General features: G+C 72.8%; 184 protein-coding genes, 1 tRNA gene and 4 pseudogenes (2 of these 189 cut by a window edge). 102 read left to right on the top strand and 87 right to left on the bottom strand.

Going from position 1 to position 230,686, the window contains the following annotated elements; genetic code table 11:
• A protein-coding gene (locus C6376_RS43085; RefSeq protein ID WP_254076307.1) for a hypothetical protein crosses the window boundary here: on the top strand, nt 1-308 show its 3' portion. Its footprint begins 325 nt before the window's first position; the window shows 308 of its 633 coding nt (coding positions 326-633); the start codon falls outside the window, past its left edge; it ends in the stop codon at nt 306-308.
• 153 nt (nt 309-461) lie between these two features.
• Here C6376_RS43085 and C6376_RS43080 read toward each other — a convergent pair whose 3' ends face one another.
• From C6376_RS43080 to C6376_RS43065, 4 genes are all read right to left on the bottom strand, one after another.
• Nucleotides 462-1,004, bottom strand: a complete 543-nt coding sequence (locus tag C6376_RS43080; RefSeq protein ID WP_107448607.1) for a GNAT family N-acetyltransferase — start codon at nt 1,002-1,004, stop codon at nt 462-464.
• A gap of 4 nt (nt 1,005-1,008) precedes the next feature.
• Nucleotides 1,009-1,524: a DinB family protein gene (locus C6376_RS43075; protein WP_107448606.1), complete on the bottom strand. Its 516-nt coding sequence runs from the start codon at nt 1,522-1,524 to the stop codon at nt 1,009-1,011.
• Nucleotides 1,525-1,558: 34 nt separating this feature from the next.
• Nucleotides 1,559-2,419 carry an endonuclease/exonuclease/phosphatase family protein gene (locus C6376_RS43070; protein WP_107449514.1) on the bottom strand — a complete coding sequence of 287 codons (861 nt, stop codon included), beginning with the start codon at nt 2,417-2,419 and terminating at the stop codon, nt 1,559-1,561.
• Between the two features lie 159 nt (nt 2,420-2,578).
• Complete coding sequence (locus tag C6376_RS43065; RefSeq protein ID WP_107448605.1) at nt 2,579-3,514, bottom strand: LysR family transcriptional regulator; 936 nt, start codon at nt 3,512-3,514, stop codon at nt 2,579-2,581.
• Between the two features lie 132 nt (nt 3,515-3,646).
• Between C6376_RS43065 and C6376_RS43060 the strand changes: the two genes are divergently transcribed.
• Entirely contained in the window at nt 3,647-4,945 is a 1,299-nt protein-coding gene (locus tag C6376_RS43060; protein ID WP_107449513.1) for an MFS transporter, read from the top strand.
• A 366-nt stretch (nt 4,946-5,311) separates the two neighbouring features.
• Here C6376_RS43060 and C6376_RS43055 read toward each other — a convergent pair whose 3' ends face one another.
• Together C6376_RS43055 and C6376_RS43050 are read right to left on the bottom strand one after the other, a co-directional pair.
• Nucleotides 5,312-6,076, bottom strand: coding sequence for a beta-glucanase (locus C6376_RS43055; RefSeq protein ID WP_107448604.1), 765 nt, complete (start codon nt 6,074-6,076; stop codon nt 5,312-5,314).
• A 196-nt stretch (nt 6,077-6,272) separates the two neighbouring features.
• Nucleotides 6,273-7,556 carry an acyltransferase gene (locus C6376_RS43050; protein ID WP_254076306.1) on the bottom strand — a complete coding sequence of 428 codons (1,284 nt, stop codon included), beginning with the start codon at nt 7,554-7,556 and terminating at the stop codon, nt 6,273-6,275.
• Nucleotides 7,557-7,893: 337 nt separating this feature from the next.
• Here C6376_RS43050 and C6376_RS43045 point away from each other — a divergent pair, with 337 nt between their 5' ends.
• The 3 genes from C6376_RS43045 (at nt 7,894) to C6376_RS43035 (ending at nt 11,428) form a co-directional block, all read left to right on the top strand.
• Nucleotides 7,894-9,048, top strand: coding sequence for a helix-turn-helix domain-containing protein (locus C6376_RS43045; protein WP_107448602.1), 1,155 nt, complete (start codon nt 7,894-7,896; stop codon nt 9,046-9,048).
• A complete protein-coding gene (locus C6376_RS43040; RefSeq protein WP_107448601.1) occupies nt 9,045-9,677 on the top strand; it encodes a transcriptional regulator in 633 nt (210 codons plus the stop codon). The genes C6376_RS43045 and C6376_RS43040 overlap by 4 nt, the downstream gene beginning before the upstream one ends.
• Before the next feature lie 80 nt (nt 9,678-9,757).
• Nucleotides 9,758-11,428, top strand: a complete 1,671-nt coding sequence (locus C6376_RS43035) for a pyruvate, phosphate dikinase (RefSeq protein ID WP_107448600.1) — start codon at nt 9,758-9,760, stop codon at nt 11,426-11,428.
• Nucleotides 11,429-11,600: 172 nt separating this feature from the next.
• Here C6376_RS43035 and C6376_RS43030 read toward each other — a convergent pair whose 3' ends face one another.
• Nucleotides 11,601-12,173, bottom strand: a complete 573-nt coding sequence (locus tag C6376_RS43030) for a transcriptional regulator (protein ID WP_107448599.1) — start codon at nt 12,171-12,173, stop codon at nt 11,601-11,603.
• A gap of 76 nt (nt 12,174-12,249) precedes the next feature.
• On the opposite strand from C6376_RS43030, the gene C6376_RS43025 reads away from it, so the two are divergent.
• Nucleotides 12,250-12,984: a hypothetical protein gene (locus C6376_RS43025; RefSeq protein WP_107448598.1), complete on the top strand. Its 735-nt coding sequence runs from the start codon at nt 12,250-12,252 to the stop codon at nt 12,982-12,984.
• A 41-nt stretch (nt 12,985-13,025) separates the two neighbouring features.
• Here the strand turns inward: C6376_RS43025 and C6376_RS43020 are convergent, their stop codons facing one another.
• Nucleotides 13,026-13,373 (bottom strand): PRC-barrel domain containing protein, encoded by a 348-nt coding sequence (locus C6376_RS43020; protein WP_254076305.1) that lies wholly within the window; start codon nt 13,371-13,373, stop codon nt 13,026-13,028.
• A 269-nt stretch (nt 13,374-13,642) separates the two neighbouring features.
• Between C6376_RS43020 and C6376_RS43015 the strand changes: the two genes are divergently transcribed.
• Nucleotides 13,643-15,337, top strand: coding sequence for a dolichyl-phosphate-mannose--protein mannosyltransferase (locus C6376_RS43015; protein WP_173985843.1), 1,695 nt, complete (start codon nt 13,643-13,645; stop codon nt 15,335-15,337).
• A 36-nt stretch (nt 15,338-15,373) separates the two neighbouring features.
• Here the strand turns inward: C6376_RS43015 and C6376_RS43010 are convergent, their stop codons facing one another.
• Together C6376_RS43010 and C6376_RS43005 are read right to left on the bottom strand one after the other, a co-directional pair.
• On the bottom strand, nt 15,374-16,840 hold the full coding sequence (locus tag C6376_RS43010; protein ID WP_254076461.1) for an MFS transporter: 1,467 nt from the start codon (nt 16,838-16,840) through the stop codon (nt 15,374-15,376).
• A gap of 276 nt (nt 16,841-17,116) precedes the next feature.
• Nucleotides 17,117-18,026, bottom strand: a pseudogene (locus tag C6376_RS43005) (MFS transporter); the annotation flags it as partial.
• Between C6376_RS43005 and C6376_RS43000 the strand changes: the two are divergent.
• A complete protein-coding gene (locus C6376_RS43000; protein ID WP_254076304.1) occupies nt 18,001-18,627 on the top strand; it encodes a TetR/AcrR family transcriptional regulator in 627 nt (208 codons plus the stop codon). The pseudogene C6376_RS43005 and the gene C6376_RS43000 overlap by 26 nt on opposite strands.
• Nucleotides 18,628-18,762: 135 nt before the next feature.
• Here C6376_RS43000 and C6376_RS42995 read toward each other — a convergent pair whose 3' ends face one another.
• On the bottom strand, nt 18,763-19,413 hold the full coding sequence (locus C6376_RS42995) for a TetR/AcrR family transcriptional regulator (RefSeq protein WP_107448596.1): 651 nt from the start codon (nt 19,411-19,413) through the stop codon (nt 18,763-18,765).
• A 413-nt stretch (nt 19,414-19,826) separates the two neighbouring features.
• On the opposite strand from C6376_RS42995, the gene C6376_RS42990 reads away from it, so the two are divergent.
• Complete coding sequence (locus tag C6376_RS42990) at nt 19,827-20,948, top strand: DUF3533 domain-containing protein (RefSeq protein WP_254076303.1); 1,122 nt, start codon at nt 19,827-19,829, stop codon at nt 20,946-20,948.
• 232 nt (nt 20,949-21,180) lie between these two features.
• Here C6376_RS42990 and C6376_RS42980 read toward each other — a convergent pair whose 3' ends face one another.
• On the bottom strand, nt 21,181-25,113 hold the full coding sequence (locus tag C6376_RS42980; RefSeq protein ID WP_107448594.1) for a helix-turn-helix domain-containing protein: 3,933 nt from the start codon (nt 25,111-25,113) through the stop codon (nt 21,181-21,183).
• Nucleotides 25,114-25,575: 462 nt separating this feature from the next.
• Between C6376_RS42980 and C6376_RS42975 the strand changes: the two genes are divergently transcribed.
• Nucleotides 25,576-26,793, top strand: coding sequence for an IS110 family transposase (locus C6376_RS42975; protein ID WP_107442753.1), 1,218 nt, complete (start codon nt 25,576-25,578; stop codon nt 26,791-26,793).
• A 118-nt stretch (nt 26,794-26,911) separates the two neighbouring features.
• Here C6376_RS42975 and C6376_RS42970 read toward each other — a convergent pair whose 3' ends face one another.
• The 5 genes from C6376_RS42970 to C6376_RS42950 form a co-directional block, all read right to left on the bottom strand.
• Nucleotides 26,912-28,429 (bottom strand): NlpC/P60 family protein, encoded by a 1,518-nt coding sequence (locus tag C6376_RS42970; RefSeq protein WP_107448593.1) that lies wholly within the window; start codon nt 28,427-28,429, stop codon nt 26,912-26,914.
• A 275-nt stretch (nt 28,430-28,704) separates the two neighbouring features.
• The gene (locus tag C6376_RS42965) at nt 28,705-29,217 is read right to left on the bottom strand and encodes a hypothetical protein (protein ID WP_107448592.1); all 513 of its coding nucleotides are present in this window, start codon (nt 29,215-29,217) and stop codon (nt 28,705-28,707) included.
• Between the two features lie 99 nt (nt 29,218-29,316).
• The gene (locus tag C6376_RS42960; RefSeq protein ID WP_107448591.1) at nt 29,317-29,718 is read right to left on the bottom strand and encodes a hypothetical protein; all 402 of its coding nucleotides are present in this window, start codon (nt 29,716-29,718) and stop codon (nt 29,317-29,319) included.
• Between the two features lie 403 nt (nt 29,719-30,121).
• On the bottom strand, nt 30,122-30,499 hold the full coding sequence (locus tag C6376_RS42955) for a VOC family protein (protein ID WP_107448590.1): 378 nt from the start codon (nt 30,497-30,499) through the stop codon (nt 30,122-30,124).
• 222 nt (nt 30,500-30,721) lie between these two features.
• Complete coding sequence (locus C6376_RS42950) at nt 30,722-31,204, bottom strand: MarR family winged helix-turn-helix transcriptional regulator (protein ID WP_107448589.1); 483 nt, start codon at nt 31,202-31,204, stop codon at nt 30,722-30,724.
• Between the two features lie 177 nt (nt 31,205-31,381).
• Between C6376_RS42950 and C6376_RS42945 the strand changes: the two genes are divergently transcribed.
• On the top strand, nt 31,382-32,749 hold the full coding sequence (locus C6376_RS42945; RefSeq protein WP_107448588.1) for an aminotransferase class I/II-fold pyridoxal phosphate-dependent enzyme: 1,368 nt from the start codon (nt 31,382-31,384) through the stop codon (nt 32,747-32,749).
• Nucleotides 32,750-32,927: 178 nt separating this feature from the next.
• Here C6376_RS42945 and C6376_RS42940 read toward each other — a convergent pair whose 3' ends face one another.
• Nucleotides 32,928-33,383 carry an ATP-binding protein gene (locus tag C6376_RS42940; protein ID WP_107448587.1) on the bottom strand — a complete coding sequence of 152 codons (456 nt, stop codon included), beginning with the start codon at nt 33,381-33,383 and terminating at the stop codon, nt 32,928-32,930.
• A gap of 199 nt (nt 33,384-33,582) precedes the next feature.
• On the opposite strand from C6376_RS42940, the gene C6376_RS46060 reads away from it, so the two are divergent.
• Entirely contained in the window at nt 33,583-33,948 is a 366-nt protein-coding gene (locus tag C6376_RS46060) for an STAS domain-containing protein (RefSeq protein ID WP_254076302.1), read from the top strand.
• A gap of 72 nt (nt 33,949-34,020) precedes the next feature.
• Here the strand turns inward: C6376_RS46060 and C6376_RS42930 are convergent, their stop codons facing one another.
• Nucleotides 34,021-34,950: a UTP--glucose-1-phosphate uridylyltransferase gene (locus C6376_RS42930; RefSeq protein ID WP_107448586.1), complete on the bottom strand. Its 930-nt coding sequence runs from the start codon at nt 34,948-34,950 to the stop codon at nt 34,021-34,023.
• A 266-nt stretch (nt 34,951-35,216) separates the two neighbouring features.
• On the opposite strand from C6376_RS42930, the pseudogene C6376_RS42925 reads away from it, so the two are divergent.
• Nucleotides 35,217-36,318: pseudogene (locus C6376_RS42925) on the top strand (AI-2E family transporter).
• 335 nt (nt 36,319-36,653) lie between these two features.
• A complete protein-coding gene (locus C6376_RS42920; RefSeq protein WP_107448585.1) occupies nt 36,654-36,932 on the top strand; it encodes a GlsB/YeaQ/YmgE family stress response membrane protein in 279 nt (92 codons plus the stop codon).
• Nucleotides 36,933-37,168: 236 nt separating this feature from the next.
• On the opposite strand, the gene C6376_RS42915 is transcribed toward C6376_RS42920, so the two are convergent.
• Both C6376_RS42915 and C6376_RS42910 read right to left on the bottom strand, forming a co-directional pair.
• A tRNA-Met gene (locus C6376_RS42915) sits at nt 37,169-37,242 on the bottom strand.
• A gap of 59 nt (nt 37,243-37,301) precedes the next feature.
• Complete coding sequence (locus C6376_RS42910; RefSeq protein ID WP_009192932.1) at nt 37,302-37,505, bottom strand: cold-shock protein; 204 nt, start codon at nt 37,503-37,505, stop codon at nt 37,302-37,304.
• A 261-nt stretch (nt 37,506-37,766) separates the two neighbouring features.
• Here C6376_RS42910 and C6376_RS42905 point away from each other — a divergent pair, with 261 nt between their 5' ends.
• On the top strand, nt 37,767-38,528 hold the full coding sequence (locus tag C6376_RS42905; protein ID WP_107448584.1) for a ZIP family metal transporter: 762 nt from the start codon (nt 37,767-37,769) through the stop codon (nt 38,526-38,528).
• A 207-nt stretch (nt 38,529-38,735) separates the two neighbouring features.
• Here C6376_RS42905 and C6376_RS42900 read toward each other — a convergent pair whose 3' ends face one another.
• From C6376_RS42900 to C6376_RS42890, 3 genes are all read right to left on the bottom strand, one after another.
• Nucleotides 38,736-39,263 (bottom strand): hypothetical protein, encoded by a 528-nt coding sequence (locus tag C6376_RS42900; RefSeq protein WP_107448583.1) that lies wholly within the window; start codon nt 39,261-39,263, stop codon nt 38,736-38,738.
• Between the two features lie 223 nt (nt 39,264-39,486).
• Entirely contained in the window at nt 39,487-39,978 is a 492-nt protein-coding gene (locus C6376_RS42895) for a hemerythrin domain-containing protein (RefSeq protein WP_107448582.1), read from the bottom strand.
• A gap of 136 nt (nt 39,979-40,114) precedes the next feature.
• On the bottom strand, nt 40,115-40,606 hold the full coding sequence (locus C6376_RS42890; RefSeq protein ID WP_107448581.1) for a GNAT family N-acetyltransferase: 492 nt from the start codon (nt 40,604-40,606) through the stop codon (nt 40,115-40,117).
• Nucleotides 40,607-40,932: 326 nt separating this feature from the next.
• On the opposite strand from C6376_RS42890, the gene C6376_RS42885 reads away from it, so the two are divergent.
• A complete protein-coding gene (locus C6376_RS42885; RefSeq protein ID WP_107448580.1) occupies nt 40,933-42,057 on the top strand; it encodes a DUF2235 domain-containing protein in 1,125 nt (374 codons plus the stop codon).
• Between the two features lie 173 nt (nt 42,058-42,230).
• A complete protein-coding gene (locus C6376_RS42880) occupies nt 42,231-43,085 on the top strand; it encodes an oxygenase MpaB family protein (RefSeq protein ID WP_107448579.1) in 855 nt (284 codons plus the stop codon).
• A 57-nt stretch (nt 43,086-43,142) separates the two neighbouring features.
• Here the strand turns inward: C6376_RS42880 and C6376_RS44320 are convergent, their stop codons facing one another.
• Nucleotides 43,143-43,316, bottom strand: coding sequence for a hypothetical protein (locus tag C6376_RS44320; protein WP_159083465.1), 174 nt, complete (start codon nt 43,314-43,316; stop codon nt 43,143-43,145).
• Nucleotides 43,317-43,343: 27 nt separating this feature from the next.
• Nucleotides 43,344-43,685, bottom strand: a complete 342-nt coding sequence (locus tag C6376_RS42875; RefSeq protein ID WP_107448578.1) for a MerR family transcriptional regulator — start codon at nt 43,683-43,685, stop codon at nt 43,344-43,346.
• A 930-nt stretch (nt 43,686-44,615) separates the two neighbouring features.
• On the opposite strand from C6376_RS42875, the gene C6376_RS42870 reads away from it, so the two are divergent.
• Nucleotides 44,616-45,125, top strand: coding sequence for a DinB family protein (locus C6376_RS42870; protein WP_107448577.1), 510 nt, complete (start codon nt 44,616-44,618; stop codon nt 45,123-45,125).
• 120 nt (nt 45,126-45,245) lie between these two features.
• A complete protein-coding gene (locus C6376_RS42865; RefSeq protein ID WP_107448576.1) occupies nt 45,246-46,586 on the top strand; it encodes a jacalin-like lectin in 1,341 nt (446 codons plus the stop codon).
• Between the two features lie 198 nt (nt 46,587-46,784).
• Here the strand turns inward: C6376_RS42865 and C6376_RS42855 are convergent, their stop codons facing one another.
• The 5 genes from C6376_RS42855 to C6376_RS42835 form a co-directional block, all read right to left on the bottom strand.
• The gene (locus C6376_RS42855; protein ID WP_107448575.1) at nt 46,785-48,338 is read right to left on the bottom strand and encodes an FAD-dependent oxidoreductase; all 1,554 of its coding nucleotides are present in this window, start codon (nt 48,336-48,338) and stop codon (nt 46,785-46,787) included.
• Nucleotides 48,335-49,066, bottom strand: coding sequence for a methyltransferase domain-containing protein (locus C6376_RS42850; protein WP_107448574.1), 732 nt, complete (start codon nt 49,064-49,066; stop codon nt 48,335-48,337). Before C6376_RS42850 ends, C6376_RS42855 begins: the two co-directional genes overlap by 4 nt.
• Nucleotides 49,067-49,109: 43 nt before the next feature.
• Nucleotides 49,110-50,303: a lycopene cyclase family protein gene (locus tag C6376_RS42845; protein ID WP_107448573.1), complete on the bottom strand. Its 1,194-nt coding sequence runs from the start codon at nt 50,301-50,303 to the stop codon at nt 49,110-49,112.
• A 208-nt stretch (nt 50,304-50,511) separates the two neighbouring features.
• On the bottom strand, nt 50,512-50,940 hold the full coding sequence (locus C6376_RS42840) for a hypothetical protein (protein WP_107448572.1): 429 nt from the start codon (nt 50,938-50,940) through the stop codon (nt 50,512-50,514).
• 173 nt (nt 50,941-51,113) lie between these two features.
• Nucleotides 51,114-51,740, bottom strand: a complete 627-nt coding sequence (locus C6376_RS42835) for a sigma-70 family RNA polymerase sigma factor (protein WP_107448571.1) — start codon at nt 51,738-51,740, stop codon at nt 51,114-51,116.
• A gap of 365 nt (nt 51,741-52,105) precedes the next feature.
• On the opposite strand from C6376_RS42835, the gene C6376_RS42830 reads away from it, so the two are divergent.
• The 4 genes from C6376_RS42830 to C6376_RS42815 are packed head-to-tail and all read left to right on the top strand — an operon-like array spanning nt 52,106 to nt 57,133.
• Nucleotides 52,106-53,446 carry a polyprenyl synthetase family protein gene (locus C6376_RS42830; protein WP_254076301.1) on the top strand — a complete coding sequence of 447 codons (1,341 nt, stop codon included), beginning with the start codon at nt 52,106-52,108 and terminating at the stop codon, nt 53,444-53,446.
• Complete coding sequence (locus tag C6376_RS42825; RefSeq protein WP_107448569.1) at nt 53,443-55,041, top strand: phytoene desaturase; 1,599 nt, start codon at nt 53,443-53,445, stop codon at nt 55,039-55,041. Before C6376_RS42830 ends, C6376_RS42825 begins: the two co-directional genes overlap by 4 nt.
• Entirely contained in the window at nt 55,038-56,078 is a 1,041-nt protein-coding gene (locus C6376_RS42820; protein ID WP_107448568.1) for a phytoene/squalene synthase family protein, read from the top strand. The genes C6376_RS42825 and C6376_RS42820 overlap by 4 nt, the downstream gene beginning before the upstream one ends.
• On the top strand, nt 56,075-57,133 hold the full coding sequence (locus C6376_RS42815; protein ID WP_107448567.1) for a DUF5914 domain-containing protein: 1,059 nt from the start codon (nt 56,075-56,077) through the stop codon (nt 57,131-57,133). Before C6376_RS42820 ends, C6376_RS42815 begins: the two co-directional genes overlap by 4 nt.
• A gap of 37 nt (nt 57,134-57,170) precedes the next feature.
• Here C6376_RS42815 and C6376_RS42810 read toward each other — a convergent pair whose 3' ends face one another.
• The 3 genes from C6376_RS42810 to C6376_RS42800 all read right to left on the bottom strand — a co-directional run bounded on the left by C6376_RS42810 (nt 57,171) and on the right by C6376_RS42800 (nt 60,322).
• Nucleotides 57,171-58,250, bottom strand: a complete 1,080-nt coding sequence (locus C6376_RS42810) for a B12-binding domain-containing protein (protein WP_173985549.1) — start codon at nt 58,248-58,250, stop codon at nt 57,171-57,173.
• Nucleotides 58,247-59,911, bottom strand: coding sequence for a PP2C family protein-serine/threonine phosphatase (locus C6376_RS42805; RefSeq protein ID WP_254076300.1), 1,665 nt, complete (start codon nt 59,909-59,911; stop codon nt 58,247-58,249). Before C6376_RS42805 ends, C6376_RS42810 begins: the two co-directional genes overlap by 4 nt.
• A 186-nt stretch (nt 59,912-60,097) precedes the next feature.
• Complete coding sequence (locus tag C6376_RS42800; RefSeq protein WP_107448564.1) at nt 60,098-60,322, bottom strand: hypothetical protein; 225 nt, start codon at nt 60,320-60,322, stop codon at nt 60,098-60,100.
• A 247-nt stretch (nt 60,323-60,569) separates the two neighbouring features.
• Between C6376_RS42800 and C6376_RS42795 the strand changes: the two genes are divergently transcribed.
• The 5 genes from C6376_RS42795 to C6376_RS42775 all read left to right on the top strand — a co-directional run bounded on the left by C6376_RS42795 (nt 60,570) and on the right by C6376_RS42775 (nt 66,819).
• A complete protein-coding gene (locus tag C6376_RS42795; protein WP_216825678.1) occupies nt 60,570-61,721 on the top strand; it encodes an ABC transporter substrate-binding protein in 1,152 nt (383 codons plus the stop codon).
• A 134-nt stretch (nt 61,722-61,855) separates the two neighbouring features.
• Nucleotides 61,856-63,112, top strand: a complete 1,257-nt coding sequence (locus tag C6376_RS42790; protein ID WP_107448562.1) for a sensor histidine kinase — start codon at nt 61,856-61,858, stop codon at nt 63,110-63,112.
• Nucleotides 63,109-63,759 carry a response regulator transcription factor gene (locus C6376_RS42785; protein ID WP_107448561.1) on the top strand — a complete coding sequence of 217 codons (651 nt, stop codon included), beginning with the start codon at nt 63,109-63,111 and terminating at the stop codon, nt 63,757-63,759. Before C6376_RS42790 ends, C6376_RS42785 begins: the two co-directional genes overlap by 4 nt.
• Nucleotides 63,760-63,838: 79 nt before the next feature.
• Nucleotides 63,839-64,333 (top strand): MarR family winged helix-turn-helix transcriptional regulator, encoded by a 495-nt coding sequence (locus tag C6376_RS42780; RefSeq protein ID WP_107448560.1) that lies wholly within the window; start codon nt 63,839-63,841, stop codon nt 64,331-64,333.
• A gap of 695 nt (nt 64,334-65,028) precedes the next feature.
• A complete protein-coding gene (locus C6376_RS42775) occupies nt 65,029-66,819 on the top strand; it encodes an RICIN domain-containing protein (protein WP_107448559.1) in 1,791 nt (596 codons plus the stop codon).
• Between the two features lie 9 nt (nt 66,820-66,828).
• Here the strand turns inward: C6376_RS42775 and C6376_RS42770 are convergent, their stop codons facing one another.
• Complete coding sequence (locus C6376_RS42770) at nt 66,829-67,590, bottom strand: TetR/AcrR family transcriptional regulator (RefSeq protein WP_107448558.1); 762 nt, start codon at nt 67,588-67,590, stop codon at nt 66,829-66,831.
• A gap of 151 nt (nt 67,591-67,741) precedes the next feature.
• Here C6376_RS42770 and C6376_RS42765 point away from each other — a divergent pair, with 151 nt between their 5' ends.
• Entirely contained in the window at nt 67,742-69,283 is a 1,542-nt protein-coding gene (locus C6376_RS42765) for an APC family permease (RefSeq protein ID WP_254076299.1), read from the top strand.
• Nucleotides 69,284-69,381: 98 nt separating this feature from the next.
• Complete coding sequence (locus C6376_RS42760; RefSeq protein WP_107448557.1) at nt 69,382-71,049, top strand: amidohydrolase; 1,668 nt, start codon at nt 69,382-69,384, stop codon at nt 71,047-71,049.
• Between the two features lie 221 nt (nt 71,050-71,270).
• Here the strand turns inward: C6376_RS42760 and C6376_RS42755 are convergent, their stop codons facing one another.
• Nucleotides 71,271-72,299, bottom strand: coding sequence for a trans-acting enoyl reductase family protein (locus tag C6376_RS42755; RefSeq protein WP_107448556.1), 1,029 nt, complete (start codon nt 72,297-72,299; stop codon nt 71,271-71,273).
• 130 nt (nt 72,300-72,429) lie between these two features.
• Between C6376_RS42755 and C6376_RS42750 the strand changes: the two genes are divergently transcribed.
• The 5 genes from C6376_RS42750 (at nt 72,430) to C6376_RS42730 (ending at nt 81,197) form a co-directional block, all read left to right on the top strand.
• Nucleotides 72,430-73,407, top strand: coding sequence for a helix-turn-helix domain-containing protein (locus tag C6376_RS42750; protein WP_107448555.1), 978 nt, complete (start codon nt 72,430-72,432; stop codon nt 73,405-73,407).
• 230 nt (nt 73,408-73,637) lie between these two features.
• Nucleotides 73,638-76,802 (top strand): family 78 glycoside hydrolase catalytic domain, encoded by a 3,165-nt coding sequence (locus C6376_RS42745; RefSeq protein ID WP_107448554.1) that lies wholly within the window; start codon nt 73,638-73,640, stop codon nt 76,800-76,802.
• 242 nt (nt 76,803-77,044) lie between these two features.
• On the top strand, nt 77,045-77,689 hold the full coding sequence (locus C6376_RS42740; RefSeq protein ID WP_107449506.1) for a class I SAM-dependent methyltransferase: 645 nt from the start codon (nt 77,045-77,047) through the stop codon (nt 77,687-77,689).
• A gap of 400 nt (nt 77,690-78,089) precedes the next feature.
• Nucleotides 78,090-79,325: an IS110 family transposase gene (locus tag C6376_RS42735; RefSeq protein ID WP_107448553.1), complete on the top strand. Its 1,236-nt coding sequence runs from the start codon at nt 78,090-78,092 to the stop codon at nt 79,323-79,325.
• Nucleotides 79,326-79,436: 111 nt separating this feature from the next.
• Complete coding sequence (locus C6376_RS42730) at nt 79,437-81,197, top strand: SpoIIE family protein phosphatase (RefSeq protein WP_254076298.1); 1,761 nt, start codon at nt 79,437-79,439, stop codon at nt 81,195-81,197.
• 138 nt (nt 81,198-81,335) lie between these two features.
• Here the strand turns inward: C6376_RS42730 and C6376_RS42725 are convergent, their stop codons facing one another.
• Complete coding sequence (locus C6376_RS42725; RefSeq protein ID WP_107448552.1) at nt 81,336-83,567, bottom strand: alpha-L-fucosidase; 2,232 nt, start codon at nt 83,565-83,567, stop codon at nt 81,336-81,338.
• 462 nt (nt 83,568-84,029) lie between these two features.
• Between C6376_RS42725 and C6376_RS42720 the strand changes: the two genes are divergently transcribed.
• From C6376_RS42720 to C6376_RS42665, 12 genes are all read left to right on the top strand, one after another.
• The gene (locus C6376_RS42720; RefSeq protein WP_107448551.1) at nt 84,030-85,091 is read left to right on the top strand and encodes a sugar ABC transporter substrate-binding protein; all 1,062 of its coding nucleotides are present in this window, start codon (nt 84,030-84,032) and stop codon (nt 85,089-85,091) included.
• A gap of 45 nt (nt 85,092-85,136) precedes the next feature.
• Nucleotides 85,137-86,699 carry a sugar ABC transporter ATP-binding protein gene (locus C6376_RS42715; RefSeq protein ID WP_107448550.1) on the top strand — a complete coding sequence of 521 codons (1,563 nt, stop codon included), beginning with the start codon at nt 85,137-85,139 and terminating at the stop codon, nt 86,697-86,699.
• The gene (locus C6376_RS42710; RefSeq protein WP_107448549.1) at nt 86,692-87,732 is read left to right on the top strand and encodes an ABC transporter permease; all 1,041 of its coding nucleotides are present in this window, start codon (nt 86,692-86,694) and stop codon (nt 87,730-87,732) included. Before C6376_RS42715 ends, C6376_RS42710 begins: the two co-directional genes overlap by 8 nt.
• Nucleotides 87,733-87,841: 109 nt before the next feature.
• A complete protein-coding gene (locus C6376_RS42705; RefSeq protein ID WP_173985842.1) occupies nt 87,842-89,179 on the top strand; it encodes an L-fuconate dehydratase in 1,338 nt (445 codons plus the stop codon).
• Nucleotides 89,172-89,516: a hypothetical protein gene (locus C6376_RS44905; RefSeq protein WP_216825677.1), complete on the top strand. Its 345-nt coding sequence runs from the start codon at nt 89,172-89,174 to the stop codon at nt 89,514-89,516. Before C6376_RS42705 ends, C6376_RS44905 begins: the two co-directional genes overlap by 8 nt.
• A complete protein-coding gene (locus C6376_RS42695; protein ID WP_107448548.1) occupies nt 89,507-89,944 on the top strand; it encodes an RbsD/FucU domain-containing protein in 438 nt (145 codons plus the stop codon). Before C6376_RS44905 ends, C6376_RS42695 begins: the two co-directional genes overlap by 10 nt.
• On the top strand, nt 89,941-91,032 hold the full coding sequence (locus C6376_RS42690) for a zinc-binding dehydrogenase (RefSeq protein ID WP_107448547.1): 1,092 nt from the start codon (nt 89,941-89,943) through the stop codon (nt 91,030-91,032). Before C6376_RS42695 ends, C6376_RS42690 begins: the two co-directional genes overlap by 4 nt.
• Complete coding sequence (locus C6376_RS42685) at nt 91,029-91,790, top strand: SDR family oxidoreductase (protein ID WP_107448546.1); 762 nt, start codon at nt 91,029-91,031, stop codon at nt 91,788-91,790. The genes C6376_RS42690 and C6376_RS42685 overlap by 4 nt, the downstream gene beginning before the upstream one ends.
• The gene (locus tag C6376_RS42680; RefSeq protein WP_107448545.1) at nt 91,787-92,419 is read left to right on the top strand and encodes a bifunctional 4-hydroxy-2-oxoglutarate aldolase/2-dehydro-3-deoxy-phosphogluconate aldolase; all 633 of its coding nucleotides are present in this window, start codon (nt 91,787-91,789) and stop codon (nt 92,417-92,419) included. Before C6376_RS42685 ends, C6376_RS42680 begins: the two co-directional genes overlap by 4 nt.
• Nucleotides 92,416-93,483, top strand: coding sequence for a sugar kinase (locus C6376_RS42675; RefSeq protein ID WP_107448544.1), 1,068 nt, complete (start codon nt 92,416-92,418; stop codon nt 93,481-93,483). Before C6376_RS42680 ends, C6376_RS42675 begins: the two co-directional genes overlap by 4 nt.
• Nucleotides 93,484-93,530: 47 nt before the next feature.
• Nucleotides 93,531-94,559: an aldo/keto reductase gene (locus tag C6376_RS42670; RefSeq protein ID WP_107448543.1), complete on the top strand. Its 1,029-nt coding sequence runs from the start codon at nt 93,531-93,533 to the stop codon at nt 94,557-94,559.
• Nucleotides 94,550-95,341, top strand: coding sequence for a FadR/GntR family transcriptional regulator (locus C6376_RS42665; protein ID WP_107448542.1), 792 nt, complete (start codon nt 94,550-94,552; stop codon nt 95,339-95,341). Before C6376_RS42670 ends, C6376_RS42665 begins: the two co-directional genes overlap by 10 nt.
• 91 nt (nt 95,342-95,432) lie before the next feature.
• Here the strand turns inward: C6376_RS42665 and ssuE are convergent, their stop codons facing one another.
• On the bottom strand, nt 95,433-95,990 hold the full coding sequence (ssuE, locus tag C6376_RS42660; RefSeq protein ID WP_107448541.1) for an NADPH-dependent FMN reductase: 558 nt from the start codon (nt 95,988-95,990) through the stop codon (nt 95,433-95,435).
• 727 nt (nt 95,991-96,717) lie between these two features.
• Here ssuE and C6376_RS42655 point away from each other — a divergent pair.
• The 5 genes and pseudogenes from C6376_RS42655 to C6376_RS42640 all read left to right on the top strand — a co-directional run.
• A pseudogene (locus tag C6376_RS42655) lies at nt 96,718-97,116 on the top strand (acyl-CoA dehydrogenase family protein); the annotation flags it as partial.
• A gap of 156 nt (nt 97,117-97,272) precedes the next feature.
• Nucleotides 97,273-97,410 carry a hypothetical protein gene (locus C6376_RS44315; protein WP_159083464.1) on the top strand — a complete coding sequence of 46 codons (138 nt, stop codon included), beginning with the start codon at nt 97,273-97,275 and terminating at the stop codon, nt 97,408-97,410.
• Between the two features lie 200 nt (nt 97,411-97,610).
• Nucleotides 97,611-98,720 (top strand): aliphatic sulfonate ABC transporter substrate-binding protein, encoded by a 1,110-nt coding sequence (locus C6376_RS42650; protein WP_107448540.1) that lies wholly within the window; start codon nt 97,611-97,613, stop codon nt 98,718-98,720.
• Nucleotides 98,721-98,763: 43 nt separating this feature from the next.
• On the top strand, nt 98,764-99,561 hold the full coding sequence (locus C6376_RS42645) for an ABC transporter ATP-binding protein (RefSeq protein ID WP_107448539.1): 798 nt from the start codon (nt 98,764-98,766) through the stop codon (nt 99,559-99,561).
• Entirely contained in the window at nt 99,548-100,474 is a 927-nt protein-coding gene (locus C6376_RS42640; protein WP_107448538.1) for an ABC transporter permease, read from the top strand. Before C6376_RS42645 ends, C6376_RS42640 begins: the two co-directional genes overlap by 14 nt.
• 99 nt (nt 100,475-100,573) lie before the next feature.
• Here the strand turns inward: C6376_RS42640 and C6376_RS42635 are convergent, their stop codons facing one another.
• From C6376_RS42635 to C6376_RS42615, 5 genes are all read right to left on the bottom strand, one after another.
• Complete coding sequence (locus C6376_RS42635; protein ID WP_107448537.1) at nt 100,574-101,812, bottom strand: hypothetical protein; 1,239 nt, start codon at nt 101,810-101,812, stop codon at nt 100,574-100,576.
• The gene (locus tag C6376_RS42630) at nt 101,809-102,705 is read right to left on the bottom strand and encodes a hypothetical protein (RefSeq protein ID WP_159083463.1); all 897 of its coding nucleotides are present in this window, start codon (nt 102,703-102,705) and stop codon (nt 101,809-101,811) included. The genes C6376_RS42635 and C6376_RS42630 overlap by 4 nt, the downstream gene beginning before the upstream one ends.
• A 62-nt stretch (nt 102,706-102,767) precedes the next feature.
• Entirely contained in the window at nt 102,768-104,213 is a 1,446-nt protein-coding gene (locus C6376_RS42625; RefSeq protein WP_107448535.1) for a VWA domain-containing protein, read from the bottom strand.
• Nucleotides 104,214-104,302: 89 nt separating this feature from the next.
• Nucleotides 104,303-106,453, bottom strand: a complete 2,151-nt coding sequence (locus C6376_RS42620; protein WP_159083462.1) for a tetratricopeptide repeat protein — start codon at nt 106,451-106,453, stop codon at nt 104,303-104,305.
• A 4-nt stretch (nt 106,454-106,457) separates the two neighbouring features.
• The gene (locus tag C6376_RS42615) at nt 106,458-108,158 is read right to left on the bottom strand and encodes a serine protease (RefSeq protein ID WP_107448533.1); all 1,701 of its coding nucleotides are present in this window, start codon (nt 108,156-108,158) and stop codon (nt 106,458-106,460) included.
• Between the two features lie 298 nt (nt 108,159-108,456).
• On the opposite strand from C6376_RS42615, the gene C6376_RS42605 reads away from it, so the two are divergent.
• Nucleotides 108,457-108,627 carry a hydrophobic protein gene (locus C6376_RS42605; protein ID WP_107448531.1) on the top strand — a complete coding sequence of 57 codons (171 nt, stop codon included), beginning with the start codon at nt 108,457-108,459 and terminating at the stop codon, nt 108,625-108,627.
• Between the two features lie 237 nt (nt 108,628-108,864).
• On the opposite strand, the gene C6376_RS42600 is transcribed toward C6376_RS42605, so the two are convergent.
• From C6376_RS42600 to C6376_RS42580, 5 genes are all read right to left on the bottom strand, one after another.
• Nucleotides 108,865-109,158, bottom strand: coding sequence for a hypothetical protein (locus tag C6376_RS42600; RefSeq protein WP_107448530.1), 294 nt, complete (start codon nt 109,156-109,158; stop codon nt 108,865-108,867).
• Nucleotides 109,159-109,422: 264 nt separating this feature from the next.
• Nucleotides 109,423-110,403, bottom strand: coding sequence for an ABC transporter substrate-binding protein (locus C6376_RS42595; RefSeq protein WP_107448529.1), 981 nt, complete (start codon nt 110,401-110,403; stop codon nt 109,423-109,425).
• A gap of 13 nt (nt 110,404-110,416) precedes the next feature.
• Entirely contained in the window at nt 110,417-112,417 is a 2,001-nt protein-coding gene (locus tag C6376_RS42590) for a proline/glycine betaine ABC transporter permease (protein ID WP_107448528.1), read from the bottom strand.
• On the bottom strand, nt 112,414-113,505 hold the full coding sequence (locus C6376_RS42585) for a glycine betaine/L-proline ABC transporter ATP-binding protein (protein ID WP_107448527.1): 1,092 nt from the start codon (nt 113,503-113,505) through the stop codon (nt 112,414-112,416). Before C6376_RS42585 ends, C6376_RS42590 begins: the two co-directional genes overlap by 4 nt.
• A gap of 20 nt (nt 113,506-113,525) precedes the next feature.
• Nucleotides 113,526-114,995: an aldehyde dehydrogenase family protein gene (locus tag C6376_RS42580; RefSeq protein ID WP_107448526.1), complete on the bottom strand. Its 1,470-nt coding sequence runs from the start codon at nt 114,993-114,995 to the stop codon at nt 113,526-113,528.
• Between the two features lie 216 nt (nt 114,996-115,211).
• On the opposite strand from C6376_RS42580, the gene purU reads away from it, so the two are divergent.
• Both purU and C6376_RS42570 read left to right on the top strand, forming a co-directional pair.
• Nucleotides 115,212-116,084, top strand: coding sequence for a formyltetrahydrofolate deformylase (purU, locus tag C6376_RS42575; protein ID WP_107448525.1), 873 nt, complete (start codon nt 115,212-115,214; stop codon nt 116,082-116,084).
• Between the two features lie 439 nt (nt 116,085-116,523).
• Complete coding sequence (locus C6376_RS42570) at nt 116,524-117,270, top strand: IclR family transcriptional regulator (protein ID WP_107448524.1); 747 nt, start codon at nt 116,524-116,526, stop codon at nt 117,268-117,270.
• Nucleotides 117,271-117,512: 242 nt separating this feature from the next.
• Here the strand turns inward: C6376_RS42570 and C6376_RS42565 are convergent, their stop codons facing one another.
• From C6376_RS42565 to C6376_RS42550, 4 genes are all read right to left on the bottom strand, one after another.
• Nucleotides 117,513-118,145 carry an MBL fold metallo-hydrolase gene (locus tag C6376_RS42565; RefSeq protein WP_107448523.1) on the bottom strand — a complete coding sequence of 211 codons (633 nt, stop codon included), beginning with the start codon at nt 118,143-118,145 and terminating at the stop codon, nt 117,513-117,515.
• Nucleotides 118,145-119,230, bottom strand: a complete 1,086-nt coding sequence (locus C6376_RS42560) for an S-(hydroxymethyl)mycothiol dehydrogenase (RefSeq protein ID WP_107448522.1) — start codon at nt 119,228-119,230, stop codon at nt 118,145-118,147. The genes C6376_RS42565 and C6376_RS42560 overlap by 1 nt, the downstream gene beginning before the upstream one ends.
• Before the next feature lie 270 nt (nt 119,231-119,500).
• On the bottom strand, nt 119,501-119,965 hold the full coding sequence (locus tag C6376_RS42555) for a DUF3618 domain-containing protein (RefSeq protein WP_107448521.1): 465 nt from the start codon (nt 119,963-119,965) through the stop codon (nt 119,501-119,503).
• Nucleotides 119,962-120,414: a phage holin family protein gene (locus C6376_RS42550; RefSeq protein ID WP_107449503.1), complete on the bottom strand. Its 453-nt coding sequence runs from the start codon at nt 120,412-120,414 to the stop codon at nt 119,962-119,964. The genes C6376_RS42555 and C6376_RS42550 overlap by 4 nt, the downstream gene beginning before the upstream one ends.
• Nucleotides 120,415-120,610: 196 nt before the next feature.
• Here C6376_RS42550 and C6376_RS42545 point away from each other — a divergent pair, with 196 nt between their 5' ends.
• A complete protein-coding gene (locus C6376_RS42545; RefSeq protein WP_107448520.1) occupies nt 120,611-121,099 on the top strand; it encodes an excalibur calcium-binding protein in 489 nt (162 codons plus the stop codon).
• A gap of 40 nt (nt 121,100-121,139) precedes the next feature.
• Here C6376_RS42545 and ppk2 read toward each other — a convergent pair whose 3' ends face one another.
• Nucleotides 121,140-122,102, bottom strand: coding sequence for a polyphosphate kinase 2 (gene ppk2, locus C6376_RS42540; RefSeq protein WP_107448519.1), 963 nt, complete (start codon nt 122,100-122,102; stop codon nt 121,140-121,142).
• A 165-nt stretch (nt 122,103-122,267) separates the two neighbouring features.
• On the opposite strand from ppk2, the gene C6376_RS42535 reads away from it, so the two are divergent.
• From C6376_RS42535 to C6376_RS42515, 5 genes are all read left to right on the top strand, one after another.
• Complete coding sequence (locus C6376_RS42535; protein ID WP_107448518.1) at nt 122,268-122,798, top strand: MSMEG_6728 family protein; 531 nt, start codon at nt 122,268-122,270, stop codon at nt 122,796-122,798.
• Nucleotides 122,799-122,854: 56 nt separating this feature from the next.
• Nucleotides 122,855-123,916 carry a YihY/virulence factor BrkB family protein gene (locus tag C6376_RS42530; protein WP_107448517.1) on the top strand — a complete coding sequence of 354 codons (1,062 nt, stop codon included), beginning with the start codon at nt 122,855-122,857 and terminating at the stop codon, nt 123,914-123,916.
• A 272-nt stretch (nt 123,917-124,188) separates the two neighbouring features.
• Nucleotides 124,189-125,304 carry a sugar ABC transporter substrate-binding protein gene (locus C6376_RS42525; protein WP_107448516.1) on the top strand — a complete coding sequence of 372 codons (1,116 nt, stop codon included), beginning with the start codon at nt 124,189-124,191 and terminating at the stop codon, nt 125,302-125,304.
• Between the two features lie 32 nt (nt 125,305-125,336).
• A complete protein-coding gene (locus tag C6376_RS42520; protein ID WP_173985841.1) occupies nt 125,337-126,116 on the top strand; it encodes an ATP-binding cassette domain-containing protein in 780 nt (259 codons plus the stop codon).
• 107 nt (nt 126,117-126,223) lie between these two features.
• The gene (locus tag C6376_RS42515) at nt 126,224-127,381 is read left to right on the top strand and encodes a sugar ABC transporter permease (RefSeq protein ID WP_107448515.1); all 1,158 of its coding nucleotides are present in this window, start codon (nt 126,224-126,226) and stop codon (nt 127,379-127,381) included.
• 225 nt (nt 127,382-127,606) lie between these two features.
• On the opposite strand, the gene C6376_RS42510 is transcribed toward C6376_RS42515, so the two are convergent.
• The 3 genes from C6376_RS42510 to C6376_RS42500 form a co-directional block, all read right to left on the bottom strand.
• On the bottom strand, nt 127,607-129,130 hold the full coding sequence (locus C6376_RS42510; RefSeq protein WP_107448514.1) for a carboxylesterase/lipase family protein: 1,524 nt from the start codon (nt 129,128-129,130) through the stop codon (nt 127,607-127,609).
• Nucleotides 129,131-129,191: 61 nt separating this feature from the next.
• Nucleotides 129,192-129,602, bottom strand: coding sequence for a RidA family protein (locus C6376_RS42505; RefSeq protein ID WP_107449501.1), 411 nt, complete (start codon nt 129,600-129,602; stop codon nt 129,192-129,194).
• 102 nt (nt 129,603-129,704) lie between these two features.
• Nucleotides 129,705-132,548, bottom strand: coding sequence for a LuxR C-terminal-related transcriptional regulator (locus C6376_RS42500; RefSeq protein WP_107448513.1), 2,844 nt, complete (start codon nt 132,546-132,548; stop codon nt 129,705-129,707).
• 233 nt (nt 132,549-132,781) lie between these two features.
• Between C6376_RS42500 and C6376_RS42495 the strand changes: the two genes are divergently transcribed.
• Nucleotides 132,782-133,288: a pyridoxamine 5'-phosphate oxidase family protein gene (locus C6376_RS42495; protein WP_107448512.1), complete on the top strand. Its 507-nt coding sequence runs from the start codon at nt 132,782-132,784 to the stop codon at nt 133,286-133,288.
• 85 nt (nt 133,289-133,373) lie between these two features.
• Nucleotides 133,374-133,850, top strand: a complete 477-nt coding sequence (locus C6376_RS42490) for an iron chaperone (RefSeq protein ID WP_107448511.1) — start codon at nt 133,374-133,376, stop codon at nt 133,848-133,850.
• 46 nt (nt 133,851-133,896) lie between these two features.
• Here C6376_RS42490 and C6376_RS42485 read toward each other — a convergent pair whose 3' ends face one another.
• Nucleotides 133,897-134,763 carry an AraC family transcriptional regulator gene (locus C6376_RS42485; protein ID WP_107448510.1) on the bottom strand — a complete coding sequence of 289 codons (867 nt, stop codon included), beginning with the start codon at nt 134,761-134,763 and terminating at the stop codon, nt 133,897-133,899.
• Nucleotides 134,764-134,954: 191 nt separating this feature from the next.
• Between C6376_RS42485 and sigJ the strand changes: the two genes are divergently transcribed.
• The 3 genes from sigJ to C6376_RS42470 all read left to right on the top strand — a co-directional run bounded on the left by sigJ (nt 134,955) and on the right by C6376_RS42470 (nt 138,576).
• Complete coding sequence (gene sigJ, locus C6376_RS42480) at nt 134,955-135,911, top strand: RNA polymerase sigma factor SigJ (RefSeq protein ID WP_107448509.1); 957 nt, start codon at nt 134,955-134,957, stop codon at nt 135,909-135,911.
• A 40-nt stretch (nt 135,912-135,951) separates the two neighbouring features.
• The gene (locus tag C6376_RS42475; protein WP_173985840.1) at nt 135,952-138,066 is read left to right on the top strand and encodes an MMPL family transporter; all 2,115 of its coding nucleotides are present in this window, start codon (nt 135,952-135,954) and stop codon (nt 138,064-138,066) included.
• A gap of 174 nt (nt 138,067-138,240) precedes the next feature.
• Nucleotides 138,241-138,576 (top strand): hypothetical protein, encoded by a 336-nt coding sequence (locus C6376_RS42470; protein WP_107449500.1) that lies wholly within the window; start codon nt 138,241-138,243, stop codon nt 138,574-138,576.
• Between the two features lie 57 nt (nt 138,577-138,633).
• Here the strand turns inward: C6376_RS42470 and C6376_RS42465 are convergent, their stop codons facing one another.
• From C6376_RS42465 to C6376_RS42450, 6 genes are all read right to left on the bottom strand, one after another.
• A complete protein-coding gene (locus C6376_RS42465) occupies nt 138,634-139,473 on the bottom strand; it encodes a class I SAM-dependent methyltransferase (RefSeq protein WP_107448507.1) in 840 nt (279 codons plus the stop codon).
• A gap of 262 nt (nt 139,474-139,735) precedes the next feature.
• Nucleotides 139,736-139,879, bottom strand: coding sequence for a hypothetical protein (locus C6376_RS44645; RefSeq protein ID WP_173985839.1), 144 nt, complete (start codon nt 139,877-139,879; stop codon nt 139,736-139,738).
• A gap of 91 nt (nt 139,880-139,970) precedes the next feature.
• A complete protein-coding gene (locus C6376_RS46055) occupies nt 139,971-140,438 on the bottom strand; it encodes a cell envelope biogenesis protein OmpA (RefSeq protein WP_254076297.1) in 468 nt (155 codons plus the stop codon).
• A 150-nt stretch (nt 140,439-140,588) separates the two neighbouring features.
• A complete protein-coding gene (locus C6376_RS44640; protein ID WP_173985838.1) occupies nt 140,589-140,765 on the bottom strand; it encodes a hypothetical protein in 177 nt (58 codons plus the stop codon).
• A 172-nt stretch (nt 140,766-140,937) separates the two neighbouring features.
• Nucleotides 140,938-141,612 carry an alpha/beta hydrolase gene (locus tag C6376_RS42455; RefSeq protein WP_107449499.1) on the bottom strand — a complete coding sequence of 225 codons (675 nt, stop codon included), beginning with the start codon at nt 141,610-141,612 and terminating at the stop codon, nt 140,938-140,940.
• Between the two features lie 157 nt (nt 141,613-141,769).
• The gene (locus C6376_RS42450; RefSeq protein ID WP_107448506.1) at nt 141,770-142,168 is read right to left on the bottom strand and encodes an ANTAR domain-containing protein; all 399 of its coding nucleotides are present in this window, start codon (nt 142,166-142,168) and stop codon (nt 141,770-141,772) included.
• A 269-nt stretch (nt 142,169-142,437) separates the two neighbouring features.
• Here C6376_RS42450 and C6376_RS42445 point away from each other — a divergent pair, with 269 nt between their 5' ends.
• Nucleotides 142,438-143,397 carry a helix-turn-helix transcriptional regulator gene (locus C6376_RS42445; protein ID WP_107448505.1) on the top strand — a complete coding sequence of 320 codons (960 nt, stop codon included), beginning with the start codon at nt 142,438-142,440 and terminating at the stop codon, nt 143,395-143,397.
• A gap of 118 nt (nt 143,398-143,515) precedes the next feature.
• Here the strand turns inward: C6376_RS42445 and gap are convergent, their stop codons facing one another.
• Entirely contained in the window at nt 143,516-144,514 is a 999-nt protein-coding gene (gap, locus tag C6376_RS42440) for a type I glyceraldehyde-3-phosphate dehydrogenase (protein WP_107448504.1), read from the bottom strand.
• Between the two features lie 136 nt (nt 144,515-144,650).
• The gene (locus tag C6376_RS42435) at nt 144,651-145,607 is read right to left on the bottom strand and encodes a GlxA family transcriptional regulator (protein ID WP_107448503.1); all 957 of its coding nucleotides are present in this window, start codon (nt 145,605-145,607) and stop codon (nt 144,651-144,653) included.
• 158 nt (nt 145,608-145,765) lie between these two features.
• Between C6376_RS42435 and C6376_RS42430 the strand changes: the two genes are divergently transcribed.
• Entirely contained in the window at nt 145,766-146,614 is an 849-nt protein-coding gene (locus tag C6376_RS42430) for a pectate lyase (protein WP_254076296.1), read from the top strand.
• A 60-nt stretch (nt 146,615-146,674) separates the two neighbouring features.
• On the opposite strand, the gene C6376_RS42425 is transcribed toward C6376_RS42430, so the two are convergent.
• Nucleotides 146,675-148,330, bottom strand: coding sequence for a sigma-70 family RNA polymerase sigma factor (locus C6376_RS42425; protein WP_107448501.1), 1,656 nt, complete (start codon nt 148,328-148,330; stop codon nt 146,675-146,677).
• Between the two features lie 313 nt (nt 148,331-148,643).
• Between C6376_RS42425 and C6376_RS42420 the strand changes: the two genes are divergently transcribed.
• The 3 genes from C6376_RS42420 to C6376_RS42410 all read left to right on the top strand — a co-directional run bounded on the left by C6376_RS42420 (nt 148,644) and on the right by C6376_RS42410 (nt 153,357).
• The gene (locus C6376_RS42420; protein ID WP_107449498.1) at nt 148,644-150,359 is read left to right on the top strand and encodes an ABC transporter ATP-binding protein; all 1,716 of its coding nucleotides are present in this window, start codon (nt 148,644-148,646) and stop codon (nt 150,357-150,359) included.
• Nucleotides 150,356-152,161 (top strand): ABC transporter ATP-binding protein, encoded by a 1,806-nt coding sequence (locus C6376_RS42415; protein ID WP_107448500.1) that lies wholly within the window; start codon nt 150,356-150,358, stop codon nt 152,159-152,161. Before C6376_RS42420 ends, C6376_RS42415 begins: the two co-directional genes overlap by 4 nt.
• Nucleotides 152,162-152,289: 128 nt before the next feature.
• Nucleotides 152,290-153,357 carry an iron-siderophore ABC transporter substrate-binding protein gene (locus C6376_RS42410; RefSeq protein WP_107448499.1) on the top strand — a complete coding sequence of 356 codons (1,068 nt, stop codon included), beginning with the start codon at nt 152,290-152,292 and terminating at the stop codon, nt 153,355-153,357.
• A gap of 68 nt (nt 153,358-153,425) precedes the next feature.
• On the opposite strand, the gene C6376_RS42405 is transcribed toward C6376_RS42410, so the two are convergent.
• Nucleotides 153,426-153,635, bottom strand: a complete 210-nt coding sequence (locus C6376_RS42405; RefSeq protein WP_107448498.1) for an MbtH family protein — start codon at nt 153,633-153,635, stop codon at nt 153,426-153,428.
• A gap of 1 nt (nt 153,636) precedes the next feature.
• A complete protein-coding gene (locus C6376_RS42400) occupies nt 153,637-172,590 on the bottom strand; it encodes a non-ribosomal peptide synthetase (protein ID WP_107448497.1) in 18,954 nt (6,317 codons plus the stop codon).
• Nucleotides 172,591-172,775: 185 nt separating this feature from the next.
• Here C6376_RS42400 and C6376_RS42395 point away from each other — a divergent pair, with 185 nt between their 5' ends.
• The 3 genes from C6376_RS42395 (at nt 172,776) to C6376_RS42385 (ending at nt 176,024) form a co-directional block, all read left to right on the top strand.
• Nucleotides 172,776-173,816 carry an iron ABC transporter permease gene (locus tag C6376_RS42395; protein WP_107448496.1) on the top strand — a complete coding sequence of 347 codons (1,041 nt, stop codon included), beginning with the start codon at nt 172,776-172,778 and terminating at the stop codon, nt 173,814-173,816.
• Between the two features lie 176 nt (nt 173,817-173,992).
• Complete coding sequence (locus C6376_RS42390; RefSeq protein ID WP_107448495.1) at nt 173,993-175,141, top strand: iron chelate uptake ABC transporter family permease subunit; 1,149 nt, start codon at nt 173,993-173,995, stop codon at nt 175,139-175,141.
• 4 nt (nt 175,142-175,145) lie between these two features.
• A complete protein-coding gene (locus C6376_RS42385) occupies nt 175,146-176,024 on the top strand; it encodes an ABC transporter ATP-binding protein (RefSeq protein ID WP_107448494.1) in 879 nt (292 codons plus the stop codon).
• Between the two features lie 169 nt (nt 176,025-176,193).
• On the opposite strand, the gene C6376_RS42380 is transcribed toward C6376_RS42385, so the two are convergent.
• A complete protein-coding gene (locus C6376_RS42380) occupies nt 176,194-177,141 on the bottom strand; it encodes a methionyl-tRNA formyltransferase (RefSeq protein ID WP_107448493.1) in 948 nt (315 codons plus the stop codon).
• 119 nt (nt 177,142-177,260) lie between these two features.
• On the opposite strand from C6376_RS42380, the gene C6376_RS42375 reads away from it, so the two are divergent.
• The 8 genes from C6376_RS42375 (at nt 177,261) to C6376_RS42340 (ending at nt 188,637) form a co-directional block, all read left to right on the top strand.
• Nucleotides 177,261-178,619: a lysine N(6)-hydroxylase/L-ornithine N(5)-oxygenase family protein gene (locus C6376_RS42375; RefSeq protein WP_107448492.1), complete on the top strand. Its 1,359-nt coding sequence runs from the start codon at nt 177,261-177,263 to the stop codon at nt 178,617-178,619.
• 172 nt (nt 178,620-178,791) lie between these two features.
• On the top strand, nt 178,792-179,982 hold the full coding sequence (locus C6376_RS42370) for an MFS transporter (RefSeq protein WP_107448491.1): 1,191 nt from the start codon (nt 178,792-178,794) through the stop codon (nt 179,980-179,982).
• Nucleotides 179,983-180,675: 693 nt separating this feature from the next.
• A complete protein-coding gene (locus C6376_RS42365) occupies nt 180,676-182,154 on the top strand; it encodes a glutamate-cysteine ligase family protein (RefSeq protein WP_107448490.1) in 1,479 nt (492 codons plus the stop codon).
• A 205-nt stretch (nt 182,155-182,359) separates the two neighbouring features.
• On the top strand, nt 182,360-182,857 hold the full coding sequence (locus tag C6376_RS42360; RefSeq protein ID WP_107448489.1) for a peptidylprolyl isomerase: 498 nt from the start codon (nt 182,360-182,362) through the stop codon (nt 182,855-182,857).
• Between the two features lie 265 nt (nt 182,858-183,122).
• Entirely contained in the window at nt 183,123-184,547 is a 1,425-nt protein-coding gene (locus tag C6376_RS42355) for an MFS transporter (RefSeq protein ID WP_107448488.1), read from the top strand.
• Entirely contained in the window at nt 184,544-186,841 is a 2,298-nt protein-coding gene (locus C6376_RS42350; RefSeq protein ID WP_107448487.1) for an FUSC family protein, read from the top strand. The genes C6376_RS42355 and C6376_RS42350 overlap by 4 nt, the downstream gene beginning before the upstream one ends.
• Before the next feature lie 262 nt (nt 186,842-187,103).
• Nucleotides 187,104-187,676 carry a hypothetical protein gene (locus C6376_RS42345; RefSeq protein ID WP_173985837.1) on the top strand — a complete coding sequence of 191 codons (573 nt, stop codon included), beginning with the start codon at nt 187,104-187,106 and terminating at the stop codon, nt 187,674-187,676.
• A 187-nt stretch (nt 187,677-187,863) separates the two neighbouring features.
• Nucleotides 187,864-188,637 (top strand): polysaccharide deacetylase family protein, encoded by a 774-nt coding sequence (locus C6376_RS42340; protein ID WP_107448486.1) that lies wholly within the window; start codon nt 187,864-187,866, stop codon nt 188,635-188,637.
• 103 nt (nt 188,638-188,740) lie between these two features.
• Here the strand turns inward: C6376_RS42340 and C6376_RS42335 are convergent, their stop codons facing one another.
• The 5 genes from C6376_RS42335 to C6376_RS42315 all read right to left on the bottom strand — a co-directional run bounded on the left by C6376_RS42335 (nt 188,741) and on the right by C6376_RS42315 (nt 194,490).
• Nucleotides 188,741-189,778, bottom strand: a complete 1,038-nt coding sequence (locus tag C6376_RS42335) for a YihY/virulence factor BrkB family protein (protein WP_107449496.1) — start codon at nt 189,776-189,778, stop codon at nt 188,741-188,743.
• Between the two features lie 622 nt (nt 189,779-190,400).
• Complete coding sequence (locus C6376_RS42330) at nt 190,401-190,880, bottom strand: hypothetical protein (RefSeq protein ID WP_107448485.1); 480 nt, start codon at nt 190,878-190,880, stop codon at nt 190,401-190,403.
• A gap of 95 nt (nt 190,881-190,975) precedes the next feature.
• A complete protein-coding gene (locus C6376_RS42325) occupies nt 190,976-192,457 on the bottom strand; it encodes an MFS transporter (protein WP_107449495.1) in 1,482 nt (493 codons plus the stop codon).
• Nucleotides 192,458-192,821: 364 nt separating this feature from the next.
• Nucleotides 192,822-193,805, bottom strand: a complete 984-nt coding sequence (locus C6376_RS42320; protein ID WP_319596387.1) for a helix-turn-helix domain-containing protein — start codon at nt 193,803-193,805, stop codon at nt 192,822-192,824.
• Nucleotides 193,806-193,842: 37 nt separating this feature from the next.
• On the bottom strand, nt 193,843-194,490 hold the full coding sequence (locus C6376_RS42315; RefSeq protein WP_107448483.1) for a hypothetical protein: 648 nt from the start codon (nt 194,488-194,490) through the stop codon (nt 193,843-193,845).
• A gap of 342 nt (nt 194,491-194,832) precedes the next feature.
• Between C6376_RS42315 and C6376_RS42310 the strand changes: the two genes are divergently transcribed.
• Both C6376_RS42310 and C6376_RS42305 read left to right on the top strand, forming a co-directional pair.
• Nucleotides 194,833-196,158: an alpha/beta fold hydrolase gene (locus C6376_RS42310; protein ID WP_107448482.1), complete on the top strand. Its 1,326-nt coding sequence runs from the start codon at nt 194,833-194,835 to the stop codon at nt 196,156-196,158.
• Nucleotides 196,159-196,383: 225 nt separating this feature from the next.
• A complete protein-coding gene (locus C6376_RS42305; RefSeq protein ID WP_107448481.1) occupies nt 196,384-196,836 on the top strand; it encodes a DUF5707 domain-containing protein in 453 nt (150 codons plus the stop codon).
• Nucleotides 196,837-196,987: 151 nt separating this feature from the next.
• Here C6376_RS42305 and C6376_RS42300 read toward each other — a convergent pair whose 3' ends face one another.
• The 4 genes from C6376_RS42300 to C6376_RS42285 all read right to left on the bottom strand — a co-directional run bounded on the left by C6376_RS42300 (nt 196,988) and on the right by C6376_RS42285 (nt 201,364).
• Nucleotides 196,988-197,749 carry a chitosanase gene (locus C6376_RS42300; RefSeq protein WP_107449494.1) on the bottom strand — a complete coding sequence of 254 codons (762 nt, stop codon included), beginning with the start codon at nt 197,747-197,749 and terminating at the stop codon, nt 196,988-196,990.
• Between the two features lie 239 nt (nt 197,750-197,988).
• Nucleotides 197,989-198,324 carry a hypothetical protein gene (locus C6376_RS42295; RefSeq protein WP_107448480.1) on the bottom strand — a complete coding sequence of 112 codons (336 nt, stop codon included), beginning with the start codon at nt 198,322-198,324 and terminating at the stop codon, nt 197,989-197,991.
• Nucleotides 198,325-198,481: 157 nt separating this feature from the next.
• Nucleotides 198,482-198,754: a hypothetical protein gene (locus C6376_RS42290; protein ID WP_107448479.1), complete on the bottom strand. Its 273-nt coding sequence runs from the start codon at nt 198,752-198,754 to the stop codon at nt 198,482-198,484.
• Nucleotides 198,755-199,093: 339 nt separating this feature from the next.
• Nucleotides 199,094-201,364: a M4 family metallopeptidase gene (locus C6376_RS42285; protein ID WP_107448478.1), complete on the bottom strand. Its 2,271-nt coding sequence runs from the start codon at nt 201,362-201,364 to the stop codon at nt 199,094-199,096.
• A gap of 446 nt (nt 201,365-201,810) precedes the next feature.
• Here C6376_RS42285 and C6376_RS42280 point away from each other — a divergent pair, with 446 nt between their 5' ends.
• Entirely contained in the window at nt 201,811-203,802 is a 1,992-nt protein-coding gene (locus tag C6376_RS42280; protein ID WP_107448477.1) for an NAD-binding lipoprotein, read from the top strand.
• 253 nt (nt 203,803-204,055) lie between these two features.
• Nucleotides 204,056-204,523: a hypothetical protein gene (locus C6376_RS42275; protein ID WP_107448476.1), complete on the top strand. Its 468-nt coding sequence runs from the start codon at nt 204,056-204,058 to the stop codon at nt 204,521-204,523.
• A gap of 49 nt (nt 204,524-204,572) precedes the next feature.
• Here the strand turns inward: C6376_RS42275 and C6376_RS42270 are convergent, their stop codons facing one another.
• Nucleotides 204,573-205,025, bottom strand: a complete 453-nt coding sequence (locus C6376_RS42270; RefSeq protein WP_107448475.1) for a flavodoxin family protein — start codon at nt 205,023-205,025, stop codon at nt 204,573-204,575.
• A 195-nt stretch (nt 205,026-205,220) separates the two neighbouring features.
• Here C6376_RS42270 and C6376_RS42265 point away from each other — a divergent pair, with 195 nt between their 5' ends.
• Together C6376_RS42265 and C6376_RS42260 are read left to right on the top strand one after the other, a co-directional pair.
• Entirely contained in the window at nt 205,221-205,799 is a 579-nt protein-coding gene (locus tag C6376_RS42265) for a hypothetical protein (RefSeq protein ID WP_173985836.1), read from the top strand.
• A 156-nt stretch (nt 205,800-205,955) separates the two neighbouring features.
• Nucleotides 205,956-207,038, top strand: a complete 1,083-nt coding sequence (locus tag C6376_RS42260) for a LacI family DNA-binding transcriptional regulator (protein WP_254076460.1) — start codon at nt 205,956-205,958, stop codon at nt 207,036-207,038.
• Nucleotides 207,039-207,104: 66 nt separating this feature from the next.
• On the opposite strand, the gene C6376_RS42255 is transcribed toward C6376_RS42260, so the two are convergent.
• Nucleotides 207,105-208,001, bottom strand: coding sequence for an alpha/beta hydrolase (locus C6376_RS42255; RefSeq protein WP_107448472.1), 897 nt, complete (start codon nt 207,999-208,001; stop codon nt 207,105-207,107).
• Nucleotides 208,002-208,374: 373 nt separating this feature from the next.
• Between C6376_RS42255 and C6376_RS42250 the strand changes: the two genes are divergently transcribed.
• From C6376_RS42250 to C6376_RS42210, 9 genes are all read left to right on the top strand, one after another.
• The gene (locus tag C6376_RS42250) at nt 208,375-208,749 is read left to right on the top strand and encodes a hypothetical protein (RefSeq protein ID WP_107448471.1); all 375 of its coding nucleotides are present in this window, start codon (nt 208,375-208,377) and stop codon (nt 208,747-208,749) included.
• Between the two features lie 226 nt (nt 208,750-208,975).
• On the top strand, nt 208,976-209,371 hold the full coding sequence (locus C6376_RS42245; RefSeq protein WP_107448470.1) for a helix-turn-helix transcriptional regulator: 396 nt from the start codon (nt 208,976-208,978) through the stop codon (nt 209,369-209,371).
• 288 nt (nt 209,372-209,659) lie between these two features.
• The gene (locus C6376_RS42240; RefSeq protein WP_107448469.1) at nt 209,660-210,127 is read left to right on the top strand and encodes a hypothetical protein; all 468 of its coding nucleotides are present in this window, start codon (nt 209,660-209,662) and stop codon (nt 210,125-210,127) included.
• Between the two features lie 590 nt (nt 210,128-210,717).
• Nucleotides 210,718-212,148: an ATP-binding protein gene (locus C6376_RS42235; RefSeq protein ID WP_254076295.1), complete on the top strand. Its 1,431-nt coding sequence runs from the start codon at nt 210,718-210,720 to the stop codon at nt 212,146-212,148.
• The gene (locus tag C6376_RS42230) at nt 212,145-212,567 is read left to right on the top strand and encodes a roadblock/LC7 domain-containing protein (RefSeq protein WP_107448468.1); all 423 of its coding nucleotides are present in this window, start codon (nt 212,145-212,147) and stop codon (nt 212,565-212,567) included. Before C6376_RS42235 ends, C6376_RS42230 begins: the two co-directional genes overlap by 4 nt.
• Nucleotides 212,564-212,929: a DUF742 domain-containing protein gene (locus C6376_RS42225; RefSeq protein WP_107448467.1), complete on the top strand. Its 366-nt coding sequence runs from the start codon at nt 212,564-212,566 to the stop codon at nt 212,927-212,929. The genes C6376_RS42230 and C6376_RS42225 overlap by 4 nt, the downstream gene beginning before the upstream one ends.
• Nucleotides 212,898-213,524, top strand: coding sequence for an ATP/GTP-binding protein (locus C6376_RS42220; protein WP_107448466.1), 627 nt, complete (start codon nt 212,898-212,900; stop codon nt 213,522-213,524). Before C6376_RS42225 ends, C6376_RS42220 begins: the two co-directional genes overlap by 32 nt.
• Entirely contained in the window at nt 213,521-214,789 is a 1,269-nt protein-coding gene (locus C6376_RS42215; protein WP_107448465.1) for a cytochrome P450, read from the top strand. Before C6376_RS42220 ends, C6376_RS42215 begins: the two co-directional genes overlap by 4 nt.
• Nucleotides 214,786-216,018 (top strand): cytochrome P450, encoded by a 1,233-nt coding sequence (locus C6376_RS42210; RefSeq protein ID WP_107448464.1) that lies wholly within the window; start codon nt 214,786-214,788, stop codon nt 216,016-216,018. Before C6376_RS42215 ends, C6376_RS42210 begins: the two co-directional genes overlap by 4 nt.
• A 119-nt stretch (nt 216,019-216,137) precedes the next feature.
• Here C6376_RS42210 and C6376_RS42205 read toward each other — a convergent pair whose 3' ends face one another.
• Nucleotides 216,138-217,673: a helix-turn-helix domain-containing protein gene (locus tag C6376_RS42205; RefSeq protein WP_107449493.1), complete on the bottom strand. Its 1,536-nt coding sequence runs from the start codon at nt 217,671-217,673 to the stop codon at nt 216,138-216,140.
• Nucleotides 217,674-217,924: 251 nt separating this feature from the next.
• Between C6376_RS42205 and C6376_RS42200 the strand changes: the two genes are divergently transcribed.
• The 3 genes and pseudogenes from C6376_RS42200 (at nt 217,925) to C6376_RS42190 (ending at nt 220,234) form a co-directional block, all read left to right on the top strand.
• Nucleotides 217,925-218,545 (top strand): L-threonylcarbamoyladenylate synthase, encoded by a 621-nt coding sequence (locus tag C6376_RS42200; protein ID WP_173985835.1) that lies wholly within the window; start codon nt 217,925-217,927, stop codon nt 218,543-218,545.
• A 119-nt stretch (nt 218,546-218,664) separates the two neighbouring features.
• Nucleotides 218,665-218,850: pseudogene (locus C6376_RS42195) on the top strand (dienelactone hydrolase family protein); the annotation flags it as partial.
• Between the two features lie 199 nt (nt 218,851-219,049).
• Nucleotides 219,050-220,234, top strand: a complete 1,185-nt coding sequence (locus C6376_RS42190; protein WP_254076294.1) for a glycoside hydrolase family 64 protein — start codon at nt 219,050-219,052, stop codon at nt 220,232-220,234.
• A gap of 64 nt (nt 220,235-220,298) precedes the next feature.
• Here C6376_RS42190 and C6376_RS42185 read toward each other — a convergent pair whose 3' ends face one another.
• Complete coding sequence (locus C6376_RS42185; RefSeq protein WP_107448462.1) at nt 220,299-222,698, bottom strand: M4 family metallopeptidase; 2,400 nt, start codon at nt 222,696-222,698, stop codon at nt 220,299-220,301.
• Between the two features lie 437 nt (nt 222,699-223,135).
• On the opposite strand from C6376_RS42185, the gene C6376_RS42180 reads away from it, so the two are divergent.
• Entirely contained in the window at nt 223,136-224,641 is a 1,506-nt protein-coding gene (locus tag C6376_RS42180; protein WP_107448461.1) for a metallophosphoesterase, read from the top strand.
• A 229-nt stretch (nt 224,642-224,870) separates the two neighbouring features.
• On the opposite strand, the gene C6376_RS42175 is transcribed toward C6376_RS42180, so the two are convergent.
• From C6376_RS42175 to C6376_RS42155, 5 genes are all read right to left on the bottom strand, one after another.
• Nucleotides 224,871-225,857 (bottom strand): TauD/TfdA family dioxygenase, encoded by a 987-nt coding sequence (locus tag C6376_RS42175; protein WP_107448460.1) that lies wholly within the window; start codon nt 225,855-225,857, stop codon nt 224,871-224,873.
• Between the two features lie 224 nt (nt 225,858-226,081).
• Nucleotides 226,082-228,424: a SpoIIE family protein phosphatase gene (locus C6376_RS42170; RefSeq protein WP_107448459.1), complete on the bottom strand. Its 2,343-nt coding sequence runs from the start codon at nt 228,422-228,424 to the stop codon at nt 226,082-226,084.
• Nucleotides 228,425-228,601: 177 nt separating this feature from the next.
• Nucleotides 228,602-229,069: a peroxiredoxin gene (locus C6376_RS42165; protein WP_107448458.1), complete on the bottom strand. Its 468-nt coding sequence runs from the start codon at nt 229,067-229,069 to the stop codon at nt 228,602-228,604.
• The gene (locus tag C6376_RS42160) at nt 229,066-229,446 is read right to left on the bottom strand and encodes a MauE/DoxX family redox-associated membrane protein (RefSeq protein ID WP_107448457.1); all 381 of its coding nucleotides are present in this window, start codon (nt 229,444-229,446) and stop codon (nt 229,066-229,068) included. The genes C6376_RS42165 and C6376_RS42160 overlap by 4 nt, the downstream gene beginning before the upstream one ends.
• Nucleotides 229,447-229,661: 215 nt before the next feature.
• Nucleotides 229,662-230,180: a MarR family winged helix-turn-helix transcriptional regulator gene (locus tag C6376_RS42155; RefSeq protein ID WP_107448456.1), complete on the bottom strand. Its 519-nt coding sequence runs from the start codon at nt 230,178-230,180 to the stop codon at nt 229,662-229,664.
• A 205-nt stretch (nt 230,181-230,385) separates the two neighbouring features.
• Here C6376_RS42155 and C6376_RS42150 point away from each other — a divergent pair, with 205 nt between their 5' ends.
• Nucleotides 230,386-230,686 carry the 5' portion of an ATP-dependent DNA ligase gene (locus C6376_RS42150; protein WP_107449491.1) on the top strand. It continues 656 nt past the right edge of the window, so the window shows 301 of its 957 coding nt (coding positions 1-301); the start codon lies at nt 230,386-230,388; its stop codon lies beyond the right edge, outside the window.

The raw sequence follows: 230,686 nt of genomic DNA, 5'->3' as shown, positions 1-230,686 counted from the left end.
TCTACCGCTACACACCGGAAGGGGGTTCCCTGAGCCTGATCGTCAGACACGGCAACTGGGGATGCGGCACGCCGGACTCCGACGGAGCGCCCTTCGAAACAGTGGGCAAGGAGACCTACATCCCGATGGACCAGGCCGCGGACATCACCGTGACCAACCCCATCGTCGAGAGCACCGAGAATCAGCCCATCGGTGTCCAGGAGTTCCTCGACTGGCTCGAGGCGCACCCGGACTCCGGGCTGGTGTTCACCTACCACCTCGGGGACGACGGGGCCATCGACCGCCTCGACGAGGTCTTCACCCCGTAGCGAAGACCAGCCACCGCCCAACCGGCACCCCGGCAGACGCCTCGCACCCCACATGGAACGTGCACGGCTCCTCTCCCTCATCCCGCTCGCACTCGGGGCGGCTTTTCTCGGCATCTTCCTGCCGCGAAAGGCCGCGCGGGACTTCGGAGCGGGTCAGAGCCGCTCGTCGTGCCAGTTCGTCGGCGTGACCGTGCCGGTTGCCCAGTCCCGGCGCAGGATCGCGTACCCGACCGAGTCGTAGCGGCGTCCTCCGGCTCCGGGCCAGGCGTCGCGATGGTGGGCTTCCTTGACGTATCCGCCCTTCTCGAACGTCCTCCGCATGGCCACGTTGTCCTGCCGAGTGGTCCCCTCCATCCGTTCGGCATCGGGGAACTCGGTGAACACGTACCGGGTGAGCCAGGCGAGAGCCCGTGGGCCCATGCCCCGGCCCCGGTGATCCGAGGCGATCCTGAGGTCGAACAGCGGAGTGCCGTCGCCGAGGTCCATGAGCCTGATCAGGCCGACGGCTTCTCCGTGCACGGTGATCCAGAAGGTGCGGGTCTCGTCACTGTCGAACACACCGGCGGCAGCCCACGCGTGCACTTCGTCCCGTCCGACGGTGGCCGAGACGTGGAACGGCCAGGTGTCTCGAGTCAGGAAGCACACCAGCGAGTCGACCTCGGCGGCGACGAACCGTCGGTACTCGAGCCCGTCCACCGGCTCAGTAGTATCCCTTGCTGCCGTCGAGCAGTTCGCGCACGATGTCCAGATGGCCGGCGTGCCGGCCGGTCTCCTCGATCATGTGCATCAGCGTCCAGCGCAGGGTCGCGGCGCCGGCCCGGAACTCCTTCTGGCGTCCGGCGTCGTCCAGGTGGTGGCTCGCGATGATCTCGTCCGAGACTGCACACTGCTCGCTGTACTCGCGCAGCAACTGCTCCAGCGGTACGCCCTCCACGCGCATGTCCGCGTCGTCGACCGACTCGTCGAACTGCGGGCCGGTGGCCGGACGTCCCATGTGCACGACCTCGAACCAGCAGTGCTCGACCCACCGCATGTGGGAGACCAGTCCCGCGACCGTCATCAGCGGCGACGTCGGGATCACGGCCCGGTGCGCGTTCTCGGCCGAAAGGCCCTCGCACTTCCAGTGGATGAGCGCCCGCTGCATGTTCAACCAGGCGATCAGTTGCGTCCGCTCATCGGCGTCGTAGGCGGGACGTGTACGGGAAGGGAGCACCATGGCGTCGACAGTAACGACATCCGCCGCGCACCGCTCACCGTTTTCTCACGGCTCCGGGAGCCGCCGCGACACCCCGACCGAGGTCCAGATCGGTCTCGAGCAGATGGTGGTCCGAGTACGCGGAGGGTTGCACGTGGTGCTCGAGCGCGGTGACCCCACGCAGGAAGACGTAGTCGAACTTGCTGTGCCAGTCGGTGGTCGTCAGGCAGCCGTCCGCGGGCGAGGGGCGGCACTCGGAATCCGTGTCCGTGGCCAGTGCCCACATCGGCGCGAGTTCGGGAGCGTCCGGAACGGCGTTGAAGTCGCCGAGGACGATCGCGCGGCCGTGCCGGGCCACCTCCGCGGCGAGTACGCCGACCTGATCCGCGCGGACCGATTCCTGACGTCGTTCGGCGAGGTGCGTGTTGAAGACCCGGACGGGTCGGCCGCCCACCGACGTGGTGACCGCCATGTACCCACGGTCCTCGGAGCCACCGTCGGGGTACTCCACGATGACCCGGTCGGTCATCGGCGCCGCCGAGAGCAAGGCCTGGCCGTAACCGTCCGGGTTCCACGGCACTCCCCCGCAGCGGCCCCAGTCCTGGAGAACCGACCCGTACACGACTTGGTAGACGAGCCCGTAACGCCTCGCCAGCATGTTCCGGATCCTCGCGACGTCACCCGCGCACGCTTCCTGCAGCCCGATCACCTGGGGCGCATACCTGGCGATCTCCGCAGCCCGGTCGGCGTTGCTCTCCTCGCAGGGGTTGCACAGGTTCCAGGTCATGACCCGGTGGGGCACGACCTCCCGGACGGCGTCGGCGGGCAGTGAGCCGCCGGCGAGGGCGTCACTCGGTGCGCTGGGGCCGACGAGCACCGCGCAGGCCACGGTCATGGCGCCCGCGAGCCATCGCATGCCCGGTCCGAACACCCTCGCCTCCTCGAACTCGATGATCCTTCAACTGACATCCGCACGCCCGAGGTTACGGGACACAACTGTGAGCCACCTCCGCCCTCGGTCTTTCGCCGGTCCCCCGGTCGGCGCCCCGCGACATGCGCACTGCCCCGGCGGCCTTCAGCGCGGCACGACCCAGTCGGGCGTCCAGGTCCCGGCGGCGTCGTGACCGGTCACCGTGGCGGCGAGGTAGGCGCGCAGGGTGGCCAGCGCCGGGTGCGGGTTGTCACGGTGCCACAGGAGTGAGTGCGGGTAGACGGGGGTCGGGTCGGTCACCGGGATGCGCCGCAGGCCGTGCCCGGCCGGCCAGACGAGGCGGGTCCGTCCGCCCATGAAGGTGGCCAGGGCCGGGGTGTCGGCGATGGTGTCGAGGAGCGCGTCGGAGCCGAAGTTGGGGCCGGTCGCCTCGATCGTGAGGCCGAACGCGGCGACGAGGTCCTCGTAGTAGGCGGCCCACTCGGTGCCGGGGACGATGCCGGGCATCCAGATGCGGTGCCCGGTGAGCCGGGCGACGGTGACCGATCTGGCGCCCGCCAGGGCGTGCGCCGGGCCGGTGAGGAGCTCGAGCGGCTCGTCGAGCACCCGGACGGACTCGATGCCGTCGGGAAGGGGCCGGCCGGGCACGGCGACCGCGCGGAAGGACGCGTCGAGGGCACCGGACCGAAGGGCGGCGACCGCCGTCTCGACGTCGAAGAGCATCATCACGTCGAGCTCGATGTCGGGGTGTGCGCGGTGGAAACCGCGCATCAGGCCCGACTGCGCGCTGCGGGAGGTGAGCACGTCGACGCGCAGCGGACGGCGGCCGGTGCACACGGAGGCGGCCGCCCGCTCGGCGACGCGCAGCAGCTCGCGCGCATGGGGCAGGAACGCCTGTCCGTCGATGGTGAGCCCGGCGCCCCGCGGGGTGCGGGTGAACAGTCGCACCCCGAGACCGCGCTCCAGGGCGGCGATGCGCTTGGAGACGGCCTGCTGGGTGATCGCGAGCTCGGCGGCGGCCTCCTGGAACCGTCCCGCGTCGGCGGCGGCGACAAAGGTGCGCACGGTGTCGAGGTCCATGGGCGACACTCTACGGACACAACTGTCGGTTGTTGCAGATAGCCCGACGGTTGTTTGCTTCGCAGGTAGGACGATCGCTTTGATGCTTTCGATCGCGCATCGGTTGTGCAGGGCGAGAGCCAGGGGACGTACATGCGGAACAAGCACCGGGTCGGGCGGCTACCCGGACGTCGACTCGGGCGGTTGCCGGGTCACCGGCTGGGGCGACAGTTCGGGTGGATCTGGGGCGCGTACGGGACCAGCGCCCTCGGCACCTGGCTCGCCTTCGGCGCGTTCCCGCTGATCGCCCTCCGGGTGCTGCACGCCGGGCCGGCCGAGGTCGGCGCGCTCTCCGGCGTGGGGGCTGCGGTGGGCGCGGTCGCGGCGGTGCCGCTCGGCCCGTGGGTGGAATACCGCCGGAAGCGCCCGGTGCTGATCGGCATGGACCTGGTGCGGTGCGCGGCGCTGCTGACGATCCCGGCCGCGTTCGCGCTCGGCGTGCTCACCTTCCTCCAGCTCCTGCTGGTCTCCGTCGTCGTCGCGGCGGCCGACATCACCTTCCGCGCCGCGTCGGGCGCGTACCTGAAGACGCTGCTGCCGGCCGAGGACCTGCTCGTCGCCAATGCCCGGTTCGAGTCCACGGCCTGGACGACCACGATCGTCGGACCGCCGCTGGGCGGTATGGCGATCGGCCTGCTCGGTCCGGTGGCGACGGTGGCGGCGGACGCGGTCAGTTACCTGCTCTCGGCCCTCGGCATCCGCGCCGCGGGCGGACACGAATCGCGGCCGGAGCGCCGGGCGGACACGCGTATGCGGGCCGGAGACCTGCTCGGCGGCTGGCGGTTCATCCTCGCCGACAGCACACTGCGACCGTTGTTCCTCAACACCGCCCTCTTCAACGGGCTGGTGATGGCCACCCAGCCGCTGCTGGCCGTCCTGATGCTCGGCCGGCTCGGATTCTCCCCGTGGCAGTACGGCCTCGCGTTCGCCGCGCCCTCGATCGGCGGGCTCCTCGGTTCGCGGCTGGCCCGACCGCTCGTGACCCGGTTCGGCGGGCACCGGGTCCTCATCGTGTCCGGCGCGGTGCGCGCCCTGTGGCCGGTCGGTCTGGCCTTCCCGGGGCCGGGTGCCGGTGGTCTGCTACTGGTCGTCGGCGTCGAATTCGGGCTCATCTTCTGCTGCGGGGTCTTCAACCCCGTGTACACCACCTGGCGGCTCGAGCGCACCGCGACCGACCGGGTCACCCGTACGCTGTCCGCCTGGGCGGTGACGACGAAAGCCTCCGCTGCTCTCCTCACGGCCGTCTGGGGTGTGCTCGGCGGCCTTCTCGGCCCGCGGACCGCCATCGGCCTGGCCGGCGTGCTGCTGCTGGCGACCCCGTTGCTGCTCCCGCGTCGAGCAGGAGCGCTCCCGTCCACGCCGGGGCCGGAGCCGGCACCCGCCAGGGGTTGACCGGCACTGCCGGCCGGCCGAGTCGCGGAACCCGCGAAAGCTGCGACCCGGACGCTCCCCCGCCGCGCACCGGCGTCCGTGGGCCGGTGCGCGGCCAAGCGCCTCCCGTGCACAATGAGTTCGGCCGACTGAACACCAGGGACCGAGAACTGGTGACGCTGCGCACCGCCTTGCGCGCCGGGACCGGATACCCGTGGTCCCACCGCGACGAGACGGCGCAGGCCGCCGGTCTCACGGAGGCGGAAGTGCTGCGCACCGCCGGCGATCGGGCGACGGCGGACTGGAGCCCGGGGCGTGACGAGGCGGCGAAGCTCCCCGCGCCGCCGCGGGCGGCCCACCCGGCCCGCCCGCGGCGCGCAGACCCCGTCACGGCGGTCCGTCGCCCCCGGCCATGGCCTCGGGCTCGTCGGACTGCTCTTCCACCAGCGCGGCGGGGCGCCGCACCACGAGGTTCCGCACCTCGTACGACATCTCCTTCACCTGCGGAGCCGGCGCCGGATGGTAGCGGCCCGCGCACACCGACAGGTTGACGATGAGGTAGGCGTGCCAGGTACGTCCCACGCCGCGGCGGTCGGCGAACACCCGGCTGCCGTTCACCCACCAGACCACGGACCGGGAGCCGAACTCGACGCGCAGGTCGATCCACGCGCCGGGGCTGACAGCAGAGTCGCGGTAGTAGAGGTTGCCGCCACGAACGTTGTTGGTCAGCTCCAGGAGATCGGGGTTGTCGGGGTGGTACTCGAAGACGTCGATCTCCTGATCGCCGTCCCGCCAGGTCCAGATGGCCGGCCAGGCCCCGACCTCACGCGGCAGCCTGACCCGCGCCTCGAGCACGTCCCCAGCCCGGACGGTGAAGTCCTCCTCGCTGCCCTCCGTGGTGAGCAGGCCGGTTTTCCAGAAGCCGTCCGCGCGGCGGGTGGCGCGGAAGGTGCCCGAGCGGCTGTAGGAGGGATCAGCGGTGAGGTGATCGAGTTTGTTGTCGCCGGGGTTGACCGGTCCACCGTTCGGATACGCCCACGAACGCCCCGCCACCCATTGGCGGGTGGAGGTGAAGTCCGCCGTGAAGACGATCTCGGGTCCGGACCGGATCCCCTCTGCCGACGGCGTTCCGTCGCATGCAGGATTGTCCATGCGCGGATGCTGCTCCGCATATGACGTCGGCATGCAGATGGCGAGGAATTCCACGGCAATGACAACACCCGCGAGTGAACCGCTCGGTTGAACCTCGGATTCCCGTCCCACGGGGCGATCCCGCCTTTGACGTAGGGGACTCGCCCGTCGCCTTTCGGCATGGCCGGCGCCCGACCGCAGTCGTCCGGGTGAGAAATCACCCGCCCGGCAGTTCCTGGGAAGATTCCTTCGAAGGCTTCATTCCCATGGCCCGCACGGTGACCATGGGCCGAGCGGCACGAGCGCCGCTTGCCTCAGTCCCGTCCGATCGACGGTTCTCGCCGGCTTGCCCCTCGGCCGGTCGCCGAAGGCTTCCCCCTCTTCCGCCGGCCCAGTGGGAACGGCCCGTTTCGACCAGGGATCTCCAGGATCTGTTCCGTTTGAAGGGGAGCTCGAAAAGCCGGGAGAAGAGCCATGCCGCAAGCAGGGAGACCGGCAGGGCAAGGACGATCGTGAACCAGAAGGTGGGCAGGCCCGGCGACACGAAATGCGGGGCCACGCGCCGGATCACGGCCAGGACGATCGGCAGATGGATCAGGTAGAGGCTGTAGGAGAACTCACCGAGAATCCGAAGGGGGCGCGCGGTCAGCAGTCGCACGAGGACGGCGGGTCCGCCGGTGGCCACGGCAGCGATCAGCATGGTCATGGCGGGAGCGACGGCGAGATCCACCCAGAAGTAGTGCGTCAGCGTCCACACGGAACCCTTGATGACGCCGAGGGCGAGGACGGGCAGGGCGGCCAGGACGGCGAACCATCCCCATGGCAGACGCCGGACCCGGTCCGACGCGGCGACGACTCCGGCGCCCACCATGCCGACGACGAACACGGGCGCGAGATGCGGAGTGAGCCAGTTCTCGCCCTCCACCGGGGTTCCGCCCGGCGCCATCAGGCCGCGCACCACCACCGGGAGGGTCACCAGCGCGACCAGAAGAGCCGCGCCCGTCCGCCGCCGCACGAACAGGAGGAGAGGGAAGACTGCGTAGAGTTCCGCCTCCACCGCGATCGACCAGAAGGCGCCGTTCGGGGTCGGCGCCGTGAAAACGTCCTGACCGAGCAGACCGTAGACCAGAACGGACCCGCCGGTAGGCGGTCCGGAATGCGATGCCGGTACCACGAACCACGCGATGACCAGGCTCATGCACAACGCCGCCCAATACGGCGGCAGGATCCGCCAGGCGCGCCGACGCATGTACTCGGCGACCCCCTCCGACCGCCAACCGTGACGCGCCGGGGAAATCGCCAGGGAGAATCCGGACAGCACCAGAAAGAAGACGACCGCGAGGCGCCCGTACATCAGCCCGTCGAGCCATCGAGGGGCGGAGCTGTCGGGATATCCGGGGAAGGTGTACAGCCAGCAGTGGAACAGCACCACATAGAGGGCGGCCAGACCCCGGAGACCGTCAAGGCCCTGCACTTGCCGACGGACGGGTGACCCGCTCACCTTGTTCTCCTGCGCCGGTGGGGCGGCTGGAGCGAGAGCGCCACGGAGCGCACGGCTCGAATCCACTGAAATCCTTCAACTCTTTCCTCGGACACCGCATTGTCGCGCGCCGACCTGGCCCGCGGTCGCCGCGCGCTGCGGCGGCGTGACCAGCGGACGTCCACCGACCCGCTCTTCCCGTGCACGGGAGGGGACACAGCGCCCCCCGCAGAGGACTGGTACGCGGGGGCCCGTTGCGCCGTTCAACGGGACAGTCCGCATCCGTTCGGATGTGTACATCATCGGGATGTTCAGAGTATTCTTCCTTCCTCCGAGCGGCGACTGAAGGGGGTGGCGTATGGTCCGGCTGTCCCGGGCCCAGCAGCAGGAGCGCACGCGTGCGACCGTGCTGGCCGCGGCGAGGGCGGAGTTCACCGAGCGCGGCTACGCGGCTGCGAAGGTCGACGAGATCGCCGACCGGGCCGAGTTGACCCGTGGCGCGGTGTACTCCAACTTCCCGAGCAAACGCGCGCTCTATCTGGCGGTGCTGGGCGATATGGCTGACAGGGCCGAGGTGGCCGAGCCCGGCGTCACCGTGGAGGTTCCGTCTGCGGTCCCGTCCACCGCCCCGTCCCTGGCCGAGGCGCTCGGCGCGTTCGCCCGTGCCCGCCTCGAACGACTCCCCCTCGTCGGCGACGCACCCCTCGGGCACTTGCAGCTGCGCTCCCTGGCCGGTGTGCTCGACGACGAACCGATCCGTACCGCGTTCGGGCAGGTGACCCGGCTGGAGGCGCTGCTGCTGGCGCTCGCGCTGGAGTCGCGGACGCCGGCCGGGACCCGCCCGGTCCGGCAGGTACGGCGGGCGGACTTGGTGCTGAGACTGCTGGACGGGCCGGGCGCGTCGGTCGGTCCGTCGCTCGTGTCCGGCGATCCCTTCGACATCGCCGATGCCTGCGCGCATCTCGGCGACCTCGCACTCGCCGACCGCTGGGATCCCCCGCACCTGCCCCACATCTCCCCGGCCCAGGCCTGCCGCGAGCCGTGGACCCCGCCGGACGAGCTGCGGGATCTGATCAGCGGCCGCCCGGTCGGGTTCGACGAGGACGGCGTCATCGTGGTCCTCGGCAGCCACCGGCTGGAGGCCGTCGAGGAGTGCTTCCGTGCCGCACGAGCCGGTGACCTGGTCACGGTGGCCGTGGCGACGGCCGACCCGGCCGAGACCGGACGCCTCGTACGGCTGCGGATCGACGACTTCGCCGGGTGCCTGCGGCGGGTGTTCGCCCCGGACGCACGGCCGCGTCTGCGTCTCGTCCTCGACGACGGCGGCCGGCTGGCGTCCGCCCTCGGCGTACCGGACGCCGACGACGCCGCCGAACACGCGGTGCGCGTAAGCCAGCGGACGCTCGTCGCCCGGGCCCACGGCAGGGGCGCCGGACATGCCGCCGCCACCGCCTCCGCAGGCCGCCCGAGCCCGTACCTCTCCCACACCGCACCCGATGGGGCCGCACCATGACGCAGCGCGTTTCGTCCCAGCCGTCCGGCACCGGCCTGCTGGTGCTCCACTCCCTGCGCTGCGCCGGCTTCTCCGGCCGGGCGGCGGTCGCCGCGGTGACCGGGCTCGCCGAGTCCGACGTGGAGTCGGAGTTGATCGACCTCGCCGTCGCGGGACTCGTCACCCGTACCCCGGGCGACTTCGGCGGATGGGGCCTCACGGAGGCCGGCCGGACCGCTGACGCGGAAAGGATCGCCGACGAGCTGGCGAGGACCGGCGCCAGGGCCACGGTGACCGCGGCGTTCGAGCGGTTCCTCGTCCTCAATCCCGAACTGCTCGACCTCTGCACGGCATGGCAGACGCGCACCGCCGACGGCGTCATGACGATGAACGACCACACCGACGCCGCCTACGACGCACGGGTCCTGGACCGTTTCACGGACTTCCACCGGCGTGCCGATCCCGTCTGCGCGCAACTGTCCGCGGGGTTGCCCCGGTTCCAGCGGTACCCCGTCCGGCTGACCGCGGCGCTCGCCCGCGCGAAGGGCGGGGAACGGGAGCACCTGACGGACAGCACGACCTCCTATCACAGCGTGTGGTTCCAGCTCCACGAGGACCTGCTGGCCACGCTCGGCATCCCACGCCACTGACCGTGAGGATGTTCGTGAGCGTCTCCCGGCGGGGTCTGACCCAGCCCCAGCCCCAGCCACGACTACACGAAGACGACGACATGACGATGTGGATCCACCCGCTGTCGGCAGAGGTCGGGGAATCGGCGGAGGTTCTGGGCGGCAAGGCACACGGCCTGGTCGTGCTCGGGCGTCTCGGCCTGCCCGTCCCGCCGGGGTTCGTCATCAGCACACGGGCGTGCCGCGCCTTCTTCCGGGACGGGCGGCTACCGAGCGGCCTCGCCTGCGAACTGGCGGCCGCGGTCGCCGGCCTCGAGGCCGCGACGCACCGCGGACTGGGCGCGGCCGAAAGGCCGTTGACGGTGTCGGTCCGCTCCGGCGCGAGCGTGTCGATGCCCGGGATGATGAGCACCGTCCTCAACCTCGGACTGACCGCCGAGGCCACCACGGCGCTCGCCGACGAGACGGGCGACCTGCGCTTCGCGCTCGACTCACGCCTGCGGTTCCTGGCCGGCTTCGCCTCCGAGGTCCTCGGTGTCGGCCGGGAGCGCCTGGCCGCCGCCGCCCGGGCGATCGCCGAGCAGGACACCGGTGCCGGCACCGGAAGTGGCCCCGGCACCGGCCGACTCGCCGAGGCGATCCGGGACGTCGAGCGGATCGTCCGGGAGCACAGCGGTGCCCCCGTGCCCGACGAGCCGACCCGGCAGTTGGAACTCGCGATCGCCGCCGTGTTCTCCTCGTGGCACACCCCGCGCGCGCAGACCTACCGTGCGCTGCACGGCATCCCGGGCGACCTCGGCACGGCCGTGACCGTGCAGGCGATGGTGTACGGCAACCGGGGCCGGCGCAGCGGGACCGGTGTCGCGTTCAGCCGAGATCCCAACACCGGCGAGCCGGCGCCGTTCGGTGAGGTCCTCTTCGGGGGCCAGGGCGACGACGTCGTAGCGGGCCGGTCGCTGAGCCGGCCGCTGCCCGAACTGGCCGACCGGGAGCCCACCGTGTGGGCCCGGCTGCTGAACGCCCTGGACCGGCTCGAGGAGCACTACCGCGACGCGTGCCACGTGGAGTTCACCTTCGAGGAGGGCGAGCTGTGGATCCTCCAGGTGCGCCCGGGGCGGTTCGTGGGGCGTGCCGCGGTCCGCGTCGCGGTCGACCTCGCCGATGCCGGCACGATCGGGCGCGACGAGGCGATCCTGCGGGTCTCCCCGCAGCATCTCCAGCACGTACGAACGTCGCGGATCGCGGTCGACGACGCGCGGGACGTCCTCACACGGGGACTCGGAGCGTGTCCCGGCGTCGCGGCCGGCAGGGTGGCCACGACGGCCGACAACGCGGCGCGGCTGGCGGCCCAGGGGCCGGTCGTCCTGGTGCGCCCGGAGACCTCACCGCTCGACATGCACGGCCTGGCCGCCGCCGCGGGAGTCGTCACCGCTCTCGGCGGCCCGACGAGTCACGCGGCCGTCGTAGCGCGGGCGATGGGGAAGCCGGCCGTGGTGGGAGCCGCGGACCTCACCGTCGAGGACGGCATCGGCGTGCGGGCAGGGGGCCGCGCCCTGCCCGAGGGGACCCTCATCGCCATCGACGGCACCGGCGGAGAGGTCGTCGTCGGCGACCCTCGCGTCGTCTCGGCCGCGACCGACCCGCAACTGCGCCGTTTGCTCACCTGGGCCGACGAGATCGCGGACCCCCACGGGGCGGACGCCGACGAAGCACGACGCCTCGCCTCGGCGCGAACCGTCCTGCTCCGGCGTCAGGGGGCTTCCGGATCCTGACCGGGCGACGTGCCCGGACCCCCGGGACGTCGAGGGAGCGCCCCGCTGGCGGTGATCGGTGGCAGGTGGTCGGCCGGGCGGCGCCGCCGAAGAACCGCAGACGCGGCACTCGCTCGGGTGTGATGTGGCCGCGTCCGTGCGTCAGCCGCTCACCGGGCCGGCCGCCGACCGGTCAGTCCGCGGGCAGGCCGAACCAGCGGAGGAGTACGGGCCGGGCGTCGTCCGGTGCGTCCTCCGGTCCGCGGGCATACCGTGCGAGCAGGGCCAGATAGTCGTCGTGGAATGCGTCCAGCTCACCCTTCGTGAGGTGGGTCAGGCTGCGTGAACCCCGCATCCATCCTTGGGACTCCGCCTGCCGGGCGGTGAACTGCCGGGCGAGCTCGAGGTCCTCCTCCATCCTCATCCGCTCCAGCTCGGCCGACAGGACGCGCTCGGCCTCCGTCAGCTCGCCCTGCGGCGGTCGGCGGATGTCGAGGCCGCGCACGCCACGCCACCAGCGCTCACGCCCGGTGGAGCGCTCGGGGATGTCTTCGACGAGACCACTGCGCTCCAGCATGCGCAGGTGGTAGCTGAGCGTCCCGGTGTTCTCGCCGAGGGCGGCGGCCAGCGTGGTCGAGGTGGCCGGCCCCGCCGTGCCGAGGTGGCGGAGTATCCGCAGGCGCAGGGGGTGCGAGAGGGCCTTGAGCACCTCGGGGCTGTCGACCGTGCGCCGACCGGCGGCTTGCGCTCTGCGCTCTTGCGTCATGACGACAGTCTATCCCTCCGGCAGAGACTTCTCTGCAGACCTTCCTCTGCAGAGAAATATCTGCAATGCTGGATCCATGACGCCGAACCGAGTGACCTTGAAACGCGTAGTCCGTCTCTTCGCACGTGCTGTCGCAGGGGCACTGCTCGCCGGTCCCGCCCTGGGCGCCGCACCCGCGCAGGGAGCCGAACAGGGCGCGGTCCCCTCCGGGTTCGACTTCTCCGCCTGCCCCACCGCCGATGAGCTGCCCACGGGTGCGGACCCGGGCACCTGGCGCTGCGAGGTCATGCACGCCACGGGACATCTGCGCCTGGGCGCCGTCGACGAGCCGGTCGCCGAGCCCATGGAGATCACCTTCGCGGAAGGTCGTGTGCACGGTGAATTCCGTCAGGTCTTCGGGGAGATGACCGCGGCGCCCCTCCGGGTCGCGGGCACCCCGTTGTCCCTGACCCCGCAGTACGGCGGCTACTCGGACTTCCTGTCCGACGACACCCGGCGCGGCGAGTTCGACATCAGATTCGCCGTGGGCCTTGCCCACGGGCTGCCGGCCCTGCCGGCGCCGGGCTGCTCGGTGGGCAGCGACGAGGACGCGGTCCATCTGATACTCAAGGACACCGAGCCGACCCGGGTGGTGTCCAAGGATCCCCTGGTCGTCTCCTTCGGTGCCCGGGACGCGGAGTTCGCCGCCCCGCGCACCAGCGGTTGCGGCCCCCTGGGCCGCGTACTCGACCGAGTCCTGGGACTGCCGTCCACAGCGGGGGCGAACTCCTTCGACATGGCGGTCACGGTGGCCATACGGCCCTACCTCTAGGCCGGCGGGGCCCGCACCCGCCGAGAGTGCGGGCCTCGCCGTCAGTGCCCGGATCCGTGGCGGCCGCCCAGTTGGTCGCGGTGCCGCGGATCGCCCAGGTGCGTGCCTTCGTCGAAGACGGGCGCCGCCTTGGCCTGTGCCTTCGTCCTCGTCACCTGCACGATACGGGCGTCGTGGTCGACGCCCATGACGGCGTCCGACGGGATCACCACGTCCTTGCCGAGAACCCACAGGCCGGTGTGCACCACGAGGAACCGCGGACCCAGGTCCCTCGAGTACTTGCTGACCTTGCCGAGGTGACCGTCCGTGGCGTCCACCTGATATCCGGTCAGGTCGTCGTCCGCGGTGTGACCCGCCGTCGGCACGCGGTGCGCGTCGCGTTCGCTCACGATGTCCTCCCTGTCGTCCTGGCCCTTCGGGTGCCCGCTGAGGCGCCTCGCAGACGTGCGGGACCATGCCGACGGGCGACGCGGGCGTTGCTCTGCGACGGCGCCTTCCGCTCCCCGGCGCCCGTCGACGTCGCGTACCGGCGCGGCAGTTCGAGATCCACGCGTTCGCCGTCGGCGCGGCCCTGCTAGCCTCCAGCGCACCTCGACCCCCGTCGGCCGGCCAGCGGCCGATGGCCACCGGCCCACTCCCGAAGGACCATCTCACCGCCATGCCCGACGGCACGCGCCCGACGACCGCAGCCCGCGACTGGACCGACCGTCTGGGCCGGTTCGGGTATGCGGCGCCTCCCCGGAGCGACGTCCGTGAGCGTCTGGTTCCGCCTTTCCCGGAGCCGGGCACGCGCGTCTGGGAGCGCCTGGGTCTCAGCCCCGCACGGGCGTACCGGGTCGCGCGGGCGATGGGCTGGGTGGGTCCCGTGCTCGTCGCCCTCCTCGCCGGAGCGATCCGATTCCGGCGGCTCGGCCGGCCGCACGAACTCGTCTTCGACGAGACCTACTACGCCAAGGACGCCTGGGCGCTGCTGCGGCTGGGTTACGAGGGCACCTGGCCGGACCGCAAGATCGCCGACCCGGACATCCTGGCCGATCCCCGGACGATCCCCCTCACCGACGCCGGGGCGTTCGTCGCGCATCCGCCGACGGGCAAGTGGGTGATCGCCCTCGGGGAAGGGGCCTTCGGACTCGATCCGTTCGGATGGCGCTTCATGACGGCGGTGCTGGGCACGCTGTCGGTGCTGATGCTGTGCCGCACGGGGCGGCGTCTGTTCCGTTCGACGGTGCTGGGATGCCTGGCCGGCCTCCTGATGGCGATGGACGGCCTGCACTACGTGATGAGCCGCGTCGCTCTGCTCGACCTCATCGTCATGTTCTTCGTGCTGGCGGCGTTCGCCTGCCTGCTCATCGACCGGGACCGGGCACGGGCGCGACTCGCGGCAGCCCTGCCGGTGGGTTCCGACGGCCGGGCCGGACCGGACGAGGACGCCGCGGCCCGGACCGGGACGGGTCTGCGTCCGTGGCGCCTGGCAGCCGGCTTTTTTCTGGGGCTGGCGGCGTCGACGAAGTGGAACGGCCTGTACTTCCTGGTCTTCTTCGTCGTCCTGACCGTGTTGTGGGACGTCGGCGCCCGTCGCACGGCGGGGGCCCGTCGCCCGTACCGCGCGGTGCTGCGCAAGGACTTCGGCTGGTCGCTGCTGTCCCTCGCTCCCGTCGCCGTGGTGACCTATCTGGTGACCTGGACCGGCTGGTTCCTGTCCGACGACGGTTACGGGCGGCACTGGGCGGACGGGCGCGGCGGCCCATGGTCGTGGATACCCGCTCCCCTGCGCAGCCTGTGGCACTACGAACACGCCGTCTACCGGTTCAACGTGGGGCTGGACACCTTCCACAAGTACGAGTCGAATCCCTGGAGTTGGCTGGTTCTCGGCCGTCCGGTGCTGTTCTCCTACCAGTCACCGAAGGCCGGCCGGGACGGCTGCCACACGGCGTCCGACTGCTCACAGGCGATCCTCGCTCTGGGCACCCCGCTCCTGTGGTGGTCGGCGTGCTGCGCGCTGGTGTACCTGCTCTTCAGGTGGGCCCTGCGCCGCGACTGGCGGGCGGGTGCCGTCCTGTGCGCGGTGGGGGCCGGTTACCTTCCGTGGTTCCTTTACCAGGACCGTACGGTCTTCGCCTTCTACGCCGTCGTGTTCGTGCCGTACCTGTGCCTGGCCGTGGCGATGATGCTGGGCGCGCTGTCAGGTCCGCCGGGTGCGGACGAAAGGCGGCGCACGCGGGGTGCGGTCGCCGCGGGCGTGCTGGTGCTGCTCATCGCCTGGAACTTCATCTATTTCTTCCCGGTCTACACGGGGCAGACGATTCCGTACGCCGACTGGCACGCCCGCATGTGGCTCGACACCTGGGTCTGAGCCGTCCCGCCGAACCCGGGCCCGCGTCAGCAGGGATCAGCGTCGGCCGGCCGTCTCCCGGCCGACGCGGTACAACTCCTGCGAGGTGGCGATCAGTTCGCGGCGTTCCTTCTTGGATCCCACCATGGGCTGGGAGCCGTTCAGGGACACCTGGGCGCTCTCGGGCAGGAAACGGACCGTGACCAGCCCGATGACGCCGGCCGCCATGAGGTAGAAGGCGGGCATCATGTCGTTTCCGGTGAGGCTCACGAGCGCCTCGGTGACCAGCGGGGTGGTGCCGCCGAACGCCGCGACCGCGAAGTTGAAGCCGATGCCCATTGCGGCGTAGCGGACGGCCGTCGGGAACAGCGCCGGCAGCGTCGCGGCGCTCGGCGCGGCGAAACACGCCAGCAGGGTGGACAGGATCAGCACCCCGAAGACGGGCGGCCACGTTCCTTCCATCTTGATCAACAGGAAGGAGGGGACGGCGAGGAGGATCATGCCCGCCGCCGCGTAGCCGTAGAGGGGGCGTCGGCCGACGTGGTCGCTGAGCCTGCCGAGGAAGGTGATCAGCAGCACGATCCAGACCATGCCGGTCAGTACGAGGACGTCCGCGGACGTGCTGGAGCGGCCGAGGGTCTCCGTCTGATAGGTGGGCAGGAAGCCCGTGACCATGTAGTTGGTGACGTTGTAGAGCAGCACCAGGCCCGTGCAGATGAGCAGGCCGCGCCAGTGGTCCCTGACGATGGTCTTGAACTCGGTGCCCGCCGACTCCTTGGCGAGGCTCTGCTCGTGTTCGTCGAGTTGCTGCTGGAAGGCGGGTGACTCCTCCAGCTTGAGGCGCATGTAGAGACCGATCACCCCGAGCGGGCCCGCGATCAGGAACGGGATCCGCCAGCCCCACGACAGCATCTGCGCGTCGCTGAGGGCGAGATTCAGTGCGGTGACCAGGGCGGAACCGAGCGCGTAACCGACGAAGGTGCCGAAGTCGAGCCAGCTGGAGAGGAAGCCTCGGCGGCGGTCGGGTGAGTACTCGGCGACGAAGGTGGTGGCGCCCCCGTACTCACCGCCGGTGGAGAACCCCTGCAGCATCCGGGCGAGCAGCAGCAGGATCGGCGCGGCGATGCCGATCGTGGCGTAGCTGGGGATGAGGCCGATGGCGAACGTGCCGACCGCCATCATGATCATGGTGGTCGCGAGTACCTTCTGCCGGCCGAGCCGGTCCCCGAGCGGGCCGAAGACCAGGCCGCCCAGCGGGCGTACGACGAACGCCGCCGCGAAGGTGGCGAAGGACGAGATCACCTGCGCGGCGGGCGACGCCCCCGGGAAGAAGACCTTGCCGATGGTGGCCGCGAGATAGCTGTAGACGCCGAAGTCGAACCACTCCATGCAGTTGCCGAGCGCCGAGGCGCCCACCGCCCGTCGCAGCAGTGGCGGTTCGACGACCTGCACGTCCTCGTCGCGGAAGGGACGCCTGTTCCGCTTCAGCCTGCGTGTGAGGTCCTGGCGGACCTGTGCGGGCAGACCTGCCGTCCCGTGTTGCCCGGACCGAGTTGGTTCGGGCTGCCCGTCGGTCTGTACGTCAGCCACTGCCGTTCCTTACCCGTCGTGCGTGAGCGGCCCGTGCGCAGCCTGAGGCACTGGGCGACTTCTGTGCGTACAGACCCTGCTGCCCCCTTTCACACGGCGCATGCGGTGACCGCGGCCACACCCCGACATCCGAGTGGCGCCCGCGGCTCAGGTGGCGGTCGGCCAGGTCCGCAGCAGTGCGGCGATCCTTCTGGGCGACGCCGTGGGCGAAGCGGTGTCGTTGACACCGCCGCCGACGCCCAGCTCGGACTCGGGGAAGGAGCCCATGATCGTGTCGGTCGCCGGGGAGATGCTCAGTCCGAGCGCGAGGCCAGCATCATCAGCGGCGCCAGGAAGGCCCCGTACGTCGACCCCTTGTCGATCTGGGTGAGCAGGAACATGCCCGCCGTGCCGACGGTCATGCCGGTCACGACCATCACCTTCACCCCCGGCTTCGGGGTGAGTGCCCCGGTCACCGCGGACCCGAGGAACACCGCACCGCCCAGCGGCAGCAGCCTAGGCCCGTGTCCAGGGCGTCGTAGCCGAGGACGAACTGCAGGAACTGCGTCGAGTAGTAGAGCACGGCGAACATACCGAAGAAGAAGAACATCACCGCGAGCATCGAGCCGCTGAAGGGACGCAGCGTGAACTTTCGGACGTTCAGCATCGGGTGCGGGTGCCGCAGCTCCCAGGCGACGAAGGCGACCAGACCGGCACCGGCGACCACGGCGGCGGTGACGGGGCCGGCGCCCCAGCCGAAGTGCGGGCCCTCGATGGCGGCGTAGATCAGGGAGCCGACGGAGACGATCGACAGCAGACCACCGACGTAGTCGATCCGGCCCATGCCCTCCGCCTTGGACGGCGGTACCAGGGCGAGCGCGGCGAGCACGGCGACGACGGCGATCGGCACGTTGATCAGGAAGGTCGAGCCCCAGGCGTGGTCCTCGAGCAGCCAGCCGGAGACCAGCGGGCCGACGGCTACCGCCACCCCGGAGGTCGCGGCCCAGGCGGTGATGGCCTTGACCCGCTCGCTCCGGGGGAAGGTCGCGACCAGCAGGGACAGCGTGGCCGGCATCACGACCGCGGCACCGAAACCCATGATCGCGCGGGCCGCGATGACCAGCGAGGTCTCGTCGACCACCCGCGCCCGGATCCTCGACGCGGCTCGGCGGGAACTGACCCGCGACCCCGACAGCCGCCTGGAGGACATCGCCGGTGCCGCCGGTGTGGCCCGGCGCACCGTGTACGTCCACTTCGCCGGCCGGGCCGCGCTCGTCGAGGGCCTGGCCGCCGAGGCCGCGGAGGCGATCCGGCGCGCCGTCGCGGGTGCCCCGGCCCCGACCTCCGACGGCGTCGCGGACCTGGCGCGGTTCGTCCTCATGGTGTGGCCCGTCGGCGACCGCTACCGCACCCTCATCCGGCTGACCCGCGGCCAGGACCTCGCACGCGCACGCGTCGACGAACTGCTGACCCCCGCCCGCGACATGGCGACGAGGGTCTTCGCCCACGGCCGCCGACAGGGTGTCTTCCAGACCACCGTCCCGCCCGACCCGCTCACCCGAGCCATCGAGGCCCAACTGCTGGCCCTGCTCGACTGCGTCGACCGCGGCCTGTGGTCCGACGACGGCACCGGCGCCGCCACCGCCGCCCTCATCGCCGCCGGAGTCGCCCCGGACACCGCCGCCGCGACGGTCGATCACGTACGGAGGTCCGGGTCCGGGTCGCCCCCGAGTCCCGTCTGAAACCCGTGCCCGCACCTCACTCGCACTCACACAAATGGCCGCCCCCAACTCCCTGTCCCGCGAAGCCGCAAGTCGGTCACCTTCCGCCGCGATGACGCCCGGGACACCTCGTCGAACGGGTCGGCCGGAGAGGAATCAGGTGCCGTGGGCCGGAAGAGCCGTAGCCATCGCCGACGCAGCCTCCTCGACCACCGCGCTCGCCCGATCCTCCGGCACGCCGGCCGCGATGAGGGTGGCCGTGGCGATCCGGTGCCCGTCGTCCTCCAGCGCGCCGGTGTTGACGGACTCCACCAGAGCCACGATCAACGCCATCAGGCCTGCGCTCTGCACGGCCGGCGGCAGATGGGAGTGGAAGACGCCGTCCCGCTGTCCGCGCTCCAGGATCCCGGTGGCGGCCTCCCGGGCCGGCGCGAGCACCTCGGCGACGCGCTCGGAGCCGAGGTCCCGCCGGGTGAGCGCCAGCAGCATGCGGTAGCGGTCGCCCACGGGCCACATCCGGAGTACGAACCGCGCCAACGCCTGCTCGGCCGACTCCCCCGACTCCGGCCCGGCCCCCACCGTGTTCCGCAACGTCTCGGCGGCTTCCTCGGCGAGCGCCTCCAGCAGCGCCGCCCGCCCCGGGAAGTGCCCGAAGAGGGTGCGCCGGACGACCCCGGCGGCCCGCGCCACCTCCTCCAGCGTGACATCGGGGTTCCGCCCCAGCTCCTCACGGGCCGTGGCCAGGATGCGCGCGCGGTTGGACCGCGAATTACGGCGCAGCGGCTCGCGGGCCACGTGCTTGCTCACGGAGAACCTCGCAGCATCAAAGGACGGACGAACGGCCCCCCATTTTGTCACGCCGAGCCGAAGCCCCCGCGCCCCACCGGCCGCCGCCTCACACGGGACCCGCCCCACCTCGTGGCCCGAAGCTCGGCCGACGCGGAACCGAGCGCCCCCGGTGCGGCCCTCGCGCTTGTTCCTCGACGAGAGCCCCGGCGCGCCGGGCGCCGCAGCCGACCTCGTCCGTCGCGGCCGTCCCACCGGCCACCCCCGTCGGATCAGACCGCGGACCCCCGGATCCGGAACGCGAAGGAGTTGTGGACGCGGGTGTGGGCGGCCGGGCCATGCGGCGCGGTCGGCCGGTTCGTGCGCGGCGTGAACGCTCTGCCGGTCCGGTCAAGCGGAGCGAGAGATTCACCCGGCTGTGGGATCATGCGCCCGTGAACGCACCCTCCACCCCAGCTCCGGGCGGATCACCCGCCGAACGCGAGCCCAAGTCATTCGGTTTCGCTGCCGAGTTCAAGGACGCCGTCACCCTTCGGGCCTTCGGGCTCGTGCTCGGCGGCCTGCTCGTCCAGCTCGCCTTCGTCGTGTCCTACGTCGGCGCCTTCCACTCCCCCACGCCGCATCGGATACCCGTGGCGGTCGCCGCTCCGCAGCAGGCGTCCGCGAAGATCGTCGCCCAGCTCAACGCGCTCGACGGCGACCCGGTCGAGGCCACTGCGGCGCCGAGCACCGCTGCCGCCCGGCAGTGGGTCCTCACCAGGAAGGCCGATGCCGCCTTCCTCTTCGACCCGGCCGGCGCCGAGGACACCCTCCTGGTCGCCTCGGCGGGCGGGCCGTCGGTGTCGCAGACCGCCACACAGATCGCACAGAAGATCGAGGCCGGGCAGAAGCGACAGATCACCGTCACCGACATACGGCCCCCCAACACCGGGGACGGGCGCGGGATGACGTCCTTCTACCTCGTGCTCGGCTGGGTGATCGGCGGCTATCTGACCGCGACGATCATGGGCATGGCCGCGGGTGCGCGTCCCGCCAACCGACAGCGCACCCTGATCCGTCTCGGCGTGCTCGTGCTGTACGCGGTCGCGTCGGGGATCGCCGGAGCGGTCGTCGTCGGGCCCGTCTTCGACGCACTCGGGGGCCACTTCTGGGCTCTGAGCGGGATCGGCACGCTGGTGGTCCTCGCCTCGGCGGCGACCGCGCTCGCACTGCAGACCCTGCTCGGTCTCGCGGGCACCGGCCTGGTCATCCTGCTCTTCGTGGTGCTGGGCAACCCCAGTTCCGGCGGTGTCTACCCGGCGCCACTGCTCCCCGCGTTCTGGAGCGCGATCGGACAGGCTCTGCCTCCGGGGGCCGGCACCACCCTGGTCCGCAACACGGTGTACTTCTCGGGACACGCCGTCACCACGGCGGTCTGGGTGCTCGGCGCCTACGCGGTGGGCGGCGCGGTACTCGCCTGGGCGGCTTCCTGGCGGAACGAGAAGCGGCGTCTCGACGCCTCGTCCGCCGAGTCCGAGGCCGAGACCCCACCTCAGGCCGCCGCGCCCGCCGTCTGACGCGCCGTCCGGCCGCGCCGGAGGCCGGGTATCGCCGTCGGCGGCATGGCCGTCAGGGCCCGGAGACCCGTGGTCGACGCACGGCCGTCGGGCCCGCCCCCGGAGCCCCGGCGCTTCGGGGCTTCGGGGCATCGGGGCATCGGGGCATCGGGGCATCGGGGCATCGGGGCATCGGGGCATCGGGGCATCGGGGCATCGGGGCATCGGCAAGGGCGTGCCCCGACCCGGCGGGTCAATCCGCGCAGGTTCCCGAGTACGCGTATCCGGGCAGCAGCCGCTGCCATCGGCCGCGGTCGACCGGTCCCACCACACGGCACAGGGCCGCGACGCGTTCGGTGATGCCGAGATCCCACAGCCGGACGGTGCCGTCGTTGCCGGCGCTGGCGACCCTCCTGCCGTCCGGGGCGTAGGCCACGCTCCACACCGCTCGGGTGTGCCCGGTCAGTGTCGCGACAAGCCGTCTGCGCACGGTGTCCCACAGCCGTACCGTGCGGTCGTTGCCACTGCTGGCGAGCGAGCGTCCGTCGGGGCTGAACGCCAGCCCCCGCACCGAGCCGGCGTGCTGGCCGAGCAGTCCCGTCACTCGCGCCCCGGCCACGTCCCACATCCGGATGACGCCGTCGTTGCCCGAACTGGCGAGGGAGCGACCGCCGGGGGCGAACGCCACGGCGCGCACCGAGCCGCCCTTCGCGGTGAGGACGGCGGTGGGGCTGCCACGCGAGACGTTCCAGAGCCGCAGGGTGAGATCGTCGCTGCCGCTCACGACCGTTGCGCTGTCGGCGCTGAAGGCCAGGCAGTTCACGAAGTCGGTGTGCCCGGTGAGCACCGTGGCCCGCGTCCCCGCCGGACCGCCCGCGGACGACATCCTCCACAGCCGTACGGTGTTGTCGGCGGAGGCGGAGGCGAGCCATCGGCCGTCCGGACTGAACGTCACGTCGAACACGGCACGGGTGTGCCCGCTGAGCACGACCGGGGCGCCCCCGCCGGCCGCGAGGGGCCACAGCCGCACGGTGTGGTCGGCGCCGGCCGAGGCGAGCCACCGGCCGTCCGGGCTGAACGCCACGGCGTAGGCCGCGCCGCTGTGGCCGGTCAGGGTGCGGACGAGGGTGCGGCGCCCCACGTCCCAGAGCTGCAGGGCGCCGTCGGTCGCCGCGGAGGCGAGCATCCGGCCGTCCGGGCTGAAGGCGGCCTTCCACAGTTCGCTGACCGGGTAGGCGCTGAGTGTGTGGCCGGTGAGGTCCCACAGGGCCACGGTCCCGTCGAAGCCGGCGGTGGCCAGCAGATCGCCCCTCTCCGCGACGGCGACGGCCATCACGTAGTCCGTGTGCCCCGAGAAGGAGTCGACCGTGCGGCGGGTGTGGACGTCCCAGCGGACGATCGTGCCGTCACCCCCCGCGGAGACCACCGTGTGACCGCCGGGTCCGAAGGCGAGCCCGTTCACGTCGTCGTCGTGACCGGCGAGAAGGGCGGTCTGCCGGTGGGTCGCGGGATCCCACAGCCGTACGGTGCGGTCCGCGCCGCCGGTGGCGAGCACCCGGCTGTCGGGGCTGAACGCCACGGCGAGGACATCGCCGCTGTGGCCGCTCAGGACGCCGGCGTTCCGGCGGGTGTGCGGATTCCACAGGCGTACGGTGCGATCGGCGCCCGCGCTGGCCAGGCGGGAGCCGTCGGGGGCGTACGCCAGCGCGAGGACGTCGCCGGAGTGCCCTGGAAGCCACCCGGTCTGACGGTGGGTCCGGGTGTCCCACAGGCGCACGGTGCCGTCCTGGCCGGCGGAGGCCACCGTACGGCCGTCGGGCGAGAAGCTCACGGCGCGGACAGGTCCCCGGTGCCCGGTCAGGACGGCGATCTGACGTCGGTCGGACACGGACCAGAGCCGGATCGTGGCGTCCGAACTGGCCGACGCCAGGGTGCGCCCGTCCGGCGAGAAGGACACGGACCGCACGGGCCCGTGATGACCCGCGAGCTCTCCCACGGACCGTTTGGCGGCGGCGTCCCACAGCCGCACGGTGCCGTCGGAGCTCGCCGAGGCCAACAGTCGTCGGCCGGGGCCGAAGACCACGCAGTTCACCGCCCCGTGGTGGCCGGTGAGCCGGCCCGCGAAGGCGTTGGCCTGCGTGCTGAGCAGAGCGCCGCGCGCCTCCGTGGTCCGCGAGGTGCGGTAGGCGGACTCCGCCAGCAGCATCGAGGCCTCCGGCCGCCCGAACGCGAGTTGGGCGGAGCTCGCCGCCATGGCCTGCGACAGGGCCGTCCGGCGCTGTTCGTCGGCGGAGGTGCGCTGCTCGAAGACCGTCGCGCCGGCCAGGAGGGCCAGGGCGAGCAGGACGGTCAGCACGACGACGCCGGCCCGCTGTTGACGCACCCGGCGCCGCGACAGGCGGCGGCGCAGGTCCTCCTCCCGGTCGGAGGCGCGCAGGAAGTCGGCCTCCACGGGCGTCGGCACGCTGTCCCGGCCGCTGGGACCGGCCGCCCACTCCCGGGCGGCCGTCAGCCGGGCCCCGCGGTAGAGCAGACTCGGGTCGCGGTTCTCGCGGTCCCATTCACGGGCGGCGGCGCCCAGTTGCTGGTGCAGGAGCAGATCGGCGCGCGTCGCCCCGACCCAGGTGCGCAGTCTGGGCCACGCCCGCAGCAGGGCCTCGTGCACGATCTCGACGCGGTCGGCGTCCACCGTCAGCAGACGAGCTGCCACCAGAGCGTCGAGCGTGGCGCGCGCGGCGGCCGGGTCCCGCAGCCCGTCGAGCAGTTCGGACGTGGTACGGGGCCGCCGGGAGGCCTCGTTGTCCTCACCGACGCGCACCAGCCGCAGCAGCAGCCGACGCGCGGCGTCCTGCCGGACCGGCGACAGCGCGGCGAAGAGGTCCTCGGCCGCGGCGGCGACGGACCCGTGGATACCGCCCGTCGCCAGGTATCCCGCCACGGTCATGGTGGAGTCGGTGCGCCGGTGCCAGGTCTCCCGCAGGGCGTGTCCGAGCAGCGGAAGGACCCCGGGCCGGCCGATCGGGACGCCCGGGTCGGGGCCGTTGCCCGCCGCGCCCGCCGTGTCGGCGGCTCCGAGGTCGCGCAGCAGCAGTTCGACCAGTCCCGGCTCCAGGGTGGTGCCCGTCGCCGCCGCCGGACGCACGATGCACTCCCGCAGTTCGTCGGTGGTCATCGCGCCCAGCGCGAACAGCCCGTCGCTGACGACCGGGACCAGCTGCGGGTACTCCAGACAGCGACCGGTGACGTCGGCGCGCACACCGAGCACCACGGTGAACGCCGTCGCGCCCGCCTCGGGTTCGTCGCCACCGCCGGCGAGTGCGGCGAGCGCCGCGACGTAGGCTCCGCGTTCCGTCTCGTCGTCGCAGAGGGTGAAGACCTCCTCGAACTGGTCGACGATGACGACGCAGCCGCGGGGCCGCCGCGCGGCGAGGGCCCAGGAGCGCAGGGCCGCCACGAGCCGGTCGGCCCGCTCGCCGGGCGGGCCGTCGTCGTGGAGGTGGTCGAGCAGTCCGGCGGGCAGTGCGGCGCGCAGCACGTGCAGGAGAGCGGACAGCGGACGTGCCGTGGGGGTGCACATCACGACCGGAGCGCCGGCGTCGGTGTCGGCGGGCGGCCCACGGTCGATGTCGACGTCGGTGCCGATGTCGACACCGGCGGAGAGCGACCCGTCGCGGCCGACGCCGGGCCCGCCGTCCGCGAGGGCGGGGACGAGGCCCGCACCCAGCAACGAGGACTTTCCCGACCCGGAAAGGGCGACGACGGCCACCGGTCCCTTGCCGAACCGCTGGGCGAGGCGCTGGACGAGCGCGGCCACCGCCCGCTCCCGGCCGAAGAACCGTCCCGCGTCACGGGGACCGAAGGCCGACAGGCCCGGGTACGGACAGCTCTCGCCGTCGCCCGGCCCCGACTGCTCCTCTCGCAGGGCCGGCGGCAGCAGAGCGAGCAGAACGCCGTCGGCTGCCAGAGCGTCGTCGCACAACCGCGCGACATCGCCGTTGACCGGCTTCCTGCCGTTCTCGATCTTGCTCAGATAGCCCTTGCTGTAGTGCGTGATCCGCGCGAGGTCGGCCAGCGACAGGCCGCGTTCCAGGCGCAGTTCGCGGAGCGCGACGCCGAACGACGAGTGCTGCGGCCGCCGTCGAGCGGCGGCCGACGGGTTCGCCGGCTCGCCGTCCTTGTGGTCCATGAGTGGTGTGCCCCCGAGGCCAACGGCGCGCGGAGCGCCGTTTCTGACGCCGACTGGTCAGGTCGGCGACCGTATGTCTGGGGGATGGTAAGCCGGGACGAGAACGGGGCATCCGAGGCATGACCGGAAGTGACGAGTGTCACAAACACCAACCGGCGTCCGGCACGTGAGGGCGCCGGCCGCCCCGGTACGCCGGCCCCCCCGTTATGTTCTTCGCGGTCCTGCAAGAGGGCCGCTGGCCTCCGGGCCCGGCATGACTGTGTCCCCCTGTCGAACGGATGACCTGGGGGGTGGTGTCACCGGGCTCGGGAGGTGCCGTCGGAGACGCTGATGAGAGGTCCGGCCACCGCCCGGTCCGGCGCAATGCCGGACAGCTCGCGGGCGGCAGGTCTGCATAACGTGGATGCGCGCGCACGACACCACTGCCGAGGCCGGCACGCTCAACACCCTGGAAAGGGCGCGATGTTCGACACCGAAGACGTGGGCGTGTTCCTCGGCCTGGACGTCGGAAAGAGTGCTCACCACGGCCACGGGCTCACCCCGGCCGGGAAGAAGGTCCTCGACAAGCAGCTGCCCAACAGCGAGCCGAAACTGCGGGCCGTCTTCGACAAACTCAAGGCCAAGTTCGGCACCGTCCTGGTGATCGTGGACCAGCCCGCCTCCATCGGCGCCCTCCCGCTCACGGTCGCCCGGGACACCGGCTGCAAGGTCGCCTACCTGCCCGGACTCGCGATGCGGCGGATCGCCGACCTGTATCCGGGCGAGGCCAAGACCGACGCGAAGGACGCAGCCGTGATCGCGGACGCCGCCCGCACCATGCCGCACACCCTGCGCTCGCTGGAGCTCACCGACGAGATCACCGCCGAACTCACGGTTCTCGTCGGCTTCGACCAGGACCTCGCGGCCGAGGCCACCCGCACCTCCAACCGCATACGCGGCCTGCTCACCCAGTTCCACCCGTCGCTGGAGCGCGTCCTGGGCCCCCGCCTCGACCACCAGGCCGTCACCTGGCTGCTGGAGCGCTACGGCTCCCCGGCCGCACTGCGCAAAGCCGGCCGCCGCAGGCTCGTCGAGCTCATCCGGCCCAAGGCCCCACGCATGGCCCAGCGGCTGATCGACGATGTCTTCGAAGCGTTGGACGAGCAGACCGTCGTGGTCCCGGGCACCGGCACCCTCGACATCGTCGTGCCCTCCCTGGCCCGCTCGCTCGCCGCTGTCCACGAACAGCGCCGGGCCCTGGAAGCCCAGATCAACGCCCTGCTGGAGGCCCACCCTCTTTCCCCGGTCCTGACGTCGATGCCCGGCGTCGGCGTCAGGACCGCCGCCGTCCTGCTGGTCACCGTCGGCGACGGCACCAGCTTCCCCACCGCCGCCCACCTCGCCTCCTACGCCGGCCTCGCCCCGACAACGAAGTCGTCCGGCACCTCGATCCACGGCGAACACGCACCCCGAGGCGGCAACCGCCAGCTCAAACGCGCCATGTTCCTGTCCGCCTTCGCCTGCATGAACGCCGACCCCGCCTCCCGCACCTACTACGACAAGCAACGCAACCGCGGCAAGACCCACACCCAGGCCCTCCTCCGCCTCGCCCGCCAACGCATCAGCGTCCTGTTCGCCATGCTCCGCGACGGCACCTTCTACGAATCCCGCACACCCGCGGACGTCGAGCTCGCCGCATGACCCCAGCAAGACCGAATCACCCCAAAACCGACAGGGGCGCCTTGACGAAGGACATAGAGGCACCCCCCGCGGGCCTGCGTACCGGGGCGGTGGATCTGTGGTCAGCCGACGGGACTGGTCAACTCATGCCCGGAATCACGCAGTTCCGGACACCGTTCAGCCACGCGTCGCCCTTCATGTAGATGTTGCTGACCCAGCCCTGGTACTCGGGCAGGTACGACCAGGTGTCGTTGGTGTATCCCTCGGCCGTCACACTCTCGGCGTGCTTCTGGCAGGAGACCGCCACGCCGGTCGGACCGGAGAGCCGGGTCACGACGCCCGCGCCGGTGGAAGGCGTGCTGCGGATGGTCACCCCGGTGCCCCAGGTGCTGTAGGCGTGCGCTCCGACGGGGGTCGCGGTTCCCCTGCCGTCGCAGGCCGGGACACCGGCGAGCCAGGCGTCGCCCTTCATGTAGATGTTGGTGATCCAGGCGCCGTACTGCGGCAGGTAGGACCACGCGTCGTTGGTGTAGCCCTCCGACGTCACGCTCTGGGCATGCATCTGGCAGCTGACGGCGACCGAGGTGGGGCCGGCCAGCCGGGCGACCGTCGTCCCGTTGACTGTGGACGGCTGGGAGCGGAGCGCCACGTCGGTGCCCCACGTGCCGTACGCGCCGCCCTGGGTGGCGTTGCCTCCGCCGCCGGGGCCGATCTGCGTGTCGTAGTCGGCCCCTGAGCAGGTGGGCACCTCCGGCAGCCAGGCAGGACCCCTGAGGAAGATGTTGCTGATCCAGCCGCCCCGGTTGGACAGGTACGTCCAGGCGTCGTTGGTGTAGCCCTCCGCGGTGACGCGCTCTCCGCGCTGCTGGCACTTGGCGTAGACGATGTCAGGTCCGGACAGCCGGGTCACCTGGCCGGCCGAACGGTTGGGGTGCTCGCGCACGGCGACGTCCGTGCCCCACGTCACCTGGAGCGTGCCGTCGTAGCCCGTGGGTTCCGTGAACGGGCCGCCCTGCGGCATCCGCGTCACACCGACCAGGCGGTTGTCGCTGATACGCGAGTTGATGTCGATCACACGGATCGGCAGCTGCGACTGGTAGGCCTCGACGACATAGCCGTCCCCGAGGTAGATCATCATGTGGGTGATGTCCTTCACCTGACCGCCGACCGCTGTGTACACCAGGTCGCCGGGCTGCATGTCGGACACCGCCGGCTTGCCTCCGCCGGCGCCGTGGACCTGCTGGTACTTCCGCCCCCCGTTGACGTACATGGCGTAGGCCGTCCCGTCGCCGAGGATGTCGTACCCGGCGGCCCTGGACCAGGCCCAGCGCGCGAAGCCCGAACAGTCGAACCCGCGGGTCTGGGGGTCGAGCGCGGTCTCCTCGAAGTGGCTCGGGCTGCTCAGGTCCCAGGTGCCGTAACTCTGGCCGGGAGCCGGTCCATGGCCTCCGCCCCACGTGTACACCGTTCTCGCGCGCCATTCCGCGCAGGCCGCGTCGATCGCGCGGTGCGCCTCCGGCGAGGCGATGCCCTGCACGGCGCACCAGTTCTGCTCCCCCGTACCGGCCGCCTGTGCGGCGGTGGTCGGAAGCAGGGCCAGGAGGAGGGCGGTCACCATCACGGCGACCAGCCCCGCTCCCCGGCGCAGTGTTCTCATCCGGTACTCCTCTCGCGGCCGTGCCACGTGGTCGTGGCGCCGACAGTGCGGACCGCGTTTCGATCACGCCCCCGTGCGGCTCAGGAGCAGAACAGGCCTCACCGTGGCCTCGGTGGGCGGCCGGGACCAGGGGTTTCCCGTTGCCTCTTGGCGTGGCGACCGGGAAACCCCTGATCCGACCTGCTCCGGCCCCCTCCGGCCGTCGTTCTCGGGCCGTCGCCCTCGGGCCGTCCTCCTCCGGCAGTTCTTTCTCCGGCCGTCCTTCTCCGGTCCGGTCAGCCGCGCCAGATCTTGACGTACGTCACCGCGTCGTTGAGCGTGTCGCCGACGTAGGACACCGAGCGCCCGAAGGTGCCGTTGCCCCTCGGGCCGCTGAGGAAGGCCTTGGTGCATCCGCCGTCGACGAGGAGCGACGACAGGTGCGATGACCACCAACTGTTCGGGTTGAAGCTGTAGCCCGCCGCGTCGCAGGGCCCGGCGTTGCCGTAGACCTTGGTGTACTCGCCGCCCCAGTCGGCGTGCTCGGACCAGGTCATCAGCTCCGTCTGCGCCGCCGCCCGCGGTACGGCCGCCGCGGCCCGGGCGGAGGCGTCGGGACCGTTGAAGCACTGGTGCAGGCTGACATGGGAGGTGCTCTCGCCGGGCTTCACCTCGTCGAGGACGAGCACGCAGTGGGCCGGCCCGGCGCTCTTGGCCGCGACGGGGGCCGAAGCGGCGACGGCGGGACTCCCCAGCGCCCCGACGAGGGCGGCCGTCGCGAGCGCGAGCACGGTGCGTGACTTGTTCATGGGCTTCTCCAAAGAGATTTCGTCGTCACGGTCGTCGGACGGACGCCGTGCGGATCCGCACGCGGGTGCGGGCGGGCGTTCGGGCGAACCGGTGCCGGCCTACCACCACGGGTCGGTGCAGTGGATGCCGGACCGGGTCGAACCGCACGCGCGGAACTTCCAGTTGGCGTCCGTACTGGTGCGCTGGGCCGCGCTCGTCTTGTTCTCGCCGCCCCGTGAGGTGAACGGCCCGCACTGGATCCAGGTGCGGCCGCCGTCCCGGGTCCAGTCCAGCCAGACCTGGTTGCCCGGCTGCACGTCGCCGGCGATGAGCGCCCAACCGCGCTGGACACCGCGGATGTTGCCGTACTGCACGCTGATGTTGATGCCCTCGCTCCACAGCGTCACCTGGCGGGCGGCGGTGTCGTAGGCGTTGTCGGAGATGTCGATGAACCCGTTCCTGCCGCCCTCGCAGTCCGAAGCGGCCGCCTGCGCCGAGCCCGCGGGCCCGAGGAGCGTCATGCCGCCTGCGAGCAGCGCCGCGGCCGCAGCCGTGGACAGGGCCCTGCCCCGGACGGACCGCCGCGCGGCGGACGTAACACGATTCCAACTGATCACTGGCCCAGATCCCTACGTGAGTCCCGTCCCGGGGCCGACGCACCGTGCGGCGGCGCTCCCTGGAGATCGGCGATGCTCAGGTTGCCGTCGTGGACCCGGGGCGACCAGGCGTTTCCCGGGGTTGTCCCGTTGCCCGTGCCGTGGGAAACGCCTGGCCGCCCCGCGTCACCGCACCTCTCCTTCCGACGGGCGGCCGACGCGGGAGCGAAGACTCGAGGTGCTGCCGGGGGTCAGTTCACTTCGGCGGGTCGTCGATGGCCCGAGGGGAGAGATCGGCCCCGCCACCTCGAAACGATCGTCTTCCCGTTCAGTCCCGGACGAGGCAGAAGGGGTGCCCTGCGGGGTCCGCGAAGACGCGCCAGCTCCGCCGGTCGCCGCCTTCGTCGAGAAGGGTGCCGCCCAGACCGAGGACGCTCTCCTTGGCCCGGTCCAGATCTTCCACCCCCAGATCGAGATGGAACTGCTGAGGGCGGGCAGGATCCGGCCACCGAGGCGGCTGATAGTCCTCCACCCGCTGGAAGGCCAGCACGAACCCGCCGTCGGTGTGCAGCGTCGCCCAGTCCTCACCGAGCGACCACCGTGGATCGGGCCGGTTCACGACGCCGCCGAGGAGCGCCTGATAGAACCGGGACAGCTCGAGGACGTCGACGCAGTCCAGCACCGCACACTGCAACTTGGCGAACATGAGGGGCAGCGTAGAACAGCCCCGCGCCCGGGCCTTTCGCCGGCCTGCCCGCGGTCCGGGACCTCCGCGTCGGGGCCCCGCACCCGACGCCCCCGTCGCGCCGAGGGCCGGGCGGCGGACGGCCGAGAGGGGCGGCGCGGCCGCACGGGAGAGACCCCGCCGGGCCGCGGGTCACCTGGAAGTCCGACCGCTGACGCACCCTGGCGACCGGCCCCGCACCCCTCAGTCGTCGCGCAGCGCCTTGTGGATCTCGCCGAGCGAGCCGGTCAGTCTCGGGTAGTCGCCCGGGGGCACCGGCGTGACGAAGTACCGCTCGACGACCTGCGCGTGCACCTCGGCCGCCCGCAGGAAGACGGAGCGACCGTGGTCGGTGACCTCGACCAGCACACTCCGGCGGTCCTCGGGTGACGGCACACGGCGGGCCACGGCGGCCTCTTCCATGCGGTCGATCAGGCGCGTCACACCGCTGCTGGTCAGCGTGAGGTCGTCGGCGAGCACGCGTTGGGTGACCTCTTCTCCCGGCCGGCGACAGAGCCTGATGAGGACCTCGAACATCGTGTGGCTGATCCCGCACTCCCGCCGCAGGTCGCCGTCGATCCGCTGCTCCAGCCGGGTGGCGGTCTTGATCAGCAGCCCGAAGTCGTGCACGAGCGAGCTGTTGGCGGCACGGGCGGCCTCGTCGCCCTGCCGGTCGGCCGCATCCACGTGTCGACGTCCTCCCCTGATCGAAGGCCCCTCCTGACGAGGGTCCGCTGCTTCCCCGACTTTACTGCCTGCTCACCTACCGATGTCTCAATTGCTGAGCAATCAATTGCTGAGCAGTCAACAAAGGCCTACGATGCGACCCACCACCGCGCAGCAATCGGAGAAGGGGACACGTCCATGGACCTGCAGCACTGGCTCGGCCGGGCCACCCACGCCATACAGGAGTGGGAGGACACCTACAGCCCGTACGAGCCGCACCCTTCCCTGCACGTCGACGACGAGCGCTTCGCCTCGGCCTTCCAGGAGTTCACCGGCCGGCTGACCAAGGACAACTATCCCTTCTTCCACCCGCACTACGCGGGCCAGATGCTCAAGCCCCCGCACCCCGCCGCGGTGGTCGGCCACCTCACCGCCATGCTGATCAACCCCAACAACCACGCCCTGGACGGCGGGCCGGCCACCGCGGCGATGGAGCGCGAGGCCGTCGCGCAGCTCGCCGCCATGTTCGGCTACGACACCCACCTGGGCCACCTCACCACCAGCGGCACGATCGCCAACCTCGAGGCCCTCTTCGTCGCCCGGGAACTCCACCCCGGTCGCGGAGTCGCCTACAGTGCCGAAGCCCACTACACCCACGGCCGTATGTGCCACGTCCTCGGAATGAAGGGCCACCCGGTCCCCACCGACGCGGGGGGCCGCATGGACCTCGACGCCCTGGAGGACGTCCTTCGCAGCGGAGACGTCGGCACCGTCGTCCTCACCGCGGGGACCACCGGACTGGGCGCCGTCGACCCGATCCACCGGGCGCTCGCCCTGCGGGACCGCTACGGCGTACGCCTCCATGTCGACGCCGCCTACGGGGGTTTCTTCACCCTCCTCGCCGGCGCCGACGGCCCCGAGGGGCTCCCGCCCGAACCCTGGCAGGCGATCTCCCGGTGCGACTCGATCGTCGTCGACCCGCACAAGCACGGACTCCAGCCCTACGGCTGCGGGGCCGTCCTCTTCCGCGACCCCGAAGTGGGGCGCTTCTACCTGCACGACTCGCCCTACACCTACTTCACCTCCACCGAACTCCACCTCGGCGAGATCAGCCTGGAGTGCTCGCGCGCGGGCGCCTCGGCCGCCGCGCTGTGGCTCACCTTCCGCCTCATCCCGCCCACCCCCGCCGGTCTCGGCCGCGTGCTGGCAGCCGGCCGCCGGGCCGCACTGCGGTGGGCCGACCTCATCTCGCAGTCCGACGTGCTGAAGCTGTACCAGCGGCCGGAGTTGGACATCGTCGGGTACTTCCCGACCGTGGCACCCGCCACCCTGTCCGCCGTCGACGCCGCGTCCGCGCGGGTGCTGACGGACGGGATGGACGACGCCGATCCGGTGTTCCTGAGCACCCTCAAAGCCGGTCGTGAGGCGTTCACGGTCCGCCACCCCGAGATCATCGCGGACGTCGACGGCGCACGCGTTCTCCGCAGCGTCCTGATGAAGCCGGAATCAGAACGACACGTCGAACGTCTCCACGACCGGGTGGAACAGCTCGCGCGGCGGCGCTGACCGAAGCCGACGAGCACGCGGGTCCGGGCACCGCAGCTCGCCGGGAGGGCTCCTCCCGCGCCGGTACGCCCGACGGCCCGCACTCGCGCGCGGGCGATGCGTCGGCGATGGCGGAACCGCACTCGGCGCGCGAGGCGGTCGTCACGAGGGGCCTCCCGCGGGGCGGCGAGCCGCGGCGTCACCGCGCGGCCGGGTCCGCGAGGACGATGCGGGCGATGACGCGTTTGCCGTCCGGCTGCCGCTCGACGACGAGGTCATGGGCGACGGCCTGGACGATCTCCAGGCCGTGGCGGCCTATCCGGCCGGGGTCGGCGGCCTCCACCGCGGGCACGGTGCGATCGCTGTCCTGGACCACGACCTCCACCATGGCTCCGGTGACGCGCAGCCGCATCAACGCCGGTCCCGGCGCGTACTTGCGGACATTGGTGACCAGCTCGCTGACCACCAGCCGGGTCAGGTCCATCGCGCGCGCGGAGACGTCCACACCGCGCTCGTCACGGGCCCTCGCGAGGAAGTCGGCGGCGTCCCGACGGGCCTGCGCGATGCACCCGTCGCCTCCTGCCAGAGCGTACCCAGCCTCGATCAGCCCAGTGCCGGGCCCCGTGCCGCCCTCGTCGTCGGATCGCGATTCCACCAGGCATCGTCCTTCTGCTCCCCACTCACGGGTGTGCGTGTACCCGCCACGTTGTCACGCATGTCACGGGCCGTGTTGTCACGCATGTCACGGGCCGTGTTCTTCGGCACAGCCGGTCGGGAGCATTCGGCCGGGGACGTGCGGCAGAATTGCTCTCACAGACGCTGCCCCCGGCAGCCTGGGCGCGATTGAGGAAACGGTGACTGACAACCAGGAAACGGGCCGATCCGACCGGCTGTCCGTCGAACACGCCAGCGTCGGCGACATCCGTGTCGTGATCCTGCGCGGCGAGATCGATCACGACGTCAAGGACGTGCTGAGCGAGGCACTGCTGTCCCGCAACGATGATCAGAGGCACCGGATCGTGGCGGACCTCAGCGGCGTGACCTTCCTGGACTCCAGCGGCATCAACGTGTTCGTCCAGGTTCACCAGCGCGTGAGCGCCGGCGAGGGGTGGCTGCGCCTGGCCGCCGCCCAGGAATCGGTGGCACGGGTCGTCCAGCTCGTCGGACTCGACGCGGTGCTCTCCTGCCACAGCACCGTCGAGCAGGCGCTCACCGCCTGATCGCCGCTGCGACCTGCCGGCCGCCCCGGGCCGCCCGCTGCGAGCGGGCGGCCCGGGGCGCGAAGCCGCGGATCAGGAGCCGGTCTGCGGCCGGTGGCCGGCGCCGCGGTCGGCATCGAGTCCGGCGACCAGGCCCCGCAGGACCGGCCCGTACTCGGGATGAGCGAGCGCGAACGCCATCTGCGCGACGAGGTAGTCGGCCGGGTTGCCGGTGTCGTACCAACGCCCCTGGATGACCTGCCCGTACACCGCGCGGGTGGCGGCGTAGGCGTTGATCGCGTCGGTCAGGTAGACCTCGCCGGTCCGGTGCTCGTACCAGCGCCGGGTCTGCTCGCGCAGTTCGTCGATGATGCCGGGGGTGACGACGTAGCCGCCGATGGCCGCGTACGACGACGGGGCGTCGGCGGGCCGGGGCTTCTCGACCAGGCCGGTGATGCGCAGGGTGCCCCCTCCGAGGTCCTCCTTGACGATGGGCACGCCGTAGCGCTGGGAATCGCCCGGGTCCATCGGCAGCAGGGCCAGGACCGGACACCCCGTCAGTTCGTAGGCGCGGATCAGCTGTTGCGCGCGGGGCACGTCCGCCACGAAGACGTCGTCGGGCCACAGCACCAGGACGGGCTCGTCGCCGAAGGCGCGGGCGGCATTGAGCACGGGGGTGCCGTTGCCGTACGGGCCGTGCTGGTCGAGGTAGGTGATGTGGCCCCGCCGGGCCAGCTCGGCGACCTCCTCCACGGCGTCCGCGTAGGCCGTCTTGCCGTCCGCGCGAAGCTGGGCGACAAGGGCGGGGTTGGGCCGGAAATGGTCCTGGATGAGGCTCTTGCCGCCGGAGACGACGATGGTGATGTCGGTGATCCCGGAGTCCACCAGCTCGCGCACGGTGTGCTCGATGACCGGCTTGTCGCCGACCGGGAGCATCTCCTTGGGGGTCGCCTTGGTCAGGGGCAGCAGACGGGAGCCCAGTCCGGCGGCAGGGATCACTGCCCTGCGGATCGTCGGGGACATGCGGTCTCTCTCGGTCGAGCGGCACACCGTACCGGCCGGCACGGCACAGGCCGACGCTACCAACGCCCGCCACCGCCGCCCCCCGAACGCCGGTCCGGCCGGCCGTTCACGACACGATCAGCACCTGCGGGATCCGTGTGGTCGGTCACCGCGCGACACCCGATCGGGTCGGGCACCCGCCCCTTCCGCCCCGGCCGGTACGGCCTTCAGGGGGAACTCCGGGCCGCCACCGCGATCCGGCGGTGGACACGTGGTATCGGCATGAGATGTCCACACCCTCCGATGAGCCCGCTGCGCCGCTCGGGCGGCGCGGCGGCGCAGGGCCGCGCGTTCCGGGTCTGTTGCGGACCGCGGCCGCCTACGCGTGGAGGATCATCGCCGTCGGCGTCGTCGTCCGCGTCGCCTTCTCCGTGCTCGGACAGTTCCACCGGATCGCCGTCGCCGTCTTCCTCGGCCTCGTCGTCACCGCCGTGCTCCGCCCGGTGGCCGGTCTCCTGGCCCGGCTCATGCCCCGGCCGCTCGCGGTGGCCACGGGCGTTCATCGGCGCGGTCGTCCTCGTCCTCGGCGTGCTGGCCCTGGTGGGCGAGACCGCGGCCGATCAGCGAAGCGGGCTGGAGAAGGAGTTCGCCGCGGGCGTCGACCGGATCGAGCGGCAGCTGGAGGACCCTCCTTTCCGGCTTCCCCCGGACGCGTTCGACGATCTCCAGTCCCGGATCGGCGACCTCCTGTCGAGTCACCGTTCCACCCTCATCAGTACGGCGCTCAGCGGGGCCGGCCGACTGGTCGAGGTACTGACCGTGCTCGCCCTGGCCCTGTTCTGCGGAATCTTCTTCACCTACTCCGGCGACCGGCAGTGGCAGTGGGTGTGCGACCAACTGCCCGACGGAGCACGGCGCCAGTTCACGCTCATGGGCCAGGCCGCCTGGCGGACGTTCACCGGCTACACGCACGGCATCCTGCTGGTCGCCGTGATCAACGCGGTCCTCGTGGGCATCGCGTTGTCCGCCCTCGGCGTACCGCTGGCCGTCCCGTTGGCGCTCCTGGAGTTCCTGGCGGCGTTCATCCCGCTGATCGGCTCACCGATCGCCCTGGCCGTCGCTGCCGTCATCGCCCTCGCGTCGAAAGGGCCTCTCATCGCGTTGCTGGTCGTGGCCCTGATCGTGGTCATCGGTCAGATCGAGGGCCACCTCCTGCATCCCCTCGTGATGAGTTGGGCCGTCCGGCTGCATCCGGTGGTGGTGGCACTGGCCGTCGTCGGCGGAGCGGTCGCGGCGGGGGTCATCGGCGCCGTGGTCGCCGTACCGCTGGTGGCCGTGGTGTGGTCCGTGCACCAGGCGTTGCGGCATCGTGCCGAGATCCCGCGGTGAGGCCGGGGCACGGAGCCCGGTCGGCGAGGTGTCGGGGCGACGGGAAGTCGAACGGATGCATGGCCGGGCCTCTTTACGCGCGGTGAAGCGGTGCGGGGCGGCGGCCCGTCCGAGGGCCGCCGTTTCACCGATCCCGCACGGACGGCCGCTCGTGCGGACGAGGCTCGCCGCGCCGCAGCCGATCGGCCGACGGATGCCGAGAGGGCGAGAGGGCGAGAGGGCGAGAGGGCGAGTGAAGTTGTCCCCAAGGAATCTGCACAGAGACGTTTGTTCGGGCACGGACGGTGCACACGAGAAGCTAACACTGTCCTTATACGAGGAAGCGGAGACACATCATGGGCATCATCGCGTGGATTGTCATCGGCCTGCTCGCCGGCGCCATCGCCAAGGCCTTGATGCCGGGCAAGGACCCCGGCGGCATCATCGTCACCATGCTCATCGGCGTCGCCGGCGGTCTGCTGGGCGGCTGGCTCGGAAAGGTGCTCTTCGGCGTCGACTCCATCGACGGGTTCTTCGACCTCTCCACCTGGATCGCCGCGATCGTCGGCTCCTTCATCCTGCTCGCCCTCTACCGCCTCGTGACCGGCAACCGGCACTCGCACCGCCACGCATGACCTGCCGATGACGTACGCGCCCGTGCGTATGAACGGCTCCCCCCTGCTCGCGGGGTGGGAGCCGTCGGCATACCCGGCCCCGCTCCCCCGGCCCGCCGTTCCGGCTGCGCCACCGTCGTGCACCTCGAGCCGGCGAGGGCGCGTCGTGAACGTCCGGACAGAACCCTTCCCGGATTCCGCGGACCCACGACACACAGGCGAAGGGGCCCGGCGGTGTGCCGGACCCCTTCTTCTCGTAGCGGGGACAGGATTTGAACCTGCGACCTCTGGGTTATGAGCCCAGCGAGCTACCGAGCTGCTCCACCCCGCGTCGGTGATGCCACTCTACACGGTGGCGTCGGCGGGGTGGCGCGGAGCCGTGCGGCGGTGTCAGCCGCGGACGATGTTCTCGGCCTGAGGTCCCTTCTGGCCCTGGGTCACGTCGAAGGTGACCGGCTCTCCCTCCACCAGTTCCCGGTAGCCGTTGCCGGAGATGTTGGAGTAGTGGGCGAAGACATCCGGTCCGCCGCCGTCCTGGGCGATGAATCCGAAGCCCTTTTCAGAGTTGAACCACTTCACGGTGCCGCTGGCCATGCTGCTTGTCCTTCAGTTCTCGCCGGGGTTCCCGGCTGGTCCGTGTACGGGGGCCTGTCCGTGAGCGGGAGGCACCCGGCTCCGTTCTACCCCGCCGACGCCGGGGTTATCCGACTATTGCGCCGGTTGCGGCGCGTCGTGTGCCCGAGCAGGTGACGGGGGTGGCTGCCGCGGGCCCGTCCGGGGTCGCGCGCCAGGGACGGCCGCGCCCGCGGGCGGGCCTGCTGTTGGTCCACTTCGGCCCGGGGTAGAAGCGATGGCATGACGGATGCAGTACAGGCGGGACTGTGGGGACTCGTGGCCGGCTCGGCACTGCTGCTGGGTGCGGCGCTCGGCTACGGACTCCGGGTACCGCGGAAAGTGATCGCGACCGTGATGGCCTTCGGCGCCGGAGTGCTGATCTCGGCGGTCTCCTTCGAACTGGTCGGGGAGGCCTACGACGAGGCGGGGCTCGCCCCCACCGCCCTGGGCACACTCGCCGGAGCCGTGGCCTACACCGGGGGCAACGTCTGGCTGGCCCGCCGGGGCGCCCGGCACCGCAAACGCTCGGGCGGTGAGCGGACCCAGGCACAGCCGTCGGAGGCGGAGCAGGGCGGTTCCGGGGCCGCACTCGCGTTGGGTGCGCTGCTCGACGGGGTACCGGAGTCCGCGGTCATCGGTGTCGGCCTCCTCGACGGCGGCGCGGTGAGCCTGGTGACCGTGGCAGCGGTGTTCATCAGCAACGTCCCGGAGGGGCTGTCGAGTTCGGCGGGTATGAAGAAGGCCGGACGGACCGCCTCGTACGTCTTCGGAGTCTGGGGAGCCATCGCCGCCGCGAGCACCGTGTCGGCCGTCCTCGGCTACACGGTCGTCGGAGCCTTCTCCCCCGCGGTGATCGCAGCGGTGACGGCCGTGGCGGCGGGCGCCATTCTCGCCATGGTCGCGGACACGATGATTCCCGAGGCCTTCGACGACGCCCACCTGGCCATCGGGCTGATCACCGTGAGCGGCTTCCTGGTGTCCTTCGCCCTGTCCCACGCCTGACCCCGCGAGCGAGGCGTCCGGTCCGCGTCTCCCCCCGGCCGGCTGCGGCTCTCGACCGTCGGCCGTCGGCCCCGAACCCGCTCTTCCCCCGGGGGAGACGGCCGGGGTCATGGACGAGGCCGCGGCCCCGGAGCGCCGCATGACGTCGGGCGCCCCCGCCGCGGCCGACGGTCGTCGAAGCCGGTCGCCACCGGGAGTCAGAGAACCTCAGGTGAAGTACAGCGACGCCTTGTCCATGACGTGGCGGCTGAACATCCCGCCGTACACGACCCTGCCCCGGTACATGGTGACCCTGCTGACCCCGGAGCCCGAGGTCTCCACCGTGAGGGGGCGGCCGATCAGGGATGTCCCGAGGATCCGGGCGTCCGCCGCGGCCCAGGTCCGGGCGGCCGGCTGGACGGCGCCGCTGACCAGGGCGGGCAGGACCATCGCCGCGTTGCGGGCGCCGGCCAGACCGCTGCGGACACTCTTCGCGTAGTCCATGGCCCACCCGGTGAACTGGGCCATCGTCGCTTCGTCCACCGCGGGTAGCGCCGCGGCGAAGACGAACAGTTCCACCTTCGTGCCGAACCATCGCGCTCTGCGGTCCGACCGGCTGCCGATCACCACGGGGCAGTCACGCCAGGTGGACGCCGTCACCGTGCATCCGTCGGACGCCAGCCGTCCGCGGAGCGCCTCCAGATAGGCGTCGGCCGGACCGGCCGGTGGCACCCCATCGGTTCGCTGCTGAGTCATACGCAAGCCCTCCCCCGTCGGTGTCGCAGACCGCCCGGCCGGCCCCGACCGGTCGGACGTCAGCCCATGATCGCGCCTGAAGGGGGCCGCGTAAATACGTGGAGCCTCGCCGTCGCGCCCGCGCCCGCGCGGGGACCCGGGATCCGGCGCCTCCCCCGGACCCGCGTCCCCGCCGTCATGCCGTCATGCCGTCAGGCCGTCAGGCCGTCAGGCCGTCAGGCCGTCAGGAGTGGGCGATACGGCGTACGTTCTCCACATCGCCGCAGCCCGCCTCGAGCTGCCGCTGCCGCTCCTCCAGGAACGCCTCGCCGAGCTCCTCGCGGCGTTCCATGGCGGCGTTCTCGCGCGCCCCGTTGAGGATCGTGCGCTCCTCCTCGTCGGCGTGGTGGGTGACGGCCTGCACGAGCTCTTCGAGCTTCTCGTCCCACTCCTCGGAGCCGACTTCGGCGACTTCCAGGAGTTCGAGGAGCGCCTTGTTGCCCTCCTCGTGCTCCTCCTCGCCGTGCTCCACCTCTTCGTCGTCGATCTTCTTGTAGCGCTTGAGCGCGGGGTACACCTCCGCCTCTTCGGCCAGCGCGTGGGCGATCAGCAGGTCGGCGAACTCCCGCAGCGCGGCCGCCCGGTCGGCTTCGACGCTGCGCATCAGACGAAAGAGGTCTTCCATTCTTCTGTGGTCCCGGAGAATGAGTTCGACGACGTCTCGTGTCTCGGCCATGGAACGGGTTTCACTTTCGTACGGGGGAACCTTGCCGGATCCGACTACCCCCGACGGCCGTCTTCAACAGTCGCGACTCAGACGGCCGCGTCGGCCTTCGAAGCCGCGGGCCCCGCGCTCGTGTGCGGGCCCGCGGTTACGGGCGGGCAACCAGATCGCGCTCGTGCCAGATCCCCGGCTTGCCGTCGAGGTCGGCCGGGCCCACTGCGACGAACCCTGCCTTCGCCAGCACCTTCCGCGATGCCGCGTTGTCTTCGGTGGTGGCCGCGCGCAGGGTGCGCAGCCCGTGACGGGCGATCGCCAGCCGGCACAACTCCCGCACGGTGGCGGTCGCCACGCCCCGGCCCGCGGCCTTCTGGGCGACCCGGTAGCCGAGTTGCGCGGAGCCGTCCTCGAAGTCGTACAGGTTGAACCGGCCGACGACCGAGCCGTCGTCCGCGACGAGCAGGTAGAAGGCGCAGCCGCCCGCCTCCTGCTCGGCCAGCAGGGCCCTGTGCCGGTCGGCGTACTCGTCGAAGAACGCGTCGCCGCGGTCGGGGATCGAGGCGGCGAAGTAGGCGCGGTTCGCCAGCTCGAAGGCCAGGACCGCCGGGGCGTGGTCGGCGTGCAGCCGTGTCAACTCGGGCACCGACCGACCTTACCCGAGCGGTGGGCCCGGAGCGCCGGGCTTCGCGCGGCACCGAGCCGTCGCCGCCACGCCCCCAGCTCACCCGGCGTCCTCGGACACCCTCTTCGACCAGGCACTTCGTCAGCCGCGGTGAGTGGCAGTCCCGGTACGACGGTGCCACCATGAAAGGAGCGGGGCACGAGGCCCCCATCTCTGCTGCGGCGTCGGGGAGTACGCACCCGGGAAGCAAGGGCCACGGCATCGAGACGCCTCGCGCCCCGGGCGGGCGGCGCGGCCATGCTCGCGCATGATGTGCGGCCCGGACGCTCGCCTCCAGGAGGGATCACATGGCCAAGCGTCTGATCGTCTGCTGTGACGGCACATGGAACTTCGCCGACCAGCCCAGCAAGACGAACGTCACCAAGGTCGCCCTGTCCGTCCGTCCGCGGGACGGGGACATGACGCAACGCGTCTACTACCACAGCGGTGTCGGTACGAACCGACGGGAGCGGTTGCGCGGCGGCGCGTTCGGCGTGGGGCTCTCCCGCAACATCGTCGACGCCTACCGCTTCCTGGTCGACAACTACGAGCCGGAGGACCAGCTGTACTTCTTCGGGTTCAGCCGGGGTGCGTTCACCGCCCGCAGTCTGGCCGGTCTGGTGCGCAACTCCGGCATCCTGCGCCGGGAGTACGGAGATCGGGTCGGCGAGGCCTGGACCCTCTACCGCAACCGGACGGAGAAGCCGACGGGCACGGCGTCCACGCTGTTCAGGCGCTCCTACGCGCACGAGACCGGCATCCGTTTCATCGGTGTGTGGGACACCGTCGGGGCCCTGGGCATCCCGATGCCCGCATCGCGTCGGCTCGCGGCGGGCGCGAACCTGTTCAACCGCCGCTGGGCGTTCCACGACACCACGTTGAGCAGCTGGGTGCGGAGCGCGTTCCATGCGCTCGCCGTCGACGAACAGCGCTCGCCGTTCCCTCCCACACTGTGGCACCAGCAGACCGTCACGGACGGCGAGGAGGCACTGCGTCGGCGCGGCGGCAACCCCCAGGAACTCAAGCAGGTGTGGTTCACGGGAGTGCACTGCGACATCGGCGGCGGTTATCCGGAGTCGGCGCTGTCCGACATCCCCCTGCTCTGGATGGTCGGCGAGGCGACGCGCTGCGGCCTGAAGTTCGAGGACACGGCGTTCAGGAGGCCGGAGCCGGGCGCGACACCGTCCGACGACGCCACGGACATCAGGGTGGAGCCCGACGCGATGGGCACCCTGCACGACTCACGGACGGGCCTGTACCGGTGGGTCCCGCCGGTCCCGCGCCCCATCGGCGAGGCCGTCGACGGACGCGAGTTCGTCTCGGACACCGTGCTGCGCCGCCATGACGCCGACCCGGTCTACCGGCCGAGGAAGCTCACCGACTACCTCGAGGGCCGGGACCCGCAGGTCGAGAAGATCCTGGGCGCGGACTAGTCATCGGCCTTACGGATCACCCCCCTCACGTCGAGGCTCGACGGTGCGCGGAGTGTGCCCGGTCGTCGCACGTAGGCCGCCGTGAGCGCCCGCCGGTCGGGTGCCCTCTCCTGCCGTTTCCGCGTTCGGGCGCGTGTCGCGGACACTGGACGGCAGGAGAGGGGAGGCCGACCGTGCTGACCACCGTCCGTGAACACCTCGGGCAGGCCCTGTTCCGCCGGGTCGCCGGCCCCGACGGGCCGACGACGCGCGCCCGCATCCACGACACCCCCGGACCGCGCTGGTTCGCGCCGGAGCACCCGATCCGCACCGTCCACGGCGACGCATCGATGTTCATCGGCGGACTGAGCGCGCTGCTGCTGCAGTCCCTGCATCCCCTCGCCATGGCGGCGGTGGCCGGGCACTCCGGTTACCGCGGCGACCCGTGGGGCCGGCTCCAGCGCACCAGCACCTTCCTCGCCGTGACGACGTACGGCACCGCCGTGGACGCCCAGCGGGCGGTCGACCACGTCCGCGGCATCCACGAGCGGATCCGCGGGACGACAGCCGGCGGCGTGCCGTACCACGCGGCCGACCCGCATCTGCTCGGCTGGGTGCACGCCGCCGAGACGGACAGTTTCCTGCGCGCCCACGAACGCTACGGCGCCGCTCCGCTGGACCCGGCCGGCTACGACGCGTACGTCGCCGACACCGCGCGCATCGCCGAGGCGCTCGGGGTGAGCGACCCGCCTCGCGACCGCCGCGCGCTGTCCGAGCGCCTGGCCTTCTACCGGCGGGAGCTCACCGCGACGCCCGAGGCCCTGGCCGCCGCCCGCTTCCTGCTGTTCCGGCCTCCCCTGCCGCTCGCGGTCCGGCCGCTCTACGGCGGACTGGCAGCGAATGCCGTCGCGCTGCTGCCGGACTGGGCCCGCGGCATGCTGTCGCTGCCCCGCGTCCCGGTCGTCGAGCAGTTCGCCGTGCGTCCGGCCGGGCAGGTCCTGACCCGCACCATCCGCTGGGCCATGACGCCACCGCCCCGGCCGGCCTGAGTGCGCCACGGACGCCTGTCGCCGCAGTCCTCCGCGGGTCCGGTGGCTCGCGGCGGATCACACGACGATGCAGCTCAGGGCCGTGAGCTCGCCGTCCGGCCTGGCCGTGTACACCTGCGGTCCCGCGGCCGAGCGCCGCTCCGACGAGAGGGCCGGGCCGTCGGCGTGATCGTCACGCTGTTCGTCGCGGGAGTGGCCGCGACCGTGGTGGGCGTCGCCCTGCTGTGACACCGGTTGCGGTCGCGGGCGGCGCCCTGGTCAGGCGGTGGACTTCTGCGCCGCGCCGCGCTGGTTGCGCAGTTCCTCGTTCATGCGCTGCGCTTCCTCGAGTTGGTCCTCGAGGATGACGATGCGGCAGGCGGCCTCGACGGGGGTGCCCTGGTCGACGAGTTCGCGGGCACGCGCCGCGATACGCAGTTGGTAGCGGGAGTAGCGGCGGTGACCGCCTTCGGAGCGCAGGGGGGTGATCAGGCGGTGTTCGCCTAGGGCGCGCAGGAACGCGGGGGTGGCGCCGAGCATCTCGGCCGCCCTGCCCATGGTGTAGGCGGGGTAGTCGTCGTCGTCCAGAGGGGCTGGGGGGCGGGTACTGCGTGGGGGCATAGACCTCTTCTTCCGGGGGACGCGTCGGGGGGCCCGGGTGCCTTACCGGCACCCGGGCCCCGAGCTGTCAACACCATCTGCCGACCGACTGCGCCGGCGCCTTGTTCCGCAGGGTCCGCCCGGAGGGGCGGGGCTGCGGGGATCGCTGCTGCGTGACCGGGGACCACCTTCCAATCCGGGGCCTGCGGTACCCGGGCGGACTTCCTCCGCGCCCGGGCGATCCTGATGGCGTCTGCTCCTTACTTTCGACTACACGGTGGTACTGCTACTGCTGGATACCGCGGGTACTGCTCGCGACCCGGCGGGCCGCGTCTTCCTGGACCGCATGTACGGCAGTTCGTGTCTGCCGCACTCTCTCGACTTCTTGAGTACGTCAGAAACAGTAACCCAGCGGCCGACCCATGTCTACTGTCGCCAGCATAGATTTTCTTGGTCACCCTTACCCGCTCTTCTGGGCGGGTCACATCCGGAAGAGTTCCGCCCAGCCACCCGCCCCCGTGGACCCGGCGCGCGACCGCACCGCAGTTCCAGGACGCGGCGACGACACCGGGGCACGGCACCGGGGCACCGCCGTCGAGCGTCGATTCCGTGTCACACGCCTGTCCGTGTCACATGCTTGACAGCAGGGAGGTGCCGCACCCTCACCGGGTGACGCAGAACGACGAGGAACCCGTCGGGTCGGCCGCCCGGAACCGCGCGACCCGGGCGTCGCGCCGTGCGGAACCGGCGACACCGGACGAAAGGCGACGCGTGCGGCCGACGCGGCGATCGCCGGCGTCGAGCGGCAGACCACCGACGCGCCGGGCGCGTCGACACCGGCAACTGCCGACACTGCCCGACCAGGCGTCCCGGGCCGTCCACCGCACTAACCTGACGCCCGACGCCCCATGAATCCGGGCACCCCTACCTGCGGAACGAGGAACACGGCACGTGAAGCGCGACGATCGCACAGGACCGCCCAGCTTCGGCACCGAACGGGACATGCTGCGCGCCTTCCTCGACTATCACCGCGCAACTCTCGCCATGAAGTGCGAAGGGCTCACCGACGAGGAGCTGCGGCGGCGGTCGATGCCTCCGTCGACACTCTCGCTGCTCGGCCTGGTGCGGCACATGGCGGAGGTCGAACGCGCCTGGTTCCGGCGGGTGTTCGAGGACAATGACGCTCCCATGGTCTGGTCGGACGAGATCGACTTCCAGGCCGCCTACGACGCGAGCGCGTCGACCCGGGCAGAGGCGTTCGGCGCCTGGCAGGCGGAGGTGGAGAACTCGCGCCGGGTCGAGCGGGCGGCCGAGTCCCTGGACCAGGCCGGTTACCAGCCGAGGTGGGAGGAGGAGGTGTCGCTGCGGATGGTGATGGTGCACGTGCTCCTGGAGTACGGCCGTCACAACGGGCACGCGGACTTCCTGCGCGAAGGCGTCGACGGAACCGTGGGCGCCTGAGCAACGGGAGGCGTCACCCGAGAAACAGCGTCCGGCCTCTCGACAGCTCCGGGGTAACCAGCGGTAACTTCTGGCGTGTTGCCACCACAATCGCTTTCCCTCCCCAGGAGGCACTCCCCCATGCGCAGACTTCTCGCCTGCCTGACGGCCGCAGCCGCCGCCGTCGGCGCGCTCACCGCGGCCGCGCCCTCGGCGGCGGCGGCCGACTCGGGCTCCTTCAGCGTCCTGTCCTACAACGTCGCGGGCCTGCCGGCGATCATCTCCAGCGCCTCCACGCCCCGCGACACCAGCACCACGGCCATCGGACAGCGCATCGCGCCCTACGACGTCGTCCACGCCCAGGAGGACTTCAACTACCACGCCTACCTCTACGCAGCCGACACCGCGCACGCCCACCGCACCCCGACCAGCGGCGGCGCCGCCATCGGCAGCGGCCTCAACACCCTCTCCAAACTCCCCTACGACACCGACGACTTCGAGCGGGTGCGCTGGAACACCTGCACCTACGGATCGGGCGACTGTCTGACCCCCAAGGGCTTCACGTTCATGCGCGAACGCCTCGCCGAGGGCGTCTACGTCGACTTCTACAACCTGCACACCAACGCCGGCACCAACGCCGACGACCTCGCCGCACGAGCCGCCAACCTCGCCCAGCTGACGGCCTTCATCAAGACCCACTCCGCCGGCAACGCCGTCGTCGTCATGGGCGACACCAACACCCGCTACACCCGATCCGGCGACACCATCGCCGAGTTCGCCGCCGAAAACGAACTCACCGACGCCTGGGTCCAGTTGATCCGCGGCGGCACCCCGCCCGCCAAGGGCAGCGACGCCCTGGTCTGCGACCAGAGCGGCCCCACCGTGCCCAACACCTGCGAGGTCGTCGACAAGGTCCTCTACCGCGGCAGCGGACTGCTCACGCTCAACGCCACGTCCTACAACAACGAGCACGCCAAGTTCCTCACCGGCGACGGACTCATGCTGTCCGACCACGACCCCGTCGCCGTCGGCTTCTCCTGGTCGCGCAACCCGGACTTCCAGCTCAGCGACCAGTTCGGCGGACCGCACGGCGACTACTACAACGACATCACCCGTGTCCCGGCCGGGGCCCGCGCCACGAGCGTCGCCCTGCGGACCGGCGCCCGCGTCGACCAGGTGAGCATCACCCTCGCGGGCGGCACCACCCTCACCCACGGCGGCAACGGCGGCACCGCCGCCTCCCTCACGCTGGGCGGCGACGAGTACCTCACCACCGCCTACCTGTGCCAGGCCCAGAAGGACGGCCACACCCGGATCTTCTACACCAGGTTCACCACCAACCTCGGCCGCACGCTGGCCGGCGGGACCACGACCTCCACGTGCGTCACCCGCACCGCGCCCTCCGGCTGGCAGATAGCCGGGTTCCACGGCCGGTCCGGCGACGCGGTCGACAAGATCGGCTTCGTCTACACCCGGCGTTGAGCCGACCGCCGACGACCTGCGGGCATCCCCGGCCGGTCCCTCGAAGCCCCGGCCCGCGGTCCCCTGCCGGCCTCTCCCGCGCACGACGCCCCGTACCGCGCCGCCGTGCTCCGGGCCGGTCCGGTCGTGCCTGCGCCGAAGCAGCGGGAGACCGGCCGGCGCCCCTCCTTCGCCCCGGGTTCCGTCACGACCCCGGTCTCAGCCCAGTCGGGCGAGTCCGCGCAGCAGTGCGCCGCGACCCCGGTCCGGCACCGTCCACAGGGTCTGGCCCTGGACGCCCCAGCGTTCCAGCAGCGCGTTGGCGGCGAGGAAGCCGCTCGTGGCGGCACGTTCCATGAGCGCCACGGGCAGTTCCGTGCGCACGAGGTCGCCGGCCACCACCAGGCCCGGGTCGCACGTGCGCACGGTGGGCCGGTCGGCGTAGCCGCCCACCGGGAAGAGGGGGCAGTCGGCCCGCCACTCGTGCCGCTCGTCCACCACTCGCGCCGCCCGCGTCTCCGGATACACCCGGTGCAGTTGCTCCACCAGCCGCTTCTGCTCCAGGTCGTGGGCCGGGCGGTCGGGAAGCGCGTAGGCGTGCAGTTCGACGACCGAGCCTGTGGTGCGCGAGGCCCAGCGGGCGGCCTCGCCCTCCCAGCGTTCGAGCACGCTGACGTTGTCGAGGGTCCCGTAGCCGCTGGTCCCGAGGAATCCCGGGCGGTCGGCGGCGACCGGGCGGTCCAGCCACAGGCGTGAGACGAGGAAGGGCGGCGCGGTGCGCAGCCTGCTCGTCCGTCCGCGCCAGGCGGCGTCCGCCAGCCGCGGGGAGTGCGCGACGAGCGCTCTCAGGCCCGCCGCGTCCAGGGCCAGCACGGTGGCGTCGTAGCGCCGCCGCGCGGCGTCGGCGGCGACGAGGAAGCCGCCGTCCGCGGTCGGTTCGACGGCCTCGACGGGGGTGCCGGTGCGCAGCTCGACGCCGTGGCCGCGCAGATAGTCGGCGAGAGGTTCCCAGAGAGCCGCCGGGAAGGGCTCGTCCGGCACGTCGAAGAGCAGCCCCTCGGACGAGCCGAGGAAGTAGATGTGGAACATCAGCACCATCTCCGCCGCCGAGAGGTGACGGGGGTCGGCGAAGAAGCTCCGGGAGAAGACCTCGAACGCGAGGTGGTGGGCGGCCTCGGGAAAGCGGATCGACCGGAGGAAGTCGTGCGCGCTGACGTCGTCGAGCCGCGCGTAGACGTCGGGGACGCGCACGTCCAGGAGGGGCAGCGCGGCGACCGGGTTCATGCGGACGAGGTCGCGCAGTCCGAAGGTCGGGCTCAGGGCCACGAATCCGAGAGCGCTCCAGGGCGGGGTGCGCGGGACGTGCCGGAAGCCGTCGTGCAGGCCGTTGCCGTGCCGCAGGGGGTAGTCGGGCAGCCCGCGCAGGCGCTCCAGCCCCGGATCGGTGCGCCGCAGAAGCCCGCGCAGATTGTAGTACTGGCGGAAGAAGGCGTGGAATCCTCGGCTCATGGTGACGTCGCTGCCGTCGGCGAGGACGGTGGGCCGGCCGGCGAGGCGTCCTCCCAGGACGTCCTCGCGTTCGTAGAGCGTGACCCGCACGCCCCGTTCGGCCAGGGCCGTCGCGGCGGCCAGTCCGGCGATGCCGCCGCCCACGACCGCGGTCGTCGGACGCGGGTCGCCGGTGAGGCGGGGCACGCCCGGCGCGGGGAGCAGCGTGCGGGCACGCCGGTCCCGGCCGCGCCGGGGAGCGGCCGGCCGCGGGGAGCGGGTCATCGGGCGTTCTCCGCGGCGGCGTGCGGGCGGCGGGCGACGACGGTGTGGGTGACGCCGGTCTGCCAGCCCGGCAGGGGCAGCACCCGCACGTCGCGCAGGCCGGCCGCGCGGACCCGGGCGGCGAAGCGGTCCGCGGTGTCGAACTCGACGACGCTGCGCCACAGATGGCGGTAGAGGCCGCCGTCGCCGAGCACGGTGGCGACGGGCAGGACGAGGCCTCGGCACACGCCCGTCCACACCGCGCGGTGGGCGGTGCGGCCGCTCAGGGTGTACTCGTGGACCGCCAGTCGGCCCCCTGGCGCGAGCACGTCGCGCACCGCCGAGAGCACGGCGTCGGGATCGCTGACGTTGCGGAAGAGATAGGCGGCGAAGACCGCGTCGAAGGGGCCGTGCACCCCTGCCTCGGCCAGCCGCTCGACGGGGGCCCGCACGAAGGTCACCCCGCTCCGCCACGGTTTGCCGGCGGCGCGCTCCAGCATGCCGGCCGAGGCGTCCACGGCGGTGATGTCGGCACCGGGCAGGACGGCGGCCAGGGCGGCCGTCGAGGCGCCCGTGCCGCAGCCGAGGTCCAGTACCCGCAGGCCTGCGCCGCCGCGGGGCAGACCGAGACGGCGTGCCGAGCGACGCAGATGGCCGTGGTAGCCGGGGTTGGCGGCGACCAGGGCGTCGTAGCTGCGGGAAGCGTGGTCGAACGCGGCGGCCAGGTCCTCGTCGCGCAGCAGGGTCATACGGTCTCCTCGGTGGGTGCGCGGAACTGCTTCGGGCCGGGGGTCACGGTCCGGGTCGGGGCGTGCGGGGAAGCCAGGGCAGCTCGGCGGCGCTGCGGAGCATCGGCAGGACGGGTGTGCGGATGCCGACGCAGAGGTCCTCGTGAAGACGGGTCTCGCCGTCGAGGAAGCGCAGCAGCCGTCCCATCGGCACCTGGGCGAAGAGCCGGGCGAAGAACGCGGCGCCGTCGACGCGGCCGCTGTCGAGCGCCCGCAGCATCACCGCGTCCATGGCGCGCGAGCGGGCGGAGTGGGCGGGCGGGGGCAGCGGGTGGCGGTCCGCGCGCAGGGCCTCGGCGACGGCCCGCGTCTGACGCTGGACGGCGGAGAACGTGTACCCCGTGGACGGCCGGGTGGCGCCGCCCGCCGTGCCGATGCGGAACACCGACGGTGCCGCCCGGCGGGCGAAGCGGGCGTCGGTCATCGGGATGACGCCGGTCTCGGTCGCGGTGACCTCGAAGCCGCCGAGGCGCAGCACGTCGTCGGTGTAGCGGCGCAGCGCCTCGTCGTAGGCGTGCCGTGGGAGGACGGCGGAGGAGAACCGGGTGTACTCCACGAGGGCCCGGTGTCGGTCCATGGGCAGGAGGTAGCCGAAGGCGAGTCCCTGCGGGGGCTGCGGCACCCGGAAGTCCATGAGCATCGCCGTGCCGGGGTCGAACGCCGGGCGGTCGGTGCGGACGAACCAGCCGCGGAAGTGCTGCAGCAGGGTGGTGCGGGCCGCCGGGAGGCGGGCGAGCGGCCGGGAGTCGAACACCCAGCGGGCGTGCACGGTGACGGGGCGGCCGTCGTGCGTGCGCGCGAGGATCTCGGCGCCGTCGGCGTCGCCGCGCACCGTCTCGACGGCCGCCTCCAGCCGTCGGACGTCGTCGCTGTGGTCCAGGGCGTGGTCGACATGGCGTGCGAAGTCGTCGGAGCGGAGCATCTTGTAGCGGAGCGGGGCGATGTCGTCCTCGGTGGACCGGCCGGCGGGGTCGTGTACGCGCAGCCGCCGCCATTCGGCGGTCACGGCGTCGTCGTAGGGTCCGTCCCCCGCTTCCCAGTAGCACCAGGTGCGGCGGGGCGGACGGAGGGGGCCGGGCGGGGCGTCCAGCAGCAGGGCGGTCACCCGGCGGCCTCGCGGGGCGGGGTGCGAGAGGCGGTGGGCGAGGGAGAGTCCGGCTGCTCCCGCGCCCAGGATGGCCACCTCTGCGTGCGGCACGAGCCGCTCCCTCCGTCCGGCACTCCCACCGGCGGCCCGTCCGCGGCCGGTGAACTGTCAGAAGCATTCACCCGGGGAGGCCTCGGCGGATGCAGGCTCCGCCGGGTTGTCGGCCGTGTGGGCCCCATCTGCCTGATCCGCCGGGGGACGGGGCACGGGGTCAGGGGGCTCGGGGGCTCTCGAGGCAGGGCGCGCCGGAGGGATGGGCTCAGGGGCTCGGCTCGCGTCGCCGGCCCGGCCCGAGCCGGGTGAGGCGCCAGACCACGGCCTTCGCCGCGTCGAACGAGCACCGCCACGCCTGGCGGCAGGCTCGCCGGAGGGAGCGGGCGGGCGACGGGAGGGGGAGCGGAGGCGGGGGCGGGGGCCGGAGCGGCGGGCCGGTCCGGCGGCGGTCGGCGTCCAGGTGGGCCCGCACGGTCGCCCACACCCGGGCGGGGGGCTCGTGCAGCGTCTCGCCCGGTCGGTGGAGGCGGCCGGCCGCGGCGGCGCGTGCGTAGGCGGTGAGCCGTCCACGGCAGGGGGGACACAGGCTCAGGTGCCGCTCGGCGTCGGCGGCCCAGGCCGCCCGATCGCCGTCCAGGACGTGAGCGGCCAGTTCCGCGGAGGGGATGTGGGGCAGTGCCCGCCACTCGGCCACGCCGGTGCCTCCTTCCTGCGCCGCACTCCGGTCGTCACCCCTACCGGGGGACGGGGCACGGCGGATGCATCGCGCACCGCGCACACCTCTGCGGCGGGTGACCGGCCGGGCGACGGAACGATCCGGAGGCCGTACAGAGGTCGCTCGTCCGGTCGCATCGTTTGTGCGTCGGATCATTCGGCGCGGTCGTGTACGCCGCCGTCCTGGAGGAACCGGCTGAGCCGGTGCAGACCGCGCCGAGCGTGGCTCTTGACCGTGCCCAGCGGCCAGCCGGTGAGCGCGGCGATCTGCGGCTGCGTCAGGTCGTCGTAGAAGGCGAGGGTCAGCACACGCCGTTGCGCGGCCGGCAGTCTGGCGAGCTCGCTGCCGACCAGGACCCGGTCGAGCACGGTTTCGGGCTGCGTGGCGTGGTCCACCGACCCGACCGACAGGCGCGCCCCGGCCGCGGCCACCAGCTCGGCGCGTCGCGTGCGCGCCGACAGCGCGTCGGCGATCTTGCGGCGAGTGATCCCGACGAGCCACGCCCCCAGCGCGCCCCGCTCCGGAGCGAACCCCGCACGTCCCCGCCAGGCAGCCAGGAACACCGTCTGGGTGACGTCCTCCGCCTCCCGGGCGTCCGCGAGGGAGCGCAGCGCGAGGGTGTGCACCAGCGCGCCCCACCGGTGGTACACGGCGGCCAGACAGGCTTCGTCACCGGCGACGAAGCCCGCTGCGAGTTCCTCGTCGGCCAGGGAACCCTCCGTCGGAGCCCGCAGCGGGGCACTGCCGGCGCTCTGCTCGGTGACTGGGCGTGCGGTCATGACGCTGCTCCTCGTGCGGGCGGTGACCATGCCGTCGCGGGGCCGTCCCGGGCGGAAGACCGGGTCCCGTGCGGGGGCTCCCTGCCGTGCGGCGGTCGCGGACGGCTGTCGCGGCTCACTCACCATGCGAAGCGTGCACACGGTGCGACAACTCGCATCGTCTGTGCATCGGTTTGCGGGCCGCTTCGGGTGTGCGGCGCCGCCCGATCGCTCGCCCGATCGCTCTTTCGGACGAGAACCGGCCGCACGTTCTGCCCCGATGGCGCATCCGTGGCGGCCTCGTCCGCGGAAGGCATTACGTCAGACCCGAAGCGACCGTGGCGAGAGGAACCGGGATGCGTCCCACCGAGGCGAAGGATCTTCCCGTGCCCGAGAAGGCACCCGATCCTCGGACCGAGCGCCCGCCGAGCAACCGTCCCCGCCCGGCGGACGGCCGCCGCTCCCCCGGCGGCCGCGCATCGGACCCGCCGGACCCGGACGACGGGCCGGACGCGAACAACCCCGCCGCCGTCGACGGCGATGTGCCCGCGGCCGTGGGACGCGTCCTCGACGTGCTGCTGGCCGAACGGGTGGAGCACGCCGCCGCCCTCGACCCGGTGTTCGGCCGTGACCTCGCCGAACGCGTCGCGCGGTGCACCGTCGAGGGAGGCAAACGGATGCGCTCCCAGTTCGTGTGGTGGGCGCTGCGCGCCTGTGGCGGCGGAGCGGCGGAGGCGGAGGCCGCGCTGCGCGTCGGGGCCGCCCTCGAACTGATCCAGACCTGCGCCGTCGTCCACGACGACGTCATGGACGGCTCCCGGCTGCGCCGCGGACGGCTCGCCCTGCACGCGGACGTCACCGCCCAGTACGCCGGCTCCGTGCCCGCCGACCGCGCCCGGCGCTTCGGCGAAGCCGCGGCGATCCTCGCCGGGGACCTGGCCCTGGCCTGGGCCGACGACACCGTCGCGGCCGTCGAGGCGCCCCCGGACACGGCACGCGCCCTGCGCGATCTGTGGAGCGCCATGCGCACGGAGATGGTGGCCGGGCAGTACCTGGACATCCAGGGCCAGGTGACCTCCTCGGTGTCGCTGGCCCGGGCCGTCCGCGCCGCCTGCCTCAAGAGCGCGCTGTACTCGGTCGAACGTCCGCTGGCCCTCGGAGCCGCCCTGGCGGGGGCCGACGGCGCGCAGAGCACGGCCCTGTGCTCGGCGGGCCGGTGCGTCGGCATCGCGTTCCAGCTGCGCGACGACCTCTCCGACGTCTTCGGCGACCCCCGGCGCACCGGCAAAACCGCCGGCGGCGACATCCGGGCGGGCAAACCCACCTACCTGGTGGCGGTGGCGCAGGCCCGTGCGGAGACGACGGGCGACCGCCGGGGGAGCGCCGTGCTGCGGCGCTGCCTCGGCCGCGCCGACCTGTCCGAGAGCGGTCTCGCCGAGGTCCGCGACGTGCTGGAGGCGACCGGCGCCCGTGACCTCGTCGAGGCGAAGATCGACCGGCTGGTCGCCCAGGGGATGCGCCACCTGGACTCCGCGGTCCTGGAGCCGCAGGCCCGAAGGCGCCTTCGACGGCTGCTGCACGCCTCGGCCGGCACGACCCCCACCTCCACCCCCAGCCGCACCTCCGCCTCCACACCCACACCCACACCCGGAGCGTGCGGAGCGGAGGACGGCGGCCCGCCGCTCTCCCTCCTCCTCTCCGTCGGCGCCGACGGAGTCCCGCGATGACCAGAACCGTTCCCGGACCCACGGACCACGTCGTGGTGATCGGCGCCGGGCTCTCCGGCCTGGCGGCGACGCTGCACCTGCTCGGCGCGGGCCGCCGGGTCACCCTGCTCGAACGCGACACGCTGCCCGGAGGCCGCGCCGGACGCCTGGAGCGCGCCGGCTACCGCATCGACACCGGGCCCACCGTGCTGACCATGCCCGACCTCGCCGACGAGGCGTTCGCGGCGGTCGGCGAGAACCTTCGCGACCGCGTCGACCTCATCCCCCTACACCCCGCCTACCGGGCGCTGTTCGCCGACGGCAGCGGCCTCGACGTGCACACCGACCCGCGGGCGATGGAGGCGGAGGTCGAGCGCTTCGCGGGGGGCGCGGAAGCCGCGGGCTACCGACGGCTGCGCGCGTGGCTGGAGCGATTGTACCGGGCTCAGATGCGGCGCTTCATCGACGCCAACTTCGACTCCCCCTTCCAACTGCTGACCCCGGACCTGGCCCGGCTCGCCGCCCTCGGCGGATTCGGACGGCTGGACGCGAGGATCGGCCGTCATCTGCACGACGAACGGCTGCGCCGCGTCTTCTCCTTCCAGGCGCTGTACGCCGGAGTCACCCCGGCTCGGGCCCTGGCCGCGTACGCCGTGATCGCCTACATGGACACCGTCGCCGGGGTGTACTTCCCCCGCGGGGGCATGCACGCCCTTCCGCAGGCCATGGCGGACGCCGCCGCGAAAGCGGGCGCCGATCTGCGGTTCGGCCAGGACGTCACCCGGCTGGAACGCTCCGTCGACCGGGTCACCGCCGTCGTCACCGGCCAGGACCGCATCGCCTGCGACGCCGTGGTCCTGACACCGGACCTGCCGGTCTCCTACGCGCTCCTCGGTCGCACACCGCGCCGCCCGCTGGGGATCCGGCACGCGCCGTCGGCCGTCGTCCTGCACGCCGGAACCGACCGCACCTGGCCCGGACTCGCCCACCACACCCTGTCGTTCGGGGCGCGGTGGCACCGCACCTTCGACGAACTCACCCGCGAGGGGCGCCTGATGAGCGACCCGTCGCTGCTCATCACCCGGCCCACCGCCACCGATCCGGCGCTCGCCCCGCCCGGCCGCCACCTCCACTACATCCTGGCCCCCTGCCCCAACACCGACATCGGGCCGGGCGCCGCCGCCTGGAGCGACCTCGCACCGCGCTACCGCGACAGCGTGCTGCGGGAACTCGACCGACGCGGACTCGACGGCATCGCCGACGCCGTGGAGGAGGAGGTCCTCGTCACCCCGGCCGACTGGACGGCCCAGGGACACGCGGCCGGCACCCCCTTCTCCGCCGCCCACACCTTCGCGCAGACCGGCCCGTTCCGGCCGCGCAACCTCGTCCGCGGCACCGACAACGCCGTGCTCGCGGGCTGCGGCACCACACCCGGGGTCGGCGTCCCCACCGTGCTGCTGTCGGGCAAGCTCGCCGCGGCGCGGATCACCGGCCGGCACGCGCCCCCCGGACCGCGGCACGGGCGCCCCCCGACGGCGGTGGCCGTCGCACCGGCCATGTCTCCCGGATCGCCCGTTCCGCCCGTGTCACCCCTGCAGAGAGGAACGCGCCCGTGACCGCCCGGGAACTCGACGCGGCGCGCATCACCGAACCGGCGCTGCGCGCGGCCTACGCACAATGCCGTCGGCTCAACGCCCGGCACGGCAGGACCTACTTCCTCGCCACCCGGCTGCTGCCCGTGGAGCGCCGTCCCGCCGTCCACGCCCTCTACGGCTTCGCCCGCTGGGCCGACGACATCGTCGACTCCCTGGAGGCGGACGTCCCCGTCCATCGCCGCGCGGCCGACCTCGCCGGCCTCCAGGAGCGCCTGCGCCGCGGGCTCCGGGACGGCCGCAGCACCGAGCCGGTGGTCCTCGCGCTCGCCGACACGGCCCGGCGCTACGCGATCGACCACCAGCACTTCGACGACTTCATGGCGTCCATGCGCAGCGACCTGGAGGTCACCGACTACCCGACCTACGCCGACCTGCGCGCCTACATGCACGGTTCGGCCGCGGTGATCGGGCTGCAGATGCTGCCGATCCTGGGCACCGTGGTCCCCCGCGAGGAAGCGGTCCCGCACGCCGCGGCCCTGGGGGTCGCCTTCCAGCTGAGCAACTTCCTGCGCGACGCGGGCGAGGACCTCGACCGCGGACGCGTCTACCTGCCCGCCGACCTGCTGTCCGCGCACGGCGTGGACCGCGAGCTGCTGCACTGGAGCCGGAGCACCGGCCGCCGCGACCCACGGATCCGCGCGGCCCTCGAAGCCTTCGCGCACCTGACCCGCGGCGTCTACCGCGAGGCCGCGCCGGGAATCGCGATGCTCGACCCGGTGTCCCGTCCCTGTATCCGCACCGCCTTCGTGCTGTACGGCGGCATCCTGGACGCGGTCGCCGCCGACGGGTACACCGTGCTGCACCGCCGTGCCGTGGTCCCGCGGCGACGGCGCGCCGCGGTGGCCGCGGACGGACTGGTGCGCCTGCTGGCCGCCCGCGCCGCGGCCCGCGCGGGCCGCCGGCCGGTGCTGCTCTCCCCCACGCCCGCGCCCGCCGGACGGATGCCCACGGCGTCCGGGACCGCTGCGGCGGCGCCCCTGCACGAGGAGGCCGTGTGAGCCCTGACCGTTCCCCGCGCCGCGGACGCCTTCCGCTGTCGCTGCGCAGGCACCCGGTCGCCTGGGAGCGACAGCGCCCGACCTGGCGCGAGGCCCGTCCGGCGGTGATCGCCCGGGCGCTCAAGCACGCGCAGGCCCGCCCGTCGGGCAACTGGTACGTCGTGGGCGCGAGCCGGGACGTCCGCGACGACCGGCCCCTGGCCCGCACGGTCGCCGGGCAGGAGATCGTCGTCTGGCGCGACGCCTCGGGCCGGCTCGTCGCCGGGCCGGGAATCTGCCCTCATCTGGGGGCGCCGCTGCGCGACAGCCCCGTGCGGTGCGGCACCCTGGTCTGCCACTGGCACGGACTCGCCCTGCGCGGCGGTCCGTTCGCGGGCTGGGACCCCGTGCCCGCACACGACGACGGCGTGCTGGTGTGGGTGCGTCTGGACGACGTGGGCGGCGAGCCTCCTCTCGAGGCACCGGTGGTGCCGGTCAGGCCCGCCCTGGCGCGCGCGGTGTCGGCCGTCTACGTCGGCATCGGCACGTGCGAGCCGGAGGACGTGGTGGCCAACCGGCTGGACCCGTGGCACGGCGCCTGGTTCCACCCCTACTCCTTCGTCGACCTGACCGTCGTCGAGGTCCCCGGAGCGAAGGCACGCGGTACGGGGGAGGCACCCGGGACCGCGACGGCGCACGACGCGGAGGGGGAGGACGGTTTCACCGTCGACGTCTCCTTCAAGCTCGCCGGCCGGCTGGTGGTGCCCGTCCGTGCGGTGTTCACCGCGCCCGAGCCGCGCACCGTCGTCATGCGCATCACCGGGGGCGAGGGCCGCGGGTCGGTGGTGGAGACCCACGCGACGCCGCTCGGGCACGACGACCGGGGCAGGCCGCGTACGGCGGTGGTGGAGGCGGTCGTGGCGGCGTCGGACCGGCCCGGTTTCGGTGTGGCGCGCACGTTGTCGCCGCTGCTGCGTCCGCTGGTGCGTGCCGCCGCCGGACGTCTGTGGCGTGACGACCTGGCCTACGCGCGACGGCGCTGGCACCTGCGCTCGACGGGGCGTTTCCCCGGCTGAGCGGGTCCCCATCCTGCACCCGTCGCATCCGTCGTTCTCATCGCCGTTGCCGGTGGGCGGGCGGCTCGGGCAGGGCGTCGACCGCCGTGCGGAGGAAGGTGAGGGCGCGCGGGAGGTCGTGCAGCCGCTCGGCCAGGATGCCCAGCCCGAGGCGCAGGCTGTGGGCGGGCACACGGCGGGCGGTGAGGATGCCGGCGCTCCACGTGATGAACGTCGTGAACAGGTCGGCGTCGTCGACGTAGAGGGCGGTGGCCAGGAAGTCGACGATGTGGGCGAGGTCTTCGGCGGTGCGTTCACGCTGGGCGGCCGTGTAGGAGCGCATGGCGGGCCACCGCTCGTCCAGGTCGCCCACGCACTGCCGGACCAGGGTGGTCCGGCTGCCCTTGACGAGGGTGTACTCCTGGTCGGCGAGGTGAGGAAGGCCGTCGGCCCGGTGCCTTCGGTCCGTCCGCGGCGCGGTGACGCCCCGGGCGAGGCGGTCCGCGGCGGCGCGGGCGTCGGGGGCCCAGACGTCGGCCTGGATGAGGCGGGCGTAGCGCCCGTCCGGGCCGAACGCGGCACCGCCGACCATGACGGGGACACCGACGGACTGCACGGCGGTCACCGCCTTGTGCGCGGCGGGCAGGTGGGTGGGGATCGAGGCGGACAGCAGCACGGCGTCGGGGTTCGTCCGGTGCACGTGTGCGACGAGATGCGCGGTGGAGGTGCGGGCGCCGAGGAAGTCCACCCGCCAGCCGCGTCTGACCAGCACTTCGGCGAGCAGCCGGGCGGGCAGGAAGTGCCACTCACCGTCGACGCAGGCCACCGTGATCCGCCCCCGCTCGTGCGGACCGGACGGCATGGGTCGGCGGTGGGCGAGGGCGGCCACGACCCGGTCGGTGATCGCGCTGGCGGCGTGCTCCTCGGCCACGCTGATCCGGTCGGCGGCCCACTCCTCTCCCACGCGATGCTGCACACCGGCGACGACGTCCAGCAACAGCGTCTCCTCGTCCGCTCCCGCGTCGGCCGCCTCGGTCACCATCCGCACGGCGGCCGGCTCGTCCCTGGCGACCACGGCGGTCCACAGCCGGGCCGACAGCGCCTTCGGGTCCGTGCCGGATCCGGCGCCCGCCGTCACCGCCGCGCTCGGTGCGCAGGTCGGTCCCGGTGCCCGTCGACGACGGGGTCCGCGCCGTGGCCGGCGGCGGAGTTGGTGATCGCGAGGGTGGCCAGGTCGTCGTGGCGGCCCTCCCCGAGCCACTGCGCGGCCAGCATCTGCACGCGCTCCACCACCGCCCCGGCGGGCATCCGCGCACACTCCCGCAGCGCTGTCTGCAGCCGGGCCTCGCCGTAGAGCTGGTCGCCCAGCGGCCCGCCGCGGGCCTCGGTGACACCGTCCGTGTACAGCAGGCACGTCTCCCCCGGCGCCAGGACGACGTTGGCACTGCGCGCGGTGACCTCGGGCAGCGCGCCCACCAGCGTTCCGCCGGTGGCGGCCTCCTCGACCCGGCCGTCGGCGCGGATGATCAGCGGCGGCAGATGCCCCGCGCTGGTCAGCCGCAGTTCCACCTGATCCGCCCGGCGGCGCACGGAGGCCAGCACCAGGGTCACGAACCGCGTGTGGTGGGAGTCGAGGAGGGCGTTGTTGAGAAGGGTGAGGACCTGCCGGTGGTCACCGGACAGCGGCAGGAGCGCATGCAGGACACTGCGGATCTTCCCGGTCAGCACGGCGGCTTCCAGCCCCTTGCCGGCCACGTCGCCCAGGACGACGAACGTCTCCTTCGACGGGTCCGCGCCGGGATGGACGTCGTAGAAGTCACCGCCGACGAGCTCGTGGTCCAGCGACGCCCGGAAGGCGCCCGCGTACTCCACGCCGTGGACCCGTTCCAGGCGCGGGGGAAGCAGCTCCCGGAGCAGTGTGGCCGTGATGGAGGCCTGCTCCGCGTACAGACGCGCCGCGGACAGCGCCGCCCCGGCCCGCGCGGCGAAAAGCCCGGCGAAGACCTCCTCGCCGTCGGTGAACGCACGGTGAGTGCTGGAGCGCAGCAGCATCAGCACTCCGGCCGGGACCCCGTGCCCGGGCAGCGGCGTGATGATCACCGATCCGATCGGGCCGTCGGAACCGGGCGGGAGCGCCCAGTCCGGCAGACCGTCCGGGTCGATCCATCGGGTGGGGACGGGCGGGAATCCCTGCAACGCCTCCGCGAGTCCGGGCACCGCCGCCGGTTCTATCTGCGCCACCGTCCGGGTGAGTGCGCCGCCCGCCTGCGCGTACGTCAGGGAATGGCGGCGTCCTCGGGCCGGGGCGACGATGACCGCCGCGTCGGCCAGATGGTCGGCGGCCATCCTCGCCGTCACCTCGGTGCAGCGGTCCACGTTCAGTGACGACAGCAGCGCGCCGGAGATGTCGGCGAGCAGTGCCGTGCGCTCGCGTTCGCTGCGCAGCGCCCGCCGCGCGGAGCGGAGATCGGTGTCCTCCACCAGCCACCACACCACGTTCCCGCCCTCACCGGGCGAGGGATGCGCCGCGAACGTGCGGTCGGCGACCGCGCCGGAGACCGTGTCCGGCGGCGTTCGGGTCGTGCGCAGGCTGTCGTGCGCCTGCGCGAGCCAGTGCGGCAGGCCGCCCTCCGTGAGGTCCTTCCCGGCCTGGCGGGAGAACAGGCTGCGGGCAGCGCGGTTCGCTTCGACGAGGTTCCCGCCGCCGTCGACGACGAGCACGGGGCCGGGGGCGGCGCTCCACGCCCTGCCCACGCCGACGCCGTGCGGAATGTCGGATATGTTCGGAGAAGCAGTCACGAGCGGGGGGACGCGGCGCGCACCCCACCGCCTCTCTGCCGTTCAGAAAAAGTTGCCATCCGGCAACCATCTCTCATCCTCCGGGCCCGTGCAACGTCCGGAGTGATTCCTCACGACTTCACCACCTCGGCGTGTTCCGTCCGCCGCACCGGTACGTCCGCGGGCGAGGCCGTCCCCTGCCCGTCGTCAGGCGGCCGACCACTGATGCGGTCTGGCTCCCCGCCACTCGACCCATCGCGCGTCGTCGACCACGCGGTCCGGGTCGGCGACGCCGGCCGCTTCGAGGAACACGGTCAGATCGTGGTCCGAGTAGGCGGTGCCGAGAATCTCGTCCCGCCCGCCGGTGTGCACGGTCACCCGCCGGCCGCCCGACGGGGACGGCCGGTGGACGACGATCGGAGCACCGGCCACACCTCCAGCGTGCCTCCCGGACGACGCCCGAGCCAGTCCGCGGCGGCCGGAGTCCGACGCGTCGGTGCGAGGGCACGGCCGGGCACTCCGCGGGCGGTCCGTTCAACCGTTCGGTTGACATCCGGTTCCGCCTTTCGTCGCCCGGTCGATGCGCACGGAGGACGCGAGACGGCATCGGGCCCGCCCACACTGTGAGGGCCCAGGCGCCGGGCTCCCAACGCCACCCCCTCAGAGAGGTCCGTGCAGCGTGCCCAGTTTTCTCAGCAGACGACATGTCCTCGCCACCGGCGCCGGCGCCGCGCTCGGTCTCGGCGCGGCCGGTGCGAACGCGTCCCCGGCGGCCGCCGCCCCCGCCGCCTCCCGTCGCCCGGCCGGCGCCGGGGCCGAGGAGAGAAGGACGCTGGACGAGCTCTACCGGGACGCCGTCGCGGAAGGCGGCAGGCTCGTGGTCTACGCCGGCGGCGACACCCCCACCCAGCAGGACTTCACAAAGGCCGCCTTCCGCGACCGCTTCCCGGACATCGACCTGACGCTCGTCGTCGACTACAGCAAGTACCACGACGTCCGTCTCGACAACCAGTTCGCGACCGGCACCGTCGTGCCGGACGTCATGCAGCTCCAGACCCTCCAGGACTTCACGCGCTGGAAGGACCAGGGTCGTCTGCTGCACTACCGGCCCGCCGGGTTCTCCCGGGTGTACGACGGCTTCAAGGACCCCGAGGGCGCCTGGGTGGCCGTCGGCGCGCTCGCCTTCAGCTTCATGTACGGTCCGGCGGCGGTCGGCTCCCACCCGCCCCGCACTCCGCTCGACCTCGTCGACCCCCGCTGGAAGGGGCGGATCGCCTCCTCGTACCCGCACGACGACGACGCGGTGCTGTACCTGTACTCCCTGTACGTGCGGAAGTACGGCTGGGAGTGGGCGGCGAAGCTGGCCGCCCAGGACGTGCGCTTCGCCCGGGGCAGCCACTCGCCCGGGCAGGCCGTGGCCGCCGGCGAGAAGGCGATCGGCGTCGGCGGCGCGGGAACGCTGACCGCTCCGCCGTCCTCACCGGTCCGCTTCGTCGTCGCCGACGGCCACCCGTTCATGTCCTGGGGGCAGCGCCTGGCGATCCTCAGGCAGGCCGCCCATCCCACGGCCGCCAAGCTGTTCCTCAACTGGCAGCTGTCGCCGGAGATGCAGAACGGCTCCTTCAACGGCTGGTCCGTGCGCACCGACGTGACCCCGCCGAGCGGTCTGAAGCCGATCTGGGAGTACCCGAACGGCAACCTGGACGGGTTCCCCCGCTTCATGGCGGACCGGGCCCAGGTCGAGCGCTGGAAGCAGACCTTCGCCCTGTACTTCGGCGAGGTCCAGGGTGAGCCGACGCCCGGCCGGCTGGGACTGCACCCGGGGGCGTAGCCCGCGCGGCGGGGGCCGCCGGTGCGCCGCGGAGACGACCGGCGGCCGGCGGTCCTGACCGGACACGGCCGGCACGGACGGTGGATAGACTCGGGCGCCCTGTCCGAGTGGATCATCCGTCCAGGGAGTTCGCCGTGACCGACCACGCCTCCGTCCGCACCCCGTCGTCGGCCCGCCGCGCCCTCTCGGCGCTCGACCGCGTACCGCATTTCGCCTTCTTCTGCGTCGTCGGCGCCGCTTCGGTCCGGCTCGTCCGTGCACCGAACGCGCTGTGCACGGAGATCGTGGCCGTCAGCGCACTGCTCGCCGTGGGCTACGCGACGGGCTTATTGCTGTGGAGCAGACTCGACGGACGGGCCCGCCGCCTGTGGGTGAGCGCCCTGTTGCTGCTGTGGACCGCGCTCATGGTGCTCAACCCACCGCCTCTGACCGCCGCCTACGCCTGGTGCGGTGTGCCGCTCGCCTGCCTGGTCCTGCGTGCCCTCGGACGGCGCGGCGCGACGATCGCGCTGGCCGGCATCACCGTGGTGCTGCTCGGCCGGCTGACCACCCAGGCGGGGGGATTCGACGCCGAGATGGTCCTGATCCCCGTCGCGGCCGTCTGGGGCACCGTCACGCTGTACCGCACGCTGCAGCAGGACGTGACGGAACGTCAGCGGCTGCTGGCGGAGCTGCGCGGAACGCGGCGCGTGCTGGCGGACGAACAGCGCAGGGCGGGGGCGCTGGCGGAGCGTGAGCGGATCGCCAGGGATCTGCACGACACCCTCGCGCAGGAGCTCGCCGGCCATCTGATGCTGCTGCACGCCGCGGAACGGGATCTGGTGGAGCGCCCGGACGCCGCGCGCGACCGGGTCCGCGCGGCCGCCGACGGGCTGGACGCGGGCCTCGCGGAGACCCGGCGGATCATTCACGACCTCACCCCGTCCGCCGTGGACGAATCCGGCCTCGAGGACTCCTTGAGGCTGCTGTGCGGCCGCGCCCAGCGGGAGGGGACGGCCGGGTGCGTGACGTTCCGTTCGGTGGGAGGCCGTCCGGCGGAGGTGAGTGTGGAAGCCGCGGCCACGCTGTTCCGGGTCGCCCAGAGCTCGCTGGCCAACGTCAGGGAACACGCGCACGCCGGGAACGTGCTGGTGACGCTTCGTCAGCGGCAGGGCGCTCTCGAACTGGAGCTGCTGGACGACGGCGTCGGTTTCGTCCCGGACGCCGTGGGCGCGCCCGCTTCGCGGGGCCGGGGCCTCGGGCTGCCGGCGGCGCGGGCACGGCTGCGTGAGCTGGACGGTGACCTGCACGTCGACAGCGAGCCCGGCCGGGGCACGCGGATACGGGCCGTGGTCGCGGCCCGCCGCGCGTCGGCCCGTGCGCTGCCCGCGGCCACGGCGGTGAACCGGTGACAACGAGCGTGGTGCGGCTGCTGATCGCCGACGACCATGTGGTGGTCCGCGCGGGCCTGCGGGCGCTGTTGGAGGGCGAGCCCGGCATCGAGGTGGCCGGGGAGGCCGGCAGCGGCGAGGAGGCCGTGCGCATGGCTCGTGAACTCGCGCCCGACGTCGTCCTGATGGATCTGCGGTTCGCGGGCGCCGGCCGGGGCATGGACGGCGTCGAAGCGGTCCGGCGGTTGACGGCCGAGGCGCCGGGCCTGCCGGTGGTCATGCTGACCAGTTACGCGGGGCGGGCGGACGTCGTGCGCGCGCTGGAGGCCGGCGCACGCGGGTACGTGCTGAAGGCCGGCCCGCCCGAGGAGCTGTTCCGTGCCGTGCGCGGCGTGGCCGCCGGCGGCATGGGGCTGACGCCGGAGATCGTCGAGGGTCTCGTCGGCCAGGCGATCGGCGTCCGGACGGATCTGACGCAACGCGAGCTGGACGTGGTCCGGTTGATGGCCGAGGGGCACGGCAACCGTTCCATCGCAGCGGCCCTCTTCCTGAGCGAAGCGACGATCAAGACGCATCTGGTGCGCGCCTACCGCAAACTCGGGGTCGACAACCGGGCGGCCGCCGTCTCGGAAGCGGCCCGCAGGGGGCTGATCGACCTCTCGCCCTGAGTCCCCTGCCGACGGGTCGCTCCCGGATCGCGACATGATCGGTACGGTGGGGCGGGGCGACGAGAGGGGCTGCGGGACTGTGAGCGAGCATCCGGAGATCACGACGGCGAAGGAAGCCGCGGACCACGAGTTGATCCTGGCGTTCGGACGCTTGCAGGGCGCGGCCAACCGGCTCGAGTACATTCTCGGACGGGCCCTCGAGGTGGAGTGCGGGATCAGTCATCTGATGTTCGAGGTGCTGCTCATCCTGGGGCGGGCCGGCACGCCGGGTCTGTCGATGAGGGCCGTCGCCCAGGAACAGGTGCTGACCACGGGTGGCGCCACCCGGCTGGTGGACCGTATGGAGGCGGCGGGTCTGGTGGCGCGGGTTGAATCCCCCGCGGACCGGCGGGGAAAGCTCGTCAGTCTCACCGCGCTGGGCGAGGAGACGGCCGTCCGGGCCGCCCGTGTGCACGCCGAGAACATCCGGCGCCATTTCGTGGAGCCGCTTCCCGCGGACCACCGCGCGCAGTTCGCGGAGGACCTGCGCGTCCTCAGCCATGCGGCTCGGGACACGCTGCCGCGGCTGCCCTGACCTCCGTCCTACCCACGGCCAGGCGGGTCCCCGGCAGGCGCCGTGCCGGGGACCCGCCTGGCCTCGCGGCACCCGGTCCAGGGATGCTCCGCGGGGCCGGTCACCGGGGTCCCGGAGCCGGCCCGCTCCTGCCCGAGGCACGTCGACCGTCTTTCCCGCCGCACCGTCCGTAGCGACGAATCCGGTCCAGAGGCTTGACGTCACCGGTATGACTGCGCTGACATGGCTGCGCAGTCATACGACGCGTCGACATCGACGACGCCGGCTGCACCGAATTCGGACGGCGATCGCCTGGAGGCTTTCATGACGCGAGCGGCAGACCGGGGGCTGCGTCACGGCACACCGTGCTGTGACGGCACGGCCCGGCACGCCCGCGTCCCCCTTCAGCGACGCCCCCGGCGGCGGTTACGCGCCGACCCGGCACACGACTGATCCGGGGCGCACGAGCCCGGACCACAGCCCGCTTCGGCAGATCCCGTCACCCCGGGCGAGCCGCCGTACCGGATGCTCCACCCTTCACTCCTCCCCCGGCCGGGCACACCCTGCCCGCACCACCGGGGGTTTCACACCCGACCCGAACCCGGGCCCCTGGCCGTCCGCGTCCTTGTCACGGAACGGCCCCTCTACTTCCCACCCGCATCAGGGAATCCGGCCGTCTTCACGGCCGTCCCCAAGGAGGAACCGTGCAGAGAAGAATGCTGGGCAGAGCGCTCGGAACGTTCGCCGCGGCCTCGGCGCTGCTGGCCGTACCGGCCGGAGCGCAGGCGTACAACCCGACGGGCGGAACCCTGTATCAGCTCGGCAGCGAGCCGTGTCTGAAGGGACGCGGCAACTGCGCGGTCTATCCGAAGTCGGCGCAGTTGCCGAGCGGACGTCTGGTGGCCGCGTTCGAGAAGTCCACGGTCGTGACGGCCTCGGGCAGCGCCGACGGACAGACCCTCCCCGTCTACAAGAGCGACGACAAGGGCACCTCCTGGCAGCCGCTGGCCGAGGTCAAGGCGCCCGCGTACATCTCCACCGACCCGCAGTACGCGAAGTACACGAGCAACTGGACCAACCCCTACCTCTACGTCCTCCCCCAGGACGTCGGGGACCTGAAGCAGGGCACACTGCTCCTCGCGACGGTGGTGTCGGGCGACGACTACTACTACAAGGAGCACAAGGCCGCAGATCCGAACTGGACGCCGACCAACGACGGCGACCGCAAGGACCTGGCGATCGCGCTGTACTCGAGCACCGACGACGGCGCGTCGTGGAAGATCCTCAACGTCATCGCGACCGGTGGCTGGCAGGGCGGAAGCGCGGGCGCGGTCGGCCAGAACATCGCGAACGCCAACACGAACAGGCAGGTGGACCCCCTCTGGGAGCCGTACCTGATGGTCTACAAGGGCAAGCTCGTCGCCTACTACTCCGACGAGAACGACTACACCGGCTTCAACGCGACCACCGGCGTCCCGACCCTCGACCCGGCCAACGGCACCGCCACGGACTCCCTCGGCCAGATCCTCGTCCACAAGACCTGGGACGGCACCAGCGCCGCATGGAGCTCCCCCGTCGTCGACATCGCCGGCCTGACCCAGACCATGGGCGGAGGCAAGACCGAGATCGGCGGCGGCCGGCCGGGCATGGCGAACGTCGTCCGCACCACCGACGGCAAGTGGATGATCACCTACGAGTACTGGGGCGGCGGAGCCAACACCCGCTACCGGATCGCCGACGACCCGCTGAAGTTCTTCACCGGATCGGCCACCGGCACCGGAGTCGACACTCTGCCGGTCGACGCCGGCTCCCATCCCCTGACGATGGGCGGCAGCCCGGTCCTCATCAGGCTCCCCGGCGGCCGCCTGGTCTACAACGCCGCCGGCAGCGGCAACGTCTGGGTCAACGAGAGCGGACGCAGCGACGGCACGTGGAAGGAGTACCAGACGACCTCACCGGGCGCCTACAGCCGCAACCTGCAGTACGTGGACGGCACCGGTCGCGTGTCGATCCTCAACAACCAGGGCACCTCGACGCTCAAGTTCGCCGAAGTCGACCTCGGTCACACCGACGGCGCCTACTACCAGCTGGTGAACCGTAAGACCGACCAGGTGATCGGAACCGGGAACAAGACCAACGACGCCAACCTCGGCAACGGAGACGTCCCCGACGTCCGTCTGGAGGCCCCCGGTTCCGCGGCGAACCCGGACACCCAGTTCTGGCACCTGACGACCGAGCCGGGCGGCGGCGTCACCCTGCTGAACAAGGCGGGCGGGCGGGCCGCGGCCATCTGGACGGGCAACGCGACGGTCGGGCAGAAGATCGGCCAGTGGGTCGACAACAGCAGTACCGGCAGCTGGAACCTGGTCAAGACCAGCGACGGCCTCTACCGGCTGCAGTCGGTCAAGAACACGAGCCTGTACCTGACCGGTGGCACCGCCGGGGCGCAACTGACCCTGCAGAACTCGGTCACCGACGGCTCGCAGGACTGGGAGCTCGTCCAGTAGGCCCCCGCCTCACCCCTTGACCCCGCCGCCCCGACCGGGTGGGGCCTGACTCCGGTCCGCGACCGCCGGAGTCCGGTCCCGCCCGGCCGGGGCGCGGGCCGTCAGCGCTTCCAGCAGGAGGTCCACCGCCTCCTCGAAGGAGCTGTCGCGCAGGGCGGGCAGCTCCTGCCGCACCGCGGTCAGCGCGGGGTGCGTCGCGGGGTCCAGCTTCTGGTAGGCCCCGGCCCACGCCCGGCGATCGGCCTCGCGCTGCTCCGGCGCAAGCGCCTGGAAGGCCGCGTCCATGGCCGCGTGGCTGAGCACGGTGTCGATGAACGCCAGATACAGACGCGTCGCGTCGGCGAGCCCGAAGCCCGCGGAGAGCAACAGGCCGATCCCCGTCTCCACGGCACGGATCTCGTTCTCCCGCCGCGTCACCCGGTACGAGGCGAATGCCGCCGCGCGCGGGTGGGCGAGGTAGCCGGCCCGCACCCGCAGGGCCATCTCGCGCAGTGCCGCGGCCCAGTCGCCGCCGGGGACGAAGCCGGCCATGGCGTCGCCGATGATGCGGTCGGCGATGGCGAGCACCAGGTCGTCGGTGTCGCTGAAGTAGCGGTACAGGGCGCTCGGGTCGCAGCCGAGGGCGGTGCCGAGACGACGGACGCTGAGCGCCTCCGGGCCGTGCTCGCCGATCAGCCGCAGGGCCGTTTCGACGATCAGCTCCTCCGACAGCACGACGCCGGAGCGGGTGGGCCGACGGCGTCTGCGCTCCTGCGGGACACGGGTGGTCATGACGGGGGCTCCTGTCGGTCGGGACCGCGTAGCAGCAGTGAAGGAGCCCGCGGCTCTTATGTCAACAGGATTGACGCAAGAACGACGGGCGGTGTTCCATCACAACCCGCGCGGCTCGTCCCCCGTCCTCCCTCCCCGCGAGGAGACCACCATGCCCTCCCTGTCGCCCCAGCCGTCCACACCACCCGCTCCTCCTGCACCGGCACCGCCCGGCGGACCGGGAACCGGACTGCGCCGTTCCCTCGGCGTCGTCGACGGGGTCGCCATCGCCGCCTCCAGCACCGCCGCCACCACCAGCATCGCCATCGGCATGGGCACGATCGCCACCATCGTCGGACTTCAGGCCCCTGCGCTCCTGCTGCTCGCCTTCCTTCCCGTGCTCGGCATCGCCACCGCGTACGCCCGCCTCAACAGGTCCGAGCCCAACTGCGGCAACGGTTACACCTGGGTCGGCAAGACCCTCGGCCCCTGGCCCGGCTTCCTGACCGGATGGGTCACCGTCGTCGGCTCGGTCGTCTTCTGCGCCTACACGAGCGCGGTCATGGGTTCCGTCGTGCTGATCTTCGCCAACAAGGCCGGACTGCACAGCCTGGCGGGCTTCGCCCTCGACCCGTCGTCCACCGGGGTCAGCACGGCCGTCGGGCTGGTACTGCTGCTCGGCCTCACCGCGATCGCGGTCACCGGCACCCGGGCCACCACCCGCTTCCAGTTCGCGCTGCTGGTCTTCGAGTACGCCGTGCTGCTCGGTTTCTGCGGCTGGGCCCTGGTCACCGGCGACCAGTCCTTCTCCCTCTCCTGGTTCAACCCCTTCGAGATCACGAACGGCACCGCCTTCGCCCAGGGCATGGTTCTCGCGGTGTTCTTCTTCTGGGGCTGGGACGCCGCCTTCAGCGTCACCGAGGAGACCAGGAAGCCGGACGACGCGGCCCGCGGCGGTCTGATCGCCCTGTTCGCCATGCTCGGCCTGTTCCTCTTCGCGTCGGTCGCCTTCCAACGGGAGATGAGCCTCGCCGAACTCATCAGGAACGGACCGCAGGCCCTGCCCTATCTCGGGCAGAAGCTGGCCGCCGAACCCTGGGCGACGCTGCCCGTCGTGGCGCTGATGTTCTCGGCCGCGGCCTCCGTGCAGTCCACGCTGATCCCCACCGCGCGCGGTCTGCTCGCCATGGGCCGGGACCGCACCATGGGCCCGCTGTGGACCCGGGTGCACCCGCGCTACGGCACTCCGGCCGCCGGCACGGTCGTGGTGCTGGCCATCGGCTCCGCGATCGCCCTGCTGGCCGTCGCCATCCCGCGGTTGAGCGACATGCTGCTGGCCGCCGTCAACGCCATCGGTCTGCTCGTGGCCCTGTACTACGGCCTCACCGCACTCGCGTGCGCCGTGCGCTTTCGCGCGTCCGGCCGCGAAGGGCTGCGGACGGCGCTGCTCGCCGTGGGCGTGCCCGCGACGTCCGGTCTGATGCTGCTGGGCCTCGGCGGCTATCTCGGGTACTCGTACCTGACGATGAGCGACCACTTCGAACTGAGCCCCGCCAACGGCTGGTTCATGTTCTCCCTGCCCGCCGCCATCGTCCTCGCGGGCCTCGGCATGGCCGCGGTCGCCAAGTACGTCCGTCGGTCGCCGTACTTCGCCACCGGACACGGAACCGACGCCGAGAGCATCGTCCTCCCCATGGACCGCACACCCGCCTGAGTCACCGCACCGTCGGGCGTCACCGCACCGTCGGGCGGCCGGACACACGCCGGGGCCGCCCGGCTCCCTCCCCCCGCCTCTCCACGGAGACCACACCCATGCCACAGTCCCAGGTCACGGGCCCCGCCGACCTCGTCCTCACCGGCGGGCCCGTCCACACCGTCGACCCCGCCCGCAGCCGCGCCACCGCCGTGGCCGTGCACGCCGGGCGGATCACGGCCGTCGGCCACGACGAGGTGCACGCACTCGTCGGACCGGACACCGAGGTCGTCGACCTCGCCGGAAAACTGCTGCTGCCCGGTTTCCAGGACGCCCATGTGCACCCGCAGGGGGCGGGCCTGGAACTCGGGCTGTGCCACCTGGGCGACACCGTCGACCCCGCCGAGTACCTGCGGCGTATCCGGGCGTACGCGGACGGCCATCCGGACGCCGAGTGGGTCACCGGCGGCGGCTGGTCCCTGGAGGCCTTCCCCGGCGGTGCGCCCACCGCCGCCGTCCTCGACGCGGTCGTCGCCGACCGTCCGGTCTTCCTGCCCAACCGTGACCACCACGGCGCCTGGGTCAACACCCGCGCGCTGGAGCGGGCCGGCATCGACGCCCGTACCCCGGATCCCGCCGACGGGCGCATCGAGCGCGACGCCGACGGCAACCCGACCGGCATGCTCCAGGAGGGCGCCGTCCACCTCGTGGGCCGGCTGGTGCCGACGCCCACGCCCGAGGAGCAACTGGCCGCCCTGCTACGGGCCCAGGCCGTGCTGCACTCCCACGGCGTCACCGCCTGGCAGGACGCCATCGTGGGCGCCTACGCCAACATGACCGACCCCGCCCCCTCCTACCGCGCGGCGCTGGACCGTGGGCTGCTCACCGCCCGCGTCGTCGGCGCACTGTGGTGGGACCGCCAACGCGGCGCCGAACAGATCCCGGAACTCGTGGCCCGGCGCGAGGAGTTGGGCGTCGGCCGGTTCCGCGCGAGCGCGGTGAAGATCATGCAGGACGGCATCGCCGAGAACCACACCGCGGCCATGCTCGACCCCTATCTCACCGGTTGCGGCTGCACGTCGGGCACCAGCGGCATCAGCTTCGTCGAACCCGGCGAGCTGAGGAAGTACGTCACCGAACTCGACGCTCTCGGCTTCCAGGTGCACTTCCACGCGCTCGGCGACCGCGCGGTCCGCGAAGCGCTCGACGCCGTCGAGGCCGCCCGTGACGCGAACGGGCACCACGACACCCGCCATCATCTGGCGCACCTCCAGGTCGTCCACCCCGACGACGTACGGCGCTTCCGGCGCCTCGGCGCCTCCGCCAACCTGCAGATGCTGTGGGCGGCCCACGAACCGCAGATGGACGAGCTCACCCTGCCGTTCCTGGGCCCCGAGCGCGGCGCCCGTCAGTACCCGTTCGGCGACCTGCTGCGCGCCGGAGCCACCCTCGCCGCCGGCAGCGACTGGCCGGTCAGCAGCCCCGACCCGCTCCAGGCCATCCATGTCGCCGTCAACAGGCGGGCCCCGGGCGCTCCCCGGGACACCCCCGCGTTCCTGCCGGGACAACGCCTGGACCTGGGCGCCGCGCTCGCCGCCCACACGGCCGGCAGCGCCTACGTGAACGGCCTCGACGCCCTCACCGGGAGCATCGCCGTCGGCAAAGCGGCCGATCTGGTCGTCCTCGACCGCGACCCGTTCACGGGCCCCCCCGAGGAGATCGCGGCCACCCGCGCACTGGAGACCTTCGTGGACGGAGAACGCGTCTTCGCGGCGCCCGACGCCTGACCCCTGGTCCCTGGCTCCTGACTCCTGACTCCTGGCTCCTGGCTCCTGGCTCCTGGCTCCTGGCTCCTGGCACAGACAACCGGACCGGCCTGTCCTTTTCCCTGGCGCGGTGCTCGCGCGATCGCGACCGCCTCGCAAGATCGCCTCCACCGCCCTGACCACTCCGGCCGACACCGAGCCGTCTCATGTGGCGACGGCCGGACCACCGGGCGACCCGCCCGTCACGGACGCGGGTCCACCGTGATGTGCGGCGACAGCGCGCGGAGGAAGTCCGCCGCGTCGAAGACCTCACCGGCGGAGGCGACGCCGACCGCCTCGGTGCGCCCCGTGAGGACGCGGTCGACCGCCTCGACCACGAGGGGCGCGGTGACGGCGTAGATGTCCTGCCCACGGGCCACGGCCCGCCGTTCGGCGTCGCCGGAGCGCACCACGACGTCGACGACGAAGGTCTGGTCGGAGCGCCCGCGCTCGTCGGCCGCGGCCGGCAGCGGGGTCTCCGGGGCCGCGATGTCCCTGGCCGCCTCGACCGTCATGTAGGTCCGCACGTCGGGAACGGCCAGGTGACTCGGCACGGTCACGACGTCGGCCATCGTGAACTCCCCGATGACGGACCGCGGCCCCAGCGGCTCGGGGAAGGGCCACTCCAGGATCGGCGAGGCGTCGTCGCGGTATTCCAGCTGCCCGCCGGCGTAGCGGACGCGTCGGCCGTCGCGCCGCTGCCGGGAGACCGCGCCCGCCGTGCGCGTCCCGGCGGTGGGATGCCAGCTGCTCAGCCCGTACGCGATGTGGGCCTCGTCAGCGGTCGCCCAGTCCTGCGCTGCTGCGGTGACCAGCAGGTCGCCGAGGCCGCCGAAGAACGCCATCGCCGGCACGACCAGCACACCCGCCTCCCGTGCCCGGTCCGCGAAGCGCGCGAAGGTGTCGACGTTGGCCTCGATCTCGGCCGCCACGTCGAGGTAGGGGATGCGGGCCCGCAGCGCCGCCTCGATCACGGGGGCGGCCGTGGTGGCGAAGGGCCCGGCGCAGTTGATCACTGCCGCGGCGCCGGCCAGCGCCCGGTCGAGGGAGGCCGGGTCGTCGACCGACGCCGGACGGGCCTCCCAGCCCGTCTCGTGCTCCAGCGCCTCGAGCTGCTCGGCGTCGCGGCCGGAGAGGACCGGGAGGAACCCTCGCTCGCCGAGCTCCGTCACCACGAACCGCCCCGTGTGCCCGTACGCGCCGAACACTGCCACTCGCTGTCCCATGTTCATGGGTTCTCCCCCGCACTCGATCGTTCCGCTGCGCTCTTCGTGCATCGCGCGCTCCGTCAATGGACATCCTGGCGAAGATCCGCTTCCGGCCGCGACCGTCCGGAACGCCATCCCTCGTACACTTCCGGACATGACCACCGTCGCACTGGCCGTCACCGACGGCATGCTGCATTTCGAACTGGGCCTGGCGTGCGAGGTGTTCGGCTCCGACCTGACCGGCGTGGCGGATCCCTGGTACCGCTTCTCGCTCTGCGGACCGACCGCGGTGCGGGTGGGCCACTTCCGGCTGGAGCCCGATCACGGACTCGACCGGCTCGAGCACGCCGACACCGTGATCGTGCCGGGCTGGGCGGACATCGACCGCGATCCGCCGGCCGAGCTGGTCGAGGCGGTGCGCGCGGCCCACGAGGCGGGCGCCCGCGTGGCCTCGCTCTGCACGGGCGCCTTCGTGCTGGCCGCCGCCGGTCTGCTGGACGGCCGGCGCGCGACCACGCACTGGGCGCACGCCGAGGAACTGGCCGCGCGTCACCCGCGGGTGACGGTCGATCCGGACGTTCTCTACGTCGACGACGGCAGCGTGCTCACCTCCGCCGGCAAGGCCGCCGCCATGGATCTGTGCCTGCATCTCGTCCGCCTCGACCACGGGTCGTCGGTCGCCAACACGCTTGCCCGCCGCCTGGTCGTGCCGCCGCACCGGGACGGCGGCCAGGCCCAGTTCGTCAGGACGCCGATTCCCGCCCCGGGCAACCACCCGCTCGCCGAGCTGTTCCCGTGGGTGATGCGCCGGCTGGACCGGCCGCTCACCGTGGAGGACCTGGCCCGCCGGGCGCGGATGAGTTCCCGGCATCTGGGCCGCCACTTCAGGTCGGTCACCGGCACCACCCCGCTGCAGTGGCTGCTCACCCAGCGGATCCGCCGTGCGCAGGAGTTGCTGGAGACCACCGACGACACCGTCGACGCCGTCGCGACGGCCACCGGCATGGGCACCGCCACCACGCTGCGACGGCACTTCAACCGGACGGTCGGGGTACCGCCGGACGCCTACCGCCGCACCTTCCGCTCCCGCAGCCGTTCCCCGGAGCGCAGGGACAGCAGCCGAACCGGTTGAAACAGGACGTTGACAACGCCGCATACGCGCCCCCAGGATGTCAGCCACTCACTCCGCCCCCGGTCAGGGAGACGCTGTCCCCACTGATTGAAACGTTTTAAGGACCCATCGTGCCGCCTGCCGCCCCGCCCTCCCGATCTGCCCGAAGACACCGGAGATCCCGCACAGCCGGAACCCCGCGCGCTCTTCTGACGGTCCTGCTCACCGTCTGCTTCACCGTCTTCGGCGGCGTGACCGGACAGCTGCCCCTGGCGAGTGCCGCCCAGGACGCCCCCGCGGCGCTGACCGTGAACAGCCTGACCGCGCCCGTCGACGTGGCCCCCGGCGCCACCCCGCTGCTCGGCTGGCAGGTCGGCGGCGACCGGCAGACCGCCTACCAGATCCAGGTCGCCACGACCTCCTCCGCCCTGACCGGAACCCCCGACGTGTGGGACTCCGGCCAGGTCACCTCCGCGGCCGACGGCAACGTCTCCTACGGCGGCCCGGCCCTGACGGCGTCGTCCGGCTACTACTGGCGGGTCCGCACCTGGGACTCCTCGGGCGCGGCCTCCCCCTGGTCCGCGGCGGCGTTCTTCGGCACCGGTCCGGGCACCGCCTGGTCGGGCGCCACCCCGATCTGGAGCGGCGCCCCCACGGCGTGGACGGACTACACGTTCCAGGGCAGCTTCGTCATCAACGCCAAGTACGCCAGTGTCACCTTCCGCGCGCAGGACACCGCCAACTACTACTTGTGGCAGTTCAAGGGCAACGGCGAGAACACCATCGCCCCGCAGATCCAGAAGAACGGCGCGTTCACCGCGCTCAAGACCGCCGCGGCCCTCCCCTTCGCCCTCACCACCGGCTCCACCTACGACTTCCGTATCGTCGCCTCCGGCTCCACCTTCACCACCTCCCTCAAGGCCCACGCCGACACCACCTGGACCCAGGTCGACACCACCACCGACACCACCTTCACCGCCGGCGGCATCGGCTTGCGCACCGGCAGCACGGAGCAGGCCACGTTCGACGACCTCACCGTCACCGGCGACAACAACCGCTCGCTTTACAGCAACGACTTCAGCGACGCCACCAACGCCGACTTCACCTGCGGCACCGTCACGAACGGCGCCCTGTCACTCGGCACGGGCAAGAACTGCGGCACCGGGCTGCTGACGGTTCCCAGCTGGTCCTTCCTGCGCGGCACCACCAAGCTCGCCGCCGGCAAGAGCATCGCCTGGGCCCACCTCTACGCCACCGGCGCGTCCACCACTCCGGCACGCCAGTTCGTCTACAAGCTGTGGGTCAACGGCAGCTTCGTCGGTGTGGGCCCGACCCGCCCGGTCGGCTCCGAAGCGCGTTACGACGGTTACGACGTCACCTCCCTGCTCACCGCGGGCGCCGTCAACACCGTCGGCGCTCTCGCGTACACCACCAGCGATCAGCGCTTCCTCGCCCAACTGGTGGTCCGCTACACCGACGGCACCACGAAGACGCTGGGTACCGGCCCCGGCTGGAAGTCGCTGGACGGCACCCGCATCCTGCCCAACGTCGGCTCCATCGGCACCAGTTACTACTCCGCGCCCAAGGAGAACATCGACGCCCGACGCTACCCCTTCGGCTTCGCCACCTCCGCCTTCGACGCTTCCGCCTGGCCCGCGGTCGTCACCAAGAGCGCCTTCACCGACCTCCAGCCGGCGCCCACCGCGAAGGTCCGGCAGACGTTCAGGGCACCCGTCTCGGTCACCGAGTACTCCCCGGGCAACTACTTCGTCGACTACGGCCGCACCTGGATCGGCGGTCTGTCCCTGAACCTGACGGGCACAGCCGGGCAGGTGGTCGACATCCGCTACGGCGAGGTCACCTCCGGCACGAACACGGTCAAGTACCAGACCTCGGCCGGCAACACCTACCAGGACAAGTGGGTCCTGAAGTCCGGCAGTCAGCAACTGCAGACCTGGGGTCTGCGGGTCTTCAGGTACGTCCAGGTCCTCGGCGCGCCCACCGGACTGACCGGGTCCGACTTCACGGCCGAGGCGTATGTCTACCCCTTCGACGAGTCGGCGGGCGCCTTCGCCTCCTCCGACACCTCCCTCAACGCCGTATGGGAGTTGTCCCGCAACACCGTCGAGGCGACCAATCTCAACCTGTACGTCGACTCGTGGGAGCGCGAGCGCGACATCTACGAGGCCGACACCTACCTCCAGCTCATGGGCAACCTCTACACGGGCGGTGACACGGCACTGGGCGACTACTCGCTGAACTTCCTCAGGTCCAACCGCACCTGGCCCACCGAATGGCCCATGTACGTGATCCTGGCCATGCACGACAGTTACGAGACGACCGGCAACACCGCGCCGCTGTCCGCCGCGTACACCGCCCTGCAGGGCAAACTGCCGGACAAGTGGTACGAGTCCGCGACCGGCCTGATCCACAAGACCACCGGCAGCACGGGCGCCAGCAGCTGCACCGACTGCGACATCGTCGACTGGCCCGCCTCCGAACGCGACGGCTACGTCTTCACCTCCTACAACACCGTCGTCAACGCCCTCGCCCACCGGGCCTACGAGAACATGGCCGACATCGCCACCGCACTGGGCAGGAGCGCGGACGCCACCGCCTACACGGCGAAGGCCGTCGCCATCAAGGACGCGGTCAACGCGCGGATGTGGGACTCCGCCAAGGGCGCCTACCGCGACGGCCTGAACAACGACGGCACGGTGATCAACCACTACGCCGTCCAGGCCAGCGCCTTCGCCACCGCCTTCGGCCTCGCCGACTCCTCACAGGCCTCCAAGGTCGCCACCTACCTGGGCAGCCGCGGCATGGCGTGCAGCGTGTACTGCGCCCCGTTCGTCATCCAGGCCCTGTACGAGGGCAACCGGCCCGACCTCGCCCACACCCTGCTGACGTCGACCGGGACCCGCAGCTGGATGAACATGATCAACGACGGAGCGGGGGCCACCATGGAGGCCTGGGACCTGTCCCTGAAGTCCAACACCACCTACTCCCACCCGTGGGCGGCCTCTCCGGCCTTCACGATCGCCCGCAGCATGTTCGGCGTCCAGCCCACCGCCCCGGGCTACCGGACCTTCCGGATCAAGCCGCAGCCGACCTCGGTCACCTGGGCGAACGTCACGGTTCCCACCGCGCACGGCACCGTCGGGGCCGCGTACGACACCGTCGGCGGCGGCCGCGTCGACGTCGGCGTGAACGTGCCGGCCAACACGACCGCCTCGGTGTACCTGCCCGGCGGCACGGCGGGCACGACCAGCGTCTTCATGGACGGCAGCAGCGTCGCCGCCACGTACGACAACGGCTTCCTGCGCGTCGACGGCGTCCAGCCGGGCTGTCACGTCGTCACCACGGCGTCCGACAGCAGCCCGTACAGCGACACCAGACTGACCGGCATCTGCTGAGAGCACCGGTTCCCCCCCAGGCCCGAGGCGCCCCGGACGTTCCGGGGCGCCTCGGCGCGCTCCACGGGCCGCCGACGGACCTGCGCGGGGTGACACCGCGTGTCGGCATGCCGACGGTTCCCCCACGGCCGATCACCCGGGTCCGAACCGCACCCAAGTGCCCGCAACTGTGAAAAAATCGCATATAAGGCATAAGGAGGATCCTCGTGAGCGATCCTGCCGACAAGCTCGGCTACGGGAGCATGGAGCTCGACCGCGCGGGTCAGGCGGAGGCCTTCGACGCCATCGGCGACCACTACGACGAGGCCTTCCCCCACAAGGAAGGCCAGGTCGCGTCCGCCGAGTGGCTCATCGCCTCCCTGCCGGCCGGGACCCGTGTCCTGGACCTGGGATGCGGCACCGGGGTCCCGACCGCCCGCCGGCTGGCTCAGGCGGGACTGCAGGTGGTCGGCGTCGACCTGGCGGACGGGATGGTCGCGCTCGCCCGCAGGAACGTGCCCACCGGAGTGTTCCACCGGGCCGACATCGCGGACCTGCGGCCCGGCGGTCCACGGGACCTGGGCCGCTTCGACGCCGTGACGGCCTTCTTCGCCCTGCTCATGCTGCCGCGCGCGGAGATCCCGCTCGCCCTGCAAACCGTCCACCACCTGTTGCTTCCGCACGGACTGTTCGCCTTGTCGATGGTCGAGGCCGATGTGGACGACTTCTCCATCCCCTTCATCGGCCGGACGATCCGGGTGTCCGGCTACCTCCGCGAGGAGCTGCGCGAGGTCGTCGACGCGGCCGGCTTCGAGATCGTCGCGGAGAGCTCGTACACGTACGCTCCGGCGACCGTGGACGTCCAGCCGGAGGTGCAGATCTTCCTGCGGTGCAGGCGGCGCACCTGACCGCCTCTGCTCCACCCTCCCCCGGCCGACCCGCACGGCAGGAAGGACGCGCGTGACGAACCATCTCGGAGCCGACGGCGGCACCGGCGACCAGCCGGCCGGCGGGCACGGTCCCGCTGCCGACAGGCGTGGACGACAGCGTCCCCCGCCGCTCCCGGGGTCAGTAGTCCGGTCGCCTGACGGCGACACCCTGTGTGCGTGAAAATCGGTGTGTGGTCGTCCGGCTGACGTCGTGTCGCCTTGGTGCGTTCCGAGCCCGTGGGTCAGTAGGACGCTGGGGGTCCACCGACAGGCACCCGGATGTGTTGCTCCGAGCACGTGAATCAGACTCTTCCGCCTGCCGGACCCCCGCCGGACGGTCGCGCGCTCGCGGCCGACGACCGGAGGGGGTGCCGACGGGATGGAAGTGATCCACGAACGTGTGGCGGGGATCGACATCAGCAAGGTCGACGTGAAGGTCTGCATCCGCGTGCCCAGCGGGAAGCGGCGCCACAGCGAGATACGGACGTTCTCCGCGGTGACCTCGGGGCTGCTGGCGATGCGGGACTGGCTGCTCGCCGAGGGCATCACCGTGGTCGGCATGGAAGCCACCGGCGTCTACTGGAAGCCGGCGTTCTACCTGCTCGAACACGACATGGAGTGCTGGCTGCTCAACGCCCGGCACATGAAGTCGGTGCCCGGCCGCAAGACCGACGTCAAGGACTCCGAGTGGATCGCCAAGCTCGTCGAGCACGGGCTGGTCCGCCCCAGCTTCGTGCCGCCGGAGCCGATCCGGCAGCTGCGGGACGTCACCCGATACCGCACCGAGGTCGTCCGCGAACGCACCCGCGAGACCCAGCGGCTGGAGAAACTGCTGGAGGACACCGGCATCAAGCTGTCCGCCACCGTCTCCAACATCCTGGGCGTCTCCGGACGGGCGATGCTCGAAGCCCTGATCGCCGGCGAGCGTGACCCTCGCGTGCTCGCGGACCTGGCCAGGGGCAGCATGCGCCGCAAGACCGACGCCCTCATCGAGGCGCTGACCGGCGCCTTCACCGCCCATCACGCGTTCCTGGCCCGGGCGATGCTGGACCGGATCGACGCCTGCACCGCCACCGAGACCCGCCTGAGCGAACACCTCGAGGTGATGCTGCAGCCCTTTCGCCGCCGCATCGAGCTCCTCGTGACGATCCCCGGTGTCGAGGCCCGCGCCGCGCAGGTGATCCTCGCCGAGATCGGCGCGGACATCACCCGCTTCCCCAGCGCGGCCGACCTGGCCTCCTGGGCCGGCGTCTGCCCGGGCAACTACCAGTCCGGCGGCAGAAGCGGCGGCGGCAAGACCCGCCACGGCGACCCCTGGCTCAAGGCAGCCCTCGGCCAGGCCGCAGTGTCCGCCTCCCGGACCAAGGACACCTACCTCGCCGCCCGCTACCGACGGCTCGTCGCACGCCGGGGCAAGAAGCGCGCGCTGGTCGCCCTGGAGCACTCGATCCTGACCGCCGTCTGGCACATGTTCACCCACGACACCGCATACACCGACCTCGGCGGCCACTACTTCATCGAACGCACCGGCCGGGCCAGGCAGACCCGACGCCTGGTGAGCCAGCTCAACCAACTCGGCTACCAAGTGACCCTCCAAACAGAAGGAGCTGCCTGACCAGCGGCTACGGACACGGGACGGGGGATTTTCGAATCAGGCGACCGCGTCCGGGCAGCGCCGGTGCGGCCGGACGAGGCGCCCTGTCAGCGGGGCGGCCGAGCGGTGCGCGTGTCGGGCGCGGAGGCTCCAGCCGGACGGGCGACGGGCGGCGGGCGCGACGCCGCAGGGCAGCAGACCGACCGGTTGCGGTACCTCGACGCGGCGACCCGGGAGATCGCCCGCGGCATGAACCTCGACGAGACGTTGCGGGAACTGTGCCGGGCGGCCGTACCGGCCTTCGCCGACCTGGCATTCGTCCACCTGTACGCACCGCTTCCGGTCGGTGACGAGATCAACGCCTCCCCCGGTGTGCTGCGGCTGCGTGCCGCGGACCGCGCACCGGCCGGCAGGGCGGCCGCGCACGGGCCCCGGCCGGCGCCGCCCGCCGACCCGGTCAGGGCGGCGCAGGTCGTCCTGACGGCGCCCGGCGGTCTGCTCGCCCGGCTGCTGCGGGCCGGGCGGCCGGTGTTCGGGGACCTGCCGGGCGTTCGTTCCGTGGCCGCCGAACTGCTGGGGGCGACGGACCGTCCCGGCGCGGTGCCGCCCGGGCGACGGCTGATCCTCGCGCCGCTGCACGGCCGCAGCCACGCCATGGGCAGCGTGCTCCTCGTCCGCGGCCCCGGCCGGGCGGACTTCACCGGAGACGACCTGCTCGTCGCCTCCCAACTCGCCACGCACACCGCTCTCGGAATCCACAAGGCGGTGCTCTACGCCCGTGAGGTGTCGGTCGCCGACACGCTCCAGCGCACGATGCTGCCGCCGTCACTGCCGAAGCCGGCCGGAGTCGCACTGGCCAGCCGCTATCTGCCGGCCTCGCGGACCGCACAGGTCGGCGGCGACTGGTACGACGCGATCCCGCTGCCAGGCAACCGTGTCGCGCTGGTCATCGGCGACGTGATGGGCCACTCCATGACCTCGGCCGCGATCATGGGGCAGTTGCGCACCATCGTGCAGACGCTGGCCGGGCTCGACCTGCCGCCGGACGAGATCCTGCACCACCTCGACGAACAGGCGGAGCGTCTGGGCAGCGAGCACACGGCGACCTGTCTGTACGCCATGTACGACCCCGTACTGCACCGGCTCCTGGTGTCCAACGCCGGTCATCTGCCACCGGTTCTCCTGCACCCCGACGGCAGTACGGAGGTACTGCCTGTTCCGCCCGGCGCTCCGATCGGGGTGGGCGCCGGTGGCTTCGAGTCCACCGAGATGCACGCCCCGGCCGGAGCGACCCTGTTGCTGTACACCGACGGTCTGGTCGAGTCCCGCGACTCGGACGTGCTGACCGGGGTGGACCGGCTGCGCGCCCGGCTGCGGTCGGCGGCCTCCGGGGCCAGGCCCGCGGCGCTGGAAGCGCTGTGCGATCTGGCGCTCGGGCCGCTGGGGTCGGGAGGCCGGGACGACGACATCGCGCTGCTCGCGGCCCGCTTCGAGGGCATCCCGCCGGAAACCGTCGCCTACTGGTACATGGCCCCGCGTCCGCAGACCGCGCGACAGGCCCGTCGGCTGACCCGCAGGACGCTGCACCACTGGGGCCTGGACTCCCTGGTGGAGTCCACCGAGCTCCTGGTCAGCGAGGTGGTGGCGAACGCCGTGCGCTTCGCCTCCCGTCCGATCACCCTGCGGCTGCTCCGCACGGACGTACTGCGCTGTGAGGTGGGGGACGACTCACCTCAGGTCCCCCGGATGCGGCACGCCCGGCTGAGCGACGAGGGCGGGCGGGGACTCTTCCTGGTGGATCAGCTGGCGCAGCGCTGGGGGGCGACGCGGGTGAGCGTGGGCAAGGTCGTCTGGTTCGAGCAGTCGCTGTCCGGTGATCAGGACCACGGCTGACAAAAGGGGGCGGTCCGCAGCCCGGTCGGGGCACGCTCGCCCCGACCGGACGGGTCACCGTCGGCCATGGCGCAGGGGCTGCTGCGGGGAGGTGGGGGAGCACGCCCCCGCAGCCGCCGGGCCTGTCGGCCGGGGTGGTCAGAGCGCGGTGAAGCTCCACAACAGGTTGGTGCTGCCGCCGTAGGTCCACTGCTTGGTGACGGCGCCCGAGGTGACGTTGCCGCCGCCGTCGAGCACCAGCCCCGTGGTGCGGTTGGCGATCGAGTAGCGGTCGGCGCCGCGCGGGGTGATCGTCCACTGCTGGTTGGGGCTGCCGTTCCAGGCGGCCTGTCGGGCCGGTGAGCCGTCGGCGGTGGCGCCCCAGCCGTCGGCGACCATGCCGTTGGTGCGGTTGACCAGCTTGTAGAAACCGCCTCCTACGTCCACCGCCTGCCACTGCAGGTTGGGGCTGCCGTCCCACGACCACTGCTTGAGGTTGGAGCCGGAGGCCACGTTGCCGCCGCTGTCGAGGGCGAGGCCGTCGGTGACGTTGGTGATCCGGACGTACGTCGCCGGGTTGAACTGGACCTTCAGCGAGGTGATCTGGTCGTTGTTGCCGGTGACCCGCAGGTCGGGGTTGTCGGCGGTGAAGGTCCACGCGGTGCCGGTGAAGTTGTCCCCGGAGTAGCCGACCACCTGGTAGCCGGGGGCCGGCCGGAGGGAGGAGATCGTGCGAAGGCCGAGGCCCGACGCGGTCAGGTCGGCCGCGTTGTGGTCGCCGAGGGCGAGCACGGCGGAGGCGCCGGAGTAGCCGACGTCCCCGAAGGCGATCGCCCCGGCCTGCGGCCGCAGAGCCGGGATCGTGCCGGAGAACGCGAGCTTGAGGACGTAGGCGTTGGCGCTGTAGGGCGCCGAGGACGGCAGGGTGACCGTCAGGCCGGACGCGCTCTGCGTCGGCGCCGGCAGGTTGATGTAGGAGCCGGCGGTGGAGTCGAAGAGCTTCACCGAGGACAGCGAGGAGAGGTTGATCCGGTCCGAGCCGAGGGTCTTGATCGTCAGGGAGCTCCCCGGCCAGCCGAGGGCGGTGGCGTACAGGACGGTGTTGGCCTTGTTGCGGGTGAAGCGGATGTCCTGTGCCGTGCCGGCGGTCGGATTGGTGAAGGACCCGCCGCCCATCTTCGTCGGGCCCTCGCCGTACACGCTCCAGGCGCGGGTGGCGTACACCGACTCGCCGAACCGCTTTAGGTGGTCGCCGATGCCGAGCAGGATGTTCTTCTGGGTCTGGGGAATGGTGCCGTCGGCCATCGGCGCGATGTTGAGCAGCATGTTGCCGTTCTTGCTGACCCGGTCGAGGAAGGCGTGCAGCATCTGCTGGGTGCTGTAGTAGCCGATGCCCTGGGTGTAGCACCAGCTGCTGCTGGAGATGCTGTCGTCGGTGAGCCAGTACGGCGTGGTGAGGTCGCCCGGGCCGCCGCGCTCGTAGTCGAAGACCTCGCCCTTCCCGTTCATGCCGTCCTTGTAGGTGGCGACGACCTCGCGGCCCCAGCTGTTCGCCTGGTTGTAGTAGTACGACAGGAAGTTCAGGCGCTGGGTCTCGTCGACCGCGTCGAGTTTGAAGTCCTGCCAGAGGATGTCCGGCTGGGCCCGGTCGATGACCTCCTTGAGCTTGTCGTACCAGAGCTGGTTCTCCGCGGCCGGGCCGAGCTGCCCGTAGAGCTTCTTGAGGCTGGGGTCGGTCTGGGCCGGGGCGTACTGGTAGAAGCCGTTGTAGTTGTACGCGTGGTGCATGGCCACCAGCAGCTTGAGGTTCTTGGCGCGGATGGCCGTGGTGAACAGCTGCAGCAGGTTGAGGTGCGGGCCCTTGGCGACCGAGTTCCACTCGTTGACCTGGCTGTCCCACATGGAGAAGCCGTCGTGGTGCTCCGCGACGGGCCCGGCGAACTTCGCACCGGCGTCGACGAACAGCTGCGCCCATTCGTCGGGGTCGAAGTTCCCGCCCGCCGACTTCAGCTTCGGGGCGAACTGCACGGTGTTGCCCGCGAGGTCCTGCGCGCCGTTGATGAAGTTGTGGTACGGCCAGGCGGAGGGCTGACCGTAGGTCGCTATGTGGTGCTGGTTGGCGTTGCTGCCGCTCGCGTACATGTTGCGCGGGTACCACTCGCTGTCGTACGCGGGGACGCTGAAGACACCCCAGTGGAAGTAGATGCCGAACTTGGCGTCCTGGAACCACTCCGGGGCCGGCGGGTGCTGGTCGACCGAGTTCCAGTCCGGCGTGTACGTGCTGGGAGCGGCCTGCGCTCCGCCCGCGCCGAACAGGCCTCCGGCGACTGTCGCTGCGGCCACGAAGGTGGCTCCCGCCAAGAACCGGCGTCTGTTGATCGAACTCGGCATGACACATCCCTGGTGCGGAAGGGGTGGGAAGGGGGAGGGAAGAAGCGACCGACGCGGTCCCCCGCCGGGTCGCCGCTCGTTACGCACGAAGGTCGACCATGTGTCCTTGTCGTGTCAACGGGTGCGCAGGGATGAAAACCGACTCTTGAGCAGGACTTTTGTCGCTTTGATACATGGTTCTTCATGTTTGTCGTGCATCAGACATGGCATGTCTGGCGGAAGACTCGCAGTGAATCCACATCACAGACGGGCCACGATTGATGGGATGGATCGGCAGCCGATCCAGCTTTTCCTAGGCCCCAGAGCATCGCGACGAGCTGGCACCGCATGACAAATAACCCCAGAGGCTAGACACGCCACCGATCGACCGCCTATAAACATCCCATCTCTCCTGGGCGGCGTCACACGGTCGTCGCCCATGCGAAACATCTCCCGCCACGGGACCAGCGCGAGGAAGTATCCATGAGACTCAGAACCGCCTTCTGTTCCGCTGCCTCCGTCCTCTCCGCGATGGCGCTGCTCAGCGCCTGCGGCGGCTCAGGCACCGCGGCCGGCGCCGGCGGCAAGCCGCTGGTCGGCGTCGACTACCCGCGGTCCGACACCGACTTCTGGAACTCGTACATCAAGTACACGCCGGAGTACGCCAAGGAGCTCGGCCTCTCGCTCAAGACCACCAACTCGCAGAACGACGTCGCCAAGCTGACGGCCAACGCGCAGACGTTCATCAGCCAGGGCGTCAAGGGCCTCGCGATGGCCCCGCAGGACACCGCCGCCATCGCGCCGACGCTGGCGCAGCTGGAGGCGAAGAAGATCCCCGTCGTCACGGTCGACACCCGTCCCGACAGCGGCAAGGTGTTCATGGTCGTGCGCGCCGACAACCGCGCGTACGGCGAGAAGGCCTGCCAGTACCTGGGCACCAAGCTCGCCGGCAAGGGCAAGGTCGTGATGCTGGAGGGCGGCCTCGACTCCATCAACGGCCGTGACCGCACCGAGGCGTTCAACGACTGCATGAAGAAGAACTTCCCGGACATCAAGGTGTTCGGCGAGGCCACCAACTGGGACGGCGCCGTCGCCGCGCAGAAGCTCCAGACGGACCTGACCGCCAACCCGGACATCAAGGGCGTCTACATGGAGTCCAGCTTCGCCCTGTCCGGCACGCTCCAGGTCCTCAAGCAGAAGGGCCTGCTGGTCGGTCCCGAGGACAAGAAGCACGTCTTCGTCGTCTCCAACGACGGCATTCCGGAAGAGCTGAAGTCCATAGCCGCCGGCAAGATCGACGCCACCGTCTCCCAGCCGGCCGACCTCTACGCCAAGTACGCCCTGTACTACCTCAAGGCCGCCATCGACGGGAAGACGTTCAAGCCCGGCAGGACCGACCACGACAGCACCATCGTCCAGGTCCGTGACGGACTGCTGGAGGACCAGCTCTCCGCACCGCTGGTCACCGCCGACGGCGGCACCTACGGCGGCGTGCCGAGCCTCAAGAGCGACGACAAGTCCCTCTGGGGCAACAACCTCGGCTGAGGCTCACCGACCCATACGACGGCTCACGAGAACAAGGCGGTTGAGATGAGCGACGGGGAGCGAGCAGTCACCCCCGCGCCCGCCCCGGCGGACGACGGACGGGCCCCGGCGGGCCCGCCCGTCGTCGAGGCGACGGGCATAGTCAAACGATTCGGTCCGACAGTGGCCCTCGACGGGGCCCGAATCACCATCCGGTCCGGTGAGACGCACGCGCTCGTCGGCCGCAACGGAGCGGGCAAGTCGACCCTGGTGTCCGTCCTCACCGGACTGCAGAGCCCGGACGAGGGGACGGTCTCCTTCGGCGGCCGCCCGGCTCCCCGGCCCGCGGACCGCGACGGCTGGCGGCAGCGCGTCGCCTGCGTCTACCAGAAGTCGACGATCATCCCGACCCTGACCGTCGCCGAGAACCTGTTCCTGAACCGGCACGACCACGGCCCGAGCCGGCTCATCAGCTGGCAGGGCGTGCGCCGCCGGGCACAGGACCTGCTGTCGACCTGGTCGGTCGACGTGGATCCGCACACCCCGGCCGGCGATCTCAGCGTGGAACAGCGGCAGTTCGTCGAGATCGCCCGTGCGCTGTCCTTCGGCGCCCGCTTCATCATCCTCGACGAACCCACCGCCCAGCTCGACGGAGCCGCCATCAACCGGCTCTTCGACCGGATCCGCGACCTGCAGAGCCAGGGCGTGACCTTCCTGTTCATCAGCCACCATCTCCAGGAGATCTACGAGATCTGCGACATGGTGACGGTCTTCCGGGACGCCCGGCACATCGTGACCGCGCCGGTCGCCGAACTCCCCCGCACCGAACTCGTCGCCGCCATGACCGGCGAGGCCGCCGGCGGCCGGCGCGAGGAACGGGCGAGCACCCTGGACGCGGACGCGACGGCCGCGCTGAGCGTCCGGGCCATCAGCGGCGACGCCTACCAGGACGTCACCTTCCAGGTGGGCGCCGGCGAGATCGTCGGGCTCGCCGGCGCCGCGGGCAGCGGCCGCACCGAGGTCGCCGAGACCGTCGTGGGACTGCGGTCGGCCGACGGCGGTTCGGTCGAGATCGCCGGACAGCGGCCCCGGCCGGGCAGTGTCCCCGCCGCGCTCGCCGCCGGCGCCGGATTCGTCCCCCAGGACCGGCACCACCAGGGCTTCGTGCCCGACATGTCGATCGCCGACAACGCCACCCTGTCCGTGCCCCACCGGCTCGGTCGCAACGGGCTCGTCAGCAGCCAGGCCCGCGACCGGCTCGCCCAGGGCATGATCGAGAAGCTGGCGATCAAGACACCGGGGCCGGACCTACCGGTCTCCGCGCTGTCCGGCGGCAACCAGCAGAAGGTCGTCATGGCACGCGCCCTCGCCGACGACCCCCGGCTGCTGGTCCTGATCAACCCGACCGCGGGCGTGGACGTGCGCTCCAAGGAGTTCCTCCTCGGCAAGGTCGAGGAGACCGCGGCCACCGGAACCGGAGTGCTCATCGCCTCCGACGAACTCGACGACCTGCGTATGTGCGACCGGGTCCTGGTGATGTTCCAGGGCCGAGTGACCTTGGAGATTCCCCGCGGCTGGCACGACCACGACGTCGTCGCCGCGATGGAAGGAGTGGACCTCGATGCCTGAAACCGTCCTCGCGGACGCGCCCACGTCCAAGCCCGACGAGCCGGGCGTCAAGCGGACCGCGCTGTTCGGCGGCCGGATACCGCTGGCGCGGCTGCGCGACCTGGCGCTCGTCCCCGCGATCGTCGTCATCGCGATCGTCGGTCAGATCGTCAACCCGGTGTTCCTGCAGGCGGACAACCTCATCAACGTCCTGCAGACGATGTCCGAGATCGCGCTGCTGGTGCTCGCCCAGACGATGATCCTCATCGTCAAGAAGATGGACCTCTCCCTCGAGTCGACGATGGGCCTCGCGCCCGGCGTCGCGGCCTGGCTGACCATCGGCAGCGCCGGACACGGACTGGGCCTGCTGCCCGGCGCCTGGGCTATCCCCCTCACCCTCGCCGTGGGCGTGCTCATCGGCGTGGTCAACTCCCTGCTGATCATCCGCTTCGGCCTCAACGGGTTCATCGTCACCCTCGGCATGCTGATCGTCCTGCGCGGCATCCTCACCGGCATCTCCGGCGGCCAGACGTTCTTCCAGCTGCCCGAGTCGATGCTCTACCTCGGCACCGCCCAGTGGTTCGGGATGCCCGCCTCCATCTGGCTCACCCTCACCCTGTTCGCCGTCGCCATCGTGGTGCTCGGCTGGACCAGCTTCGGCCGCTCCCTCTACGCCATCGGCGGCAACGTCGACGCGGCGAAGGCGGCCGGCATCCGCACCGACCGGGTCCTGTGGATCGTCCTGGTCAGCGGCAGTGTGCTCGCCGCCCTCGCCGGGCTGCTGCTGTCCGGGCGGCTGGCCTCCGTCGCCTCCGCGCAGGGCAACGGCTACATCTTCACCGTGTTCGCCGCCGCCGTGATCGGCGGGATCAGCCTCAACGGCGGCAAGGGCACCATGTTCGGCGCGTTCAGCGGCATCCTGCTGCTCTTCATGATCCAGAACGTGCTCACCCTGGCGGGGGTCCCCGCCCAGTGGATCGGCGCCCTCAACGGCCTGATCATCCTGGCCGCGCTGATGATCTCCCGCATCACGGGCGGCAAGGTCCAGGAGTGATTCCGGGCGGCCGTGACCGGGTCCCCCGGGACCGCGCGGCCGCCGGGCTCCGCCTCGTTCCCCATCTCGTCGCAGGGGCCGTCACCCCCCTGCTCCTCCAGGAGTTGCCATGTCCTCCGCTGTGTCCCCCACCCCGGCCTCCACCGCCCGTATCACCGCTCTCGACGTACTGGACGTGCGTTTCCCGACGTCCGAGCACCTGGACGGGTCGGACGCCATGAACCCCGAGCCCGACTACTCGGCCGCCTACGTCGTCCTGCGCACCGACGCCGGGGACGGCCTGGAGGGCCACGCCCTGGCCTTCACCACCGGCCGCGGCAACGACGTCCAGGCCGCCGCCATCGCGGCGCTCGCCCCGTACGTGGTGGGTCTCTCGGTCGACGAGGTGTGCGGGGATCTCGGCGCGTTCTCCCGCTCACTCGTCCACGACCCCCAACTGCGCTGGCTGGGACCGGAGAAGGGCGCGATCCACATGGCGACCGGCGCCGTCGTCAACGCGGCCTGGGACCTGGCCGCCAAGCGTGCGGGCAAGCCCGTCTGGCGCTTCCTCGGTGAGATGTCGCCCGAGGAACTGGTCGCGCAGGTCGACTTCCGCTGGCTCAGCGACGCCCTCACCCCCGAGGAGGCCCTCGAGATCCTGCGTCGCGCCGAGCCGGGCCGCGAGGAGCGCATCGCCGGCCTGCTGGAGCGCGGATACCCCGCCTACACCACCACGCCCGGCTGGCTCGGCTACTCCGACGAGAAGCTGGCCCGCCTCGCGCGGGAGGCCGTCGCCGAGGGCTTCACCCAGATCAAGCTGAAGGTCGGCGCGTCCCTGGAGGACGACGTGCGGCGGATGCGCACCGCCCGCGCGGCGGTCGGCGACTCCATCCGCATCGCCGTGGACGCCAACCAGAGATGGGACGTGCAGCCCGCCATCGACTGGATGCGCGAACTGGCCCCCTACCAGCCGTACTGGATCGAGGAGCCGACCTCCCCGGACGACATCCTCGGGCACGCCGCGGTCCGCAGGGCGCTGAGCCCGATCAAGGTCGCCACCGGTGAGCACATCGCCAACCGGGTCGTCTTCAAGCAGCTGCTCCAGGCCGGTGCGGTGGACATCGTGCAGATCGACTCCGCGCGGGTCGGCGGAATCAACGAGAACCTCGCCATCCTGCTCCTGGCCGCCAAGTTCGGCGCCCCGGTCTGCCCGCACGCCGGCGGTGTCGGCCTGTGCGAGATGGTGCAGCACCTGTCGATGTTCGACTACGTGGCCGTCTCCGGCACTCTCGAGAACCGCGTCATCGAATACGTCGACCATCTCCACGAACACTTCGTCGACCCGGTGCGCATCGCCGACGGCCACTACCTCGCACCCACCCTTCCGGGACTGAGCGCGGAGATGCACCAGGAGTCGCTGAAGGAGTTCACGTACCCCGACGGCCCGGTCTGGTCCGTCCGTGTCTGAGGACCGTCTGCCGCCTGGGCCCGGAAGGTGGGTGGACGCCCACCACCATCTGTGGGACCTGGACCGCCGGTCCCGGCCCCGGCCGGACGAGCCCGGACACGAGCCGATCCGCCGCTCCTTCGGCACGGGCGATCCGCGGTCGGACGCGACCCGGCGCATCGCAGGCCGGCCGCTGACGCGCACGGTGACCGTCCAGTGCGTGACGTACGAGGAACTCCTCCGCGGCTGCTCCGCCGCCGAGACCGAGGCCGTCCTCGCGGGCACCGCGACCGGCTCCTACCGCCTCGAACAGCCCCCGAAGCCCCCTGACAGGAAGAAGGGAACACCGTGCTCCTGACCGACCTGCTGCACCCCGGAATCCTCGAAGCCCTGGCCGGCGCCGGTCACGGCGCCCGCGTACTGCTCGCCGACGGCCACTACCCCGCGAGCACCGCCACCGGCGACCGCGCCCGCACCGTCCATCTGAACCTGGCGCCCGGCCTGCTGGACGTCACCACCGTGCTCGACGTCCTGACGACCGCCCTGCCCGTCGAGTCGGCCCACGTGATGGTGCCGCCCGACGGCGCACCCGAACCGCCCGCCATCGGCGAGTACCGCGCCCGACTGGCGCCGGCCCCCGTCGGGACACTCGGCCGCTTCGAGTTCTACGACGCCGCACGCTCGCCCGACCTGGCGCTGGCCATCGTCACCGCCGACGTCCGCACCTACGCCAACCTGCTGCTGACCATCGGCGTCCGCGCTGAAGGGACCCTGACGACACGATGACCACACTCGCCGTCCGCTACACCGCCGCCCGCACCCTGGACACCGTGCCCGCCGAGGCCTCCTCGCCGGGGCCCGGCGAGGTGGAACTGGCCCCCGCCTTCGTCGGCATCTGCGGCACCGACCTGCACATCTACCACGGCGACATGGACACCCGGGTCCGCACACCCGCCGTCCTCGGACACGAGATGTCCGGCCGCGTCGTCCGCGTCGGCCCCGACGTCGACGACTGGCAGCCCGGAGACGCGGTCACCGTCATGCCGCTGCGCTGGGACGGCACCTGCCCCGCCTGCCGAGCCGGCCACCAGCACATCTGCCAGCACCTCGACTTCATCGGCATCGACTCCCCCGGCGCCATGCAACAACGCTGGACCGTCCCCGCCACCACCCTCGTCCGCCTGCCCGACACCCTCCCCCTCGACCACGCCGCCCTCGTCGAACCCACCGCCGTCGCCGTCCACGACGTCGGCCGCGCCGCCGTACGCGACGGCGAGAAGGTCGTCGTCGTCGGCGGCGGACCAGTCGGTGTCCTCATCGCCCTCGTCGCCCGGGCCGCCGGAGCCGACGTCCGGGTCATCGAACTCAGCGCCCACCGACGCGCACTCGCGGAACAGTTGGGCCTGGACGCCTGGGACCCCGCCGCCGCGGACGTGCCCGAACTCATCCGCACATGGACCCAGGACGCCGGCGCGGACGTCGCCTTCGAGGTGTCCGGCGCGGCAGGCGGCGTGACCACCGCCGTCGACGTCCTCGGTGTGCGCGGCCGGCTGTGCCTGGTCGCGATCCACCCCCGGCCTCGTGAGATCGACCTGCACCGCTTCTTCTGGCGCGAACTCACCCTGGTCGGGGCCCGCCTGTACGACCGCAGCGACTTCGAGAAGGCCGTCGCCCTCGTCGCCGACGGGACCGTCCCCGCCGCCCGGCTGATCAGCAAGGTCGTGCCGCTCACCGAAGCGCCCGCCGCGTTCGAGGCCCTCGAGGGCGGCGGTGACGTCATGAAGATCCTCCTCGACTGCACCACCGACACCGATGAAGCCACCGACGCCGCCCGGGGAGCCACGGCCGGCATCGCGCAGGGAGTCACCGCATGAACGCCTTCGACCTCACCGGCAGACTCGCCGTCGTCACCGGCGCACGCCGCGGCATCGGCCGCGCCATGGCCCGCGCACTCGCCGAAGCCGGCGCCGACGTCATCGGCGTCAGCGCCACCCTCGAGGAGACCGGCAGCGACGTCGAAAAGGACGTCACCGCCGCCGGCCGCACCTTCGAGGCCATCCGCACCGACTTCGCCGACCCCCACGCCGTCCACGCCCTCGGCGCCGACCTCGCCGCACGCCGACGCCCCGTGGACATCCTCGTCAACAACGCCGGCACCATCCGCCGCACCCCCGCCGCCCAGCACACCGACACCGACTGGAACCTGGTGCTCCAGGTCAACCTCACCGCCCAGTTCGCCCTCACCCGCGCCGTCGGCGCGGCCATGGTCACCCGCGGCCACGGCAAGATCGTCTTCACCGCCTCGCTGCTCAGCTTCCAGGGCGGCATCACCGTGCCCGGCTACACCGCCGCCAAGCACGGCATCACCGGCCTCACCAAAGCCCTCGCCAACGAATGGGCCCCCCACGGCGTCAACGTCAACGCCATAGCCCCCGGCTACATCGCCACCGACAACACCCAGGCACTACAGGACGACCCCGCCCGCAGCACCGCCATCCTCGACCGCATCCCCGCCGCACGCTGGGGCAACCCGGACGACCTCGCCGGCGCCACCGTCTTCCTCGCCTCCGACGCCGCCGCCTACATCCACGGCATCACCCTCCCCGTCGACGGCGGATGGCTCGGCCGATGACCGGCACCGACCTCGCCACCGTCCTCGCCGGCGCCCCGGTGATGCCCGTGCTGACCGTCCCGTCCAGGACGATGGCCGCACCGCTGGCCGAGGCACTCGTCGCCGGCGGCGCCCGGTGTGCCGAGGTCACCTTCCGCACCCCGGACGCCGAGCAGGTGCTCGAGGCTATGGCCGCCCACGGCGGACTCACCGTCGGAGCCGGCACGGTCCTCACCCCCGAACAGGCGGAGCGGGCGGTGGCGGCGGGCGCCCGCTTCGTCGTCTCACCGGGTTTCGACGATCAAGTCGTCGCCAGGTGCCGGGAGTTGGGCGTCCCCGTGATACCGGGTGTCGCCACCGCGACCGAGTTGATGCGCGCCCTTCGCGCGGGTCTGGACACCGTGAAACTGTTCCCGGCAGAACCGCTCGGCGGCCTGCCCACCCTCCGGGCGCTCGCCGCGCCGTTCCCCGGAACGCGCTTCGTCCCGACGGGCGGCATCCGCGCCGCCCACCTGGCCGCCTACCTTGCCGAGCCGTCGGTCCTCGCGGTCGGCGGCACCTGGCTGGCGACCCCCGGTCACCTCGGGCAGGGCGACTACGAGGAGATCCGCCGGCTCACCGCCGAAGCCGTCGCGAGGAGCGTCTCGTGACCGACGTGGTGGCCCTCGGCGAGGTGATGCTGCGCTTCGATCCGGGCGAGGGACGCATCCGCAGCTCACGCGCCTTCCAGGTGTGGGAGGGCGGCGGCGAGTACAACGTCGTACGAGGCCTACGGCGCTGCTTCGGACTGCGCACCGCCGTCGTCACCGCTCTCGTCGACAACGCGGTGGGCCGCCTCGTCGAGGATCTCGTCCTCCAGGGCGGCGTGGACACCTCCCTGATCCGGTGGACACCGGACGACGGGATCGGCCGCACCGCCCGCAACGGACTCAACTTCGTCGAACGCGGCTACGGCATCCGCGGCGCGCTCGGCGTCAGCGACCGCGCCCACACCGCCGTCTCACAGCTGCGCACGGGCGACGTCGACTGGGACGCCGTCTTCTCCGCCGGTGTGCGCTGGTTCCACACCGGCGGCGTGTTCGCCGGCCTGTCCGACACCACCGTCGGCGTCGCCGACGAGGCGATGGCGGCCGCCCGCCGCCACGGTGTCACCGTGTCCTACGATCCCAACTACCGCCCCAGCCTGTGGACCGGCCGGGGCGGCCCGGACCGGGCCCGCGAGGTGGACCTGCGCCTCGCCCGGCACGCCGACGTGGTGGTGGGGGCGCTGGGTCTGGCCGGCCCGCGCCCCGGCGCCGTGCGCGTGCCGGCCGGCGAGGTGCCGGACGCGCTCACGGAAGTGGCGGAACTGGTCCCGTCGGCCAGGGTGCTGGCGACGACGTTGCGGGAGGTGCCCTCGGCCGGGGTCAACGACTGGTCCTCGGCCGCCTGGTCCGCCGAAACCGGGGTCGTCGCCGGTCCCCTGATGCCGGGACTGCACGTCCTGGACCGCATCGGGTCGGGCGACGGCTTCGCCGCCGGCCTGATCCACGGCCTGCTCAGCGGGGACGACCGTTGGCCGGCCCCGCTGACAGCGGCAGGCCTGGAGCGGGCCCTGGCCTACGGCACTGCTCACGGCGCGCTCACCATGACCACCCCGGGCGACGTCTCCATGGCCTCACTCGCCGAGGTCCATGCGCTGATGGAGGGCGGTTCGGCCGCCGTCAGACGCTGACCGGGCGCCGGACGGCCCCGCCCCACCCGTACTCGCGAGGAGCACAGTTGACACACCAGAGCATCGGACGCCGGACCATCGCGAAGACCCCCGTCGAACTCACCGGACTCGGCTTCGGGGCGTCGGTCATCGGCAACCTCTACCGGGTCACCCCGGCCGAGGACGCGGCCGCCGCCGTCGACGCGGCCTGGGACGCCGGCATCCGCTACTTCGACACCGCGCCGCACTACGGGCTCGGCCTCTCCGAACAACGCCTGGGCGCGGCCCTGCGGCACCGCCCCCGCGCCGAGTACACCGTCTCCTCCAAGGTCGGGCGGCTGCTCGTGCCCAACGAGCGTCCCCGGGGCGTGGACGGTGAGGGCTTCGTCGTGCGGGACGACCTACGACGGCAGTGGGACTTCAGCCGCGACGGCGTCCTGCGGTCCATCGAGGACACCCTGCGCCGCACCGGACTGGACCGGCTCGACATCGTCTACCTCCACGACCCCGACGACCACTGGCGACAGGCCGCCGACGAGGCCATGCCCGCCCTCGCCGAGCTGCGCGACCAGGGTGTCATCGGCGCGATCGGCGCCGGCATGAACCAGTCCGCCATGCTCGCCCGCTTCCTGCGCGAGACCGCCGCCGACGTCGTCATGCTCGCCGGCCGCTACACCCTCCTCGACCAGTCCGCCCTCGACGACGTCCTGCCCGCCGCGGAGGAACACGGCAAGAGCGTCGTCGCCGTCGGTGTCTTCAACTCCGGCCTCCTCTCCCGCGACCACCCCGCCGACGGCATGAAATACGACTACCAGGACGCTCCGCCCGACCTGGTCGTCCGCGCCCGCGCCATCGCCGACGTCTGCACCGCACACGGCACCACCCTCCCCGCCGCCGCCATCGCCTTCCCCCGCACCCACCCCGACGTCGTCAACGTCACCCTCGGCATGCGCAGAGCCGACCAGGTCGTGCGCAATGCCGGACTCCACCGGCGGCCCGTCCCCGAAGCCCTCTGGGACGACCTCCGCGACCAGGGCCTGATCAGGGCCGACGTGCCCGGGGCGGGCGACCGTGCGAGGAGTGCGCAGTGTCCCTGACGGACAAGGCCATCGAGCAGATCCGTGAGCTGATCCGCACCGGGGCCCTGCCCCCGGGGTCGAAGCTGCCCCCGGAACCGGACCTGGCCGCGCAGCTGGGCCTGTCCCGCAATCTCGCCCGCGAGGCGGTCAAGGCGCTGTCGGTCGCGCGGGTCCTCGAGATCCGCAGGGGCGACGGCACCTACGTCACCAGCCTGCACCCCAGTCTGCTGCTGGAGGGGCTCGGCGGTGCGGTGGAACTCCTGCAGAGCGACGCGGCGGCCCTGCAGGATCTGATGGAGGTGCGGCGGCTCCTCGAGCCCATGGCCACCGCGCTCGCCGCCACCCGGATCACCGATGGCCAACTGGCAGAGGTAAAGGGCCACTTGGACGCGATGCGGGAGGCCCGCGACGACGTCGAGCGACTCAACGCGCACGACGCCGCCTTCCACCGCGCCGTCGTCGCGGCCACCGGCAACGAGACCCTGCTCACCCTGCTGGAGAGCGTCTCCGGCCGCACGCTGCGTGCCCGCATCTGGCGTGGACGGGCGGACGACCAGTCCGCGGACCGCACCCTGGCCGAGCACGAGGCGATCCACCGGGCGCTGTCCACCCGCGACGCCACCCTCAGTCAGGCCGCCGCGCTGCTGCACGTGAGCACCACCGAACGGTGGCTGAAGGAACACCTGCGCGCCAACGGGCCGCTCGTCTCGACGGCGCCTCCGCAGCGCCTCCGCAGCGGCCCGGCCGACGTCGCTCCCGGTCACCGCGGCCCGGGGCGACGGGTCACCGGTCCGGGATGACGGACCCGTCACCCGGTGGCCCCGGGGCCTCGATGCCACCCAGGCGGTCGTACTGGGCCTGCAGGGCGAGCATGCGCCTTCGGCACGGTGCTCATCCGGCGGCCGCCAGGAGGGCGGTGCGACTGCCGAGGGCGTGGGAGAACTGGTCGACGACCCGGGTCAGGCTCTCGCCCGCGCCCGGTGCGACGGTCAGCGTCCCGTCGTCGGCCACGGTGATCTCCCGGTCGAGCGTGAACCAGCCCTGGACGATGTGCGCCGCCCCCATGGAGCTGAGCACCGGGCGCAGGGCGTAGTCGATCGCCAGGACGTGGGCCGTGCTCCCGCCCGTCGCCAAGGGCAGGACGGTCTTGCCGGCCAGGGCGTACTGCGGGAGCAGGTCCAGCAGGGACTTGAGCAGTCCGGAGTACGCGGCCTTGTAGACGGGCGTGCCGATCACGACGCCGTCGGCGCGGTCGAACAGCTCGGCCGCCTCGACGATCGCCGGGTGACGGAAGTCGGCGCCCAGGAGCGCCTCGGCGGGGACGGTGCGGACGTCCAGGGGGATCACGTCATGCCCCTGGGCGGTGAGCCGCCGGTCCAGGTGGCGCAGCAGGCGGCCGGTGCGGGAGGCGGGGGACGGACTTCCGGAGACGGACAGGACGGTGGCCATGGCGGACCCTTCGCGAACATGAGGTGGGTGTGGATCGTGGTGGAGCGTGGCGGCGGAGCGAGTCCGGTACGTCCGGTGGGCCGGGCCGCGGACAGCGCGCGGGCACGGCGGTGCGGCCCTCGGCGCAGCCGGGTGCGACGGCGCTTCGGGAGGCGGGGTGGAAGAGGCGGTGAGACAGGGTGAGCGGGGACGACACCGGGCAGGGACCTCGGGCGTGGCGGTGCGGCGGCAGCGCGTGTCAGGTCTCGGGGGCCTATCGCTGCGCGGTTGCGGAGCGTCGGGCCGACGGGTGCGCAGGACGGGTCCACGTGGGGAGGCACTCGGCCCGCGACGGGGTCACCGAGGGAGGGGAGGGCCGGTCAGGCGGCCCGCTGCCGCGTCAGCCGCAACACGCTGCGGACCACACGCGACCGAAGTCGATGTGGTCGCGGGTGACCAGGCGCTGCTCGGCGTTCATGCGGTCAATTGAGCAGGACAACCGGCATCTCGTCAACCACCGCTCGGATGCCGGACCTGCCGGGCCCGGTCCTCGCCGGATCAACTTCCCTATATTTCCTATTGGATAACTAGGAAAGCATTGACGGCCCGCCCGCAGGACGCGCAGGATGATGCACATGTCACCCGTGCACGGCGTGAGCCGCGCACCCCGGGCCGTTCCGCTCCCCGCGCATGCCCCGACAGCCCCGCACCACCACGCGGCCGTCAGGCCCGCACCGCGTCGCCGCACCCCGCCTGGCCGACGGGCCCCTCCCAGGACCCGCACATACTGACCGCGTACGGCGAACTGACGGTCCTCGCGCGCTCCGCCTCCGCGCTCGCCGGGCAGGCGCTCACAGCGGTGGAGGGCGCCCTGGCACGTGGCGCGGACCTCTCCTACGACGAGTGCGCGGAGGCGTCCGTCCTGGTGGCCGTGGCCGAGGCCGCCGCCTCCAGGGCCGCACAGGAGTCCACCACTCGCGCCCTCGACGTCGTCGGCGCCCGATCAGCGTCCGCACGGCTGGGCTTCGACCGCTTCTGGCGCAACGCGCGGGCCCACACGCTGTACGAGCCCGTGTCCCACCGTCTGCGCGACGTCGGGGACTACTTCCTCAACGGCACCCACCCCCCGTTCGTGCTGCCCGCCTGACCTGCGGAGCCGGCCCGCCCGGATCCCGCCCGGAAGAGAAGATCCCATTGTGCGAGACGATGCTGTCCATCATACGAACACCCTCTTGGGGGAAGCGCGAGCTTCTGCCACGATCCCTACAAGCCAGGTAGGAATACTAGGGATGAGGGGGTGGTCATGGGACCGTACGACCGCACCGACCGGGCGCTGCCCCTGCTGACCTCGCGCCGTCACATCGACTTCGGCCGCACCTCCAGCGCCTTCTGTCGGCCCGTCCGACGCCACCGCAGCCGCATGTCCGCGCACCAGCGCTGAACTCCCGTCCGGCCGCCGCACTCGGCGAGCCGCACCTCCCCGGCTCGCCGCTCCCCCCACTCCCCCGCGCTCCGCCGCCCGGCCCGCCACGGCTCCCACACTGTCGGCGGCCGGGGTGCGGTGCGCCGGTGCACGCGGAAGGCCGTCGTCCGGACCCGCCCGTAACGCCCCGCTCCCCGTTTCCCCGAAAGGACACTGCCGTGTCTGCCGCAAGACCGCTCGCCACACTGCGCACCGTCGCCGCCCTCGCCGCCCTGCCTCTCCTGCTCACCGCCTGCGGCTACGGTTCCGAGGCCACCGACGACGGCGGCAAGCAGCCCGCGGTGGCGGCGGACGCCAAGAAGCTCTCCGCCGACGAGGTCAGCATCGGCTACTTCCCCAACCTCACGCACGCCACCGCCCTGGTGGGCGTCCAGGAGGGCCTGTTCCAGAAGGAACTCGGCGGCACCACGATCAAGGCGTCCACCTTCAACGCCGGCCCCTCCGAGATCGAGGCGCTGAACGCGGGCTCCATCGACATCGGCTGGATCGGCCCCTCGCCCTCCATCAACGGCTACACCAAGTCCAAGGGCAAGAACCTGCGCATCATCAGCGGTTCGGCGTCCGGCGGCGTGAAGCTGGTGGTCAACCCCGAGAAGATCAGGACCCTGGACGACGTCAAGGGGAAGAAGATCGCCACCCCGCAGCTCGGCAACACCCAGGACGTCGCGTTCCTCAACTGGATCGCGGAGCAGGGCTGGAAGGTCGACGCGCAGAGCGGCAAGGGCGACGTCTCGGTCGTCCGCACCGACAACAAGATCACCCCGGACGCCTACAAGTCCGGTTCCATAGACGGCGCCTGGGTGCCGGAGCCGACCGCCTCCAAGCTGGTCTCCGAGGGCGCCAAGGTGCTGCTGGACGAGTCGGCGCTGTGGCCGGACAGGCAGTTCGTGATCACGAACATCATCGTGTCGCAGAAGTTCCTCAAGGAGCACCCGGACGTCGTCGAGGCCGTGCTGCGCGGCTCGGTGAAGACCAACGCGTGGATCAACGCCAACCCCGACAAGGCGAAGGCGTCCGCCAACGCGGCGCTGGAGAAGCTGTCGGGCAAGGCGCTGCCCGCCGACATCCTCGACCCGGCCTGGAAGTCCATCACCTTCCTCGACGACCCGCTGGCCGCCACGCTCGACACCGAGGCGCAGCACGCCGTCAAGGCCGGTCTCCTGGAGCAGCCCGACCTGAAGGGCATCTACGACCTCACGCCGCTCGACAAGGTCCTCAAAGCCGCGGGCAAGCCCGAGGTCAGCGACGCCGGTCTCGGCGCCGAGTAGCCAGAGCCCACCACAACAGAACAGCTCCCAGGAGGTGACGACCATGGCCACCACGATCGCCCAGGCTGCCGAGAACGCCACAGCGGCGACCTACGCCGCCCGCATCGCGCACGTCTCGAAGTCCTTTCCCGCCCCGGGCGCTCCCCGCGGACAGCAGCTCGTGCTGGACGACATCACCCTGGATGTCGCACCCGGCGAGTTCGTCACCCTCCTGGGAGCCTCCGGCTGCGGCAAGTCCACACTGCTCAACCTGGTCGCGGGACTCGACCGGCCGTCCGCCGGCTCGATCGCCACGGACGGCCGGCCCGCCCTGATGTTCCAGGAACACGCCCTGTTCCCGTGGCTGACCGCGGGCAAGAACATCGAACTCGCCCTCAGGCTGCGGGGGATCGCCGCCCCCGAACGCCGCCAGGAGGCGGAACGGCTCCTGGACCTCGTCCGGCTGCGCGGCGCGCACGGCAAGCGCGTGCACGAACTCTCCGGCGGGATGCGCCAGCGCGTGGCCCTGGCCCGGGCGCTGGCCCAGGACAGCCGACTGCTGCTGATGGACGAGCCGTTCGCGGCCCTCGACGCCATCACCCGTGACGTGCTGCACGACGAACTGACCCGTATCTGGCGCGAGACGGGACTGTCGGTCCTCTTCGTCACGCACAACGTGCGGGAGGCCGTGCGCCTCGCCCAGCGGGTGGTGCTCCTGTCCTCACGGCCGGGACGCATCGCCCGTGAGTGGACGATCGGGATTCCGCAGCCGCGTCGCATCGAGGACGGCGCGGTCGCCGAGCTGTCCGTCGAGATCACCGAAGAACTGCGTAGGGAGATCCGCCGACATGGCCGGCACTGACAGCGGCGTCGCCGTGAACGAGGACGGCCACCCGGAAGCCGCACGCCCCGGGGACCCGCACGACCTGACCGGACTCGAGGCCGGACTCGACGCGCTGGACACGGTGCAGACCACGCGTACGCCGCTGCGCGAGACCCTGCTGCGCAAGGTGCTGCCGCCCGTCACCGCCGTCGTCCTGGTGATGGCGGTCTGGCAGCTGCTGGTGTGGTTCGAGGTGGCCCCCGACTACAAACTGCCCTCGCCGGCCGACGTGGGGGGCGAGATCCACGACGCCTGGGTGCAGGGCACCCTGTTCGACTACATCTGGACCAGCGTCTCGCGCGGGCTGCTCGGCTTCCTGCTGGCGCTCGTCATCGGCACCCCGCTGGGCCTGCTGGTCGCCCGGGTTCGGTTCGTCCGGGCCGCCATCGGCCCCGTCCTGTCGGGACTGCAGTCGCTGCCGTCGGTGGCGTGGGTGCCGCCCGCCGTGATCTGGCTCGGCCTGGACGACTCGATGATGTACGCCGTGATCCTGCTGGGCGCGGTGCCGTCCGTCGCCAACGGCCTCGTGGCGGGCGTCGACCAGATCCCGCCGCTGTTCCTGCGGGCCGGGCGCACCCTGGGCGCGACCGGGCTGCGCGGGGCCCGGCACATCGTGATGCCGGCGGCGCTCCCCGGCTATCTGGCGGGTCTGAAGCAGGGCTGGGCGTTCGCCTGGCGGTCGCTGATGGCCGCCGAGATCATCGCCTCCTCGCCCGACCTGGGCGTCGGTCTCGGTCAGCTGCTGGAGAACGGACGCAGCAACTCGAGCATGCCGCAGGTGTTCCTGGCCATCTTCCTGATCCTGCTCGTCGGCATCGCCATCGACCTGCTGATCTTCAGCCCGCTGGAACGGCGGGTGCTGCGCAGCCGGGGACTCCTGGTGACCCGCTGACCGAAGGACGTGCGCCTCCGGACGAAGATTCGGCCGAGGGCCGGGGGCCGGGAGCCCGGGGCTCGGACCGGGGCGAGGGCGAGGTCGGGGGCCACGGCCTCAGCTCGGGCCGGCGCAGAGCTTTTCGCGGGGAACGGGGGAACTTCCCAGCTTCTTCTGGACCTGGTCGAGATCCGCGAGGTACCGGTCGGGGTCCTTCGTGGCGGCGGTCGCGTAGTCGAGGACGGCCCGGTAGAAGGCGGCCGACACGTCGGGCGTCATCGCGTCGGCGGCGCCGAAGCACAGGGTGTAGCCGGAGTGCGGCCGGAGCATCCCCGCTATCCGCTGCTGCACCGAGGTGGCGTAGCGGGTGACGTGACCGTCGGCGGAGAAGGCCGCGCCCGCTTCCTGGTCCACCCACAGCTGCTGGGCCTTCGTCCCGGCGAGGAAGGCGATCAACGCCTCGGCGCTCGGGTTGCCGTCGGTGAACATGCCGACGAAGTCCGCCGAGACCTCCAGCCGGCGCGTCGGGGACGAGGTCACGAAGTCGTGGGCTTGTCCCTTGTCGAACCCCATGGCGGACAGCGCGCCGTGCGCGAGGGAGCACCTGGGGGGCGCCGTGGTCATTCCCGCGGCCGCCTCGCCGAAGTTGCGGACGGCCGCGCCCCGCACCCCGTCGCCCATGAGGGCGCGCCAGGTCGTCCACGCCTCGTCGAGCTCGGGCGACCTCCACTTCTCACCGCCGGTCAGCCACTTCGTGTAGAACTCGGCGCCGGTCCGGGCGAGGAGGATGTCCGCGATCCAGTCCGCGCCCGGCCAGCCGGAGGTGGGTCCGGACTCCAGTCCCAGGCACCAGATCCCGGGCGTGCCGAGATCGGGCGGCGCGGACCGTCCGGTCGCCGGCCTCGCGAACCAGGCGAGGCTCTTGACGTCCACTTTGACGGGCACCGCGTAGACCTCGCCCCGCACCGTGGCCAGCCCGCGAAACGGCTCCAGATAGGCGCCGGTGGGCACGTCGAGCGGCTGCAGTCCGCGTTGCTTCCCCTTCCCCTTCTCGGCGTAGCCGTGGACGGCTCCCACGCTGGGCAGCATGGCGAGGTCGGGCGGCGCCCCGGCCGTCACGGCGGCGTCGAGCTGCTGGGTCAGGGCGCGGGTGACCTGTACGTCCACCTGGATGCCGGTCTCCTTCTCGAACGCCGTCAGAACGGAGTAGAAGGCCTGGAACTCGTCACCGGACCAGGGAATCATGATCGTCACCCGGCCGGGCCGCCCGGACCCGGCGCCGCAGCCGGCCGCCGCCAGCAGCAGGCCGAGGACCAGGACACAACGCGTGAGCCGCGCCGTCAGCGTCTTCTTCATGGGCGCGGGAACCTGTACTCGGAGAGACGGGGGCGGTAGCCGAGGTAGACGAGCACCGCGGCGACCGTGAGAAGGCCGAGCGCGAGCGTGGTGGTCAGCCAGTGCCCGAGCAGCGGGGTCTGGTGCAGGGCCAGGGCGTCGCGTCGGCTCAGCCGGCTGGTGGTGATCCCGACCGCCGCGGTGGTGGCCAGGGCGACGACCAGGCGCAGGCCGACGAACCGCCTGAAGCGCCGGGCGACCACGCGGCCGGTCGCCAGGACGCACCCGAGCATGAGAGCCGTCGGCCCGACGAGCAGGGAGCGGACGTAGACCGGGTTCAGCCAGCGCGACCGCTTCTGCGCGTCGAGGGCTTCGTTCTGGAGGTCCTTCAGGTCGGTGAGGGAGGCCGTGAGCCCGCCCGTGCCCGGGATCCACTCCCCCGTTCGCGGGTCCTTCGCCCGGGGAGCGGTCAGGGCCAGCCGCGCGGAGTCGAGGACGCCGGGGCCACTGCGGGCGTAGTCGCGCACCGCCGTGTTGGCCAGTTGCAGACAGGTGGTCAACTGGCTCTGGACGTACTCGAACTGGGTGCGCCCCCGGTTGCCCGCCGCGTTGCCCGCCGCCGCCGAGGTGACGAGGGTGTTCACCCGCGCGGTGTCGTTGGCGAACTCGGTGCCCGTGCCGATCAGCGTGACCTGCCGGGTGGCGGCGACCTTGGCGAGCGCCGCCTCCGCCGCCACTGCCGTGCCGCGGGCCTGTTCGATGTCCTCGACGGCGGCCTCGGTACGTCGGGCGGCGGCCATCTGTTCGCCGGCCTGCGCCGACACCAGCAGGTACAGCAGCGCCGTGGCCGCCACCATGGCGAGCACGCCCGCCCTGAGCCACCGCAGCACTCTGACGGGATGGATGGCGCGCACCCGCCTGCGCCCCTCGGACGCCCTCTCGCGAAGGGACCGCCGGGGCCGGCCGACCGTGACGCTCACGAGGCGTCCACCGGCCCGCCGTCCGGCTCGTCCGCCGGCGCGTCGAGGCGGTGGCCGCACTCCTCGCAGAACGTCGCCGAGCGCGTCGACGGCGTCGTGCCGCACCGGGGGCAGGGGCGCACGGCGTCGTCGAGGGGCGGTGGGCGCATCGCGTCGACACGTGGGGCCACGGTCTTGGTCGAGTCCAGTCCCAGTCGTTGCACCTGCCCGCGGGAGACGTCGGGGCTCAGGTGCGGCAGGTTGTCGGGGCCGGTGACCGACACCGAGCGCAGCAGCCGCAGGCGCCCGGTGTCGTGGAGTTCCGCGGCGAGCCGTGTCGCGATGCGCAGTTCGCGGTCGGCGCGTTCGTGCTGCCCCTTCTGCCAGGCGTCGGCGCAGGCCCGCATCGCCATGCCCAGCTCGTGCTCGTTCTCCACGCGGGTGAGGTCGGCGGACGCCGGGATGCCGAACCCGGGGGTCCCGCGCCTCCGTACGACCATGGCCCGGGGCTCGCCGCACGGCACGCGTGTCCCGTCGGACTGCTCGGCGTGCAGCGTGATGCGGGCGGCGCGCAGGTCCTCCTCGACGGTCAGCGCGTCGGGGTCGAAACGCAGGGACACCTGGTACTGGCGGGTTTCCGGCGGCCAGGAGCCGAGGGGTACGTGGATCTCGTCGCCGTGCTGCCGACGGGCGGTCAGCTCCGCCTCCACGGGGCGGGTCTGGCGGACGAAGCCCAGCCGGAACCGGTTGTTGAGGCGCAGACCCAGGTAGACCCGGGGGACGACGATGCGCTGGGCCTGCCGCATGGTCCGGGTGAAGTCCTGTGCGAGGTCGGAGGCGGTGACGACGGCTTCGGCGCTTCCGTGCAGTGCCTGGGTGATCCTCAGCAACTCGGCGTAGTTCCAGTCCTCGCCGAGCCCCCGCGCGTCGCAGACGAACCGGTCGGTGCACGCCTCCAGGACGCTGCCCAGTTGTTCGGGCGTCTCGTGCTCGTCCTTTCCGTCCGTGTACAGCACCGCGTGGCGTACGACGCCGGGCGAGGCCGCCGACGCGAAGAGGCGGTCCGCGCAGGCCAGCCACTGTCCGATCGCCGTGCCGCCCTCGGCCAGCTGGCCGATGATCCGGCTCTTGGCCTCCTGCCGGGTGTGGGCGTCGACCGGCGCGAGGCCGCCGGTGGCGGGGAAGACGACCTCGGCCTCGTGATGGCCCGCGACGATCCCGAGGAGGGTCCCGTCGCGCAGGGCGTCGACGGCCGCGCACATGGCGCGCTTGGCCTCGTCCAGTTTTCCGTGCCCGGCCATGGACAGCGACCTGTCCATGATGAGGACCTCGGCGCTCCGCGTCCGCGCCGGCTGCCCGGCGACCGGGCGGGCCCGGACGGTGACGAGGGCGTCGGCGCGCGTCGCGTCATGGGCCAGGTCGGCAGGTGCGTCCACGTCCACGTCGAAGTTGAGCCCTGTCAACGGCGGCCTGTCCCCCACCGGCACCACCCGACTGTGTCCCGTCTGTCCCCGTGATCCCTGCGCTTCTCCGCATGCCCGTGCGTAGCGACTCAGGAGCTTAGCGTGTCGGGTCCCGCTTCGACACGGGAACGACCGGTTCGCCTGCGAAGCGCCGGCCACCTCCAGTCCAGCGCGGGGCGCAGCCGGTTCGCCAGATCCACCAGGGCCACGTAGGCGCGCTCGGTGGGAGCGTGCGCGCCCAGCCCGCGGACCGCTTCCGACAGCCTCAGCCGGTCGTGGGCGCGCGGGAACTCGGCGTACTGGATCTCCGCCTCGAGGCCGGCGGCCGCGGCGTCGTCCACGTGGAGGCCGTCCAGTGCGGCACGGGCGCCGGCCAGGTCGTCGTGCGTCGGCGGGGCGGGCGGGCGCTGCCGGGCGGGGACGGTGACGAGCAGACGGATGACCGCGACCCGCGCCTCGCGTTCGTAGCGGAACTCCTGGGCGAGCCGTTCCGCGACGGCCACGGCTTGCGCGCGCCGGCCGGACAGCAGGTGCACCCGTGCCAGCCCGAAGCCGGCCGCGCCGAGCGCGGGCGTGGTGTCGAAGACGGTGCCGTAGTGCGAGCGGGCGGCCTCGTGGTCGCCGCGGTACTCGGCGCACAGGCCGAGCGCGAGCTGCGGGATCAGTTCTCCCGGCAGGGCCCGTCGTACCTCGGTGAAGTGGCCGGCGGCCCGGGGCACGTCCTCGCGGGCCAGCGCGATCAGGCCGGAGTACCAGGCGTGCAGCCAGTGCCAGTCGGGCAGTGCGGCGCGGGTGAGCGCCTGTGCGGCCCGGGTGATGTCCCCGCGGCGCAGCGCGAGGCGGCTCTCGGCCAACGCGTTTCCGGCCACGTCGCCGATGCGCGGATCGTCGGGGTCGGACAGGGGTGTGGGCAGCGCGCCCGCCATGTCGTGAGGGCCCGGGCAGGAGAACGGCTCGGGCATGGCCAGCAGGGCGTCCCCGGTCACGGTCGCCCGGACCCAGTGGTCGAGGGGACGCGCCGTGCCCAGTCCGCCGTGCAGGGGTTCGGTCATCGAGCCGAACAGCGCCGAGGGCCGGGCCACCTGGCGGCCGGCCGGCGGCGCGGCCACGATCTGCCGGACCACGCCGCTGAGCTGCTCGCCGAACTGGCGTGCCGAAACGAATCGCCGCTCGGGTACGACGACGTCCGTGGCACGGTCCAGCAGCAGCATCAGCGAGTCCACCCCCGGCGCCGCCCGGTCGGCGCCGTGCGCACGGCACACCTCCCGCAGGGTCATGCCGAGGCCGTACAGGTCGAATCCGGGGGTGGGCCTCACGTGTTCGGGGTCGTCCTCGGGGGGCGCGTACGCCTTGGTGTAGGCGACGATCGGCCCGGCCTCCTCCTGGGAGCGCACCGCGCCGAAGTCGATGAGCCGCACCCGGTCCAGCGGCCGGGCGGAGCCGGCGGAGCCCTCCTCCCGGAACCGGATGACGTTCAGGGGTTTGACGTCGCAGTGCAACAGCCCCCTGGCGTGCAGGTAGTCGAGCGCCTGGAGGATGCGGACGCCGTGCGCGAGGAGCGTCTCGAGCCGGTCTCCGTCGCGCGCCGACAGAGCGACGCCCGGCACGTACTCGAGCACGAGGTGGGGTCCCTCGGGTTCGTAGCCGAGGATGCGGACGATGCTGTCGTGCCGGAGCCCGACCAGCACGTCCCGCTCGTGCTCGGCCGTCCTCGCCACCGACCGGTTCAGCGCCTTGAGGACCACCTGCGTCTCGAGGTTGCGGTCGTGGGCGAGATACGCGGCGCCGTAGGCCCCCGAGCCGAGGACCCGCTCCACGTCGTAGCGTCCCGCGATGGTGAGGCCGTGCGGCTGGGCGAAGTCGAAGCGGGTTCCGCAGTTCGCGCAGAATCCCGCGGTGCGGCCGGGCTGCTCGCCGTGCCCTCGGCCCACCGGCTGCCCGCAGACGGGGTTCGCGCAGAACCGGTGCTCCTCGGCGACCGGGCCCTGCGCGGGAAGCGGCTGGTCGGGGAGGTCGGCGGCGAGACCGGAATCGATCAGGGCGAGGCCGTACCAGGGGTCCGGGCGCACCTGCGCCACGCCGACGCTGACGCCGCGCGGCGGGCCGACGCGCTGTTCCCGGCCCGCGACGGCGGGCGGGGCGGCGTGTTCCGGCGGCAGCGGGCGCCGGTCGCACACCGGGCAGAAGCCCTCGTCGTCGATCTCGCCCAGGCCGCAGTCGGGGCGGTTGCACCTCGGCAAGGCGTCACCCTTCGTCGATCCGTCGGTTGACCTCGTCGGTGTGGAGCCGGACCAGTCCGCGGGCGGTCGCGAGGTCGATCGGCACGGTCTGCAGCGCGCGGGCCGCGGGGGCGTGCAGCTCGGCGAGCCGCCGGTCCTCCTCGCCGAAGAACCGCGCCGCGCGCACCCGGTGCAGTTCGAGGCTCGTGACGAGGTCCGCGTGGTCCTCCGCCAGCCGCCGCAGCGCCCGGTCGAAGGCGGCGACCTCGGCACGGGCTTCGAGGGCGCGTTCGTGGACGGCGGTGAGCTCGGGGTTGGGCTCGGTGGTCCGGGCGACGGCCAGCCGGATCCGCAGGCGGGGTGCGGCGCTGCGCGGCGGGCGGGGCGCGCCGAAGAACTTCTCGCCCCACCGCGCCCACAGCCGTGCCGCGGCCTCCTCCTCGGCGGCGAGCCGTCCGACCGCCGTCTGCGCCTGGGCCGAGGTCACGCTCGCGGAGGCCGGACCGACGACGGGGGCCGGGTCGAGGGACACGTCGTGGACGAGGTCCTCCGGGGGTCGGTCCTCGAAACCCAGGACCAGACGCAGGCCGCTCGAGCGGGCCCGGCGGGCCAGCGGCCCGAGCAGGTCCCGTACGAGTGCGTCCGGGTCCGCCGCCCGGTCGACGCGGCCCACCACCAGGCACGCGGGAGGCCGGCGACGCACCAGCCGGCGGACCGCCTCGCGGTCGTCCTCCGCGCGCAGCCCGAACCGGCCCGTCAGGTACCGGCGCACCTCGGCGACCGACCTGCCGCAGGCGTCGTACGCCGCGTCGATGGAGCCGAGTCCCAGAACGGTGTCCCCGGGGGCCTCGGTCAGCTCGGCGTCGGACACGGTCGCGCGGGCCGCCGGGTCGGCCGTGCGCACCAGCCGCACCAGCCACGAGGAGCCCGCGCCGACCGAGGCGTCGGTGCCGACGGCCACGGTGCCCGACCAGCCGCCGTCGAGCAGCCGGGTGAGCTCCTGGGTGAGCGCGAGGCGCAGCGGGTCGTGCAGCACGTCCTGCGGCAACTCGCCTCCGGACGGACCGAGTTCGTCGGTGCGGTGGCCACCGGTGAACTCCTTGATGCCCGGCAGGTACGTCAGCAGCGTCTCGGTCGGCAGCATCCAGGCCGCCCGGGCGTCGCCGTTGACGTAGTCGGCCACCACGATGCCGATGACCCTGCCCTCGAACTCGCCGTCGAGCGCGACGACTCCGGCGCCGGAGTAGCCCGCCTCGATCCACGGGTCACCGGCGCGGATCTGTCGCAACAGGCCCCATTCGCCCTCCCTGCCGCCGGAACCGGCCAGTTCGGCGTCCGTCGCCATGCCGTAGGGCTCGGCCTGTGGGAAGCCGTACACCCGCACCCTGCCGCCGGAGATCGGCACCTTCCACAGGGTGGTCCTGGTCGCGCAGTCGACCGGCTCGTCGAGTGCGAGCAGCGCCACGTCGCCGCGTCGTGTGCCGTGCTCGTGCACCCACGATCCGGGGACCACGCGCGCGGTGCGCGTCCACTCCGGGCTGCACGCCACACTCCTGATCCGCACGCAGGACGCCGTGCCCTGCGGCTGCGCTCCCGCGTACCGGACGACATGCGCGCAGGTCAGCGCGTGCCGGTCGTCGAGCAGCACCCCGGCACCGCAGGGAGCCCCACCCTCGTCGTCCACCCTCACCCGCCACGCGTTCTCACTGTGGTGATGCAGCGCCATCCCTCAACAGTAGGACAACTCCCGCCCCAGAGGCTCGAGATGACCGCGAGATACGGCCAAGCAAGAACGCCGAGGTGGACGTCCTGGGGTTACGGCCGCTCCCTCGAGCGGGCCGCCTCCCGCCCGCCGCGGCGCCGCACCTTCGTCGCGCTGCCGCGCATCCGCTCCGAGTCCCCGGCCACGGGCACGGCCATGGCCACGGGCGGCAAGCGCGCCCCGTCGGTAGATAAGAAAAAGATAAAGGTGTAGGCATGCAGGGCGCGTGGCGGGGCACACGGCGGAACGGAGGTTGATAACCATGGTTCCCTTGCTGCTGGTTCTTCTGCTCGCCCTGATCCTCTTCGGCGCCGGGTTCGCCCTCAAGGCGCTGTGGTGGATCGCCGTCATCGTCCTCGTGGTCTGGCTGGTCGGCTTCTTCGCCCGCTCGACCGGAGCAGGCGGGGCACGGGGCCGCTGGTACCGCTGGTAGAGCGGGGCGGCGCACGCCGGCAGGCACGGCGTGACATGCGGGTGGGGCGCACCGGACACCGGTGCGCCCCACCCGCATGTGCGCAGCAACCTCACCCGACGCTCACACACCCGCTCGTATGGTCGGCTCGGCCTATGGGTAGATGGCTGATCAGCTCGGGGCCGACGCCTGTGCCGGCAGGGAACCCCGGCGCCTCCAGCAGGCGCCGGCCCCGAGTCGTCCGTGTCGTCCGGTGGTTCAGGCGTTGGCGTGAGGGCGCCAGGCCGTCCTGCGCGGCGCGGCATGGTGCACCGGCTCGCTCGTCCGGGAGAGCCGCCGGCGGCCCAGCCACAGGGACGTCACGGACAGCAGTCCCGTGAAGAGGACGAGGAAGAGCACCGACACCCACATCTGACGGCTCCCCGGGTCCTCCCATCCCGTCCAGCCCGCCGACGCGGCCCACAGGACGGCACCGCCCGCGTAGACGGGGCGGATGCGCCGCAACTGCCGCACGGCACGCACGGATTCAGCGTGATCGATTTTCGATGCCATGTCGGCCAGGTACCCCGATCCGCGTCCTCCACCAGAATGACGCGGACGACTTGCCGGGGCGATGCGTCGCGGCCGGGGCGGGGACTCCTGTGGGCGGGAGCGGCGGTGGCCCGGACCTTGTGTCAGCCGGTCCGCCGGGTTGCCGGCGAACGACGAGCGGACCAGCGCCCGGACGCCGGCCCGGGGCGGTCCCCGGCGTCGGTGCGCACCGTGGCGCACCGCCGCCGGGGATGTCCGACCGGCTCTCGAGTCAGGCGTCCGGCCTCACTTGATCCAGGCGTCCACCTTGGCGCGGTTGGCCTCGACCCACTTCTTGGCCGCGGCCTCGGAGGTCATCTTGTCGACCGCGATGTACCGGGCCACGACGTTCTGGTCGTCGTTCGTCCAGTTGAACTTCTTCACCAGGTCGTAGGCCGGGCTGCCGGACTTGGCGAACTTCGCGCTGACGATCTTGTCCAGGTCGTACACCGGGTAGTCGCACGCGATCTTCTCCGCGTCGGCGTCGCAACCCGCCTTGTACGCGGGCAGGTTCACCTTCACGAGCGGCACCTCGGAGAGGAACCACTGGGGCTCGTAGAAGTAGCCGATCACCCACTCCTTGTTCTTCTCCGCCTTGCGGTAGGCCTGGATGAGCGCGGTCTCACTGCCCGCGTACACCACCTTGAAGTCCAGCTTCAGGTTCTTCACCAGCGCCTCGTCGTTGGTCACGTACGACGGGTCGCCGTCGAGAAGCTGGCCCTTGCCTCCCGACTCCGAGGTCTTGAACTTCGCCGCGTACTTGTTCAGGTTGCTCCAGTCGGTGATGTCCGGATGCGCCTTCGCCAGCCACGGCGGCACGTACCAGCCGATGATGCCCTTGTTCCCCGTCGGGCCGGCCTCCACGGCGGTCTTCTGGCCGGTGATGTACTTCTTCTTGAGGTCGTCGTGGCCCCAGTTCTCCAGGACGGCGTCCACCTCGCCGGTCCCGAAGCCCTGCCAGGCGATCTCCTCCTTGAGGTCCTTCTTGGTGACCTTGCAGTGCAGGTCGTTCTCCGCGACGTACGCGACGACCGCGGCGTCCGCCTCGTAACCCACCCAGGGGTTGACCGCGAGGTTGAAGGTGCCGCACTTGGCGGAGCCGTCCGCGCCGCCGCCGGTCCCTGAGGAGCTGTCGCCGACCTTCGCACCGCCGCAGGCGGTGAGGGTGAGCCCGAGGACCGCCATGCCGGCCGCGCCGGCTCTCCATCGTCTTGCTTGCCTTGCCATGGTCAGTTGCTCCTTACGCACTGGTTCGCCGCGCCGCGGCCTGGGTGATGCGGTCGAACATGACTCCGAGAAGGACGATGGCCAGCCCCGCGGCGAGCCCCTTCCCGAACAGCTGGCCCTGCGAGAAACCGGCCACGACGTCGTAGCCGAGGGCGCCCGCGCCTACCAGGCCGCCCACCACAACCATCGACAGCACGTAGATCAGACCCTGGTTGGTCGCGAGGGTCAGGGCGCCGCGTGCCATCGGCAGCTGGACCTTGGTGATGATCTGCCAGGTGTCGCACCCGGCGGAGGTGGCCGCCTCCACGGTGGCCGCGGGCACGTTCCGCACCCCATCCCCGATGATCTTGATGGCGACGGGAGCCGCATACACCACGGCGGCGACGATGGCCGTGAAGCGGGTCGCGCCGAACAGCGCGAGGAACGGCACCAGATAGACGAACGGCGGCATGACCTGCGCCGCGTCCAGACTCGGCCGCAACACCCGGTCCACGAGAGCGCTGCGGCCCATCCACACACCGAGAACGACGCCGAGCAGCATCACCAGCGCCGTCGCGACGACGGTCGAGGCCAGCGTCGTCATGGCGTCCGACCACATCCCGGTGGCGACCAGCAGGCCGACGCAGACGGCCGTGGTGATGCCGGCCCGTATGCCGCCGAGCACCGCGCCGAGTGCGATCAGTACGGCGCCGACCAGCCACCACGGGGAGTCGGTGAGCAGTGACTGGAAGGGGTTGAGCAGCCCGTTCGTGAGGGCGTCACGGACGGTGTTGGTGACACCCGACAAGTGGTCCTGCACCCAGGTCGTCGTGGTGTCCGCCGCGCCCGCGATGGAACTGCCGAGACCGCCCTCGCCGGGGAACTCGGCCGCCCACACGAACGTGTGCGACAGGTAGACCAGGACCGCGGTGACGGCCGCGCCCGCGCCCAGCAGCGGCCGCCGCCAGGCGAGGAACCGGTTCTTCGAACGCCGGGCCTCCTCCTCGCGGGTGCTGGCCGCGGTCGTCACCCGGTCGAGGACGATCGCCATGACGACGATGGACAGGCCCGCGTTGAAGGCGGTGCCGACGTCGAGCGACTGCAGCGCCTGCACCACGGTCTTGCCGAGACCGGGAGCGTCGATGAGGGCGGCGATGGTGACCATGGCCAGGGCGGCCATGATGGTCTGGTTGACGCCCATCACCACGGTCCGCCTGGACATCGGCAGCAGGACCTTCGTCAGCGACTGCCGACGTGTCGCGCCCAGCGACTCGGCCGCCTCGACGGTGGTCTCGGGCACGGACCGGATGGCGTGCGCGGTGATACGGATGGCCGGCGGGGCCGCGTAGATCACCGTGGCGATGGTGGCGGAGGCTCCGCCGATGAGGAAGAACAGCGTCAGCGGGGCGAGGTAGACGAAGGTCGGCATCGTCTGCATGAAGTCCAGGAAGGGCGTCATGATCCGGTGGAACCGGTCGGACAGCCCCGCCCACACCCCGAGCGGGATCGCGAACAGCAGCGCCACCAGGACCGAGGACAGGGTCAGCGCCAGGGTGTCCATGCTCTCCTGCCACAGCCCCTGCAGCCCGAGGAAGGTGAAACCCGCCACCGCCAGCAGGGCGACCCGCCAGTTACCGAAAGCCCAGGAGACGTAGCCGACGATGCCGACGACTCCGAGCCAGCCGATCTGCGGGAGGGGCCGGCCGGCCGACGGCTGCGAGATCAGCTCCTGGACGAACGCGGCCAGAGTGTCGATGACGAGACGGATCTCGTTGAAGAAGTACAGGAACAGCGGGTTGGAGTCGCGGTTCGCACCGATCGAGTCGTTGACGTCGTTGAACCACCGGTGCAGATCGGTGAGGTCGGCCGCCGCCAGCGACAACGTCTGCTTCCCGCGCAGCACGGCGAACAGCACCAGCCACAGAACCAGGATCACGCCGATCCGCAGGGGCCGGCCGACGGTGCGCCGGCTTCCGCGGGGGGCGACCGGCTCCGCCGTCCCGGACTTCTCCGGTTTCTCCAGGACGACGGTCATCGGGCGCCGCCTTCCTGCCCGGCGACCACGGCGAGGATCTCCTCGTCGCCGACGATGCCGAGGAGTTTGCCGTTGTCGACGACCTTCACCGGCCGATCGGCCGCGAGCACCGCCCGGGTCGCCTCCCGCACCACGACGTCGGGACCCAGCTCGGGACCGTCCAGAGGATCACCGTCGGCCGGCGGCCGCATGATCCAGCGCAGGGTCAGCACATCACCCCGGGGCACGTCCTTGACGAACTCGCGCACATAGTCGTCCGCCGGAGCACCCACCAGCTCATCACCGGTACCGCACTGGACCGTTCGCCCGTCACGCATGATGAGGATGCGGTCACCCAGCTTCAACGCCTCGGACAGGTCATGGGTGATGAACACCATGGTCTTGCCGACCTCGTGATGCAGCCGGATGACCTCGTTCTGCATGTCACGGCGGATCAGCGGATCGAGCGCCGAGAACGGCTCGTCGAAGAAGAGCACGTCCGGATCACCGGCCAGCGCCCGGGCCAGACCGACACGCTGCTGCATACCGCCGGACAACTGGTCGGGATAGGAGTTCTCGTAACCCGCGAGACCGACCAGCTCCACCACCTCCTGGGCCCGCCTGGTCCGCTCGGCCCGGCCCATGCCACGGATCTCCAGACCGAAGGACACGTTGTCGACCACCCGACGGTGCGGCAGCAGCCCGAAGTGCTGGAAAACCATGGAGAACTTACGTCGACGCAGGTCACGCAGACGCCCGTCGTCCGCCTCGCGGATGTCCTCGCCCTCGAAGACGATCTCACCCGCGGTCGGCTCGATCAGCCGGGTCAGACACCGCACCAGCGTCGACTTGCCGGAACCGGACAGCCCCATGACGACGAACACCTCGCCGGGCGAGACATCGAAGTGCACATCGCGTACGGCCGCGGTGCAGCCGGTCCGGTCCATCAGCTCACGACGGGTGAGACCGCACAACTCCGCCGAGCCCGGAACCGACTCGGCCTTCGGCCCGAACACCTTCCACAGATTGCGCACGGAGATGACCGGGGTGCCGTCCGGGTCCGGGAGCGGGCCACGTCGGTGTGACGTCGCGGTCTGTGTGGGGGTCACGATCGACCTCTTTTCGGCGTTCAGCCGCTGAACCAGCGCTGCGGCCGGGGTTGGATGTTCTGCCAGATGTGCTTGGGCTCTCGGTATTCGTTCAGGCCGGCCGGTCCCAGTTCCCGACCCACGCCCGAATGCCCGAAACCGCCCCATTCCGCCTGCGGCACGTAGGGGTGGTAGTCGTTGATCCACACCGTGCCGTGCCGCAGCCGCCGGGCGACCCGCTGGGCCCTGCCGGCGTCCTGCGTCCAGACGGCGCCGGCGAGCCCGTACTCGGTGTCGTTGGCGATGCGCACGGCATCGTCCTCGTCGGTGAAGCGTTCGACGGTGAGCACCGGACCGAAGGACTCCTCGTGCACCACACGCATGTCCTGGCGGCACTCGTCCAGCACGGTCGGCGGGTAGTAGTGACCGCCCGCCAGCGCAGGGTCGCCGGGACGCTCCCCGCCGCAGCGCAGCACGGCGCCCTCGGCGACACCCGCCGCGACGTACGCCTCGACCTTCTCCAGGTGCCGCGCGGAGATCAGCGCCCCGGTCTCGGCCTGCGGGTCGAAGGGCCCGCCGAGGCGGATCAGCCGGGCCCGGCGGACGATCTCGTCGACGAGACGGTCGTGCAGGCGGTCCTCGACGATCAGCCGGGCCCCGGCCGAGCACACCTGGCCCGAATGCAGGAAGACCGCGGTGAGCGCGAAGTCCACGGCCGTGTCGAAGTCGGCGTCGGCGAAGACGACGTTGGGGTTCTTCCCACCGAGTTCGAGCGCGACCTTCTTCACGGTCGCGGCGGCGGTGGCCATGATGCGCCGGCCGGTGTCCAGGCCGCCGGTGAAGGAGACCATGTCGACGGCGGGGTCCTCGCACAGCGGTGCGCCGGCCTCGGGGCCCGCGCCCAGCACGAGGTTGGCGGTGCCGGCCGGCAGCCCGGCCTCCTCCAGCGCCTTCATCAGCAGAATCGAGGTCGAAGGGGTGAGCTCGCTGGGCTTCAGGACGATCGTGTTGCCCGCGGCGAGAGCCGGAGCGACCTTCCAACCGGCCTGCAGCAGCGGATAGTTCCACGGGGTGATCAGCGCGCACACCCCGACCGGCTCGTAGACGACGCGACTGACGGCGTCGTCGCGGCCGGTGTCGATCACCCGGCCGGCGTCCGTCCCGGCGATCCCGCCGTAGTAACGGAAGCAGGAGACGACGTCGGCGATGTCGTACTCGCTCTCCACCACCCGCTTGCCGGTGTCCAGCGACTCCGCCCGGGCGAAGACCTTGGCGTCCCGCTCGATCAGATCGGCGATGCGCAGCAGCAGCGCGCCGCGCTCCCGCTCCGAGGTGTGCCGCCAGGGCCCCTCGTCGAAGGCGCGACGGGCGGCGGCGATCGCCGCCTCGGCATCGGCGCGCGTACCCTCCGAAACCGTCACGGCAAGCGTGCCGTCAGCAGGGCAACGGATGTCCCGGCGCCCGCCGGCCAGCGCGTCCCGCCACTCTCCATCCACATACAGGTCTGCCACGCCCCGAGCCTTTCAAGAGAATGCCGTTGCGCATTGTGCACCCAATTGCTTGTGATGGAACACCTTTACGAATGTCCCGACGCCCGTCAAGGGGTTGGCGGATGACGATTTCACTCGGCGAGCAGTTCCGGGGCCACCCTTGACCGGACGGGGCTCCACCCCGACCATGTTGCGTATCGCTCACCATGTTGTGCATTACGCACCGACGGAGGCCCCATGTCCCCTCGACCGCAACCTGGCCGTGAGTACGTCCTGACGCTCTCGTGTCCCGACAGAGCGGGCCTCGTCCACGCCGTGAGCGGGTTCCTCGTCAGGAACTCCGGCAACATCCTGGAAAGCCAGCAGTTCGACGACCGGCTCCAGGACCGCTTCTTCATGCGGGTCCACTTCGACGTGTCCGACCCGAACGTCGATCTGGAGGGCCTGCGCCACCGTTTCGGCCCGGTCGCCGAGGCCTACGGGATCTCCTGGACGCTGCGTGACGCCTCCACACCCACCCGGACGCTCATCATGGTGTCCAGGTTCGGGCACTGCCTGAACGACCTGCTGTTCCGCCGGCGCACCGGCGCGCTCAACATCGAGATCCCGGCGATCGTGTCCAACCACCGGGACTTCGAGGGCCTCGCGAACACCTACGGCATCCCCTTCCACCACCTGCCGGTGACCCGGGACACCAAGGCCGAGGCCGAGGCGCGGCTGCTGGAACTGGTGCACGAGCTGGACGTCGACCTCGTCGTGCTGGCTCGCTACATGCAGATCCTCTCCGACGACCTGTGCAAGCAGCTCGAGGGTCGCGCCATCAACATCCACCACTCCTTCCTGCCCAGCTTCAAGGGCGCACGCCCCTACGAGCAGGCCTACGACCGCGGGGTGAAGCTCGTCGGCGCGACCGCCCACTACGTGACGTCCGACCTGGACGAGGGCCAGATCATCGAGCAGGACGTGGTCCGGGTGAACCACTCGCTGGACCCCGGCGAGCTGGTCACGGTCGGACGGGACGTGGAGGCGCAGGTGCTCGCGCACGCCGTGAAGTGGCACAGCGAGAGCCGCGTGATGGTCGCGGGCAACCGCACGGTCGTCTTCCGCTGAGCCGTACGGGCGCCACGCGTGCCGGGAGGGGGCCGAAGGACGATCCGGCCCCCGACAGGCTGCCCGCCGGACACTCCGCGCCGCCGGCATGTGACCGATGGCGCCCCACGGACAGCCGGAACGGCCTGCTTCCATGAGCGACACCCGGCGGGCCGGGTCCGGCGGCGAGTCTGTTCGCCCGCGCACTGCCGGCCGACCGGCCGCCGAAGACGACGAAAGTCGTACCGGGCAGCCATGAAGCCCGCTCCCGCCTGCGCCGCGGATACGGGAGGCATGCCGGCAGCGGCCCCGCCGGATTCCTCAGGTTGCGCTTCACGCAACTCCCGGTGTCCTGGTTCCCGGCCCCGACACTTGCCATCGCGTTGTTTACTGCGCGTATAGTTTCGCTGTGAGCAACTACAGCCTCGACGCGGAAACATCCACTCCCCAGACCGGCGGGGTGCAGTCGGTCGACCGCGCCATCAGCGTCCTGGAGATCCTCGCCCAGCGCGGCGAGGCGGGCGTCAGCGAGGTCGCGGCCGAGATCGATGTTCACAAGTCCACCGCGTTCCGCCTGCTCGGCGCCCTGGAAGCGCGCGGACTGGTGGAACAGGCAGGCGACCGCGGCAAGTACCGCCTCGGCTTCGGGATCGTGCGCCTGGCGGGCGCGGTCACCGGGCGCATCGACATCACCCAGCAGGGCCGCCCGGTCTGCGAGGAACTGGCGGAGGAGATAGGCGAGACGATCAACATCGCCGTGCTCCAGGAGCACTACGCGGTCAACCTCTACCAGGTGCGCGGCCCCGGCGCCGTCACGGCGCAGAACTGGGTCGGCCAGCTGACCCCGCTGCACGCCACCTCGAGCGGCAAGATCCTGCTGGCCCACCTGCCGGCCGAGCAGCGCACCGCACTGCTCGCCGAGGCCGGCCTGAAGAAGATCACCCCGCACACCATCACGGCGCGGACGAAGCTCGAGAAGAACCTCGCCGAGGCCCGTGAGCGCGGTTACGCCTGGGCGCTGGAGGAGCTGGAGATCGGCCTGCACGCCATGGCCGCGCCGATCCGCAACCGGGACGGCGAGGTCATCGCCGCTCTCAGCGCCTCCGGACCCTCCTACCGGCTCACCGAGGAGCGGCTGCACGAACTGGCTCCGGTGCTGCTGAAGGGCGCGGAGGAGATCAGCCACCGCATGGGCTACCTGGGCTGAGCGGTCCGGCGGCGTCCGTCACACGCCCGCCGGGCCGAGGCGCTCGTTCACCCGGTCATGGAAGGCGCCCAGGTGGTGCTCGCTGGGCGCCGGCGCGCCCCCGCGCCCGAGCGGTGCCGAGCGCACGACGACCGCCCCCGCACAGCCCGGGGCACGCCCGCGCCGCCCGGAGCACACGAGCGCGCGCCCGCCTCGCCCTGCCACCGGGCCAAGAGCGGGCGCGCGTTCCGCGCCGGCGGGAGTCAGTACCCCCGGTCGATCCAGTCCTGCAGATGCGGGGCCTCCGCCGCGACGGTGGTGGTGTCCCCGTGACCGGTGTGCACGGTCGTGTCGCCCGGCAGGGTCAGCAGCCGGTCCCGGATGGATTCGACGATGGTCGGGAAGTCGCTGTACGACCTCCCGGTCGCCCCCGGGCCGCCGGCGAAGAGCGTGTCCCCGCTGAAGAGGGCCCGCAGCGCGGGTGCGTGGAGGCAGACCGCGCCCGGGGCGTGGCCCGGGGTGTGCAGCACGGTCAGCTCGACGCCGCCCACGGTGAGGACCTGACCGTCGGCCAGCTCGCCGTCGGGCGCCCGGTCGGGGTGGGTCTGCTTCCACAGCGGCAGGTCGGCGCCGTGCAGCAGGATCGGGGCGCCGGTGCGGTCCGCGAGCGCGGGCGCGGCGTCGATGTGGTCGTTGTGGGCATGGGTGCAGACGATGGCCCGCAGGGTGCGCCCGCCGAGGGCGTCGGCGATGGCCCCGGCGTCGTGCGCGGCGTCGATGACCACCGCCTCCTCGGCGTCGCCGACGATCCACACGTTGTTGTCCACCTCCCAGACCCCGCCGTCCAGCGAGAACGTTCCCGAGGTGACGAGCCGTTCGACGGTGACACCGGCCATCAGAAGGTCACCACCGAGCGCAGCACGTCGCCGCGGTGCATCCGCTCGAAGGCCTTCTCGACCTCGTCCAGGGCGATGGTCTCGGTGACGAAGGCGTCCAGGTCCAGACGGCCCTGGAGGTAGAGGTCGATGAGCATGGGGAAGTCCCGGCTGGGCAGACAGTCGCCGTACCAGGAGGACTTGAGGGCGCCGCCGCGGCCGAAGACGTCCAGCAGCGGCAGTTCCAGCTTCATCTCGGGCGTGGGCACGCCGACGAGGACGACCGTGCCGGCCAGGTCGCGGGCGTGGAAGGCCTGCACGTACGTCTCCGGACGGCCCACGGCCTCGATCACCACGTCCGCGCCGAAGCCGCCGGTCAGCTCACGGATCGCCTCGACCGGGTCGGTCTGCGAGGCGTTCACGGTGTGGGTCGCGCCCAGCTTCCGCGCGGTCTCCAGTTTGAGGTCGTCGATGTCCACCGCGACGATCCTCGACGCGCCCGCCAGCTTCGACCCGACGACCGCCGCCGCTCCCACACCGCCACAGCCGATGACCGCCACGCTGTCACCGCGCCCGACCTGTCCGGTGTTGATGGCCGCGCCGATGCCCGCCATCACACCGCAGCCGAGCAGTCCGGCCGCGGCGGCGGAGGCGGCCCGGTCGACCTTGGTGCACTGCCCGGCCGCCACCAGGGTCTTCTCCGCGAACGCACCGATGCCGAGGGCCGGTGAGAGCTCGGTGCCGTCCAGGAGTGTCATCTTCTGCTTCGCGTTGTGGGTGGCGAAGCAGTACCAGGGCCGGCCGCGCAGACAGGCCCGGCACTGCCCGCACACGGCACGCCAGTTGAGGATGACGAAGTCACCGGGGGCCACGTCGGTGACGCCCTCCCCCACGGACTCCACCACTCCGGCCGCTTCGTGGCCGAGCAGGAAGGGGAAATCGTCGTTGATGCCGCCTTCGCGGTAGTGCAGATCGGTGTGGCAGACCCCGCAGGCCTCGATCTTCACCAGCGCCTCACCCGGACCCGGGTCCGGCACCACGATCGTTTCCAGGCTGACGGGGGCGCCCTTGCCCCGCGCGACGACGGCACGGACCTGGTGCGTCATGGCCACTCCTCGACTGATACAGAACTGCGACATTTACGACAACGACGGGAACTACGGGGACTACGGGGACTACTGGACCCAGAACGCCTGCGGGAACAGGCAAGCGTTGCTTATTACGGCACACGCCTCATGGATCGCAACAAGCATCGTGGAGCGCGGACCGTCGGTCAAGGAGTCGGCGCGAACACGGAAAGGGCCGAGGCGCGCACGAGGACACGAAAGGGCGCCGCCCGCTCGGTGAGCGTGGCGGCGCCCGGGGCGTCGTCGGGACTACTTCCTCCCGCGGCGCAGGAGCACGAAGACGAGGGCGGCGGCCGCGGCGATGCCGATGACCGCCTTGCGGTGGTCGCGGACCGGCTCGGGCGCCTTGTCCTGCCACAGCTGTTCGGCCTGCCCCGCCCTGGTCCTGACCTGCCCCGCGGCCGCGGACGCCTTGTCCTTCACCGGAGCGGGGACCTTCTCCTCCAGGGCGTGGGCCGCCTCGGCCGCCTTGCCCCTGGCCTGTTCGGACAGGTGTGTCGCCTTCGCGCCCGCCTGCTCCTTCAGCTCGGCGGCGTGCTCCTTCAGCTCGGCGGCGTGCTCCTTCAGCTCGGCTGCCTTCTCCTGGGCGCGGGCCTTCACATCGGTCTTCGCGGCCAGCGACTCGAGCGTCGCGCCGAGCTCGTGGCGCGTCCGCTCCACGCGGTGGCGCAGCTCATCGGGGTTCGTGGGTTCGTGCTGGGAGGGCTGGGTCATCGTCGGGCACTCTCCTTGATCTCCGACACATCGGCTTTCACGCTTTCCACGGCGCGCTCGGGCATCGGCGGGGCGGCCCGGCCGACCTGCTTCCTGCCGGTCAGCGCCAGCACGGCGGTGATCACCGCCAACACACCGGTGACGATCAGAGCGGCGGCCCACACCGGGAGCGGCACCGCGAGTCCGGCGATCGCGGCGGCGATCAGCGCCTGCAGGGTGAGGACGCCGAAGAGCCCGGCCCCGCCGAACAGTCCGCCGCCCTTGCCGTACCGCTTTCCCTTCTCGACCATCTCCGCCTGCGCGAGCCGCATCTCGCCGCGCACCAGCTCGCTCAGCTGTTGCGAGGCGCGTTGCACCAGTGCGCCGACCGACTCCCCGCCGTTCTCGGCGCTTCGGGCGCCGCGGTCGCCGCGGTCGCCGGTCACGCCGTACCGGCCCGTCTCAACCATCGTCATCACCCCTTTTCATCATGCGGTGCCGGCCGAGTACCCGCCGGTCGGCGAGAAAGGCATACCGACTGCGCCGCTCGATCACCGCGCCCCGTCCGTGGCCCGGTGCACCCCGTTCGGCCCCTCGCCCCGCGCGGTGGCGCCGGTCGTTGCCTAGCGTCGAGGCGAAGGCCACCTCGGCCGGGAGGAGACGCCCATGCCACGCCGCGCCACCGTCGCAGGCATAGCCGCCGCGGTCCTGACCGTCGCTCTGCTGAGCGGCGTCGCCCACGCGCAGGACCTGAACTGCAGCGACTTCACCTACCAGGAAGACGCCCAGGCAGTCTTCGACCAGGACCCCAGCGACCCCAACCGGCTCGACGAGGACCGGGGACCGGACGACGGCATCGCCTGTGAGGTCCTTCCCCACCGGTCGCTGCCCACGCTGGCTCCGCCGACGAGCAGCCCCGCACCGCGGCCGGCCAGCCCCGCACCGCGGTCGGCGAGCCCCACGCCGGTCGTGAGCAGCTCCGCGGGCGCCTCGATCAGCCCGGCGCCGCCGCCCACCTTCGGCGTCCGGGGAGGCGTCGGCGGCGCCGTCACCGCCGGCCCGTCCGGCTGGGACGTCGGCATCGGCGCAGCCCTCGCCTCGGCGGGCCTGCTGGCCGCGGTCGGCTACCTGCGACGCCGCCGGCGCCGCCTCTAGGGTGTGGCCTCCCGTTCGCGACCAGGGCCCTCGGTCGGGCTCAGGCCTTGCCGCCGGGATGCCGGCCGGGGCCCTCGGTCTGCGGGGTGAGCGGAGTCGGCGAGAGGACGGTGTCCTCCTCGCCCGGCTCCAGGAGGGTCGCCGCGGCGCCGACGACGAGCGGATCCGGACGGCCGACCGCGTGGGGATCCTTGGCCGCGTAGTCGACGCGGTGCAGGAGGCTGCGCATGGCCTCGAGCCGGCCCCGTCGTTTGTCGTTGCTCTTGACGACCGTCCAGGGCGCGTGGCCGGTGTCGGTGGCGCGGAACATCTCGACCTTGGCCGTGGTGTACTCGTCCCAGCGGTCCAGGGAGTCGAGATCGGTGGGCGACAGCTTCCACTGGCGTACCGGGTCGACCTGGCGGATCGCGAACCGCGTCCGCTGCTCGGCCCGGGACACCGAGAACCAGAACTTCACCAGGATGATGCCGTCCTCGACCAGCATGTCCTCGAAGAGCGGGCACTGCTTGAGGAACAGCCGGTGTTCGCGCGGCGTGCAGAACCCCATGACCCGTTCGACCCCGGCCCGGTTGTACCAGGAGCGGTCGAAGAAGACGATCTCCCCCGGGCCGGGAAGGTGGTCGACGTACCGCTGGAAGTACCACTGCCCCTTCTCGCGCTCCGTGGGCTGGGGCAACGCCACGATGCGGGCGCCCCGGGGATTGAGACGTTCGGTGAAGCGCTGGATGGTGCCGCCCTTGCCCGCCGCGTCCCGCCCCTCGCAGATCACGACGAGGCGACCGCCGGTGTCCTTGACCCAGCGCTGCAGTTTCAGCATCTCGATCTGCAGGACGCGCTTGGCGCGCTCGTACTCCCTGCGCCCGACCTTCCGGTCGTAGGGGTAGTTCTCGCGCCACGTCGTGATGGGCCGGCCCGCGTCGTCGAGCAGCACCGGCTGTTCCGGCCGGCGGTCGTCCACTGTCAGCCCGTCGAGCAGCCTGGCCTCGGCCTCGTCACGATCCATGCGGTCCGCGCCTTTCCGGTGTGCGTCGTGGTCACCGTCGGCTTCCCCGGTGTCCCGGCGACATGTGGGTTCCGTGCCGGCGTCCGCCCGAAACACCCATGCCGTGACCGGTCCCCCGCCCGCCCGATGTGCCGGTCGCGGCAGCCCGGGTACGCGGAGCGGACCATGCAGACCTTTCTGCCGTATCCCGACTTCACCGCATCGGCCGCCGCCCTGGATCCACGGCGACTGGGCAAGCAGCGCGTCGAGGCACTCCAGGTGCTGCGCGGCCTGACCGTCGCGGGCTACGGGTGGCGCCACCATCCGGCGGTGCGTATGTGGACCGGCTACGAGGAGGCCCTGGTGCGCTACGGCCTCGAGATCTGCGGCGTCTGGACGGCGACCGGTCGCGCGGACACCTGCGCCGCCTCGCTCATGGCCGGCCTCCCCGGCCGACGGCCCGGCGTGCGCACCCAGGTGGAGCTCGCCGAGGTCCGGGAGCTGCCCCCGTGGCTGGGCGACGCCGCCTTCCACCGCAGTCACCGGTCGGCACTCGTGCGCAAGGATCCGACGTTCTACACGGCACGGTTCCCGGACGTTCCCGACGATCTGCCGTATGTCTGGCCGGCGTCGGACCGGGGTGGCGGACGTCCGGAGCAGGGGCGGGCGCAGACGGCCCGGGACCGCGGCGCCGACCTCGACCGACCCGCACCTTAAGTCCGATATGCGATAAATGTAAGCATAGGTGGCCCGGAGGCGGATACCCGAGCGGCATGGTACGGACACTGAAGCGGCACGGACGGCACAACGGGCACGGTACGGCCGCGCCGGAGGCGGAGAACGGCCGCGCGCCCGCCGTAGGGCCGGACGAGCAGGTGGAGGAGCGGGCCCCGGACAGTCCGACGGACCTGCCCAGGCACTCCTGGAAGGCAGTGCTCAAAGGCACCCTCAAGGAGTTCAGGAAGGACGAACTGACCGACCGGGCCGCGGCCCTGACCTACTACGGGATCCTGGCGCTGTTCCCGGCGCTGCTCGCACTCGTGTCACTGCTGGGCATCATCGGGCAGTCGGCGACGCAGCAGGTGTTGGACAACATCCAGAAGCTCGCTCCCGGGCCCGCACAGGACATCCTGCGCGACGCCGTGCGGCAGATGCAGGGCGGCAGCGGGCTGGGCTCGGTCATGGCGATCGTGGGTCTGGTGCTCGCGGTGTGGTCGGCGTCCGGCTACGTCGCCGCGTTCATCCGCAGCGCGAACGCGGTCTACGACGTCCCCGAGGGCCGGCCGGTCTGGAAGGTGCTGCCCGTCCGGGTCGGCGTCACCGTGGTCCTCATGGTGATGGCCGTGATCAGCGCGTTGATCGTGGTGTTCACCGGCGGCCTCGCCCGGCAGGCGGGCACCGCGCTCGGCATCGGCGACGCAGGACTGACCGCGTGGTCGATCGCCAAATGGCCGGTACTGGTGGTCCTGGTCACCGTCATGATCGCGCTGCTGTACTGGGCGACCCCGAACGCCAAGGTGCGCGGCTTCCGCTGGATCACGCCGGGGAGCTTCCTCGCGCTGCTGATCTGGATGATCGCCTCCGCCGGGTTCGCGCTCTACGTGGCGAACTTCGCGTCGTACAACAAGACGTACGGCACGCTCGCGGGCGTGATCGTCTTCCTGGTGTGGCTGTGGATCACCAACCTCGCCATTCTGCTCGGCCTGGAGTTCGACGCCGAGCTGGTGCGCCAGCGCGCCGTCGCCGGAGGCCATCCGGCCGACGAGGAGCCGTACGTCCAGCCGCGCGACACCCGTAAGTGGGACGAGGAGGACCATCGCCGCCTCGGCTCCTGACCCGCGGCGCGGTCCGCCCCGGCGCGCCCGCCTCCCGGGCGTCTTCGCCTCCGCGACCTCGCTGTTCACCGAGCACTCGCCGGGCCGGCCGAGGGCTGGCCGTCCGGGCCGAAGGGGCGTTCCCGGCCGGCCGCCGTGACGGGCCCTTCGCGACGACGTTCGCGCTAGGCCGTTCGCCGCCCGGACGGGACAGGGCGGCGGGCGTGACTACGCTTGGCAGGAGTCGCTCATCACGGGATAAAATCTGACAAAAATTCCCTAAGGAACCGAAGATGGGTCCTCGCGTCAGCCTTCCGGCCGGGAAGGGCCGGTCCCTCGTCCGTGCGTTCATGGCGTTCACGGTCGCCGCCGTCCTGACCCTGTCCGGGGCCTGCGCCGGGGACGGCGGGAGCGACGGCGACGGGGAGGACAACCCCACCGTCGGTCTGCTGCTCCCGGGCGGCGGGGCCTCCCGCTTCGGGCAGTTCGACCGGCCCCTGATCGAGGGGAAGCTGAAGGAACTGTGCCCGCACTGCCCGGTGACCGTCGCCGCCACACCCGACCCGGCGGTCCAGCGGCAGCAGCTGGAATCCATGATCACGAGGGGGGTGGACGTGCTGATCGTCGCCGCCGTCGACCCGGAGTTGCTGCGCCCGTCGGTCGAGGCCGCGCACCGGGCCGACATCCCCGTCGTCGCCTACGACCGGCTCGCCCAGGGCCCGATCTCCGGTTACGTCACCTTCGACGGCGCGCAGGTCGGCAGGCTCCAGGGCGAGGGGCTTCTGAAGGGCATGGGAGCGAAGGCGGACGGCGGGCAGATCGTCATGATGAACGGCGCCACGACCGACCCCAACGCCGCCTGGTTCAAGCGGGGATCCCTCTCCGTCCTCCGGGGCAAGGTCAAGATCGGCAAGTCGTACGACGTCGTCGGCTGGCGGCCGGAGAACGCCTTCGTCGACATGCGCAGCGCCATCGCCGCACTGGGCGGGGACGACATCGACGGCGTCCTGGCCGCCAACGACAGCCTCGCCGGCGCCGTGATCTCCGCCCTGCGGGCCGCCCAGGTACGTCCGCTGCCGCCGATCACCGGCCAGGACGCAGACCTCGTGGCCGTGCGCCGCATCGTCAGGGGCGAGCAGTACATGACCGTCTACAAGCCGTTCAAACCGGCTGCCGACGCGGCGGTCGAGATGGCCGTCGCCGTGGGACGCGGCGAGTCGGTCGGATCCATCGCCACCGGCACCGTCAGCAACACCACCACGAAGGACATCCCCGCGGTCCTGCTCCCCGCCGTCTCCGTCACCGTCGGCACCATCAAGGAGACTCTGGTAAAGGATGGTATGTACACCATCGCCCAGATATGCCCACCGAGTCTCCGGGCCGCCTGCGCCGAAGCCGGACTCATCTGACGGGTATTGCCGGAACCGACAGGAGGTGGCCCGTGGCGGTTCAGCCCTTGCTGGCGCTGCGCGGCGTCTCCAAGCGGTTCGCCGCCGTCCAGGCGCTGGTCGACGTGGAGCTGGAGATCATGGGCGGGGAGGTGGTCGCCCTGGTGGGCGACAACGCCGCCGGCAAGTCCACGCTCGTCAAGGTGATCTCGGGCGTCGGGCCCGCGGACCGGGGAATCATCGAGTGGCGCGGAACCCCCATACAGATCAGGCGCCCCCAGGACGCCCAGCTGCTGGGCATCGCGACCGTCTACCAGGACCTCGCGATGTGCGACAACCTCGATGTCGTCGGCAATCTCTTCCTCGGCCGGGAGATCCACCGGCTCGGCGTACTCGACGAGGTCGAGATGGAGCGCCGCACCCGCGATCTGCTGCACACCCTGTCCATCCGCATCCCCGACGTGCGGGTGCCGGTCGCCGCCCTGTCCGGGGGGCAGCGGCAGGTCGTCGCGATCACCCGTTCGCTCCTCGGCGAGCCCCGGCTCCTCCTGCTGGACGAGCCCACCGCCTCCCTGGGCGTCGAGCAGACCAGTCAGCTCCTGGACCTCATCGAGCGGTTGCGCGACCGGGGTCTCGGAGTTCTCCTCATCAGCCACAACATGGGCGACATCAAGGCCGTCGCCGACCGGATCGCCGTCCTGCGCCTCGGACGCAACAACGGCGTGTTCGACGTGAACACCGCCTCCCAGGAGCAGATCATCGCCTCCATCACGGGCGCGTCGGACAACGCCGTCGGCCATCGCTCGACCCGGGCCGAGGAGACCTGGCCGTGACGGGGAGGAAGGAAGGGGCGCACGCCGACGAGGCCGCGCCCGACGCAGGCCGAACGCGCGAGGGGCCACGACGAGGCACGCAGGCTCTCCGGGCGTGTGCCGACGCGGTGGGCCGCCGGCTGCACGCACACGACCTCGGCCCGGTCCCCGTCCTGCTCGCTCTCGTCGTGACCTGGACGATCTTCCAGATCCTCGACCACAACTTCCTCTCGCCGCGCAACCTGTCCGTGCTCAGCGTGGACATCGTCGGCACCGGCATGATCGCCGTCGGTATCGTCTTCGTGCTGTTGATCGGCGAGATCGACCTGTCGGTGGGCTCGCTCGCCGGTCTCGCGGGGGCCGTGTTCGCCGCGCTCAACGTGAACCTCGGCATGCCCGAATGGCTCGCGGTGGTCATCGCGTTGCTCTGCGGCGCGGCCGCCGGGGCGGTGCACGGGTTCTCCTTCGCCCGGATCGGTGTTCCCGCGTTCGTCGTCACCCTCGCCGGCCTGCTCGCCTGGAACGGCCTGATGCTGTACCTCCTGGGGACCGAGACCGCCATCAACTTCAGCGAGACCGGTCTGGTCGCCACGCTGACCAGCCGCTACTTCAGCGCCGCCGCCGTCACCTACGGCCTCGCGACGCTCGCCCCGGTCGCCTACCTCCTCGCCTCCCTTCGTGAGCGCGGACGCCGCGAGGCGGCCGGGATGCCCTGCCGGCCGGCCGGCGGGATCTGGGCGCGCGCGGCCCTGCTCGCGATCGTCGCGTTCGCCGCCGTCCTGGTCCTGAACCGGTTCGAGGGGCTGCCGCTCGCGCTGCTGATCTTCCTCGCGGTCGTCGTCGCCTCGGACCTCTTCCTGCGTCGCACGCCGTACGGCCGGCAGATCCTGGCCCTGGGCGGCGGTGTCGAGGCGGCCCGGCGATCCGGCGTGGACGTGACGCGGGTGCGGATCGCGGTGTTCGTGGTGTCGGGAACCCTGGCGGCGGTCGGCGGCCTGTTCGTCGCGTCGCGGCTCACCTCGGCCAGCCAGGTGCCGGGCTCCGGGATGCTGCTGATCAACGCCATCGCCGCGGCCGTCGTCGGCGGCACCAGTCTGTTCGGCGGGCGCGGCTCGCCCTGGTCGGCGCTGTTGGGCGTGCTCATGATCCAGTCGATCGCCTCCGGCATGGCGCTGCTGGGAGTCGAGCCCCCGGTGCAGTTCATGGTCACCGGCGGGGTGCTGTACGCCGCGGTGGTCCTCGACTCGCTGGCGCGCCGCGCCGCACGCGCCCGGGGACACCCCTGACGGCACGGCACTCCTGCACGGCGAGACGGTCCGCGGCGGCCGTGAGCCCGTGCACTCACAGGCCCGGGCCGTTCCGCCCCCGCGGCCCCCGCAGCCGGCAACTCCTGTGCGCCGGCTCGCACACCTCTGCAATCACCCCCAGACGGACGACACCTCGGGACCGCCGACGTTGCGTGCGCCCTCGAGGGCGCACGCCGACGGCAGCCGCGGCGACGGCGGCGGACGTCACCGGCGCAGCACGTCGAACCGCACGTCCCGCCACAGGGCGCGGGCCGGCGACCCGGCGTCGTCGCTCAGGTGGTCCTGGGGAACGGCCCAGACCTTCACCGGTGCGGCCCCGGCGGTGAGCGCGGGCCAGCCCGGGTCCCCGTCGGCGGCGAAGCCCGTCCAGGCGCGCATGATGCGACGGGACAGGGCGCGGTCCGGTTCGTCGGGGGCGCCGCCGATGAGGAACGCGGCGCCGGGCGCGTCCAGGTTGCCGAAGGCGAACGGGATGTCGGCGGTGTGCCAGGGCCGCGCCTGCCCGCCCGGCGTCCGGCGCCGGCGGGCGAAGCGGGACGCGTGGACCCGGCCGCCCGCGCGTGCGTGGCGCTCGGCGAGCCGACGGCCGTACTCGCCGAACACCGCGTCGCCGAAGAGGGCGAGATAGCGGTCGAGCAGCGGGGCGTCGGGCATCAGGACGCGATAGCCGTCGAGCAGGCGGGCGGGGAGACCGAGCGCTCGGACGAAGTCGGCGAGCCCGGTCTCCGACGAGATCTCCCGTACGCCGCCGACGGCGTGCAGGAACCAGCACTCCTCCACCGTGTGGCACACCAGGAGGTCCACGTCGCGGGCGACGCCCGTGTCCAGCGCGCAGAGCGGGTGCGCGGGCAGTACGTCGCCGTCCACGACCGGCTGGAAGACCACCGGGTCGTAGGCCTGCAGCGCCGCCACCGGGTCGTCCCGGAGCCGACCGGCGACTCTGTCGGACGCGGCCACCAGCCGGTAAGGGGAGGCGGAGAGCAGCCCTTCACCCGTCGGAGCGACACCGGCCTCGGCCGCGATCCGCCGGGCGACGGCGGCCGCCGTCGCCGGGGAGAAGAACGCGTTGGGCGCGCTGTGGACGATGGCCCTGCGGAACAGTCCGCGCGTCTCCTCCCTCGCCATCAGGCACGCGATCGATCCGGCTCCGGCGGAGTGCCCGGCCACCGTGACGCGTGCGGGGTCGCCGCCGAACGCGGCGATGTTGTCGCGGACCCAGCACAGGGCGGCCGTCTGGTCCAGCAGCCCCCGGTTGTCGGGGAAGCCCGGCACATGACCGAATCCCTCGAAGCCGACGCGGTAGTTGCAGGTGACCACGACCGCTCCGGCACGGGCGAGCGCGCCGCCGTCGAAGTCGGGCTGGGCGGAGGAGCCGAAGGTGTAGGCGCCTCCGTGGATCCAGAACAGCACCGGCAGGGGCCCGGCCTCCGAAGGCGTGGGCGCCCAGACGTTGACGCTGAGGACGTCCTCGTCGCCCGCGCGCCACGCCGGTGAGCCGGGCAGCCGCGCCGACTGCGGCGCGATGGGTCCGAAACCGCGGCAGTCCCGCGACGCGCCCGGGTCCAGGAGGGGCTTCGGCGCGCGGAAGCGATTCGCGCCGAAGGGCGCGACGGCGTACGGGATGCCGAGCACGGCCCTCACGCCGTCGCGCGAGAGGCTGCCGCGCACCACGCCGCTCGTCGTCCGGAACGTCGCCGCCCCCGTCTCCGTCCGCAGGCCGTCAGCCATGCGGCGCGCGGCTTGCGAGGCTCGGCCGGCCGGCGGGACGCGCACGGCGCGGCGCTCGGGTTCAGGCATCGAGCACTGCGGCGACGGCCTCGATCTCGACGAGCTGGTCGCGGTAGCCGAGCACGGTGACACCCATCAGGGTGCTCGGGACGTCGTGGTCGCCGAACGAGTCCCGGACCACCTCCCAGGCCTTCACCAGGTCCTCCTGCCGGGCCGACGCCACGAGCACCCGGGTGCTGATGACGTCGTGGAGCGACGCACCGGAGGCGGCGAGCGCCGTCCGCATGTTCTCGACGGCCCTGCGAGCCTGGCCGGCGTAGTCCCCGATCGCCGCCGTGGAGCCGTCCTCGTTCAGGGGGCAGGCACCGGCGAGGAAGATCAGACGTGACTCCGCGGGCGCCGTGGCCGCGTAAGCGTACTCGGCGACATCGGACAGGGCTGCGGAGCGGATCAGGGTGACGGCACGAGGCACGGTCTGCGGGTCCTTTCCCGGGGCGAGGAGCCCGGACATCCTTGCAAAGGCCCTGGCCTGACGCCTCCCAATTTTTCGAACGGCGTTACCGGGGGCCGGTGTTCAGCCGGCGCGAGATGTGAGGCCGAGAGCGGTGAGCGCGGCCTCGCCGGCAACCGCGTGGGCGTCTCCGGCGAGCAGCAGGGTCCGGGCCGCCTGGTAGCGGCAGCCCGCCGCCTCGAACGCCGTCGCGGCGGCGACCAGTCGCGCCTGGTCACCGTCCAACAGTGCTTCGGACCGGTCCAGTTGGGCGGTGGCGACGGGGTTGCCGGCGACCATGCCGCGGGCGGACCCGATCCGCTCGCGGGCGTCCGGGTGGCCGGCCAGCGCCGACGCCTCCGCCCGCACCGCCGCGTACCAGTGCAGCCAGACCCAGGTGACCCACTTCCACACCCGCTCCGGCGGCGGCGCCAGCCGCTCCAGGGCCGCATCCGCTTCCCCGTGGTGCAGCGACACCGTCGCGTCGAAGACCGCGCCGTAGCCGTGGCGGTGCTCGGACTCGTGGCCGGCCTCGTGGACGACCGCGAGCCAAGCCGCCCTGGCCTCGTGATCGCCGCGCAGCCCGTGGACCATCGCGACGGACGCGGCGGCCGGGCCGAGTGAGAACGACCGCTGCCGGCCGCCGCGCTCCCACGCGTCGAGGAAACGCGCGCCGCCCGCGAGCACGTCGTCGGCGGCGCCCGCGAAGGCGTCCGCGACCAGCAGCCAGGAGACGGCGTGATGACCGGCCTCGGCCAGCAGCGGATGACCGGCGAGCCGTCGGCCCCACCGCCGGGCCTGTTCCAGCTCTCCCACCCCCAGCGCGGTCGCGGACGCCATGGCCAGGGCGTCCATGCGCTCGTGCGCGGCGGCGGGCGTGCGCGGCGCCGCGGCGAGCACGTCGAGGCGGTGGCGCGCGGCGTCCGCCGCCCCGAACGGCCGGCCCGCCCAGCTGTGGGCGCCGGAGAGCGCGTCGAGAGCCGCGGACTCGGCCACCGGGTCGTCCGCCCGCCGGGCCAGTTCCACGGCCCGCTCGGCGTATCCGACCGTCTCGTGCGCGGTGTTGTCCGTGCCGCCCTGGACCGCGCCGAAGGCGTCCGCCACCACGGCGGCCTCGGCCAGTGCGACCGCCGCCCCGGCCGTCGGGCCTTCGTCGCTGGACAGCTCGCGCGCCGCCGCGAGCAGGCCGGCCGCCTCCTGCGCGGTGGGGACCCGTTCGAACGTGCTGGAAAAGCGGTACGCGACGGTGGCCGCCGCCGCCAGGTCGCGGGCGGCCGCCGCCGGGTCGCCGGCCCGGCGGGCCGCGTCCGCGGCGGCACGGTGCAGGCGGAGCATGTCGTCACCGAGCCGACGACAGCCGGCCACCCCGGCGGCCCGGCGCAGCGCGGCGGCGCCGCCGGCCGGGTCGCCCGCGGCGTCGGCGAGCGCCGCCGCCTGCTCGAAGCGCTGCTGGGCCTCGCCGACCAGGGTGCGGGCGAAGGCCAGGCCCGCCAGGGACAGTGCGAGGCGGCGGGCGTCCTCGCACTGCTCCGGGCGGTCGGCCGCCCAGGCCAGGGCGGCCCGCAGGTCGTCAGCCGTAGTGTCGAACCGTGCCCGGCGGCCCTCGTCCACGAACTCGAACTCGAACTCCGCCGACGCGTCTATCCGTTGGGCGTCCTCCAGGGCGGATGCGGCGCTCAGGCACCAGTTGAGGTGGCGGGAGCGGACGTCGGGCGTCTCGTCGGCGTCGGTCAGTCGCCGGGTCCCGTACTGGCGGACGGTCTCCAGCGCGCGGTACCGGACGCCTGCCGGGGACGGCGTCGCGGTCAGCAGACTCTGTTCGGCGAGTCGTCCGAGACCGTCGGCGACCGCGGCCGGGTCCAGCGGCGCGAAGGCTGCCACCGCGGCCGCCGCCCCGGCCGTGAAGGGCGCCGCGAACACCGAGATCCGCCGCAGCAGCGCCCGGTCCTGCGGCTCGAGCAGATCGTGGCTCCAGTCCAGCACCGCCCCCACCGAGCGGTGCCGGTCGTGCGCACGCGGCCCTCCGGCGAGCATGCGCAACTGGTCGGCGAGACCGGCCGTGAGGCCTTCCAGACCCAGGGCGGGATACCGCGCAGCCGCCAGCTCGATGGACAGCGCCATCCCGTCGAGGCCGGCGCAGAGGGCCGCGACGCCCTCGCGCGCCGCCGCGTCCGGTGCGCGTCCGGCCGCCGCCGCCCGCTCGGCGAACAGCGTCGCCGCCTCCGACTCCTCGCCGTCCGCCCAGGACAGCGGCGGCACCTCGAAGGCCCACTCGAACGGCACCAGCATCCGGGCGCGGCTCGTCGCGAGCACCTGCACGCCCGGACAGACCGTCAGCAGCCGCTCCACGAACGGGACCACGCCCTCGAGGATCTGCTCGCAGTTGTCCAGCACCAGCAGGGCCCGGTGGTCGGCCAGTGCGGCGAGCAGCGTCTCGTCGACGCCTCGACCCGGCTGCTCACCCGTGCCCACCGTCGCCGCGACCGCCGCGCCCACCCGTCCCGGATCGGTGACCGGGGCCAGATCCACGAACCACACCCCGTCGGGGAAGTCCCCGGCCGTCTGCGCGGCGACCGCCAGCGCGAGCCGGGTCTTGCCCACCCCGCCCGGCCCGACCGCGGTCACCAGCCGGCGCGTCTTCACGGCTTCGGCGAGCTCGGCGCGCTCCCGCGTCCGGCCCACGAACGCCGTCAGCGGTGTCGGCAGTGCGGGTGCCGGGCGTGTCTGCCCGGCGCGGGCGAGGTCGGCCGCACGCCGGGACAGGGTGCGCCGGTCCGGAGCCCGCAGCTTGCGCAGCAGCGCGGAGACGTGCGACTCCACCGTGCGTACCGAGATGAACAACTGCGCGGAGATCTCCGCGTTGCTGAGATGCTCGCCGAGCAGCGCGAGCACTTCTGCTTCCCGGGCCGAGATCGCTGGAGTGGACACCGGGACATTATCCGCTGCGGTTGCCGGGGCCCCGGCCGGTGCGGATCCTCGCCTCGGTCCTGTCCGTGGGTGCTTTCCGTGGTCCTGTCCGTGGTGCGTTCCGTGGTGCTCTCCGTGGTGAGCACGGATGCGGCGGCCACGGCGTCCGGGAGAGGCTGTGACCACGGCGTTCGGCCCCGGCAGGGGATCCCCGGGCGCCGCCGGCGACCATCTCACCCACCGCAGGAGCGACCATGACCGGATCGTCCGCACCGGCCTCCGAGAACACGGGCCCGCGGCCCGGGCCCACGTGCGCCGGACCCCGCCCCCGTGCGGTGCGCCGCCGCGACGCCGAGCACCGGCTCGCCCACGACGTCGACGTCTGGGTGGCCAGCGCCTCTCCCGAGGGCACGCCCCACCTCGTGCCGCTCTCCTTCGACTGGGACGGCCGCACACTGCTCATGGCCACCCCGGCGGACAGCCCGACCGGCCGGAACCTGACGGCCCGCCGGACCGCCCGGCTGGCCCTCGGTCACACCCGTGACGTCTGCGTGATCGATGGCGAGGCCGAGGCCCTCGCCATCGACGCCCTGCCGTCACGGCAGGGCGACCGGTTCGCCGAACGCACCGGCTTCGACCCGCGCACGCTCAGCACGCGATATCGATGGTTCCGCGTCACCCCGCGCCGCATCCAGAGCTGGCGCGAAGCGGACGAACTGACCGGCCGCGAGCTCATGCGCGACGGCCGCTGGCTCGCCTGAACGCCGCCGCGACATCGTTGATCCGAACCACGAAGTCCCTTTCCCTGCCTATCGTCTGATCGATCGTCGACAAAGGAGCTCCGTCATGACCGACACCCAGCAGCCCGCCCGCAGCAGCAGCGCCGCCCCCGAGAAGTTCGACGGGTTCACGGCCGAGGAACGCGACGCGATGAAGGAGCACGCCCGGGATCTCAAGGCGAGCGCGCGACGCAGCCCGCGCACCGCCAAGGCGGACGGCGAGAAGGACGTGCTCGCGAAGATCGCCGACATGGCGGACGCCGACCGCGTCCTCGCCGAAGGAGTGCACCGCATCGTCACGGCGGCCGCCCCGGACCTGGCACCCAAGCTCTGGTACGGCATGCCCGCCTACGCCCGGAACGGCAAGGTGGTGTGTTTCTTCCAGAGCGCGCAGAAGTTCAAGAGCCGCTACGCCACGCTCGGCTTCAGCGACCAGGCCGCCCTCGACGACGACGCCATGTGGCCCACGGCGTACGCCCTGACGAAGCTGGACGCCGCCACCGAAGCCCGTATCACCGAGCTCGTCGCGAGGGCCGCGGGCTGACCGCGACAGTCCCGCCGCCGTCAGCCCGCTCTGACGCGGCGGTCGTTCAGCCCCCTGCGCGTTCCACGGGGAGCCACAGCTCGGCGTCGGCCTCGGTCCCGTCCGGCGACGGACGGATGCGCAGGATCTCGGGGCCGGGAAGGCTGCGGTACGGATTGGCGGGGAACCACTCGGTGAACACGTCCCGCCACAGGATCTGGATGACTTCCGGCACCGGCCCGGAGGCGGTGAAGACCGCCCAGGTGCCGGCCGGAACGTCCAGGCGGGCGGTCCCCTCGGGCGCGGCCGCGGACGTGACCACCCCGTGGTAGTAGTCGAGTTCGGTGCCCTCGGCGCGGCTCGGGTCCAGGTCGTCGCAGACCGAGACGACACCCTGCGGCTCCTGGTCCGAGAGGTCCCGCAGATTCTCCAGGACGCCCGGGTCGATCCCGCGCACGAAGTCGATGATCGCCTGGTTGGGTCCCAAGTGCACCAGTGGCACCCGGGCCTTGAATCCGACGACACCGAAGTCCGGCCGGTCCACCACGCGATAGCGCATGCTGCTGCTCCCTTCGACGGTGAGGCGGAAGGCCAACCGGGGCTGGGAGACGAGCGCGGCGCCGGTGCGCCGGGCCTCGCCCGGGCCGACGCCGTGCACGGCGCGGAACGCCCGCGCGAACGCCTCGGCAGAGCCGTAGCCGTAGCGCACCGCGATCTCCAGCAGCGGCTCGCGCCCCGCGAGCACGTCGGCGCCCGCGACGGTCAGCCGCCGTCGCCGGACGTACTCCGACAGCGGCATGCCGGCCAGCGCGGAGAACATCCGGCGCAGGTGGTACTCCGAGGTGGCCGCGGTGCGTGCCAGCGCCGCCACGTCGACGACCCGGTCGAGACGGCCCTCGATGTGCTCCATGGCCTGGTTGAGCCGCTCCAGCACGCCAGGTCCCCTTCCTTTTCGTGATCACGACGCTAGGGCTCCCGCACCCCCGTGGACCCGACATCCTGTGCCCGATCGAGTCGGGTGCGCGGGGCATGTGAGAGGTGGATCACACTTCGGCCGCCGACGTCACACTCGGGCCCGCTCGCGCACTCTCAGTTCGCAACGCACCCGCGACGGAAGGCCCGAGAATGCACGACCCCCTGCCCGGCTCGCCGGAGCACCCCGAGGCGGTGGACCCCGAGGCGGTGGACCCCGGTGTGACACAGGTCTTCCACGACCACCGTGAGCTGCTGTTCTCCCTCGTCTACAACATGCTCGGCAGTGTCGCCGACACCGAGGACGTACTGCAGGAGACCTGGCTGTCCTGGGCGGCCCGGCACCGGGCGCCGGGCGCGGAGCGGATCGACCACCCGCGCGCCTACCTGGTGCGGATCGCCGTGAACGCGGCGCTCGCCCACCGGGACGCCGTCGACCGCCGTCGCGAGACCTACGTGGGCCCCTGGCTCCCCGAACCGCTCGTCGGCCCCCTCGCCACGACTCCCGCGCCCGACGACGCCGCCGACGCGACCCTGCGCGCCGAGTCGGTGTCGATGGCTCTGCTGGTGGTCCTGGAGACTTTGACCCCGCTGGAACGCGGGGTGTTCGTGCTGCACGAGGTGTTCGGCTACGCCCACACCGAGATCGCGGAGATCCTCGGCCGCAGCCCCGCGGCGATCCGTCAGCTCGCGCATCGGGCCCGGGAGCACGTGCACGCCCGCCGGCCCCGCTACGAACCCGACGCGCGCCTGCGGCAGCAGGTGACCGAGCGGTTCCTGGCCGCCGCGCTCGGCGGTGACCTCGACGCGCTCCTGCGGATGCTGGCGCCGGACGTCACCCTGTGGGGCGACGGCGGCGGCAGGGGGGTGGGCGGCCTGCGACCGCTGCACGGCCGGGACAAGGTCGCCCGGCTGTTCGCCGCCGTCGCGCCCCGCTCGGGCCAAGGGCTCCACATCGCCTATCGCAGCGTCAACGGCGACCCGTCCGCAGTGCTGTTCCTCGGCGACACCCCCTACGCCGTCCTCGTCCTCGATCTCACTCCGGACGGCGACCAGGTGTGCGGCATCTACGCGGTCGCCAATCCCGACAAGCTCTCCCACGTCGACTGACGCCCGGCCGGCGTCGACCGAACCACGAGGAATCCACGTGATGCGAAGAATGGTGTCCTGGCCCGGCGGCAGAACGGCGAAATGGGTCGTCCTCGCCGTCTGGACGCTCGTCCTGATCCCGGCTCTCCTGCTGGCCGGCCGGCTCGGCGACGTCGAGGAGAACGACAACGCGGCCTGGCTGCCCGACCACGCCGAGTCGACCGAGGCCGTCGCCCGGGCCGAGCGGTTGCGGCCCGCCGACACCCTGCCCGCGATCGTGCTCTACGACCGCCCGGAAGGCGTCTCGGCTGCCGACATGGGCAAGGCCCGGGCCGACGCCGAGGCCTTCAAGGGTGTCGCGAACGTGGTCGGGCAGCCGCAGGGCCCGGTGAAGGCGCGGGACGGCAGGGCGATCCGGACCGTTGTCCAGGTACGCAAGGACAGGACCGGCTGGGAGGGCGTCGGCAAGGTCGTGGACGCGCTCACCGAGGTGGGCGAGACCGACGCGGACGGGCTCGGATTCCACGTCACCGGGCCGGCCGGGCAGGCCTCCGACTCCATCAGGGCCTTCGGTGGTGGCGGCGGTCTGACGACGATCACCGCCGCTGTGGTGGTGGTCATCCTGCTGCTCACCTACCGCAGTCCGGTGCTGCCCCTGCTGCCGCTGCTGACCGCGGGCGGGGCTCTGGTCACCTCGGAGGCGGTGATCTACCTGCTGGCGCGGCACGCCGGACTCACCGTCAACAAGCAGACCGGCTTCATCCTGACGGTGCTGGTGTTCGGGGCCGCGACCGACTACGGCCTGCTGCTGATCTCCCGGTACCGGGAGGAGCTGCTGCGGCACGAGGACCGCCACGAGGCGATGGCCGAGGCGCTGCGCCGGTCGGTCTCCGCGATCGTCGCGAGCGCCGGCACCGTCGCGGTGAGCCTGCTGCTGCTGATGCTGGCCACCCTCAACTCCACGCAGGGGCTCGGTCCGGCCTGCGCCGTCGGCGTCCTCGTCGGACTGGTCGCCATGGTCACTTTGATGCCCGCCCTGCTGGTGGCCTGCGGGCGGTGGATCTTCTGGCCGGTGCGGCCGTCGCGGGGGGCGGGCACAGCGGCCGGGCAGGGCCTGTGGGACCGGGTCGGCGCCGCCGTCGCGGGCCGGCCCCGGACGGTGTGGATCGGTACCGCTCTCCTCCTCGGCGTCATGGCGACGGGCATGTTCGGACTGAGGTCCGACGGACTGTCCGGTACGGATCAGTTCACCGGCCGGCCGCAGTCGGTCGCCGGCGAGGAGATCATGTCGGCGCACTTCCCGGCCGGAGCGGGTGACCCTCTCCTCGTGGTGGCCGACGCGGCGTTCGCGGAGCCGGTGAGATCCGCGCTGGCCGCGGTCCCGGGAGTCGCCGGGGTCTCGGCGCCGATGGTCGGGGACGCGACGGCGATGATGCTCGCGGAGCTCGAGGACGACCCCAGCAGCACCGCCGCGATGCGTACCGTCGAACGTGCCCGGGCCGCCGTCCACCCCATCGAGGGCGCTCGGGCCCAGGTGGGCGGCAACACCGCGATCCTGCTCGACACGCAGAACGCCGCCGCCCGCGACTCCGCGGTGATCATTCCCATCGTGCTGGTCGTGGTGTTCCTCGTCCTCACGCTGCTGCTGCGGGCGGTCGTCGCACCGCTGCTGCTGATGGCGACGGTGGTGCTGTCGTTCGCGGCGGCCCTCGGGGTCAGCGGCCTGGTGTTCCGGCACGTGTTCGGCTTCGCCGGGACGGAGGCGTCCTTCCCGCTGCTGACGTTCGTGTTCCTGGTCGCGCTGGGCATCGACTACAACATCTTCCTCGTCACCCGGGTGCGCGAGGTGGCGCTGCTGCACGGCACCCGGCGCGGCGCGCTGACCGGGCTGTCCGCGACCGGGGGTGTCATCACGTCGGCCGGGCTCGTGCTGGCCGGCACGTTCGCGGCGATGGCCTCGCTGCCGTTGGTGTTCGCGGCCGAGCTGGGGTTCGCGGTGGCGTTCGGGGTACTGCTGGACACCCTCGTCGTCCGTTCGGTGCTGGTGACCGCGCTGACGCTGGACGTGGGCCGGTGGATGTGGTGGCCCGGCCGGCTGTTCCGGCGTCAGGACCCGCCGCCGCCGACGTCGTCGACGGGCGGACCCGCGCGCGAGCCGCTGCTTCGAGGGACGTGACGGCTCCGGGGCACGCTCCCGGGCACGTGACGGTCCTGACCGGGCAGACGACCGGCGCCGGCGTGGCGGGCTCACCGACCTGGCGCAGGAGGAGCGGCCAGGGCGACGGCTGCTTCCTCTGAGGCTCCTCAAGTCGCTTGGCAGGAGCGGGACACGGCGGCCACGATGACCGGCATGACGGGACTCGCGGGACTCAGCAGGAAACAGGACGTCGTACTGCTCATCCGGGACTCGGACCTGGTGGCGGCCGCCCTTCGGCAGGCGCTCGCCGAGGCCTCGCCCGAGGAGCGCCCCGGACTGGAACGCGCCGCCGCGCTGGTCGGGTCCACCGCCGCCGCCACCGAAGGTCAGCTGCGCGCCCGTTGGGTCCGTTCCCGGCTCGCCTCGGCCGGCTTCACCGGCGACCTGGCCTCGGTCTCGGCGGTGAAGGCGCTGCGCAAGGCGGAGCCGGAACTGAGCCTGCTGGCGGCCGTGCGTCTGCAGAAGGACGCGGTGGCGTTCCCGGAGTGAGCGAGAGGCGTCCGGGCGCTGGGCGCGGGGCCTGCCGCCCACCTCCCGCCGGTCGGGTCAGCGGGGCTTCCGCCAGGTCATGATCTCGGTGGCCGGGAGGCGTTCGGCGAAGCGGTCGTCGGGCGCCTCCTGCCGCAGGAGGGCGCGCAGATCCCGCTCGAAGTCACCCAGCCGGTCGCCGAAGAGATGGGGCGCGGAGTCGGACCGGGAGAACGCCCACGCCACGATGTCGTCCGCGGTGCGCTCGACCACCGTGCCGGCCGGCACGACATGTCGCCGGAAGTCCACGAACCCGGCCCGGGCCATGACGAGGTCCTCCCGGTTCGGCGTTCCGTTCAGGAGCCGTCCGCGTCCTGCCCGGCGCACCGGTCCGAGATATCGGCGCACGAGGGCGGCGATCCGGTCGTACGGGGGCGCCGGCGACGGCAGCGGTTCCTGCTCGGGGGGCGCGTCCCCGTGTCCGTGGTCGCTGACCAGGACGAAGGAGCCTCCCGGCTCCAGCATCCGCAGCACCGTGGCGGCGACGCGGTCCCGGTCGGTCCAGTGGAAGGACTGGGCGAACACCACCGCCCGGAACCGACCGAGCCCCGCCGGGAGGTCCTCGGCACGGGCGGCCACCCAGCGGGCGGTGACACCGAGACGGCCGGCCCGGCGTTCGGCCTCGGCCAGCATGTCCTCGTCCGGGTCGACGCCCACCGCCTCGGCGAAGTGGGGCGCGAGGGTGAGCAGCGCGGTGCCAGGGCCGCAGCCCACGTCGAGGAGTCTGCCCCGGCCGTCCAGAGCGAGGGCGTCGGCGACGGTCTCGGCCAAGCCGGGAGCGTACGGGAGTCTGCCCCGCTCGTAGTAGGCCGCGCTGCCCCGGAACAGCGAGCTGTCCCACTCCCAGCCGTCAGGCATCCCGTCTCCCCGCCGCCCGCCTCACGGACTCCGGCGTCATCCGCGGGCTTCGGGCGGTCGCCCTGTCCCGTCCGTCATGACCGGCAAGTATTCCACCTGCCGTGGTCCCGGTACCGAGTTCCTCCCGAACGGGTTGTCCCCCGTACGGTTCGCCGCTGCGTCGCGCCGGCCACGCCCCCGGCGCGGGTCCGCGGCGACTGCCCCGCGCGCGTGCGGGTCCGCTCACCGCACGGCGTCGGCCCGCCGGGCCCGTGAGGAGGCGTCAGCGGCGGCCGCGCAGCCGGGCCAGGAGGCCGCGCGCCTGGGCGCGGCGGCGCGGGTCGGCCGCGGCACGCCGCGCCTGCTCGATCGTGCGCTGCCCCTGAGGGCTTCGGGCGAACGTCTTGATGCGCTGGATGAGGCTCATCGCTCTGCTCCCGTGGGGTCCGTCGACGTCGTTCGTCGTCTCGACTCAGTGCTACCCCCGAACGGGTCGAACAGGCCGGTCGGGCGCGGGATCACGCGCACCGTGCCGCCGACGCCACGCCGAGGCCGCGCGTCACCTGGCCGACCGGAGTGCGGACGGGTACGGGCGCGGTCCGCGCGGCCGCGGGCGCGGTACGGGCCGGCCGCACCCGGTAGGTCGTCTTCGCGGGATCCGCGACGGGCTCGCCGAGCGTGATGCGTCCGGCGGCGTGCAGCGCGTCGCACTCGGCGCGGGACAGGGCGACATAGCAGCCTCCCCGGCCGCTTCCCGCGTCCAGCGGCCGCCAATAGCCGTAGATGCGCCGGCCGTTCGCGTGCTCGGTGACGAAGACGGGGGTACGCGGATCGGAGACGATGCGCAGGATGTCGGCTCCGGCACGGCTCGGCGGCTCCGCGGGGCGGGAGGGAGCCTTGCGCGTGGCGGTCCCCGCACCGCGCTCGTCCGGGAGGGGCAGACGTCGTGCCGCGGCTGGCCGGCGATTGGCGGTGGTCGGCATCATCGGTGACCTTTCCTGGACGGGGACTGGAGACCGCCTACCCGGCCGAGCCGGAGTTGATCTCTCTCCGGTGGCATCCTTCATCACACCACTGACAACGGGCCGTCCCTCGAGTGCCGTCGCCCTTGCGGCGCCTGACGGATCCTCACGACGTCAGGAGAAGAACCCCCGCGGCGCGGGCAGGCCCGGCGTGAAGGAGGACGGCGCGCTCATGACCCGGTCCAGGTCGCGGCGGATGCGTTCGGCCTCGCCGCGCACCTGTGCGGGCACATCACCTCGTTCGCTGACGAGGCGGTGGTAGATCGGGGTGTCGTCGAAGACGGGGGTCACCGAGGAGGCTCTTCTTTCGGGTCGAACCGGCGCTTACGGGCAGTCGCCTGACGGCCCGGCAGCGGAACCGCCGAACGGCGACATCATCGTATTGTCCCCGATGCGCCGCGGTGCGCGTGACTCGGGGCCCGTGGAGGGCTGTGCGGCGCCCGGGCGGCGGCGGCGTGCGGCGTCACCAGGACAGCGGGTCCCTTGCCGCGCAGGCCCGGCCGGCCAGGCCTTCCAGGGAGCCAGGCGCCGACTGTGCCCGCAGCAGCTGCGCGACGATCGCGGCCGTGGCGCGGTGCCAGTCGGCGCCGCGCCGGAGCATCGCGTGGTCGCCCCCGCGGACGAGGACGAGACCGGCCCGCGCGCCCGCCGACCTGGCCCGCCGCACGTACTCCTCGGACGCCCCGGGGTCGGTGACCCGGTCCCGGTCGCCGTGCAGGACGACGATCCGCGTCCCGGCGAGGTGGTCGACGGGTTCGCCGGGCGGGCACCACGGCGCCAGCGCAAGCACACCCCGCACCGCCGGGTCGGCGGCCGCACGCAGCGCGGCCCGGCCCCCCATCGAGTGACCGACCAGGGTCACGGGCACCTCGCTGGCGAGGCGCCGCAGTTCGTCGAGGGCTCGTGCCGTGTCGTCCACCGGGTCCGCGGTGGCGTTCCAGCCCTGGTAGCGGTAGCGCACCTCGCCCACGAGGACGTCCCGGCGGTCCGTCGACGCGACGGCGGCGCGCAGGACGGGACGCATGCGCAGAGCGGCCAGGTGCCAGGCCTTCGACGTCCTGCGGCTGTGCTCCCGGCCGCCGTGCAGCACCAGCACCGCGGCCCCGGCACGCGCCGCCGGCCGGCGCCGCACCACCAACGCGGTACCGACCGCCCCGACCGTACCGGTCGTGCCCGCTGTTCCTGCGCCCGCTGCCTCTTCGCCCACTGCCCCGCCGCCTCCCGTAGCTCGCCCCGGACCGCCGCGGACGTCCCGGGACACCTCCCGGCCGGCCCGGCGGACACGGCCGAGGATGTCAGAGACGGCCCGGGTCCGCAGGAGCGACGGCTCGCCCGGGGCGGGCACAGGGCTGCTCGGGCGCGGATGGCCCGGACTCGCCGGGTGCGCCGACGGCCCCGGACCGCTCCCGGGTGCGGACCACCGCGGCGCGCATCACGGGGCGGATCTCGTCGGGCAGGCGGCCGCACTCCACCCAGCGCAGCACCAGGTGGGCCACCTCGCGCAACTTGATGTTGGTGTGCTGGGAGACCTGCTTCAGCACGTCCCAGCTCTCCTGGGACGGAAGCCGGCACACCGCCGCGACCACACCGATCGCCTGATCGATGACGGCGTGCGAGGTCAGGGCTTGACGGAGCTGCTCCACCTCTTGCTCGAGCGCGGCCACTCTCCGTACGAGTTCGTCGTTCTCCGGCATGCGAGGTCGCTCTTCCTCCTCAGTCCCCGACAGTCGCCCGTCCGCAGACGAAAGCCTGCGTGGTGACGTCCGCGAGCGGGACGTCGTCACCAGCCTGGGCCCCCGCACCGCCGCCCCGCGATCCCGTGAACGAACGACATCGAGGGCGGCAGTCCGCGCAACGAAAAAAACACACCCTCCACGCCTCCCCCACAGGCATCCGGAACCGTACGCGGGGCAGATGTAGGCCGAGAGGGGCAGATCGCCCCGTGGCGAGGAGATCCGGGCGCATGCACACGCTCACGTTCGACAGTGACGACCTCGAGCTGACCGAGGACTTCCTCAGCCGCGCCTACGCCACCATGCGCATCGGCAGCAGCACTCCCGAGACCAGCAGGGCGCGGATCAGCCGCGGGGACCTCGGCGCGGTCACCGTCGACGAGCTCGACCTCGACTTCGACATGAGCTACGCCGTCACGCCGCTGGGCCGGATCTGTCTGTGCGTGGTCCACGAGGGCACCATCCGCGACCACGTCTACCCGGGGGTGGAGGACTCCTTCGGCCCCGGGGACGTGGTCTCCTTCGCGCCGCCGACGCAGTCCTATGCGGGCCGCATCTGCCGTGCCCGCTACAACATCACCATGCTGGACACCGACCTGCTGACCCAGGTGGCCGCCACCGCGGGAACCGCCGTCACCGAGCCGGTCCGGCTGACCGGGCACCGGCCGCACTCCCCCGAAGCGGGCAGACGCCTGCGGGGCACGATCTCCTACGTGCGCGACCACATCCTGGCCGACCCGGCGCTCGCCGAGCAGCCGCTGATCGCGTCGACGGCGGCCCAGCACCTGGCCGCGAACGTGCTCGCCGCGTTCCCCAACACGGCGCTGACCGACCCCACGGCCGCCGACCGGCGCGACGCGCACCCGGACATGCTGCGCCGCGCGCTGGCGTACATCGACGACCACGCCGACCAGCCGATCACCGTCGCCGACATCGCGGCGGCGGCGCACGTCACCGTCCGCGCCCTCCAGTACGCCTTCAGCCGCCACCTGGACAGCACCCCGCTGGCCCATGTGCGCCGTGTCCGGCTGTCCCACGCCCACCGGGAACTGCAGGCCGCCGCCCCGCACGAGGGGGCGACGGTCACCGGCATCGCGGCCCGCTGGGGCTTCCACCACCCGGGCCGCTTCGCCGCGCTCTACCGCGAGACCTATCTGCGCAGCCCGGGCCAGACCCTCCGGAGCGGCTGACCCGGGCCGGACCGACCCGGGTCGTCGTACGGCGGGCCTGGCAGGCGGACCGGCACCCGGTCCGGGACCGGCGCCCCCGGCGGGCGCGCCGATCAGCGCTCGGTCCGGCCGTCGCGGGTCAGCGGGCGGCGAGCAGTTCGAGGGTGTCGATCACTCGGTTCGAGAACCCCCACTCGTTGTCGTACCAGGCGACCACCTTGACGTGGCGGCCGTCGACGCGGGTGAGGGCCGAGTCGAAGATCGACGACGCCGGGTTGCCGGTGATGTCGGACGACACCAGCGCGTCCTCCGAGTACTCGAGGACGCCGGCCAGCGGCCCCTCGGCCGCGGTGCGGTAGGCCGCCAGCACCTCGTCGCGCGTCACCTCGCGGGCGACGGTCGTGTTCAGTTCGACGATCGACCCCACGGGGACCGGCACCCGGATCGAGTCGCCGGACAGCTTGCCGTCGAGGTTCGGCAGCACGAGCCCGATCGCCTTGGCGGCGCCCGTCGTGGTCGGGACGATGTTGACGCCGGCGGCACGCGCGCGGCGCGGGTCGCGGTGCGGGCCGTCCTGGAGGTTCTGCTCCTGCGTGTAGGCGTGCACGGTCGTCATGAAACCGTGCTCGATGCCGGCGAGACCGTCGAGGACGGCGGCCAGCGGGGCGAGCGCGTTGGTGGTGCAGGACGCGTTCGAGACGATCGTGTGGAGCTCGGGGTCGTAGGCGTCGGTGTTGACGCCGTAGGCGAGGGTGACGTCGGCGCCGTCCGAGGGCGCGCTGACGAGCACCTTGCGCGCGCCCGCGTCGAGGTGGGCGCGGGCGGCCTTCGCGGAGGTGAAACGGCCGGTCGCCTCCAGCACGATGTCGACGTCGAGGTCGGCCCACGGCAGCTGGGCCGGCTCGCGCTCGGCGAGCACCTTGATACGGCGGCCGTCGACGACGAGGGCGCCGTCCTCGACGGTGACCGGCCGGCCGAGCCTGCCGGACGTGGAGTCGAAGGCCAGCAGCCGCGCGAGGGCGGTGGGCTCGGTGAGGTCGTTGACGGCGACGATCTCGAGGTCGCTGTCGCGTTCGAGGAGCGCACGCAGCACGTTGCGTCCGATGCGGCCGAATCCGTTGACGGCGATGCGAGTCATGAGTGGTGTCCCTTCGGTTCGCCACCAGCCTCGCGCGGTACGGGTGGCGTCGGCCACGGCGTGAGCGCCACGGTTCGAAAGGATCCCGCCAACCGCGTCGGCGGCTCGGCTCGCCGCCGCTCGCCCGGGAGTACGGCTACTCGCCCCGGGTGAAGGTGCGCCGGTATTCGCTCGGCGTGGTGCCGAGGATCTGCTGGAAGTGCGTCCGCAGATTCGCGCCCGTGCCGAGCCCGACGTCGTTCGCGATCTGCTCGACCCCGCGCTCGGAGCGCTCGAGCAGCTCACGGGCCGCGTCGATACGGGCACGCATGATCCACTGCATCGGCGTGTACCCGGTGTCCTCGACGAAGCGCCGCGAGAAGGTGCGCTCGGAGACCGCCGCGTGGCGGGCCATCGCCTCGAGGGTCAGGGGCTCGTCGAGCCGGTGCAGGGCCCACTCGCGGGTGGCGGCGAACCGCTCGCCCAGCGGCTCCGGCACGCTGCGGGGCACGTACTGCGCCTGTCCGCCGCTGCGGTAGGGGGCCGCGACCAGCCGCCGGGCCGCGTGGTTGGAGGCCGCCACCCCGAGGTCGCGGCGCAGGACGTGCAGACAGAGGTCGATGCCGGAGGCGGCGCCGGCCGAGGTGAGCACACTGCCCTCGTCGACGAAGAGGACGTTCTCGTCGACCCGGACGTGCGGATGCCTCGCCGCGAGCGCCCGCGCGTAGTGCCAGTGCGTCGTGGCGCGCCGGCCGTCGAGCAGCCCGGTGGCGGCGAGCGCGAAGGCGCCGGTCGAGATGGCGGCGAGCCGGGCGCCCCGGGCGTGGGCGGCGATCAGCGCGGCGACGACGGCCTGCGGCGGGTCGTCGCGGTCGGGGAACCGGTAACCGGGGATGAAGACGACGTCGGCCCACTCGAGCGCCTCCAGCCCGTGGGCGACGTGGTAGGACAGTCCGTCGCCGCCGCTCACCGGTCCGGGCGCCGCACCGCAGACCCGGACCTCGTACGGCATGCTCGCGCGGGTCGTGAACACCTGCGCCGGGATGCCGACGTCGAGGGGCTTCGCTCCGTCGAGCACGAGGACGGCGACGCGCCGGAGGCGGGAGGACGACATTCGCCACAGGGTACGGGGCGAGCACCGGAGCGCGTCCGCCGCGGCGAGGCGTCGAAGGCGTCATGGGGAGGGAGCACCGCGGCGGGCCGGGCGGTGAACACGCCCGCGGCCGTGCGCGTATGGCTCTGCGACGGTTCGTGGAAAGGCGCGGTGCTCACGTGACAGCTCATTCCCCCCACTCCGGTCACCGCAGGCGTCAGAACCGGACCCCGCTGATCGCCGCCGCCGCGGCCGGCGTCCTCGCGGTCACCCTGGCGGCGCAGGCGGCCCTCGCGAGCGGGGAATCCGGGGCGGCCGCCGCACCGGCCGGAGCCCGCGCCCTCGCCGTACCCCGGACCGCGAGTGAGGTGCGGCTGACCGCGACCCGGCGGGTCACCGGCGTCCTCGACGGCGCGCGGACCCGGTTCACCGGAGCGGGGGCCCTGGGCGGTGACGGTCGGCAGGCAGGCCGTACACCGCTGTTCGAGCTGGCGGACGGCGCCGTCCTGAAGAACGTCGTCCTGGGCGCTCCCGCCGCCGCCGGCGTGCGCTGCCTGGGCAGTTGCACCCTGGAGAACGTGTACTGGGAGGACGTCGGCGAGCACGCGGCCGCCTTCCTCGGCAGGTCCGCGGACGCCGTGTACACCGTCAGCGGCGGCGGCGCCGCCGACGCGGCGGGCACGGTGTTCCGGTTCGACGGGGCGGGCACGTTGACCGTCCGCGACTTCGCCGTGGCCGGCTTCGGGGAACTGGTGCGCTCCTGCGGCGACTGCGGTGAGCAGTTCCGGCGGGACGTGGTGCTGGAGAACGTCACGGCCACCGCTCCCGGCCGCGAACTGGTCGGCGTCAACGGCAACTTCGGTGACACCGCCCGGCTGAGCGGCGTCACCGTGGTCGGCGACCCGGGCCGGGACATCGTGCCCTGCCAGAAGTTCGAGGGGGTCACCGGCGGCGACCCGGCGAAGGCGGACGCCGGACCCGACCAAGTGAACTGTCTCTTCGAGGAGTCCGACGTCACCTTCCGGTGAGCACGCGGTCACGGCCCGCCGGACCCGGTATCCGGGTCACCCGGTCACCCGGTCACCCGGTCACAGCTTGGCGCCGAAGTTCTGCGTCCACCACGGGCCGCCGGCTCCGTCGTGGATGCCCACGCCGATGTTCTTGAAGTCGCAGTTGAGGATGTTGGCACGGTGGCCGGGACTGTTCATCCAGGACGTCATCACCGACTGCGCCGTCTGCTGCCCCTTGGCTATGTTCTCGCCGTACGTGGACCAGCGGTAGCCGGCGGCGGTGATGCGCCGGCCGGGGTCGGCGCCGTCGGGGTTGGTGTGGTCGAAGAAGTCGCGCGCGGCCATGTCGTCCGAGTGTCCCTGGGCGGACTTGCGCAGCAGCGCGTCTCCCGTGAGGGGACCGCAACCCGCGGCCGCCCGTTCCTTGTTGACCAGGGCGATCACCTGACTCTCACGGTCGGACGGGCCCGACTGCGTGAACGGCGTCTTCGAGGCGGACCGCCCCGCGCCGGCGGCCGGCTTCGCCGGCGCCTTCACCGGGGCGCTGCGGGAGGGGCGGGCGCTCGGCGAGGCGCTCGCGGCCGGTGACTTCGAGGCCGACGGCGAGGCGGAGACCGACGCGGACGGCGAGGGCGACGCACTCGTGCGGCCGGCGTCCGGGGAGGGCCGGTCGGAGATCAGTGCGTCGTCCGCGGGCTGCACCGCGGTGCTCTCCCGGGACCCCGTCCCCGGCTGCGTCCCGAAGTAGTAGAGCCCGCCGCCCGCCACGCACGCGGCCACCACCGCCGTGCCGACCGCCCGCCGCCGCGTGCGCCGTCGGCGGCGCGCCGCGCTGCGGGAGACCGTTCGGTCCCCGGAGGCACGACGGGACTTCCGCACGATCACGGAGGGATCCCCGTCCGCGGACGCCGGGGCGGCCGAGGCGGCCAGCGCGACGGTGTCGGCGGCGCCGGGGGTCCTCACCAGGAGCGCGGACGACACGGCGACCAGCGCCAGCCCGGCCAACAGTCCCTCCGCGGGCAGCAGTCCGCTCCACAGGCCCGAGCACCTGGCGCAGCCGCGGGCGTGGCGGGCTATGCGCTTGCGCCACAACGCCGAGGGCCGGCCGTCGAAGTCCGCGAGGGCGCCCCGCAGTTCCGCGCACGGCGGCTGCGCGTCCAGCGCCCGCACCACCACCCTCGCCGCCTCCAGCTGCGCCTTCATCCGCTGCACGCGTACGGCCGTGTGCGGCGGTGTCAGCGAAAGGGCGTCGGCGATCTCGGCGCGGGTCAGCTCGCCGGCGCACTCCAGCCACCACAGGGACAGCAGGCCGCGGTCGTCGGGCTCCAGCCAGCGCGTGGCGCGCGCGGTCTCCTGCCGCTGGCCGGACAACTGCAGCTGCACGATGGTCAGGTCCACGAAGTCGGCGCCCGGATCGGCCACCTCGTCGGCCTCCTCCATGCCGCCCTGAGCGGGCTGGAGGCGGTTGAAGTGCGCGCGGACCTGGTTCATCGCGATGGCCACCAGCCAGGAGCGGAAGCTCTCGGGCGACCGCAGCGCGCCAAGCGAGTCGAGGGCGCGCAGCATGGTGTCCTGCACGACGTCGTCCACGTCCACCGAACCGTTCAACGCCCGGCCCACGATGTTGTAGACCAGCGGGAGGTAGGCGCCGACGAGCGCGTCCTGAGCCGCCTGGTCGCCCGCCCGGGCGGCCCGCACCAGCTCCGTGGCGTCGATCGTGTGCCGTTCGCTCATTGCTGCTTCCCTGTCCTCGACTCCGAACGATGCTGTCCCTCGCTTCGGGGATCACCGCGGGAGCACCGGATAACGGTTCTTCGGAAAAACGTGCGAGGAGAGAGTCGCCGCTGCGGCGGTGCGGGCGCAATGGAGGCGGTCACACCGCGGCGGCGGACCGGGAGCGGACCACGCCTGCGCGGACGCCTGAACGCCACGGACGCGCGAGGGAACCGGCGAGGAGTGCTGGCACCGATGGACAAATGAAGTTAGGCTAACCTAAGTTCATCGAGGACGTCGCCAAGTGCCGTGCGCCATCGGTCCGGAGGGAAACGTGAGGAAACCGGAGCCGCCCGGCCGGAGAGTCCTGCACCGGGCCGTGCGCGAACAGCGCCGCGACGTCGCCCTGGGCGCCGTCCTCGGCATGGGCCACCAGACGGGTGAGGCCCTCGTGCCGGTGCTCATCGGACTGGCCGTCGACGAGGGCGTCGTGGAAGGAGACGTGCCCGGTCTCCTTTTGTGGCTGGGCATCCTGGCCGCGGTCTACGTCGGACTCTCCGTCAGCTTCCGCGGCAGCGCACGGGCCGGTGAACGCGCCTCCCTGACCACCGCCCACCGGCTCAGGGCCGAACTGGTGGCCCGTGTCCTCGCCCCCGAAGGGGGCGCGGAGGAGGGCCGGTTGCCGGGTGAGCTGGCCACCATCGCGACGGAGGACGCCAAACGGGTCGGCGCCGTCATGATGGCCCTGATCGTCGCCATCGCGTCCGCGACCGGTCTGGCCGTCGGCGCCGCCGTCCTGCTCGGCGTGTCCCTCCCCCTCGGGCTCCTCGTCCTGACGGGCGCCCCGCTGCTCCTGTGGCTCGCCCACCTGCTGAGCAGGCCGCTGGAGCGGCGCAGCGAGACCGAGCAGGAAAAGGCGGCGCGGGCCTCGGGAGTGGCGGCGGACCTGGTGGCGGGGCTGCGGATCCTCAAAGGCATCGGCGCCGAGCGCACGGCCGCCTCCCGCTACCGGCGGATCAGCCGGGAGTCCCTGACCGCCACCCTGCGCGCAGCCCGCGCCGAGGCCTGGCAGAACGCGGTGGTGACCGTCCTGACGGGTCTGTTCCTCGCACTGGTCGCGCTGGTCGGAGGGCGGCTCGCGGCACGCGGGGACATCGGCGTCGGCGAACTCGTCTCGTCCGTAGCGCTCGCCCTGTTCCTCATCGGCCCGCTCTCCGAATTCTCCTGGGTGTACGCCGAGTTGGCCCAGGGCCGCGCCTCCGCCGGCCGGATCGCGGGCGTCCTCGAAGCGAAGCGTGCCGTGTCCCCCGCTCCGGCGCCGTGCCGGGCTCCCGTGCCGCGCGCGGGCGACGGACCCGGGCTGCCGCTGCGGGTGCGCGCTCTGGCCCACGGCCCCCTGCGGGACCTGCACCTCGACGTGCGCGCCGGCGAGACGGTCGGCGTCGTCACCACCGACCCCGCCGACACCTCGGCACTGCTGCGCTGCCTCGGGCGCCGCTGCGACCCGGAGGCCGGGACCGTCGAACTGGACGGCACGGATCTCACCGCGATGGACCTGACGGAGCTGCGGGCCGCGCTCCTCGTCGCCGAGCACGACGCGGACCTGTTCGAGGGCACCCTGCTGGAGAACGTCACCGCCGTCGCGCCGCCCGGCGCCCCGGTCGCCGCCGTTCTCACCGCCTCCGCCACCGACGAGGTCGTGCGCACCCTGCCCGACGGCTGCGACACCCCCGTCACGGCACGCGGGCACTCGCTGTCGGGCGGCCAGCGCCAGCGGGTGGCCCTGGCGCGGGCGCTCGCCGCCGACGCGCCGGTCCTCGTCCTGCACGAACCCACGACGGCCGTCGACGCCGTCACGGAGGTCCGCATCGCCGGGGGGATCAGGGAGATCCGCGCGGGCCGCACCACCGTGCTGGTCACCAACAGCGCCGCCCTGCTCGCCGTCACCGACCGGGTCGTCCTCCTCGACGGCGGCCGGATCGCCGCGAACGGCGGCCACGAACAACTCGTAAGCGCCTGCGCCCCCTACCGGACGGCGGTCCTGTCATGACCTGTTCCCCGCCGGCCGCCGACCGGCCCGGGACGGCGGCGGGCACGCCCTCGCTCCTGCCCGTCGCCTCGCCCGCCCGCACGCGGGCGGCCGTCGTGGCACTCGTCCGGCCGCAGCGTCGCCTGGCGCTGGCCGCGCTCACCGTGATGACGGCCGCGACCGCCGTCGGACTGCTCGTGCAGCCGCTGCTGGGCCGGATCGTCGACCTCGCCGCCGACCGCGGCTCCGCGAACGCCGTCACGGTCACCGCGGCCCTGCTCGCCGCCGTCGCCGTCGTGCAGGGCCTCACCACCGGGCTGGGTCTGTCGCTGATCTCCCGGCTCGGCGAGACGACGCTGGCCCGGCTGCGCGAGCAGTTCGTCGAACGCGCCCTGGCCCTCCCCCTGGACCGGGTCGAGAAGGCCGGTGCCGGCGATCTCACCGCCCGGGTCACCGCCGACGTGTCGCTCATCGCCGACGCCGTGCGCAGCGCCCTGCCCGAACTGGCCCGGTCCCTGCTCACCATCGTCCTCACCCTGGGCGCGCTGGCCCTGCTGGACTGGCGGTTCCTGCTGGCGGCGCTGCTGGCGACGCCGGTTCAGGCGGCCACCGCACGCTGGTACGTCACCCGGGCCGTACCGCTCTACGCCGAGCAGCGCGTCGCCGGCAGCGCCCAGCAGCAACAGCTCCTCGACACGGTCGGGGGCGGCTCCACCGTGCGGGCGTTCCGGCTGGAGCACGCCCACACCGAGCGGGTGGCCGAACGGTCGGCGGCGCTGGTGGCGTTGATGATGCGCGGCGTCCGGCTGGTGCTCGGCTTCTACAGCCGCCTGCACGTCGCCGAGTACATCGGCCTGGCGGCGGTCCTCACCACCGGCTGCTGGCTGGTCGGCCGGGGGACGGCGTCCATCGGTACGGCGACCGCGGCGGCCCTGTACTTCCACAGCCTCTTCGGCCCCGTGAACGCGGCCCTCGTCCTCCTCGACGACGCCCAGTCGGCGACCGCCGGACTGGCCCGGCTGGTCGGCGTCACGGATCTGCCCCGGCCCTCGGCTCCGCGGCACCCGGCGTCCGTCGGCGACGTGGACGTCACCGTGCGCGGGGTCGGCCACGCCTACCGGCCCGGGCATCCCGTGCTCAGCGGCGTGGACCTGACGATCCGGCCGGGCGAGCGGGTGGCGCTCGTCGGGGCCAGCGGGGCCGGCAAGACCACACTGGCCCGGCTCGTCGCCGGCATCCAGCAGCCCACCGAGGGCACCGTGCTGGTCGGCGGCGTGCCGCCGGCCGAACTGGGCCCGGCGGGCCCGGGGGGCACGATCACCCTGCTCACCCAGGAGACCCATGTCTTCGCCGGCTCCCTCGCCGACGACCTGCGCCTGGCCCGGCCGGACGCCACCGACGACGAACTGCGGGCCGCGCTCGCACACGTCGACGCCCTCGACTGGGCCGAGGCACTCCCCGACGGCCTGCACACCGTGGTCGGCGACGGCGGACACCGGCTCAGCGGCGCGCAGACCCAGGCGCTGGCGCTGGCCCGGCTGATGCTCACCGACCCGCCGCTGGTGATCCTGGACGAGGCCACGGCCGAGGCGGGCAGCGCCGGCGCCCGAGACCTGGAGAAGGCCGTCGCCCGCGCCGTGGACGGCCGGACCGCGCTGATCGTCGCCCACCGTCTCAGTCAGGCGGCGAGTGCCGACCGCGTCGTCGTCATGGACGGCGGACGCGTCGTCGAGACCGGCACGCACGACGAACTGCGCGCGGGCGGGGGGCCGTACGCGGCGCTGTGGGCGGCCTGGTCCGACACCCGCACCCCCGGCTCCTGACCGAGGGACCGCGCACCCACCCACCCACCGACCCGGACGCTCCCCCACGACCCGCGCCCCTCCCCGTCCGCCGGCCCGCGCCTCCCCCACCGACCCGCTCCACCGAGAAACCGAACGAAGGACCGCCGATGCCCCGCTTCCGCCGAGCGACCAGAACGGCCGCCGCCCTGGCCTCCGCACTCGTCATCCTCGCCACCGCAGCCGCCTGCGGCGGCGGCTCGGACTCCGGCTCGTCCAACGCCGGTTCACCGGCGTCCTCCTCCGGGGGTTCCGCGTTCCCCGTCACCATCGCCCACAAGTACGGCAGCACGACGATCACGTCGGCGCCGAAGCGGATCGTCACCGTGGGCCTCACCGACCAGGACTCCGTGCTCGCCCTCGGCGTGGTGCCGGTCGGGACCACCGAGTGGATCGGCGGCTACCGGGGGGCCGTGGGCCCGTGGGCCGCCGGGAAGCTGGGAGGGGCGGCGGCCCCGACCGTGCTGAAGGACACCGGCACCGGCCCGCAGGTGGAGAAGATCGCCGCGCTCAGGCCCGACCTGATCCTCGGCGTGTACGGCGGCCTCACCAAGGAGCAGTACGCGTCGCTGTCGAAGTTCGCGCCGGTGGTCGCCCAGCCCAAGGCGTACAACGACTACGGCGTGCCGTGGCAGGAGCAGACGGAGACGATCGGCAAGGCTCTCGGGAAGTCCGCGCAGGCGGCCGCGGTCGTCAAGGAGACGGAGGCGAAGATCGACGCGGCGGTGGCAGCGCACCCCGAGTTCAGGGGGAAGAGCGCCGTGATGGCGACCCCCTACGAGGGCGTCTTCGTCTACGGCAGCCAGGACCCCCGCTCACGGCTGCTCTCCGACCTCGGCTTCTCCCTGCCCGCCGACCTCGACAAGGTGATCGGGGACCGGTTCGGCGCGAACATCAGCAAGGAGCGCACCGATCTCCTCGACCAGAACGTCGTCGTGTGGATCGTCGGCGATGTCGCCGAGGACGCGGCCAAGCTGCACAAGGACGCCGCCTACAAGAACCTGAAGGCGGTCTCGGAGGGGCGCGAGGTCTTCATCGACGAGACCGGCGACTACGGCAACGCGGTGTCCTTCGGCACCGTCCTCAGCCTGCCGTACGAGATCGAGCGGATGGTTCCGCAGCTGGCGGCGGCCGTGGACGGCAAGCCGGCCACGAAGGTGGAGCAGCCCGCCTCCTGACCCGGACGCAAAGGGGCATGACGGAGGGGGCCGACGGCGTCGGCCCCCTCCGTCATGCCCCTTTGCGGTCAGCCGTCCATCGACTCGGCAAGACTGCGCGGCCGCATGTCGGTCCAGTGGGCGTCGACGTGGTCCAGGCAGGCCTGCCTGGAGGCGGGCCCGTGGACGGACCGCCAGCCGGCCGGCACGTCCACGAAGTCCGGCCACAGGCTGTGCTGGTTCTCGTCGTTGACCAGCACCAGGTAGACACCCTCGGGGTCCTCGAACGGATTGCTCATCTCATTCCTCTCCTTGCTTCCTCTTCGCGCACACGAGGAGGCCCTCCAGTGCCCGGAACCACGTGGCGGCGAGATCCTCCACGGTCTCGCGCGCCAGCAGTCCCTCCAGGTAGGACCAGTGGGCGGCCAGCACCGGCCCGTCCGCCCGGTCCTCGGTCACCACGTCGACGCTCAGGGCGTGCCCCTCGCGCATCGACGCCTCCGGGCCGATGTCGGCCGCGTCCTCCTCGGGCGCGTACGACCAGTCGGTCTCCTCGGGTATCCCGAACCGGCCCAGGTAGTTGAACTCCACGCGGGCCTGTTCGCGGCTCGCCAGAACCTCGCGGGTACGCGGGTTGAGGTGCCGCAGCAGGCCGTAGCCGACGCCGTTCGCGGGCAGCGACGCGAGATGGGCGCGCACCCCGCGGACGGCCTCCTCGGCCGCCGGGCCGCCCGCGAACGCCTCGGCGGGGTCGAGCGGCCCGGCGTCCAGGCGGACCGGGAAGACGCTGGTGAACCAGCCGGTCGTGCGGGAGAGGTCGACGTCGTCACCGGCGAACTCCTCCTGGCGGCCGTGCCCTTCGAGGTCGACCAGGATCGCGGTGTCCGTGCCTCCGGTGCGCCGCCGCAGGTCCGCGAAGGCCAGCGCGAGGGCCGCCAGGAGGACGTCGTTGACGGCCGCGCCGAACGCCGCGGGCACGGCGGACAGCAACGGGCCGGTGCGGTCGGCGGGCAGCCGCAGCACGACCTCACGGCGGGTCGCCGCCGTGTCGCGCCGCGGGTCGCGGTCCCGCAGGAGCGGGAACGGTTCGCCGCCGCCGTCCAGGACGTCCGTCCACACCGGCAGCTCGGCCTCCCGCTCCGGTGTCCGGGCCAGCGCGCCGAGCAGCCGTGACCAGCGGGCGAACGAGGTCTGCACGGGGGCGAGACGGGCCGGCCGGCCGGCCCGCACGTGCTGCCACGCCGTCGCGAGGTCGGGCAGCAGCACCCGCCATGACACGCCGTCGACGACGAGATGGTGGGCCATCAGCAGCAGCCGGCCCGGCGCGTCGCCCGCGTCGAACCACACCGCCCGGACCATCCGGCCCGCGTCCGGGTCGAGCAGGGCGCGGGCCGCCCGCGTGTGCTCGCGCACGACCTCGCCCAGCGCCGTGGCGTCCAGGCCCCGGACGTCGACGCGGTCGAGCCACGCGGCGGCGTCGACCGTCCCGGCCGGCGGCACGTGCAGCGACCAGTCCTCGGTGTCCGCACGGCTGGGGCGGACGAGGGCGGCGCGCAGCAGGTCGTGGCGGTCGGCGAGCGCCTGGAGCACCTCGGTCAGGCCCGCCCGGCGCAGATCCGCCGGAGTGCGCACGAGCGCCGCCTGGTGGTACGAGGCGAACGGGCCGCCCAGTTCGCGCAGCCAGTGCATCACCGGGGTGAGCGGGACCGTGCCGGTGCCGTCGTCCGCCGGTCGGGCGGCGCCGGCGTCGGCCGTCTCGGCGACCGTGCCGAGCGCGGCGACCGTCCGGTGGCGGAACACCTGCCGCGGGGTGATGCGCACTCCGGCCGCCCGGGCCCGGCCCACGAGCTGCATGGCGACGATGCTGTCGCCGCCGACGGCGAAGAAGTCGTCGTCCGCGCCGACCCGTTCGAGCCCGAGCAGCTCGCCGAAGACCGCGCAGAGCAGTTCCTCCACGGGGGTGGCGGGCCCCCGGCCGCGGGACGAGACGGAGAAGTCGGGCGCGGGCAGCGCGGCCCGGTCCAGCTTGCCGTTGGCCAGCTGCGGCAGCCGTTCCAGGACGACGACGGCCGCCGGCACCATGTGGTCGGGGAGCAGACCGGCGACATGGGCGCGCAACAGCGCGGGGTCGGCCGCAGCGCCCGCGACCGGGACGACATACGCCACGAGCCGCTTGCGCGATCCGTCCTGATGGACCGTCACCACCCCTTGTCCGACGGCCTGATGACCGGTAAGCGCGGCTTCGATCTCGGCGGGTTCGATGCGGAAGCCACGGATCTTGACCTGGTCGTCGGCGCGGCCCAGGTAGTCGAGCCGTCCGTCGGCGGTCCAGCGGGCCAGGTCGCCGGTGCGGTAGAGGCGTGTGCCGGGCGGCCCGAAGGGGTCGGCCACGAACCGCTCCGCGGTCGGGGCGGGGCCGCCCAGGTAGCCGCGGGCGAGGCCGCCGCCCGCGAGGTACAGCTCACCGGGCACGCCGGGCGGGACCGGCTGCAGACGGGCGTCTAGGACGTACGCCCGGGTCCCCGTCACCGGCCGTCCCACGAGCGGCCGTTCGCTGTCACGGACGCGGGCCACGAGGGCGTCCACGGTCGACTCGGTCGGTCCGTACAGGTTGAACGCCTCGGTGCCGCACAGGGCGGCGAGGCGCTGCCAGAGGGCGGCCGGAACGGCCTCGCCGCCCACGCCGACCACGGCGAGAGGACACCTCTCACCGCCGTCGCCGTCACGTTCGCCGTCGTCCCCGCCCCCGCTCAGCAGGCCGCTGTCGGCCATCTGCGCGAGGAACGACGGAGTGACCTCCAGGAAGTCGAGACCGTGCCGTACCACGGCCCGGGTGACCAGCTCGGGGTCGCGCCGCACCTCCTCGGAGAGCACGTGCACACAGTGCCCGTCCAGCAGCCACAGCTGGGGCTGCCAGGAGGCGTCGAAGAAGAACGACCATGCGTGCCCGACGCGCAGATGCCTGCGTCCCGACGCCTCGACCGCCGGGGCGTGGAGCGTCTCGCGGTGGCTGCGGAAGAGGTTGCCGAGGGTCTCGTGCGTGACGACGACGCCCTTGGGCCGGCCGGTGGATCCCGAGGTGTAGATGACGTACGCGGGGTGGCCGGGCGTCAGCGGGGCGAGACGGTCGGCGTCGGTGAGGGCGGCCGGGTCCTCGGCCGCGATCGCCTCCTCGGTCGCCGGGTCGTCCAGCAGCAGGGGGGCCGCGCCGGGCGGCAGGGCGGCGGCGAGGTCGCGGGTGGTCAGGACGAGGACCGGTGCGGCGTCGGCGAGGACGGCGGCGGTGCGTTCGACGGGCGCGTCCGGGTCGAGCGGCAGATAGCCGGCGCCCGCCTTGTGCACCGCGAGGACGGCGGTGAGGAAGTGGGCGGTGCGCGGCAGGGCGAGCGCCACGAACCGCTCGGGTGCGGCCCCCCGCCCCACCAGGAGCCGGGCCATACGGTTGGCGGCCGCGTCGAGCTCGGCGAACGTCAGCTCGACACCGTCGGACGCGGCCGCCGGCCGGTCGCCGTGCCGGCGCGCCTGCTCCTCGAACAGGGCGGGCACGGTGGTCGGTCCACCGGCGAGAGGCCTGCTGTGCCAGCCGCCGACGAGGCGGGCCCGTTCGTCCGCGTCGAGCACGTCGATGCGGACGAGCGTCACGTCCGGGTCGGCGGTCACGGCGTGCAGGACACGGCGCAGCCGGTCGGCGACGGACCGCGCGGTGGCGGGGTCGAACAGGTCGGCGCTGTATTCCAGGACGCCGTCCGTCCCGCTGCCGTCGCCGCGTTCCACGAAGTCGAAGGACAGGTCGAACTTCGCGGTGGTCTGCGCGACGTCGTCGCGGCGGGTGTCGAGACCGGGCAGGCCGGGGTCGTCCCCGCCGTCCGCCAGGTGGACGACCATCACCTGGAACAGCGGGTGCCGGGCGAGCGAGCGGGCCGGGTTGAGCACATCCACCAGGCGCTCGAACGGCACCTCCTGGTGGTCGAAGGCGGCCAGGTCGCACTCCCGGACGCGCGCCAGCAGTTCGCGGAACGTGGGGTCGCCGGAGGTGTCGGTGCGCAGCACCAGCGTGTTGAGGAAGAAACCGACCAGGTCGTCCAGAGCGGCGTCGGTGCGGCCGGAGATGGGGCTGCCGATCGGGATGTCCTCCCCCGCGCCGAGCCGGGTGAGGAGGGCTGCCACGGCGGCCTGGAGCACCATGAACACGCTGACGCCGTTCTCGCGCGCTAGGCGGTGCAGCGCCGCGGTGAGCGGTGCGTCGAGCGAGAGGTCTGCGCGGCCGCCCCGGTGGCTGGACTCCACCGGGCGGGCCCGGTCTACGGGCAGCGCCAGCTCCTCGGGCAGTCCCGTCAACCGCTGTCGCCAGTAAGTGATCTGACGTGCCGCCAGACTCTCGGGGTCCTTCTCGTCGCCGAGGACCGCCCGCTGCCAGAGCGTGTAGTCGGCGTACTGGACCGGCAGCGGCTCCCACTCGGGAGCGAGCCCGCCGGTGCGTGCGCGGTAGGCGAGCGCGAGGTCCCGGTTCAGCGGCCCTTCCGACCACTCGTCCCCGGCGATGTGGTGCAGGAGCAGCAGCAGCGTCCAGTCCTGCTCCCCGGTGCGGAACAGGTGGACGCGCAGCGGGAGTTCGTGGTCCAGGCGGAAGCCGTACGCCGCGGCCTCCGCCAGCAGCGCGGGCAGCCGGTCGTCGTCGGTGTCGGTCACCTCGAAGGGGACGACGACCTCGTCGGGGGGCAGCACCAGCTGCCGGGCCCGTCCCTCGTCGTCGGGGAAGACCGTGCGCAGGCTCTCGTGCCGGACGACGACGTCGTGCACGGCCGCCCGCAGCGCCTCGACGTCCAGGGCTCCGCTCAGGCGACGGGCGGAGGGGATGTTGTAGGTGGCGCTCGGGCCCTCCACCTGATGGAGGACCCACAGACGCTGCTGCGAGGACGACAGCGGCAGCCGCCCGGGGCGTGCCCCGACGGTGAGCGGCGGGCGGGCCACGACACCCGCGGGGTCGCCCGCCGCCAGCCGGGCCGCGAGCCGGGCCGCCGTCGGCGCGTCGAACACCGTGCGCAGCGACACCACGGTCCCGAGCGCCTGCCGGATCCCGGCCACCAGGCGCATGGCGAGCAGCGAATGGCCGCCCAGGGTGAAGAAGTCGTCGTCGACGCCCACGGTGTCCACGCCGAGGGCGGCCGCGAACAGCCCGCACAGGATCTCCTCGCGGGTGTCCCGGCCCCGGCCGCCCGCGCCGCCGCCCGCGGTGAGGTCGGGCGCGGGCAGCGCCCGCCTGTCGAGCTTGCCGTTCGGCGTGAGGGGCAGCGCCGCCAGGGCGACGAAGGCGGCGGGGACCATGTGTTCGGGCAGTGCGGCGGCGACGTGCCGGGACAGCGCGTCGCCGTCCGCGACCTCGCCGGCCGCCGGGACGACGTACGCCACGAGCCGCCCGTCGTGCGGGACGACGACGACGTGGCCGACGGAGTCGTGGGCCGCGACGACCGCCTCGATCTCGCCGGGTTCGACGCGCACCCCGCGGATCTTCACCTGGTGGTCGGTGCGGCCGAGGAACTCGAGCGTGCCGTCGGGCAGCCGGCGGGCGAGGTCGCCGGTGCGGTACATGCGGGCGCCGGGCGGGCCGTACGGATCGGCGACGAAACGCTCCGCGGTGAGCCCGGGGCGGTCGAGGTAGCCGCGGGCGAGCTGGACGCCCGCCAGGTACAGCTCGCCGGCGACGCCCGGGGGCGCCGTGCGCAGTGCCGCGTCCAGTACGTGGGCCCGGGTGTTCCACACCGGGCGTCCGATGGTCACGCGCCCGGCGCCCGGCGGTACTTCGGCGGCGGTGACGTCGACCGCCGCCTCGGTCGGTCCGTACAGGTTGTGCAGTTCGGCCGTCAGCACCTCGTGGAAACGCTCGGCGAGCGCCGCGGGCAGCGCCTCGCCGCTGCACAGCACCCGGCGCAGACCGGTGCAGTCCGCCGCGGCCGGCTCCTCGAGGAACATCTGCAGCATGGACGGCACGAAGTGCACCGTCGTCACGCACTGCTCGCGGATCACCTCGGCGAGATAGGCGGGCTCCCGGTGGCCCTCCGGCCGGGCGACGACGAGCGCGGCTCCGGTGATCAGCGGCCAGAAGAACTCCCACACCGACACGTCGAACCCGGCCGGCGTCTTCTGCAGCACCCGGTCGTCGGCCGTCAGACCGTACGCGTCCTGCATCCACAGCAGCCGGTTGACGATGGCCGCGTGCGGGACCGCCACACCCTTGGGGCGGCCCGTCGAACCGGACGTGTAGATCACGTACGCCGGGCTCAAGGGCTCGTGGGAGGCGGGCAGTTCACCGGCGGGGCCCTCGGGCAGCGCGTCCTCGACGACGCACACGGGGCGGGCCTGCGCCAGCATGAGGGCCCGCCGGTGGGCCGGCTGGTCGGGGTCCAGCGGCAGGTAGGCGCCGCCCGCGCGGTGCACGGCCAGCAGGGCGACGACGAGGTCCACCGAACGCGGCAGGGCCACCGCCACCGTGCGCTCCGGGCCCACGCCCATGCCCGCCAGCACCCGTGCCGTCCGCTCGACCCGCGCGTCCAGCTCCGCGTACGTCAGGCTCCGCGCCCCGAGGACCAGCGCGACGGCGTCCGGGGTGCGCGCGACCTGCGCGCGGAACAGCTCCGGCAGGGTCGTGGCGGGCACGTCGTGCGCGGTGGCGTTCCACCGGGTGCGCGCCGCCTCCCGCTCGTCGTCCGTCAGCACCTCCACCTCACGTACGAGGCGGTCCGGTTCGTGCGCGACCTGTTCCAGCAGCCGCACCAGCCGGCCGGCGAGCCGCTCGGCCGTCGGGTCGTCGCACCGGTCGAGGGCGTACTCGAGGAGCAGGAGCAGCCGGCCGGAGCCCGCCTCGTCGACGAAGGTGAAGTGGAGGTCGAACTTGGCCGTGCCGGTGTCCATGTCGTACCACTCGGTCGGCATCCCGAGCACGTCCGGGTCGCCGCCGGGCCGGTGGTGGTAGCCGAGCATGACCTGGAACAGCGGATTGCGGCCCGCCGCCCGGGGCGGGTTCAGCGCCTCGACGACGTGGTCGAAGGGCAGGTCCTGGTGGGCGAAGGCCTCCAGGGACGACTCCCGTACACGGGACAGGAGCCCGCGGAAGGTCAGGTCGGTGCCCGACAGGTCGGTGCGCAGGACGAGGGTGTTGACGAAGAACCCGACCAGGTCGTCCAGCGCGTCGTCGGTACGGCCCGCGACGGGCGCGCCGAGCGGGATGTCCTCGCCTGCGCCCAGGCGGTGCAGGAGGGCCGCGGTGGCGGCCTGGAACAGCATGAACATGCTGGTCCCGGTGGCGCCGGAGAGCGCGCGCAGCGCCTGCGCGGTGCCGGCCTCCAGCTCCACGGCGACCTTGCCGCCGCGCCCGGTGGGCTGCTCCGGCCGGATCCGGTCGAGCGGCAGGGTCAGTTCCTCGGGGAGGTCGCGCAGGGCCCGCGTCCAGTAGCCTCGCTGGTCGTCGCCGACCTGGCCGAGCAGGGTGTCCTGCCAGAGGGTGTAGTCGGCGTACTGGACCGGCAGCGGCCGCCACGCCGGGGCGCGGCCCGCCCGACGGGCCTCGTAGGCGGTGGTGAGGTCGGTGAGGAAGGGGCGGTCGGACCACTCGTCGGTGGTGATGTGATGCAGGACGAGGGCCACCACGTGATCGTCGGCGGCCAGCCGCAACACCTCGGCGCGGACGGGCAGTTCGCCGCTCAGGTCGAAGGGGCGGCGCTGGGCCCGCGCGATCCGCGCGGCCGCCGGCCCGTCTTCGTCCTCTCCGGCGTCGACGACCGAGAACCGCGGCCGCGCCTCGTCCGCCGGCACGATCTGCTGGTACGGCACGCCGTCCACCTCGACGAACCGGGTGCGCAACGATTCGTGACGGTGTGTCACGTCGGTGAGGGCGGCGCGCAGGGCGGCCGGGTCCAGCGTGCCCCGGACCCGGAACACCAGCGGGAAGTTGTACGCGGCTCCGCCCCCGGTCATCCGCTCCACCAGCCACAGCCGCCGCTGGGCCGCCGACAGGGGGATCAGCGCCGGACGTGCGGGGTGGGCGGCCAGGGCCGGGCGTGCGGGGCGCCGGGCGGCGCCCGCCCGCGGGGCCAGCTTCTCCGGGGTCGGCGCCTCGAACAGGTCGCGGACGGCCAGCTCCGCGCCGAGCTCGGTGCGGGCGCGGCTGATCAGCCGGGTCGCCAGCAGCGAATGACCGCCGAGGTCGAAGAAGTCGTCCTCCGCTCCGGTCCGGGGCAGTCCCAGGACCTCGGCGAAGAGCCGGCACAGCACCTCCTCGACGGGGGTGCGCGGGCCGCGTCCCGCCGACAGGGCGACGGCGGGCTCCGCGTCCGGCAGGGCGCGCACGTCGAGCTTGCCGTTGTCGTTCATCGGCAGCGCGGGCAGCACCACGAACGCGGCGGGCACCATGTAGCCCGGCAGCCGTCGCCCGAGGTCGTCGCGCAGCCGCCGCACGAGGGCGCCGTGGCCGCGTCCCGCGGCCGGGGTGTTGGCGAACGGGGCGTCGCCGCGGCCGGCGCGCGGCCGGTACAGGCCGGTGGTGCGCCCGGTCCACGTGCCGGGCACGAACACGGCGTCGTAGCGGCCGGGTTCGTCGGACCAGGTGGTCAGCAGCCGGTAGCCGTGCGCCTCGGCGGTCTCCCGCAGGTCCTCGGGTTCCACGCCCGTCGCGGCGACCGCCGTGAGGCGGCCGGAGTCCAGGGCGCGCAGACCGGCGAGGTCGCCGGCGGTGCGGGCGTCCGGGACGCCGCGCACCCGCAGCGGCGCCGTGCCGTCGAGGCGGGCGGGCAGCGCCTCGACGCCGGTCCAGTCGACGGCCGGGACGCCTTCCAGGGCCCGGTCTGCCTCTCCCCCGTGGAGCACCACGTCGTAGCGGTAGCGGGTCAGTTCGTTGTGGTGCCGGCCGGCCTTGGTGCGCAGCTCGACGCCGACGCCGAGGGTGGTGAACCAGTCCGGGTCGACGAGGAGTTCCTTCTCCAGCGCCAGGCCCCGGTCCACGGCCCGGCGCAGCGCGTCCGGGTCGGTGTCCGCGCCGGCCCGGGCGGCCTGGATCCCGGCCTGGAACACGCGGGCCTGGCGCAGGTCCCGGACGTCGCCGAGGAAGAGGGCGCCGCCGGGTGCGAGCAGGGCCAGCGCGCCGCGGATCACCTGGTGCAGATGGTCCAGGCTCGGGAAGTACTGGACGACGGAGTTGACGACGATCGTGTCGAAGTAGCCGGTGGGCAGCCCGTCGGTCACCTCGGCGGCCTGGCAGCGCAGCTCCACCTTGGCGGCCAGCGCGGGGTCGCTCGCGAGGCCCTCGCCGAGCTTGCGGATGACGGGCGCCGCGAAGTCGGTCGCCCAGTAGGCCTCGGCCTCCGGGGCGAGCCGGGAGAGCAGCAGACCGGAACCGACGCCGATCTCCAGGACGCGCCGTGGCCGCAGTTCGCGGATGCGGGCCACGGTGGCCTCACGCCACTCGCGCATGTGCTCCACGGGGATCGGGGCGCCGTCGTAGGAGCTGTCCCAGCCCGCGAAGTCCTCGGTGAACAGGGCCGTGCCGATCTCGGCGTACTCGGCGGAGTAGATCTCCCGCCACTCGCCGATCTGCTCCTGTTCGGCCGACTCGCGTGCCCCGGCGTCGGGTTCGGCGGGGACGACGTAGCCGACGAGGCGCTTGGTCCCGGGGGCGGCGGTGTCGTCGCGGGCGATCACGGCGGCGCGGGACACCTCGGGGTGCTGAGCGAGTGCGGTCTCGATCTCGCCGAGTTCCACCCGGTGGCCGCGGATCTTCACCTGGTCGTCGGTGCGGCCGAGGAAGTCCAGGTTGCCGTCGGGGCCGCGCCGGACCAGGTCGCCGGTGCGGTACATGCGTTCGCCGGGCAGCCCGTAGGGGTCGGCGACGAACCGCTCGGCGGTCAGGCCGGGCCGGTCGAGGTAGCCGCGGGCGAGACCCACTCCGGCGATGTACAGCTCGCCCGCCACACCGTGCGGGACGGGCCGCAGCCAGGTGTCGAGGATGCGGGCGCGGGTGGCGCGGATGGGCTTGCCGACGGTCGGGGCGGCGCTGTCGCGGGTGCCGCCGCCGAGGGTGTTGATCGTGTACTCGGTGGGCCCGTACAGGTTGTAGCCGTAGGTGCCCTCGGTGTCCCGCAGGGTGTTCCACACGGTCTCGGTGACGGCCTCGCCGCCGAGCAGTACCAGCGGCGGCCGGTGTCCCTCCAACAGGCCTTCCTCGAGCAGGAGATGGGCGTACGTCGGTGTCACGTTGACGACGTCCACCCGGTGTTCCTCGCAGTACGCGACGAGTGCGGTGGCGTCGCGCCGCAACTCCTCGTCGCAGATGTGCACCTCGTGTCCCTCGACGAGCCAGAGCAGCTCCTCCCAGGACATGTCGAAGGCGAAGGACACGGTGTGCGCGATGCGCAGTCGGCGGCCGCCGGCGGCGGCGACGGCCGGGGCGAAGATCTCCTTCTGGTGGTTGAGCTGCATGTTGGTCAGGCCCGCGTAGGGCGTGACGACGCCCTTGGGGCGGCCGGTGGAGCCGGAGGTGTAGATGACGTACGCGGGGTGGTCCAGACGGAAGGACCTCCCGACCGGGGCGTCGGACAGGGCGGCCAGTTCGGCGGCGGTGTCCGGGTCGTCGAGGAGCAGCCGTGGGGTGTCGCCCGTCAGTCCGGCCGCGACCGCGCGGCGGGACAGCAGGAGCAGCGGGCGGGCGTCGTCGAGCATCGAGGTGAGCCGCTCGGCGGGGTGGTCCAGTTCCAGCGGCAGGTAGGCGGCACCGGTGCGCAGCACGGCGAACAGGGCCACGACCGTGTCGAGGGAGCGCGGCAGGCCGAGCGCGACGACCTGCTCGGGTCCGGCGCCGCGGGCGATCAGCAGCCGTGCCATGCGGTTGCAGCGGGCGTCGAGTTCGGCGTAGGTGAGGGTGGCGGAGCCGAAGACGAGGGCCGTGTCGCCGGGGGTGCGGGCGGCCTGCGCGGCGAGCATGTCGGCGACGGTCTCGTGCGGCACGGGTCGCCGGCTGTCGGCGTCCTCCCGGGCCAGCCGGGCCGCTTCGACCGGCAGGGCGGCGTCGAGTGTTCCGACGAGGGCCGCCGGGTCGGCGACCAGCCGGGCGGTCAGCAGCACGAACCGGTCCAGCAGGGCGCGTGCGCGGTCGCCGTCCAGGAGGTCGGGCCGGTAGGCGAGGGTCACCCGGACGCGCTCGCCGGGGGTGACGACCAGGTTGGCCGGGTAGTGGGTGGCGTCCACGTTGGCGACCGCGGTGGCGCCGTGCCGCTCGCGCAGCGCGGCGAGCCGCTCGTCGGTGTCGGCATTGCGCAGTACGAACAGCGTGTCGAACAGACGGCGGTGACCGGTCTCGGCCTGGAGGACGCCGAGGCCGAGGTGCTCGTACGGCAGCAGCGCGAGCCGTTCGCCCTGGATCCGGCGCAGCAGGTCGAGAACCGGTTCGCGCGGGTCGAAGGCGATGCGGGCGGGCACGGTGTTGAGGAACATGCCGATGACGTTCTCGACGTCCCGCACCTCGCTGGGCCGGCCGGCCACGGTGGTGCCGAAGGCGACGTCGGTGCGGCCCGTCACGGTGGCCAGGGTCAGCCCCCAGGCGGCGTTGAGCACCGTGTTGAGGGTGAGGCCGTGGCGGCGGGCCGTGTCGCGCAGCCGTTCGCCGGTCTCCGCGGCGAGGGCGGTGTCGAGCTGGACCGGGATCACGGGTTCGAGGCCGCGGTCGGAGACGGCGGGCGCCAGCAGCGTGGGCTCCTCGAAACCGGTCAGCGCGGTGCGCCAGGCACGGGTGGCCTCCGCGTCCTGCTGACGCTCCAGCCAGGACAGGTAGTCGCGGTAGGAGCCGGGCCGGACCAGGCCCGCCGGGTCTCCCCCGCTCTCGTACAGGGCGAACAACTGGTCCAGGAACAGCCAGGCCGACCAGCCGTCCCACAGGATCAGATGGCGGCCGATCACCAGCCGGTCGCCGCGCTCGGCGCCGAGCCGCACGAGCAGCATGCGAAACAGCAGCGGACGGGTCAGGTCGAAGCGCCGGGAGCGCTCCTCGTCCATCAACTCCCGCATCCGAGCGTCCTGTTCGGCAGCGGTCAGGGCGGAGAGGTCGACCTCGGTCAGCGGGATCTCCGCGTCGCGCACGATGAACTGCACCGGCTGGCGCAGTCCTTCGCTGGTGAAGCCGGCGCGCAGGCTGGGGTTGCGGGCGAGCAGCGTGCGGGTGGCCGCCGACAGCCGGTCCGTGTCGACGGGTCGGGCGAGGTCGAAGGACTCGTGGACGGTGTAGACGTCCAGCACGCCGTCGTCGTAGGTGGAGTGGAAGAACAGGCCTTCCTGGAGCGGGGCGAGCGGCCAGACGTCCTCGACGCGGCCGGGGGCGAGCCGCTCGACGTGGGCGCGCTCCTCCTCGGTCAGGGTGAAGACGGGGGCCGCCGCGGCGCACTCGGTGGGCTCGCCGACCGTCGCGGCAGCCGCCAGCGCGGCCGGGCTGCGGTGCTCGAACACCTCGCGCGGGCCGATCGCCAGACCCGCGCGGCGGGCGCGGCTGGCGACGGCGATGGAGGTGATGCTGTCGCCGCCGAGCAGGAAGAAGTCGTCGTCCACCGAGACGTCGGGGATCTTCAGGACGGCGGCGAAGATCTCCGTGAGCAGCTGCTCGCCGGGGTCGCGCGGGGCGCGGGCGACGGCCCTGACCGCGTGCGGGGCCGGCAGGGCGGCCCGGTCCAGCTTGCCGCTCGGGGTGAGCGGCAGGGTCTCGAGGACCACCCAGGCGCCCGGCACGAGGGCCGGGGGCAGCGAGCCGCCGAGCGCGTCGCGCAGGGCGGTGACGTCGGTGTCGCGGGCCGCCGCGACCGGTACGACGTAGGCGACGAGCGCGTTGTCCCGTACCGTCACGGCGGACTGCGCCACCTCGGGCAGGGCGGTCAACGCGGCCTCGATCTCGCCGGGTTCGATGCGGTTGCCGCGCAGTTTGACCTGCCGGTCGGTGCGGCCGAGGTACTCGACGACACCGTCGGCGCGGCGGCGGACCAGGTCGCCGGTGCGGTACATGCGGCTGCCGGGCGGGCCGTAGGGGTCGGCCGTGAAGCGTTCGGCGGTGAGCGCCGGGCGGGCGTGGTAGCCGCGGGCCAGCTGGACGCCGGTCAGGTACAGCTCACCGGGCACGTCGTCGGGAACGGGGCGCAGGCCGGTGTCGAGGACGCGCAGGCCGGTGTTCCACACCGGGCGCCCGATGGGCACGACGGGACCGTCGTCGGCTCCGTCGCACCGGTGGTGGGTGACGTCGACGGCGGCCTCGGTCGGGCCGTACAGGTTGTGCAGCGGGACGCCGGTCAGGGCGTCCCAGCGGGCTGCGGCCGCGGTCGGCAGGGCCTCGCCGCTGCTGAACACGCGGCGCAGCGGGGCGGCCCAGGCGGGGTCGGCGGTGACCTCGTCCGACCGCAGGAAGGCTTCCAGCATGGACGGCACGAAGTGCATCGTGCTCACACGCTCGTCACGTACGAGGGCGGCGAGGTAGGCCGGGTCGCGATGGCCGTCGGGGCGGGCGAGCACCACGGCGGCTCCTTCGAGGAGCGGCCAGAAGAACTCCCAGACGGATACGTCGAAGCTGGACGGGGTCTTCTGCAGCACCCGGTCGTCGGCGGTCAGTTGGTAGGCGCCCTGCATCCAGGCGAGCCGGTTGACGGCGGCCCGGTGGGTGACGACGACGCCCTTGGGGAGGCCGGTGGAGCCGGAGGTGTAGATGAGGTAGGCGGGGTCGTCGGGACGCGCGCCGGAGCGGGTCGGCGGCGGTGCGTCGCCGATCGGCGGGCCGCTCGGCGGGCCGTCCGGCGGCCGGACGGCCTGTCGGTCGGCCTGTCGGTCGTCCAGGAGCAGCAGGCCGCCGCGGCTCGCCGCGGGCAGCCGGTCGGCCACGGCGGACCGTGTGATCACCGTCGTCGCGCCGGAGTCGGCGAGCATGTGGGCCACGCGGTCGGCGGGATAGTCCAGGTCGAGCGGGAGATAGGCGGCGCCCGCCTTCAGCACGCCGAGCAGGGCCGCCACGAGCTCCGTGGAGCGGGGCACGGCGACCGCCACGAACGTGCCGGGGCGCGCTCCGCGTGCGCGCAGCCGGCGGGCCACGTCCGCCGCGCGGGCGTCGAGGGCCGCGTAGGTGAGCCGTTCGGCGCCGAGGACGACGGCCGTCGCGTCGGGGGTGCGGCGGGCCTGTGCCGCGAACGCGTCGGCGAGCGTCGTGGGCGGGACGTCGCGGTCCTCGCCCCTCGGGTGCGCGCGCAGGGCCTCGTCGCGGGTGAGGAGGTCGAGGGAGGCGACAGGCCGGGAGGGGTCCTCGGCGATCGCCTCCAGGACCCGGACGAGGCGGCCGCCGAGGGTGCGCACGCGGTCGGCGTCGAGGCGGTCCGCGTGGTGCTTCAGCCGCAGGTCGAGGCGTCGGCCGCCGGGCTTGACGACGAGCGCGAGCGGGTAGTGGACGGCGTCGTTGAAGGCGTCGGCGGTGATCCGCACGGTCCCGGAGGCGTCCTGCGGGCCGGACTCCGCCGGGTAGTTCTCGAACACCACGAGGGTGTCGAACAGTTCACCCTCGCCCGCTTGGCCGGCCAGGCGCTGGATCTCCGCCAGGCCGAGGTGCTGGTGGTCCAGGAGGCGGGCCTGCTCCTCCTGGAGGCGGACGAGGAGAGCGCCGAAGGTGTCGCGGGGGCGTCGGCGCAGCCGGGTGGGCAGGGTGTTGATGAAGAGGCCCACCATCGAGGCGATGCCGTCCACCTCGCCGTCGCGGCCGGAGACGGTCGTGCCGAACACCACGTCGTCACGGCCGGTGAGCCCGGCGAGCAGCAGGCCCCAGGCGGCCTGGACGACGGTGCCGAGGGTGACGCCGTGTCCGCGGGCCCGTTCGGTCAGGAGCGCGGTGGTGCGCTCGGGCAGCTCCAGGCGGACGTGCGCGGGCCGGACCGGTCCTCGCGCGCCGGGGGCGGTGACGAGGCGGGTCGGCTCGTCCAGGTCGGCGAGGGCGGTGCGCCAGGTGTCGCGGGCGGCCTCACGGTCCTGCCCGGCGAGCCGGCGCAGGAAGGCGCGGTAGGGCGTGACGTCGTCGAGCGCGGGCGTGTCGTCGCCGTAGAACGCCATGAGTTCGCGGTGCAGGACCGGCAGCGACCAGCCGTCGGCCACGATGTGGTGGAACGTCAGCACCAGGCGGCTGCGCCGGCCGTCCAGCCGCAGCAGGGCGCAGCGCAGCAGCGGGGGTGCGGCCAGGTCGAAGCCGGCCGCGCGTTCGTCCTCGGCCACCGCCTTGCCGAGCGTCTCGCGCAGGGCGGCGTCCTGGTGGGACAGGTCGATCTCCCGCCAGGGCAGGGCGACGTCCCGGGCGACGATCTGCACGGGCGAGCCGTCGGGGCGCTGGCGGAACGCGGCGCGCAGGGGCGCGTGCCGGTCCAGCAGGTGCTGGGCGGCGCGGCGCAGGGTGGGGCCGTCGACCGGTCCGCCGAGCTCGAGGACCTGCTGGACGACATAGGTGTCGCCGTCGGTGCCGCCGGTCAGGGCGTGGAAGAAGAAGCCCTGCTGGAGCGGGGTGAGGGGCAGCAGCTCCTCGACGCTCAACGGCCGGGCGCCCTGGATCTCGGCTAGTTCGTCCGCGTCCACCTCGAGCAGGGGTGTCCCGGGGTGGCGGGTGTCGTCGGTGCGCGGGGCGGCGGCCCGGGCGAGGGCCTCGGCGGTGCGGTGCCGGAACACCTCCCTGGTGGTGAGGCTCAGGCCTGCCTCACGGGCCCGGACCAGCAGCCGGATGGCGGTGATGCTGTCACCGCCGAGCGCGAGGAAGTCGTCCTCGGCCGTCACCGACGCAAGGCCCAGCACCTCGGCGAACAGGGTGCACAGGAGCCTCTCGCGCGGCGTCCGCGGGGGCCGTCCGGAGCTCATCGCGGCGTAGTCCGGGGCGGGCAGGGCGCGGGCGTCGATCTTGCCGCTCGGGGTGACGGGCAGCGCGTGCAGGGGCACGAACGCCGAGGGGACCATGTGGTCGGGCAGCCACTCGGCGGCGTGCCCGCGCAGGGTCCTCATGAGGGCCGTGACGTCACGGAAGGGCGCGGGACGGTTGGCGTGCGGGAAGCCGTGCGCGCCGCGGTACAGGCCGGTGAGCGGGCCGTCGCCGCGGACGAGGACGGCGTCGAACGCTCCGTCGTCGGCGGCGCCGCTCCAGGTGGTCGCGGCTCGGTAGCCGTGCTCGACGGCCAGGGCGTGCACCGTCTCGGGGTCGACGCCGGCGGCGGACTCGCCGCTGCTGCCGTCGAGCGCGCGCAGTGCGGCGAGGTCGTCGGCGAGCCGGGAGTTGGGCACGCCGGTGATGCGCAGCCGGGCCGGCCGTCCGGCCAGCAGGCCGGTCAGCGCGGTGAGGTCGCCGCCCGCCGCCGCCCACGGGATCTCCAGCTCGTCCGGGGCGGCGGCGGGGACGCCGGGGCGCAGGACCACGTCGTAGCGGTACCGGCTGAGTTCGTTGTGGTGGACGGCGCGCTTGATGCGGATGTCGGCGTCGAAGCCGTCGAGGGAGGTGAAGAAGTCCGGGTCCAGGAGGAGTTCGTTCTCCCAGCGCACCGACCGTTCGACGGCCTCGCGCAGCGCGCTCTTGTCCTCGGCCTCGTCGACGCCCGCCGCGCGGCGGGTCTCCACGGCCGCCCGCAGGGTGCGCAGCAGTCGCAGGTTGCGGACGTCGCCGACGAGGATGCGCCCGCCGGGCGCGAGGAGGGCCGCGGCCCGGCGCAGCACGTCGGCGAGGTAGTCGGCGTCCGGGAAGTACTGGGCGACGGAGTTGAGGACGACGGTGTCGAAGAAGGCGGTGGGCAGGCCGTCGGTGTCATGGGCGGGCCGCACGCTCAGTTCGACCCTGGCGGCCTGCTCCGGGGACGTCTCCAGCTGGGCGCGCAGGGCGGCGACGGCCTCGCCGGAGAGGTCGGTGCCCCAGTAGGTCTCGCAGTCGGGTGCCACCGCGGAGAGGATCAGGCCGCTGCCGACGCCGATCTCCAGCACCCGGCGCACGTCGCCGAGTCCGCGGATGCGCTCGACGGTGGCCGCGCGCCACTCGCGCATCTCGGCCACGGGCAGCGGCCGTCCGTCGTACATGCTGTGCCAGCCCGCGAAGTTCTCGCGGATGCCGTCGGCACCGGCGCGCGCGCCCTCGGACCCTGCGGCGCGGTAGAGGAGTTCGTGCAGTTCCCGCCACTCCTCGACCCGGTCGTCCGGGTCGTCGCCGCGCGGGGCGTCCAGGGCGGGGACGACGTAGGCGGCCAGCCGGCGGTCGCCGGGGCGGTCCTCGCGGGCGACGACCGTGACCTGGTCGACGGCCGGATGGGAGCGCAGCACCGACTCGATCTCGCCCGGCTCGATCCGGAAGCCGCGAATCTTGATCTGGGCATCGGCCCGGCCGAGGAACTCCAGTCGTCCGTCCGGGCGCCGCCGGACGAGGTCGCCGGTGCGGTAGAGGCGTTCACCGGGGGCGCCGAAGGGGTCGGCGACGAACCGCTCGGCGGTCAGCGCGGGGCGGCCGAGGTAGCCGCGGGCGAGTCCCTCGCCGCCGAGGTACAGCTCACCCGTCACGCCCGGCGGGACGGGCCGCAGGCGGGCGTCCAGGACGTAGGCGCGCGTACCCGGGTCGGGAACGCCGATCGGCACGACGGAGCCGGCCGCGATGTCCGGGTCGCACAGGCCCAGCGTCGAGTTGGTGGTCGCCTCGGTGGGGCCGTAGGCGTTGAACATCATCCGGCCCCGGGCGTAGCGGCCCACGAGCTCCGGGGAGACGCGCTCGGTGCCGGCCAGCAGGGTCGCGGCGGGCGGCAGTTCGGCGTCCTCGGGCATCGCGGCGAGCAGGGCGGGCGGCAGGATCATGAAGGTGATGCCGTGGCGGTGCGCGTAGTCGGCGAGCGGAGCGCCCGGCGTCCGCAGTTCGGCCGGGACGACCACGAGGCGGCCGCCGGAGAGCAGGCCGAGGCACAGGTCCCAGAAGGCCACGTCGAAGCTGGGCGAGGCGAACTGCAGGACGCGGCTGTGCGCGCCGACGCCGAGGCGTTCGCGTTGGGTGGCGACCAGCTTGGCGACACCGCTGTGCGCCAGCACGACGCCCTTGGGGCGGCCCGTCGACCCGGACGTGTAGATCACGTAGGCCGCGCCCGTCACGGCGAGAGGAGCGCCCCGGTCGGCGTCGGTCGGGTCGTGGTCCGGAAGTCCGGACAATTCCGCTGCGGTGTCGGGGGCGTCGAGCGCCAGGGTCCGCATGCCGGGGCGCCCGGGCAGGTCGGGTGCGGTCTCCCGGTCGGTCACCAGGCAGACCGGCGCGGCGTCGTCGAGCATGTAGGCGATGCGGTCGGCCGGGTAGTCGTGGTCGACGGGCAGGTAGGCCGCTCCGGCCTTCAGGACGGCCACCTCGGCGACGATCAGTTCGGCGGAGCGGGGCAGCGCCAGCGCGACGATGCGCTCGGGTCCCGCGCCCCGGGCGATCAGCGCGTGGGCGAGCCGGTTGGCCCGTGCGTCGAGTTCGGCGTACGTCAGCCGCTGGTCCTCGAAGACCAGGGCGACGGCGTCCGGGCGGGCCCGCACCTGTTCGGCGAACAGGTCGGGCCAGGTGCGGGCGGGGACGGTGTGGCCGGTGGCGTTCCAGTCGACGACGACCTGCCGGTACTCGTCGGCGTCCATGAGCGCGAGGTGGGCGACGGGTGTGCCGGGCCGTTCCAGTGCGTCGGTGAGCAGCGTCCGGTAGTGGCCGAGGACGCGCCGCACGGTTGCGGCGTCGAAGAGGCAGGGGTCGTAGACGGCCCGCACCTCGCCGTCGTCCGCTTCCAGCAACAGGTCGACGGGACCGGGCAGTTCGCCTGCGGGCCGACCTGCGGTGCCGAAGGCCACGTTGACGAGGAGTCCGCCACCGCGGGTGGGGCGCGGGTCCTGTTCGCCGACGAGCAGGGAGACGGGCAGCCGGTGGACGACCGCGTCCTCGTAGGCCTCCCGGACCCGGCGCGTGAGTTCGCGGAAGTCGGGTTCGTGGGCGAGGGACACCCGCACCGGGAGCCCGTCGTGTCCCACGGTCAGGTCCACGGCCGAGCTGTAACGGTGCAGCAGGGCCAGGAAAGCGGCGAGGAGTTCGGTGTCCGGCGCGTCGGGGAGGCCGGTCAGTGCGGTGCTCTCCCGGGCGGTGGCCGGTGGTGAGGGGTGGGGACGGTCGACGGGCAGTGGGGTCTCCGACGGTGGCGGAGTGAGCGTTCGGCGCCAAAAGGCCAGGACTTCTTCGGACCCGCACACGGCAGCGTGCCTCCCCAGGCTTCGTCCCGGCCCTGAGCCGGGGGATCGGCGCCATAGTAAGGTAAGGTTTACCTAATTTACAGGGGGTGGGTCGAGGGTGCGCCGCGGAGGACCACAGGACCGGCGATGCGAGGGAACCCGCTGTCGCCCTACAGTTAAGGCAAGCCTGACCAAAGGAAGTTGACGTGGGGACCTCGACGGTCCGGGCGGCCACCGGCCCCCGCGCGGTACTGCTGCTGTCGCTGTCGTGCGCGGCGCTCCTGGCGCTGTGCGCCCTGTCGATGGCCTACGGGGCGCTCGACGTGCCCCTGCGGCAGGTGTGGGACACCCTGCTCGGTGACGCGCCCGACTCCCGTGTGCACGACGTCATCTGGTCGGTGCGGCTGCCGCGCACCGCGCTCGCCCTGGCCACCGGGGCCGCACTCGGTCTCTCCGGCGCGCTGATGCAGGCGCTCACCCGCAACCCCCTCGCCGACCCCGGCATCCTCGGCGTGAGCGCGGGCGCGGCCTTCGCGGTGGTGCTCTCGGTCGGCGTGCTCGGCATCGGCTCCGTGTACGGCTACATCTGGTTCGCCTTCGCCGGCGCGATGACCGCGAGCGTGCTGGTCCACTTCCTGGGCGGGCTCGGCCGGTCCGGCTCCACCCCCGTCAAACTCGCCCTGGCCGGCGTCGCGGTGACGTCCGTGCTGTTCTCGCTGACCAGCGCGATCGCCCTCACCGACCCCGACGCGCTCAACCGGTACCGGTTCTGGTCGGCGGGGTCGCTGGCGAACCAGGACGCGGACGTACTGCTGCGGGTGCTGCCCTTCCTCGCCGTGGGCGCGGCGCTCGCCTTCGCGACCGCTCCCTCCCTCAACAGCCTCGCCCTCGGCGACGACGTCGCGACCTCGCTCGGACTCAGGCTGGGGCTGGTGCGCGTCCAGGGCGTCGTCGCCGTCACCCTGCTCACCGGCGCAGCCGTCGCCGTCATCGGGCCCGTGGTCTTCGTCGGGCTGGTCGTGCCGCACATCGCCCGCGTCCTCGCCCAGTACGCCGGCCTCGGCCCGGACCACCGCTGGCTGCTGCCGCTGTCGGCCGTCCTCGCACCCTGTCTGCTGCTGGCCGCGGACATCGCGGGCCGGCTCGTCGACCGGCCGGTGGAGATCCAGGCGGGGGTCCTGGTGGCCTTCGTCGGCGGCCCGTTCTTCATCGCGCTGGTCCGCCGCCGACGCCTCGTGGAGCTGTGAGCCGTGCGGCCCGCCGACGCCCGGCGGCACCCCGCACCGCCCGCGCCGACGGGATCCGGCGCCGCGGTCCGGACCGGGAACTGCCGCCAGGGACCGCCGACTCCACCGCCGCCGCTCCCGGCGGCCGGCCCGCACCGCCTTCCCGCCCGTCCCGTCCTCCTGGGGAGCCGCACGCCATGACCACCGAGCTCACACCGGCGGCGGGCCGCAAGGTCCCCGGCAGCCACGAACCCGGCACCGGCCGCGGGACCGGTCCCGCGGACCGGGCGGCGCGCCGCCGCACCGCCGACCGCATCGCCTTCCGGCTCGCCGTCCCGCCCGTCTCCGGACTGCTGCGGCCCCGGCTGCTGGCCGTGTCGCTGGTGCTCGCCGTGGCGGCGTTCCTGGCGTTCTGCGCGGAGACGGCCGTCGGTGACCTCCCCCTGTCTCTCGCCGACGTGACCCGCGCCCTGGCCGGCGGGGGCGATCCCGGCACCCGGCTCGTCGTCGAGGAACTGCGGCTGCCGCGCTCTCTCGCGGGGCTGCTGGTCGGCGTGGCGTTCGGGGTCTCCGGAGCACTGCTCCAGACCATGACCCGCAACCCGCTGGCCAGCCCCGACATGTTGGGTATCACCCAGGGCGCGGGCGTCGCCGTGGTGGCCGGCATCGTACTGGGCCGGGACGGCGGGCTCGGCACCGAACTCCTCGGCCTGGCGGGCGCGCTGGGCGCGGCGGTTCTCGTGTACGCGCTGGCGTGGAAACGCGGCGCCAGCGGCTACCGGATCGTGCTGGTGGGCGTCGGCGTCTCCTGGATCTGCACCAGCGCCACCGACTACCTCATGGCCCGCGGGGAGCGCTTCCAGGCCCAGGCGGCGCTCGGCTGGCTGGTCGGCAACCTGAACGGCCGCACCTGGGACCAGATCACCCCGCTCGCCCTGGCCCTGGCCGTCCTCCTGCCGGCGGCACTGCTGCTCGGGCGGCTGATGCGGACCCTGGAGCTCGGCGACGACGTGGCCCGCGGCCTCGGCACCCGGGTCCAGACGGTCCGGGTGGCGGTCCTGCTGGTCTCGGTGAGTCTCGTGGCGTTCGGGACGGCGACGGCGGGACCGGTCGCCTTCGTGGCGCTCGCCGCCCCGCAGGTCGCCCAACGGCTGGCGGGCACGGCGTTCCCGCCGCCCTTCGCCGCGGGCCTGACGGGTGCCGTGCTGGTGCTCGGGTCCGATCTCGCCGCCCGGGGGCTCGTCCCGGACACCGAACTGCCGGTCGGGATCGTGACCGGGGTCCTCGGCGCGCCCGTCCTGTTGTGGTTGCTCGTGCGCGCCAACCGCGCCGGTTCAGGAGGCTGAAGACGTGTCATCGACCCACGAAGGGCCCGCCCGCCCCGCCGACGGCCCCGACCTGCGGGCCGTCGGGCTGCGGCTGGCCTACGACGACCGGATCGTCGTCGACGGGCTGGACCTGGCGGTCCCGTCCGGACGGATCACGGCGATCGTCGGCGCCAACGCGTGCGGCAAGTCGACCCTGTTGCGGGCGCTGGCGCGGCTGCTCACCCCGAAGGCGGGGGCCGTCCACCTCGACGGGCGAGAGGTGCACTCGTTCCCGACCCGGGCCCTGGCGCAGAAGCTGGGCATCCTGCCGCAGACGCCGGTCGCGCCCGAGGGGCTGACCGTCGTCGACCTGGTGGGACGCGGCCGTGCGCCGCACCAGAGCTGGTGGCGGCAGTGGTCCGCCGCCGACGAGGAGGCCGTCCACGAGGCGCTGCGCGCCACGGCGACGAGCGACCTCGCCCACCGGGCCGTCGACGAACTCTCCGGCGGACAGCGGCAGCGGGCCTGGATCGCGATGGCGGTCGCCCAGGGGACGCCGGTGATGCTCCTGGACGAGCCGACCACCTACCTCGACCTGGCCCATCAGATCGACGTCCTCGACCTCGTCACCGACCTGAACCGGCACCAGGGCCGCACCGTCGTCATGGTCCTGCACGACCTCAACCAGGCGTGCCGCTACGCGGACCACGTGGTCGCCATGAAGGCGGGTCGCGTCGTGGCGGAGGGCGTCCCTTCCGAGGTCATCACCGCCGCGGTCGTCGAGGACGTGTTCGGCCTGCGGTGCGTGGTGGGCGAGGACCCGGTCAGCGGGACGCCGATGGTCTTCCCGATGAGCCGCCACCACCAGGGCGCCGGCCCCGGCACCGTCCCGGCGCAGGCGCCCGCGGCGACGAGCGCGTAGCCGCCGGGAACGGACGGGACGGCGGGGCGCACCACTCCGGAAGCGGACGGGCCGCGGGGCCTGCCGCCCAGGGAGCACGGCCCGGCAGCGGCCGACCGGCCGACCAGGCCCGGCCGACCAGGCCCGGGTGACGGGCCCGGGTGACGGGCCCGGGTGACGGCGCCTCGGCTCACGGACGGGGCGTCAGATACCCGCCCATGGTGCGGAAGTAGTCGGTCGCCGATTGCTCGGCGCCGTCCTCGGTGCGCACCCTCCTGACAAGGAGGCCCGGCAGCCGCCCGGTGCGCGCCCCGGCACCGGCCACGACGACGACGCCGTCGCCCTCCCGAATGAAGATCCGGCCGGGCGTCCCGCCGTACCGTCCCTCGGACACCGCGGCCGAGACGATCCGCAGGCGCTCGCCCCTGTGGTGGGTGAACGCCTGGGGATACGGGTCGGACTGAGCCCGTATCAGGCGTTCCAGGTCCTCGGCCGGCCACGTCCAGTCGATCCGGCTGTCCTCCAGCGCCCTCTTGTGGAAGAAGGTCGCCCGGGAGCGGTCCTGCGGCGTCCACACGGCCCGACCCGAGGCGATGAGGTCCAGGGACTCGGTGACGAGGGGGCCGATGAGGTCGACCGTGCGGTGGAACAGGTCCGTCGCGGTGTCGGCGGCGCCGACGGGCACGGACCGCTGTATCAGCACGTCCCCCGCGTCGAGTTCGGCGTCCATGCGGTGGGCGGTGACGCCCACGTGCCGCTCCCCGTTGATGAGGGCCCAGATCAGCGGCGAGAAGCCGGCGTAGGAGGGCAGCAGCGAGTCATGGATGTTGAGCGTGCCGTGCGGCGGGAGGTCGAAGATCTCGGGCGGCAGCCAGGTGCGCCAGTTGTTCGCGACGATGACGTCCGGCTCGGCGGCCTTCAGCGCGGCCAGCAGTTCCTCGTCGCCGGGCCGGTTGCGCAGCAGGACCGGCACACCGTGCCGCGCCGCGAGATCGGCGACCGAGTCGTTCCAGATCTTCTCGTAGACGTGGTCGCTCGCCGGATGGGTGACGACCAGCACCACGTCGTGCTCGGAGTCCAACAGCGCCTGCAGCGTCCGGTGTCCCCAGGTCTGGTAACCGAACATGACTACTCGCATGTGTTTCCCTCTCAAGCATTGATAGGTAAGCCTTACCTTATCTATCATGTGCCTGCTGGGGGGAGACCGCGCACGGTCGCAGTGCCCCCCGTGTCCGCTCTACGGAAGGCGATGACGCGGTGACGACCCTGCACAACGGGCCCGGCTCCCGGGACGACTCGTACGACGTTGTGGGCATCGGATTCGGCCCGTCCAACCTGGCCCTCGCGATCGCCCTCCACGAGCACAACGCCAAGGCCCCGGAGGGCGAACGGCTGCGGGCCACGTTCCTGGAGCGGCAGCCGCGGTTCGGCTGGCACCGCGGAATGCTCATCGACGACGCCACGATGCAGGTGTCCTTCCTCAAGGACCTGGTGACGATGCGCGACCCCACCAGCGACTTCAGCTTCCTGTGCTTCCTGCGCGAACAGGACAGGCTCGCCGACTTCCTGAACCAGAAGACCCTCTTCCCGCTGCGCATCGAGTTCCACGACTACTTCGCGTGGGCGGCGGACCGCCTCGGACACCTCGTCGAGTACTCCGCCGACGTCGTGTCCGTGCTGCCGGTCGTCGAGGACGGCGAGGTGCGCGCCTTCGACGTCGCCACCCGCGACCCCGCCGTCCCGGGCGCGCTGACGGTCCGCCGCACACGAACCCTCTGTGTCGCCACGGGGCTGGAACCGCACCTGCCGCCGGGCATCGCGCCCTCCGAACGGGTCTGGCACACCAGCGACTTGCTGCCCCGCGTCGAACAACTGGCGTGCTCCGGCGGGCCGGTGCGCCGCGCCGTCGTGCTCGGCGCGGGCCAGAGCGCCGCGGAGGCCGTCGACTACCTCCACCGCAGCTTCCCCGAGGCCGAGATCTGCTCCGTCTTCGCCAAGTACGGCTACACGCCCGCCGACGACAGTCCGTTCGCGAACCGGATCTTCGACCCGGAGGCCGTCGACGTCTACTACGGGGCGCCGTCCGCGGTGAAGCAGTCGCTGCACGACTACCACCGCAGCACCAACTACTCCGTGGTGGACATGGACTTGATCGAGTCCCTGTCCCGGACCATGTACCGGGAGAAGGTGCAGGGCAGGCAGCGGATCCGGATGCTCAACGTCTCCCGGCTGCGCGAGGTCGCCCCGGCGGCGGACGGGGTGCGGGTCACCGTGGAGTTCCTGCCGACGGGCGAGGAGGCGGTACTCGACGCGGACCTGCTCGTGTACGCCACCGGCTACCAGCCACGCGGCCTGGGCGAGAACCTCGGCGAGATCGCCAAGCTCTGTCTGCGCGACGAGGAGGACGCGCTGCTCGTCGGCCGCGACCACCGGGTCGGGACCGCCGCCCACGTGGGCGCGGACGTCTACCTCCAGGGCGGCACCGAGCACAGCCACGGACTGACCTCGACGCTGCTGTCCACCACAGCCGTCCGGGCCGGGGAGATCCTCGGCTCGCTCGTCGCCCGGCACGCCGCCCCGCGGACCGTGCCGGCGAACAGTTCGACGCACCGGTGAGGGCAAGGGCACGAGCAGAGCGCGCAGCACCCCTGACACCCGTCACGGGGCCGGCCTTCAGCGGGGCCGCGTACGGGCCGGCCCGCCACGCGACGACGCAGCCCCGGAGACCGACCGCGTCGGTGCGCGCCGCGCGGCGGCCGGCGCCGCGTACGGGGCTACTGTCGCCCGCATGGACCGTGAACGCCGAGGCCGGCTCCGGTGTCTGCTCGCCGGCGCCGTGTTCGCCGTGTGCATGGCCGGCACCACGCTGCCCACCCCTCTCTACGGCCTGTACCAGGAGAAGTTCGGCTTCTCCGAGCTGACGGTCACCGTCGTGTACGCCGTGTACGCCTTCGGCGTCATCGGGGTTCTGCTGCTGGCGGGCAACGCCTCGGACACCGTCGGCAGACGTCCGGTGCTGCTGTGGGGCCTGGGCCTCGCGGCCGCGAGCGCCGTCTGCTTCCTGTCCGCCACCGGCCTGGGCCCGCTGTACGCGGGGCGGCTGCTGTCGGGGTTCTCCGCGGGCCTGTGCACCGGGGCCGCCACCGCTTACGTGATGGACCTCGCCCCGCCGGGCGACGCCGCCCGGGCCACCCTCGTGGCGACGGCCGCCAACATGGGCGGCCTCGGCTGCGGTCCGCTGCTGGCCGGGGTCCTCGCGCAGTACACGGACCGTCCGCTGTACCTGCCGTTCGCCGTGCACCTCGTCCTGATCGCCGGCTCGGCCGCCGTGCTGGCGCGCCTTCCCGAGACCGTGACGGACCGGGGACCGGTCGGCGCGGTGCGTCCGCAGCGGCCCGGTCTGCCGCCGCAGGTTCGGACGGTGTTCGGGCCGGCGGCCGCGGCCTCCTTCGCCGGGTTCGCGTTGTTCGGCGTGTTCACCTCGGTCAGCCCGGCGTTCCTCGCCCGGTCGCTGGACGTCACGGACCATGCCGTGAGCGGGCTCGTCGTCGCGCTGGCCTTCTTCGCCTCCATCGCCGGGCAGACGGCGGTCGGCCGCATCGGCGTCGCACGGTCGCTGCCGCTGGGCTGCGCCGTGCTCCTGGCCGGTCTGACCCTGCTCGCGGGCGCGCTGCGCTGGGACCTGCTGGCGCTGGTCGTGCTCAGCGCGGTCGTCGGCGGGGCCGGGCAGGGCATGACCTTCCGCGGCGCGCTGTCCGCGGTGGCCGCGGCGTCCCCGCCGGAGCAGCGCGCGGCGGTGATCTCGACGCTCTTCGTGGTGGCCTACACCGGCATCTCGGTGCCGGTGATCGGTGTGGGCGTGCTGGTCGGCCCCCTCGGCCTGGAGGGCGCCGGCCTGGTGTTCATCGCGTGCATGGCCGTCCTCGTCTCGCTGGCGGCGGCCTACCTGCTGCGGCGACCCGTGCCGGCGAAGGGCTGACCGCCAGGCGGCGCGCGCGCCGTCCGCGCGCCGCGTGCACGCCTGGCCGCGTCCGTACGGGTGGGTTCGGCCTTCCGGCGGTACGGGATGGGCCAGTTCCGCGTTGTGCAGACCCCATCCGTCATCACGTCATACGGGAAAGGCCCTTCGATGCGACGTACCGCTCTGCTCGCCGTCTGCGCCCTGGTCAGCGCCGCGGCCACGGGATTCTTCACCACGAGCGCCCTGCGCAGCCGCTGACAACGCGGCCGGGGCGGCCTCCCGCGGCTTCCCCGGCCCGGGCCCGTGCGGTCCGGTGCACCACCGCGCACCGGCCGTCGGCCCGTCGCCCGCCGACCCGCCGTCTCCCACCCGCCGCTCAGCACCCTCCGCCCGGATGCCTCCCTCCGGGCGTCCCCCTCGCGCCCGCCCCGCGTTCTCAGCGCCGTACCAGCGGCTCCTGCGGTGTCTTCTCGGGGTGCACCTCGTCGCCGGGATGCCGGCCGGCGCACAGGAATCCGATGCCCAGGGCGATGACCATTGCGTAGAACACCCGCTGGTTGGCCTGGGCGAAGGGGAAGAAGGCTGCACGCCTGGCCGGCCCGGCGGACCAGGCGTGGGCGGACGGGACGTTCTCCCACGCCTGGTGAGGGGCGTCCGGCAGTGCGACGCTGGAGGCTAGAGGCGTCGAGAAGGGACGCTCCGGGAGGGCCGATGGGACGCGACGTCCCGGCGCTGGTCTTCACCCGCGAGGACCGCCGCCGGTACCGGATCAAGATGCAGGAGTGCCTCGAGGTGTTCGCGCAGATGCTGCGCGAGTCGCGGTTCGAGTCCGAGCGGCCCCAGGTGGGCCTGGAGATCGAGCTGAACCTGGTCGACGCCGAGGCCGAGCCGGCGATGCGCAACACCGACGTCCTGGAGGCGATCGCGGACCCCGCCTGGTCCACCGAGCTGGGCCGGTTCAACCTCGAGATCAACGTCCCGCCCCGCCGACTGACGCAGGGCGGCCCCGACGCCTGGGAATCCGAGATCCGGGCCGCGCTCAACCACGCCGAAGAACGCGCCGGCACGGTCGGCACCCGACTGATCATGATCGGCATCCTGCCCACCCTGCGGCAGGAGAACGTGGGGGCCTCCTCACTGTCGGAGAACGCCCGGTACCGGCTGCTCAACGACCAGGTGTTCGCGGCGCGCGGCGAGGACCTGCACATCGAGATGGACGGCGTGGACCGGTTGCGCACCTACGCGGACACGATCACCCCGGAGGCGGCCTGCACCAGCACCCAGTTCCATCTCCAGGTCTCCCCCGACGAGTTCGCCGCGTACTGGAACGCGGCCCAGGCGATCGCGGGCGTCCAGGTGGCGCTCGCGGCCAACTCGCCGTTCCTGTTCGGCAAGGAGCTGTGGCACGAGACCCGCATCCCGCTGTTCGAGCAGACCACCGACACCCGTCCGCAGGAGATCAAGGCGCAGGGCGTGCGCCCCCGGGTGTGGTTCGGAGAGCGGTGGATCACCAGCGTCTTCGACCTGTTCGAGGAGAACCTGCGCTACTTCCCGGCACTGCTCCCCCTGTGCGACGAACAGGACCCGCGCGAGACCCTGACGGAAGGGGACGTCCCCGAGCTCGCCGAACTGACCCTGCACAACGGCACCATCTACCGCTGGAACCGTCCGGTCTACGCCGTCGCCCACGACCGGCCGCACGTACGGGTGGAGAACCGCTGCCTGCCTGCCGGGCCGACCGTGGCGGACACTCTCGCCAACGGCGCGTTCTACTACGGCCTCACCCGCGCCCTGGTGGAGGAGGAGCGGCCGGTGTGGTCGCGGATGTCCTTCCGGACCGCCGAGGACAACCTGCACTCCGCCGCCCGGCACGGCATCGAGGCCCGGCTGTACTGGCCCGGCATGGGGGAGGTCACGGCGCCCGAACTCGTCCTGCGGCGACTGCTGCCGCTCGCCCACCGGGGGCTGGAGCTGTCCGGGATGGACGCGGCCTGGCGGGAGCCGTTGCTCGGCGTCATCGAGCAGAGGTGCGTCACCGCCCGCAACGGGGCCGTCTGGCAGAAGGAGATGTTCCACCGCATCGCGGCCTCCGCCCACACGGGCCGGCACGAGGCCCTGCGGCGGATGACACAGCTCTACATCGACTACATGCACCTCAACGCGCCCGCCCACACCTGGCCGGTCGACTGACGGCCCGGTCCCGGTCGTACGCGACGGGCCCCCGTCCGGACGCCCGCCAGACCTTCCGGAGCGGCCCCCGCTTCCCCCTCGGAGGCCTCGCGCCCGCCGCTCACACTGACGTGCCCCCTCACACACCCCACACCCAAAACAGACACAAGGGGCAACACGGCACCCGCAGTGCGACAGCACTCGGAGGAGCGTGCAGGATGGTCCTATGACGATCAAGGTTTACTTCGACATCACCATCAACGACGAGCCCGCCGGGCGGATCAACTTCAACCTCTTCGACGACGTCGTGCCCAAGACCGCGGAGAACTTCCGCGCGCTCGCCACCGGTGAGAAGGGATTCGGCTACGCCGGCTCCTCCTTCCACCGGGTCATCCCCGCCTTCATGCTCCAGGGCGGCGACTTCACCCGCGGCAACGGGACCGGCGGCAAGAGCATCTACGGCGAGAAGTTCGCCGACGAGAACTTCACGCTCAAGCACGACCGGCCGGGTCTGCTGTCCATGGCGAACGCCGGCCCGAACAGCAACGGCTCGCAGTTCTTCGTCACGACGATCGTGACGGACTGGCTCGACGGCAAGCACGTGGTGTTCGGCGAGGTCGCCGACGAGGACAGCATGGCCCTCGTCAAGAAGATCGAGGCGCTCGGCTCCCGCAGCGGCTCGACCTCGGCGAAGATCACCATCGCGGCCTCCGGCCAGCTCTGAGTCGGACCTCCGTGCCGCCCGCCCGGCCGGGGGCGCCGCCCCGGGCCGGGCGCGGTGACGCGCCGCCGACGGCCGCAAGCCACGGCCGGCGGACGGGCTGCGGCCGGGTGCGACGCGACCGGCCCCGGATGGTGGACGACCGGGCCGGGCGCCCCGTCCCGGCCGGGCTGCGGTGGGCGCGGGGTCGGCCGACAATGAGGTGGCGGGGCGCCTGCCCGGCCCGCCCGGAACGCCTCGGCGGCCTCGGCCCGAGAGGAACCTGGCTATGCGCGCTGAGTTCTCCCCGGCCGCGCGCACGGGCGCCTGGGTCGCGGTCTCGCTGGCCCTGTTCTGCATCCAGCTCGACTTCTTCGCGTTGAACCTGGCGGTCCCGGGGATCGCCGAGGAGTTCGGCGTCACCGCCTCGGCCGCCCAGTGGACGCTCTCCGTCTACATGCTCGCCGTCGGCTGCTGCTTCATCGTCGGCGGCCGGGTGGGCGACGTCTTCGGCCGCAGGGGCGCCCTGCTCGCCGGGACCGCGCTGTTCACCGCCGGGTCGGTCGGCTGCGCGCTCGCACCGGGCCTGTGGCCGCTGGTGGGGGCGCGGATCGTGCAGGGCGTCGGCGCGGGTTTCGTCTTCCCGGTCGCGGTCTCCGTGATCACCAACGTGTTCCCGGCCACGACCCGCACACGCGCGCTGGGAGCGGCCTTCGGGATCGCCAACGTGGGCACGGCCCTCGGTCCCTTCGTCGGGGGCGGCTTCACCGAAGGGCCCGGCTGGCGCTGGATCTTCTGGCTGCTCGTCCCGTTGAGCGCGCTCTCCCTGGCCGTGGCCTACGGGTGCGTGCCCGACTCCTGCGACCCGGGCGCTCCGCGCCAGCTCGACCTGCCCGGCGCGCTCGCCCTGGTGTGCGCCCTGGCGGCGCTCACACTGGCCGTCGAGCGGGGCAGCGCGTGGGGCTGGGACCACGCCCGCACCCTGACGCTGCTGAGCGTCGCCGTGGTCGCGGGGCTGCTGTTCGCGCTGCGGGAGCGGACTGCCCGGCATCCCCTGGTCGACGCCCGGCTCTTCCGCAACGTTCCGTACGTCCTGGTGACGGGCACGGGCGCGGTCAGCAACATGGGGTACGCCGTCACCGTCTTCGTCTCCACGCTGTACCTGCAGCAGGTGCGGGGGCTGACGCCGCTCCAGGCCGGCGTGGTGTTCCTGGCGCCCGCGATGCTCGTCGCCTGCAGCGGACCGCTCGGCGCACGGCTGTCCGGGCGGCTGCCGCCGACGGTGGTGATGGCGCTCGCCGGGGCCGTCGCGGGCACCGGCATGATCATGCTGAGCGTGGTGACCGCCTGGTGGCTGTACACCGTGGTGTTCGCCTGGTGCGGCCTGGGGCTCGGTCTCGGCTGGACCTTCGCCGGCGTCGCCACCCAGCAGGTCGTGGCCCCCGAGCGGGCCGGCGAGGCCTCGGGCGTTCTGCTCACGTTCCTGGTCACGCTGGGCGGAGTCGCCCTCGCGGCGACCGCGGCCGCGATCACCGCGATGACACCGCAGCGGACTGCGGAGGCGGCGTACGACGCGATCCTGCGTCTGGGCGGAGCGGCGATCCTGGCCGCCTCCGCCGCCGTGGTGGCGGTACGCCGACGGCCGCCGGTCCAGGACCGCGACCGCCTCCCGGCGGCGGAATCCCGTACGACGCACGGCCGGGGGCCGCGGTGACGGCCGGTGGCGCACGGGCCGAGATCCTGCACCGGTCGGTGCGGGTGACCGCGGCCGCCGCCACCGGCTTCTACGCCTTTCTGTACGGGTTCGGCGAGCCGGTGCCGGCGCTGTACTCCCTGTTCGCGCCCATCTCCCTCGGGCTGCTGTCCTCGATCCCGGGGTCCGGACGGCAGCGGGCCGCCGTGATGCTCAAGGCGCTGCCCGCGGGTCTGGCGCTGGTGACGCTGGGCACCGTGCTGGCGGTGCACACCTGGACGGCGGTGCTGGGCATGCTCCTCGTCGGCTTCGTGCTGGCCTTCGCGGCCGTCGCGGGACCCCGCCCGGCCGGGGCGGCGCCGGGCCTGCAACTCTTCTACATCCTGGCCTGCTTCCCGCCCTATGCACCGCAGAACCTGGGACCGCGCCTGACCGGGCTCACGGTGGGCGTGGTGCTGCTGGCGCTCGGCGAGAGGTTCCTGCTGCCGCGGCCCGCGGGCGAGCCGTACCGGTCGAGTCTCGCGAGCGCCGTGGCGATCGCGGGCGACACCCTGGCCGGCCGCGCCGGTCCCGCGCCCGACTTCCTGCGTTCCGCCGGAGCCCGGCTGCGGCTCTCACGGGTCGAGCCCGCGGAACGCCCCGCGGGCCCGAGCCGTGCCGACCGCGGCCTGTCCCAGGCCGGCTCCGCCGCGCGCCGGCTGCTGGAGCAGTTGGCTCATCTCACCGAGACGGGCCTGCTGCGCGACCTGCTCCGCGACGGCGGCCGAGCAGGCAAATGGACGGGCGACGGCGCGGACGTCACACCGGACGTCACACGGGGCGACGCGGCGTGCGCGTGGCTGCTGCCGCGGCTGGTGACCCGGTGCGACGACACGGCCGCGGAGCTGCGCACGGGCCGGCCCGATCCTGGACCGGAGCGCATGGACGCGGCGATCAGGGCCTTCCAGCACCTGCGTGGACGACACAGCCCGCCGCTGTGCGGGTCGCGCACGACCGCCTCCTCGCCGGCGTCGACGGCCTCGGCACGGGCGGCTTCGATACCGGCGGAGTCGAGGTCACCCGCACCGGAGTGGGCGCCGGTGCGGCGCCAGGCCGCGCTGCTGGGCGTCGCCGAGTCGGTGCGGGTGCTGGAGATCGCCGTACGGGTCGGCCTCGACGGACGGCGCACCGGGCCGATCGAGCCGCGGGAGCTGTTCTGGTACACGGAGGCCGCCACGTCCCGGCTGTGGCTGCGCCGGATAGTCGGCAACACGACGCTTGGCTCGGTGCAGCTCCACAACGCCGTCCGGATCGCCGCGGCCCTCGCCGCAGCCCGCCTGGTCGCCGGTTCGCTGGAGCTGACCCACGGTTTCTGGGTGCTGTTGGCGGTACTCACGCTGAGCAGGACCACCGCCGGGGAGACCTGGTCGGCCATCCGCAAGGCGGTGGCCGGCAACCTCGTGGGCGCCGTCGCCGCGGGCGCGCTGCTGATCGGCGTCGGACGGCACACCGACGTATACGCCGCGATCCTCGCTCCGGGCATGCTGCTCGCCTTCGCGCTCGGACCGCTGCTCGGGATCGCCTGGGCACAAGGCCTGTTCACGCTCGTGGTGGCCACCGCGTTCGCCCAGATCGCTCCCGCCTCCTGGCAGTTGGCCGAGGCCCGGATCGTGGACGTGGTGACCGGCAGCGCCATCGGCCTGCTGTGCGCGATGCTCGCCTGGCCGACCGGCGCCCGGTGGGAGGTGCGCCGGACCATGGCCGAACTGTTGCGCGAGTGCGGGCCGCTGATCGACGGCACCCTCGCGGTGCTGACGGCCGTGCCGCCGGGCTCCGCGCCCCTCCCGACGACGCTGCCCGCCCTGCACCGGATGCGTCTGGCCGAGTCCGCCTACGCCCAGTTCCGCAGCGAATCCGGCGCCGGCGCCTCCGTCGGCGCCGACTGGCACGGCGTGCTCGTCGCCACCCACCAGATCGTGCTCGGCGCCCACTGGCTGCCCCGCTTCGACCTGCCCCCCGATCCGCTGCCCCCGGCCGCCGTGGCACGGGCGCGGGCCGACGCCCGGGCGGTGATCGCCACCGTCGGCCGACTGGCCGCCCTCTGTGCCGGGGCGCCACCGCCGGCTGCCGAGGGACAGCCGATGCCGAGCCGGCCGCCCGCACCGCAGGACGGAGCCCCGCCTCCGACCGGGCGACCGCCCGCGCCGCCGTTGCCGGCGCTGGTCGACTTCGAGGTCTGGCTGACCAGCCTCACGGCTCAGCTCGCCCACGTCGAGAACGGCCTGTGCGGCATGCCCCACCACCGCGCCCCCGGCGGCCGGCGAAGCCACCGCTGACCGCACCGCCGCCGCGCCACCCCCGTCCATCCGCTCGCCCGAGCTCCCGCACCGCCGCATCACCGCCTGCCCCGCGGCGGACGACGGCCGGGGGGACGGCCGGGGGACGGGCGGAGACCGCACGAGCCGCACGCACCCCAGGCGCACCACCGGCGCACCGCGTCCTCGGACGCACCCCAGGCAAAGCACGAGACAGCGCAACCTTCCGGCTATTCAGGTTGTCTCAGTTCATGTCCGACACGCGACTCCTTCGGGGGAGATCATGGTGCGAAACAGAACCGTCTGGACCATCGCGGCCCTCATGACCGCCACCCTGGCCGTTGCCGTGGCTCCGGCCGAGGCCGCCCCGGCGACCGTCACCCGGGCCACCGCCGCCTGCCCCACCGGCTGGGGCAGCCTGGCCGAAACCCTCGCCACCAGTACGGCGACCCCCGTGACCGACGTCCGGACCGGCCGCCACGACTGCTACGACCGGTTCGTCGTCGACGTGCCCGGTGCGAGCGCCTCCGAACTCGGCTTCTGGGTCGGGTACGTCGACCGGTTCTACCAGGACGGGTCGGGCCGGCCGATCCCCGTCGGCGGCGGCGCGATCCTCGAGGTGCGGGTCCACGCCCCGGCCTACAACCCGCAGACCGGCACGCCCACCTACCCGGGGCGGCCCGCGCAGCCCCTGCCGGGCGTGAACCTCACCGGATACAGCACCTTCCGGGACACCCGTTACGGCGGGAGCTTCGAAGGCGTGACGCAGTTCGGGCTCGGCGTACGCGCCCGTCTGCCCTTCCGGGTACTGCGACTGACCGACCATCTCGTGGTGGACGTCGCGCACACCTGGTGACACCCGCTCACCTGCGTGGCGCCGGGCGCCGGCTCGTTCACGAGGCGGCGCCCGGCGCCACGGACGTTCATGTGTCGCCGAACGCCCGCAGAAATGTCCGTGATCGGTAACAGCGGGATCCCCCGGTCGTCTTTCTCCGTCCTGTCATCTGCATGGGTTCCACCGGGACGACGAGGGCAGGGCAGACATGGCGCGGCATGGCGGGCGGGGTTGGTACGGCCGGGTAATCGCGGCGGCGGTCGGGGTCACGGCGATGGCCGCGGTCACCTCGGTGTGGACCGCGCAGGCCGACGGAAGCGGCTCGGGAACGGCAGCGGAGGCGCCCGCGCGCCACTCCGCGGCGGCCGCCCCGGCGCGGGTCGCCGTGGACATCGCCCACGCCTCCGACGGCGGGCCCCGGGGCGTCAACATCACCATCGACGACGGCCCTGATCCCGTCTGGACACCCAAGGTCCTCGACGTGCTGCGGGAGAACGGGGTGAAGGCGACCTTCTGCATGGTGGGCACCCAGGCCCAGGCACACCCGGACCTGGTCAAGGCCGTGGTGGCGGCAGGTCACCGGCTGTGCGACCACACCGTCTCGCACGACACCTCCATGGACACCAAGTCGCAGGCCTACCAGTCGCAGCAGATCCTGGACGCCGAACGCATGATCACCGAGGCGTCCGGAGGCGTCCGTCCGCTGTACTACCGGGCGCCGGGCGGCGCGTTCACTCCCTACAGCCGCAATCTCGCCGCATCCCGCGGGATGCGGCCGCTGGGCTGGAACGTGGACACCAAGGACTTCGAGCGGCCCGGTGCCGCCGCCATCGTCGCCAACGTCAAGAGCGAGGTGGCCAACGGTCCGACCATCCTCTTCCACGACGCCGGCGGTGACCGCTCCCAGACCGTGACCGCGCTGCGCGAGGTGCTGCCCTGGCTCAAGCAGCAGGGATACTCCTTCGGCTTCCCGGTCCGCTGAGCCGTCCCGCCGCCCCGCCCCGCCCCGGGCCTGCGCCCGCGGGCGACCGGGCGGGCAGGGCCCAGGCGCCCGGCGGTCGGCGCACGCCCCGCGTCGGCGTGTGTTACTCGGCCCGGCGCTTGTCCTCCTCGCTCCACGCGCGGGTGTCCCGCGGCTCGACATAGGGTTCCTCGCCCTCCGCCAGACCGCCCGCGACGGCACGCTGACGGGCCAGTTCGGCGTCTAACTCCAGACCGAGCAGGATCGCGATGTTGCTGATCCACAGCCACACCAGGAAGACGATCACGCCGGCGAGCGTGCCGTACGTCTTGTTGTACGACGCGAAGTTCGCCACGTAGAACGCGAAGCCGGCGGAGGCGGTCAGCCACAGCACCAGCGCCAGCACACTGCCCGGTGTGATCCACCTGAGGCCCCGCCCCCGCACGTTGGGCGTCGCCCAGTACAGCAGGGCGATCATGACGGTGACGAGGACGATCAGCACCGGCCACTTCGCGATGGACCAGACGGTCAGGGCCGTGTCCCCGAAGCCCAGCGCGGCGCCGGCCTGGCGGGCCAGTCCGCCGGTGAACACCACGATGAGCGCGCTGACGACGGCGAGCACCAGCAGCACCACCGTGACGCCGACGCGCACCGGCAGCACCTTCCACACCGGACGACCCTCGGGCATGTCGTACACGGCGTTGGCGCTGCGGATGAAGGCCGCGGTGTAACCGGAGGCCGACCAGACCGCCAGGACGAGGCCGACCAGCGCCATGACCGAGCCGACGCCGCCCCGGCCCTGCAACTCCGCGACCGCGTCGCTGATGATGTCCCGGGCCGAACCCGGCGCCACCTTGCGCAGGTTGTCCAGGACCTCGTCGGTCGCCGACTTGCCGGCCAGCCCCAGGAGTGACACCAGCACCAGGAGGGCGGGGAACATCGACAGAACGCCGTAGTAGGTCAGCGCCGCGGCCCGGTCCGTGAGGTCGTCGTCCTGGAACTCGCGCACGGTGCCTTTCAGCACCGCCCACCAGGACCGCGTCGGCAACTGCCCCGGCTCCCCCGGTTCCCGCCGCGCCACCTGGTCGTCCGGCCCCGCCGTGTCCCGACCCGACACCGACGCCGTGGCGTGGTCGTGGTCGGGGTTCGATGTCGCTGCCATGGCAAGGGGGTAACCGCGGCCGCCGGATTCATGCCCCCGCGAGGCACGTTCGTCGCCTCCTTCAGCATCCGTTCCGGGGCGGCGCGGCGCTCCGGTGGCCGAGGGCAGGTGGGCGGTCAGGTCGAGATGGCGCGGCGTCCGTTCCATGACGTACGCCGACAGGCGGTCGCCGACGGTCAGCACCATGTTCTGGGTGGCGACGCGGACGCGCGGGTCGCCGGGTTCGACCGCGCCTGCGGCGGCGGAACCGACGTCGTCGAAGTGGAGCGAGAGCCACCGCGGCCCGCCTCGGGACCGGCGCGTCCAGCGGGTCCGCAACGGTCGGGGGCTCGACGAGGTCCCTGGGGATCCGCGCGGCGCCGTCCACGCGGGGAGAGGAGATCCACCGCGGCACGGTGGTCATCCGCCGCGACGGCGCACGAACGCACCCGTCTGCCGATCGCCCTCGTGAGGCACCGCGTGACCCCCCGGTACACGCCCACGCCGTCGTGGCCCGTGGGGTTCGGAAGGGCGGCGGCTCGGCGCCACGGGCAGAGGAGCCGGGGGACGGCCCCGGCCCCCGGCGCGTGGGCGCCGGGGGCCGACCTGGCACGGCCCTGGTCGCAGCCTCGGCTGCGGGAGGTCAGATCCGGCCGCCGGTGAGCCGGGTGAGAGGGCCGTGCGCATGGCGGGCCGAACGGCGTCCGACGGCGTACGAGGCGGCGGTCAGCGCCGACAGCCCCGCGCCCACACCGGCCGCGATCAGCTTGCGGTGCGCGACGACCGTCCAGGCCGTCTTCGCCGTCGCGGCCACCTGGCCCGAGGTAGTGACGATCGCCTGACGGCTCGCCTCGACGCCCCGTGCGGCGCTGTGGGCCGCGCTCTGCACGGCGCCGGTCGTCGCCTCCGCCGTGCGCTGGACACCGGTCTTCGCGGCTGCGGCGGCGTCGTCCGTCTTCGTCGCGGCGTCACGCGCCGCGCGTGCGGCCGGAGCCGTCGCCTTGGCGGTGGTGTGGCGGGCCTTGGCCGCGGTCGCCCGCTTCGCCGCGGGTCCGTCGCCCGCATCCGCCTTTGTAGGGTTCGTATGGGTGCTCGTCTTCTTGTTCGGTTCACTCATGGACATCGCGTTGCCCCTCACTCCGGCGGCAAACCCGTCCGCTCACGCTTCGTGAGGACCGGCGGATCGCGCGCGGGCCGGCCCCGCCGGGCGTGGAGGGCTCAGACTCCGCCCGGCACCGCGCCGCCCTTGAGACGTTCCAGGTCGGACGGACGGACCTGGATGACCAGCACCGCGATCAGAGCGGCGAGGACCGTGAAGATCGCCGCCATGACGAAGGCCGCCGAGACGCCTGCGGTGAGCACCTCGTCCCCCCAGGGGTCGGGGAGCACTCCGGTCTGCCGGAACCGCAGGCGTTCGGCGGGGGTCGCCTGCGCCAGGAAGTCGGAGACCTGCTGGTCCGCCTCGTTGTGGCTGGCCGTGCCGTACATGGTGACCAGAATGGACAGGCCGAGCGAACCGCCCACCTGCTGGGTGGCGTTGAGCAGGCCGGAGGCCGCCCCGGTCTCCTGCGGGGTGACGTTGGACAGCGCCATGAGGGTGAGGGAGACGAACTCCATGCCCATGCCGAGGCTGAAGACGAGCATCGGGCCGAGGACGCTGCCCGCGTACGTGGAGTGCACGTCCGTCAGGGTCAGCCAGGACAGACCGGCCGCCGCGAGGACCGCGCCCACCACCATGAACGGTTTGGGGCCGTATTTCGGCAGGAACCGTGAGGCCAGTCCGGCCCCGACCGCGATGACCGCGCTCACCGGCAGGAAGGCGAACCCGGCCGCGAGCGGGCTGAAGCCGAGCACGTTCTGCACGAAGAGCGTGAGGAAGAAGAACATGCCGAAGATCGCGGCGGCGAGGCACAGCATGATGCCGTACGTGCCCGCCCGGTTGCGGTCGGCGAACATGTGCAGCGGTGTGATGGGCTGCCGCGAACGCCGCTCGATCAGGACGAACACGGCGAGGACGACGACGGCGGCGGCGAACGAGATCAGCGTGATGGTGTCCCGCCACCCCTCCTGGGCGGCCCTGATGAACCCGTACACCAGCAGGACCATGCCCACGGTGGACGTCAGCGCCCCGGTGATGTCGAAGTGGCCGGGATGGCGCTCGGACTCCTTGATGTAGCGGGGTGTGGCCAGCGCGATGAGCAGCCCGATGGGGACGTTGACGAAGAGCACCCACCTCCAGTTCAGCCACTCGACGAGCATCCCGCCGGCGAGCAGTCCGATCGCGCCGCCGCCCGCCGAGACCGCGGCGAAGACGCCGAACGCCCGGTTGCGTTCCGGTCCTTCGCGGAACGTCGTGCTGACGAGGCTGAGGGCGGTCGGGGACGCGATGGCCCCGCCGACGCCCTGCAGGGCGCGCGCGGCGAGGAGTTGGGGTTCGTTCTGGGCGAGTCCGCCAAGCAGCGACGCGAGGACGAAGAGCAGCACGCCGAAGACGAACACGCGCCGCCGGCCGAGGATGTCGCCGGTGCGCCCGCCGAGCAGCAGCAGTCCGCCGAAGGTGAGGGTGTAGGCGTTGACCACCCAGGCCAGGCTCGTGGTGGAGAAGTCAAGGGAGCGCTGGATGTCCGGCAGCGCGATGTTCACGATGGTGATGTCGAGGACCACCATCAGCTGACACGAAGCGATGACCAGCAGCGCCATGGCGTTGCCGCCGCCGTCCTTGCGGGCGGCGGTCCGGGCTGCTGAGGTCGGTCGGGGAACGCTGCTCATGACGCCTCGTCCGCTCGGGGAGCGGACCCTGAGGAAGAGGTCGGTGGACGGATGCGTCCACCGCCGGGTCCACCGTTTGACCGTACGCCCGTGGCAGAACCCTCACCACTCGGGCCGTGCCAGGACTCCCCTGTTGCCCTGGCACGGCTTCCGCGGGTCGCGGGCGGTGCCGCGTGCGACCAGGATGCAGGAGGGACGCCCGGTGTGTCGTTGGCGGACCGTCCACATCCGCTTGGCACAGCGTCCACGGCTGACGCCGGGGCCCCGGGGCGGCCCGGCGGCCGCAAGGGGCGGGTCAGGCCTCGGTGAGCGCCCGTTCGCGCAGTTCGCTGGGCGGGACGCCGTACGCGCCGCGGAACGCCCGGGTGAACTCGGCGGCGCGCGGGAAGCCCCAGCGGGCGGCGACGGCGCGGACGGGCAGGGAGCGCAGCCGGGGGTCGACGAGATCACGACGGGCGTGCTCGAGGCGACGGTCGCGGATGTAGGCGGCGACGGTGAGGCCTTCGGCCTGGAAGAGGCGGTAGAGGTAGCTGCGGGAGATGTGGTGCGCCGCTGCGATGCCGGCGGGCGTCAGGTCCGGGTCGCCCAGGCGCCGGCTGATGAAGGTCTTGATCTGGAGGGCGAGGGTGCGGCCGTGGCTTTCCGGCGGGAGCCTGAGGTCGGCGTCCGCGGCGTGCGCGAAGACGGCCGTGACCAGGTCGGCGGCGACCGTGCCCAACCGGGGCGCGTCCGAGGGCTGGTAGGCGGAGGTGTCCGACACCAGGTGCAGAAGGAACTGTGCGAGCAGTGCGCCGATGCCTTCGCGGCCCGATATGTGGCGTCCGATGACCTGGTCGGCGCGGTGGCTTGGCACGGCCACCAGCGACCGCGGCACCTCGACGCCGACCATGGTGACCGGCTCGGGGCCGGTGTGGATGTCGTAGCTCCGGGAGGAGGTGTTGGTGTGGAACTCGTTGACGCGGTAGGCCGCCTGGCGCCGCCCCCAGTCGGCGGCGCCCTCGCCCTTCAGCAGGAGGGAGAGGTGGTAGACCTCGGGATCGGACTGGCGGACGAGTTTCGCCGTGCGGCGGAAGACCAGATGGTCGAAGGTGGCCGGCCACACGGTCACGTCGCCCAGCGGGATGACGCGTTGGCGGCCCCGGTAGTCCGCGGTGCGGTCGCTGGTGAGCTGCATGGGCGCGTGGGTACGGCCCATGCGCTCCGCCCACGCCTCGAACCGGGCGTCCACCGGCAGATCCGTGGTGCGGAAGACCGACTCGTGCAGCACGGGCGTAGTCAACCACACAGGCCACAGGGGCCGTTCGGCGGCGCTCGGGTCACTTCAGGTGGGCCGTGTCGACGGTGACGGAGTCGTTGTCGCTGGCGGTGACGGAGATGTAGCCGGGGTCGCCGTTGCGGTCGAGGTAGCAGGCCACGTAGGCGACGCCGACCACGGTCCGGCGCACGGGATGCTCGGCGACGGCCTTGCGGCACCCCTCCGCGGTGGGCGGCTCGGACGTTCCCCACTCGGCCAGCTTGCCGGCGGTGGACAGCAGGTATCCGCCCTGCGCGTAGACGGCGTCCGTGCCGGCGTCGGCCACCGCGGGCGGGGAGTGCGTGAAGTCGTAGCCCGTGGGCGCCGTCTGCCCGTCCGCGGCCTTCATGACGAAGCCGCGGACCACCGCTGTCGACGGCGAGGGCGTCGAGTCGGGCAGGGCGGCCGAGACCGCCGCGCCGCCTCCCCCGACGACCGCCACGGCGGTGAGGCCCGCGATCAGGGGATGGGCGAAGGCCAGGCTGAGCAGCGGCCCGACGACCGGGACCGAGAACTTCATCTGGGTGTTCTTCTGCGTGATCCTGGCGTTGTCGCCCGCGGTCACCGTCTGTGTCGGGGAGTGGTGGGTGCCGGGCGGGGGCGGCACGTCGGCGTCGTCCTGCGGGGCGGGGCCGCCGGGTCGCGCGCCGCGCATACGGTCGGTGTTCATGGCTCGGGACGCTAGCGACGCAGCGTCCCGCGATCTTGTTTTGTCAGAGATTGTCGCCAACAGGCCACTTGTGGACGCCTTGGGTAATGAGCGCGACCGGGGCGACAAAGAGTTCGGACATGTTACCGCGCAGTCATATTACCGAACCGTAACCTGCTGACCGCTACCCGAGGTAACCACGCCCTCGCTACGGTCCTGACAGTTCGTCTAAGAGCGGTACGGGGCAGCGGAGGCGACCGCGGCTGCGGACCGCTCGGTCGTCGCGGCCCGCACCCCACCGGGCCGTCCTCCGTCCGAGCCGCAGACGAAGGCTCGGCCTCCCACTCCCCCCGGAGGTCCGCCATGCCCACCCCCACCCGGCTGCTGGCCGCGGCCGTCACCGCTGCCGCCTGCCTCGGCGTCACCGCGGTACCGGCCGACGCCGCGTCCGAGCCCGAGGCCGTGGTCTCCCGCGGCGTCACGATCCCCGCCTTCTACACCCCGCCCGCCACGCTTCCCGCGGCCGACGGCGCCCTGATCCGCTCCCAACCGCTCCCCCTCGCGCTGAGCCTGCCGGGGATCGACGGACCGCTGCCGGGCACCGCGACCCGCCTCATGTACAAGTCCACCGACTCCGCCGGCCGGCCCACGGCGGTCACCGGCGCCTACATCGAGCCGTCCGCCCGCTGGAAGGGCGAGGGACCGCGACCGCTGGTCGCGGTGGCCCCCGGCACCATGGGCCAGGGCGACCAGTGCGCGGCGTCGCTCGGACTCGAACGTCCGCTCCTGGTCAACGGGCAGACGCTGTCGGTCGGTTACGAGAACCTGGCGATCTACCGCATGCTCGCCCGGGGCATCGCCGTCGTCGTCACCGACTACACCGGCCTCGGCGCCACGGACCGGCTGCACACCTACGTCAACCGGGTCGACGAGGCGCACGCCGTCCTCGACGCCGTCCGCTCCGCCCGCGCACTCCCCGGCGCCTCGCCGACGGCCGGCTCCCGGGTCGGGCTGTACGGCTACAGCCAGGGCGGCGGCGCCACGGCCGCCGCCGCCGAACTCCAGCCCTCCTACGCCCCGGACGTCACCCTCGCCGGGACCTACAGCGGCGCGCCGCCCGCCGATCTGACCGCCGTCACCAAGGCCATCGACGGCAGTGACCTGGCCGGCGCGCTGGGCTGGTCGGTCAACGGCTTCCTGCAGTCCGACCCCGAGCTCGAGCCGATCGCCCGGGCACACCTGAACGACGTGGGCCGGGCCGCGCTCAAGGACCTCTCGACGATGTGTGTCGGCGACGCCCTCCTCGCCTACAACTCGGCGCGCAGCAACGCCTGGACCACCGACGGGCGTTCCCTCAGCGCCGTGATCGCGTCGGAGCCGAGGCTCAGGGCGTTCCTCGCCGACCAGCGCATCGGCGCCCGCACACCGGCGTCCCCGGTGCGGGTGGCGACCGGCACCGCCGACAACCTGGTGCCGCACGCGCAGGCCCGCGACCTCGCCGTCGCCTGGTGCGCCAAGGGCGCCTCCGTCACCTACAAGCCGGTGATCCTGCCCGGTCTCGGCCGGGCGCTGATCAACCACTTCACGCCGTTGCTCGTCGACCAGGGAGAGGCGATCTCCTGGCTGACGGACCGGCTCGACGGCAGGCCCGCCACGTCCGACTGCGCCACGCTGCCGCTGCGCCCCTGATCGGGCCCGGGACGGCTGCGGCCGGTGCGCCCGTCACGCCCGCACCGGCCGTCGCCGTCCCCCGACAGGCCCGTACGCAACGGCTTCGAACGAGCCTCGGGGGCGGCCTACTCATGGCGGACTGAGTACCTGCCCTCATGTCCGCCGCACCCTTGCGGCGCGAGGATCGGCATTGCGGCAGGGACCACAAGTGCCGCCCTCTTCAAGACAGTTGCGGAGAACATCATGACTCGAGGTATGGCCCTGTCCGTGGCCGCCGGCACCGTCGTCCTCGTGAGTGCCGGCGCCTACGCTCTCGCCTACGCCGGGGAGCAGCCTCCGGCGCTGACGCACGCCACCGCCCGCTACAGCGCCCCGGACGGCGGCCGTGACGGCTCGTTGACCTTCGCCACCTTCGTGACCGCGCCCTCCGGCGTCAAGGGCGTGAAGGTGCTCGCATGGCCGCAGAACTCCTCCCTGGCCGGGGCCGAACCGACCGCCGAGGACATGGCCGCCGCGGAGCCGGCCCTCTGCAAGCCCTACAAGCGGCACACCGTGAGCTGCACCTACACCGTCAGGGCCACCTCCCGGGAGGTGGCGGCGTCTCCGCACGGCGTCTGGCATGTCGCCGTCCTGGCCACCGCCCGCAACGGCACCACGACCCTGAAAACCCAGGCCGCCCATTACACCGTCAAGTGAACGAGCCCGCCCGGTGGCGCCGCCCGGTTGGCACGGTTCGCGAAAGGCGTGCCAACCGGGTGGCATACGCGCCCGGCGTGCCCGGCCCCCCAGCCGTGACGCGGCAGGCCGTAGGCGGTGTCACCGGCGGGGCGCGGTGACACGGTCCGGGTCAGCCGAGGTGGTAGCTGTCGCCGTACACCTTCCAGTCCAGGGGCGGCTCGAGGTCGAGGTTGCCCTTGCGGAGGAAGACGCGCTGAGCGGTGTCGACGCGACTGGTGTCGCTGTGGGCCTCCTCCTGTTTCATCGCCCACACGCGGGCGTCCAGGAAGGCGTCGAGGTACGTCGTCTCGTCGCCGCCCCGGGCCGGCGGCTGCGCCTTGCCCAGCGCACGCCTGCGGATGCTGCGGAAGCTGGTGGAATCGCTGCCGTCGCCGTGCATGACGATGGCGTCGTAGTAGGCGAACTGGCCGAGGGCGCGCAGGCCGTCGGTCTTGCCCTGGCGGACGGCCGGGTCGAAGTAGACCCGGTCGCGTTCGTCGTTCTGGGCCTGCCGGAACGCGGCGTCCCGGGCGGCCTTGCGCCAGTCCTTCGGGTAGTTCGGGTCGAGCCCGGCGTGCGAGGCGGTGCCGTCCACGGCGCGCAGGGCCGGCAGGTACTTCGCGAGGACGTTGCCCGGCCTGCGGTGGGCGTAGAGCTCCACGAGGCCGAGCATGTCGCCGGTGCCGGAGCAGAACCCGATGATGCCGGCGGTGTAGCCGCGGCCGTCGCCGATGTCCTCGATGTACTCGTACTGGGCCTTCCAGTCGAGCGAGGAGTTCTCCGCGCTCGACACCAGCTTCATGGCGATCTCCTTCTTCGCCGGGTCGTCGAGGCCCCGGGCCGCGGGGGCCGCGGCCGCGCCTCGGACGTCGAGGAGGGGGGCGGCCGCCATCACTCCGGCGAGCGCGAGGAAGAAGCGGCGGGAGGTGGGGGCCGGGCCGTCGAGAGGCCGCGATACGTGCACCACAGTGGCTCCAGGTGAGGAGGTGGGGGTGGGGTGACTCGGCGTGCAACTGACAGGAAAGTTTACTATCAAGTCCCGGTCCCAGAAGTAACCCCATCGAAGCCATGTTCGTACGATCGAACGAAAACCCGCCGACGGACCGCGGACGTCTGCTCCGCAAACCGGTCTCAGAACCACCACTGGACGAAGAGAGAGCTCAGGAAGCCCGTGAGACCGATATGGAAGATGACCATGCAGATCCACTGCGGCACCCGCATCCGCCATGCGGTCGACCTGAGGATCTCCCACTCGCTGACGGCATAGGCGGCCAGGCCGAGCGCCAGCACCTCCCACACCACGAGCCACCAACCCGACGGAGTCTCCCCGGCGGTCGCGGCCATCGCGGTCGGGACACGGGCGACGCGCCCGAGCACGACGAGCGCGATGAGGAGCTTGTGCCAACCGTGACGGACCGTCGGCGATGCGACGGTGGCGTGAGGGGCGGAAGTGAAGCCTGTGGACATTCGCACATTTGATCACCCTCCCGCGACGGAAGACATCGTTCCTCTTGTCGGCGCGGCGACAGGACCGGGCGCTCCTCCTGTCGGCGCGGCGACAGACCGGGTGTCCCTCTCGTCCGAGCGGCGACGGACCGACCGCCCGGCCCGGCCGGCGCTCCGCTCAGTCGACTGGCGGGGCGTCGCCCCGCCAGTCGAAACGGCGGCCGTCGGCGCCACGCCGCCCGTACAGGGCACGGCCGCCGGGCCCGTAACGCCCGATCTCCGTGGTGAGCGCCACCTCGCGCAGGTCGTGCTCGGGCCGGTCGGTGACGTCCAGCAGCAGCCCGTCCAGAGGGCCGCCCACCAGTTGTGCGTAGGCGCGGCCCGGGCGGGGGCCCGCGTCGTCGTGGTCGGCGCCGTACACCCGGCCCCGCAGGAACTCAGTCTCGTCCATGCCCCAAAGCCTGGCATCCGCCACTGACAACGCCCCACCCGACGGGCGGACCGAAGCGGGGCGCCCGGCCACGGTCCCGTCACGGGACCTCCTTCGACCACGCAGGGAACCCGCCGACACGCCGCCGGCCATGGGCGGCGCCTTCCTCGCCGCCGCCTTCCCCGCCGCCGCCTTCCCCGCCCGCCTCGGCGACCGTATCCGTCTGCCGACCCTCCCGAAGGCCCGTGGTCGGGCTCGGGCGCGCAGCACAGAGTTGCGTGGGCAACTCGGCGGGGCGATCCGGACGCACCGCCGCCCGGGTCGCGGAAAGACCCGGGCGGCGGCGTGGGGCGGTCTGCGTCAGGGGGTGAGCTGCCAGCGCTGGACGTATCCGACGTCGATCGACGCACGATCCTGGACGCGCAGCTTCCAGGTGCCGTTCAGGGGCTGGCCGGAGGCGTCGACGGTGAAGGTCTGGTCGACGTTGTCGGCGGAGCCGCCACTGCGGTTGAGGAGGGAGTAGACGGCGCCGTCGGGGCCGACGAGGTCGACGGTCAGGTCACCGCGGTACGTGTGGACGATGTTGACGTACACCGAGGTGGTGGCGGAGGCGTTGCCGTCGCGGCCGGTGATGGTGACCGGGGACTCCACGGCGGCGCCGTTGTCGGGGATGTCCACCCGGCCGGCGTTGGCGTAGATGTACGCGATCCGCCAGGTGAAGTCGTCCGAGACGGAGGCGCCCGTGCTGTCCGTGACCTTGACGGTGACGTCGCTGCTGCCCAGGGCGCTGGGCGTGCCGGTGATGAGGCCGCTCGGGCTGATGCTCAGACCGTCGGGCAGTCCGGTCGCCTCGTAGGTGAGACCCGCACCGGAGTTGGTGGTGTACGCGTCCACCTGGAGGCTGACCGCCTGGCCGATGCCGCTCGTCTGGTCGGCGATCGGGGCGACGTTGACGCCGAGGGCTATCCGGCTGCCGACGTTGATGGCGGCCCAGGAGTCGGCCACGGCGAGGTAGGCCGGGCTGTAGGCGCCGAACAGGTCGCTCGCGGCCTGGAGGGTGGCGGTGCGGGCGCCGGCGTAGTCGGTCGACGAGGTCATGTACGTCGTGAGCGCCCGGTACCAGACGGCGGCGGCGTTCTCGATGCCGATGCCGGCGACCGGCCGCCCGTCGTAGGTCGGGCTGTCGTAGGAGACGCCGTTGACGGTCTTCGCGCCGCTGCCCTCGGAGAGCAGGTAGAAGAAGTGGTTCGCGGGCCCCGAGGAGTAGTGGACGTCCACGCCGCCGAGGGCGGAGCTCCAGTTGTCGTGGGAGGAGCCGTCCTTGGAGGGTTTGTCCATGTAACGCAGCGGGGTGCCGTCGCCGTTGATGTCGATCTTCTCGCCGACGAAGTAGTCGCCGGGGTCGGCGGCGAGGCCGGCGTGGAACTCGACGGCCGCGGCGAAGATGTCCGAGGTCGCCTCGTTGAGGCCGCCGGACTCACCCGAGTAGGTGAGGTTGGCGGTGGCGGCGGTGACGCCGTGACTCATCTCGTGGGCGGCCACGTCGAGGGCGGTCAGCGGGTGCGTGTTGCCCGACCCGTCGCCGTAGGTCATGCAGAAGCAGCTGTCCTGCCAGAAGGCGTTGACGTAGTTGCTGCCGTAATGGGCTCGGCTGTAGGCGGCGACGCCGTCGTTGCGGATGCCGTTGCGGCCGAACACGTCCTTGTAGTAGTCCCAGGTGGCGGCGGCGCCGAAGGCCACGTCGACGCCGGCGGTCTGCCGGTCGGACGGCAGACCGTTGCCCCAGACATCGTTGTCGTCCGTGAACAGCGTTCCGGTGCCGGACGTGCCCTGGTTCAGGTCGTAGGTCTTGTGTCCCGCGCGTCCGCCGTCGACGAGCTGGTACGTCGATCCCGACAGGGTGGTGCCGAGCGGGACCGTGCCGCTGAACTGGCCGGTGCCGGTGCCGGTGTGGACCTTCTCGGCGGCGAGGATCTGCTTGCCCGTCGTCGCGTCGGTCACGACCTGGAGTTCGCTGGGGGTGCCGTCCTGCTGCACGCCTTCGACGACCGTCTCCCAGGCGAGGACGGGCTTCGCGGTTCCGGCCCATACGACCAGGCGTGGCGCGCGTTCCGTCTCGGAGCCCTTGACCTCGGCGTTCCTCGCGGCCGCGAGAGCCCTGCCGGCTGCCTGGGAGGCGGCGAGCTTCGGGGTGAGGGAGGGCAGCGTGAGCGTCGCGCCGCTCGCCCTGGTCACGGTGGTCCGGCTCTTGCCCAGGTGGACCACCAGATCGCCGCCGAGGACGGGAAGTCCGGCGTAGGTGCGCTCGTAACGGGTGTGGGTGGTGCCGTCGGCGTCTTTGACGACGTCCTTGACGAGGAGCTTCTCCTGGGACCCGAGGGCGAGCCGTCGGGCCTCGGCGCCGGCCTTGGCCTGCGCGCTCCTGATGAGCGAGGCGCGGCCGGCCGGTGACAGGGGCGTCGGCGCGGCGCCCGCTCGGGGCGTCGCGGTGATGCCGGCCGCGCCGGGGCCGGCGGACGCCGCGACGCCGGTGCCCGTCTGGACCCCGAGGGTCAGCAGGGTGGCGGCGGCGGAGAGGGCGAGGGCGGTGGCGCGTCTGCGCCGGAGTACGGGGAGGTGTCGCCGGGGCAACGGATTCTCCTTCAGTGCGACGGCCGGCCGGTGATGGAGGCCGAGGTGGGGCGGACCGGCGGGATGAGGCCGGCCCGGTGCGCTGCACGACTGGGGGGTGGAAGGAGGTGGGGGGTGGGTGACGGGTGCTCCGCGTGATGCGGACGTGAAGGAATGGTGAACTTCGGCAGCAGCGTGGCACCGGGTGCACAGGTTTGTCATGGGAATGCCAAGACAACGGCTTGAAATGACCATGAGCGGCTGGGGGTTCGGCCTGCTCGGCGCACGTTTTCAGCCGTCGGTGGAGGCGGCGTGTCCCCGAAAGGATGAACGCGGGCGCGGTGACGGCGTGTCGCGGCACGGCGGGCCGCACCCTGCGAGTTCAGGTGCCGACGGCGGTCGGCGGCGGATCACGGGGGGCGGGCTTGGAAGGGCAGCGGCGGGCACGGGCTTCGCTGACGGAGCGGATGCGCTATCGGTTCGACAGCACACTGGCCCGCAGCACGGGCAGGCTGGTCGGGTGGCTGGCCGTCACCTGCCTCGGGATCGTCGTTCCGGCGAGCGCGGTGATGGTGTGGACGGACCCGTCCTCGCCCGCTTCGCTGGCCGGCCGGCTGGCCGCGGTGGGGCGGGTCAGCGCCGAGACCCTGCGGCTCGGCGCGGTGACCGGCGCGCCGCTGCGCATGCTGCTGTCGGTGCTGCTCGGCCTCGTGGCCCTGCTGTACGTGTCGACACTCATCGGCCTGATCACCACCGGCCTCACCGAGCGCATCGTCGAGCTGCGCAGAGGTCGCTCCACGGTGGTGGAGGCCGGCCACTCGGTCGTGCTCGGCTGGTCGGAGCAGGTGTTCACCGTGGTCGCCGAGCTGATCGCGGCGCGCGCCCACCGGCGGTGGGGCGCGGTCGTGGTACTCGCCGACCGCGACCGGACGGAGATGGAGGAAGCGCTGACGGCCGTCCTCGGGCCCGCCCGCGCCACCCGTCTGATCTGCCGCAGCGGCTCCCCGGCCGACCCCGAGGCACTGGGCACCGTCAGCCCCCGTACGGCGCACGCGGTGCTCGTCCTGCCGGGCACGTCGGCCACCGGGGACGCCGAGAGCGTCCGGACGCTGCTGGCCCTGCGCGCCGCCCTCGGGGAGAACGCGGGTCCCCGTGTCGTCGCCTGCGTCCGCGACGAGCGCTATCGCACGGCGGCCCGGCTCGCGGCGGGCGCGGGAGGCCTCGTGCTGGAGTCCGACCGCACCGCGGCCAAGCTGATCGCCCGGTCCGCACTCCATCCCGGCCTGGCTCCGGTGCTGCGGGAGCTGCTCGACTTCGACGGCGAGGAGTTCCACCTCGTCTCCGATCACGGACGCTCGGGGCGTCGCTTCGGCGACGTGCTGCTCGACTGCGTCACGGCCGCCGTGGTCGGGCTGGTGCGCCCCGACGGCACCACCCTGCTCAACCCGTCCCCGGACACCGTCATCGCCGCGGAGGACCGCATCGTCGTGGTCGCGCCGGACGACGAGGCCGTGCGGTGGGACGCGGAGGCGGTGGCCGGGGCGGAGGGGGCCGCGGGGTGGGGCGACGGCCGGGAAGCCGCGGCCCGTCCGGCGCCGGCCGAGGGCGGTGCCGAGGCGGCCGAGCCGTCGCGGTTCCTGCTGCTCGGCTGGAACCACCGAGGGCCGCACCTCGTCGAACAGCTGCGTCGCGGCGCGCGGCCGGGCTCGGTGCTGCACATCGCCACCGATCCGGCGGAACCGGTGCACCCGCCACCGCCCCTGCCGGAACCCCGCACGTATGCCGCACCCGCCGACGGGCTCGCGGTGACCTTCGGCACCGCCGACCCGACCAGCCCCACCGCGTTGCGCGCCCTGGAGCCGGGTTCCTACGACCGGATCGTCGTGCTCGGGCCGGAGCCGGATCCCCTGAGCGGCGTCGACCGGCCGGACGACCGCACGCTGGTGGTCCTGCTGATCCTCCGCTCCCTGGCGCAGGAGTCCGGACGTGCGGTGCCGGTGGTCGCCGAGCTCGCCGACGAACGCAACCGGCCGCTGGCCGCGCTCGGACCGGACTCCGAGGCGGTCGTCGGCGGGCAGCTCACCGGTCTGCTGATGGCGCAGGTCTCACAGAACGGAGAACTGGCCGACGTGTTCGAGGAACTGTTCACCGCCGGCGGCAGCTCGCTGCGGCTGCGCCCCGCGCATCGTTATGTGCCTCCGGAGCGCCCGGCGTCCTTCGCCGCGGTCGTGGCGGCCGCCCGCGAGCGTGGTGAGTGCGCGATCGGATACCGCTCCCGCGAACACGGGGGAACTCCTGCCGCCCACGGCGTCCTGCTCAATCCCCCCAAGTGGCGGACTCGGCTGTGGGGTGCGGGGGACGACGTCGTCGTGATCGTGCCGGAGGGCCGCACGGGAGACCCCCGGAGCACCGCGGCCGGTACGACGGAAGTCCACGGGGCGTCGGCGGACGTCCCGTGAATCCGGACCGCCCCGTGGCTCGCCCGGTGCGGCTCACCCCGTCAGCCCGCAGACCGGCTCGATCCGTCAGCCCGCGGGACCGGCTCGTCCGGCCGCCCGCCCGGGCCCGCTCGGACTCATCCGGGTGTGCACCCGGGCCGGCGCTGACCCGTTCGAGTGGTCCTCCTCCGCTTCCCGCCGTAGCGTCGGTAGCGCACCTCACCGGGGCGCGGCACACAGAGCCGGGCCCCGGTGCGGGCGGGCGGGAGCCACGATGCGACACACCACGAGAACAACGGTCACGCTCTGTGCGGCGCTCGGCCTCACGGCGGCCGTCGGGTCGGCCGCGGCGACTCCGTCCGCGCCACCGCCCGCGGCCCGCGCGGCCTCGGTCCGCCAGGCCACCGCGCCGGTCCTGGTCGACTGCTTCCAGCATGCCCGGGTACGGCCCGGCAGCTTCCTCCTGGCGTGCGGCGACGGCAACAGCCGGCTGGTCTCGTTGCACTGGCGCAGTTGGGGATCCGGCTCGGCCCGGGCCACCGGGGTGAACGTCGTCAACGACTGCGACCCCTACTGTGCGGCGGGCACCTTCCACCGGTACGCCGTCAGGGTCAAGCTGGACCGGCCGCAGCCGTGGAAGAAGAACCCCCGGGTACAGCACTACAGCCGGATCACCCTGACCTACCCGGGTGACCGGCCGGATCAGTTCGGACGCGTCGTGACCTACCCGCTGTGGAACTGACACCGAGTTCGCCGCGGCGGTCACCGACGTACGACGCCGGTGCGGCCGGTCAGACCGTCAGGCCGGCCGCCACCGTCGCGCCCAGTTCCCAGCAGGCCGACACCTGCGCCTTGTCCGGTTCCCCGGTGACGGTGACCGGCTCGGCCGCCCGTCGCCAGCCCAGACCCGTGGTGACGGCCTCGATGCCGCGCACCGCGCCGGTCACGTCATTGCCGCCGTGCACGTAGTAGCCGAAGGGGCGGCCCCGGGTGGCGTCGAGGCACGGATAGTAGACCTGGTCGAAGAAGTGCTTGAGCGCCCCCGACATGTAGCCGAGGTTGGCCGGGGTGCCCAGCACGAAGGCGTCGGCGGCCAGGACGTCGGAGGCGGTCGCGGCGAGGGCCGCCCGCCGTTCGACGCGTACACCCTCGATCTCGGGCGCCGTCGCGCCCGCGACCACCGCCTCGAACAACGTCTGGCAGTGCGGTGAGGGAGTGTGGTGGACGATCAACAAGGTGGGCACGGCACAAGACCCTGCCCGCTCCCCCGGCCCCGCCGCAAGCCAGGACGCGGCCGGGCCGCCCCGCCCGGTCCCCCGCCGGCCTCCCGGGACCCGCGCGCGCGTGAAGTCCCCGTACAGGGCGGGCCGGTTACGTTCGACGTCTTCCGGGCACTTTGATACGACGACTGTTCGACTGCCGAGACACGGGGGTGCGGGGTGCTCGCTCGGAGCGCGGCGACGATGTGCGCGGCCGGTGTGCTGGTCCTGGTCGGCTGCTCGCCCGGAGACGACGGGCGCAACGCGGAGCCGGCGCACACGGCGTCCGCCGTGACGTCCTCCGCCCCCTCTTCGTCCGCACCGCCCACGCCCTCCCCACCCGCACCCTCCCCGCCCGCCTCCCCGTCCCCTTCCACAACGGCTGCCGCGACCGCGCGTCCCTCGCCGGTGCCCGTCACCGGCCCGGACCAGAAGCTGGTCGTGATGACCGTCAGCGGCGGCTTCGCCGGAGTGAACCAGGAGGTCACGCTCCGAGGGGACGGAAGCGTCCGTGCCACCGACAGGGGCAGCACCGCGGTGCGCCGCACGACCGCGGCGCAGTTCACGCAGCTACGCACACTGCTCGGCGACCCCGCGCTCGACGACATCCCCGCGTTCACGAGGGACGGGGGCTCCGCCGACAGGTTCCAGTACGCCCTCCGGTTCGACGGCCGCACCATCATGACGGACCGCTCCGCCGACGAGCCCGCGCTCGACCGACTCATCGGCGCCCTGGAGAAGTGGCTGCCGAAGAACTGACTCACGCCCCGCGCTTGTCTCCCCGGCGCGCACCCGGTGGGCCTCGTCGCCGGTCAGGGCCTCGGGTCTGGCATCATCGGTTCGCATCCAAGGCCACAGGGGGACATCATGCAGCGGGCGACCGGACGAGGCGCAGCCGCCGCGGCACCACGGAGTGTGGACGTGGCCCGCCTCGCCGGCGTCTCCCAGAAGACGGTCTCGCGGGTCTTCAACGACGAGCAGTACGTCTCCGCGGAGGTGCGCCGACGCGTCCTCGAAGCCGCCGAGGAACTCGGCTACCGGCGCAACAACGCCGCCCGGGCGCTGGCCTCCGGACGGACCCGGGCCATCGGCGTGGTGACGCTGGGCACCGCCCTCTACGGTCCCGCATCCCTGCTCATGGGCGTCGAGCGGGCCGTCAGGGACGCCGGTTACGCCCTGCGCGTGGTCAACACGGTGCAAGGCGATCCCGCCGGAGTCGCGGGGGCCGTCGGCTCGCTCCTCGACCAGGGCGTCGACGGCATCGTCATCTCGGAACCGATCGACGAGCGGGGCGGCTCGGACGCCGAGGACACGCAGGGCCGGCCGGACCGCCGGGGCGCAGCGGACGAGGGGCGACGGCAGCAGGCCGGCGCCCGCCTCCGCGTCGACGTGCCGGTGCTGGTGCTCAGCGCGCCGTCGCCCGTCGACGCCCCCAGCGTGCTGACCGCGGGACACGGCGCCGACCGGATGGCCCGGGTCGCCACCGAACACCTGCTGCGGCTGGGTCATGTGACGGTCCATCATCTTGCCGGTCCGCAAGGCTGGTACGCCGCGCGGGACCGGCTGGAGGGCTGGCGGACGACGCTGAGGGCCCACGGCGCGACCGTGCCGCCGGTGATCCAGGGAGACTGGTCCGCCGCTTCAGGGTACGCGGCGGGCCGTGCGCTCGCCGCGGACGGTGACGTCACCGCGGTGTTCGCCGCCAACGACGACATGGCGATCGGCCTGATCCGCGCCCTGACCGAGGCCGGACTCCGGGTGCCGCAGGACGTCAGCGTCGTCGGCTTCGACGACATCCCGGTCGCCGCGTTCGTGACGCCTCCCCTCACCACGGTGCCGCAGCCGTTCGACGCCGTGGCGCAGGAGGGCCTCAGACGTCTCGTGCACGTCATCGAGAACCCGGACGCCCCACCCCTGCCGGCCGGCGACCCTCTGTCCGACCTCGTGGTCCGCGCCTCGACCGCGCCCCCGCCCGTGCGGCGGAGCACCGCCCGCTGACCGGTCGGGCCCTCGTCGACGTCCCGGCGACCCGTCCTGCTCGGCGTCCGGCGAACCTGAATCGCGTCAGCCGGCGGCCAGCGCCGTACGCAGCGCGGCGGCCATCAGCGCGATGGCCTCCTTCCCGGCCGGCACGGGGCCCACGTGGGTGAAGTAGTGGTCGACGTCCGCGAACACACGGTGGGTGACGGGCACCCCCGCGGCCTCCAGCGCCTTGGCATAGGCGTCGCCCTCGTCGCGGAGACGGTCGTTCTCCGCGACCACGACCAGGGCGGGCGGCAGTCCGGCGAGGTCGTCGGCCAGGCCCGGCGAGACGAGCGGGTCGGCACGATCGGCGGGATCGGGCACGTAGGCGCCGAGGAACACCCGCATGAGCCACGGGGTGAGCAGCGGCTTGGCCGTGCGGGCCGTCTTGGCCGCGGGGTCGGTGACCATGTCGAGCGGCGCGGAGTCGAGGATCTGAAGGCGCGGCGAGAAGGCGCCGCGGTCCCGGGCCGTGCGGCACACCGCGGCGGTCAGGTTGGCGCCGGCGCTGTGGCCGCCGACGGCCAGCCGGGATCCGTCCCAGCCGTGCTCCTCTCCGTTCGCGGCGACCCACGCGGTCACGTCGTAGGCCTGGGTGACGGCGGCGGGGAAGGGCCGCTGCGGAGCGACGGCGTAGTCGACGTTGATCACGACGCAGCCCGCCGTGGCGGCTATGGAGCGGCACAGATGGTCGTCCTGCTCCGCCCGCGCCACGACGAAGCCGCCGCCGTGGAAGTTGACATAGACGGGGGCGGGCGGGCCCGTGACGACCGGTGGCCGGTAGACGGTGCAGGTCACCGGCCCGGCACCGGTCTCCACCCGGAGCGTCTGCGTGTTCCTGGGCACGTCGGAGAAGCGCAGGTCCCGGTGCACGCGGGACATCACCCCGCCGAGCAGCAGTTGGACGGCCCTGGCCTGGATACGGGGGCTGAGCGGCATGGTCTGTTCCGTCCTCGCGGTGAGGAATCGACGATCGGCGCATTCGATCAACAGGATTCCTGTCAATGAGGGCTACATCCTGCACTCGGGCGGGCGAGTGCGCCACCCCCCGGGCGGCACAGGCGGCGCACCGAATCCCGGCGGCCGTCGCGACCGGGTGTCGATCGACGTCGAGCCCTCGTTCCCACCGCCCGCCACGCAACCGAACAATTTCCTTGCCCGTCCGATCGATTGCGCGCAGAGACCTCCGCGTTGCGAAGCCACTTGGGCCAGTCCCGGAGCACGTCACCCGGTAGGAGGACGACCTTCGTACGGTCGGTGCACCAGTGGAGCCGGAGGAGCCCGGACCCGCGCAACCGGCAGGAGGAGCGCCATGGCGAACGTGGAGATCTCGATGAAGGAGACGATGACCGCGATCGAGGGGGCATTGGGGGTCGCCGTCGTGGACTACACCAGCGGCATGGCACTCGGCACGCTCGGCGGAGGCAAGGATCTCGACCTGACCGTCGCCGCGGCCGGGAACACCGACGTGATCCGCGCCAAGGTGCGCACCATGGAGCACCTGGGACTCAAGGGCGAGATCGAGGACGTCCTGATCACCCTCGCGAACCAGTACCACCTCATCCGACTGCTCAAGGGCCGCGGCGGCAGCGGCCTGTTCATGTACCTGGTGCTCGACCGCGAACGGTCCAACCTGGCGATGGCCCGCCACCAGCTCAAGCGGATCGAGGCCGAGCTCGAGGTCTAGCCGGACGCCCGGACCTCACAGGCGGACGGCCGCGGTTTCGCACACCCTCGACTTGAAGATGTCTTCATCTCGACACTTCCAGATCAGCGCATCACACGGGTGTGCGGAGCCGGCAACCACCAGGATCGAGGCGCGGCACGTCGCGCGCGGCGGCGCACGGAAGGCCGGGCGACCGCCGCGTCTTCGAGACCCCACCCCACCGAACACGGCAGGGAGCGAGCGACCCATGCAGGTTCCCCTCTACCAGGCCAAGGCCGAGTTCTTCCGCATGCTCGGACATCCCGTGCGGATCAGGGTCCTCGAACTCCTGCAGGGCGGTCCCGTCGCCGTGCGGGACCTGCTCGCCGAGATCGAGATCGAACCCTCCAGTCTGTCCCAGCAGCTGGCGGTGTTGCGCCGGTCGGGGATCGTCGTGTCGATCCGGGAGGGTTCGACCGTCAGCTACGCGCTGGCGGGCGGCGACGTGGCCGAACTGCTGCGGGCCGCCCGTCGCATCCTCACCGAACTCCTGGCCGGACAGAACGAGCTGCTGGCCGAGCTGCGCCAGTCGGAGCAGCCGCTGCCGGTCCCCCACAGCCGTGCGGGGCTGCCCGTCCCGCGGAGCGGCGCCGGAAGGACGTGACGACCCCGACGGCCGGGCTTTCCTGCATGCCTTGCACGCGCCGCACGCGGTGAATGCGCCGCACGCGCCGCACGCGAAAGAGCCCAGGGCGTCCGCCTGCGGGCCGAAGGAGCCGTGCCGACCCGGAGCCCGTCGAACAGCAGCGCGGGGTTCGAACGAAACAGACCGAATCGCCAGGGCCCGCCACCCCTTCCGCCACGTAGAAATATCTACAAGCATGCATGGGCCGGGCGGCACGCGGTCGCCGGTGGAGTCGTACGGAGCCGACATGAGCGATGCGATGCCGACATGATCGACGCGATGTGGATGCGCGGCGTGGAGTGGCTCGCCGCCGCCGCGACGGATCCACGGTCGTGCAAGCGGGAATGGGACCAGGGCGACGGGATCACCCTGCTGGAAGCGGGCCGGTACTGGGACGTGCTGAGCGTGCCCGACCGGCTGGGACTGCTGACCCTGGACCTGTTGTGGCAGGCATCGCGGCCCACCCCGGGGCCCACGCTCGTCGACACGGCCGCCCACCGCGTGGGCTTCTTCCTGCCGCCCGACCCCGGCAGCCGCTGGATCGGCGCCGGACTGCGGCACGCCGGCCGGGGCTCCTGGGTCGCGGTGCCGCCGCCCTACCGGGCCGCCCGGTTCCTGGAGTGGCTGGTCCCGCCGGACGGAAGCGGTGCGCTGCACACGCCGGCCACCCTGGAACTGGCGCTGCGCCAGGCCAACGGCACTCTGGCCGTGCTTCAGCCGGTGTGCGGGCCGTAGCACGCCATGTCCGCGGCGTCCCGGCGTCGCCCCGTCACGGACGCCGTCGGATGCGGGCCGAGGCCACCCACCGCACGGCTGAACCGGCGGGCACGATGCGGCCTCACGCCCGCCACTCCGCCACGAGACGGGATGGACCGGCACACGGCAGCGGGGGGCCTCCCGCGGACTGCGCGGGAAGGGGAACGGACGGGCGGTCGGCGTGCGATGCCGCAGGCGGGGTTCGCCCACGCCGGGGCAACGCGGAGGGCACGCCGGTGGTACGCGCGGCGCGGGTGCCGTGCGCTCACGGGTCGGGGGAGCGCGGCCGCCGTTCGGGCCCGCCCGGCGTCCGGCCCGCGCCCGTCCCCTGGGACCTTGCGGCGCTGCCGTACGACCGCTGCGCTGGGGGTCAACTCCACCACGACGTACGGCAATTCCGACAGTCGACGCAGAAGCGAACAGATGCCGGGCACTTTGGGCGCGAAGTCTCGCTCAACCGTGCGGGATCGATCAATGACGGTGTGTACTGTGCTGCGAGTGTCCGTTCGAGCCTCGAACGCACCCATGCCCGCAACCGACGACGCCCGACCCCCCACTGGACCGAATCGATGATCGAATTGCCGGACCTGGTGACCGGCGGCCTGGCCGCCGGCACACTGTCCGCGCTCGCCCTGGCCGGCGGCCTGCTGCGCGCACGACGGCGGCAGACCCGGCAGCGCGCGGAGATCGCCGCGCTGCGCACCCAACTCGACGGCTCCCTCAAGGCGTTCACGGCGGAGGTGGAGCACCTGGCCGGCCGCCGGGTGCCCGCCGCCGCCCGCCGGGTCGCCCATCCGCACGTCACCGTGCCGGGCCCGCTCCAGCCGCTCACCGTCGGCACTCCCCTGGGCATCGCCCTGGAGAACGTGGTGCTGGCGCTGCAGGCCGAGACGGCCGCCCAGCGCACGTCCGTCGACGCCGCGGCACAGGCCGGGATGCGCGGCGCCGTGCGGGAGATCCAGGCGGCCCTGTACCGGCTGCAGGACGCCTTGCGCGGACTTCAACAACGCTACGACGAACCGGAGTTGGCACAGACTCTGTTCCGTCTCGACCACGAGAACGAGCAGTCGCTGCGGCGCGCGCAGGTCACCGCCGTGGTGTGCGGCGCCTGGGTCGGGCTGGCCCGCGAGGAGTCCCACCTGGTGGACGCGGTGACCGGCGGCAAGGCCCGGCTCGCCGGCTACCACCGGGTCCAGGTCCACAACCACCTGGAGCCCGGCACCGCCCTGGTCTCGCACGCCGTCGAGCCGGTCGCCATCATCGTCGCCGAGCTGCTCGACAACGCTCTGCGGCACTCCGCCCCGGACACCGACGTCGTCGTCAGCCTGGAGCACGTGCACCACGGTGTGTGCGTCACCATCGACGACGCGGGCCTCGGCATGACCCTGGACGAACGCGACCGCGCCCAGCGGCTGGTGGCAGGCGACGATCCGATCCTGCTGACCGAGCTCGGGGACCCGCCCCGCATGGGACTGGCCGCGATAGGCCGGCTGACCCGCCAGTTCGACCTGGGCGTGGACGTCTCCTCGACCTCCCCGTACGGCGGTGTGCGGGCGGTGCTGCGGGTCCAGACCCACCTCCTGAGCCATCTCGACCCGGCCGACCGGCCGCCTGCCGCGAGCGCGCCGCGCACGACGCGCACCGCGCGCAAGGCCCTCCCCGATCCTCCCGGCCCCTCGCACGCGTACGGCGCCGAGACCGGCACGCCGGAGCCGGTGCCGGGACACCGCGAGCCGCGGGACGAGGACGACGGCCTGCCGCAGCGCAGACGCCGCGCCCGGCCCACAGCGCCGGCACCGACGCGGCGACAGACGCCGGCCCGGGCCCCGGAGCGTCGTCCGGCGCGCAGCCCGGAGGAGGCCGCCGCCGCGCTCGGCGCGCTGCAGTCCGGCACGGCGGCGGCCCGCGCCGACGCCGCGAACACCGGTGCGGGCGCCTCGGGGGACGCGCCCGCCGACCACGACGACCAGACCGACGACGAAAAGGGAGCGGCCCGATGACCAGCCGCAACACGGGTGACACGGCATGGGTGCTGGAACCGATCCTGCAGGTGCCGCACGTGGTGGCCGCCGTCATGCTGACCCGGGACGGGCTCGTGACCGGGTACACCGACGCGCTGTCCCAGCCGTCGGCCGAGCGGGTGGCCGCCATCACCAGCACCGTGCAGGGCGCGTGCCGGACCGCGGCGGCCGCGTTCGCCGACCGTGAGACGGCCGACGTACGGCAGATCGTCATCGAGTCGGATCACGGATACGTGCTGATCGTGCCGACCGACCACGGCACCTGTGTGGCCGCCTACGGCGACGGCGAGGTGCGGCTGGACCTGCTGGCGCACCGGGTGCACTCCCAGGTGGCACGGCTGGGCGAGAAGGCGATGACAGCCCCGTCCCGAGGAGCCGACGACAACCCGCCGACATGACCGGCCGCCCGGCCGGGCGCCCTCTGGTACCCGCGTATCTGTCGACCGGCGGTGTGGCCCGGCCCAGCCGCCCCCACCTGGAGCGGCTGTCGGTGCTCGCCCGCACCGACGCACCGCTGCCCGCCGGGCTCCCCGCCGCCGAACTCGCCCTGCTGGACATCCTGGAGGACGGTTCCCTGGCGGTGGTGGAGGCGGCGGCGCTGCTCAGACTGCCGTTCTCCGCGGTGCGGGTGCTGGCGGCCGGTCTCGTCGACCGGGACCTGGTCCTCGCCCGGCCGCCGATACCGCCCGCCGAACGGTTCGACCCCGACCTCCTGAAGAGAGTGGCCGATGGCCTCCGCGCCCTCAAACACCGCGCCTAGCGCCGGCGGACCCGGCGCCGTCCACCTGCCCGACACCGCCCGCGACCTGGTGAAGATCCTGGTGGCGGGGCCGTTCGGCGTGGGCAAGACGACCCTGATCGACTCGGTCTCCGAGATCCGCCCGTTGCACACCGAGGAGCCTCTCTCCGAGGCGTCCGCGCAGGTGGACGACCTGGCGGGGGTGCGGGAGAAGGCGACGACCACCGTCGCCATCGACTTCGGCCGGATCAGCCTGCCCGGCGACGTCGTGCTGTACCTGTTCGGCACGCCCGGACAGGAGCGCTTCCGCAGCCTGTGGGACGACATCGCCTACGGGGCGCTGGGGGCGCTCGTACTCGTCGACAGCCGCCGGATGGACGCCTCCTTCGACGTGCTGGGGCTGGTGGAGGAGAGCGGACTGCCGTACGCGGTCGCCTTCAACGCCTTCCCCGACGCGCCCCGCCACCACGGCGAGGAGCGGCTGCGCCGGGCGCTGGACCTGGAGCCCACGACACCGCTGGTCACCTGCGACGCCCGGGACGCCGGCTCCTCGATCGACGCGCTGCTCGCGCTCGTGGACCATCTGATCGGCCGTGACCCCGAGGAGGCCCGGTGACCGCCCCCGCCCCGGACGGGTCCGACTTCGCCCGCTCCGTGCCCGTGCGGCTGTGGGAGGACGGCTTCGCGCCCGATCCGCAGCGCTACTACGCCGCGCTCCGCGCGCAGGGGCCGGTCGGCTGGGCCGAGTTGGCGCCGGGGATACCGGCGTACGTGGTCACCGACCGGCGGGCGGCGCTGGACGTCCTGCACGACCAGGAGACCTTCTCGCACGACCCCCGGGCGTGGGAGGCGACGGTCCCCGCCGACTCGCCGGTGCTGGGCATGATGCGGTGGCGGCCCAACGCCCTGTTCGCCGACGGCCCCGCGCACCTGCGCTACCGGGCCGCTCTCATCGACGTCTTCGACCTGGTGGAACCGCACGACCTGCGCGGGCGGGTGCACCGGGCGGTGCGCCTGCTGGCCGAGCGCATGGGCCCGCGCGGCGAGGCCGACCTCGTGGCGGACTTCGCGCGCCCGCTGCTGGCGCTGGTGCTCAACGACCTGTTCGGGCTGCCGGACAGCCAGGGCGAACGGCTCAACGAGGGCCTGGGCAAGATGATGGAGGGCGGTGCGCAGGCCGCCGAGGGCGAGGCGCAGTTCGCCCGGTACGTGCTGGAACTCATCGCGGCCAAGGCCGAGAAGCCCGGCGACGACCTGCCCAGCCGGCTGCTGGAGCACCCGGCCGGCCTGACCGTCGAGGAGGTCACCTGGCAGGTGTTCCTCACTCTCGGCGCGGGGTACGAGCCGACCGCCAACCTGCTCTCCAACACGCTGTCGCGGGTGCTGGGCAACCCGGCGTACTACTCCACGCTCACCAGCGGCGCCCGGCCGGTCATGGACGCGGTGGTGGAGGTGCTGCACAACGAGACGCCGCTGGCGAACTACGGCATCTACTACGCGCGCAGGCCGGTGGCCTTCCACGGGGTGTGGGTGCGCGACGCGGTGCCGGTGGTGGTGTCGTACGGGGCGCTGGGACTCCCGAACGGCGCGGACGGCGCTCCGGCCGGTGGGCGGACGGCGTCCGAGGGCCGGCATCCGCACGACGCCTCGCACCTGTCGTGGGGCGCCGGACCGCACGCCTGCCCGGTCAGGCAGCACACCCTGCTGCTCGTCACCGAGGCGATCGAGCGGCTCACCCAGTGGCTGCCGGACCTCGATCCCGTCGTGCCCCGTCACCGGCTCACCTGGCGGCCGGGGCCGTTCCACCGGTCGCTGACGGCGCTGCCCGTGCGCTTCAGCCCCCGCTCCCCCGCTTACGACCCCTCAGGAGTCCGTTCGTGACCGTGACCGACCGCATCGTCCTCGACCCGTTCGGCACCGACGTGCACGCCGAGAGCGCCCGGCTGCGCGCCCTCGGCCCGATCGTGCCCGTCGAGCTGCCCGGCGGCATCCCCGCCTGGGCGCCCACCGGGTACGACACCCTCAAGGCCCTGATCCTGGACCCCCAGGTCAGCAAGGACCCGCGGCGGCACTGGCGGCAGTGGCCGGAACTGGGCGAGCACCCGTCCTGGGGCTGGATCCTGGGCTGGGTCGGCGTCGTCAACATGCTCTCCACGTACGGCGCCGACCACACCCGGCTGCGCAAGCTGGTGGCGCCGAGCTTCACCCACCGGCGCACCGAGTCGCTGCGTGAGCGGGTGGAGGCGATCACCGGGGAGCTGCTCGACACGCTGGAGGAGCGCGCCGGGAACGGCGTCGCCGTCGATCTGAGGGCCGAGTTCGCGCATCCGCTGCCGATGCGGATCATCTGCGAACTCTTCGGTGTGCCCGAGGAGTTGCGGGGCGCCACCGGACGGCTCATCGCGGCGATCATGGACACCTCCGATCCGAGCCCGGAGCACGCGGCGTTCGTGCAGGAGCAGATCGGCACGGTGCTGGGCTCGCTCATCGCCCACAAGAGCGAGCACCCCGGCGACGACATGACGACCGAGCTGATCCGGGTGCGCGACGAGGGCGGCGACCGGCTCAGCGACGAGGAGCTGCTGTACACGCTGCTCCTCGTCATCGGTGCCGGCTTCGAGACGACGGTGAACCTCATCGGCAACGCGGTGGTGGCGCTGCTGCGCCGGCCGGAGCAGCTGGCGGCGGTTCGGCGCGGCGAGATCGGCTGGGACGCCGTGGTGGACGAGACCCTGCGGCTGTACCCGTCGATCGCCACGCTGCCGCTGCGGTTCGCCGTCAGTGACCTGAAGGTGGGCGACGTGACGATCCCGGCCGGGGACGCCATCATCACGACGTATGCGGCGGCCAATGTGGACCCGGTCCGGTACGGGCCGGACGCGGAGACGTTCGACGCGGCGCGCGCGGCGGACGACCATCTGGCCTTCGGCATCGGGGTGCACCGGTGCATCGGCTCCCCGCTGGCCCGGATGGAGGCGCTGACGGCGCTGCCCGCGCTCTTCGACCGGTTCCCCGGACTGCGACTGGAGGAGGCGGAAGGGGAGATCCGGCAGGTGCCGTCGTTCATCGCGAGCGGCTGGCAGGAGATCCCGGTCCGGCTGCGGGGCTGACACCGCTGCGGGGTGCGACCGGTCCCCCGTTCCGGTCGTACCCCCGCGGCTCCTGAGAAAATACGGGGCGGCGCGCGGCTTGGGAATCGTGCCGATGCCCGCTCCCGGGGCCGAAGGACTCACCTGTGCACAGGTGAGTCCGGATGGCCCGATTCCGCCGGGTGGCCGCTTCCGTACAGGTCGGGCTGGTCGAGGTCGCCTGCCGCGACATGGGCGAGGACGACCTCGTAGAGGTCGCTGCCCGCGGCGAGCAGCTGGCGTTCGAGGACGGGTTCGGCGCTGCGGACGTGCTCGCGGACGGTCTGCGCGTGGACACCCAGCAGATGGGCGGCCCGCTCGGCGTTGCCGCCGGCCGCGATCCAGGCCCGCAGGGTGCCGCGCAGGTCGCGGCCGTCGGTGTCGAGGCGGGCCAGCAGCTCCAGCGCCCAGGTGCGCAGCGCGGGCCCGGTGAGCAGTTCGCCGAGCTGCACCGGGCCCGCCGGAGCGCCCGCGGGGTCCTCGGCGATGCCGAACTGGTGGTGCAGGGCGAGGTGGACGATGGCCCGGACGGTGAGGTCGGAGAGGTCGGCGCGCAGCAGGTTCTCGACGCGCTCCATGCGGGCGCGGACCGTGTTGCGGCTGACACCGAGCACCTTGGCCGCGTTGACGGCCGTGAATTCCAGGCCCAGCCGGGTGGTGGCGAGGAGTTCCGCGCGGGTGTGGTGCGGCAGGGTGTCCAGGGGGCGCAGCAGGCGGGTCGTCCAGGTGCGCAGCCCGTCGGGGTCCATCAGGCGCTCTGGGCGGGTGCGCTCGGCGTAGGCGGCCGTCCTGTCGGGCCGGAAGCGGGCCACGGCCAGGGCGCTGACGGCCTGTCCGTAGGCGGTGGCGGTACGGGCGAGGCTCTGCCGGACGCTGGCGCCGAGGAACGCCCCGGGGCGGCCGCCGCACAGCGCGCGCAGCTCGGACCCGGCGGCGTCGTCCGGGACGACGACGATCACATGCCCGTCCATGGCGGGGCAGCGTACGACGAGGGTTTCCTCGTGGGTCGCCGCGAGACAGGCCGCGGCCAGGCCGTCGCGCTCTTCGGGGGTGCTCTCGAGGACGTACACGCAGGCGGTGTCGGTGTCGAGGAGGCGGGGCCACAGACCGGCGGCGACCCGGCGGGCGGCGACGACGTCCTCGACCATGAGCAGTTGCAGGATGGCCAGCCGGAGGGCGGCGGTGGCGCGGGCCAGACGGTGTCCGGTGGCCGCGGTCTCCCGCGCCCGCAACAGGAGTTCGAGGACGCCGACGGTGTGCGCGACGATGTCGGAGGCGCGCCGGTCGAAGGGAGTCGTCCGGCTCACCGCGAGCACTCCGAACGCGGCGGGCTCCGGGAGTTCGACCCGGATCAGGCGCACGTGACGGCCCTCGCCCTCCCAGGCGGCGGAGGCGAGGCGGCCGTGCGTGATGCCGGCCGCCAGGGTCTCGTCGACGGGGGTGTGCCGTCCCGCGACCAGGACGCCGTCGCCGTCACGCAGGGAGACGGAGGCCTCGACGGTCCCCGACAGCCACTCGACGAGCCTCGGGACATCGCGTCCGGTGGGGCGCACATGGTCGAGGAGGGTTTGCGCCCACGCCGGTCCGGCGTCGTCCGGCGCGCCGGAGCGGAGGTCGTCGTCGTCCCGGCCGGCCATGTCGGCGCTCTCCTCGTCCTTCACGGCCCGCGCGGGCCGAACCAGCCATATCGGTCAGGGACGTTACCTCACGGGCGCCGAACGGGCGGCGCGGGGACGGCACCGCACGGATCCGGGCGCGCCACTGCCGGAGTTCCCCGGTTCACGGCCGAGCGGGACGACCGGGTGAGACCACCCGCCTGGACGACCGGGCGGGGTGGTGCGGCGGCCCTGCGACGGCCGGCGCCGCGCGGACGGCATAAGCTCGGCCAATGGCGAAGTACTACGACGTGCACCCCGACAACCCCCAGCCGCGCACCATCTCCCAGGTCGCGGCCGCCATCCGGTCGGACGCGCTGATCGCGTACCCGACGGATTCCTGCTACGCGCTGGGCTGCCGCCTGGGCAGCAAGGACGGCATCGACCGGATCCGGGCCATCCGCGATCTGGACGACCGGCACCACTTCACCCTCGTGTGCCAGGACTTCGCGCAGCTCGGCCAGTTCGTGCGGGTGGACAAGGACGTGTTCCGGGCGATCAAGTCGTCGACACCCGGCAGCTACACCTTCATCCTCCCGGCGACGAAGGAGGTGCCGCGCATGCTCCAGCACCCGAAGAAGAAGACGGTGGGCGTGCGTATCCCGGACCACGTCGTCACCCAGGCGCTGCTCGCCGAGCTCGGTGACCCGCTGCTGTCCAGCACCCTGCTGCTGCCGGGCGAGGACGAGCCGATGACCCAGGGCTGGGAGATCAAGGACCGGCTCGATCACGTGGTGGACGGCGTGCTCGACTCCGGCGAGTGCGGCACCGAGCCCACGACCGTGATCGACTTCTCCGAGGGCGAGGCGCAGATCGTCCGGTACGGGGCGGGCGACGCCTCCCGGTTCGAGTAGCGGGAGGTCCCGGGCGGGGGGCCTCGGGGAGGGTGAACGGCGCATGCAACGATGGGCGCCGCCCGACCCCACCGGGCGGACCGCACGCTCGTCGCCGTGCCTCGCGCCGAGGAGCCCGCGTGACCTCCGTACAGGGAACAGCACTGGACATCCCCACCGAGGACGGCGTGGCCGACGCCTTTCCGGCGCACCCCGGTGACGGCGCGCCCCGCCCGGGCGTCCTGCTCCACCGGGACGCGTTCGGCCCGCGTCCGCAACTGCGGGCGATGGCCGACCGGCTCGCCGAAGCCGGCTACGCGGTGCTGGACCGGGCCGCGTTGCTGGATCTGCTGAAGCGGACCCTCTGACGCTTTGCCGACCAACCGGGGACGCCCGTGGCCGAGACGGGCCGGGGCGTCCTCTTTTGCGCAACTCGTTGACATGGGCACAACCCGGTGCGACGTTGAGAGCGCTCTCAACATGGTACGGACCAACCCCACAGGCCTACCCGCACGGAGGTGGAGAGTGCGCGCAAGGATCGCCCTCGAACTGGTGGGAGTCGTCGCCCTCGTCGGCGCGCTGCTCACCCTCGGCCCGCCGGCCGGTGCCGCCGTCACCGACACCGTCCCGCTGAAGATCACCAACGATTCGGGCCGTACCGAACGGCTCTACGTCTACAACCTCGGCACCCACCTCCCGACGGGCCGGCAGGGCTGGGCGGACGCGGCAGGCGGTTTCCACGCGTGGCCCGCCGGGGGCACGCCCCCCACCCCGGCGCCGGACGCGTCGATCGCCGGCCCCGCGGCAGGCCGGTCGGCCACGATCCGCCTTCCCAGGTTCTCCGGGCGGATCTACTTCTCCTACGGCCGCAAGCTCGACTTCAGGCTCACCACCGGCGGGCTGGTCCAGCCGGCCGTGCAGAATCCCGGCGACCCCAACCGCGACATCCTGTTCAACTGGTCGGAGTACACGCTCAACGACGCGGGACTCTGGCTGAACAGCACCCAGGTCGACATGTTCTCCGCCCCGTACGCGGTCGGTGTGCAGCGCGCCGACGGCAGCACGCTCAGCACCGGGCATCTCAGGGCGGGCGGCTACAGCGGGGTCTTCAGCGCCCTGCGCGCGCAGCCCGGCGGCTGGGCGAACCTCGTCCAGACCCGCTCCGACGGCACGCTCCTGCGCGCCCTCTCGCCGCTGTACGGGGTGGAGACCGGCGCCCTCCCGGCGAACGTCATGGCCGGCTACGTCGACCGCGTCTGGCAGAAGTACGCCACGACGACGCTGACCGTCACGCCGTTCGCGGACCGGCCGGGCACGAAGTACTACGGCCGGGTCTCGGGCGGGGCGCTGAACTTCACCGACTCCTCCGGGGCGGTCGTGACCGGCTTCCAGAAGCCGGACGCGGCCAGCGTCTTCGGCTGTCACCGCCTGCTGGACGCCCCCAACGACGCCGTGCGCGGACCGATCTCCCGCACCCTGTGCGCGGCCTTCAACCGCTCCACGCTCCTGGTCAACCCTCAGCAGCCCGACACCACGACGGCGAACTTCTACCAGGACGCGGTGACCAACCACTACGCCCGCGAGATCCATGCGCAGATGGCCGACGGGAAGGCGTACGCGTTCGCCTTCGACGACGTCGGGCAGCAGGAGTCCCTCGTCCACGACGGCTCGCCGCGCCAGGCCTACCTCACGCTCGACCCGTTGAACTGAGCGGACACGCCGGCGTCCCGCACACGGAGGGTGCCCGTGTGCGGGACGTGGCCGGCGGGGCGGATCAGCCGGTGGTGACGGCGGTGTCGTCCACCACGAAGCTGGTCTGCAGCGAGGAGTCCTCGACGCCGGAGAACTTCAGCGTCACGGTGGAGCCCGCGAAGGACCCGAGGCTGACGGACTTCTGCACGAAGCCGGAGGCCGCGTTGAGGTTGGAGTACGTGGCCAGCGTGGTGGACCCGGCGGTGACCGTCAGCTTGTCGTACTGGGTGCTGGTGGTGGTCTCGGCCGTGTCGACGTGCAGGTAGAAGGTGAACGTGGTGTTGGTGCAGCCGCTCGGGATCGTCACCGACTGCGAGAGCGTGTCGGTGTGGGTCGACCCGTAGCCGTCGAGCCAGGCCTTGTAGGAACCCATGCGGGCCGCCTGGCCGCCGGCGGTGGTGATGACGCCGCTGGACGCCGTCCAGGTGGTGTTGCCCGACTCGAAGCCCGGGTTGCCCAGCAGTTGCGTGGCGGTGCAGCCGCCGCCGGTGGCACTGACGGTCCAGGCGAACGACGCGGTGCCGGTGGCGCCGGTCGAGTCGGTCACCGTGACGGTGGTGGCGGCGGAGCCGGCCGTGGTCGGCGTGCCGGAGATCAGACCGGTCGAGCTGTTGATCGACAGGCCGGCCGGCAGACCGGTCGCCGCGTACGTCAGGGAGCCGCCGTTGGTGCTGCTCGCCGAGATCTGCAGGCTCACCGCGGTGCCGACCGTGGCGGTGCGGCTGCCCGGGTTGGTGACGGTGACGCCCGTCGAGGGGACCGTGATGTGGCTGCCGACGTTGATGCCCGCGAACGCGTTGCCCACCCCCGCGTACTGGGTGGAGTTGGCGCCGTACAGCGCGGCCGCCGCGTTGAGGGCTGCGGTGCGGGCGCCCGCGTAGTCGGTGCTGGACGTCATGTACGTCGTCAGCGCCTTGTACCAGATCTGCAGTGCGGCGGCCCGGCCGATGCCCGCGACGGCGACACCGTCGGAGGTCGGGCTGTTGTAGGTGACGCCGTTGATCGTCTTGCTGCCGCTGCCCTCGGAGAGCAGGTAGAACATGTGGTTCGCCGGACCCGACGAGTAGTGGACGTCGAGGTTGCCGACCCCGGAGTACCAGCTGTCGGCGGAGCCGCCGTCCTTGCTGGGCTTGTCCATGTACCGCAGCGGCGTGCCGTCGCCGTTGATGTCGATCTTCTCGCCGATGAGGTAGTCGCCCACGTCGGAGGAGTTGCCCGCGTAGAACTCGACGCCGGTACCGAAGATGTCGGAGGTGGCCTCGTTGAGGCCACCGGACTCGCCGCTGTAGTCGAGGCCCGCGGTGTTGGAGGTGACGCCGTGGGACATCTCGTGGCCGGCCACGTCGAGCGAGGTGAGGGCGTGGGTGCTGCCGGAACCGTCGCCGTACGTCATGCAGAAGCAGTCGTCGTCCCAGAAGGCGTTGACGTACGCCGTGCTGTAGTGGACGCGGGAGTAGGCGGCGACGCCGTCGTTCTTGATGCCGCTGCGCCCGAAGGTGTTCTTGTAGAAGTCCCACGTCACCTGGGCGCCGTAGTGGGCGTCGACGCCGGCGGTCTGCGTGTTGGAGCCGGATCCGGTGCCCCAGGTGTCGTCGGCGTCCGTCATCAGGGTGCCGGTGCCGGACGTGCCGTTGTTGAGGCTGTACGTCTTGTGCGTGCCGCGCGTGGTGTCGTTCAGCTGGTACGTCGAGCCGGACAGCGTGGTGCCGATGGAGACGGTGCCGCTGTACTGGCTGTTGCCGGTGCCGGTCTCGACGCCCTCGAACTGGGCGAGCTTCGCGCCGGTCGCGGCGTCGGTGACGACGTGCAGCTTGCTCGGGGTGCCGTCGTCCTGGAGACCGCCGACCACGGTCTCCCAGGCGAGCTTCGGCGTGCCCTCCCCGGCCCAGATCACCTTGCGCGCGCTCTGTGCCGCCGGAGCCTTCGCGTCGAGCGCCTTGGCGGCCGTCAGGGCCTTGGCCTGCGCGGCGGCCTTGCTGTACGTCGCGGTCGTGGAACTGACGGAGACGGTACGGCGGTTGTTGTTGAAGGTCGTGCTCACCGTGCCGGCGGCGAGCGAGGCCGGGGGCGTGTGCACGACGAGGTCGCCGCCGAGGACCGGCAGACCGGCGAAGGTGCGCTCGTAACGCGTGTGCACCGTGCCGTCGTTGTCCTTCACGACGTCCTTGACGACCAGTTTCTCCTGGGCGCCGAGCCCGAGGGTCTCGGCCGTCCGGGTCGTCCTCGCCTCGGCGCCCCTGATCAGCGTGGCGCGCTGGGCGGGCGTCAGGTCGGCCGGCAGAGCGCCGGTGCGCACCGGAGCGGGGTGGGGGGCTGCGGGCTTCGCGGCTGCCGGGACCGTCGAGACGCCGACGGCCAGGAGGGCGGCGGTGGAGAGCAGGGCCGCTCCGACCGCGGTCCGCTTGCGGGGGTTGGGTCTCACTCGTTCTCCTACTGCGGCGGCCGTGGGGAACGGCCGGTGACAGACCGGTCAGACGGGTGTGCTGTCCGGGACGAGCTGAGCTGTGCTGTGCTGTGCTGTGCTGTGCTGTGCGGGACCGTGCACCGATGAGGGCAACGTGCCGCCCGCGTGCGGCGGTTGGCCAGGAGAATGACAGGCTTGTCAGTGGCATGTCATCTACAGCGGGACGCTTCGAGGGTTATCCCTCGGTACCCGAGCCCCTCAGGGCGTCGCGACCCCCAAGAACTGTGAACGACCTGTGCGTTCGCCGGGAAGACGCGTCCACACTCGGGGCCGGGGCGGTCCGGCGGCCTCGCGGACGGTGTGTTCGTCGTGGGCTGCACCGGCGCCGCCGCGGACGACGTCCTCACCGGCCACCCGACTGCCGCCGTACGGTGGATGATTGCTACGGTGCACCGGTGTCCGATTCCTCACGCGATACCGCCGAAGGCGCCGGCTGGGGCGGCGTCGACAGAGGCGCGTACCGGCAGCTCATGCCGGGCCGGGTCGAGAAGATCTCCTGGCTGAACCCCCGGCTCCTGTGGGCCGCCCGCAACGGGGTGCTCGCCTCCTGGCTCGGCGATCCCACGGGACGTACCCGAAGCCGCCTGGTGGCCCGGCGCGCGGCGGCCGGTGCACCCGCCGACAAGGTGATCCGGCGCACGGACGCGGACCGTTTCTCCTTCATGGTCATCGGCGACACGGGTGAGGGCGACGATCCCCAGTACGCCGTGGTGCCGGGCTTTCTGAGGGCGAGTCAGGGCACCTCCTTCGCCGTCCTGGCCAGTGACGTCATCTACCCGGTCGGCAGCGCCGACGACTACGGCCCCAAGTTCTTCCGCCCGTACCGCGACTACCCGGCGCCGATCTACGCGATACCGGGCAACCACGACTGGTACGAGGATCTCGGCGGGTTCATGCGGGTCTTCTGCGGCGACGCCCCGGACCTGCCCGCCGAGCCCGCCGCACGTCCCCTGACCCGTGCGTGGCTGCGCTCGCTGCTGTGGCACCGCCCGCGCGCGCACGACGGCCGGCGGCTCGACGAGGCCCGGGCCCTGCGGTCCGGGGCGGGCCGGCAGGCCGTGCAACCCGGGCCGTACTGGGCGATCGACGCGGGCCCCGTGCGGATCATAGGCATCGACACCGGCCTCCTCGGCGTCCTCGACGCCGAACAGGGCGCGTGGCTGCGCGAGGTGTCCCGGGGGCCCCGGCCGAAGATCCTCGTCACGGGCTCGCCCCTGTACGTCGACGGCGAGCACCACCCGTGCCCCGTCGAAGGGGGCGGCACCGTCGACGACATCGTGACGGCGCCCGAGCACCACTACGTCGCCGCGATAGGCGGCGACATCCACAACTACCAGCGCTACCCGGTGCGTCTGCCGGACGGCCGGACCCTGCAGTACGTCGTCGCCGGCGGCGGGGGCGCCTTCATGCACGCCACGCACACCATCCCTCGGGTGTCCGTCGCCGGCGTCACCGAGCAGGACTTCCGCTGCTATCCGCTGCGCGGCGACTCCCTGGCCTTCTACAGCAGGCTCTACGGACGGCGGCTGCGGCTGCGGCGCTTCTTCGCCCTCACCGAGGAGGAGGCGCAGGCCGTCGTCGCCCAACGCCTGGGCATCCCGCCGACGCGCACGCCGGGTCCGCAGGGCCGGGTGACGCCCCGCATCCGGCTGCTGGCCGGCCTGCTGGGGACGGGGAGCCGCCCGGAACGCCGCAAGCGGTTCCGGCTGCCGGTGCGCAAGATCTACACGCAGTTGTTCTCGCCGAGCTCGGTGACGTACAGCCCACCGTTCTTCAAGTGCTTCCTGCGGCTGGACGTCACACCGGAGTCCGTGCGGCTGCGCTGTTTCGCGGCCACCGGCAACCTCGCGCAGGAACTGAACCCGCCGGTCGAGGACGAGGTGACGATCCCGCTGGTCTGACGCCGTCCGCGACCACGGCCCGGCTGCCGTTCGCGCCGCACCGGTCGGCGCCTCGGAGGAGATCGCCGAACGCCGGCACGCGCACGCCGCGTTCCGCGAGACCTACGAGGTCGCCTGCGGCCCGTCGTTCACCTTCGGGCACGAGGACTGCCTACAGGTCCTGACCCGCCGGGCGGCCGAGCCAGGTCCGGCCTCGGGGCGGCTGCCCGGCACGCACGTCCGGGGACGCTCACCAGATGCCGGGCCCGGTTCCCGTCACCGCCCGCGACGGCTCGCCGTCCACGCCGACGGGCACGTCGCCGGTGAGCATCACCCGGTGCATGGTGCGCGGAAAGCCCAGATGCGCGTTGTCGCTCGGCGCGAGGTGGATGGTGGCACGGTTGTCCCAGAAGGCGACGCTGCCCGGTTCCCAGCGGAAGCGGACCGTGTACTCGGGACGGGTCGCCTCCTCCAGCAGCATGTCCAGGATCGCCCGGCTCTCGGCGCGGGAGAGGTCGGTGATCTGCTCGAGGTAGTAGCCGTTGACGTACAGCACGCGCTCGCCCGTCTCGGGGTGGACGCGGACCAGGGGGTGCACGGAGGCGACCTGGTGGTCGAGGAGATGGCGGACGTAGGCGTCGTCGCCGGAGCGGGGCTGGTAGCCGACGCCGAGCCGGTGCTCGGCGCGCAGCCCGGCCACGAACTCCCTCACCGGCGCGGAGAGTCCGGCGTAGGCCGCTGCCAGGTTGGACCAGGTGGTGTCGCCGCCGTAGGGCGGCACGGTCTCGGCGCGCAGGATCGTCGCGGCCGGCGGGTCGATACGGGCGCCGTGGTCGCAGTGCCAGCCGCGCAGCAGGGTGTGCCGTCGACGGCGGAGCCACTCCTCGTGTTCCATGCCGAACCTGCCGCCCAGTTCGAGCCGGTCGGCGGTGGTCTCGATCTCCGGGAAGTCCGGCGGTGAGGCGCTGCCGCGCCGGCCCGGCACGACGGGTTCGCCGAACCGCCGGGCGAACGCGACATGCGCCGCGTGGTCGAGGCGCTGGCCGCGGAAGAACACCACCTTCCAGCGCAGCACCGCCGCCCGGATCACGGCGGCCTGGGCGTCGTCGAGGCCTGCGGCCAGGTCGACGCCGTCGATCTCGGCGCCGATGTGCCCGGCGACCGGTCGCACCCGCACGCCGGCCGCCGGCGCGGCCTCGTCGCCCGTCCGGCCGTCGAAGTCCGTGTCCGTCGTCATGCCCGCTCCGCTCGTCGTCGGATACCGCTCCGGGGAAGATCGTGACAGCGAAACTGCGCCGTGGCGACAGTGCCCGGACCGGGGCGGACGGCAGGGCGGGCCAAGGCGGACGGCGGGGCTGACGGCGGCGGGCGACCGGGCCGGACCCGCACCGGGTCCGCTCGGTGCGGACCGGACGGGCCCTCGCGCGGCCTGCCGCCGGGAGGGGGAGGCGGCCGGCCGCGTCACCCTGGCTCGAGCGACTGCTCCGCCCAGATCGTCTTGCCCCGGTCGGTCTGCCGGCTGCCCCAGCGCTGGGTGAGCTGTGCGACGAGCAGCAGGCCGCGTCCGCCCTCGTCGAAGGCATGGGCGCGACGCAGATGGGGCGAGGTGGAACTGCCGTCGGAGACCTCGCAGATGAGGCTGCGGTCACGGATCAGGCGCAGCCGGACGGGCGGCGCGCCGTAGCGGATGGCGTTGGTGACGAGTTCGCTGACCACGAGTTCGGTGACGAAGGCGGCCTCCTCCAGACCCCAGGCGGCCAGCTGTTCGGTGGCCGCCTGCCGGGTCTCGGCCACATGGGCGGGGTCGGGGACGACGTCCCAGGTCGCGACCCGGTCCGCGCCGAGGGCGCGGGTGCGGGCGAGCAGGAGGGCGACGTCGTCGCCGGGCTCCTCCGGCAGGACCGCCTTGAGCACGCTGTCGCAGAGCTCGTCGAGGGAGGCGGTGGGTGCCGTCAGGGCGCTGCACAGTTCACCGGTGGCCCGGTCGACGTCACGGTCGCGGTCCTCGATCAGGCCGTCCGTGTAGAGGGCGACGACCGAGCCCTCGGGCAGTTCCAGCTCGACGGCCTCGAAGGGCAGACCGCCCACGCCGAGCGGAGGACCGGGCGTCATACGGACCAGCTGCGCGCTGCCGTCGGGCAGCACGACGGCGGGCGCGGGGTGGCCCGCGGCGGCGACGGTGAGGCTGCGGCTGACGGGGTCGTACACGGCGTAGAGGCAGGTGGCGCCGAGTTCGGCGACGTCGTCGCCGCCCTCGTCGTAGGCCGCCAGGTGGGTGACGAGGTCGTCGAGGTGCGTGAGCAGTTCATCGGGCGGCAGGTCCACGTCGGCCAGGGTGCGCACGGCCATGCAGAGCCGTCCCATGGTCGCCGAGGACGGGATGCCGTGTCCGACGACGTCCCCCACGACCAGGGCGACCCGGCTGCCGGACAGCGGGATGACGTCGAACCAGTCGCCGCCGATGCCCGCCGTGGACCCGCTGGGCAGATAGCGGTGGGCCACCTCGACGGCGGCCTGCCCGGGCAGACCGCGGGGCAGCAGGCTGTGCTGGAGGGCGAGGGCGGTGGTGCGCTCACGGGCGAAGCGGCGGGCGTTGTCGATGCAGACCGCGGCCCGGCTGGCGAGTTCCTCGGCGAAGACGGCGTCGTCGTCCTCGTAGTCGTCGGGGTGCGCGATGCGGACGCCGACCAGGACGCCCAGGGTGGTGCCGCGGGCCCGCAGGGGCACCGAGATCACCGAGTGGACGCCGCTGCGGAAGCGGCGGCCCTCGGGAGCGCGCGCGTTGCGTTCGACGAGCCAGCGCATGAAATCGGGCTCGCCCGCCTGGATGCGCACGGCACGTCCCTCCCGCAGGGCGCGGGCGGGCGGACTGAAGGGCGGATGGACGTCGGTCTCGCCGAGCCGTACGGCCGCCTCGGGGGTGCCCTCGTGGGCGGAGCCGTGGGCGACCCGGCGCAGCACGACCTCGCCGGTCGGAACGGGTGGCGGCTCCTCGGCGCCCAGCACCCAGTCCAGGAGGTCGACGCTGACGAAGTCGGCGAACCGGGGGACGAGGAGCTCGACCACCTCCTCGGTGGTGCGCACCACGTCCAGGGTGGTCCCGATGGAGGCCGCGGCCTCGTTCAGCAGGGTCAGCCGCTGGCGGGCCAGGTACTGCTCGGTGCTGTCGAACGCGGCCAGAGCGACCGCCGTGACCGCGCCGGACATGTCCTTCACCGGCCACATCTCGGTGGTCCAGGCGTGCTCACGGTTGAGGGAGGGGGCCCCGGTGAAGCTCTCGTAGCGGATCGGGCGGCCGGTCTCGGCGACGTGCCGAAGGTGCCAGTTGAAGCCGCGGCTGTGCTCGGCCTCCTGGACGGTGTCCGGGAAGTGGCGGCCGAGCAGGACGTCCTCGGAGACGCCCATGACCTTGCAGGCGACGTCGTTCAGCCGCAGATAGTGCTGGTGGGGGTCGAAGACGGACATCGACATGGAGGCCTGCTGGAACGCCCGGCCGGCCAGCGTCGGCTCGGGGGCGACGGACGGCTGGGCGCTGACCGTGTACCCGGTGCGCCGGCCGTCGGGGCCGAGCACCGGGCAGGCCGTGACGGTGAGGCTGACGGGGTGGCCGTCGCGGTGGCGCACGACGACGGGGCCGGTCCACTGGCCGTCGGCACGCCGTGGCAGGTCCTCGGCGAGCAGGTCGACCGCCGTCCGGCCCACGGCCTCCTCGGCCGGGTGGCCCGTCAGCAGGCGGGCGCCCTCGCTCCAGGCCGTCACGATGCCGTCGGCATCGATGACCGCCGCAGCGACGACTTGCTCCATGTCGTCCAGAATGGTCCCTTTGGCCCGGCGCATCAACCGCGACGGGGCAGTGGGACGCGACGGCCCCGCCGGCCTTCCGGCCCTGGCCCCGGCGCTCGTCCGTGCCGTTTGTGCCGCCTGCGCCCCTCGGCGCGACGGCGGCTCCGCGCACCCCGCCCGTCGGCCCCACCGGCCCTGTCAGGACCGGTGGGCGCGCAGCGCGTCGAGGGCGCGGTCGGCGTGGGTGTTCATGCGCAGTTCGCTGCGCACGACCTCCAGGACGGTGCGGTCCTGCCCGATGACGTAGGTGACCCTCTTGTTCGGCGCCAGCGAGAAGCCGCGCTTCACGCCGAACAGCTCGCGCACCGCCCCGTCCTCGTCGGACAGCAGCGGCATGCCGAGGGTGTGCCGGTCGGCGAACTCCTGCTGGCGGTCGACGGAGTCCCCGCTGATGCCGACGGGCTGCGCCCCGACGGCGGCGAACTCCGCCGCGAGGTCGCGGAAGTGGCAGGCCTCGGCGGTGCAGCCCGGGGTCAGGGCGGCGGGGTAGAAGAAGAGGACCACCGGCCCGTCGGCGAGCAGGCCGGTCAGGCTGCGCGATGTACCGGTCTCGTCCCTCAGGGCGAAGTCCTCGACGAGGTCGCCCTTCTCCGGAGCCTTGCTCATGCCCGTCCCTCCGTGCCGTTCGCGACGCTGCGGGCCCACATCACGAGCGGGGCCTGCAGCGGCAGGCGACCGACGGCGGCGGCCTTGAGCGCGGTGGGACGGTGCCGCCAGTCCCACGCCATCTTGACGTTCGCGGGGAAGACGCCGACGAAGAACGCGGCCGTGGCCAGCGCCGCCGCCTTGCGGGTCCGCGGCAGGGCCACTCCCGCCGCCAGTGCAAGCTCGGCCGCGCCGCTGGCGTACGTCCAGGCCCTGGGCGAGCCGGGCAGCGCGCGCGGGACGGTCGCGTCGAAGGAGCGCGGCGCGGCGAAGTGCGCGACACCGGCGGTGGCGAGCAGGCCCGCCAGCAGCAGGGGTGAGCGTTCGGACCTGGACACGGTTCCTCCTCGGACGACCTGGCGGCCGACACTACTGGACGGTAGTCCGTGGTCCGGCAGCGGGGTCGCCGAGGCGCGGCGCCCCAACCGGCCCCGGCGGGAACGAGGTTGCTGCCGGGCCGGGTGCCGCGCGCAGGCGGCGACGCGGCACGTCGGCCGTCGGCCGGCCCCCCGGGCGGCTCCGTCCACCGTCGGGCCGTCTTCGCGGACGGGCGTCAGGCGCGGAGGGCCTGCCCGGACGGCTCGCTCTCCTCGTCGGCGGCGTAGGAGAGGAAGTCGTCGGCCATCCGGTGGAAGAGGGCGGCAAGGCGGCCCAGGTCCTCCTGGTCCCAGTCCCCCAGCGCCAGCTGCAGCCCCCGGGCGCCGGCGTCGCGGACCCGTCCGACGGCGGCGCGGCCGGTCCCGGTGAGCCGGATCCGCTGGGCGCGGCGGTCGTCGGGGTCGGGCACCCGGGTGACGTATCCGGCCTTCTGGAGCTGCTGCACGGTGCGGGTCACATGGGAGGCCTCGACGCCCAGGCGCTGGGCCAGCTCCCCCGGCCGCTGCGGCTCGGAGTCGGCGACCTGGCGCAGCAGAGCCACGGCAGCGCGGTCCAGGGGGATGCCCGCGACCGCCATGAGCCGTTCGTGCGTACGGGCTCGGGTGCTCAGATAGGTGACGCGAGCGAGCGCGCGCTCGATCTCGACCACCTCCGGGGACGCGACGGGAGGCGGCGGGAGCGGTTCGGTGGGCATGGAATCGACTTTACCATCTTGTTGCGTAACTCAAGTAAATGTTTCTCGGCGGGGGTTGCGGCGGGCTCCGCGCGCGGGACGGCGACGCCCCTCGATCGGCGCTGCGCCGGCGCAGCGCCGTTCAGGCGAAACCGGCGCTGCTTTCGCGTACGGCGGTCCTCACGCGTCCACACCTCATCCCGTGATCCTCCCCCGCATCGCCCCCATGCTCGCCACCCCGGGCACGCTGCCGCCCGTCACCCAGGACGCCCGGTGGGCCTACGAGACCAAGCAGGACGGTCAGCGGGCGGTGGCCTACCTCGCCGGCGACGGGAGCATCGCCCTGCGGGCCCGTTCGGGTGAGGACATCACCGGGGCGTATCCGGAGCTGTGGCCGCTGGGCGAGGCGCTCGGCCGCACGCCGGCCGTGCTCGACGGTGAGGTGCTCGCCCTGGACGCGGAGGGCCGTGCCGACTTCCAGTTGCTGCAGTCCCGCATGGGGCTGGCGCAGGCGGCGGGAAAGGCCG

The sequence above is a fragment of the Streptomyces sp. P3 genome (genome assembly GCF_003032475.1).
Lineage (GTDB): Bacteria > Actinomycetota > Actinomycetes > Streptomycetales > Streptomycetaceae > Streptomyces.
This window is presented reverse-complemented; position numbering and strand designations above follow the sequence as displayed.

Excerpts from the sequence above, each read along its gene's own strand:
- C6376_RS43075 (WP_107448606.1), bottom strand. The coding sequence starts at position 1,524 with ATGGTGCTCCCTTCCCGTACACGTCCCGCCTACGACGCCGATGAGCGG.
- C6376_RS43070 (WP_107449514.1), bottom strand. The coding sequence starts at position 2,419 with ATGCGATGGCTCGCGGGCGCCATGACCGTGGCCTGCGCGGTGCTCGTC.
- C6376_RS43065 (WP_107448605.1), bottom strand. The coding sequence starts at position 3,514 with ATGGACCTCGACACCGTGCGCACCTTTGTCGCCGCCGCCGACGCGGGA.
- C6376_RS43060 (WP_107449513.1), top strand. The coding sequence starts at position 3,647 with ATGCGGAACAAGCACCGGGTCGGGCGGCTACCCGGACGTCGACTCGGG.
- C6376_RS43055 (WP_107448604.1), bottom strand. The coding sequence starts at position 6,076 with ATGGACAATCCTGCATGCGACGGAACGCCGTCGGCAGAGGGGATCCGG.
- C6376_RS43045 (WP_107448602.1), top strand. The coding sequence starts at position 7,894 with ATGGTCCGGCTGTCCCGGGCCCAGCAGCAGGAGCGCACGCGTGCGACC.
- C6376_RS43040 (WP_107448601.1), top strand. The coding sequence starts at position 9,045 with ATGACGCAGCGCGTTTCGTCCCAGCCGTCCGGCACCGGCCTGCTGGTG.
- C6376_RS43035 (WP_107448600.1), top strand. The coding sequence starts at position 9,758 with ATGACGATGTGGATCCACCCGCTGTCGGCAGAGGTCGGGGAATCGGCG.
- C6376_RS43030 (WP_107448599.1), bottom strand. The coding sequence starts at position 12,173 with ATGACGCAAGAGCGCAGAGCGCAAGCCGCCGGTCGGCGCACGGTCGAC.
- C6376_RS43025 (WP_107448598.1), top strand. The coding sequence starts at position 12,250 with ATGACGCCGAACCGAGTGACCTTGAAACGCGTAGTCCGTCTCTTCGCA.
- C6376_RS43015 (WP_173985843.1), top strand. The coding sequence starts at position 13,643 with ATGCCCGACGGCACGCGCCCGACGACCGCAGCCCGCGACTGGACCGAC.
- C6376_RS43000 (WP_254076304.1), top strand. The coding sequence starts at position 18,001 with ATGACCAGCGAGGTCTCGTCGACCACCCGCGCCCGGATCCTCGACGCG.
- C6376_RS42980 (WP_107448594.1), bottom strand. The coding sequence starts at position 25,113 with ATGGACCACAAGGACGGCGAGCCGGCGAACCCGTCGGCCGCCGCTCGA.
- C6376_RS42975 (WP_107442753.1), top strand. The coding sequence starts at position 25,576 with ATGTTCGACACCGAAGACGTGGGCGTGTTCCTCGGCCTGGACGTCGGA.
- C6376_RS42970 (WP_107448593.1), bottom strand. The coding sequence starts at position 28,429 with ATGAGAACACTGCGCCGGGGAGCGGGGCTGGTCGCCGTGATGGTGACC.
- C6376_RS42965 (WP_107448592.1), bottom strand. The coding sequence starts at position 29,217 with ATGAACAAGTCACGCACCGTGCTCGCGCTCGCGACGGCCGCCCTCGTC.
- C6376_RS42960 (WP_107448591.1), bottom strand. The coding sequence starts at position 29,718 with ATGACGCTCCTCGGGCCCGCGGGCTCGGCGCAGGCGGCCGCTTCGGAC.
- C6376_RS42955 (WP_107448590.1), bottom strand. The coding sequence starts at position 30,499 with ATGTTCGCCAAGTTGCAGTGTGCGGTGCTGGACTGCGTCGACGTCCTC.
- C6376_RS42945 (WP_107448588.1), top strand. The coding sequence starts at position 31,382 with ATGGACCTGCAGCACTGGCTCGGCCGGGCCACCCACGCCATACAGGAG.
- C6376_RS42930 (WP_107448586.1), bottom strand. The coding sequence starts at position 34,950 with ATGTCCCCGACGATCCGCAGGGCAGTGATCCCTGCCGCCGGACTGGGC.
- C6376_RS42920 (WP_107448585.1), top strand. The coding sequence starts at position 36,654 with ATGGGCATCATCGCGTGGATTGTCATCGGCCTGCTCGCCGGCGCCATC.
- C6376_RS42910 (WP_009192932.1), bottom strand. The coding sequence starts at position 37,505 with ATGGCCAGCGGCACCGTGAAGTGGTTCAACTCTGAAAAGGGCTTCGGA.
- C6376_RS42905 (WP_107448584.1), top strand. The coding sequence starts at position 37,767 with ATGACGGATGCAGTACAGGCGGGACTGTGGGGACTCGTGGCCGGCTCG.
- C6376_RS42900 (WP_107448583.1), bottom strand. The coding sequence starts at position 39,263 with ATGACTCAGCAGCGAACCGATGGGGTGCCACCGGCCGGTCCGGCCGAC.
- C6376_RS42895 (WP_107448582.1), bottom strand. The coding sequence starts at position 39,978 with ATGGCCGAGACACGAGACGTCGTCGAACTCATTCTCCGGGACCACAGA.
- C6376_RS42885 (WP_107448580.1), top strand. The coding sequence starts at position 40,933 with ATGGCCAAGCGTCTGATCGTCTGCTGTGACGGCACATGGAACTTCGCC.
- C6376_RS42875 (WP_107448578.1), bottom strand. The coding sequence starts at position 43,685 with ATGCCCCCACGCAGTACCCGCCCCCCAGCCCCTCTGGACGACGACGAC.
- C6376_RS42865 (WP_107448576.1), top strand. The coding sequence starts at position 45,246 with ATGCGCAGACTTCTCGCCTGCCTGACGGCCGCAGCCGCCGCCGTCGGC.
- C6376_RS42855 (WP_107448575.1), bottom strand. The coding sequence starts at position 48,338 with ATGACCCGCTCCCCGCGGCCGGCCGCTCCCCGGCGCGGCCGGGACCGG.
- C6376_RS42850 (WP_107448574.1), bottom strand. The coding sequence starts at position 49,066 with ATGACCCTGCTGCGCGACGAGGACCTGGCCGCCGCGTTCGACCACGCT.
- C6376_RS42835 (WP_107448571.1), bottom strand. The coding sequence starts at position 51,740 with ATGACCGCACGCCCAGTCACCGAGCAGAGCGCCGGCAGTGCCCCGCTG.
- C6376_RS42825 (WP_107448569.1), top strand. The coding sequence starts at position 53,443 with ATGACCAGAACCGTTCCCGGACCCACGGACCACGTCGTGGTGATCGGC.
- C6376_RS42775 (WP_107448559.1), top strand. The coding sequence starts at position 65,029 with ATGCTGGGCAGAGCGCTCGGAACGTTCGCCGCGGCCTCGGCGCTGCTG.
- C6376_RS42770 (WP_107448558.1), bottom strand. The coding sequence starts at position 67,590 with ATGACCACCCGTGTCCCGCAGGAGCGCAGACGCCGTCGGCCCACCCGC.
- C6376_RS42765 (WP_254076299.1), top strand. The coding sequence starts at position 67,742 with ATGCCCTCCCTGTCGCCCCAGCCGTCCACACCACCCGCTCCTCCTGCA.
- C6376_RS42760 (WP_107448557.1), top strand. The coding sequence starts at position 69,382 with ATGCCACAGTCCCAGGTCACGGGCCCCGCCGACCTCGTCCTCACCGGC.
- C6376_RS42755 (WP_107448556.1), bottom strand. The coding sequence starts at position 72,299 with ATGAACATGGGACAGCGAGTGGCAGTGTTCGGCGCGTACGGGCACACG.
- C6376_RS42750 (WP_107448555.1), top strand. The coding sequence starts at position 72,430 with ATGACCACCGTCGCACTGGCCGTCACCGACGGCATGCTGCATTTCGAA.
- C6376_RS42740 (WP_107449506.1), top strand. The coding sequence starts at position 77,045 with ATGGAGCTCGACCGCGCGGGTCAGGCGGAGGCCTTCGACGCCATCGGC.
- C6376_RS42735 (WP_107448553.1), top strand. The coding sequence starts at position 78,090 with ATGGAAGTGATCCACGAACGTGTGGCGGGGATCGACATCAGCAAGGTC.
- C6376_RS42725 (WP_107448552.1), bottom strand. The coding sequence starts at position 83,567 with ATGCCGAGTTCGATCAACAGACGCCGGTTCTTGGCGGGAGCCACCTTC.
- C6376_RS42720 (WP_107448551.1), top strand. The coding sequence starts at position 84,030 with ATGAGACTCAGAACCGCCTTCTGTTCCGCTGCCTCCGTCCTCTCCGCG.
- C6376_RS42715 (WP_107448550.1), top strand. The coding sequence starts at position 85,137 with ATGAGCGACGGGGAGCGAGCAGTCACCCCCGCGCCCGCCCCGGCGGAC.
- C6376_RS42710 (WP_107448549.1), top strand. The coding sequence starts at position 86,692 with ATGCCTGAAACCGTCCTCGCGGACGCGCCCACGTCCAAGCCCGACGAG.
- C6376_RS42705 (WP_173985842.1), top strand. The coding sequence starts at position 87,842 with ATGTCCTCCGCTGTGTCCCCCACCCCGGCCTCCACCGCCCGTATCACC.
- C6376_RS42690 (WP_107448547.1), top strand. The coding sequence starts at position 89,941 with ATGACCACACTCGCCGTCCGCTACACCGCCGCCCGCACCCTGGACACC.
- C6376_RS42685 (WP_107448546.1), top strand. The coding sequence starts at position 91,029 with ATGAACGCCTTCGACCTCACCGGCAGACTCGCCGTCGTCACCGGCGCA.
- C6376_RS42680 (WP_107448545.1), top strand. The coding sequence starts at position 91,787 with ATGACCGGCACCGACCTCGCCACCGTCCTCGCCGGCGCCCCGGTGATG.
- ssuE (WP_107448541.1), bottom strand. The coding sequence starts at position 95,990 with ATGGCCACCGTCCTGTCCGTCTCCGGAAGTCCGTCCCCCGCCTCCCGC.
- C6376_RS44315 (WP_159083464.1), top strand. The coding sequence starts at position 97,273 with ATGGGACCGTACGACCGCACCGACCGGGCGCTGCCCCTGCTGACCTCG.
- C6376_RS42645 (WP_107448539.1), top strand. The coding sequence starts at position 98,764 with ATGGCCACCACGATCGCCCAGGCTGCCGAGAACGCCACAGCGGCGACC.
- C6376_RS42640 (WP_107448538.1), top strand. The coding sequence starts at position 99,548 with ATGGCCGGCACTGACAGCGGCGTCGCCGTGAACGAGGACGGCCACCCG.
- C6376_RS42635 (WP_107448537.1), bottom strand. The coding sequence starts at position 101,812 with ATGAAGAAGACGCTGACGGCGCGGCTCACGCGTTGTGTCCTGGTCCTC.
- C6376_RS42615 (WP_107448533.1), bottom strand. The coding sequence starts at position 108,158 with ATGGCGCTGCATCACCACAGTGAGAACGCGTGGCGGGTGAGGGTGGAC.
- C6376_RS42605 (WP_107448531.1), top strand. The coding sequence starts at position 108,457 with ATGGTTCCCTTGCTGCTGGTTCTTCTGCTCGCCCTGATCCTCTTCGGC.
- C6376_RS42600 (WP_107448530.1), bottom strand. The coding sequence starts at position 109,158 with ATGGCATCGAAAATCGATCACGCTGAATCCGTGCGTGCCGTGCGGCAG.
- C6376_RS42595 (WP_107448529.1), bottom strand. The coding sequence starts at position 110,403 with ATGGCAAGGCAAGCAAGACGATGGAGAGCCGGCGCGGCCGGCATGGCG.
- C6376_RS42590 (WP_107448528.1), bottom strand. The coding sequence starts at position 112,417 with ATGACCGTCGTCCTGGAGAAACCGGAGAAGTCCGGGACGGCGGAGCCG.
- purU (WP_107448525.1), top strand. The coding sequence starts at position 115,212 with ATGTCCCCTCGACCGCAACCTGGCCGTGAGTACGTCCTGACGCTCTCG.
- C6376_RS42565 (WP_107448523.1), bottom strand. The coding sequence starts at position 118,145 with ATGGCCGGTGTCACCGTCGAACGGCTCGTCACCTCGGGAACGTTCTCG.
- C6376_RS42560 (WP_107448522.1), bottom strand. The coding sequence starts at position 119,230 with ATGACGCACCAGGTCCGTGCCGTCGTCGCGCGGGGCAAGGGCGCCCCC.
- C6376_RS42555 (WP_107448521.1), bottom strand. The coding sequence starts at position 119,965 with ATGACCCAGCCCTCCCAGCACGAACCCACGAACCCCGATGAGCTGCGC.
- C6376_RS42550 (WP_107449503.1), bottom strand. The coding sequence starts at position 120,414 with ATGGTTGAGACGGGCCGGTACGGCGTGACCGGCGACCGCGGCGACCGC.
- C6376_RS42545 (WP_107448520.1), top strand. The coding sequence starts at position 120,611 with ATGCCACGCCGCGCCACCGTCGCAGGCATAGCCGCCGCGGTCCTGACC.
- ppk2 (WP_107448519.1), bottom strand. The coding sequence starts at position 122,102 with ATGGATCGTGACGAGGCCGAGGCCAGGCTGCTCGACGGGCTGACAGTG.
- C6376_RS42535 (WP_107448518.1), top strand. The coding sequence starts at position 122,268 with ATGCAGACCTTTCTGCCGTATCCCGACTTCACCGCATCGGCCGCCGCC.
- C6376_RS42530 (WP_107448517.1), top strand. The coding sequence starts at position 122,855 with ATGGTACGGACACTGAAGCGGCACGGACGGCACAACGGGCACGGTACG.
- C6376_RS42525 (WP_107448516.1), top strand. The coding sequence starts at position 124,189 with ATGGGTCCTCGCGTCAGCCTTCCGGCCGGGAAGGGCCGGTCCCTCGTC.
- C6376_RS42510 (WP_107448514.1), bottom strand. The coding sequence starts at position 129,130 with ATGGCTGACGGCCTGCGGACGGAGACGGGGGCGGCGACGTTCCGGACG.
- C6376_RS42495 (WP_107448512.1), top strand. The coding sequence starts at position 132,782 with ATGACCGGATCGTCCGCACCGGCCTCCGAGAACACGGGCCCGCGGCCC.
- C6376_RS42490 (WP_107448511.1), top strand. The coding sequence starts at position 133,374 with ATGACCGACACCCAGCAGCCCGCCCGCAGCAGCAGCGCCGCCCCCGAG.
- sigJ (WP_107448509.1), top strand. The coding sequence starts at position 134,955 with ATGCACGACCCCCTGCCCGGCTCGCCGGAGCACCCCGAGGCGGTGGAC.
- C6376_RS42475 (WP_173985840.1), top strand. The coding sequence starts at position 135,952 with ATGCGAAGAATGGTGTCCTGGCCCGGCGGCAGAACGGCGAAATGGGTC.
- C6376_RS42470 (WP_107449500.1), top strand. The coding sequence starts at position 138,241 with ATGACGGGACTCGCGGGACTCAGCAGGAAACAGGACGTCGTACTGCTC.
- C6376_RS42465 (WP_107448507.1), bottom strand. The coding sequence starts at position 139,473 with ATGCCTGACGGCTGGGAGTGGGACAGCTCGCTGTTCCGGGGCAGCGCG.
- C6376_RS44645 (WP_173985839.1), bottom strand. The coding sequence starts at position 139,879 with ATGAGCCTCATCCAGCGCATCAAGACGTTCGCCCGAAGCCCTCAGGGG.
- C6376_RS46055 (WP_254076297.1), bottom strand. The coding sequence starts at position 140,438 with ATGATGCCGACCACCGCCAATCGCCGGCCAGCCGCGGCACGACGTCTG.
- C6376_RS42450 (WP_107448506.1), bottom strand. The coding sequence starts at position 142,168 with ATGCCGGAGAACGACGAACTCGTACGGAGAGTGGCCGCGCTCGAGCAA.
- C6376_RS42445 (WP_107448505.1), top strand. The coding sequence starts at position 142,438 with ATGCACACGCTCACGTTCGACAGTGACGACCTCGAGCTGACCGAGGAC.
- gap (WP_107448504.1), bottom strand. The coding sequence starts at position 144,514 with ATGACTCGCATCGCCGTCAACGGATTCGGCCGCATCGGACGCAACGTG.
- C6376_RS42435 (WP_107448503.1), bottom strand. The coding sequence starts at position 145,607 with ATGTCGTCCTCCCGCCTCCGGCGCGTCGCCGTCCTCGTGCTCGACGGA.
- C6376_RS42425 (WP_107448501.1), bottom strand. The coding sequence starts at position 148,330 with ATGAGCGAACGGCACACGATCGACGCCACGGAGCTGGTGCGGGCCGCC.
- C6376_RS42415 (WP_107448500.1), top strand. The coding sequence starts at position 150,356 with ATGACCTGTTCCCCGCCGGCCGCCGACCGGCCCGGGACGGCGGCGGGC.
- C6376_RS42410 (WP_107448499.1), top strand. The coding sequence starts at position 152,290 with ATGCCCCGCTTCCGCCGAGCGACCAGAACGGCCGCCGCCCTGGCCTCC.
- C6376_RS42405 (WP_107448498.1), bottom strand. The coding sequence starts at position 153,635 with ATGAGCAATCCGTTCGAGGACCCCGAGGGTGTCTACCTGGTGCTGGTC.
- C6376_RS42390 (WP_107448495.1), top strand. The coding sequence starts at position 173,993 with ATGACCACCGAGCTCACACCGGCGGCGGGCCGCAAGGTCCCCGGCAGC.
- C6376_RS42380 (WP_107448493.1), bottom strand. The coding sequence starts at position 177,141 with ATGCGAGTAGTCATGTTCGGTTACCAGACCTGGGGACACCGGACGCTG.
- C6376_RS42370 (WP_107448491.1), top strand. The coding sequence starts at position 178,792 with ATGGACCGTGAACGCCGAGGCCGGCTCCGGTGTCTGCTCGCCGGCGCC.
- C6376_RS42365 (WP_107448490.1), top strand. The coding sequence starts at position 180,676 with ATGGGACGCGACGTCCCGGCGCTGGTCTTCACCCGCGAGGACCGCCGC.
- C6376_RS42360 (WP_107448489.1), top strand. The coding sequence starts at position 182,360 with ATGACGATCAAGGTTTACTTCGACATCACCATCAACGACGAGCCCGCC.
- C6376_RS42355 (WP_107448488.1), top strand. The coding sequence starts at position 183,123 with ATGCGCGCTGAGTTCTCCCCGGCCGCGCGCACGGGCGCCTGGGTCGCG.
- C6376_RS42345 (WP_173985837.1), top strand. The coding sequence starts at position 187,104 with ATGGTGCGAAACAGAACCGTCTGGACCATCGCGGCCCTCATGACCGCC.
- C6376_RS42340 (WP_107448486.1), top strand. The coding sequence starts at position 187,864 with ATGGCGCGGCATGGCGGGCGGGGTTGGTACGGCCGGGTAATCGCGGCG.
- C6376_RS42335 (WP_107449496.1), bottom strand. The coding sequence starts at position 189,778 with ATGGCAGCGACATCGAACCCCGACCACGACCACGCCACGGCGTCGGTG.
- C6376_RS42330 (WP_107448485.1), bottom strand. The coding sequence starts at position 190,880 with ATGTCCATGAGTGAACCGAACAAGAAGACGAGCACCCATACGAACCCT.
- C6376_RS42325 (WP_107449495.1), bottom strand. The coding sequence starts at position 192,457 with ATGGCGCTGCTGGTCATCGCTTCGTGTCAGCTGATGGTGGTCCTCGAC.
- C6376_RS42315 (WP_107448483.1), bottom strand. The coding sequence starts at position 194,490 with ATGAACACCGACCGTATGCGCGGCGCGCGACCCGGCGGCCCCGCCCCG.
- C6376_RS42310 (WP_107448482.1), top strand. The coding sequence starts at position 194,833 with ATGCCCACCCCCACCCGGCTGCTGGCCGCGGCCGTCACCGCTGCCGCC.
- C6376_RS42305 (WP_107448481.1), top strand. The coding sequence starts at position 196,384 with ATGACTCGAGGTATGGCCCTGTCCGTGGCCGCCGGCACCGTCGTCCTC.
- C6376_RS42300 (WP_107449494.1), bottom strand. The coding sequence starts at position 197,749 with ATGGCGGCCGCCCCCCTCCTCGACGTCCGAGGCGCGGCCGCGGCCCCC.
- C6376_RS42295 (WP_107448480.1), bottom strand. The coding sequence starts at position 198,324 with ATGTCCACAGGCTTCACTTCCGCCCCTCACGCCACCGTCGCATCGCCG.
- C6376_RS42290 (WP_107448479.1), bottom strand. The coding sequence starts at position 198,754 with ATGGACGAGACTGAGTTCCTGCGGGGCCGGGTGTACGGCGCCGACCAC.
- C6376_RS42280 (WP_107448477.1), top strand. The coding sequence starts at position 201,811 with ATGCGCTATCGGTTCGACAGCACACTGGCCCGCAGCACGGGCAGGCTG.
- C6376_RS42275 (WP_107448476.1), top strand. The coding sequence starts at position 204,056 with ATGCGACACACCACGAGAACAACGGTCACGCTCTGTGCGGCGCTCGGC.
- C6376_RS42255 (WP_107448472.1), bottom strand. The coding sequence starts at position 208,001 with ATGCCGCTCAGCCCCCGTATCCAGGCCAGGGCCGTCCAACTGCTGCTC.
- C6376_RS42250 (WP_107448471.1), top strand. The coding sequence starts at position 208,375 with ATGGCGAACGTGGAGATCTCGATGAAGGAGACGATGACCGCGATCGAG.
- C6376_RS42245 (WP_107448470.1), top strand. The coding sequence starts at position 208,976 with ATGCAGGTTCCCCTCTACCAGGCCAAGGCCGAGTTCTTCCGCATGCTC.
- C6376_RS42240 (WP_107448469.1), top strand. The coding sequence starts at position 209,660 with ATGATCGACGCGATGTGGATGCGCGGCGTGGAGTGGCTCGCCGCCGCC.
- C6376_RS42235 (WP_254076295.1), top strand. The coding sequence starts at position 210,718 with ATGATCGAATTGCCGGACCTGGTGACCGGCGGCCTGGCCGCCGGCACA.
- C6376_RS42230 (WP_107448468.1), top strand. The coding sequence starts at position 212,145 with ATGACCAGCCGCAACACGGGTGACACGGCATGGGTGCTGGAACCGATC.
- C6376_RS42225 (WP_107448467.1), top strand. The coding sequence starts at position 212,564 with ATGACCGGCCGCCCGGCCGGGCGCCCTCTGGTACCCGCGTATCTGTCG.
- C6376_RS42220 (WP_107448466.1), top strand. The coding sequence starts at position 212,898 with ATGGCCTCCGCGCCCTCAAACACCGCGCCTAGCGCCGGCGGACCCGGC.
- C6376_RS42205 (WP_107449493.1), bottom strand. The coding sequence starts at position 217,673 with ATGGCCGGCCGGGACGACGACGACCTCCGCTCCGGCGCGCCGGACGAC.
- C6376_RS42200 (WP_173985835.1), top strand. The coding sequence starts at position 217,925 with ATGGCGAAGTACTACGACGTGCACCCCGACAACCCCCAGCCGCGCACC.
- C6376_RS42175 (WP_107448460.1), bottom strand. The coding sequence starts at position 225,857 with ATGACGACGGACACGGACTTCGACGGCCGGACGGGCGACGAGGCCGCG.
- C6376_RS42170 (WP_107448459.1), bottom strand. The coding sequence starts at position 228,424 with ATGGAGCAAGTCGTCGCTGCGGCGGTCATCGATGCCGACGGCATCGTG.
- C6376_RS42165 (WP_107448458.1), bottom strand. The coding sequence starts at position 229,069 with ATGAGCAAGGCTCCGGAGAAGGGCGACCTCGTCGAGGACTTCGCCCTG.
- C6376_RS42155 (WP_107448456.1), bottom strand. The coding sequence starts at position 230,180 with ATGCCCACCGAACCGCTCCCGCCGCCTCCCGTCGCGTCCCCGGAGGTG.